This is a genomic window from Cupriavidus sp. PB-02, assembly GCF_058252315.1.
The window spans coordinates 1187050-1414658 of record NZ_CM177695.1 but is presented as its reverse complement, the minus strand read 5'-3'; the positions used below and the strand labels follow the sequence as shown (position 1 = coordinate 1414658).

At 65.7% G+C, this 227609-nt stretch carries 201 protein-coding genes, 7 pseudogenes and 1 riboswitch (2 of these 209 only partly in view); of the genes and pseudogenes, 99 read left to right on the top strand and 109 right to left on the bottom strand.

Features of this window, described 5'->3' with window-relative positions; translation table 11 throughout:
* Nucleotides 1–856: the 5' portion of a Bcr/CflA family multidrug efflux MFS transporter gene (locus tag AC10V3_RS27235; protein WP_041681764.1), read on the bottom strand. Its footprint begins 350 nt before the window's first position; only the first 856 of its 1206 coding nucleotides appear in the window; the start codon lies at nt 854–856; its stop codon lies beyond the left edge, outside the window.
* Between the two features lie 451 nt (nt 857–1307).
* Between AC10V3_RS27235 and AC10V3_RS27230 the strand changes: the two genes are divergently transcribed.
* Entirely contained in the window at nt 1308–1904 is a 597-nt protein-coding gene (locus tag AC10V3_RS27230; RefSeq protein ID WP_041681763.1) for a hypothetical protein, read from the top strand.
* Nucleotides 1905–2017: 113 nt separating this feature from the next.
* On the opposite strand, the gene mdoH is transcribed toward AC10V3_RS27230, so the two are convergent.
* From mdoH to AC10V3_RS27215, 3 genes are all read right to left on the bottom strand, one after another.
* The gene (gene mdoH, locus AC10V3_RS27225; RefSeq protein WP_490924288.1) at nt 2018–4636 is read right to left on the bottom strand and encodes a glucans biosynthesis glucosyltransferase MdoH; all 2619 of its coding nucleotides are present in this window, start codon (nt 4634–4636) and stop codon (nt 2018–2020) included.
* Nucleotides 4609–6216 carry a glucan biosynthesis protein G gene (locus AC10V3_RS27220; RefSeq protein ID WP_022538466.1) on the bottom strand — a complete coding sequence of 536 codons (1608 nt, stop codon included), beginning with the start codon at nt 6214–6216 and terminating at the stop codon, nt 4609–4611. The genes mdoH and AC10V3_RS27220 overlap by 28 nt, the downstream gene beginning before the upstream one ends.
* 366 nt (nt 6217–6582) lie before the next feature.
* Nucleotides 6583–6918, bottom strand: a complete 336-nt coding sequence (locus tag AC10V3_RS27215; protein WP_490924287.1) for a hypothetical protein — start codon at nt 6916–6918, stop codon at nt 6583–6585.
* 256 nt (nt 6919–7174) lie between these two features.
* Between AC10V3_RS27215 and AC10V3_RS27210 the strand changes: the two genes are divergently transcribed.
* Nucleotides 7175–7597, top strand: coding sequence for an RT0821/Lpp0805 family surface protein (locus tag AC10V3_RS27210; RefSeq protein ID WP_022538464.1), 423 nt, complete (start codon nt 7175–7177; stop codon nt 7595–7597).
* Between the two features lie 33 nt (nt 7598–7630).
* Here AC10V3_RS27210 and AC10V3_RS27205 read toward each other — a convergent pair whose 3' ends face one another.
* The 4 genes from AC10V3_RS27205 to ribB all read right to left on the bottom strand — a co-directional run bounded on the left by AC10V3_RS27205 (nt 7631) and on the right by ribB (nt 11491).
* Nucleotides 7631–9388 carry a mechanosensitive ion channel family protein gene (locus tag AC10V3_RS27205; RefSeq protein ID WP_490924286.1) on the bottom strand — a complete coding sequence of 586 codons (1758 nt, stop codon included), beginning with the start codon at nt 9386–9388 and terminating at the stop codon, nt 7631–7633.
* A 347-nt stretch (nt 9389–9735) separates the two neighbouring features.
* Nucleotides 9736–9963 carry a hypothetical protein gene (locus AC10V3_RS27200; protein ID WP_454753061.1) on the bottom strand — a complete coding sequence of 76 codons (228 nt, stop codon included), beginning with the start codon at nt 9961–9963 and terminating at the stop codon, nt 9736–9738.
* A gap of 167 nt (nt 9964–10130) precedes the next feature.
* Entirely contained in the window at nt 10131–10694 is a 564-nt protein-coding gene (locus AC10V3_RS27195; protein WP_041682052.1) for a surface-adhesin E family protein, read from the bottom strand.
* A 113-nt stretch (nt 10695–10807) separates the two neighbouring features.
* Nucleotides 10808–11491: a 3,4-dihydroxy-2-butanone-4-phosphate synthase gene (gene ribB, locus AC10V3_RS27190; protein ID WP_490924285.1), complete on the bottom strand. Its 684-nt coding sequence runs from the start codon at nt 11489–11491 to the stop codon at nt 10808–10810.
* Between the two features lie 167 nt (nt 11492–11658).
* A riboswitch (FMN riboswitch) is annotated at nt 11659–11817 on the bottom strand.
* 365 nt (nt 11818–12182) lie between these two features.
* Here ribB and AC10V3_RS27185 point away from each other — a divergent pair.
* On the top strand, nt 12183–12683 hold the full coding sequence (locus AC10V3_RS27185) for an acyloxyacyl hydrolase (protein WP_374063713.1): 501 nt from the start codon (nt 12183–12185) through the stop codon (nt 12681–12683).
* On the opposite strand, the gene AC10V3_RS27180 is transcribed toward AC10V3_RS27185, so the two are convergent.
* From AC10V3_RS27180 to AC10V3_RS27160, 5 genes are all read right to left on the bottom strand, one after another.
* Complete coding sequence (locus AC10V3_RS27180) at nt 12658–13563, bottom strand: helix-turn-helix domain-containing protein (protein ID WP_454753058.1); 906 nt, start codon at nt 13561–13563, stop codon at nt 12658–12660. The genes AC10V3_RS27185 and AC10V3_RS27180 overlap by 26 nt on opposite strands.
* 36 nt (nt 13564–13599) lie before the next feature.
* Complete coding sequence (locus AC10V3_RS27175) at nt 13600–14586, bottom strand: LysR family transcriptional regulator (RefSeq protein ID WP_454753057.1); 987 nt, start codon at nt 14584–14586, stop codon at nt 13600–13602.
* 104 nt (nt 14587–14690) lie between these two features.
* Nucleotides 14691–15647: an amidohydrolase family protein gene (locus AC10V3_RS27170; RefSeq protein ID WP_454753056.1), complete on the bottom strand. Its 957-nt coding sequence runs from the start codon at nt 15645–15647 to the stop codon at nt 14691–14693.
* Nucleotides 15644–16981 carry an MFS transporter gene (locus tag AC10V3_RS27165; protein ID WP_454753055.1) on the bottom strand — a complete coding sequence of 446 codons (1338 nt, stop codon included), beginning with the start codon at nt 16979–16981 and terminating at the stop codon, nt 15644–15646. Before AC10V3_RS27165 ends, AC10V3_RS27170 begins: the two co-directional genes overlap by 4 nt.
* An 83-nt stretch (nt 16982–17064) precedes the next feature.
* Nucleotides 17065–18009, bottom strand: coding sequence for a YncE family protein (locus AC10V3_RS27160; RefSeq protein ID WP_022538454.1), 945 nt, complete (start codon nt 18007–18009; stop codon nt 17065–17067).
* Between the two features lie 256 nt (nt 18010–18265).
* Between AC10V3_RS27160 and AC10V3_RS27155 the strand changes: the two genes are divergently transcribed.
* From AC10V3_RS27155 to AC10V3_RS27145, 3 genes are all read left to right on the top strand, one after another.
* Nucleotides 18266–19579: a hemolysin family protein gene (locus AC10V3_RS27155; protein WP_454753054.1), complete on the top strand. Its 1314-nt coding sequence runs from the start codon at nt 18266–18268 to the stop codon at nt 19577–19579.
* Nucleotides 19580–19907: 328 nt separating this feature from the next.
* Complete coding sequence (locus AC10V3_RS27150; protein WP_490924284.1) at nt 19908–21266, top strand: GGDEF domain-containing protein; 1359 nt, start codon at nt 19908–19910, stop codon at nt 21264–21266.
* A gap of 158 nt (nt 21267–21424) precedes the next feature.
* Nucleotides 21425–21556, top strand: a complete 132-nt coding sequence (locus AC10V3_RS27145) for an entericidin A/B family lipoprotein (RefSeq protein WP_010814145.1) — start codon at nt 21425–21427, stop codon at nt 21554–21556.
* A 108-nt stretch (nt 21557–21664) separates the two neighbouring features.
* Here the strand turns inward: AC10V3_RS27145 and AC10V3_RS27140 are convergent, their stop codons facing one another.
* From AC10V3_RS27140 to AC10V3_RS27130, 3 genes are read right to left on the bottom strand one after another with little or no spacing between them, the layout of a single operon-like run.
* Nucleotides 21665–22309 (bottom strand): bifunctional 4-hydroxy-2-oxoglutarate aldolase/2-dehydro-3-deoxy-phosphogluconate aldolase, encoded by a 645-nt coding sequence (locus tag AC10V3_RS27140; RefSeq protein WP_454753052.1) that lies wholly within the window; start codon nt 22307–22309, stop codon nt 21665–21667.
* Between the two features lie 56 nt (nt 22310–22365).
* Nucleotides 22366–23301 (bottom strand): sugar kinase, encoded by a 936-nt coding sequence (locus AC10V3_RS27135; protein WP_022538450.1) that lies wholly within the window; start codon nt 23299–23301, stop codon nt 22366–22368.
* Nucleotides 23302–23314: 13 nt separating this feature from the next.
* Nucleotides 23315–24580, bottom strand: coding sequence for an amino acid deaminase (locus tag AC10V3_RS27130; protein ID WP_454753051.1), 1266 nt, complete (start codon nt 24578–24580; stop codon nt 23315–23317).
* Between the two features lie 226 nt (nt 24581–24806).
* Here AC10V3_RS27130 and AC10V3_RS27125 point away from each other — a divergent pair, with 226 nt between their 5' ends.
* The 11 genes from AC10V3_RS27125 to AC10V3_RS27075 all read left to right on the top strand — a co-directional run bounded on the left by AC10V3_RS27125 (nt 24807) and on the right by AC10V3_RS27075 (nt 35722).
* The gene (locus AC10V3_RS27125; RefSeq protein ID WP_022538448.1) at nt 24807–25712 is read left to right on the top strand and encodes a MurR/RpiR family transcriptional regulator; all 906 of its coding nucleotides are present in this window, start codon (nt 24807–24809) and stop codon (nt 25710–25712) included.
* A gap of 1 nt (nt 25713) precedes the next feature.
* Nucleotides 25714–27168: an N-acyl-D-amino-acid deacylase family protein gene (locus tag AC10V3_RS27120; RefSeq protein ID WP_454753050.1), complete on the top strand. Its 1455-nt coding sequence runs from the start codon at nt 25714–25716 to the stop codon at nt 27166–27168.
* Nucleotides 27169–27219: 51 nt separating this feature from the next.
* A complete protein-coding gene (locus AC10V3_RS27115; protein WP_022538446.1) occupies nt 27220–27612 on the top strand; it encodes a RidA family protein in 393 nt (130 codons plus the stop codon).
* A gap of 219 nt (nt 27613–27831) precedes the next feature.
* Nucleotides 27832–29193 (top strand): GntP family permease, encoded by a 1362-nt coding sequence (locus tag AC10V3_RS27110; RefSeq protein ID WP_022538445.1) that lies wholly within the window; start codon nt 27832–27834, stop codon nt 29191–29193.
* A 172-nt stretch (nt 29194–29365) separates the two neighbouring features.
* Complete coding sequence (locus tag AC10V3_RS27105) at nt 29366–30286, top strand: aldo/keto reductase (RefSeq protein WP_454753049.1); 921 nt, start codon at nt 29366–29368, stop codon at nt 30284–30286.
* A gap of 19 nt (nt 30287–30305) precedes the next feature.
* Nucleotides 30306–31700 (top strand): NTP/NDP exchange transporter, encoded by a 1395-nt coding sequence (locus AC10V3_RS27100; RefSeq protein ID WP_490924283.1) that lies wholly within the window; start codon nt 30306–30308, stop codon nt 31698–31700.
* Between the two features lie 135 nt (nt 31701–31835).
* Nucleotides 31836–32942, top strand: a complete 1107-nt coding sequence (locus AC10V3_RS27095) for an S-(hydroxymethyl)glutathione dehydrogenase/class III alcohol dehydrogenase (protein ID WP_454753047.1) — start codon at nt 31836–31838, stop codon at nt 32940–32942.
* A 13-nt stretch (nt 32943–32955) separates the two neighbouring features.
* Complete coding sequence (gene fghA, locus AC10V3_RS27090; protein WP_022538441.1) at nt 32956–33798, top strand: S-formylglutathione hydrolase; 843 nt, start codon at nt 32956–32958, stop codon at nt 33796–33798.
* 120 nt (nt 33799–33918) lie between these two features.
* The gene (locus AC10V3_RS27085; protein WP_022538440.1) at nt 33919–34065 is read left to right on the top strand and encodes a hypothetical protein; all 147 of its coding nucleotides are present in this window, start codon (nt 33919–33921) and stop codon (nt 34063–34065) included.
* Between the two features lie 164 nt (nt 34066–34229).
* Nucleotides 34230–34499 carry a hypothetical protein gene (locus AC10V3_RS27080; RefSeq protein WP_022538439.1) on the top strand — a complete coding sequence of 90 codons (270 nt, stop codon included), beginning with the start codon at nt 34230–34232 and terminating at the stop codon, nt 34497–34499.
* A 137-nt stretch (nt 34500–34636) separates the two neighbouring features.
* Nucleotides 34637–35722 (top strand): IS630 family transposase, encoded by a 1086-nt coding sequence (locus tag AC10V3_RS27075; RefSeq protein WP_490924208.1) that lies wholly within the window; start codon nt 34637–34639, stop codon nt 35720–35722.
* On the opposite strand, the gene AC10V3_RS27070 is transcribed toward AC10V3_RS27075, so the two are convergent.
* The 5 genes and pseudogenes from AC10V3_RS27070 to AC10V3_RS27050 form a co-directional block, all read right to left on the bottom strand.
* Nucleotides 35719–35874 carry a hypothetical protein gene (locus AC10V3_RS27070; RefSeq protein ID WP_349605978.1) on the bottom strand — a complete coding sequence of 52 codons (156 nt, stop codon included), beginning with the start codon at nt 35872–35874 and terminating at the stop codon, nt 35719–35721. The genes AC10V3_RS27075 and AC10V3_RS27070 overlap by 4 nt on opposite strands.
* 701 nt (nt 35875–36575) lie before the next feature.
* Nucleotides 36576–37127 carry a DUF3158 family protein gene (locus tag AC10V3_RS27065; RefSeq protein WP_454753552.1) on the bottom strand — a complete coding sequence of 184 codons (552 nt, stop codon included), beginning with the start codon at nt 37125–37127 and terminating at the stop codon, nt 36576–36578.
* A pseudogene (locus AC10V3_RS27060) lies at nt 37060–37284 on the bottom strand (DUF3158 family protein); the annotation flags it as partial. The pseudogene AC10V3_RS27060 and the gene AC10V3_RS27065, both read right to left, overlap by 68 nt.
* Before the next feature lie 104 nt (nt 37285–37388).
* Nucleotides 37389–37866, bottom strand: a pseudogene (locus AC10V3_RS27055) (PFL_4669 family integrating conjugative element protein); the annotation flags it as partial.
* Nucleotides 37867–38076: 210 nt separating this feature from the next.
* Nucleotides 38077–38379, bottom strand: a complete 303-nt coding sequence (locus AC10V3_RS27050) for a helix-turn-helix domain-containing protein (RefSeq protein WP_454753046.1) — start codon at nt 38377–38379, stop codon at nt 38077–38079.
* Between the two features lie 192 nt (nt 38380–38571).
* Here AC10V3_RS27050 and AC10V3_RS27045 point away from each other — a divergent pair, with 192 nt between their 5' ends.
* The 5 genes from AC10V3_RS27045 (at nt 38572) to AC10V3_RS27025 (ending at nt 42502) form a co-directional block, all read left to right on the top strand.
* On the top strand, nt 38572–38922 hold the full coding sequence (locus AC10V3_RS27045) for a DUF2958 domain-containing protein (protein WP_454753045.1): 351 nt from the start codon (nt 38572–38574) through the stop codon (nt 38920–38922).
* Nucleotides 38923–39307: 385 nt separating this feature from the next.
* Nucleotides 39308–40678 (top strand): MFS transporter, encoded by a 1371-nt coding sequence (locus AC10V3_RS27040; RefSeq protein ID WP_454753044.1) that lies wholly within the window; start codon nt 39308–39310, stop codon nt 40676–40678.
* A gap of 15 nt (nt 40679–40693) precedes the next feature.
* A complete protein-coding gene (locus AC10V3_RS27035) occupies nt 40694–41386 on the top strand; it encodes a helix-turn-helix domain-containing protein (RefSeq protein WP_454753043.1) in 693 nt (230 codons plus the stop codon).
* A gap of 272 nt (nt 41387–41658) precedes the next feature.
* On the top strand, nt 41659–41940 hold the full coding sequence (locus AC10V3_RS27030; protein ID WP_454753042.1) for a DUF3158 family protein: 282 nt from the start codon (nt 41659–41661) through the stop codon (nt 41938–41940).
* Nucleotides 41822–42502 (top strand): DUF3158 family protein, encoded by a 681-nt coding sequence (locus tag AC10V3_RS27025; RefSeq protein WP_454753551.1) that lies wholly within the window; start codon nt 41822–41824, stop codon nt 42500–42502. Before AC10V3_RS27030 ends, AC10V3_RS27025 begins: the two co-directional genes overlap by 119 nt.
* Nucleotides 42503–42564: 62 nt before the next feature.
* On the opposite strand, the gene AC10V3_RS27020 is transcribed toward AC10V3_RS27025, so the two are convergent.
* Complete coding sequence (locus AC10V3_RS27020; RefSeq protein WP_022538434.1) at nt 42565–43581, bottom strand: AraC family transcriptional regulator; 1017 nt, start codon at nt 43579–43581, stop codon at nt 42565–42567.
* A gap of 236 nt (nt 43582–43817) precedes the next feature.
* Here AC10V3_RS27020 and AC10V3_RS27015 point away from each other — a divergent pair, with 236 nt between their 5' ends.
* The 6 genes from AC10V3_RS27015 (at nt 43818) to AC10V3_RS26990 (ending at nt 50250) form a co-directional block, all read left to right on the top strand.
* Nucleotides 43818–44951 (top strand): acyl-CoA dehydrogenase family protein, encoded by a 1134-nt coding sequence (locus AC10V3_RS27015; protein WP_454753041.1) that lies wholly within the window; start codon nt 43818–43820, stop codon nt 44949–44951.
* Nucleotides 44952–44992: 41 nt separating this feature from the next.
* On the top strand, nt 44993–46516 hold the full coding sequence (locus AC10V3_RS27010) for a CoA-acylating methylmalonate-semialdehyde dehydrogenase (protein WP_490924282.1): 1524 nt from the start codon (nt 44993–44995) through the stop codon (nt 46514–46516).
* 247 nt (nt 46517–46763) lie between these two features.
* Nucleotides 46764–47654, top strand: a complete 891-nt coding sequence (mmsB, locus tag AC10V3_RS27005; RefSeq protein WP_490924281.1) for a 3-hydroxyisobutyrate dehydrogenase — start codon at nt 46764–46766, stop codon at nt 47652–47654.
* Nucleotides 47651–48421, top strand: a complete 771-nt coding sequence (locus AC10V3_RS27000) for an enoyl-CoA hydratase (RefSeq protein ID WP_022538430.1) — start codon at nt 47651–47653, stop codon at nt 48419–48421. Before mmsB ends, AC10V3_RS27000 begins: the two co-directional genes overlap by 4 nt.
* A 9-nt stretch (nt 48422–48430) precedes the next feature.
* Nucleotides 48431–49558 carry an enoyl-CoA hydratase/isomerase family protein gene (locus AC10V3_RS26995; protein ID WP_490924280.1) on the top strand — a complete coding sequence of 376 codons (1128 nt, stop codon included), beginning with the start codon at nt 48431–48433 and terminating at the stop codon, nt 49556–49558.
* 14 nt (nt 49559–49572) lie between these two features.
* Nucleotides 49573–50250 carry a Crp/Fnr family transcriptional regulator gene (locus AC10V3_RS26990; protein WP_454753037.1) on the top strand — a complete coding sequence of 226 codons (678 nt, stop codon included), beginning with the start codon at nt 49573–49575 and terminating at the stop codon, nt 50248–50250.
* Here AC10V3_RS26990 and alaC read toward each other — a convergent pair.
* From alaC to AC10V3_RS26970, 4 genes are all read right to left on the bottom strand, one after another.
* Nucleotides 50244–51515 (bottom strand): alanine transaminase, encoded by a 1272-nt coding sequence (gene alaC / locus AC10V3_RS26985; protein WP_022538427.1) that lies wholly within the window; start codon nt 51513–51515, stop codon nt 50244–50246. The two genes, AC10V3_RS26990 and alaC, sit on opposite strands and share 7 nt — an antisense overlap.
* Before the next feature lie 121 nt (nt 51516–51636).
* The gene (locus AC10V3_RS26980; RefSeq protein WP_490924279.1) at nt 51637–52026 is read right to left on the bottom strand and encodes a hypothetical protein; all 390 of its coding nucleotides are present in this window, start codon (nt 52024–52026) and stop codon (nt 51637–51639) included.
* Between the two features lie 114 nt (nt 52027–52140).
* On the bottom strand, nt 52141–52968 hold the full coding sequence (locus AC10V3_RS26975; protein WP_490924278.1) for a siderophore-interacting protein: 828 nt from the start codon (nt 52966–52968) through the stop codon (nt 52141–52143).
* 78 nt (nt 52969–53046) lie between these two features.
* Entirely contained in the window at nt 53047–53742 is a 696-nt protein-coding gene (locus tag AC10V3_RS26970) for a PadR family transcriptional regulator (protein ID WP_490924277.1), read from the bottom strand.
* Nucleotides 53743–53970: 228 nt separating this feature from the next.
* Between AC10V3_RS26970 and AC10V3_RS26965 the strand changes: the two genes are divergently transcribed.
* Complete coding sequence (locus tag AC10V3_RS26965) at nt 53971–55020, top strand: hypothetical protein (RefSeq protein WP_490924276.1); 1050 nt, start codon at nt 53971–53973, stop codon at nt 55018–55020.
* Nucleotides 55021–55038: 18 nt separating this feature from the next.
* Here the strand turns inward: AC10V3_RS26965 and AC10V3_RS26960 are convergent, their stop codons facing one another.
* From AC10V3_RS26960 to AC10V3_RS26860, 21 genes are all read right to left on the bottom strand, one after another.
* The gene (locus AC10V3_RS26960; protein ID WP_490924275.1) at nt 55039–56400 is read right to left on the bottom strand and encodes a cytochrome P450; all 1362 of its coding nucleotides are present in this window, start codon (nt 56398–56400) and stop codon (nt 55039–55041) included.
* An 18-nt stretch (nt 56401–56418) separates the two neighbouring features.
* The gene (locus AC10V3_RS26955; RefSeq protein WP_490924274.1) at nt 56419–57549 is read right to left on the bottom strand and encodes a hypothetical protein; all 1131 of its coding nucleotides are present in this window, start codon (nt 57547–57549) and stop codon (nt 56419–56421) included.
* Between the two features lie 47 nt (nt 57550–57596).
* Nucleotides 57597–57938, bottom strand: coding sequence for a hypothetical protein (locus AC10V3_RS26950; RefSeq protein ID WP_414215491.1), 342 nt, complete (start codon nt 57936–57938; stop codon nt 57597–57599).
* Between the two features lie 243 nt (nt 57939–58181).
* Nucleotides 58182–59513 (bottom strand): capsule polysaccharide biogenesis protein, encoded by a 1332-nt coding sequence (locus tag AC10V3_RS26945; protein WP_490924273.1) that lies wholly within the window; start codon nt 59511–59513, stop codon nt 58182–58184.
* Between the two features lie 182 nt (nt 59514–59695).
* On the bottom strand, nt 59696–61726 hold the full coding sequence (locus AC10V3_RS26940; RefSeq protein ID WP_490924272.1) for a capsule polysaccharide biogenesis protein: 2031 nt from the start codon (nt 61724–61726) through the stop codon (nt 59696–59698).
* Nucleotides 61727–62057: 331 nt separating this feature from the next.
* On the bottom strand, nt 62058–63053 hold the full coding sequence (locus AC10V3_RS26935; RefSeq protein WP_490924271.1) for a CgeB family protein: 996 nt from the start codon (nt 63051–63053) through the stop codon (nt 62058–62060).
* Nucleotides 63054–63221: 168 nt separating this feature from the next.
* The gene (locus tag AC10V3_RS26930; protein ID WP_490924270.1) at nt 63222–64757 is read right to left on the bottom strand and encodes a methyltransferase domain-containing protein; all 1536 of its coding nucleotides are present in this window, start codon (nt 64755–64757) and stop codon (nt 63222–63224) included.
* A 52-nt stretch (nt 64758–64809) separates the two neighbouring features.
* Nucleotides 64810–70392, bottom strand: coding sequence for an FkbM family methyltransferase (locus AC10V3_RS26925; protein WP_490924269.1), 5583 nt, complete (start codon nt 70390–70392; stop codon nt 64810–64812).
* A 60-nt stretch (nt 70393–70452) separates the two neighbouring features.
* Nucleotides 70453–71763, bottom strand: a complete 1311-nt coding sequence (wecC, locus tag AC10V3_RS26920) for a UDP-N-acetyl-D-mannosamine dehydrogenase (protein ID WP_490924268.1) — start codon at nt 71761–71763, stop codon at nt 70453–70455.
* Nucleotides 71764–71880: 117 nt separating this feature from the next.
* A complete protein-coding gene (gene wecB / locus AC10V3_RS26915) occupies nt 71881–73041 on the bottom strand; it encodes a non-hydrolyzing UDP-N-acetylglucosamine 2-epimerase (RefSeq protein ID WP_490924267.1) in 1161 nt (386 codons plus the stop codon).
* Nucleotides 73038–74792, bottom strand: a complete 1755-nt coding sequence (locus AC10V3_RS26910) for a polysaccharide biosynthesis/export family protein (RefSeq protein ID WP_490924266.1) — start codon at nt 74790–74792, stop codon at nt 73038–73040. The genes wecB and AC10V3_RS26910 overlap by 4 nt, the downstream gene beginning before the upstream one ends.
* A gap of 2 nt (nt 74793–74794) precedes the next feature.
* Complete coding sequence (locus AC10V3_RS26905; protein ID WP_490924265.1) at nt 74795–75919, bottom strand: KpsE/RkpR family capsule polysaccharide export protein; 1125 nt, start codon at nt 75917–75919, stop codon at nt 74795–74797.
* Nucleotides 75916–76578, bottom strand: coding sequence for an ABC transporter ATP-binding protein (locus AC10V3_RS26900; protein WP_490924264.1), 663 nt, complete (start codon nt 76576–76578; stop codon nt 75916–75918). Before AC10V3_RS26900 ends, AC10V3_RS26905 begins: the two co-directional genes overlap by 4 nt.
* Nucleotides 76575–77366 carry an ABC transporter permease gene (locus AC10V3_RS26895; RefSeq protein WP_490924263.1) on the bottom strand — a complete coding sequence of 264 codons (792 nt, stop codon included), beginning with the start codon at nt 77364–77366 and terminating at the stop codon, nt 76575–76577. Before AC10V3_RS26895 ends, AC10V3_RS26900 begins: the two co-directional genes overlap by 4 nt.
* Nucleotides 77363–77560, bottom strand: coding sequence for a hypothetical protein (locus AC10V3_RS26890; protein WP_490924262.1), 198 nt, complete (start codon nt 77558–77560; stop codon nt 77363–77365). Before AC10V3_RS26890 ends, AC10V3_RS26895 begins: the two co-directional genes overlap by 4 nt.
* A 607-nt stretch (nt 77561–78167) precedes the next feature.
* Nucleotides 78168–79244, bottom strand: a complete 1077-nt coding sequence (locus AC10V3_RS26885; protein WP_490924261.1) for an MBL fold metallo-hydrolase — start codon at nt 79242–79244, stop codon at nt 78168–78170.
* A gap of 149 nt (nt 79245–79393) precedes the next feature.
* Nucleotides 79394–80839: an FAD-binding oxidoreductase gene (locus AC10V3_RS26880; protein ID WP_490924260.1), complete on the bottom strand. Its 1446-nt coding sequence runs from the start codon at nt 80837–80839 to the stop codon at nt 79394–79396.
* Nucleotides 80840–80864: 25 nt separating this feature from the next.
* Nucleotides 80865–81671, bottom strand: a complete 807-nt coding sequence (gene hpaI / locus AC10V3_RS26875; protein ID WP_022538404.1) for a 4-hydroxy-2-oxoheptanedioate aldolase — start codon at nt 81669–81671, stop codon at nt 80865–80867.
* Nucleotides 81672–81708: 37 nt separating this feature from the next.
* Nucleotides 81709–83184 carry an NAD-dependent succinate-semialdehyde dehydrogenase gene (locus tag AC10V3_RS26870; RefSeq protein ID WP_490924259.1) on the bottom strand — a complete coding sequence of 492 codons (1476 nt, stop codon included), beginning with the start codon at nt 83182–83184 and terminating at the stop codon, nt 81709–81711.
* Nucleotides 83185–83216: 32 nt separating this feature from the next.
* Complete coding sequence (locus tag AC10V3_RS26865) at nt 83217–84740, bottom strand: UxaA family hydrolase (protein ID WP_022538402.1); 1524 nt, start codon at nt 84738–84740, stop codon at nt 83217–83219.
* 96 nt (nt 84741–84836) lie between these two features.
* Complete coding sequence (locus AC10V3_RS26860) at nt 84837–85853, bottom strand: tripartite tricarboxylate transporter substrate binding protein (RefSeq protein ID WP_490924258.1); 1017 nt, start codon at nt 85851–85853, stop codon at nt 84837–84839.
* A gap of 143 nt (nt 85854–85996) precedes the next feature.
* Between AC10V3_RS26860 and AC10V3_RS26855 the strand changes: the two genes are divergently transcribed.
* Nucleotides 85997–86938, top strand: a complete 942-nt coding sequence (locus AC10V3_RS26855; RefSeq protein WP_454753027.1) for a LysR substrate-binding domain-containing protein — start codon at nt 85997–85999, stop codon at nt 86936–86938.
* A gap of 55 nt (nt 86939–86993) precedes the next feature.
* Here the strand turns inward: AC10V3_RS26855 and AC10V3_RS26850 are convergent, their stop codons facing one another.
* Complete coding sequence (locus AC10V3_RS26850) at nt 86994–87752, bottom strand: sulfite exporter TauE/SafE family protein (RefSeq protein WP_490924319.1); 759 nt, start codon at nt 87750–87752, stop codon at nt 86994–86996.
* 387 nt (nt 87753–88139) lie between these two features.
* Between AC10V3_RS26850 and AC10V3_RS26845 the strand changes: the two genes are divergently transcribed.
* From AC10V3_RS26845 to AC10V3_RS26810, 8 genes are all read left to right on the top strand, one after another.
* Entirely contained in the window at nt 88140–89573 is a 1434-nt protein-coding gene (locus tag AC10V3_RS26845; protein WP_022538398.1) for a cytochrome ubiquinol oxidase subunit I, read from the top strand.
* A gap of 4 nt (nt 89574–89577) precedes the next feature.
* A complete protein-coding gene (gene cydB, locus AC10V3_RS26840) occupies nt 89578–90585 on the top strand; it encodes a cytochrome d ubiquinol oxidase subunit II (protein WP_022538397.1) in 1008 nt (335 codons plus the stop codon).
* Complete coding sequence (locus AC10V3_RS26835) at nt 90585–90728, top strand: DUF2474 domain-containing protein (RefSeq protein ID WP_022538396.1); 144 nt, start codon at nt 90585–90587, stop codon at nt 90726–90728. Before cydB ends, AC10V3_RS26835 begins: the two co-directional genes overlap by 1 nt.
* A 199-nt stretch (nt 90729–90927) precedes the next feature.
* On the top strand, nt 90928–91164 hold the full coding sequence (locus AC10V3_RS26830; RefSeq protein ID WP_490924257.1) for a hypothetical protein: 237 nt from the start codon (nt 90928–90930) through the stop codon (nt 91162–91164).
* A 52-nt stretch (nt 91165–91216) separates the two neighbouring features.
* Entirely contained in the window at nt 91217–93373 is a 2157-nt protein-coding gene (locus AC10V3_RS26825) for a phosphocholine-specific phospholipase C (protein WP_490924256.1), read from the top strand.
* Between the two features lie 145 nt (nt 93374–93518).
* On the top strand, nt 93519–94406 hold the full coding sequence (locus AC10V3_RS26820) for a LysR substrate-binding domain-containing protein (protein WP_041682041.1): 888 nt from the start codon (nt 93519–93521) through the stop codon (nt 94404–94406).
* Nucleotides 94407–94541: 135 nt separating this feature from the next.
* Entirely contained in the window at nt 94542–95567 is a 1026-nt protein-coding gene (locus AC10V3_RS26815; RefSeq protein WP_454753549.1) for a M14 family zinc carboxypeptidase, read from the top strand.
* Between the two features lie 17 nt (nt 95568–95584).
* Nucleotides 95585–96337: an alpha/beta fold hydrolase gene (locus tag AC10V3_RS26810; protein WP_490924318.1), complete on the top strand. Its 753-nt coding sequence runs from the start codon at nt 95585–95587 to the stop codon at nt 96335–96337.
* Here AC10V3_RS26810 and AC10V3_RS26805 read toward each other — a convergent pair.
* The 4 genes from AC10V3_RS26805 to AC10V3_RS26790 all read right to left on the bottom strand — a co-directional run bounded on the left by AC10V3_RS26805 (nt 96323) and on the right by AC10V3_RS26790 (nt 99647).
* Entirely contained in the window at nt 96323–96910 is a 588-nt protein-coding gene (locus AC10V3_RS26805; RefSeq protein WP_022538390.1) for a TetR/AcrR family transcriptional regulator, read from the bottom strand. The two genes, AC10V3_RS26810 and AC10V3_RS26805, sit on opposite strands and share 15 nt — an antisense overlap.
* A 208-nt stretch (nt 96911–97118) precedes the next feature.
* The gene (locus AC10V3_RS26800) at nt 97119–97784 is read right to left on the bottom strand and encodes a copper resistance protein CopQ (RefSeq protein WP_490924255.1); all 666 of its coding nucleotides are present in this window, start codon (nt 97782–97784) and stop codon (nt 97119–97121) included.
* Between the two features lie 407 nt (nt 97785–98191).
* Nucleotides 98192–98758: a TetR/AcrR family transcriptional regulator gene (locus tag AC10V3_RS26795; RefSeq protein WP_022538387.1), complete on the bottom strand. Its 567-nt coding sequence runs from the start codon at nt 98756–98758 to the stop codon at nt 98192–98194.
* 265 nt (nt 98759–99023) lie between these two features.
* Nucleotides 99024–99647 carry a copper resistance protein CopQ gene (locus AC10V3_RS26790; RefSeq protein WP_490924254.1) on the bottom strand — a complete coding sequence of 208 codons (624 nt, stop codon included), beginning with the start codon at nt 99645–99647 and terminating at the stop codon, nt 99024–99026.
* A 382-nt stretch (nt 99648–100029) separates the two neighbouring features.
* On the opposite strand from AC10V3_RS26790, the gene AC10V3_RS26785 reads away from it, so the two are divergent.
* From AC10V3_RS26785 to AC10V3_RS26765, 5 genes are all read left to right on the top strand, one after another.
* On the top strand, nt 100030–101007 hold the full coding sequence (locus tag AC10V3_RS26785; RefSeq protein ID WP_490924253.1) for an alpha/beta hydrolase: 978 nt from the start codon (nt 100030–100032) through the stop codon (nt 101005–101007).
* Nucleotides 101008–101219: 212 nt separating this feature from the next.
* Nucleotides 101220–101522 (top strand): hypothetical protein, encoded by a 303-nt coding sequence (locus tag AC10V3_RS26780; protein WP_490924252.1) that lies wholly within the window; start codon nt 101220–101222, stop codon nt 101520–101522.
* A gap of 154 nt (nt 101523–101676) precedes the next feature.
* The gene (locus AC10V3_RS26775) at nt 101677–102369 is read left to right on the top strand and encodes an alpha/beta hydrolase (protein ID WP_490924251.1); all 693 of its coding nucleotides are present in this window, start codon (nt 101677–101679) and stop codon (nt 102367–102369) included.
* Nucleotides 102370–102436: 67 nt separating this feature from the next.
* The gene (locus AC10V3_RS26770) at nt 102437–102805 is read left to right on the top strand and encodes a hypothetical protein (RefSeq protein WP_454753022.1); all 369 of its coding nucleotides are present in this window, start codon (nt 102437–102439) and stop codon (nt 102803–102805) included.
* A gap of 165 nt (nt 102806–102970) precedes the next feature.
* Nucleotides 102971–103189, top strand: coding sequence for a hypothetical protein (locus AC10V3_RS26765; RefSeq protein WP_490924250.1), 219 nt, complete (start codon nt 102971–102973; stop codon nt 103187–103189).
* 167 nt (nt 103190–103356) lie between these two features.
* On the opposite strand, the gene AC10V3_RS26760 is transcribed toward AC10V3_RS26765, so the two are convergent.
* Nucleotides 103357–104484 carry an AGE family epimerase/isomerase gene (locus tag AC10V3_RS26760; RefSeq protein WP_041682037.1) on the bottom strand — a complete coding sequence of 376 codons (1128 nt, stop codon included), beginning with the start codon at nt 104482–104484 and terminating at the stop codon, nt 103357–103359.
* A gap of 198 nt (nt 104485–104682) precedes the next feature.
* On the opposite strand from AC10V3_RS26760, the gene AC10V3_RS26755 reads away from it, so the two are divergent.
* The 3 genes from AC10V3_RS26755 to AC10V3_RS26745 all read left to right on the top strand — a co-directional run bounded on the left by AC10V3_RS26755 (nt 104683) and on the right by AC10V3_RS26745 (nt 105775).
* Nucleotides 104683–104931, top strand: a complete 249-nt coding sequence (locus tag AC10V3_RS26755) for a hypothetical protein (protein ID WP_041681755.1) — start codon at nt 104683–104685, stop codon at nt 104929–104931.
* A 253-nt stretch (nt 104932–105184) separates the two neighbouring features.
* On the top strand, nt 105185–105466 hold the full coding sequence (locus AC10V3_RS26750; RefSeq protein WP_022538379.1) for a hypothetical protein: 282 nt from the start codon (nt 105185–105187) through the stop codon (nt 105464–105466).
* 36 nt (nt 105467–105502) lie between these two features.
* A complete protein-coding gene (locus AC10V3_RS26745) occupies nt 105503–105775 on the top strand; it encodes a DUF6566 family protein (protein ID WP_022538378.1) in 273 nt (90 codons plus the stop codon).
* A gap of 22 nt (nt 105776–105797) precedes the next feature.
* Here the strand turns inward: AC10V3_RS26745 and AC10V3_RS26740 are convergent, their stop codons facing one another.
* A complete protein-coding gene (locus AC10V3_RS26740; RefSeq protein ID WP_022538377.1) occupies nt 105798–107432 on the bottom strand; it encodes an acyl-CoA synthetase in 1635 nt (544 codons plus the stop codon).
* Nucleotides 107433–107720: 288 nt separating this feature from the next.
* Between AC10V3_RS26740 and AC10V3_RS26735 the strand changes: the two genes are divergently transcribed.
* From AC10V3_RS26735 to AC10V3_RS26720, 4 genes are all read left to right on the top strand, one after another.
* Nucleotides 107721–108425 (top strand): Crp/Fnr family transcriptional regulator, encoded by a 705-nt coding sequence (locus AC10V3_RS26735; protein WP_454753019.1) that lies wholly within the window; start codon nt 107721–107723, stop codon nt 108423–108425.
* 137 nt (nt 108426–108562) lie between these two features.
* Nucleotides 108563–109207: an AraC family transcriptional regulator gene (locus AC10V3_RS26730; RefSeq protein WP_490924249.1), complete on the top strand. Its 645-nt coding sequence runs from the start codon at nt 108563–108565 to the stop codon at nt 109205–109207.
* Between the two features lie 352 nt (nt 109208–109559).
* Nucleotides 109560–110195 carry a response regulator transcription factor gene (locus tag AC10V3_RS26725; protein ID WP_490924248.1) on the top strand — a complete coding sequence of 212 codons (636 nt, stop codon included), beginning with the start codon at nt 109560–109562 and terminating at the stop codon, nt 110193–110195.
* Entirely contained in the window at nt 110192–112039 is a 1848-nt protein-coding gene (locus tag AC10V3_RS26720; RefSeq protein ID WP_022538373.1) for an ATP-binding response regulator, read from the top strand. The genes AC10V3_RS26725 and AC10V3_RS26720 overlap by 4 nt, the downstream gene beginning before the upstream one ends.
* A gap of 34 nt (nt 112040–112073) precedes the next feature.
* Here AC10V3_RS26720 and AC10V3_RS26715 read toward each other — a convergent pair whose 3' ends face one another.
* From AC10V3_RS26715 to AC10V3_RS26685, 7 genes are all read right to left on the bottom strand, one after another.
* Complete coding sequence (locus AC10V3_RS26715; RefSeq protein ID WP_022538372.1) at nt 112074–112241, bottom strand: hypothetical protein; 168 nt, start codon at nt 112239–112241, stop codon at nt 112074–112076.
* 328 nt (nt 112242–112569) lie between these two features.
* A complete protein-coding gene (locus AC10V3_RS26710; RefSeq protein WP_454753017.1) occupies nt 112570–112992 on the bottom strand; it encodes a VOC family protein in 423 nt (140 codons plus the stop codon).
* A gap of 28 nt (nt 112993–113020) precedes the next feature.
* Nucleotides 113021–114136 carry an NADH:flavin oxidoreductase/NADH oxidase gene (locus AC10V3_RS26705; protein WP_490924247.1) on the bottom strand — a complete coding sequence of 372 codons (1116 nt, stop codon included), beginning with the start codon at nt 114134–114136 and terminating at the stop codon, nt 113021–113023.
* A gap of 89 nt (nt 114137–114225) precedes the next feature.
* Nucleotides 114226–115461, bottom strand: a complete 1236-nt coding sequence (locus AC10V3_RS26700; protein ID WP_022538369.1) for a YbfB/YjiJ family MFS transporter — start codon at nt 115459–115461, stop codon at nt 114226–114228.
* Nucleotides 115462–115616: 155 nt separating this feature from the next.
* A complete protein-coding gene (locus AC10V3_RS26695) occupies nt 115617–116225 on the bottom strand; it encodes a TetR/AcrR family transcriptional regulator (RefSeq protein ID WP_022538368.1) in 609 nt (202 codons plus the stop codon).
* A gap of 77 nt (nt 116226–116302) precedes the next feature.
* The gene (locus AC10V3_RS26690; RefSeq protein WP_490924246.1) at nt 116303–117643 is read right to left on the bottom strand and encodes an MFS transporter; all 1341 of its coding nucleotides are present in this window, start codon (nt 117641–117643) and stop codon (nt 116303–116305) included.
* A gap of 174 nt (nt 117644–117817) precedes the next feature.
* A complete protein-coding gene (locus AC10V3_RS26685; protein WP_454753014.1) occupies nt 117818–118636 on the bottom strand; it encodes an SDR family NAD(P)-dependent oxidoreductase in 819 nt (272 codons plus the stop codon).
* A 119-nt stretch (nt 118637–118755) separates the two neighbouring features.
* Here AC10V3_RS26685 and AC10V3_RS26680 point away from each other — a divergent pair, with 119 nt between their 5' ends.
* A complete protein-coding gene (locus AC10V3_RS26680) occupies nt 118756–119703 on the top strand; it encodes a GlxA family transcriptional regulator (RefSeq protein ID WP_022538365.1) in 948 nt (315 codons plus the stop codon).
* Between the two features lie 35 nt (nt 119704–119738).
* Here the strand turns inward: AC10V3_RS26680 and AC10V3_RS26675 are convergent, their stop codons facing one another.
* Nucleotides 119739–120506, bottom strand: a complete 768-nt coding sequence (locus AC10V3_RS26675; RefSeq protein ID WP_490924245.1) for an SDR family NAD(P)-dependent oxidoreductase — start codon at nt 120504–120506, stop codon at nt 119739–119741.
* 152 nt (nt 120507–120658) lie between these two features.
* On the opposite strand from AC10V3_RS26675, the gene AC10V3_RS26670 reads away from it, so the two are divergent.
* Both AC10V3_RS26670 and AC10V3_RS26665 read left to right on the top strand, forming a co-directional pair.
* Nucleotides 120659–121252: a TetR/AcrR family transcriptional regulator gene (locus AC10V3_RS26670; RefSeq protein WP_022538363.1), complete on the top strand. Its 594-nt coding sequence runs from the start codon at nt 120659–120661 to the stop codon at nt 121250–121252.
* Between the two features lie 121 nt (nt 121253–121373).
* Nucleotides 121374–122678, top strand: a complete 1305-nt coding sequence (locus AC10V3_RS26665) for an MFS transporter (RefSeq protein ID WP_490924244.1) — start codon at nt 121374–121376, stop codon at nt 122676–122678.
* A gap of 28 nt (nt 122679–122706) precedes the next feature.
* Here AC10V3_RS26665 and AC10V3_RS26660 read toward each other — a convergent pair whose 3' ends face one another.
* From AC10V3_RS26660 to AC10V3_RS26650, 3 genes are all read right to left on the bottom strand, one after another.
* Complete coding sequence (locus AC10V3_RS26660; protein ID WP_022538361.1) at nt 122707–123345, bottom strand: CDP-alcohol phosphatidyltransferase family protein; 639 nt, start codon at nt 123343–123345, stop codon at nt 122707–122709.
* A gap of 9 nt (nt 123346–123354) precedes the next feature.
* Entirely contained in the window at nt 123355–123645 is a 291-nt protein-coding gene (locus AC10V3_RS26655) for an antibiotic biosynthesis monooxygenase family protein (RefSeq protein ID WP_022538360.1), read from the bottom strand.
* A 99-nt stretch (nt 123646–123744) separates the two neighbouring features.
* Nucleotides 123745–123858 carry a helix-turn-helix domain-containing protein gene (locus AC10V3_RS26650; RefSeq protein ID WP_367576158.1) on the bottom strand — a complete coding sequence of 38 codons (114 nt, stop codon included), beginning with the start codon at nt 123856–123858 and terminating at the stop codon, nt 123745–123747.
* Nucleotides 123859–123894: 36 nt separating this feature from the next.
* Between AC10V3_RS26650 and AC10V3_RS26645 the strand changes: the two genes are divergently transcribed.
* A complete protein-coding gene (locus tag AC10V3_RS26645) occupies nt 123895–124065 on the top strand; it encodes a hypothetical protein (protein WP_349605102.1) in 171 nt (56 codons plus the stop codon).
* A 63-nt stretch (nt 124066–124128) separates the two neighbouring features.
* Here AC10V3_RS26645 and AC10V3_RS26640 read toward each other — a convergent pair.
* Nucleotides 124129–124281, bottom strand: a pseudogene (locus AC10V3_RS26640) (helix-turn-helix domain-containing protein); the annotation flags it as partial.
* Between the two features lie 22 nt (nt 124282–124303).
* Here AC10V3_RS26640 and tnpA point away from each other — a divergent pair.
* Nucleotides 124304–124720, top strand: coding sequence for an IS200/IS605 family transposase (gene tnpA / locus AC10V3_RS26635; protein ID WP_490924243.1), 417 nt, complete (start codon nt 124304–124306; stop codon nt 124718–124720).
* A 69-nt stretch (nt 124721–124789) separates the two neighbouring features.
* Entirely contained in the window at nt 124790–124954 is a 165-nt protein-coding gene (locus AC10V3_RS26630; protein ID WP_022538357.1) for a hypothetical protein, read from the top strand.
* Here AC10V3_RS26630 and AC10V3_RS26625 read toward each other — a convergent pair.
* From AC10V3_RS26625 to AC10V3_RS26590, 8 genes are all read right to left on the bottom strand, one after another.
* The gene (locus AC10V3_RS26625) at nt 124951–125415 is read right to left on the bottom strand and encodes a DUF2127 domain-containing protein (protein ID WP_022538356.1); all 465 of its coding nucleotides are present in this window, start codon (nt 125413–125415) and stop codon (nt 124951–124953) included. The genes AC10V3_RS26630 and AC10V3_RS26625 overlap by 4 nt on opposite strands.
* 107 nt (nt 125416–125522) lie before the next feature.
* Nucleotides 125523–125948 carry a hypothetical protein gene (locus AC10V3_RS26620; protein WP_022538355.1) on the bottom strand — a complete coding sequence of 142 codons (426 nt, stop codon included), beginning with the start codon at nt 125946–125948 and terminating at the stop codon, nt 125523–125525.
* Between the two features lie 23 nt (nt 125949–125971).
* Nucleotides 125972–126451: a YbhB/YbcL family Raf kinase inhibitor-like protein gene (locus tag AC10V3_RS26615; RefSeq protein WP_041682035.1), complete on the bottom strand. Its 480-nt coding sequence runs from the start codon at nt 126449–126451 to the stop codon at nt 125972–125974.
* Between the two features lie 123 nt (nt 126452–126574).
* Nucleotides 126575–127120, bottom strand: coding sequence for an SRPBCC family protein (locus AC10V3_RS26610; RefSeq protein ID WP_022538353.1), 546 nt, complete (start codon nt 127118–127120; stop codon nt 126575–126577).
* Nucleotides 127121–127284: 164 nt separating this feature from the next.
* On the bottom strand, nt 127285–128820 hold the full coding sequence (locus AC10V3_RS26605) for an efflux transporter outer membrane subunit (protein WP_041682033.1): 1536 nt from the start codon (nt 128818–128820) through the stop codon (nt 127285–127287).
* Between the two features lie 11 nt (nt 128821–128831).
* Nucleotides 128832–132017, bottom strand: a complete 3186-nt coding sequence (locus AC10V3_RS26600) for an efflux RND transporter permease subunit (protein WP_041681750.1) — start codon at nt 132015–132017, stop codon at nt 128832–128834.
* A gap of 193 nt (nt 132018–132210) precedes the next feature.
* On the bottom strand, nt 132211–133455 hold the full coding sequence (locus AC10V3_RS26595) for an efflux RND transporter periplasmic adaptor subunit (protein WP_022538350.1): 1245 nt from the start codon (nt 133453–133455) through the stop codon (nt 132211–132213).
* A gap of 226 nt (nt 133456–133681) precedes the next feature.
* Complete coding sequence (locus AC10V3_RS26590; protein WP_022538349.1) at nt 133682–134596, bottom strand: alpha/beta hydrolase; 915 nt, start codon at nt 134594–134596, stop codon at nt 133682–133684.
* A gap of 444 nt (nt 134597–135040) precedes the next feature.
* On the opposite strand from AC10V3_RS26590, the gene AC10V3_RS26585 reads away from it, so the two are divergent.
* From AC10V3_RS26585 to AC10V3_RS26575, 3 genes are all read left to right on the top strand, one after another.
* Nucleotides 135041–135976 (top strand): LysR family transcriptional regulator, encoded by a 936-nt coding sequence (locus tag AC10V3_RS26585; RefSeq protein ID WP_022538348.1) that lies wholly within the window; start codon nt 135041–135043, stop codon nt 135974–135976.
* A 132-nt stretch (nt 135977–136108) separates the two neighbouring features.
* Complete coding sequence (locus tag AC10V3_RS26580) at nt 136109–136705, top strand: superoxide dismutase family protein (protein WP_454753547.1); 597 nt, start codon at nt 136109–136111, stop codon at nt 136703–136705.
* A 109-nt stretch (nt 136706–136814) separates the two neighbouring features.
* On the top strand, nt 136815–138392 hold the full coding sequence (locus AC10V3_RS26575; protein WP_490924242.1) for a phospholipase D family protein: 1578 nt from the start codon (nt 136815–136817) through the stop codon (nt 138390–138392).
* An 8-nt stretch (nt 138393–138400) separates the two neighbouring features.
* On the opposite strand, the gene AC10V3_RS26570 is transcribed toward AC10V3_RS26575, so the two are convergent.
* Both AC10V3_RS26570 and AC10V3_RS26565 read right to left on the bottom strand, forming a co-directional pair.
* The gene (locus tag AC10V3_RS26570) at nt 138401–138664 is read right to left on the bottom strand and encodes a hypothetical protein (protein WP_022538345.1); all 264 of its coding nucleotides are present in this window, start codon (nt 138662–138664) and stop codon (nt 138401–138403) included.
* A 157-nt stretch (nt 138665–138821) separates the two neighbouring features.
* Complete coding sequence (locus AC10V3_RS26565; protein WP_490924241.1) at nt 138822–140081, bottom strand: M20/M25/M40 family metallo-hydrolase; 1260 nt, start codon at nt 140079–140081, stop codon at nt 138822–138824.
* Nucleotides 140082–140301: 220 nt separating this feature from the next.
* On the opposite strand from AC10V3_RS26565, the gene AC10V3_RS26560 reads away from it, so the two are divergent.
* Nucleotides 140302–141384, top strand: coding sequence for a GlxA family transcriptional regulator (locus tag AC10V3_RS26560; RefSeq protein WP_490924240.1), 1083 nt, complete (start codon nt 140302–140304; stop codon nt 141382–141384).
* Between the two features lie 37 nt (nt 141385–141421).
* On the opposite strand, the gene AC10V3_RS26555 is transcribed toward AC10V3_RS26560, so the two are convergent.
* Entirely contained in the window at nt 141422–142153 is a 732-nt protein-coding gene (locus AC10V3_RS26555) for a BON domain-containing protein (protein WP_022538342.1), read from the bottom strand.
* A 152-nt stretch (nt 142154–142305) separates the two neighbouring features.
* The gene (locus AC10V3_RS26550) at nt 142306–143967 is read right to left on the bottom strand and encodes an AMP-binding protein (protein WP_490924239.1); all 1662 of its coding nucleotides are present in this window, start codon (nt 143965–143967) and stop codon (nt 142306–142308) included.
* A 260-nt stretch (nt 143968–144227) separates the two neighbouring features.
* Between AC10V3_RS26550 and AC10V3_RS26545 the strand changes: the two genes are divergently transcribed.
* From AC10V3_RS26545 to AC10V3_RS26535, 3 genes are all read left to right on the top strand, one after another.
* On the top strand, nt 144228–144902 hold the full coding sequence (locus tag AC10V3_RS26545; protein ID WP_490924238.1) for an SOS response-associated peptidase: 675 nt from the start codon (nt 144228–144230) through the stop codon (nt 144900–144902).
* 530 nt (nt 144903–145432) lie between these two features.
* Nucleotides 145433–146518, top strand: a complete 1086-nt coding sequence (locus tag AC10V3_RS26540) for a calcium:cation antiporter (RefSeq protein ID WP_490924237.1) — start codon at nt 145433–145435, stop codon at nt 146516–146518.
* A gap of 103 nt (nt 146519–146621) precedes the next feature.
* Nucleotides 146622–147143: a DsbA family protein gene (locus AC10V3_RS26535; RefSeq protein WP_022538337.1), complete on the top strand. Its 522-nt coding sequence runs from the start codon at nt 146622–146624 to the stop codon at nt 147141–147143.
* A gap of 174 nt (nt 147144–147317) precedes the next feature.
* Here the strand turns inward: AC10V3_RS26535 and AC10V3_RS26530 are convergent, their stop codons facing one another.
* Together AC10V3_RS26530 and AC10V3_RS26525 are read right to left on the bottom strand one after the other, a co-directional pair.
* Entirely contained in the window at nt 147318–148709 is a 1392-nt protein-coding gene (locus AC10V3_RS26530) for a dihydrolipoyl dehydrogenase (protein WP_490924236.1), read from the bottom strand.
* 136 nt (nt 148710–148845) lie between these two features.
* Entirely contained in the window at nt 148846–149577 is a 732-nt protein-coding gene (locus tag AC10V3_RS26525; protein ID WP_490924235.1) for a glutathione peroxidase, read from the bottom strand.
* 302 nt (nt 149578–149879) lie between these two features.
* Here AC10V3_RS26525 and AC10V3_RS26520 point away from each other — a divergent pair, with 302 nt between their 5' ends.
* The 3 genes from AC10V3_RS26520 (at nt 149880) to ada (ending at nt 153752) form a co-directional block, all read left to right on the top strand.
* Nucleotides 149880–151589 (top strand): dipeptidase, encoded by a 1710-nt coding sequence (locus AC10V3_RS26520; RefSeq protein WP_490924234.1) that lies wholly within the window; start codon nt 149880–149882, stop codon nt 151587–151589.
* A 349-nt stretch (nt 151590–151938) separates the two neighbouring features.
* Complete coding sequence (locus AC10V3_RS26515) at nt 151939–152634, top strand: 2OG-Fe(II) oxygenase (protein ID WP_454753546.1); 696 nt, start codon at nt 151939–151941, stop codon at nt 152632–152634.
* A gap of 50 nt (nt 152635–152684) precedes the next feature.
* Nucleotides 152685–153752 (top strand): bifunctional DNA-binding transcriptional regulator/O6-methylguanine-DNA methyltransferase Ada, encoded by a 1068-nt coding sequence (gene ada, locus AC10V3_RS26510; protein ID WP_490924233.1) that lies wholly within the window; start codon nt 152685–152687, stop codon nt 153750–153752.
* 10 nt (nt 153753–153762) lie between these two features.
* Here the strand turns inward: ada and AC10V3_RS26505 are convergent, their stop codons facing one another.
* Nucleotides 153763–155523, bottom strand: a complete 1761-nt coding sequence (locus AC10V3_RS26505) for an FAD-dependent oxidoreductase (protein ID WP_490924232.1) — start codon at nt 155521–155523, stop codon at nt 153763–153765.
* Between the two features lie 227 nt (nt 155524–155750).
* On the opposite strand from AC10V3_RS26505, the gene AC10V3_RS26500 reads away from it, so the two are divergent.
* On the top strand, nt 155751–156500 hold the full coding sequence (locus AC10V3_RS26500; protein ID WP_022538329.1) for a YceH family protein: 750 nt from the start codon (nt 155751–155753) through the stop codon (nt 156498–156500).
* Between the two features lie 217 nt (nt 156501–156717).
* A complete protein-coding gene (locus AC10V3_RS26495) occupies nt 156718–157620 on the top strand; it encodes a patatin-like phospholipase family protein (RefSeq protein ID WP_022538328.1) in 903 nt (300 codons plus the stop codon).
* A gap of 413 nt (nt 157621–158033) precedes the next feature.
* On the opposite strand, the gene AC10V3_RS26490 is transcribed toward AC10V3_RS26495, so the two are convergent.
* Genes AC10V3_RS26490 through AC10V3_RS26465 form a run of 6 tightly spaced genes read right to left on the bottom strand, consistent with a single transcriptional unit; the run spans nt 158034 to nt 166613 of the window.
* Nucleotides 158034–159026: a Bug family tripartite tricarboxylate transporter substrate binding protein gene (locus AC10V3_RS26490; protein WP_454752994.1), complete on the bottom strand. Its 993-nt coding sequence runs from the start codon at nt 159024–159026 to the stop codon at nt 158034–158036.
* Between the two features lie 34 nt (nt 159027–159060).
* Nucleotides 159061–160860: an acyclic terpene utilization AtuA family protein gene (locus AC10V3_RS26485; RefSeq protein WP_454752993.1), complete on the bottom strand. Its 1800-nt coding sequence runs from the start codon at nt 160858–160860 to the stop codon at nt 159061–159063.
* Complete coding sequence (locus tag AC10V3_RS26480) at nt 160857–162887, bottom strand: acetyl/propionyl/methylcrotonyl-CoA carboxylase subunit alpha (RefSeq protein WP_490924231.1); 2031 nt, start codon at nt 162885–162887, stop codon at nt 160857–160859. Before AC10V3_RS26480 ends, AC10V3_RS26485 begins: the two co-directional genes overlap by 4 nt.
* 39 nt (nt 162888–162926) lie before the next feature.
* Nucleotides 162927–163772 carry an enoyl-CoA hydratase/isomerase family protein gene (locus AC10V3_RS26475; protein ID WP_490924230.1) on the bottom strand — a complete coding sequence of 282 codons (846 nt, stop codon included), beginning with the start codon at nt 163770–163772 and terminating at the stop codon, nt 162927–162929.
* 14 nt (nt 163773–163786) lie between these two features.
* Nucleotides 163787–164947 carry an acyl-CoA dehydrogenase family protein gene (locus AC10V3_RS26470; RefSeq protein ID WP_022538323.1) on the bottom strand — a complete coding sequence of 387 codons (1161 nt, stop codon included), beginning with the start codon at nt 164945–164947 and terminating at the stop codon, nt 163787–163789.
* Nucleotides 164948–164993: 46 nt separating this feature from the next.
* Nucleotides 164994–166613 carry an acyl-CoA carboxylase subunit beta gene (locus tag AC10V3_RS26465; protein WP_041681747.1) on the bottom strand — a complete coding sequence of 540 codons (1620 nt, stop codon included), beginning with the start codon at nt 166611–166613 and terminating at the stop codon, nt 164994–164996.
* A gap of 163 nt (nt 166614–166776) precedes the next feature.
* Between AC10V3_RS26465 and AC10V3_RS26460 the strand changes: the two genes are divergently transcribed.
* Nucleotides 166777–167523, top strand: a complete 747-nt coding sequence (locus AC10V3_RS26460) for an IclR family transcriptional regulator (RefSeq protein WP_022538321.1) — start codon at nt 166777–166779, stop codon at nt 167521–167523.
* A 56-nt stretch (nt 167524–167579) separates the two neighbouring features.
* Here the strand turns inward: AC10V3_RS26460 and AC10V3_RS26455 are convergent, their stop codons facing one another.
* From AC10V3_RS26455 to AC10V3_RS26445, 3 genes and pseudogenes are all read right to left on the bottom strand, one after another.
* Nucleotides 167580–168086 (bottom strand): hypothetical protein, encoded by a 507-nt coding sequence (locus AC10V3_RS26455; RefSeq protein WP_490924229.1) that lies wholly within the window; start codon nt 168084–168086, stop codon nt 167580–167582.
* 199 nt (nt 168087–168285) lie between these two features.
* The gene (locus AC10V3_RS26450; RefSeq protein ID WP_022538319.1) at nt 168286–168957 is read right to left on the bottom strand and encodes an Hpt domain-containing protein; all 672 of its coding nucleotides are present in this window, start codon (nt 168955–168957) and stop codon (nt 168286–168288) included.
* 45 nt (nt 168958–169002) lie between these two features.
* A pseudogene (locus AC10V3_RS26445) lies at nt 169003–169624 on the bottom strand (response regulator).
* Nucleotides 169625–170137: 513 nt separating this feature from the next.
* Here AC10V3_RS26445 and AC10V3_RS26440 point away from each other — a divergent pair.
* The 3 genes and pseudogenes from AC10V3_RS26440 to AC10V3_RS26430 form a co-directional block, all read left to right on the top strand.
* Nucleotides 170138–170812: pseudogene (locus tag AC10V3_RS26440) on the top strand (PAS domain-containing protein); the annotation flags it as partial.
* 244 nt (nt 170813–171056) lie between these two features.
* Nucleotides 171057–171329 (top strand): annotated as a pseudogene (locus AC10V3_RS26435) (response regulator); the annotation flags it as partial.
* 6 nt (nt 171330–171335) lie between these two features.
* A complete protein-coding gene (locus AC10V3_RS26430; RefSeq protein WP_454753571.1) occupies nt 171336–171572 on the top strand; it encodes a hypothetical protein in 237 nt (78 codons plus the stop codon).
* A gap of 17 nt (nt 171573–171589) precedes the next feature.
* On the opposite strand, the gene AC10V3_RS26425 is transcribed toward AC10V3_RS26430, so the two are convergent.
* The gene (locus tag AC10V3_RS26425; RefSeq protein ID WP_022538315.1) at nt 171590–172063 is read right to left on the bottom strand and encodes an Lrp/AsnC family transcriptional regulator; all 474 of its coding nucleotides are present in this window, start codon (nt 172061–172063) and stop codon (nt 171590–171592) included.
* A gap of 403 nt (nt 172064–172466) precedes the next feature.
* On the opposite strand from AC10V3_RS26425, the gene hppD reads away from it, so the two are divergent.
* The 4 genes from hppD to AC10V3_RS26405 all read left to right on the top strand — a co-directional run bounded on the left by hppD (nt 172467) and on the right by AC10V3_RS26405 (nt 177286).
* The gene (hppD, locus tag AC10V3_RS26420) at nt 172467–173546 is read left to right on the top strand and encodes a 4-hydroxyphenylpyruvate dioxygenase (protein ID WP_022538314.1); all 1080 of its coding nucleotides are present in this window, start codon (nt 172467–172469) and stop codon (nt 173544–173546) included.
* 181 nt (nt 173547–173727) lie between these two features.
* A complete protein-coding gene (locus AC10V3_RS26415; protein WP_454752988.1) occupies nt 173728–175122 on the top strand; it encodes an amino acid permease in 1395 nt (464 codons plus the stop codon).
* 107 nt (nt 175123–175229) lie between these two features.
* Complete coding sequence (locus AC10V3_RS26410) at nt 175230–176426, top strand: amino acid aminotransferase (RefSeq protein WP_022538312.1); 1197 nt, start codon at nt 175230–175232, stop codon at nt 176424–176426.
* 230 nt (nt 176427–176656) lie between these two features.
* Nucleotides 176657–177286: a (2Fe-2S)-binding protein gene (locus AC10V3_RS26405; protein WP_022538311.1), complete on the top strand. Its 630-nt coding sequence runs from the start codon at nt 176657–176659 to the stop codon at nt 177284–177286.
* Here AC10V3_RS26405 and AC10V3_RS26400 read toward each other — a convergent pair.
* The 6 genes from AC10V3_RS26400 to AC10V3_RS26375 form a co-directional block, all read right to left on the bottom strand.
* Nucleotides 177283–180708 (bottom strand): error-prone DNA polymerase, encoded by a 3426-nt coding sequence (locus AC10V3_RS26400; RefSeq protein WP_454752987.1) that lies wholly within the window; start codon nt 180706–180708, stop codon nt 177283–177285. The genes AC10V3_RS26405 and AC10V3_RS26400 overlap by 4 nt on opposite strands.
* A complete protein-coding gene (locus tag AC10V3_RS26395; protein WP_454752986.1) occupies nt 180705–182279 on the bottom strand; it encodes a Y-family DNA polymerase in 1575 nt (524 codons plus the stop codon). The genes AC10V3_RS26400 and AC10V3_RS26395 overlap by 4 nt, the downstream gene beginning before the upstream one ends.
* Nucleotides 182212–183096, bottom strand: a complete 885-nt coding sequence (imuA, locus tag AC10V3_RS26390; RefSeq protein ID WP_022538308.1) for a translesion DNA synthesis-associated protein ImuA — start codon at nt 183094–183096, stop codon at nt 182212–182214. Before imuA ends, AC10V3_RS26395 begins: the two co-directional genes overlap by 68 nt.
* 1476 nt (nt 183097–184572) lie before the next feature.
* Entirely contained in the window at nt 184573–185985 is a 1413-nt protein-coding gene (locus tag AC10V3_RS26385; protein ID WP_490924228.1) for a M20 family metallopeptidase, read from the bottom strand.
* Nucleotides 185978–187351, bottom strand: coding sequence for an MmgE/PrpD family protein (locus tag AC10V3_RS26380; RefSeq protein WP_022538304.1), 1374 nt, complete (start codon nt 187349–187351; stop codon nt 185978–185980). Before AC10V3_RS26380 ends, AC10V3_RS26385 begins: the two co-directional genes overlap by 8 nt.
* A 111-nt stretch (nt 187352–187462) precedes the next feature.
* The gene (locus AC10V3_RS26375) at nt 187463–188446 is read right to left on the bottom strand and encodes a Bug family tripartite tricarboxylate transporter substrate binding protein (protein ID WP_022538303.1); all 984 of its coding nucleotides are present in this window, start codon (nt 188444–188446) and stop codon (nt 187463–187465) included.
* Between the two features lie 236 nt (nt 188447–188682).
* Between AC10V3_RS26375 and AC10V3_RS26370 the strand changes: the two genes are divergently transcribed.
* Entirely contained in the window at nt 188683–189621 is a 939-nt protein-coding gene (locus AC10V3_RS26370; RefSeq protein WP_490924227.1) for a LysR family transcriptional regulator, read from the top strand.
* Between the two features lie 31 nt (nt 189622–189652).
* Here the strand turns inward: AC10V3_RS26370 and AC10V3_RS26365 are convergent, their stop codons facing one another.
* Complete coding sequence (locus tag AC10V3_RS26365; protein WP_022538301.1) at nt 189653–190528, bottom strand: LysR family transcriptional regulator; 876 nt, start codon at nt 190526–190528, stop codon at nt 189653–189655.
* Nucleotides 190529–190664: 136 nt separating this feature from the next.
* Complete coding sequence (locus AC10V3_RS26360) at nt 190665–192113, bottom strand: M81 family metallopeptidase (protein ID WP_022538300.1); 1449 nt, start codon at nt 192111–192113, stop codon at nt 190665–190667.
* Between the two features lie 315 nt (nt 192114–192428).
* Here AC10V3_RS26360 and AC10V3_RS26355 point away from each other — a divergent pair, with 315 nt between their 5' ends.
* The 4 genes from AC10V3_RS26355 to AC10V3_RS26340 all read left to right on the top strand — a co-directional run bounded on the left by AC10V3_RS26355 (nt 192429) and on the right by AC10V3_RS26340 (nt 196799).
* On the top strand, nt 192429–193397 hold the full coding sequence (locus AC10V3_RS26355; protein WP_022538299.1) for a Bug family tripartite tricarboxylate transporter substrate binding protein: 969 nt from the start codon (nt 192429–192431) through the stop codon (nt 193395–193397).
* A 43-nt stretch (nt 193398–193440) separates the two neighbouring features.
* Nucleotides 193441–194799, top strand: coding sequence for an acyclic terpene utilization AtuA family protein (locus AC10V3_RS26350; RefSeq protein ID WP_490924226.1), 1359 nt, complete (start codon nt 193441–193443; stop codon nt 194797–194799).
* Nucleotides 194796–195170, top strand: a complete 375-nt coding sequence (locus AC10V3_RS26345; RefSeq protein ID WP_454752983.1) for an AtuA-related protein — start codon at nt 194796–194798, stop codon at nt 195168–195170. Before AC10V3_RS26350 ends, AC10V3_RS26345 begins: the two co-directional genes overlap by 4 nt.
* Nucleotides 195171–195554: 384 nt before the next feature.
* Nucleotides 195555–196799, top strand: a complete 1245-nt coding sequence (locus tag AC10V3_RS26340; protein ID WP_454752982.1) for an MFS transporter — start codon at nt 195555–195557, stop codon at nt 196797–196799.
* 597 nt (nt 196800–197396) lie between these two features.
* Here AC10V3_RS26340 and AC10V3_RS26335 read toward each other — a convergent pair.
* Entirely contained in the window at nt 197397–198317 is a 921-nt protein-coding gene (locus AC10V3_RS26335) for an ornithine cyclodeaminase family protein (protein ID WP_454752981.1), read from the bottom strand.
* Nucleotides 198318–198686: 369 nt separating this feature from the next.
* Here AC10V3_RS26335 and AC10V3_RS26330 point away from each other — a divergent pair, with 369 nt between their 5' ends.
* Together AC10V3_RS26330 and AC10V3_RS26325 are read left to right on the top strand one after the other, a co-directional pair.
* Nucleotides 198687–199991, top strand: coding sequence for a D-amino acid dehydrogenase (locus tag AC10V3_RS26330; RefSeq protein ID WP_454752980.1), 1305 nt, complete (start codon nt 198687–198689; stop codon nt 199989–199991).
* 461 nt (nt 199992–200452) lie between these two features.
* A pseudogene (locus AC10V3_RS26325) lies at nt 200453–201358 on the top strand (glutamate carboxypeptidase).
* Nucleotides 201359–201613: 255 nt separating this feature from the next.
* On the opposite strand, the gene AC10V3_RS26320 reads toward AC10V3_RS26325, so the two are convergent.
* A complete protein-coding gene (locus AC10V3_RS26320) occupies nt 201614–202384 on the bottom strand; it encodes an IclR family transcriptional regulator (protein WP_454753544.1) in 771 nt (256 codons plus the stop codon).
* Nucleotides 202385–202479: 95 nt separating this feature from the next.
* Here AC10V3_RS26320 and AC10V3_RS26315 point away from each other — a divergent pair, with 95 nt between their 5' ends.
* The 5 genes from AC10V3_RS26315 (at nt 202480) to AC10V3_RS26295 (ending at nt 207220) form a co-directional block, all read left to right on the top strand.
* A complete protein-coding gene (locus tag AC10V3_RS26315) occupies nt 202480–203460 on the top strand; it encodes a Bug family tripartite tricarboxylate transporter substrate binding protein (protein WP_454752979.1) in 981 nt (326 codons plus the stop codon).
* Nucleotides 203461–203503: 43 nt separating this feature from the next.
* Entirely contained in the window at nt 203504–204187 is a 684-nt protein-coding gene (locus AC10V3_RS26310; RefSeq protein ID WP_454752978.1) for an RraA family protein, read from the top strand.
* The gene (locus tag AC10V3_RS26305; RefSeq protein ID WP_454752977.1) at nt 204184–205131 is read left to right on the top strand and encodes an NAD(P)-dependent oxidoreductase; all 948 of its coding nucleotides are present in this window, start codon (nt 204184–204186) and stop codon (nt 205129–205131) included. Before AC10V3_RS26310 ends, AC10V3_RS26305 begins: the two co-directional genes overlap by 4 nt.
* A 105-nt stretch (nt 205132–205236) precedes the next feature.
* Nucleotides 205237–206217: a Bug family tripartite tricarboxylate transporter substrate binding protein gene (locus AC10V3_RS26300; RefSeq protein ID WP_022538289.1), complete on the top strand. Its 981-nt coding sequence runs from the start codon at nt 205237–205239 to the stop codon at nt 206215–206217.
* A gap of 82 nt (nt 206218–206299) precedes the next feature.
* Nucleotides 206300–207220 (top strand): SMP-30/gluconolactonase/LRE family protein, encoded by a 921-nt coding sequence (locus tag AC10V3_RS26295; protein ID WP_041682025.1) that lies wholly within the window; start codon nt 206300–206302, stop codon nt 207218–207220.
* Between the two features lie 61 nt (nt 207221–207281).
* Here AC10V3_RS26295 and AC10V3_RS26290 read toward each other — a convergent pair whose 3' ends face one another.
* The 3 genes from AC10V3_RS26290 to AC10V3_RS26280 are packed head-to-tail and all read right to left on the bottom strand — an operon-like array spanning nt 207282 to nt 210430.
* On the bottom strand, nt 207282–208154 hold the full coding sequence (locus tag AC10V3_RS26290) for a citryl-CoA lyase (RefSeq protein WP_454752975.1): 873 nt from the start codon (nt 208152–208154) through the stop codon (nt 207282–207284).
* On the bottom strand, nt 208151–209350 hold the full coding sequence (locus AC10V3_RS26285; RefSeq protein ID WP_022538286.1) for a CaiB/BaiF CoA transferase family protein: 1200 nt from the start codon (nt 209348–209350) through the stop codon (nt 208151–208153). The genes AC10V3_RS26290 and AC10V3_RS26285 overlap by 4 nt, the downstream gene beginning before the upstream one ends.
* Nucleotides 209351–209410: 60 nt before the next feature.
* On the bottom strand, nt 209411–210430 hold the full coding sequence (locus AC10V3_RS26280; protein WP_454752973.1) for a Bug family tripartite tricarboxylate transporter substrate binding protein: 1020 nt from the start codon (nt 210428–210430) through the stop codon (nt 209411–209413).
* Nucleotides 210431–210754: 324 nt separating this feature from the next.
* Here AC10V3_RS26280 and AC10V3_RS26275 point away from each other — a divergent pair, with 324 nt between their 5' ends.
* The 3 genes from AC10V3_RS26275 to AC10V3_RS26265 all read left to right on the top strand — a co-directional run bounded on the left by AC10V3_RS26275 (nt 210755) and on the right by AC10V3_RS26265 (nt 213823).
* Nucleotides 210755–211579, top strand: coding sequence for an IclR family transcriptional regulator (locus AC10V3_RS26275; RefSeq protein WP_490924225.1), 825 nt, complete (start codon nt 210755–210757; stop codon nt 211577–211579).
* 181 nt (nt 211580–211760) lie between these two features.
* The gene (locus AC10V3_RS26270; protein WP_454752972.1) at nt 211761–213167 is read left to right on the top strand and encodes a selenium-binding protein SBP56-related protein; all 1407 of its coding nucleotides are present in this window, start codon (nt 211761–211763) and stop codon (nt 213165–213167) included.
* A gap of 77 nt (nt 213168–213244) precedes the next feature.
* Entirely contained in the window at nt 213245–213823 is a 579-nt protein-coding gene (locus AC10V3_RS26265; RefSeq protein ID WP_374063727.1) for a hypothetical protein, read from the top strand.
* Between the two features lie 55 nt (nt 213824–213878).
* Here the strand turns inward: AC10V3_RS26265 and AC10V3_RS26260 are convergent, their stop codons facing one another.
* Nucleotides 213879–214835 carry a Bug family tripartite tricarboxylate transporter substrate binding protein gene (locus AC10V3_RS26260; RefSeq protein ID WP_490924224.1) on the bottom strand — a complete coding sequence of 319 codons (957 nt, stop codon included), beginning with the start codon at nt 214833–214835 and terminating at the stop codon, nt 213879–213881.
* 43 nt (nt 214836–214878) lie between these two features.
* Nucleotides 214879–216024: an L-talarate/galactarate dehydratase gene (locus tag AC10V3_RS26255; protein WP_041681745.1), complete on the bottom strand. Its 1146-nt coding sequence runs from the start codon at nt 216022–216024 to the stop codon at nt 214879–214881.
* A 265-nt stretch (nt 216025–216289) separates the two neighbouring features.
* Here AC10V3_RS26255 and AC10V3_RS26250 point away from each other — a divergent pair, with 265 nt between their 5' ends.
* Nucleotides 216290–217285, top strand: a complete 996-nt coding sequence (locus AC10V3_RS26250) for a LacI family DNA-binding transcriptional regulator (protein WP_022538279.1) — start codon at nt 216290–216292, stop codon at nt 217283–217285.
* A gap of 82 nt (nt 217286–217367) precedes the next feature.
* Nucleotides 217368–218276, top strand: coding sequence for a DMT family transporter (locus tag AC10V3_RS26245; protein WP_022538278.1), 909 nt, complete (start codon nt 217368–217370; stop codon nt 218274–218276).
* Nucleotides 218277–218288: 12 nt separating this feature from the next.
* Here AC10V3_RS26245 and AC10V3_RS26240 read toward each other — a convergent pair whose 3' ends face one another.
* A complete protein-coding gene (locus AC10V3_RS26240) occupies nt 218289–218735 on the bottom strand; it encodes a PaaI family thioesterase (protein ID WP_454752970.1) in 447 nt (148 codons plus the stop codon).
* Between the two features lie 221 nt (nt 218736–218956).
* Between AC10V3_RS26240 and AC10V3_RS26235 the strand changes: the two genes are divergently transcribed.
* The gene (locus AC10V3_RS26235; RefSeq protein ID WP_022538275.1) at nt 218957–219181 is read left to right on the top strand and encodes a DUF3820 family protein; all 225 of its coding nucleotides are present in this window, start codon (nt 218957–218959) and stop codon (nt 219179–219181) included.
* A gap of 10 nt (nt 219182–219191) precedes the next feature.
* Here the strand turns inward: AC10V3_RS26235 and AC10V3_RS26230 are convergent, their stop codons facing one another.
* Nucleotides 219192–220502 carry a DUF3422 family protein gene (locus tag AC10V3_RS26230; protein ID WP_022538274.1) on the bottom strand — a complete coding sequence of 437 codons (1311 nt, stop codon included), beginning with the start codon at nt 220500–220502 and terminating at the stop codon, nt 219192–219194.
* Nucleotides 220503–220594: 92 nt separating this feature from the next.
* Here AC10V3_RS26230 and AC10V3_RS26225 point away from each other — a divergent pair, with 92 nt between their 5' ends.
* On the top strand, nt 220595–221500 hold the full coding sequence (locus tag AC10V3_RS26225) for a LysR substrate-binding domain-containing protein (RefSeq protein ID WP_022538273.1): 906 nt from the start codon (nt 220595–220597) through the stop codon (nt 221498–221500).
* On the opposite strand, the gene garD is transcribed toward AC10V3_RS26225, so the two are convergent.
* Nucleotides 221478–223037, bottom strand: coding sequence for a galactarate dehydratase (gene garD / locus AC10V3_RS26220; protein ID WP_022538272.1), 1560 nt, complete (start codon nt 223035–223037; stop codon nt 221478–221480). The two genes, AC10V3_RS26225 and garD, sit on opposite strands and share 23 nt — an antisense overlap.
* A gap of 373 nt (nt 223038–223410) precedes the next feature.
* Between garD and AC10V3_RS26215 the strand changes: the two genes are divergently transcribed.
* The 4 genes in view from AC10V3_RS26215 to AC10V3_RS26200 are tightly spaced (at most 28 nt apart) and all read left to right on the top strand, a layout consistent with a single transcriptional unit that may run on beyond the window.
* Nucleotides 223411–224223 carry an IclR family transcriptional regulator gene (locus AC10V3_RS26215; protein ID WP_454752968.1) on the top strand — a complete coding sequence of 271 codons (813 nt, stop codon included), beginning with the start codon at nt 223411–223413 and terminating at the stop codon, nt 224221–224223.
* Between the two features lie 3 nt (nt 224224–224226).
* Nucleotides 224227–225282, top strand: a complete 1056-nt coding sequence (locus AC10V3_RS26210; RefSeq protein ID WP_454752967.1) for a cyclase family protein — start codon at nt 224227–224229, stop codon at nt 225280–225282.
* Nucleotides 225283–225310: 28 nt separating this feature from the next.
* Nucleotides 225311–226549 (top strand): ABC transporter substrate-binding protein, encoded by a 1239-nt coding sequence (locus tag AC10V3_RS26205; protein WP_022538269.1) that lies wholly within the window; start codon nt 225311–225313, stop codon nt 226547–226549.
* A gap of 1 nt (nt 226550) precedes the next feature.
* On the top strand, nt 226551–227609 hold the 5' portion of the coding sequence (locus AC10V3_RS26200) for a thiolase family protein (protein ID WP_490924223.1). 87 nt of this gene lie beyond the right edge of the window; the window shows 1059 of its 1146 coding nt (coding positions 1–1059); it begins with the start codon at nt 226551–226553; its stop codon lies beyond the right edge, outside the window.

The window sequence follows — 227609 nt, the reverse complement described above, 5'->3', positions numbered from 1 at the left end:
CATGGTCGAGCGAGCGGCCGCGCACCAGCCGGCCATTGAGCTGCGACATCGCGATCAGCCCCAGCGCATTGGCGCCGAACACAAAGCCGTAGTGCGACGCCGCGATGCCATGCAGCTCGATCAGCACGAACGGCGAGCCGGAGATATAGGCGAACATGCCCGCCGAGCCGAAGCCGGCTGACAGCGAATAGCCCAGGAATTCGCGGTCGCGCAGCAGTTCGGCATAGCTCCTGGCCACGGTGCCGAGCCGCAGCGGCGCCGCACGGCTGTGGTCCAGCGATTCCTCCATGCGCCAGTGCACCAGCAGCAGGATCATGGTCCCGGCCGCCGCCAGCACCCAGAAGATCGTGCGCCAGCCCGACGCCGTCAGGATCGCCCCACCGAGGATCGGCGCGAGGATCGGCGCCAGCCCCATCACCAGCATCAGCGACGAGAACGCGCGCGCGGATTCATGCGCCTCGAGCCGGTCGCGAATCACCGCGCGCGCCATCACCATGCCCGCGCAGCCGCCCAGCGCCTGCAGGAAGCGCCACAGCATCAGCGACTCCACGTTGCGCGCCAGCGCGCAACCAACGGCGGCCACCACATAGAGGCCCAGCCCGACATACAGCGGCGGCTTGCGCCCGAAACGATCGCTGAACGGCCCGTAGAACGCCTGCCCCAGCGCCAGCCCCACCAGGAAGGTGCCGAGCGTGAGCTGCACCTGGCCGATGTCCACGCCGAGATCGCCGGCCAGCGACGGGAAGCTGGGCAGGTACATGTCGATCGACAGCGGCGCGATCGCCATCAGCGAGCCGCAGATCAGCAGCCAGGCGGGAAAGCGCGCCGGCGAGGCAGCGCTCGGAGAACGAGACATGGAAGGCATCCGGGAACGGCGGTGGTCACGCGCAGCCGGCCTGCTTGTGAAACAGCCGGCCGTGCAACGCGTGCAAAGGACAATTGTTGCACAGCATAACGAAAACGCTGCGGCTCGGGCGTGCTGCGGTTTGAAACTGTCGTTCAGGAAAACTGGTGTTGAGCGCCGGAAAGTTCGGTCGCGCACCATGGCAACGCCACGCCAACGCCGGCTTCGATGAAGATGGCATGCCTGGCATTTTTGTTGGATAGTGATATCAGGCAAGCGCTTGCATGCATGCAGCAAAAACGCGCTCCCGATGCAATCCGGACGTCCTCGCAGTGTGCCGTGCCTTTCACGCCTGCCGGGGTGGAGAGTACAATGCGAGCCTGTCGGCGCGAGAGAGATCGCCAGAGCGCCGGCGGCCACGCAGAGACGGACGACAGTACCGGTCCCGGCAACGTTAGCTTGCATGAGAATACGACAAACGCCGCTTTCCGCTTCGCTTGGCCCGGCCGCACTCGCGGCTGCGCTGCTGTGGGTGCTACCCGTGCCATTGATGGCCACGGCCGCGCCGGCACTGACGCGCAACGCCGCCGCCTCGGCGCCGGTCGCCCCAGTGATCGATGAAGCCGAGGCCTTGTCGCGCATGCTCAAGGGCGCGGCCACCGGCCAGAACACCGGCGCCGCGGGCGTGCCCGAACTTCTGCGCAGCACCGCGCGCCCGGACAACGTGCTGGCGCGCGCCTGCCGCCAGCTCAACGACGCCCTGCCGATCGAGATCGATGGCGAGACGCGCCTGCGCCGCTGCCAGTCGATCCCGGGCAAGCACGTGCTGTTCCAGCTTGAACTCACCAACTATCGCGGGCCGATGCTGGACCTGGCCAGCTTCGAGGTCAATTACGCCGCGCCGCTGCAGCGCAATATCTGCGCAAACCGCGACGTGGAAATCCTGACCAAGCTTGGCGTCAGCCTGATGTTCCGCTATATGACGCGCAAGGACCGCGGCGAGCGCCGCGTGGGCGACGTCTATATCAACTCGCCGATCTGCACCGCCGCGCTGCGCTGAACACGATAACAAGAATCGGTTGCAACAGGAGATTGGTTGCAGCCAACGACAACGGCCCGCATGAAGCGGGCCGTTGTCGATTTTGCTGCTGTTGCCGCTTTCGGCTGCGTGCCTCAGGCCGCGCGCGGACGCAGCGGCAGAACGTTGGCGGCGCGCCGCATCAGCACGCGCGTGTCCTTCCAGCCGGCATCGGCCAGCGGCGAGCCCCACACCAGTTCATGCAGGCGCGCCAGCGCGAACGGGTTGCCCAGCAGCATATGCTTCTGCGCCGGGGTCAGCGCGCGCGGCCCATGGGTCAGCGCATGCACGACCAGCCCCTCGTGGCGCTTCCGTGCCGAATCCGGCTGGATGGTGCGCGGCGTGGCGGTCGCGCACATCAGTGCGTTGGTGACCGGGTCGACCACAGCATCGACAAAGTCCGGCGTCTCCGCGGCATTCTCAACATGCTGCTGCGTCTCGACGATCTCGCGCGGAACCAGCGTCTCCTCGGGGATCATGAACAGCCCCGCATTGCGCGAGGCACGTCCGAACGACACCCGCGACAACATCACCGACAGCGGGATCGACAGCGCCAGCGAGCCGACGATTGGCAGCAGCCACAGCACGTAGGACGGGTTCAGCCAGTACACCAGCCCGCCCCATGCCAGCCCCAGCGCGGTATGCCAGCCGTGGCGGCGGAAGGCCTCGCCCCAGGACGTCTCCGCGTCTTCACGCGGCGGCGACTTCCACGAGATGCCCCATCCGCTGTACGCCGCGATCACGAACTTGGTGTGGAACAGCATGCGCGTAGGCGCCAGCAGCGCGGACAGCAGCACCTCGATCAGCATGCTGGCGAACAGCTGCACCGCGCCACCGTAGCGCCGCGCCTGCTTCATCAGCAGCACCACGCTGGCCAGCTTGGGCAGGAACAGCAGCGTCGCGGTGGCGGAGAACAGCGCCAGCGCCTTTTCGGGATGCCACTCGGGCCAGGTCGGGAACAACTGGTACTGCTGCGTGAAGTACTCCGGCGGCACCAGCGCGTGCTTGGCCAGCATCGCGGTGGACAGCAGCAGGAACAGCAGCCACAGCGGCGCCGACAGGTAGGCCATGATGCCGGTCAGGAACACCGCGCGGTGCACCACGTGGAAACCCTGCTTGAGCCACAGCCGGAAGTTCATCAGGTTGCCCTGGCACCAGCGGCGGTCGCGCTTGACCTCGTCCAGCAGGTTTGGCGGCAGTTCTTCGTACGAGCCTTCCAGGTCGTAGGCAATCCACACGCCCCACCCCGCGCGGCGCATCAGCGCGGCTTCGACGAAGTCGTGCGACAGGATCTCGCCCGAGAGCGGGCCACGGCCCGGCAGCGGCGCCAGCGCGCAATGCTCGATGAACGGCTTGACCCGGATGATGGCGTTGTGGCCCCAGTAGTGCGATTCACCGAGCTGCCAGTAGTGCAGCCCCGCGGTAAACAGCGGCCCGTACACGCGCGTGGCGAACTGCTGCACGCGCGCATAGAGCGTTTCGCGGCCCACCGCCAGCGGCGCGGTCTGGATGATGCCGGCGCCGGGGTTGGCTTCCATCAGCCGCACCAGCGTGGCCAGGCAGTCGCCGCTCATCACGCTGTCGGCATCGAGCACCACCATGTAGCGGTACTTGCTGCCCCAGCGGCGGCAGAAGTCGGCCACGTTGCCGGTCTTGCGCTTCACGCGGTGGCGGCGCCAGCGGTAGAAGATGCGGCCGAAGCCGCCGACCGCGCGGCACAGTTCCATCCACGCATCGTGCTCGGCGGTGCGCAGATCGGGGTTGCCGCTGTCCGACAGCACGATGAAATCGAAGTTGGCCAGGTGGCTGGTGCGCGCCATCGATTCATAAGTGGCGCGCAAGCCCGCGAACACGCGGGTCACGTCCTCATTGCAGATCGGCATGATGATCGCGGTGCGCGCCTCGGGCGCGAGCGGCCCGTCAGGCGCGGCCGAGCGCGAGATCAGGTGGCGGTCGCCGCCCTTGGCCAGCACCAGGAAGCCCATCATCGCCGTCCAGAAACCGGCTGACACCCACGAGAACAGGATGGCGAACAGCCCCAGGATCGCGATCTCGAGCGGGTCGGCGCCGTGGTACGGCAGCACGCTGGTCATGAAGTACGTGGCCAGCACGGTCTGGATCACGACCAGGCCCAGCAGGAACCAGCGGCGGTGCGAGCCCGCCGGGTGCCACTTGCCTTCGGCATCGGGGCCGTCGTGCAGGGTGTCCCAGGTCTCGGGCACCGGCGGGCGGCCCAACATGCGGCGCCAGGTATTGCGCAGCCAGCCGGTGACGATATGCGGCGGCCACTGGCGCGGCACCATCGAACTGCGCTCGGGCTCGGGGCCGGTGTCGACCTTGACGGTGCCGTCTTCGCGCCGCTGCAGCAGCGATTCGCCGCCTACCTGCGGATTGCCGTACGCCATCGTGAAACGGCGGCCAACGGAGGCGTAGGCGCTGCCGCCCTGCGCGGCCGGCGTGTCCTTGGCCGCAAGGCGCGACTGCAGGCGCGCGATCGCGTCCTGCGCGTCGCGGCCGTCCGGAGTGACGGATATCACGGGGGCACCGGATGCTACGGGTGTCAGGGGTGCGGCAGGCGTGGCCGCGGCGCTCGGGCCGTCTGCCAGCAGTTCGCTGCGCACTTCAGGCGATACGGGCAGGCGGTCGACATAGCGCTCGCATGCCGCCGCCTGGGCCGGTCGCTGCTTTAGCCGGGGGGTAAGATGTAGCTCCACGTCTCGGATAGGGTTGTATTGCCGTTGCGAAGATAGCCGCGCAACTCTACCGGCTTGGTTTCGTCCTTGCGTCGCATCACCATGGTCATGCGCCAGCCGCCGGTCGCCTCATTGCGTTGTACCGACGTCTTCAGCAATTCACCGTTGGCATCGGCCGAAACCACCGGGTCGATGCGAACGTCAGCCGGCAGCCTGCGGAAGGACGGGCCTTCGAAGTCCACCACCAGCGAAAAGCTCATGTCCTCCTTGTTGCGGGTCTGGCCCTGGCCCAGACGGGTCTGGGTCACCCACGACAGCGGCGGCTGTTGTTCGCCGTCCTTTTGCCACAGCAGCCGGTATTCATAGTCGAAGGGTTGCTTCGGCTTGGGCGGGTTGTCCGGCACCCAGTACGCGACGATGTTGTCGTTGGTCTCGTCCGGCGTCGGGATCAGCACCAGCTCCACCCGGCCCGAGCCCCAGTTGCCGCGCGGCTGCACCCAGCCGCTGGGCCGGCGCTCGTACCACGCGCCGAGTTCCTGGTAGCTGTTGAAGCTGCGGTCGCGCTGCATCAGCCCGAAGCCCTGCGGGTTGGTCGCCGCGAAGGACGTTACCAGCAGCCGCTTGGGATTGACCAGCGGGCGCCACACCCATTCGCCCGTGCCCAGGTGGATCGACAGGCCGTCCGAGTCATGCACCTCGGGCCGGAAGTCCTGCGCCGGCGACGGCTGGTTTTCGCCGTACAGGTACATGCTGGTCAGCGGCGCCAGCCCCAGCTTGGTCACGTTCTCGCGCAGGTACAGGCGCGACTTGACCTCCATCGCGGTCTCCTCACCGGGCTTGATGGTGAAGCGGTACGCGCCGCTCATGCGACGCGAATCCATCAGCGCGTAGATCGTGATCTCCTTGGCGTTGGCCGCGGGGCGTTCGATCCAGTATTCGACGAAGCGCGGGAACTCCTCGCCCGAATTGAGCGCGGTGTCCACCGCCAACCCCCGCGCCGACAGCCCATACCACTGGTCCTTGCCGAGCGCGCGGAAATAGCTCGCGCCGAGGAACGACGCCAGCTCGTCCTTGCGCTTGCCGTTGAGCGGATAGAGGATGCGGAAGCCCGCGAAGCCCAGCGTCTTGAGCTTGGCGGCATCGACCTTGTGCGGGCCGTAGTTGAACGCAGAGGGGTCGAAGCGGAACTCGCGCACGCTGTTGCCCACCACTTCATGGATGCGCACTGGCTGGTCGAACACCATGCCCTCGTGGAAGAACGACAACTCGAACGGCGAGCGCGTGCCGCGCCAGGCGAAACGTTCGGGTTTGTATTCGATTTCACGGTAGCGTTCGTAGGACAGCTCGCGCAACTCGCGCGGCAGGTTCTGCGGGGGCGCCTTGTACGGCGATGCCGCCAGCTGGCGCGCGCGCGCCGCCACGGTGTCGAAGTCGAACGCATGCGCGGCCATGGCGCACAGCGCCAGCGCGCCACCGCCAAGCCATGCCGCAATCCGCAAGCCTGCGCGCTGCGCGCGGTGGCGGGCGCCCGGGCCGGCGGTGATTGCGCGAGCGGGCCGGGATAGCGTTGCGGACAGGTGTGGCGTGGCGGTCTGTGACATGTATGCCAGGGTGAGCGGTTAAATCGGGGTGACCGGCATCGGCGGTCGGAACGAAGGACGGCACAGCAAGAGACGGACCCGGCGCGAAGTGGCGTGGCCCGGACACGAAGCGAACGGCCCGTGGGGTATGTGTCTGGTTTGTTGCGATGCGCAATAGACCATAACAATTCGAGACGCCAAAGTCACGTTTCGATCACGCAAGGTTTGAAACAAATTGTTCACCAGGTTGCCCGAAAGCCGCTCCAGGCAAGGCTTTGCGGGCGCCGAGGTCACACGGCCACCCACCCGGCGTAGGCAATGCTTGCCGGCCCCTCACAATTCGCTGGATATCCGGGTCCGCCGCCCGGCGGACCCTTTAATACAGTGTTACTTTTTGGCCCCTTCCGAATACGTATCGAACTTGCCACTCCTGGCGCCGTCGGAATACGTATCGAACTTGCCGCTCTTCATGCCGCCCTGACTGTAGGAGTCGAAGGACTTCTGCGCACCGTCCTGGATCGGCTCCAACTGGTCAGGTCGCGCACCCGGATTCAGCGAGGTCACGTTGTCGCTTTTTGCGCCATCCGAGTACGGGCTGAATTTGTCCTGCTTGGCGCCGTCGGTGTAGGTATTGAACTTGTCGGTCTTGCCCGAGGTCTGGGCGTGCAGCGTGCCGAAGGCGCAGGCAAGCGCCAGGCCGATGGTGAGATAGCGCAGCTTCATGGGATCTCCTCTCGCAGGGATGGCTTGCCATGGCTATATAGAAAGGGGCGCAGCGGCAGCAGTTGCGGCGCGTGAGGGACGGCAAGCGTCGGGGCAACAATCAACGCTAGGTCAGGGCCTTGCATGTGTCAACCACGCGGCGCGGCATGCGCGCTCGCTGCGGCAGCGTAGCCTGCCGTGGTTGCCGTCGTCGGCAGCCCGGCATTGCGCTTACAATGCCACCCAAACGCCACCACGAAGCCATAAAGGAATCGTCATGCTGCCTCGGCCCACACAACATACCGCACGCCCAGCCCAGCGTGCCGCCATCGCCGGCGCGCTGGGTGCCACCCTGCTGCTCGCCATGACCGCGCCCGCGCAGGCGTACTTCGACAACTACCTGAGCGGCACCATCATCGGCACGATGAACGAAAAGGAAGGCACGTCGTTTGCCAAGTCGGTGCGCAAGGCGCTGAACGATACCGCCGACGGCCAGGCCGTCGAATGGACCTACCCGGCCGCGGGACGGCGCCAGCAGATCGACGGCACCATCACACCCATCGAAAGCAAGACCGACAAGGGCCAGCCGTGCCGGCGCGTGAAGTCCGACCTCAAGCGCGGCAGCGCCGAGGAACACTGGAACGGCTGGTTCTGCAAGCAGCCCAGCGGGCAATGGAAGTCACGGCACGTCGGTGACTAAGCCGCGCTGATCCGGCACGTCGCGGCGCACGTGTCATGTTGTCTGCGACGGTGACCGGTGCGGATGCGCCGCCGGATCGATGTCCGGCGCGCCCGGCCGCTCGTACCACTTGGCCTCCGGCACATAGACCGTCTTTTCCGGCTGTGCCATGAAATGCGGCGACATGATCTGCACGCCGTGCGCATTGAACTGGTCCTGGATCGCCGCATGCAGCGCCGACAGCGCGAAGAAGCGGTTGCGCGGCTGGTCCAGCGCGGCGAACAGTTCGTACTCGACGTAGAAATCCGACAGCCCGCGCTGCAGTACATACGGCGTGGGCGACGGCGCCACGTGCGTGGCCTCGGCGGCGGCCGCGAGCAGCATGGCATGGACCTGCCGCCACGGCGTGTCGTAGCCGATGGTGACCGAGGTCGAGATCATCGCCGCCTGCCAGCCCTCGTGCGCATGCGGATCGCGCACGCTGCCGTGGCGCGTGTAGTTGTGAATGGCGCTGCCGACCACCACCGCATTGGGCAGGGTCACTTCTTCATTGCGCAGGTTGATGACTTTCACCGACAACGCGTCGAGCGAAGCCACGGTGCCGACGGTCTCGCCGATGCTCACCATGTCGCCGCGCCGCAGCGCGCGCGAGTAAACCACCACCATGCCGCTCATCAGCTGGTTGACCACATTGGCCGATCCCAGCGTCACCATAAAGCCGAGCAGCACCGACAGCCCCTTGAACACATCGCTCTCCGAGCCGGGGATATATGGGTAGGCAAAGGTAAAGCCCAGCGCCCAGATCAGCACGGCCGCCACCCGTCGCGTCGCACCTGCGGTTTCGGGGTGCATGCCGGGCACGGTGATCTGGCCCTTCTGCACGGCCTTGAAGATATTCGACACCAGCCGCTGCACCGCGCGCGTGATCAGCAGGATCACCGCCACCGTGACCAGGCCCGGCACTGCCGCCACCATCGACAGGGCGATGCGCGACAGCAGCCCGGCGATAAACGCGCCCATGCGGTCGCCCATCGGCTGCGTCAGCGGAAACTGCTCCAGCGCAAAGTCCAGCCAGGCAAAGGCGAGCACCAGCACCAGGCCGATGGTCAGGATCTGCACGATGCGGCCGATCAAATGGTAGAGCGCGCCGGTCCAGTCGAACTCCGCACCGGTGCGCTGTTCCAGGTGCCGCTGCAGGGCCACCTGCACCCGGGTACGCAGCGCGATGCCCGCACGCCCCACCCCCCACGCGAGTGCGACGAGCACCGCCAGCCCCAGCGCGCTCAGCGCGGCGCCACGCAAGAGGTTGGGCCAGTGCAGGTGCGCGCGCCGCGCCTCGACGGCCTGTTGCAGCCCGGCCGCGGCGCGCGTGGCAGCGGCTTCCAGCGTGAGGTTGTCTTCCGGGGACAGGTCCTGCGCGGTGAGCACGAACAGCAGCCAGTCGCCCTGCCGGAACGCGATCATCGGGGCCTCGCCTAAGGTGCCGCTGACCTGGCCAGACGGCAGCGCGAGTTCGGCTTCGGAGAGTTCGTCAAACGCCTGCTGCGCCCTCGCCACGCGCGCAGCCGGGCCGGCGCCTGCAATGCTGGCGCGCAGTGTGGCGACCGGCCGGTCCATCAGCCGCAGCTCGGCCGCGTCGCCGGTGTGTACGACAATCGCCGCCGGCGCTGGGGCGGACACTGAGGCTGGCAATGGGGCTGGCGCCGCCGCCAGGCCGGCATGCGTCCAGCCCATGCAAACCAGGCAGGCCAGTCCGGCCACCCATGCTGCCGCCGTCCGCTGCCACCGCCGCCATGCTGCAAGCGCTGCCATAAACGCTCCCGTCCGAGTTCGCCTTGCCAGCGCGACGGCCACACGCCATGCCTGGCACGATGCCCGCAAGCATAGCGTGGGCCGGTGCATGCGCAAAGCCGGCGCGGCGGGGCCACCGCGTGCAGCAGACGAAAAAAAGGAGGCCGAAGCCTCCGTTCTGATCCGCCTGACACGCCCTCCCCCCGGACGGCACGCATTGCGTGCCACAAGGCTGTCATCTCGCGCAGCGGTGCCGGGCCCGCCGGCCCGGCCCGCCATCAATGCGTGGCGGCATGGCGGTAAGGGCGCCGCTTGCGTCCCCGCTTGCCGGGGAGCCGTGCGTCCGCCCGCCAGTTTGGCAGCGGCGCTCAGGCGCCTTTCTTTGCCATCGGGTCCTTGGTGCCGGTTGCGTGGCTCTTCTTTTTCTTGGCGCTGGTCTTCTTGGCCTTGGCCTTGCCGCTGTCGGCCTTGGCCGGCGCAGCCTTGGTCGCCGCCGGAGCTGCCGGCGTGGCGGGCGTGGCCGGGGTTGCCGGCGTCTGCGCCATCGCGCCCGCGCCAAACATTGCCATCGACAGCATGACGATCCACTTCTTCATTTCGGTCTCCTCGTGAGCCCCTGCATGTGGGAATGCCTGCAATGACCGGGGCGCATTGGTCTGCGCCCTGTCATCAGCATCAACGAGGATGGTTTGTACGCGGTTGACGAGGACAAACCCTGAGACGATGTACTTGTGCGCCGTGAATCGCCGCCCGGCTCAGCGGCTCAGCGGCACAGCCGCCGCAGCAGCTCGCCGGCGATCGTGCCCGGCCCGGCCGGCTGGAAGGTACCATACTGCGGCGCGCGGATCGTATAGAGCGATTCGCCTCGGGCAAAGCGCTTGCTGTACAGCGTCTGCTCGACCACCGCGAACATCGAGTTGGCGCAGTTCAGCACCATGCGCTTGAGCGACGAGCGGATCGGCTCGCCGCTGGCGGTGCGGATCACGCCCGACGGGGAATTGCGCATCACCACCACGCCTACCTCCGTGCCCTGGCGGCGCACGGCGGACTGGTCGAAATAGGAGATCACCCCGTTGGCGCCCATCAGCGGAATCCAGCGCTGCGGGTCAGGCGCGCCCGGATCGGGCGCCACCACCAAGCGGCAGCCTTCCCTGGGAGTGGAGCGGAACACGGTGCCGGCGCCAGGCACCTGGCACTCGTACAGCCCGGCGGCGGCGGCCGGGCGGGAGGCCGGCGCGGCGCTGCCTTCGGCATGCGCCAGCGGTGCAGCCAGCCCGAGCACGCAGCCAGCGAGCGCGGCTGCGTACCCAAAAATGCGGAACGTCATGGAATTGCCCTCGTATTGACGGGAAAAGCGATCCGCATTGTCGCACACGGGTGCCGCATTCCGACACATCCCGATACGTTTTCAGACCGGAACGTGCGGCAGGCACACCGCCGTCAGCCGTGCAATTCCCGCCAGGCCACCAGGTCCTCGATGGTCAGCACCGGCAGCCGGTACATCTCGGCGAAGGCCAGCGCCTCGGGCCGGCGCGCCATGGTGCCGTCCGGGTTCATCAGCTCGCACAGCACCGCGGCCGGCGACAGGCCCGCCATGCGCGCCAGGTCGACCGAGCCCTCGGTATGGCCGCGGCGCTCCAGCACGCCGCCGTCGCGCGCCACCAGCGGGAACACGTGGCCGGGGCTGACGACTGCATCGGTGCCCGCGTCTGCGGCAATGGCGGCGCGAATGGTGGTGATGCGGTCGGCGGCGCTGACGCCGGTGCTGACCCCCTCGCGCGCCTCGATCGAGACCGTGAAGGCCGTGCCGTACTGGCTGCGGTTGTGCTCGACCATGGGCCGCAGGCCCAGCTGGCGCACCTTGCCCGTGGTCAGGCACAGGCAGACGATGCCGCTGCATTCGCGGATCATCATCGCCATGTTGGCGGTGGTGAGGCGCTCGGCGGCGAGGATCAGGTCAGCCTCATTTTCGCGGTCGTCATCGTCGAGCAGCACGACGGGACGGCCTTCGCGCATGGCGTCGAGCGCCTGCGCGATGCGCTCGGCAAGCGCACGCGTATCGGTATCGACGGCAAAGGCCGCGGACACATCGGGATCGACAACATCGGTGGAATGGCCAGGCATTGAAACGCTCCTTGTTCAGATCATTTGGGCGTTCCAGGGGAAGGGTCGACAGAGTTGCCACGCTGCGCACGGCACGTGCACAGACAGCCCCGCCCTGCGCGCGCGGCGCAAGGCAACGGCAAGGCCGCGGGCCAGGGCAAATGCGCCAGGCCACGCGGGCAAGCTCCGCCCATCTTCTTTCATCCGGACTATGACCGTCGGCCCTGGCCTCTCACCAGGTCTGCTGACCTCGCACGGGAATGCGAGCGCTCGCGGGCTCGCCGGGCACGCATTGCGCACCGCGGCATACCGCCGGTGGGGACTTTCACCCCGCCCTGAAGACGTAACGTACCGGTGCGGCCCTGCGGCCGGCACCGGCCCGCGAATGTTAGCACGATTGAATTTTTCTATTTGCTCTCCGCAGCGCCCCCCCTCGGCGCTGCAACGCGCGTCGCCGTGTACTACAAATAGGTTAAGGAGGCTGAGCCTACGCAAGCGGCGCCGTCGCGGCTGCCGGGCCATGCCACGCCTGACAACCACGCAGCATCGTTTCTCCGTGCTTCCCATGCTCCGACAAGATCAAGAAGCCAGGCCAGACCGCCATGCGAGTTGTTCCTCCTTTGACCCCACGCCATCCCCGCGAGCGCAGCCGCGATGGCTGCCGCGACGCCGGGCGCGCCACGCGGCCCTCGCGGCGCTGGTAACGCTGCCCTTGTGCCTGGGCTCCGCGGCCCGCGCCGCGCCGGCCGTGCAGCTGAACTACGGCTTTGACAATGACCATGATGTACAGAAGGCCGAGGTCGCCCTGCTGTGGGATTCAGGCTGGGCCTGGGGCAATCCGCAGGGCTGGCAGGTTGACCTGCAATGGGAAGTCAATGTCGCGCGCTGGTTCAGCAACAGCGATCACAACCCGAACGACCTGTGGGAGTTCGGCGCCTCGCCGGTGGTGCGCATCGCGTGGTGGCGCCACAACTGGGTGCCGTTCCTGGAACTGTCGGTCGGGCCGCGCCTGCTGACCGGCACGCGTACCTCGGATGACCACGTCATCTCCACCGCCTTCCAGTTCTCGGAATATGCCGGCATCGGCGTGACGGTCGGCAAGGACCGCCGCTTTACCGCGGGCTACCGCTACCAGCACCTGTCCAACGCCGGCATCAAGGACCCCAATCCCGGCACCACCTTCCACGTCATCTACCTGCGCTACCGCTTCTGACGGCGGCACCGTCCGCCTCGCCCAGCGCTTCAAACAGGGCGCGCGTGCCGTCGTCCGCCGGGAAGAAGCATTCGATGCGCAGCTCCTGCAGGGTGATGTCCTGCGGAATGCCGAGCGTGGTCAGCGTCGAGAACAGCGACGCGCGGAACGCGCCTGCGTGCAGCACCACCGGCAGCACCGGCGGCGGCGAGCCCTCGGCGCCGTCGTCCTCGGGCAGCAGCACGCCGCCCGGCCCCACCATGTCGGGATGCCAGGCGGCGATGCGCCGGAAGATCTCGCGCGCGGTCTGGTCGTGGGCCTGCACCTGCAACTCCTGCCAGACGCGCCGCACCAGGTAGCGGCCGACCTGGCGGGCATTCTCGATCACCGGCCACAGGCCCTCGGGATCGAACACGGTCAGCATCAGGTTGATGCGCCGCCGCCCGGCGTTTTCCTCGTCCGACAGCGACGCCGGCGCGCGGCCGTCGAGCAGCGTGTCGAGCATGCGCCGGTAGGCCCCGTTGGCGTCCACCAGGTTCCAGAACCGGTCCAGCACCACGGCCGGGTAAGGCTCCTGCTTGGACAGGATCAGCGTGATCGCCTGCTGCACCATCTGCAGCGGCGGCGAGGCCAGCGCGTGTTCGCTATAGGCCGGGGCAAAGCCGCTGGCCAGCAGCAGCCGGTTGCGCTGGCGCAGCGGCACGCCCAGCCGGTCGGCCAGCGCCAGCACCATTTCGCGGCTGGGGCGGGCGCGGCCGGATTCCAGGAAGGAGATGTGGCGCTGCGACACCCCGGCGGCCAGGGACAGCGCCAGCTGGCTGTAGCCGCGCTTGCCGCGCCAGTAGCGCAGCAGGCCGGGGAAGTCGAGGGTGGCTTCGGAAGCGGGGGTCAGCGTCTCCATGGGATGCATTACAGCATGCACCGCGGCGAATAACCATTACCTGGCAGGTAGTGGCTCCAATTCAGTGGCATGCGGATCGCCGGGCCCCGCCGCGCGCACTGCGTCGATCAGCAGGCGCATGGCCGGCGTGGCCGCCCGCCGCCGGCGCACCACGATCCCGTAGGGCACCAGCCGCCCGCGCATCGGCACCGGCAGCATTGCCAGCGCGCCCAGCGAGCCGAAGTAGTCCGCGATGGCACCCGGCACGACGGCAATGCGGTCACTGTCCGCCAGCAGCGGCAGCGTGCCCATGATCGACGAGGTCTCGATGATGTCTTCCGGCAGCGGCACGCGGTTGTCGCGGAAAGTCTGGTCGATGATCTGCCACATCGGCACGGCCGCTGGCGGGATAATCCAGGGATAGCCAGCCAGGGAAGCCAGCTTGACGCTGCGCTTGCCTGCCTGCGGATGGCCGGCACGCGCCACGATGGCCAGCGACTCCTCGAACAGTGGCTCGAAGTCGAGATCGTCGGCCATCGTACCCTCGGGGATGCGTCCGATCACCACGTCCAGCGCATCCTGCCGCAGCGCCTGTACCAGCACGTCGCTGGTGTCGACCTGCATCACGATATGCAAATGCGGATAGCGCGCCTTGAGCGCGTTGATGACGCCGGACAGCACCGAAGGCACCGGGGCCAGGATCGAGCCGAGCCGCACCTTGCCCACCTCGCCCGCGGCGATGGCGGCAAATTCATCATGCAGGGCATCCAGGTCGGCCAGCACCACGCGCGCGTAGCGGATCAGCGCCTCGCCGAATACCGTCGGCTCGATGCCGCGCGCATGGCGCGTGAACAGCAGCGTGCCGACCACGCTCTCGAGCTCGTGCAATGCCTTGGTGACGGCTGGCTGGGACAGCGCCATCTGTGCGGCGGCGCGCCGCAGCGAGCGGTGCTCGGCCAGGGCCAGGGCCAGGCGCAGATGCCGCATATGCAGGCGTTTGCGCAGCGTGGCAGCGCTGGAGAGGGGGGCGGAGAGGTCTGGCATGGTGGCCGCTCGGGCGAGGCTTGGGCGAAGATCGGTTTTTATAGCATGCGTGCGGCGGCTGGCAGCGTAGTGGGCGTGTTCGTTGCCGCTGGTTTGCTCCCCTCTCACGCTTGCGGGAACGTCATCATTTGCGCCGGCGCAATGCGATAGAACCTCGCCGCATTCCCGGCCAGCACGCGCTGCCTGGACACAGGATCCGGCAGCGCCTCGCACACCGTGCCGAGGATCGTACCGAAGTCCGCGCTCAGGCCCGAGACCGGCAGGTTGCTGCCGAACATCGCCCGCTCATGCCCGAATATCGCCAGAACCTCGCGCACGATGCGGCGGTTGCCCTGCGCATCCCAGCGCCCGCCGGCCAGCCCGAACTCCGACAGCTTGACCGACACATTGGCGCAATCAGCCAGCGCCTCCATGCCGGCGCGCCAGCAAGTCAGGCCCTCCTCCGAGCGATCCAGCGGCAGGCCCGCGTGATTGAGCGCAATGAGCACCCCCGGCAAGGCCGCCGCCACCTGGGCCGCCTCGCGCAAATGCCAGAACGGTACCCGCAGGTCCCACGACAGGCCATGGCGTTCCAGCCGCGCCAGGTCATCCAGCCAGTCCTGGTCCTGCATCGACCCCGGGCGGCCGGCCACCGACTCGCCCGGTGCCGCCGCGGTCAGCGGTTTGCATCGCGTCCCCCTGACCCGCGCGAAGCCAGCCTGGCGCGCCAGCAGTTCGGCGCACCCAGGAGTCCCGAACGGCGCGTAGGCCACCACCGCTGCAGCCATGCCGGGGCGCCAGGCCTGGCGGTGCAGCCACGCGGTCTCGTCGACGGCTTCGCTGCGCTCGCGTTCGGCCTCTACATGCACGGTGGCCAGCACGGCGACGGCGCTGGTGTCATGCGCGTACTGGGCCTCCAGGTAATCGCTGCGCAGGGCCTGGTAATCGCCGAGAAAAAAGGCCTGCGGCCGGTATTCATCCTGCAGCCAGGGATAGCGGCCGCGACCGAGTTGCCACAGGTGGTGGTGCGCGTCGACGATGGCCAGGCCTCGGGGCAGCGCCCCGTTTGCTCCCCGGTTCATCGGCACCGCCCCGGCAAGGTAGCGGCCAGGGCGCTGGCCAGTAGCAGCGCGGCGACCAGCAGGTAGACACCGGCGCCCGCGCCGACGCGCTCGATCAGCACGCCCGCCGCGTAAGGGCCGCAGAATCCGCCCAGGTTGCCGAGCGCATTGATCACGCCGCGCGCCACCCCCGCGTGCTCGGCGGCCAGCAGCCGCGGTGGCAGGGTCCAGAACACCCCCGCTGCGGACTGCAGGAAGAAGCCACTGCCGACCAGCAGGCCATAGGACAGCCAGGTATTGTCGTGCCACCAGACCGAACCGGCCAGGCAGGCGGCGAAACCCAGCAGCGGCCAGACCACGAAAGCCTTGCGCCGGCCGGTGCGGTCGGACAGCGAGGAGATCGCGAGGATGCCGGCCATGGTGCCCAGATACGGCAGCACGGCCAGCATGCCGACCTGCCCCATGCCGCCTCCAGTCAGGCCCTTCAGGATGGTGGGCAGCCACAGCGTGTAGCCGTAGATCCCCATCTGGTAGAGAAAATTGACGGCGATCAGACGCCAGATCACGTCCTGCGACAGGATATGCGCCAACACCGCCCGCGTGCCGCCCGCACCCTGCCCCACGTCCGCGCCAGCGGCGGCCGCCTGCTGCTCTTCCTCGCGCAGGCGGGCCAGCAGATAAGCCTTCTCTTCGGCCGAAATCCAGCGCGCCTGCTCCGGCCGGTCACAGGCCAGCTTCCACCACACCCCGAGGCAGGCCAGCGAAATCAGGCCTTCCACGATAAACAGCCAGCGCCAGTCGAGCGCCGCGATCACCAGGCCCGACAGCGGCGCGGTGATGATGCCGGCGATCGGCACGAACAGGATCACCAGGGCGTTGGCGCGTCCGCGTTCGTGATCGGGAAACCAGTTGCCGACCATGGTCAGCACCACCGGCAGCATGCCGCCCTCGGCCACCCCCAGCGCAAAGCGCAGAATCAGTAGTTCGGCCTCGTTGCGCACAAGTCCGGTCAGCACCGAAATGACGGCCCAGGCCAGCATCGACCAGGCGATGAAATTGCGCCCGCTGCCGCGCACGGCCAGCTTGCCGCCGGGAATCTGCAGGAAGAGATAGCCGACAAAGAAAATGCCGCCGGCCAGGCCGGCCATGCTGGCGCCGATGCCGAGCGCGTCGCCCATCCCGCCCGGCATCGCGAAGGCGATATTGACGCGATCCATGTACGAGACGATGCAGACCATCAGGATCGGCGGGATGATGCGCCACCAGCGCTGGGCGGGAATGCTGGCGGCACCGGTAACGGGTGCCGCATCGATGGCGACGGACGTGCCGGCGCCGGCTTGGTCCAAGCCTTTCATATTCTGTCTCCGTACTGATTTCTGGTATCAGCCGCCGGCTTCTGCGCTGCCTTCGCGGCCTAGTCGGTTGAAACGCCCGCTGGCTACCGCGGCGGCAAAGCCAGGATGGCAAGGCCGTCCGGTTCCTTGCCGGTAGTGAAGGCATGGCGCAGGGTCAGGCCAGGCAGGTCAAGCTGGCCGACGGTGTGGTCGTTGAGCGCGACATAGGCGCGGCTCGGGTCTGCGGGATGAAAGGCGAGCGCGATCGGCTTCGCGCCGGTATCGACCCGACCGGTTTCGGCGAGCGTGTCGGGATCGAAAATGCGGATGCTGCGCTCGCCGTAGTTGAGCACGAACAGGCGATCGTCCGGCGACCAGTAGATACGGGTGGGGTCCTCGCCGGTCGGCACCGTGCGCAGCGCTTCCATCGTGCGCGCGTCCAGCCGGGTGAGAGTGTGATCGTCGCGGCTGGCGACGTAGAGCGCTGCTTCGTCGCGGCTCAGGCAGCAGCCCTCCGGGCGCCTGCCGGCGTTGGCCGCGCGCGGTGCGCGGGTGGCATCGTAGGGGTGCACCAGTGTCACGGTATGCGACAGCAGGTTGGTCACGTAGGCCCGCTCGCCATCGGCCGACAACACAAACAGATGGCTTTTCACCCCGCCCGCCGGCACGGCGCGGTCCGGCACCGGGCGCTCCAGCGGCGCCTCGAACACCAGCAGCATATTGTCGCGCTCGCTCAACGCGTAGACGCGCCCTTGCCGGTCGATCTGCAGGCCATGGATGCGGTGATAGGGCGAGCAATCGAGCCGTGCCCCGACCGCGCCGCGCATCAGGTCGACTGCGATCACCGCGGCGCCGCCGTCGCCGGCATGCGCGAAGGTCTGCACGCCATAGTGGCCGACGTAGCCACACAGGCGCTCGCGGTCCACCACGAATTCATGGGGATAGTCCGGCAACTGCACGCTGAAGCGGCGCTGACCGCCAGCCAGTTCGTAAGCGCTGAAGCTATGGCCGAATTTCTCCACCAGCACGGCCGTCCATCGGTTGTCCATTCTGTCTCCTTGTGATTCGCACGCCTGTGGGATCCAGGCTTTTTGCATGGCGGCACAGGTGCTGCCACGGACAGAAGTTTGGCGCAGCCAACGATAACTATCTATTGAATATTAGGCAACGAGCTATATCCATTGGTTATCGCTACGCCGACCGCGGCAGCCGCGGCCACCATCGCCAGCCGGCCCGGCGCCGAGTCGTCATGTGCGGATGGTATGCTTGGTGCTTTCAACTCACACGCAAAGGGCGCGCACCCTGATGGAAATTGCCATACTGCTGGCGCTGATTCTGCTCAACGGCCTGTTCGCCATGTCCGAGATCGCGCTGGTCACGGCCCGCAAAGCACGTCTGCAGCGCCAGATCGAGAACGGTGACCGTGGCGCCATTGCCGCGGTCCAGCTGGGCGAGGACCCCACGCGCTTCCTGTCCACGGTGCAGATCGGCATCACGTCGATCGGCGTGCTCAACGGCGTGGTCGGCGAATCCACGCTGGCGCAGCCGCTTGGCCTCTGGCTGCAGGGCTTTGGCCTGGCCGCGGGCACCTCCGGCTATGTGGCAACCGCCATCGTGGTGGCCGGCCTGACCTACTTTTCCATCGTGCTGGGTGAACTGGTGCCCAAGCGCCTGGGCCAGATGGCCCCTGAAGCCATCGCGCGGCTGGTGGCACGCCCGATCGGCTGGCTGGCCGTCGCTTCCACCCCGTTCGTCAAGCTGCTGTCCAGCTCCACGCGGCTGGTGCTGCGGCTGCTGGGCACCAAGGTCGATCGCGGCCCGGGCGTGACCGAGGAAGAAATCCATGCGCTGCTGGTCGAGGGCTCCGAGGCCGGCGTGATCGAGCAGCACGAGCACACCATGGTGCGCAACGTGTTCCGCCTGGACGACCGCCAGCTGGCATCCCTGATGGTGCCGCGCGGGGATGTCGTCTACCTGGACGTGGAAGCGCCGCTGGAAGAGAACCTGCGCCGCATCGAAGAATCGGACCATTCGCGCTTCCCGGTGGTGCGCGGCGGCATGCACGACATCATCGGCGTGGTCAGCGCGCGCCAGTTGCTGGCGCGCCGGCTGCGCGGCGAACAAGCCGACCTCCTGGCCGTGCTGACGCCGGCGGTGTTCGTACCGGAAAGCGTGACCGGCATGGAACTGCTGGAGAACTTCCGCGGCTCCGGCGGCCAGATCGCCTTTGTCATCGACGAGTACGGCGAGGTGCTGGGTTTGGTCACGCTGCAGGACCTGATCGAGGCCATCACCGGTGAATTCAAGGCCGATGCCGCCGGCGAGGAATGGGCGGTGCAGCGCGAGGACGGCTCGTGGCTGCTCGACGGCCTGATCCCGATCCCGGAACTGAAGGACCGCATCGGCCTGCGCCAGGTGCCGGAAGAAGAAAAGGAGCGCTACCACACGTTGTCCGGCATGCTGTTGCTGCTGCTCGGCCGCCTGCCCCAGGTCGCCGACACGGTGCAATGGGGCGACTGGCGCTTCGAGATCGTCGACATGGACGGCAAGCGCATCGACAAGGTGCTGGCCGCGCGCCTGCCGCCGCAAGACGGGCCGGAGGAAGAAACCACGGGCTGAGCCGCGAGGGCCATGCCCGGACGGTGTTCCTCCCCACTGCCGGAACCGCGCGGCAGAGTCAACCTTCGGTCCTCCTGATGCGGCTTTGATCGGCGTCAGATGAAAGTTGCGGACCGGTCACTGTGCCCGCAACTTCCAGTGCTCCGCCGCTTCCCTTGGCTTATGATCGGACCCTGCGGCCGGCACGCGGCTGCGGCAGGCACGGTTCGCCAGGTGCCTGGACGGGGAATCCATGCCGCGCCAGCGGCTTGCAAAAAATACACAAACTGACAAAACAGGGAGACGCGGCCAGCGCAAGCGCCATCATCTGCTGTCCGCCATACCATCCATGCATCCAGACGCCGATGACATCGCCGCGCGTGCGGCCGGGGGCGCGAATGTGCCGCATGGCCCGACCGGAGCGTCTGGCCCGGTCAGTGCCACGGCCCCTGCCAGCCTGGTCTCCGCGCTGGCGACGCGCCGCACCCGCACCCGCGCCGGGCAGCCGGAGGCCATCCTGGCGATCCGGCTCGACCGTTTTGCCAGCGCCTGCGAAACGCTGGGCGCGCAGCGCGCGGGCCGCCTGCAGGCCCTGGTAGTGGCCCGCATTGTGGGCCTGCTGCCGCCGGGCGCCGTCATGCACTGGGTAGCGGCGGCCGACCTGGGCGTGATCACGGCGCTGCCTGACGGCACTGTCGACCCCGCGCCGCTGGCCAGCCGCATTGCCAACGATCTGGGCCGGCCGTTCTCGCTGGATGGTTTTGAACTCTTCCTCTCCTGCAGCATCGGCGTGGCCGCAGACCATGCGGACATCCCGGCCGAGCGCAGCCTGCAGCAAGCCTTCGACGCCATGCTGCGGGTCGACCGCCAGGGCGGCGCCGGCCTGGCGCGCGCCGACAAGCCTGCGGCACCCCCGGCCGCCCCGCTGCTGGCCGCCCTGCCCGCCGCGCTCGAGCGCGGCGAACTGAGCCTGCAACTGCAACCACGCGCCGACTTTGCCGACGCCAGGGTCAGCGGCTATACGGTGCGGCTGCGCTGGCACAACCCGGCGCTGGGGCGTGTAGCGCCGCAGGATTTCCTGCCCGCGGTGGAAGCGCTCGGGCTGGTCGGGCCGATCGGCAGCTGGTTGCTGGAGAGCGTGCTGCCGCTGGTACGCGCCGCCGACGGCATCGCCCCGCTGCAGTTCACCCTGCTGGCCTCCAGCGCCCAGCTGCACCGCCCGCAGATGGTAGACGCGCTGGTCCACATTCTCGACGCCGGCGGCATCGCGCCGCAAAGCTTGTGCATCGAGGTGCCGGCCAGCGCCGTGCCGGCGGACGCCGACGTCCTGGCCCGCTTCACCGCATTGCGGCGCCGCGGTATGCAGCTGGCGCTGGGCGACTTCGACGACAGCACTGGCTGCCGCCACGCCCTGGCGGCGCTGCAGCCGGACCGCGTCACGCTGGACGTGCGCCGCCTGGGCCATGCCGACCAGCCCGGCGACAGTTCCGACCGCCTGCGCGACGCCTGCCTGCTGGCGCGCCGTGCCGGCGCAGCGGTCTGTGCCAAGGGCATCGAGAGCCGCCAGCAACTCGACGCCGTGCGCGCGTGGGGCTGCCATAGCGTGCAGGGCTACCTGCTGGCACAGCCGTTCCCGGCCACCTGGCTGCTGCAGACCCATGCGGCTATCCAGCAACGCGCGCAGGAACTGCTGGGGAATGTCGACTAAAGCGCCGACTGAAGCGCCCGGGCACCGTTGCGTCCGTTGCACGATTTACAAATTGGCACATACCAGATATCAAAGGCGCTCACGGCAGCGGTAAAATCTGCGGCAAACCCTCAATACAAGAATCCGTCGATTCTCAACATTCTCGAAAGGAGCCCGGCGTGAAGAAAGGTTGGATCTGGTGCGTTTTGTTTGCCACCCTGTTGGCTGGCTGCAACACGATGGCGGGGCTCGGCCAGGACATTCAGCGCGGTGGCCAGAAGCTCGAAAGCTCGGCGGACCGCCACAAGTAAGCTGTCCGGACCCAGTCCCGCGGGCGCGGTCCCAGACCGCGTCGACATGAAAAAACGGCACGCCAGCGCGTGCCGTTTTGCTTTGCTGCCGAAGGCCTGTTTCAGCGCTCAGCCTTGCTTGCGCAACGCCCGCGCCTGCTCGGCCAGCGTACGGATACGGCCCCAGTCGCCGCTGGCGACGGCATCCTTGGGCACCACCCACGAACCGCCCACGCACACCACGTTGGGCAGCGCCAGGTAGGACGGCGCCAGCGCGACGTCGATGCCGCCGGTCGGGCAGAAGCGCAGCTGCGGCAGCGGGCCGCCCAGCGACTTGAGCATCGGCACCCCGCCCGCGGCCTGCGCCGGGAAGAACTTGAGGAAGGTGAAGCCGGCTTCCAGCGCCGCCATCGCCTCGCTGGCGGTGGCCACGCCCGGCAGCAGCGAGATCCCCGCCCCTTGCGCGCCCGCGGCCAGCGCCGGCGTCAGCCCCGGCGACACGGCAAACTGCGCCCCCGCGCCGCGCACGGCGTGCAGCTGATCGACGGTGAGCACCGTGCCCGCCCCCACGCAAGCCTGCGGCAGCGCGGCGGCCACGGCCTTGATCGCCTCCAGCGCCACCGGCGTGCGCAGCGTGATTTCCAGCAGCGGCAGGCCGCCGGTGACCAGCGCCTCGCACACGTGCAGGGCTTCGTCGACCGAGTGGAACTCCAGCACGGGAATCACCGGCACGTCGGCCAGGCGTTGGAGCAGCGGGGAAGTCTGGTTTTGCATGGTGGCTGTCTCGGGAGGAATGGTTAAAAAAACGCAGAGATTTCAGGGATGTCGGCTCACGCGATCACCGACACCGACTGCGCCAGGCGTGCCAGCACAGTCTGCGAATCGGGGATCGGCGCCACCGCGCCGTAGCCGGTGGTGGACAGCGCCGCCGCCACGTTGGCGTAGCGCGCCGCCTCGAAAGGATCGGCACCCGCGGACAGGCGCGCGATAAAGCTGCCGCCGAAGCAGTCGCCCGCGCCGGTGGCATCGACCGGCTTGACCGGGTACGGCGGCACCAGCGTGCGCGATTCAGGCGTGGCGACATAAGCGCCCTCTTCGCCCAGTTTCAGCGCGACCAGTCCGATGCCGCAGCCAAGCAGGTAGTCCGCGATGGCATCGCGGTCGTCCAGCCCGGTCAGCACCGTGATGTCGTCCCAGCTCGGCAGGCACACGTCGGTGAACGCAAAGGCCTCGCGCATGATGCCGCGTGCGCGGGCCAGCGACCACAGCCGCAGCCGCAGGTTGGTGTCGAGCGAAACCTTGACCCCGGCCTTGCGCGCATGCTCCATCGCCGCCAGGCCGGCATCGCAGGCGCTGGTGCTGATCGCCAGGCTGATGCCGGACAGATGCAGGTAGCGTGCCGCGGCAATGGCGCCCAGCGGCAACTGCTCATGCTGGTAGCGGCTCGCGGCCGAGCCTTCGCGCAGGTAGTCGAAACGGTGGCCGTGGTTGTCGTGCGTGACAAAGTAGACGCCGGTCGGCGCGCCCGGGTCGACGTACACGTTGCGCGTATCGACCCGCTCCTGCGTCCACAGCGCGCGCAGCCGCTCGCCGAAGGTATCGGCACCAACGGCACAGATATAGCCCGTGCTGGCACCCTGGCGCGCGGCCGCGATGCAGAAGTTGGAAGTGTCGCCGCCAAAGCCTTGCAGGTAGCGCGACGGATCGTCGGGCAGCTGGTTGAACTCCACCAGCGGCTCGCCATAGGCCAGGATATCGATGCTCATGGGGCAGCCCACCTCAGAAGAAGGTTTGCACGATGTCGATCACGCGCAGGTCGCGGTCGAGTACCGGGATATGGCGCCACTTGTCGAAGGTCAGGCACGGGTGCGAGATATCGAAGGCGATCATGTCGCCGACCTGCACGTCGTCGCCCGGCTGGATCTTCAGGTACGCGTGCTGGTCCATCATGCCGGTGACCTCCCAGTGCGCAGGCACATCCATCGGCGCCTCGCTGCCCGGGCGATACAGCCGCGCCGGGATCGGCATGCCGGCGTCGAAGGCCGCGTCGCGCTTGCCCATGCCGATGATGGCGCGGTTCGGCTCGGGGATCGACTGCACATAGGCCCATAGCTGCAGCGCCGGCAGCAGGCCTTCGCGCATCTTCTGCGCGACCGGGTTGCTGGCCAGGATGCGCTGCTGCGCGGCGCGGTAGATGCCCACGTCGTGCGTCAGGTAGCAGCCCGGGCGCAGCACGATGTCGATTGGCGCGCCGATGTCGGTGCGCGCGAATTCCTCGGCGACCACGTCGTACCAGGCCGACCCCGCGCCCGACATCACCACCGGGCTGCGGCCAAAGCGGCCGTCCTTTGCGAGTTGCCGCGTGACCGCGACGGTACGCTGCAGGAAGCGGCGGATATCGGCCTCTTCCTGCAGCACGCCTTCATAGATCTCCACGCCCGCCAGCGACAGCGCATCCGGCCAGCGCGCCAGTGCGTCGAGCACGGCCTGCTGCTGGGCGTCATCGCGGACGCCGGTGCGCCCACCTTCCACGCCAAGCTCCAGCAAGACCTGCAGCTTCTGCCCGCGCTCGCTGAAGAACTTGCCGAGCTGGTCGACCAGCGCGGCCGAATCCACCAGCGCGAAGAACTCGAACTCCGGATCGCGCAGCAGGTCCGCGATGATTTCCATATTGCGCCGGCCCACCAGCTGGTTGGCCATCAGTACGCGCTTGACGCCATGCGCTTGTGCCGCGGCGGTCTGGTGCGCGGTGGCGAGCGTGATGCCCCACGCGCCCGCGCCCAGCTGGCGCGCGAACAGCTTGGGCGCCATCGTGGTCTTGCCATGCGGCGCAAGCAGCACGCCGTATTCGTTCATGAAGCGGCGCATCCATTCCAGGTTGTGCGCAAGCCGGTCTTCATAAAGCACCGCGGCCGGCAGGCTCAGTTCTTCCTGCAGCAGGCTCCAGCCGGTCTGGCCGGCATCCGGGGCCAGCGGGGCTTCCATCCGGCCCAGCGCCTTGTTGAGCGGATCGATCACGCCGGCCTGATACTTTATTTCACGCATCCTTGTCATCACCCTGAAAAAATCTGATTGACGTAATGATAGCCCTGAAAATAAGATATTTCATCCTTGTTATAAAGTAACACGCAGTCGGACCGAAGTGTGCCCCGGCAGCCTCCGGACTGGTGTCCGCGACGCGGCGCCAGTCACTGTTATAGCCCCTGTGCAAAGGGGCTGCAGACTCCGCCACATTGCGCCCGGACCACTTTCCGACCCGACCAGCCCGCCCATGACCGCCCCCTTCGACATCCTGACCCGCATCGCCGAGCGCGGCCCCGCGCTGCGCCTGGCCGAGCAGAAGGTCGCGCAGGTGGTGCTGGAAGACCTGGCCGGCGCGGCCGCCGCCAGCATCAACGAGCTGGCGCGCAAGGCCGGCGTCAGCGAGGCCAGCGTGACCCGCTTTGCCAAGGCGATCGGTTGCCGCGACGTGCGCGACCTGAAGCTGCGGCTGGCGCAGGCCACCGCGGTGGGCGCGCGGTTCCTGCAGCCGGGCGGCGTGCCCGGCGGCGAAGAAGCCCCGGCCACGCTGGCCGACAGCATCCATGCCGAGATCATCAACGCGCTCGAAGTCAATCGTGGCCTGATAGATGCGCAGCGCATCGAGCAGGCCGCGCGCCTGTTGCTTGGCGCACGCATGGTCTACGCTTTTGGCATGGGCGGCGGCTCGTCGTTCATGGCCGACGAGGCGCGCCACCGGCTGGCGCGACTGGGACAGCCGGTGGCGAGCTACCAGGACGCCCTGCTGCAGAAGATGGTGGCGGCGACATTGAGCCGCGACGACGTGGTGCTGGCGTTCTCGGCCAGCGGCCGCGTGCCGGAGATGCTGGCCAGCTGCGACATCGCGCGCGAATACGGCGCGCGGCTGATCGCGGTGACCGCGCTGGGCTCGCCGCTGGCGGCGCGCGCCGACGTGCTGCTGCCGGTGCGCACGCTCGAGACCGATTTCATTTTCAAGCCGTCCGCGTCGCGCTACGCGATGCTGATGGTGCTGGACGTGCTGGCCACACAGTGCGCGCTGCTGCAGCAGGACCAGAGCAAGGAGCGGCTGCGCCGGCTCAAGTACGTGCTGGACAGCCACCGCGGCGAAGGCAGCCCCGGCACCGGCCCTGACAGCCGCCAGCCGCTTGGAGACTGACATGCCTCACCTGTTCGATACCCTGATCCGCTGCGTGACGCTGCTCGATGGTTCGGGCGCCACCGCGCGCCTGGCCGACGTGGCGCTGCGCGACGGCCGCATCGCGCGCATCGATGAAGCCGGCGCGATCGATCCCGATGCCGCCGCGCACGTGGTCGAAGGCCACGACCTGGTGCTTGCGCCGGGCTTTATCGACGTACATACGCACGACGATACCAACGTCGTGCGCCAGCCCGAGATGACGCCCAAGCTGTCGCAGGGCGTCACCACGGTAATCGTCGGCAACTGCGGCATCAGCGCCGCGCCGGTGACGCTGGCCGGCGAGCCGCCCGACCCGATGAACCTGCTCGGCCATGCCGACGCCTTCCGCTACCCGGATTTCAAGGCCTACGTCGATGCGGTCGCGGCCGCGCAGCCGGCGGTCAATGTCGCCGCGCTGGTCGGCCACACCGCGCTGCGCAGCAACCAGATGGACCGCTTCGACCGCGCCGCCACACCGGCCGAGATCGCGGCGATGCGTGCGCAGCTGGAAGAAGCGCTGCAGCACGGCGCGCTCGGCCTGTCCACCGGCCTGGCCTACGCCAACGCCTTCAGCGCGCCGACGGAGGAAGTGCTGGCGCTGGCCGAACCGCTGGCCAATGCCGGCGCGCTCTATGCCACCCACCTGCGCAGCGAGTTCGCCGAGATCCTGGACGCGATGGACGAAGCCTTCCGCATCGGCCGCCATGCGCGCGTGCCGGTGGTGATCTCGCACCTGAAATGCGCGGGGGTCGACAACTGGGGCCGCAGCACCGAGGTGCTCGACGCCCTCGACGGCGCGCAACGCTGGCAGCCGGTCGGCTGCGACTGCTACCCCTACACCGCCAGCTCGTCCACGCTGGACCTGAAGCAGGTCACCAGCGACTTCGACATCATGGTGACCTGGTCCGAAGGCGCGCCCGAGATGGGCGGCCGGCTGCTGGCCGATATCGCCGCCGAATGGCAGGTCGACCTGCACGAGGCCGCGCGCCGGCTGATGCCCGCGGGCGCGGTCTACCACTGCATGGAGGATGCCGACGTCGACCGCATCCTGAGCCACCCCGCCACTGTGGTCGGCTCCGACGGCCTGCCCAACGACCCGCTGCCGCATCCGCGCCTGTGGGGCGCGTTCCCGCGCGTGCTGGGCCACTATGCGCGCGACCGCGAGCTGTTCCCGCTGACGGTGGCCGTCAACAAGATGACCGGCCTGTCCGCCGAGCGTTTCGGCCTGCACCAGCGCGGCTTCGTGCGCGAAGGCTACTGGGCCGACCTGGTGCTGTTCGACGCGACCACCATCCGCGACGCGGCCAGCTTCACCGATCCGATGCAACCGGCCGAAGGCATTGCCGCGGTCTGGGTCAACGGCGAGCTGTCATGGCAGCAGCGCCAGAGCACCGGCGTGCGCGCCGGCAGGTTCCTGGCGCGCGGCGCGGCCTGACCCCGGCTTCCTTTCTCAATCTTTTCCCTGCAACAAATTCCAGGAGTTCCCATGGATATCAAACGATTCGGCGTCGAAGGTGGCACCGGCACCGGCGGCCAGCACATGCCCTTTGCCCGCGCGGTCGCGGCCGACGGCTGGCTCTACGTTTCCGGCCAGGTGCCGATGGTCAACGGCGAAGTCATCGACGGCGGCATCGTCGCGCAGACCCACCAGGCCATCAAAAACGTGCTGGCGATCCTGGCCGAGGCCGGCTACGGCCCCGAGCACGTGGTGCGCTGCGGCGTGTGGCTGGACGATGCGCGCGACTTCGCCTCGTTCAACAGGATCTTCAAGGAATACTTCGGCGCCAATCCCCCGGCGCGCGCCTGCGTGCAGTCGAGCATGGTGGTGGACTGCAAGGTCGAAGTGGACTGCATCGCCTACAAGAAGCCGGCGGCCTGAGCCTGCTGCCTGCTTGCCATCGCTGAGGGTGTGCTCCCCTCTCCCATGAAACGGGAGAGGGGCCGTGGGAGAGGGCCGGGCATATCCATGATGCGCCGCCGGCCATGGAACCTCCTGCCCTCTCCCCCGCCCCTCTCCCGCAAGCGGGAGAGGGGCGAAAACCAAAAAACCTGAACCGCTGCCGCCACAAGCGGCTTTTTTTCCACGCAAGGAGACAATATGGGTGCCGTCACCGGAACCACGCTCTTGGTGTATGCGCTGATCGCCGTGATCGCCCTCGTGGTGCTGATCGCGCGCTACAAGCTCAACCCCTTCATTACCCTGGTCGTCGTCTCGGTGCTGCTCGGCTTTGCCGTGGGCATGCCGATGGGCGACATCGTCAAGTCCTTTGAAGCCGGTGTCGGCGGCACGCTCGGCCATATTGCGCTGGTGGTGGGCCTGGGCACCATGCTCGGCAAGATGATGGCCGAGTCCGGCGGCGCCGAGCGCATCGCGCGCACGCTGATCGATTTCTTCGGCGAAAAGAACGTCCATTGGGCAATGGCGACCATCGCCTTTATCGTCGGCCTGCCGGTGTTCTTCGAGGTGGGCTTCGTGCTGCTGGTGCCGATCGCCTTCAACGTGGCCAAGCGTACCGGCACGTCGATGGTGCTGGTCGGCATCCCGATGGTGGCCGGCCTGTCGGTGGTGCACGGCCTCATCCCGCCGCACCCGGCCGCGCTGCTGGCGGTGACGGCGTATGGCGCCGATATCGGCAAGACCATCATGTATGCGCTGATCGTCGGCATCCCGACGGCCGCGCTCGCTGGCCCGCTGTTCGCCAAGCTGATGGACCGCTACGTCAAGCTGCCCGAGGTCAACCCGCTGGCAGACCAGTTCACCGAAGAGGATGAGAGCGTCAAGGAATCGCACCATCTGCCGAGCTTTGGCATTACGGTGTTCACCATCCTGCTGCCGGTGATCCTGATGCTGATCGGCAGCTGGGCGGACGTGTTCACCACGCCCAAGACCTTTGCCAACGACTTCCTGAAACTGATCGGCAACTCGGTGATGGCACTGCTGATCGCCGCGCTGGTGAGCTTCTACACCTTCGGCAAGGCGCGCGGCTTCAATCGCGAGATGATCCTCAAGTTCACCAACGAGTGCGTGGCGCCCACCGCCATCATCACGCTGGTGGTCGGCGCCGGCGGTGGCTTCGGCCGCATCCTGCGCGACTCGGGCATCTCCACCGCCATCGTCGACGTCGCCACCGGCGCCAACGTGTCAGTGCTGGTGCTGGGCTGGCTGGTGGCGGTGATGATCCGTATCGCCACCGGCTCGGCCACGGTGGCCATGACCACCGCCGCCGGCATCGTCGCGCCGATCGCGGCCAGCGTGCCGGGCACCCGGCCCGAGCTGCTGGTGCTGACCACCGGTGCGGGCTCGCTGATCCTGTCGCACGTCAATGACGGCGGCTTCTGGCTGGTCAAGGAGTACTTCAACATGACCGTGACCCAGACCTTCCAGACCTGGTCGGTGTGCGAAACCATCATCTCGGTGGTGGCGCTGCTGCTGACGCTGGGGCTGGCCACGGTGATCTGAGCGTTTCCCTTCCGCGCCCCCCCTTTCGACGGGGGCGCACCGCGAGGCCCCGGCAGCAACCGGGATTGCCTTGCCCCCGCCCGGCCCTTTGCGCACTGGCTCTGAAGCAACGGTTTACAACCCTACAGCCAGCGCCTAAGGTCAACCAGTGTGACTCGCCGGGAACCGCCCCATGTCGATCGACCGCCGCTCCTTCCTTGGCCTGGCCGCCGGGCTGGCCGCCACCGCCGGATTTGGCGCCGTCGTGCCCGCTGGCGCCGCCACCGTGGCCGCGCCGATGCGCCGCAACATTCCGGGCACCACCGAAGCCCTGCCCGTGATCGGCATGGGCACCGCCGACACCTTCAACGCCGGGGCCACCGCTGCCGACCGCAAGCCGCTGGCCGAGGTGATGGGCCTGCTGCTGCAGACCGAAGGCTCGGTGGTCGACACCGCGCCCAGCTACGGCACCGCCGAGGCCGTGACCGGCGACCTGCTGCGCGCGGCCAATGCCCGCAACCGCGTGTTCCTGGCCACCAAGATTTCGGCCCCGGCCGGCGCCCCCGCGCAGGCGCAGTGGGCCCATTCGCTCGCGGACCTGCACGTGGACAAGGTCGACCTGCTGCAGGTGCACAACCTGATCGACTGGCAGGCCAACCTGCGCTGGCTGCGCGAGCTGAAGGAACAGGGGCGCATCCGCTACCTGGGCATCACCCATTACCGCGAAGACGCGCACGAAGCGCTGGAAAAGATCGTGCGCAGCGAGCGCATCGATTTCGTCCAGGTCAACTATTCCATCGCCGAGCGCAATGCCGAGCGTACGCTGCTGCCGCTGTGCGAGTCGCGCGGCGTGGCGGTGCTGGCGAACCGGCCGTTCCAGGACGGGCGCCTCTTCCGCGCCGTCAAGGACCGCCCGCTGCCGCCCTGGGCCGGCGATATCGACTGTGGCTCCTGGGGCCAGCTCTTCCTCAAGTTCATCGTCAGCCATCCGGCCGTGACCGCGGCCATCCCGGCCACCTCCAAGCCGCGCAATATGGCCGACAACTTGGGCGCGGGGCTGGGCCGCATGCCCGATCCCGGCCAGCGCGAGCGCATCGCCGCGCTGCTGGCCTGACGCGCGAGGCGCCCGCGCCGTGGACGATCCCGCTGTTCCCGATCCGCCCGCCTCCGGTGGCGTGGCGCGGCTGCGGCGCAGCTTCGGCATCCGCCCTGGCGAGGCCGGCGCGGTGGTGGCCGGCTTCCTGTTTTTCTTCTGCCTGTTCGCCAGCTATTTCATGCTGCGTCCGGTGCGCGAGACCATGGGCATCGCCGGCGGCGTGAAGAATCTGCAGTGGCTGTTCACCGCCACGTTCGTGGTGATGCTGGCGGCGATCCCGGTGTACGGCGCTGTCTGTGCATGGCTGCCGCGGCGGCGCTTCGTGCCGTGGGTGTACGCCTTCTTCATCGCCAACCTGCTCGGCTTTGCGCTGGCCACGCGCGCGCTGCCGGACAACGTCTGGCTGGCGCGCGTGTTCTACGTGTGGCTGTCGGTGTTCAACCTGTTCGTGGTCTCGGTGGCGTGGAGCCTGATGGCTGACGTGTTCCGGCCCGAGCAGGCGCGGCGCCTGTTCGCGCTGCTGGCCGCCGGCGCCAGCGCGGGCGGGTTGACCGGGCCGGTGCTGGGCGGCTGGCTGGTGCCGCAGATCGGGCTAACCGGGCTGATGTTGTTGTCCGCCGCGCTGCTGGCGGCGACGCTGCCCGGCGTGGGCTGGCTGTTCGGCTGGCGCCGCCGCGCCGGTGCGGGCCAGGCTTTGGCTGGCGAGGCCCAGGCCGCGGCGGATGCGCACGATCCTGCCAACCCCGTCGGCGGCGGGCTGTTTGCCGGGCTATCGCTGTTGCTGCGCTCGCGCTACCTGCTTGGCATCGGCCTGTTCGTGATCCTGCTGGCCACCGCCAGCACCTTTTTGTATTTCGAACAGGCGCGGCTGGTGTCCGAAACCTTTCCCGACCGCACCCGCCAGACCCAGGTTTTCAGCGCGCTGGACGCCACCGTGCAGGCGCTGACCATCCTGGTCCAGCTGTTCTTCACCGGTCGCATGGCGCGCCGCTACGGCGTTTCGCTGCTGCTCACCGCGGTGCCGCTGGCGGTCGCGGGCGGTTTCCTGGTGCTGGCGCTGCTGCCGACCTTCGGCGTGCTGGCCGGCGTGATGATCCTGCGCCGCGTGGGCGAATACGCGCTGTTGCGCCCCGGGCGCGAGATGCTGTTCACCGTGGTCGACCCGGAAACCAAGTACAAGGCCAAGAACGTGATCGACACCGCGGTCTATCGCGCTGGTGATGCGGTCAGCGCATGGGTCAAGACCGGGATCGATGCGCTGTCGGGGCATCCTGCCACGGTGGCGCTGGCGGGTGCCGCACTGGCGCTGGGCTGGGCCGGGCTGGGATGGTGGCTGGGGCGGCGGCACGAGGGGCAACTGGTGCAACCCGGGGCTGCCAGCGCCAGCGCGACGAGCGCCCACGCCGCGCCGTCATCGCCGCCGTCGCACTGAAAGCGCGCCTTGCGCACCGCACAGGCTGGCCTCCGGCAGCCGGATGGCCGTATAGTCTTGCCCTCGGGCCCCGCATCGTCGCCATCGGCCACCCGCGGCCGCGCCCATCCGTATCCCTACCCCGGAGGACCCCACATGAAGACGAAAGCCGCCATCGCCTGGAAAGCCGGCGCCCCGCTGACCATTGAAGACGTGGACCTGGACGGCCCGCGCGCCGGGGAAGTGCTGGTGGAAGTGAAGGCCACCGGCATCTGCCATACCGACTACTACACGCTGTCCGGCGCTGATCCGGAAGGCATCTTTCCCGCGATCCTCGGTCATGAAGGCGCGGGCATCGTCACCGACGTCGGCCCCGGCGTGACCTCGCTCAAGCCGGGCGACCACGTGATCCCCCTCTACACGCCGGAATGCCGCCAGTGCAAGTTCTGCCTGTCGCGCAAGACCAACCTGTGCCAGGCGATTCGCGCCACCCAGGGCAAGGGCCTGATGCCGGACGGCACCTCGCGCTTCTCGATCGGCGGCAAGCCGATCTTCCACTACATGGGCACCTCGACCTTTGCCAACCACATCGTGGTGCCGGAGATCGCATTGGCCAAGATCCGCCCCGATGCGCCCTTCGACAAGGTCTGCTACATCGGCTGCGGCGTCACCACCGGCGTGGGCGCGGTGCTGTTCACCGCCAAGGTGGAGGCCGGCGCCAACGTGGTGGTGTTCGGCCTCGGCGGCATCGGCCTGAACGTGATCCAGGCCGCGAAGATGGTCGGCGCCGACAAGATCATCGGCGTGGACCTGAACCCGGCGCGGGAAGCGATGGCGCGCAAGTTCGGCATGACGCATTTCATCAACCCGAAGGACGTGGAGAACGTAGTCGACCACATCATCCAGCTGACCGACGGCGGCGCGGACTACTCATTCGAATGCATCGGCAACACGCAGGTCATGCGCCAGGCGCTGGAGTGCTGCCACAAGGGCTGGGGCAAGTCGATCATCATCGGCGTGGCCGAGGCCGGCGCCGAGATCTCGACGCGCCCGTTCCAGCTGGTAACGGGCCGCGAGTGGAAAGGCTCGGCCTTCGGTGGCGCGCGCGGCCGCACCGACGTGCCGAAGATCGTCGACTGGTACATGGAGGGCAAGCTCAATATCGACGACCTGATCACGCACACGCTGCCGCTGGAGCGCATCAACGACGGCTTCGACCTGATGAAGCGCGGCGAGTCGATCCGCTCGGTGGTGCTGTACTAAGGACGGCGCCGACATGGAACTGATCTCGCAACACGGCTGCCATGGCGGCGTGCAGCGCTTCTACCGCCATGATTCGACGGCCATCGGGCTACCGATGCGTTTCTCGGTCTACCTGCCGCCGCAGGCGCAGGGGGGTGCCAAGGTGCCGGTGCTGTTCTACCTGGCCGGCCTGACCTGCACCGAGGAAACCTTCATGATCAAGGCCGGCGCGCAGCGCTTCGCCGCCGAGCACGGCCTGATGCTGGTGGCGCCCGACACCAGCCCGCGCGACGCGGGCCTGCCGGGCGAGGCCGACGCCTGGGACTTCGGCGTAGGCGCCGGCTTCTATGTCGATGCCACCGAGGCGCCCTGGAGCAAGCACTGGCGCATGGAGAGCTACGTCGCCACCGAGCTGTTCGACCTGGTCACCACGGCGCTGCCGGGCGATGCCGGGCGGGTTGGAATCGTCGGGCATTCGATGGGAGGCCACGGCGCACTGGTGCTGGCGCAGCGCCATCCGGATCGCTTCCGCTCGGTGTCGGCCTTTGCCCCGATCGCCGCGCCCACGCGCTGCCCTTGGGGCGAGAAGGCCTTCACCGGTTATCTCGGCCCCGACCGCGCCACATGGGCCGAGCACGACGCCAGCGAACTGATGGCGCGCCAGGAAGCGGCGCCCTTCCCGGCCGGCATCCTGGTCGACCAGGGCCTGGATGACCAGTTCCTGCAGAGCCAGCTGCATCCGCATGCTTTCGAGGCCGCCTGCCAGGCGGCGGGCCAGCCGCTGACGCTGCGCCGGCACAGCGGCTACGACCACGGCTACTACTTCATCACGACCTTTATCGCCGACCACGTCCGCCACCACGCCGCGCAACTCTAGGCAATCGTGCCGATGTGACCGCGCCGGCCCCCAATCAGGGGATGTCCGGCGCGTGGGCTGGCTCCCATAATGACAATCCGACCGGCCACAGAAGCCGGGACAAGAAGATGGGGTCGAACAATGAACCAGGTCACTTCGGTTGGCGGTTATATCCTTGCCTTCCTCGCGGCGCTGCTGATCGCCGTGCGCTGGCTGCTCAGGAACGATCCGGTGTTGCGCGCGGACGAGCCGCCCGAGCCGCCCGAGCCGCCGCGGCGAACCGACTAGGCACGCGCCGCGCCACTCCCGACGCAGGCGTCGGCGACCTCACATCCTACGGACAGCGCAATGGCGCGCCCTTTGCCAGCGCCCACGGGCCCTGCTCGCCCCGTATCATTACAGGTCTCGCCGGACCGGGGCATTCTAGTCGCGCCGCCGACAGCCCCTGACCGATGTCCGTCCGGTTCGCCCTGCTCACGATCACGACCGCGCTCAGCGCCATGATGCTGGCCACCGTGTGGTCGCTGCGCCGCTGCGGGCTGCCCGGTGTTGGCGAATGGTGCAATGCCAACCTGACCGCGACCGGGGCGCTGGTGCTGTTCTCGCTGCGCGGCATGATCCCAGACATGCTTTCGGTCGGCGTTGCCAACGCCGCGCTGGCGTGGTCGCTGGCGCTGTTCTACGCCGGCAGCGTGCGCTTCTGCGGCGGCGTGCCGCCCTAGCACCGGCTGGTTGCAGCCACGGCAGTGACCACCGCCGGCGTGATCGTGTGGCGCTAGTGTAGCGTTCTGTTCTTGATGGAACTTATATGAATTCGGCGTCTCCAATGCCCTACTGCGATACAGCGTGGAGAGAGCGAGTGCGAGTTGCCCCCGAGATCATGTTGACCGACGAGGAGCGAACCAAGTTGACGAGGCTGGTTCGGTCGAAGCTCACGAGCGTGAGGCTGGCGCAGCGCGCGCGCATTGTGCTGCTGGCCGCCAACGGATTGCAGAACAAGGACATCGCCGAGCAGTTGGGAGTCGGACGCGTGCAGGTCTCGCGTTGGCGTGAGCGGTATGCGCAATCGGGGCTGGCCGGTATCGAACGTGACTTGCCGCGCGGTGCGCCGCCGGTGAAGGTGGACACGGCGCGGCTGGTGGAGCTGACCACTCAAACGAAGCCCGTGGCGGCCACGCACTGGAGCACGCGCAAGATGGCCGCCGAGTTGGGCGTGAGCGCCAGCACCGTCATGCGCCATTGGCACGCCCACGGCCTGAAGCCCCATGTCGTGCGCGGCTTCAAGGTCTCGCGCGATCCGCGGTTCGTCGAGAAGCTTGAAGACATCGTTGGCCTCTACATGTCGCCACCCGAGCACGCGCTGGTGCTGTGCTGCGATGAGAAGAGCCAGGTGCAGGCGCTGGATCGCACGCAGCCCGGCTTGCCGTTGAAGAAGGGACGTGCGGCCACCATGATGCACGACTACAAGCGCAACGGCACGACCACGCTGTTTGCCGCGCTCAACGTGCTCGATGGCCAGGTCATCGCCCAGTGCCAGCAGCGCCACCGCCATACCGAGTGGCTGAAGTTCCTGCGCAAGATCGACCGCGAGACGCCCAAGGACAAAACGCTGCATCTGATCGCCGACAACTACGCCACCCACAAGCATCCTGCGGTGCAAGACTGGCTGGCCAAGCATCCGCGCTTCAACATGCACTTCACGCCCACCTCGGCGTCATGGCTGAACATGGTCGAGCGGTTCTTTCGCGACATCACGACCGAGCGACTTCGCCGCGGCGTATTCACCAGCGTGCCGGAACTGGTCGACGCCATCAACGAGTACATCGCTCACCACAACACCAACCCCAAGCCGTTCATCTGGACCAAGAGCGCTCGCGACATCCTACAGAAGGTCATTCGCGCCAACCGCCGCTTAAGTTCCAAACAGAATGGAACATTGCACTAGCCGTCGACGAATTCACCACGCGCGTCGTGATCGTCTCGGCATTCCACGCCGCTGCGCGCCCTGGTCGGGCTGACTTTGCTGCGCCGACGCCCGCGCGGGAAGTCGGCGCGCTTCTTCATCACGACCGCCTGCTTTGCGCTGTTCTTCGCCACCGGGCATGCGGTGCGCGGCACGCCGTCGGCGCTTCAGTGGCTGGGCAACCCCTACATGGCGCAACCGCATTGCGGCGCACAGCGAGCCTGCCTCGACTACGCAAGCGGCACCGGAGGCCGCGCACGCGCTCTGATCGTTGGAGACCATGTGGGTATCAATCCGATGAGGATGGACGCCATGTTTGCGCCAGATGCGTTATATCGCGGAGAACGACACATCGCCAAGTTCGGCTGCCAACTTGCGGCTGCTCCAGTGTGTCGAGCCGTCCTTGGGAGTATGCAAGTTCGCTCCAACACACGCGCCTCCAGCTTGGCCACCGGGCGCTTGGGCGCCCTGCCAAGATGGAACGACACCAGACCGGCCAGCCCTTGCGCCTCTTACGCCGACGTCCATCGCGAGATGAATCCGTCGTTGCAAGCAAGCTTGGAGCGAGTATCTATCCGGCGCTCTCCATCGGCCCAAAGTGCGCGTCACGCAAGGGCCGCATTGCCGTGGCGCTCGCGCATGACGGCCTCCAGGTCAGTACGTTGTCCGCTCGTCCGCATCGTTCGTTGCATGCCCAAGCATGTGGTCACGATACATCCAGTGATTCAATGGACTAGAAGATGCACGCCGCCAGCGCGATGCGCCGCGCTGCCCTCCGAGGTCTTCAGCGTCGGCGTCTGCCTCCGGGCATGAAGCTTCCTTGTAAATGAGCGGTTCATTTGATGGGCGACAGCATGACTGCGCCGAATGAGACCGGCAGCAAGAAAGCCGGACGGCATGGATACCGATTTATGATCGATGGGAAACGGTTGCCGCAGTGGTATGCGTCGATGGCGGCAGCCTGCGGGGCGGGAAACTCGTCTCGGGAGGGCGGGTGGAACCCCGTGGACCGCAGTGGAACTATCCCCAGGGGATAGCCCAGGATACGCCGCAGGTGAATCGCCTCGGCCTGTGCCACGTTGCTAGCGCATTCCTTGGCGTGGCAGGCGACGCTGTGGGTCAGGCTGATCTGCATGTTCAGCGCGATGCGCTGCAGCTCCATCGCGTACAGGTCGTCGATCAGCGAGGCCGGAATTGCGGGGTGGCCGAGCAGCGATTCCCACAAGGCCACGCCCGTGGATGAGCGGTCAATATTGCGCCAGCGCAGGACGGTCGTCCCTGCGCCAGTGGTTTGCAGAGCCAGTTGCACATCGAGCAGGTTGAAGGGGTAGGCCCTCGCCTGGGGCAGCACGCGCCGCTGTGCCAGGACGATCAAGCTGTCGCGCAGCGCCAGGCACTGGCTGGCCCAATGCCTCCAGACTCCCCTTACCTTTAAAAGGTTGTAAAAGGCCTTTTAGGTAGGCTGCGTGTTCCAGTCGCTGGAAGTCCGCCTGTTCCAGCGCCGTGAAGCACGTCGGCTGGATGGGAATAGTGGGTACCGTCATTCCGTCGCACCCTCGTCGCGTTCGGCGGTGCCGGCCTGGTCATCGATGTCCATACCCCACTTTGTGCGGGTGAGGTGGAAGTCCGTCCACTGCCGCACGCACGGCGCGTTCTTCTCCGCAAAGTCATCGCGCGTCGTGCCAGCGAAGCGGTGCTGCTGGGCCAGCGAAAACAGGCTGCGCAGGCGCGCCATCGTTGAGCCAGCGCTCCAGCGTGTCAAGGTCGATCAGCGCCGCATGGTAGGCAAGGATCAGCTTGCTCGCGAGGTCATCGTAGTCGGCCAGCAAGTAGTTTGCGGCGAAGCCGAGCTAGGCGTTGACGAACAGCGGGAGTTTCACCGGTTGCACGTTCAGGTTCTCACCCAGGCTGAGCGCCGGAGGCACGCCGGCCAGCGCCTGCTCCACCTGTTCGCGCAGCGTCTGTAGACTCGTCTTGGTGTCGGCCAACTTGTCCTCGATGCGCAGCATCCACCAGCCCTAGTAGGGATCGTCCTGCTCGGCGCCGCACTTCATCTTGCTCATCACGCTAATGTAGCCGTTGAGCCCGATAATGCCGGGACGCCCCTCCGCGGCAGCGCGGCCATGCTGGTTCGATCCCGACTGATCTCGATCCATGACCCCCACACGGGGTGGACGTGCAACAGCCCGGGGTGGAGCCCCTGTATCAGCCACGAACCTGTAGTGGTTTGACGGCTGCTGCAGGTCAGCGCTACTAGCTAAGGCGGCGACATGCAGCGGCCCATCTTTGCCAACTGTGTTACGACTACTTCAGTCGCACTTGGCAGAATGTGCTAATTAAGGCGCATTCTCGCTTGCAAACGCGATCACAGCGGCTCGATGCTTCTTTGAAAGCCTATGAAATACAAGCAGCAACTCGGCTTCGTCGTCTGCTGATGCATAGAAGTAGGACGTAGGCACCTTCAGCACGGCGGCTATCCTTTCGACAAGCGGCCAATCAGGCGTTCTTTTCCCGAGTTCGTACCGATTCATTCGCGTGCTGGCAGACATAGGGTCTAGCCCGGATTCAATCCCCAGCTTTTCTTGCGATAACCCGGCACGCTGCCGCGCCTCCTTAAGTCGTTTCGCGAGTACTGACATTTCTGCCTTCTGATTGGTGAAGACAGGATCGTCCGGCGTTGTTCTGGCGCAAATACTACCGATTTGGTAGTATTCATATTCTTAATGATGATTGGGAGGTGCGGGGCTTCACTTGATTGCGGCAAGGCGGCAATGGCCGAGCCCAGTGTCGCCTCGCTCCTCCATGGAGTGAATCTTATGGAGGCTGTGACCATGAACCCATCCCTCATCACCTCGGAACAACGCGCGCAACTGCTCGCAAACGGCCAGGCAAACGCAGCCGGCCACGCTGGCGACCCGCTGCCGGTGGTACGGCTCTTTACCCCGGATGCGCATGCGAGCTGGCTACTGGCCGCGCTCGACCCGGCCGACGGTGACACCGCCTACGGTCTGTGCGACGTGGGTATCGGCATGCCCGAACTGAGCCATGTGAAGCTGTCCGACCTCGCATCCATCGTTGGGCCGCTTAAAAGGCCGATTCTTCGCGACCTGTACTTCCGGCCTACGCGACCGCTATCGGCGTATGCGCAGCTGGCGCAGCTCGACGGTTCGATCCCCGACTGACCGAACCGGCTGGCACACCCTGGTAGGCCGGCCCGAGAGGCCCTGCGTCGCCTCATCGGTTGTGCTTTGGGCCGCCGCTGTCGCTCAGAGCAAACAACATGGAAAGACCGATAAGGCGGGACCTGAGGCGCTTGCTCTAGCCCCGGAAGATCCAAAGCCTAGACGCCTCTAGGCGATATCTCGTTGACGAGCTGGTAGAGCGGCTGTGAGAAGAGCCCCCGCCTGAGATACGGCTTGATGTCTCAGCGGCTGGCCGTTTCCATGCAGGCGTGGCGCATCGGACGATGCCGGGGCGGCATCGCTCTCGGGCGACCGTCCGGGTCTTGGCCTCAGAAGGCGAGCCCTAATCGAAGTCCGTTTGATCACTACCCGACGAGGACTGAACGTGAATCCACAACAAGAACCGCAGTTGAAACCCCTGAACGCACCGGGCGGCGTCTTTCCCGTTCCGGCACGCACGCTGGCTGCTCGCGACTACAAGACCTTGGCCCTGGCTGCCCTTGGCGGCACGCTCGAATTCTACGACTTCGTCATCTACGTCTTCTTCGTCACGGTGCTGGGGGCGCTATTCTTCCCGGCCAACATGCCTGACTGGCTGCGACAACTGCAGACCTTCGGCATTTTCGCCGCGGGCTACCTGGCACGCCCGCTGGGCGGCATCGTGATCGCGCACTTTGGTGACCGGCTTGGCCGCAAGCGCATGTTCACGCTCTCGATCTTGCTGATGGCCGCGCCCACGCTGATTATCGGCCTGCTGCCCACCTACGCCAGCATCGGCGTAGCCGCGCCGCTGCTGCTGCTGGCGATGCGCGTGCTGCAGGGCGCGGCCATCGGTGGCGAGATGCCCGGTGCCTGGGTGTTTGTCGGCGAACACGTGCCGAGCCGGCATTACGGTTTCGGCATCGGCACGCTGACCGCTGGCATCACGGGCGGCATCCTGCTGGGGTCGCTCGTTGCCGTCGCCATCAATCGCCACTACTCGCCTGAGCAGGTGAGCGACTTCGCCTGGCGCATTCCCTTCCTCCTGGGCGGTGTCTTCGGGCTTGTGTCCGTGTACCTGCGCCGGTTCCTGCATGAGACCCCCGTGTTCCGCGAGTTGGCTGAGCGCAGCAATCTGGCGCGCGAACTGCCGATCCGCACCGTGCTGCGCGATCACCGCTCGGCCAGTCTGTTCGTCGCACTGCTGACCTGGGTACTTTCCACCTCGATCGTCGTGGCCGTGCTGTATACACCCGCCTACCTGCAGAAGGCCCACCACATTCCCGCCGCGCTCGCGCTCGAAACCAATGCGTTCGCCACCCTCACGCTGACCATCGGCTGCATGATTGTCGGGTGGGCATGCGACCGCATCGGCACCCGGGCCGTCATGCTGATCGGCTGGGGCGGACTCTTCATGACCGCTTACCTCTTCTACGGCAGCCTGCCCGGCACGCCTGCCACGCTGTTCTGGCACTACGGACTGCTGGGTCTGTTCGTCGGCACCATCGCCACCGTGCCGATTGCCGGCGTGCGCGCCTTTCCGGCACCGGTGCGGTTCACCGGTCTCTCGTTTGCCTACAACATGTCTTACGCAGTCTTTGGCGGCCTCACGCCGATGATTCTCACGCTGTGGCTGCAGCACGACACCATGGCGCCTGCTCACTATGTGGCAGTGCTGGCCGCTGTCGGATTCTTGCTTGCGTTCTGGCCCCTCGCCAGGTGCGGCCATGCCATGCGCAATGGCGTGGCCAGCACGGCTGGCCACGCCGGTCGATAACGAAGGAGAAACGATATGAACGCGACGGAAAACACGCCACCAGTACGCCTGCTGACCCCCGCCGAGCTGGCTGTCTGCATCAAGGTGTTCCGCGACGCCCGGCAATGGACTCAAGAGCAGTTGGCCGTGATCGCCGGGCTCAACGTGCGAACCGTTCAGCGCGTCGAGCAAGGCTGGCCCGCCGGCCCCGACACCTGCCGGGCGCTGGCCAGGGCGTTCGATTTCCTGGACATCGACGCGCTCAACAAGCCATTCGCGATTCCACCCGAAGACGAACTCAAGGCTGCGCAGGAACAGTTCGACCACGAGCACGTCACCTTCGCGGCGATTCGGCTGACCACGGGTAAGCAGTTGGCCGAGCTGGCGCAGACCAGCACGATGGATATGTCGCAGCTGGCCTTCGAGATGGGCCGCGAAGCGGATAAAAGCTTCGCCGCGCTGATGGAATATTTCCGCGACTACCGGGATGGCCTGGACTCTTACACCGAAGCGCAGAAGCGCGAGGCGTCTGACACGATGCAAGCCAACATCGATGTGCTCAAGACCCTTGGCGTTTCGCTATGCTATGCCGAGCGCAAAGTGCTGCTGAAGGGGGGCTCGGACCCGGACAGGCCAATGCCAGCTAACGTCCTGTACGTGATCGGGTTTCCGCTCGGCAAGGAACCCAAGCTATTCGCCACGCCAACTTCCGTTGATATTCGTCTGTAGATCCTATGAAGCGAAGCACTCCACGAGCTGACGCCTACAATCAGCTGCTGAGGTTTGCTCACAGGAGAACATCATGCGTACCGATCAGTCATACACGGATAGTAGTGACGTACTGGTGTTGGCTGTGTCACTCGAGCTCGCTGCCGAAACGTGGATGGTAAGCGGGCCGCCAGGTACAGAGCTCGAGAGGGTATGGCGCCCACAGCCCTACATGAACTAGCCGAACACTGCCGTGCTATCCCCAGGGGATAGCACGGCACACCAAGCCTTCCATGCCCGTCCAGCCGACGTGCTTCACGGCGCTGGAACAGGCGGACTTCCAGCGACTGGAACACGCAGCCTACCTAAAAGGCCTTTTACAACCTTTTAAAGGTAAGGGGAGTCTGGAGGCATTGGGCCAGCCAGTGCCTGGCGCTGCGCGACAGCTTGATCGTCCTGGCACAGCGGCGCGTGCTGCCCCAGGCGAGGGCCTACCCCTTCAACCTGCTCGATGTGCAACTGGCTCTGCAAACCACTGGCGCAGGGACGACCGTCCTGCGCTGGCGCAATATTGACCGCTCATCCACGGGCGTGGCCTTGTGGGAATCGCTGCTCGGCCACCCCGCAATTCCGGCCTCGCTGATCGACGACCTGTACGCGATGGAGCTGCAGCGCATCGCGCTGAACATGCAGATCAGCCTGACCCACAGCATCGCCCGCCACGCCAAGGAATGCGCTAGCAACGTGGCACAGGCCGAGGCGATTCACCTGCGGCGTATCCTGGGCTATCCCCTGGGGATAGTTCCACTGCGGTCCACGGGGTTCCACCCGCCCTCCCGAGACGAGTTTCCCGCCCCGCAGGCTGCCGCCATCGACGCATACCACTGCGGCAACCGTTTCCCATCGATCATAAATCGGTATCCATGCCGTCCGGCTTTCTTGCTGCCGGTCTCATTCGGCGCAGTCATGCTGTCGCCCATCAATGAACCGCTCATTTACAAGGAAGCTTCATGCCCGGAGGCAGACCGATTGCGGCTGACGGACGATGGACCGCCGGAGTTGCGACGTCCACAGATGAGCCCCCAAAGTGAAACAAAGCTTCGCGAACCCGTTTCACGAAAGGAGCTTGCAAAATGAATGCGTCTGACACAGCCCTTCCATAGCATTCAGCCCCCTCCCCTTTGACCGGCCGGCGGCGGTCAGGCCTCGTCCGCAAACTTACGGTACGCGCCGGGACGCGACCCGGTCCAGCGCCGGAACGCGCGGTGGAACGCGCCCGGTTCGGCAAAACCCAGTTCCGCAGCGATATCCGCCACCGGCCGGCCGGAATGGCTTAGCGCCTCGATGGCCAGGTCGCGCCGCAGAGCGTCCTTGAGGTCTTGGTAGCTGACGCCTTCGTCCATCAGCCGGCGCCGCAGCGACGACGCCGACAGGTTCAAGCTGTGCGCCAGCGCTTCAAAGGTGGGCCACTGCTCCGGCCGCTGGTTGCGCAGCAGTCGACGCACACGCGCGCCCACGCTGGCGCGGTCCGAGTACTTCACCACCACGTTGTGCGGGGCCTCGCGCAGGAAGGACTTCAAGCTGCGTTCGTCCTGGCGCACCGGCTGATCGAGCAGCGCGGCATCGAACACCAGCGCCGTGGCCGGCTGGCCAAAGGCCAGCTGGCGCGAGTACATGACGCGGTACTCCGCGCTGTAGGCAGGCTCGTCATAGTCGAACGCCGCCAGCAGCACTGGCACGCGCCGGCGCAGCAACCAGCTCATCAGGCCGAGCAGCATGATCAGCATGGTTTCCTTGGCGAACACGCCGGGCCGCCGGCCTAGTTGGCCGCTCGGCGCGGTCAGCACCAGCGCCGCCTCGTTGCCGTGCCGGTCCAGCCGCACGCCGATATCGTCCAGCAGCAAGCGAAAATACCGCGTGATTCGCTCCAGGCCCTGCCCCAGCGTGCGGCTGCCCGCCACCGCGTGACACAGCATGGCAAAGCTGCCGCACTTCATGCTGCGCGAATCCTGGCCGAAAAATTCATCGTCGAGCGCCGCCGCCACGGCCAGCCACAGCTCGCTGTAGCTGGCGGCCGACACGCGCGCCTGCGGCACCGCCAGCAGCGCCGGCGCAATGCCGGCGCCGCGCAGCACGGGTTCCGGGTCGATGCCGCGCGGACGCAGCCCGGCAATGGCGTGGTGGACGAAACAGATGGCAACGCTGCCTTTTTCCATGGCGCTAGGTGATGGCGTGCAAGCCGGCAGGCCCGCTGGCAAAGCCATCGGCAAAGCTGCCGGGGCGCCAACGTGGCAAACGAGTTCAGGAAGATTGGCGGATTTTGGCATAGGAGCCCGCCCGCGGCGTTCCTACACTGCCTGCAGGTCAACGCCGAACGCGCATTCTGCCTCACTTGCCGCGTGGCGCCAAACGGAGCCCTGAACAGGCTCCCCATACGCCAGCCCCCATAGCCATGCACAGCGACTACACCGAACAGCAAACAATGATCCGCGACAGCGCGCGCGCCTTTGCCAGCGAGCGCCTGGCCGCGGGCGCCGCACAGTGGGACCGCGACGGCCGCCTGCCGGAAGACGTGGTGGCCGAGATGGGCGCCCTGGGCCTGCTCGGCATGATCGTGCCCGAGGAATGGGGCGGCACCTATACGGACTATGTCGCCTACGCCCTTGCCATCGAGGAAATCGCAGCGGGCTGCGCAGCCTGCGCCACGCTGATGAGCGTGCACAACTCGGTGGGTTGCGGGCCGATCCTGCACTACGGCACCGACGCGCAGAAGGAGCGCTACCTGGCCAGCCTGGCCAGCGGCGAAATGATCGGCGCCTTCTGCCTGACCGAGCCGCAGGCCGGCTCCGAGGCCCACAACCTGCGCACCCGCGCCAGGTTCACCGACAACGGCTGGGTCCTCAACGGCAGCAAGCAGTTCGTCACCAATGGCAAGCGCGCCGGCGTGGCGGTGGTGTTTGCCGCCACCGAGCCCGAGCTTGGCAAGAAGGGCATCTCGGCCTTTCTCGTCCCCACCAATACGCCGGGCTTTATCGTCCATGCGCCGGAAAAGAAGCTGGGCATCCGCGCCTCCGACACCTGCGCGATTACCCTGGAAGACTGCACCGTGCCGCACGACGCGCTGCTCGGCGAGCCCGGCGAGGGGCTGCGCATCGCGCTGTCCAACCTCGAAGGCGGCCGCATCGGCATTGCGGCGCAGGCAATCGGCATTGCGCGTTCGGCGTTTGAAGCCGCATGCCGCTATGCGTCGGAGCGCATCCAGTTCGGCCGCCCGCTGCGCGAGCATCCGCCCATCGCCAACATGCTGGCCGACATGGCCACCGAGCTGAATGCCGCGCGCCTGCTGGTGCACCGTGCCGCGCGCATGCGCAGCGAAGGCTCGCCGTGCCTGTCCGAAGCCTCGCAGGCCAAGCTGTACGCCTCCGAGCTGGCCGAGCGCGTCTGCTCCAAGGCGCTGCAGATCCACGGCGGCTATGGCTACCTGGAAGACTACCCGGTCGAGCGCCACTACCGCGACGCCCGCATCACCCAGATCTATGAAGGCACCAGCGAAATCCAGCGCATGCTGATCGCGCGCAGCCTGTAACCCTTGCCATCCTCATACCAACACACCGTCCGGAGACAACCATGAGCGCAGTGCCCAAGACCGACCATGCCGTGCCGACCGTACCGCTGCTGATCAACGGCGAATGGGTGGAATCGTCCGCCACCGAGTTCCGCCAGGTGGTCAACCCCGCCACCCAGGAAGTGCTGGCACGCGTGCCGCTGGCCACCGCCAGCGAGGTCGCCACCGCCGTCGGCGCCGCGCACCGCGCCTTTGCCATGTGGCGCCACACGCCTATCGGCGCGCGGCTGCGCATCATGCTGCGCTACCAGGCGCTGATCCGCGAGCACAGCAAGCGCATCGCCGCCGTCCTGACCGCCGAGCAGGGCAAGACCCTGGCCGATGCCGAGGGCGATATCTTCCGCGGCCTGGAAGTGGTCGAGCATGCCTGCTCGATCGGCACGCTGCAGCAAGGTGGCTTCGCCGAGAACGTCGCTTCCACCGTCGACACCTACACGCTGCAGCAGCCGATCGGCGTCTGCGCCGGCATCACGCCCTTCAACTTCCCCGCGATGATCCCGCTGTGGATGTTCCCGATGGCGATCGTGTGCGGCAACACCTTCGTGCTCAAGCCGTCGGAACAGGACCCGCTGTCGACCATGGAACTGGTCAAGCTGGCGCTGGAAGCCGGCGTGCCGCCGGGCGTGCTGAACGTGGTGCACGGCGCCAAGGACGTGGTCGATGCCCTGTGCACGCACCCGGACATCAAGGCGGTGTCGTTCGTGGGCTCGACCGCGGTCGGCACGCACGTCTACAACCTGGCCGGCGCGCACGGTAAGCGCGTGCAGTCGATGATGGGCGCGAAGAACCACGCCGTGGTGCTGCCCGACGCGCACAAGGAACAGACGCTGAACGCACTGGCCGGCGCCGGCTTCGGCGCGGCGGGGCAACGCTGCATGGCCACGTCGGTGGTGGTGCTGGTCGGCGCGGCACGCGAGTGGGTGCCAGACCTGGTCGAGCGCGCCAAGACCCTGAAAGTCGGCGCCGGCGCCGAGGCCGGCACCGATGTCGGCCCGGTCGTGTCGGTGGCCGCCAAGGAGCGAGTGCTGGGGCTGATCGCCAGTGGCGAGCGCGAAGGCGCCAAGCTCGCGCTCGATGGCCGCAACGTGCAGGTGCCGGGCTACCCGGAAGGCAACTTCATCGGGCCGACCATCTTTACCGAAGTCGGCACCGACATGACGATCTACACCGAAGAGATCTTCGGGCCGGTGCTGGTGGTGATCGGCGTCGAGACGCTGGATGATGCCATCGCGCTGGTCAACCGCAACCCGTTCGGCAACGGCACCGGCGTGTTCACGCAGAGCGGTGCTGCCGCGCGCAAGTTCCAGAGCGAGATCGACGTCGGCCAGGTCGGCATCAACATCCCCATCCCGGTGCCGGTGCCCTACTTCAGCTTCACCGGCTCGCGCGGCTCCAAGCTGGGCGATCTGGGTCCGTACGGCAAGCAGGTGGTGCAGTTCTATACGCAGACCAAGACGGTGACGGCGCGGTGGTTTGATGACGCGACGGTGAATGATGGGGTGAATACGACGATCAGTCTGAAGTAATGCGAGGCACGTCGCAGGGCCGGCGGTTTGCTCCCCTTTCCCGCTTGCGGGAGAGGGGCCGGGGGAGAGGGCAGGCGCTGGCAGGACCTCTGACCTACGCGAACCACCGGCACGCGAACTTTCATGGCTGCTGAACTGACGCAGTAGCGATTGACATCCCCGCCCTCTCCCCCGCCCCTCTTCCGCAGGCGGGAGAGGGGAAAAAAAGCAGGCAGGGATTTGACACCTTGTACGAAGGAGACACCCCATGCATATCGCCTTCATCGGCCTCGGCAACATGGGCGCCCCCATGGCGCGCAACCTGCTCAAGGCCGGCCACACGCTGACCGTCTTCGACCTCAACGCCACCGCAGTAGCCTCACTGCGCGCCGAAGGCGCCGCCGCAGCCGATTCCGCTCGCAAGGCGGTAGCCGAAGCCGACTTCGTCATCACCATGCTGCCCGCCGCGGCACATGTTCGCAGCGCCTACCTGGGTGAAGACGGCGTCCTCGCCGGCGTGCGTCCCGGCGTGCCGCTGGTCGACTCCAGCACCATCGACCCCGCCACCGTGCGCGAACTGGCCGCTGCCGCGGAAGCCCACGGCAACGCTCTGGCCGATGCCCCGGTCTCCGGCGGCACCGTCGGCGCGCAGGCGGGCACGCTGACCTTCATGGTCGGCGCCACCGAAGCACTGTTCGCCCAGGTGCGCCCGGTACTCGCCGGCATGGGCCGCAACCTGGTCCACTGCGGCGGCACCGGCACCGGCCAGGTCGCCAAGATCTGCAACAACCTGATCCTCGGCATCTCCATGATCGGCGTATCCGAGGCGATGGCGCTGGGCGTCAAGCTCGGCATCGATGCCAACGTGCTGGCCGGCATCGTCAACACCTCCACCGGCCGCTGCTGGGCCTCCGACACCTGCAACCCCTGGCCTGGCGTGATCGAGACCGCACCGGCCGGGCGCGGCTACACCGGCGGCTTTGGCGCCGACCTGATGCTCAAGGATCTGGGCCTCGCAGCGGATGCCGCGCGCAGCGTGAAGCAGCCGCTGTTCCTCGGTGCGCTGGCGCAGCAGCTCTACCAGGCCATGAGCCATGGCGGCGACGGCCAGCTCGACTTCTCCGGCGTGATCCGCCAGTACCTGGAGCCCAAGCAATGATCGAGTTCGCCCTGCAAGGCCACGTCGCCACGCTGACGCTGAGCCGCCCGCCCGCCAACGCCTTCACCGCCGAGGGCCTGCAGCAACTGCGCGAGCTGGTGGCAAAGATCGACGCAAACCCGGAAGTCCGCGCCGTGGTCGTCACCGGTGCCGGGGAGAAGTTCTTCAGCGCCGGCGCCGACCTGAACGGCTTTGCCGAAGGCGACCGCGCCCATGCCCGCGTGATGGCACAGCAGTTCGGCAGCGCCTTCGAAGCGCTGCAGAACGCCCGCCCCGTGGTGATCGCCGCAATCAACGGCTATGCCATGGGCGGCGGCCTGGAATGCGCGCTGGCCTGCGATATCCGCATCGCCGAGGAACACGCGCAGATGGCGCTCCCGGAAGCCGCGGTCGGCCTGCTGCCGTGCGGCTGCGGCACGCAGACGCTGCCGTGGCTGGTCGGCGAAGGCTGGGCCAAGCGCATGATCCTGACCAACGAACGCGTCGACGCCGCCACCGCGCTGCGTATCGGCCTGGTGGAAGAAGTCGTGCCGCGCGGCCAGGCATTGCAGGCAGCGATGGCGATGGCGCAGCGCGCCGGCAACGTGAGCCCGCGCGCCGCCGCGCACAGCAAGCGGCTGGTGCACCTGGCGCGCCAGGGCGTGCCACGCCAGGCCGCCCTGGCGCTGGAGCGCGAGCGCTTTGTCGACCTGTTCGACGATGCCGACCAACGTGAAGGCGTCAACGCCTTCCTCGAGAAACGCGCGCCGCAATGGCGCAACGCCTAGGAGCCGGCCATGCGCCTGACTGAGGAGACCACGGCCGCCAACCTGGACGCCGCCGAACCCGAGGTGCTGTTCCACGCCGTCAACGGCGTCGGCATCGCCACGCTGAACCGGCCGCGCCAGCTCAATGCGCTGTCGTACCCGATGATCGTCGCGCTCGGCGCGCAGCTGGAGGCGTGGGCGCAGGACGACGCCATCCGCGCGGTCGTGCTGCGCGGGGCCGGCCCCAAGGCCTTCTGCGCCGGCGGCGACATCCGCGCACTGACCGACAGCTACCGCGACGGCACCCCGCTGCACCGGCGCTTCTTTATCGACGAATACACGCTGGACTACCGCCTGCACCGCTATGCCAAGCCGCTGGTGGCGCTGATGGACGGCATCGTCATGGGCGGCGGCATGGGTCTGGCGCAGGCGGCACACCTGCGCATCGTCACCGAGCGCTCGCGCGTGGCCATGCCGGAGACCGGTATCGGGCTGGTGCCGGACGTGGGCGCCAGCCACTTCCTGTCGAAGCTGCCGGTAGAGCTGGCCTTGTACCTGGGGCTGACCGGCGTCACCATCGGCGCGGCCGACGCACTGCTGTGCGGGCTGGCCGACGCGGCCGTCGACAGCGGCTCGCTGGCCGGGCTGGAGCAGACGCTTGCCGGCATTGCCTGGGGCAAGGACGTGCTGGCAGACCTGCGCCACGCACTGGTGCGCGAGCCGGTGGCAAGCGCCGCCGATGCGCCGCTGCTGCAGACGCTGCCGGCATTGCTGCGGCATTTCCCGGCACACGCCACGCTGCCCGAGATCCTTGCCGGGCTGGCCTGCCAGGACGATCCGCAATACACCGCGTGGGCCACCCGCACCATCGACGTACTGCGCATGCGCTCACCGCTGTCTGCCTGCGCCACGCGCGAGTTGCTGCTGCGCGGCCGCCGCATGGATCTGGCCGACTGTTTCCGCATGGAACTGGCCGTAGTGGTCAATACGTTCTCGCAGGGCGATTTCATCGAAGGCGTACGCGCGCTGATCGTCGACAAGGACAACGCGCCGCACTGGCGCACCGCCAGCTATGAAGCCGTCGACGACGCCGCGGTGCAGGCGCTGTTCCGGCCGTGGTGGGCACCGGGCGAGCAGCCGTTGCCCCTGCACGCCTGAGCGGTTGCGGTGCCGTGAGCCTGGACGCGCTGCTGGCGCGCAGCGCGTGGGCCGGCTTGCTGACGCCGGAGCAACGCCAGCGCGTGCGCACCGAACTGCGCGAGCGCCTGGTGCCGCAGGGCGCCTACGTCAGCCGCAAGGGTGAGCCTGCGGATTGCTGGCTGGGTGTCGCGCAGGGATTGGTGAAGGTGCATTGCTCCGTCGCGTCGGGCAAGCGCGCCACGCTGACCGGCGTACCCGCCGGCGGCTGGCTGGGCGAAGGTTCGCTCCTCAAGCGCGAAGCGCGGCGCTATGACGTGGTGGCGCTGCGCGATTCGCGCATCGCCTGTCTGCCGCTGGCGACCTTCGAATGGTTGCTGGCCAGCAGCCTGCCCTTCAATCGCTATCTGATCACGCAACTGAACGAACGCCTCGGGCATTTCATCGCCACGGTCGAACATGAGCGCATGCATGGCGTCGAAGGCCGCGTGGCGCGTGCCCTGGCGGCGCTGTTCCATCCGGTGCTGTGCCCCGCCCTCGGTGCCGACGCGGCGTCGAGCCTGCACCTGACACAGGAAGAAGTCGGCCTGTTGGCCGGCATCTCGCGCCAGCGCGCCAATGCGGCGCTGAAGGTGCTGGAGGATGAAGGCTTGCTGGCGGTCGAGCACGGCGTGGTGCACGTGCTCGACCTGGAGGCGCTGCGACGTTACTGAGCCGCGCGCTTGGTGGTCTTGGCGGGTTTTGCCGCGTTTTCACCGTGCTCCGGCGCAGGCACCTTCACCAGCCCGTCCGCACGGAACATCGCCTTGATGCCCCGCACGGCCTGCCGGATGCGCGATTCGTTCTCGATCAACGCAAAGCGCACGTACTCGTCGCCGTAGTCGCCAAAGCCGATGCCGGGCGACACCGTCACCTTCGCCTTCTCCAGCAGCTGCCGCGCAAACTCCAGCGAACCGAGGTGGCGATACGGCTCCGGAATCCGCGCCCAGATATACATCGACGCCTTCGGGATATCCACCGGCCAGCCCGATTCGATCAGCCCGCGCGCCAGCACATCGCGGCGCGACTGGTACTGCGCCGCGATCTCGCGCACGCATTGCTGGTCGCCTTCGAGCGCCGCAATGGCCGCCACCTGCAGCGGCGTGAAGGTGCCATAGTCGTGATAGCTCTTGATGCGCGTCAGCGCGGCCACCAGGTCCGGATTGCCCACCATGAAGCCGATGCGCCAGCCCGCCATGTTGTAGCTCTTGGACAGCGTGAAGAACTCTACCGCAATATCCTTGGCGCCCGGCACCTGCATGATCGACGGCGCCTTCCAGCCATCGAAGACGATATCCGCATACGCCAGGTCATGCACGACAAAGATGTCATGCTTGCGCGCCAGCGCGATCACCCGTTCGAAGAAATCCAGCTCCACGCATTGCGCCGTCGGGTTCGACGGAAAGCCCAGCACGATCATCTTGGGCTTGGGATAGCTGCCGCGGATCGCCCGCTCCAGCTCGGCAAAGAAGTCGATGCCCGGCACCAGCGGCACCGAACGGATATCCGCGCCGGCAATGACCGCGCCGTAGATATGGATCGGGTAGCTGGGATCGGGCACCAGCACCGTATCGCCGCGATCCAGCGTGGCCAGCATCAGGTGCGCCAGCCCTTCCTTGGAGCCGATGGTGACGATGGCCTCGGTATCGGGGTCGATCTCCACGTCATAGCGCTCGCGATACCAGTGCGAGATCGCGCGGCGCAAGCGCGGGATACCCTTCGAGGCCGAGTAGCCATGCGTATCCGGCCGCTGCGCCGCCTCGGTGAGCTTGGCCACGATATGCGCCGGCGTGGCGCCATCGGGATTGCCCATGCTCATGTCGATGATGTCCTCGCCACGGCGGCGGGCGGCCATCTTCAACTCGGCAGTGATATTGAAAACGTACGGGGGAAGGCGATCGATGCGCGCAAAGCGGCGCTTGCCAGAAGCGGCAGTCATGGAGAGAGTCCTTTACGTAAGCGCCCGGAACCGTCCGAGCGACGTCGGCGGCCGTTGTCTTAGCCACCGGGGACTCATGTTAGCCGGGATGCGGCCGTTGCACAACGGCTGCGTGCGATCCTTACAGCCTTCCGCCGGGCACATGCGTGGGCCGGTTGGCCGGAAGGTTGCGCACGATGCAGTCCAGCGCGGGTGCGTCGGAGCGCCCGCCCAGCGCCGCACTGACTGAATCGCGGTATTCCTTGACCGAGATGCGCTGGTAATACAGCCGCGAGGTCTGGTCCAGCCAGTAGACGTAGTTGCTGTCATCGCTGTCGCCACTGGTACGGAGCCAGTCGCTGATATTGCTCGAGCCCATGACCATGTTCGGGCACGCGGTCTTCAGCGAATCGAGATAGGCATTGAAGTCTTTCGCCTGGATATTGCGCACCGAATCAGGCGCACAGGCGGCAAGGACAACCGCACTGGCAGCCAGCGCAAGGCGCAGGCTGGATGGGAGGCGGCAAGGCATGGCGGCGTGCGGCACAGCGAGTCCTCCTGAGCGCGGCGATGGCCTGATGGGCTTATATTAGGGCATCGCGGCGGGCGCGTGCATCGCAGCGCAGGTACCTTGCGCCGCTTCGCCTCAGTCGTCGAGCGTCTCATGCACTGCCGCATCGCCGCGCTTCCAGTACGCCGATGCGCGGATGCGGCGCTTGTCGATGCCGAGCTCGCTGACCAGGTACTGGCGCACCGCCTTCATCGCCGCGGCTTCACCGGCGGCCCAGACATAGCCTTCGCCGCGCGGCAGCGTGAGCGTGCGCAGCGCTGCTTCCAGCAGGCTGCCTTCGGGCGCATCGCCGCGATGCAACCAGTGCAGGTCGAGGTGCGCCTGTGTCGGCAGCGGGATCTGCGCGGCTGCATCGGCCACTTCCACCACCACGATGGCGCGGGTATCCGGGCCGAGCTCTTCAAGCCTTCGGCCGATCGCCGGCAGTGCGGTATCGTCGCCGATCAGCAGGTGCCAGTCGAACGCCGCCGGCACGACGAACGAGCCGCGTGGCCCGCCAACGCCGAGGTACTGGCCGGCGCGCGCCTGGGCCGCCCACGTCGACGCGGGACCGTCGCCGTGCAGCACGAATTCGATATCCAGTTCGCGCTTTGCCGCGTCATGGCGGCGCGGCGTGTAGTCGCGCACGGGCGGGCGCGGCTGGCCTTCCGGGAAGACGATGCCGTCAGGCGTCACCTGCGGTAGCACCGGCTTGTCGGCGCCATTCACCGGGAAAAACACCTTGACATGGTCGTCGAACGACGCCGAGGCAAAGTCCTCCTGGTCGGCGCCGCCCAGTGTCACGCGCAGCAGTTGCGGTGAAACCTGCGTGGTGCGCAGCACCTGCAGCAGGCGCATCTTGAGCGGATGACGCACGCGCTGGACCGTCAGGTCGCGCGCGGATTCAGGGGCGTTTGCAGTCATGTTGGGATTCATTGATTTCGAGCCCGGCGCTTGCCGGGTCCAGTTACCGATGGCGCAGGCCAGTGTCAGCGCCACGGCTCAGGCCTTGGGACCTGCTTCGATTTCAGCCACCGCGCGCGACAGGATCTCGGCAATGCGGTGCTGTTCGTCCACGCCCGCCTCGCTGCGCAACATCAGCGCACGCTTAAGCGCGGTACGCGCCTGCACCAGCTCGGGCAGCCAGCCGCCCTGCTCCGGCTCGACCTGCGGCTCGCCGCTCATCGCCCGGCGCATCCACTCCATCTTGCGCGCCACATGGCGCAGCTTGCCGAACATCACGTCGACACGCTCGCGGTTGGCCGAGAGATGGGCCCTGCCCGTGTCAGAGAGCTGATAACGCTTCTTGTTGCCTTCGGTGTCGACGGTGGCGTAGCCGACTTCTTCCAGGTAAGTCAGCGCCGGGTACACCACGCCCGGGCTCGGCTTGTAGAAGCCGCTGGTGCGCGTTTCCAGTGCCTTGATCAGCTCGTAGCCGTGACTGGGTTTTTCCTCGAGCAGGGCCAGCAACAGCAGTTGCAGGTCGTCGGCGCTGAACTTGCGGCCGCGGCGCCAGCCGTCGCCGTCGAAGCCGCCGGGACCTTCGGGACCGCCGGGCCCGAAGCCGTCATCGGGGCGACCGCCCCAGAAGCCTCCGCCCTGGCGACCCATGGAGTAGTGCGCAAGGTGCGGGACAAGTCGCATAAAGAGGTGCCGGCCGTGGCCGGAGAAGCCGGAGTGATGGTGGGGGTGGCGCATGACGCCCTCCGCTATGTCGTAAAACATATCGTACGATATATATCGTAAGAGCGAATGTCAAGCTAAGGCAGATCGGCTTCCCGGGTCGGGCCCGTGTCCGGGCACACACAACAGGGTTGTATAGGGGCTTTCGGCTTTCCAACATTCAATTAGCGCCAAGCACCGCGACAGACGGTGGGGGCCAGGTAGCAAGACCACGAAGAATAAGAAGGCCAACGGGGAGACAACATGCGCGCCATTACGCAACGCAGGCTCAGAGCAGCCAGCATCGGCGCCATGATGCTGGCGTCATGGGGAACGGCGCTCGGCGCCATGGAGGATGCGCTGCTCAGCGCGGAACCGGTGGTTGCTGCGGCGTGGGGGTATGCGGCGGAAGGCGCCTATGACGTGGGCAGCCATTACCAGGGGGGCCATGCCCGTGTGGGCTACAAGTTCTCGCCGGCGTGGTCGCTGGAGGCCGGATACTGGCGCCGGCACCTCAGCTACGCCGACGACTCTGCCGGCATAGACAGTTGGCTTGCCTCACCGAGTTATGGCCTGATCGTGAGCCCGGATGCCGGCAGGAAGCTGACGCTGCGCCTGTCCGCATGGGGCAACTACACTGGCAGCCTGAGCAAGACCGGGCCGACCTATGCCAACAAGCTCGCCGACTTCACCATCGCGCATCCGAACGATACGCAGGTGCAGGCTGACCTGATCTACACCGGCCAACCGTGGACCAACCAGTTCCTGACCGGCTTCATCAGTGCGGGCTATAGCTGGGTGCGCGCCGGAGAAATCCAGGGCACGCTGCAACAGGGCGCGTGCCGGTACAACGTGACCATCGGCACGAACAACATGGCCCTCGGCACGCTCGCCGCACCATGCAGGGTCGGACGCGCGATGGTCAGCAATTCCAGCTTCAGCATCAACGCAACCCAGTTCGGCCTCGATGCCAATGGCTTCAATGACAGCGGCGCCTTCATCGGCGCCGGCGGTTCGTGGAGATGGCGCTACGGGTCGTGGAGCCTGCTGGCCGGCTATCACGCCCAGTATTTCTTCCGTGAACTGGACGAACGCTATACGGCATATGGCGCACCCAAGGCCCAGTTCAACCAGACCGTCGTACTGCAGGCGTCGTATGCGATCAACCGATACGTGGACGTGTTTATGCGCGGACAGGGCTCGCAGAACAGTCTGATGGGGTATGTGCCGATGCTCTACAACCCGGTCACGGCAAGCCGGCTTGAGCGGTCATATGGGCTGTTCTCGATCGGGTTGCGTATCAGTGGGTTCTAGCCCTGCCGCGGGCGCCGGTCAGCGGCGATGCAGCTTGACGCGCACCCCGTTGCCGGAACGGATCGTCACGCGCCCCACCACTTTGGGCACATGGTCCGGATCGGCTTCGACGCGATAGCGGCGCACGATGCTAGCGAGGATCAGCACCGCCTCCTGCGTGGCATAGGCCGCGCCGATGCAAACCCGTGGCCCCTTGCTGAATGGGATATACGCGCACTTTGCCGATTCCTTGCCAGCGTGCGTGTCGAAGCGCTCGGGATCAAACTCGTCCGGCCGCTCCCACAGCGTGCGATGGCGATGCAACAGCCATGGCGAAATCAGGATCGGAGAGCCCTCCTTCACCTCCTTGTCGCGAATGCACTGGGACTGCGCTGCCTCACGCACGAAGAAGCCTACCGGCGGATACAGCCGCAGCGTTTCGCGGAACACATTCCCCACCGTAGGCAGGCACTTGATATCGCTCAGTTCGAAATCACGGTCCCCTACCTCGGCCTGAATTTCATCAAGCATCTTGTCCTGCAGGTGCGGACATTGCGAGATCAGGTAAAGCGCCCATGTCAGCGCACTGGCGGAGGTCTCATGGCCAGCCAGGAACAGCATGCAGACCTGGTCCACCAGTTCTTCATAGTTGAAGCGGTCGCCGTTGACGGGATCGACCGCCTCCATCATGCCGGCGAGAATGTCCTGGCGCCCGCCCGCCTGCCCGCTGTCACGCTCGGCCATCCGCCGCGCGATGATATCGGACAGGATCACGCGAATCTTCTTCGCCGCACGCCGGCTGGCCCATGCGGAAAACACCGGCGGCAGGCGATAGATCATCAGGATCATCGCGCGCTGCGCGTGGTGCTGGAACTCCAGGAACGCATCGTAAATCGCCTTGGCGTCAGACGCTTCGAGGTTCTCCGACAGGATGGTGCGGAAAATGATGTCCGCGGTCACGTAGGTCATCTCGCCATCGACTTCGTACGACCGCCCGTCCGCCACCGCATCCAGGCGCCGGGTCATGCCAGCGACCGAATCGGCCATCAGCGAAAACACCAGCTTCAGGCGGGCCTGCGCGAAGGCCGGCTCCACCAGGCGACGCTGGCGCTCCCAGGTTGTCCCGTTGGTCGTGAAAATGCTGCTGCCCAGCAACGGCTCCAGCATCCGGTGCATCAGCCGGTGCTTTGGATACTCGTGCGTATCGCCAAGAATCCGGCGCACCCAGTCGGCGTCGTTGACCATGAAGATTTCCATGCCGGGCTGCTTGATCTTGCCCATCTTCATCGAATAACTGCGCTCGAACAGCACGTCGATCCAGGAATTCCAACCACGCAGGAAGCGCAACAGGAAAGAACTCTTGCGCACGTGGGGCTTGGGATACGGGGGCTGGAAATTCATGACGATGGACTACCGGGATCAAAAGGGCTGAATGCGGCGCGGACCGGCCGTCATTCGGAAATAGTCGTACTCGTTTGGCAAGGCACTTGCCATCAGGTACTGGAAATGAAGGCGCTGCTTGCTGCGTTTCATCCTCGAATATTCCTTCTTGCTGAACATGCGGAACGGGCGCACAACCTGCGCGATCGGTCGCCCGACACCGCTGCACGCGATGCCGGAGATATCCAATGGATTGGCCTGCGAGAAGCACAGCGAGTCCGCGCGCGCGTTCACGTCGAACCACTGCATGCCGTGCTCCTCCGACAAGCGCCTCAGGTCACTATGAAACGCCTTCGCCGACGGCATCAGGCTCAGCAGCGGAATGCACTGCCCCAGGGTAATCAACGTGATTTGGCGGCGCTGCGCTGGCGTCAGCACATCGGCCAGCCGCGCCGCGAGCGACGCAGCAACGATCGAGCCGACGCTATGGCCGACCAGCAATACCTCGTCGCAGGACGACGCCTGCTGGTCACGCCGAATCCAGTCGGCAAAGACATCGATCCGCTCCTTGACGTCCTGCGGCTCTCGCACGCCCCACCCCTGGACGAAGCGGTAAATCCGCAACAGCCAGAACACCGCCAGCCGATTGGCCAGCGCTACGCCAGCCCAGGCCAGCGCAACACCGCAGGTAATACCACCGGCCCAGCCGAACAAGTCATTGCGCGAGGCGCCGCCGATGGCTGCCTTTACCGCCATGCCGCAGGCAAATGCCACCATCAGCAACAGAAACAGGTAGGCCAGCGGATACAAGGCGCTGTAGAACGGCCCGCGAAACGTCTTGCTGAGCCGCCCGAACGCACCGCATCCGACATAGCCCGCATAAGTCACAAGCGAAGACAGCAGCAGCTTCAGCAGATTCGGCTCCCAGTGCCGGCGCACCAAGTCATCCCAATGCAGGAACTGGTACTCCGTCGACACCGCATGCCCATGCCATTGGCTGCTGACGTTCCACGCGCTGACATGCTTATCCAGACGCGAACGCACGCCTACCTGGACGGTGGTACCCAAATGAACCGATTGCTTGGCCGATTCCTCCCGATACAGACGGTGGTAGAAGCCCGCGCCACGAGGGTCGAAGCCGCTGACGTAGTACACCTTGCGACGCTGCACCTCGCCGACCGCCGGCCCCGCGGGTTGTCTTTCCCTCGCAGCCTGTGTCATTGCGTTCGGTGGTGCAGCTTCTTCTTCAGGACCAGGTCCACAACCGGCTGCTCCCGCTTGTTGGCACGGCGGCAATGGTCCTTCTGAAACTTGTCGGTAAACCAGATGATGAATCTCGCCCACCACCGATGCTGTTCCCGCCAGGCATGCGACGACACAGACTCCCACGCATAGCCGTTGAACAGCGTCGCATTGACGAAATGGTCCATGGCTCTAACCCCTGCCCGGCCCCGCTCGGTCTTGCCAAAGAAGCCGATATAGACGATCAGCAGGTATCCCAGCAGGGCCAGGGGCACGATGAAAATCATCAGCAGGAAGCCGGCGATTCTTTCTCTCATGACTTCGGAATTGTGGTGATGGTTGGGGGGCTGGGGGCGCAGCGGTGGTGGAGAGGTGGCCAACTGTTGGGGGGCGACAGTAGCTGGGGCTCAGGCGCTCCGCAGTATACCGAGCGCAACCGTCAGCGTAGGCCCGTCCAGCCTATGTCAGGACTCGCACCGCGATGATTGAGTTAACGTTGTTGTACTTTTGAAACAGGATGGGGCGAGCCTCGCCAGCGCATGCGCGCAAGATAATTCCGGCTAACCTACGAGGATAGCGGCCAGCATGTCTACAGCGGTGGTAATGTTCCAAGGGCGCCCGCTGTAGGCATCGGCAGCAATCAGACCCATCGCGCAGAGCAGGCGGGCCGGCATAAGATACCCCCTCCAGGGGCGATGATCCGGCACAGGCAACAACATGTCGTCCGCATAGAACGAAGAGTTGATCTGCGATACGTACACCAGATAATTCCGGAATCGGGCATAAGTATTCATATCCACCGTACCCGGATCATTCCAGAACGCATCCAGCGGTCCTTGGTACGTCAATCCCGGCTTGGCATAGAAACAGCGTCCCAAAGCAATCACCGGCACGCGGTGGAACAAGGCCTGCAGCCCCGTAGTGGAGTTTACCGTTATCAGGCCCATACAACGGTGCAACAGGGACGGAAGGTGGGCATCATGGATATAGACGATACGGCCACCGGCGCCGAAGCGCGCCGCGCAAGCCTCGATGGTAGTCGCGTAATCCGTGTGTCCGCGGTCCATCGGATGGTGCTTGAAGACCAGCGCACTGTCGGCCGGCGCATGCTCCGCAAACGAATAGATGGCCCATTCGATAAAGTCCTCGATGCGCCGCCATGGGCTGTGCACGCGGATCTGGCTGTCATTGGATACCTGCAGGGCAACCAGGAAAAAATGCGGGTGATCGTTCGCCAGCAAGCGCTCTCGCAGTTGGCGCTCCTGCCAACGGTAATACTGCTTGCGGTATGCCGCCCTCACCCATTGGCCCAACTCATGCACCCCAAAAGGTTTGTGATGGCGATAGTGCGGATAGTCGCGTGCTCCCAGCATTCCGCCGGCAAAGTACCAAAACGAGTACAAGGCCATTTTGCGGAAGGAATACTGAAACTTGCGGGGTTTTGCCGGTGTGTTCAGCTTCGGGATATCCGCCATCGCCAGCGGCGCGAGCGGAGAATCCGCGTTAACGCCGCCGGACTCCAGCGTGATGTAATCCGGCCGGACATAGCCTTCCTCGAAAGCCCAAAAAGCGATACCAACGGACTCGGCTACCCGTACGGCAATGCGGTGGTGGCGCCGACTGGTGCCGAAGACGACGATTGCATCGATACAGCGTTCCGCAAGCAGATTCCGCAGGAAGGACTCCCACAGCACCATCGGCTCGGTGTAGTGCACGACGTCACCGGAACGATAGAAGAAATCGTCCCCGCCGTTAAAGTTGACTTTGATGACGTGGCGACCTTTTGCCACCAGCAAGTCGCGCAGACGGGAAAAGAAGGGACCATTCGGCCCCTGGAGAAGGAGAATGCGACGATGCCGGGCGATCTGGTCGAGGCTTGCGTGCTGCGGCACATCGGGCGCCGCAATCCCCTGCGCCCCCGCATCCCGACCTCCCCCTGTCAGATGGGCTACGGCCGTGCTTCCGGACGGCTTCCTAAACGACAACATTTCCGCGACCCTTTTTCTACTCTGGCAAATTGGTATTAGTTCTTTGGCTTCTGCATTATCTGGCTTATGGCTCTGATGCAGCGACCTTACCGCTCACTGGTCCCACCGATCTCACGCCCCGAATCGACAACGACCGGATGCACCCTGCTCTGCCCCTCCACTCCGGCGGCGGAGTCGCGCCATCGAAGCCAGGGCCGCAGAAACGGTTTCATGATGTCGCGAAGAAAACGGGGGCCTCGCCCGGGCACCTCGGCGCGCCAAGCCAACATGTGGTCCACAGCCTGCTCAGGCGTCGCAAATCCGTTCCTGGCGTCACGCAAGACATAGCGCGGATACAAGATCATTGCGCCGGCCACAAGCATGTCCAGAGAGAGACGCCGGCCACGTCTCGGAAATTCGCACCTATCGGCCGTCAGGCCCCAGCCAGCATAGAAGGGCGCCCCATGAGTCGTAACCGGCCTGCCCCGCAGCAGCGCCTCAAGGCCTGCCAACGACGTCAGCACATGGACCTGATCTACAGCACTGATTAGCTGGTCCATCGGATAATCCGACACAAGTTCATCACATAGCGTAGCTAGTGCCTTCTCCGCGTTACGGTCGCCGCGCAATCCCGCCATGACATCCGGATGGGGCTTGTACAGGATGTGCGCATCGGGCGCCTCAGCACGTACGGCTTCAAGTAACTCCCGATTAGTGCGGATGCTGGGTGCGCCGAATCGTAGCGAAGCGTCCGCCTCTACCTGGCCCACCACCAGGATGACATCGCGAACGTCAGTCGGTCGGCTCCAACTGCCTGAGCCGACGTTGTACTTTGTCAGTCCGGCATTGACGATCGACTCACGCAGACGCGCCGCTCGCGCGAGCGTAGCGGCATCGAATTCCGTATCGCGCAGCAACTGCTCCAGATCCGATTCGGTGGTCGCATCGTAGTAGATGCCACTACGATCGAAGACCCATGACACCGGCCGGACCAGCTGGGCCCCCAAGCCGACAGAGCGTAGGAATCCATCTTCCACGGTGATCACCGACAGGTCGTCACGTCCGGCAGCATCGTGCTTGCGGCCCCAGCGCACTATCGTCGCGCCTCTTGGCACCGTACGCGGACTCCGATGGAAGGTCACCTCGTGCCCTTGCAGGAAGTCGCGAAGGATTTGCTTCTTCCAACGTGAAAAGCCGACCGCATGCAAGCGCGTAGGAAACTGATGACGCATCCGGCGTTGCAGCGCCAGGTGTTCGATCGCATCTCCCACCTCACAGCGCTTGCCGGTATGCGGCTGAACATAGCGGGTGTATCGGACTAACGCCGCAAACGCCAGTTGCTCGAGCGACACGGGATGACGCCGAGAAGGCGCTGGCAGGATGTCTTTGGTCAGGCCCCAGCCGGCATAGAATGGCATGCCAAACGTGTGGACGGGCTTGCCGTGGAGCAGGGCTTCGAAACCGACCTGGGAGGTGACGACGAAGACCGCCCTCGCCTGGCGAATCAGTGGCACCACATGCACATCCTCCGGAAACCGCTCCACTCGGGGGTAAGTGCCTGCGTCAAGAACCTCGCCAAGGTAACCGCGCTTGCGCCCAAGTGCGACCTCCGGGTGCTCCTTGACCACCACTCGACAATCGGGATACGTCTCCAGCGCAGCGTCCAGCATCCGCCGGAAACTACCAGCGTTCGCCAGGCCGTATCGGACAGAAGCGTCATTTGCCGTCTGATCGATTACGAGCACGTACCCATCTGCCGGACGCACAGCCGGGTCTGACGCGTGGTTGTACTTAGAAACGTTGGCGGCCCGCCATTGCTCGATCAGGTGCTTTGCCCTCGCCATCTCGGCCGGTATGAGCGGTGTCGACACCATCGCCTCAAGCCTTGAAGGGCTGGAGGCGTCGTAGTAGATGCCGAGGTCGTCAACAACTAACGAGCACGAGGCCGAGGCAGCACCTGGAGAAAGGGAGCGCAAAAAGCCGTCCTCCAGCAAAAGACATCGCGCTCCCTGGGCCAGCGCACGCGCACGCGCGCGTTTGCCGCTGGGCTTCAGGCCCCAACCGATATGAATCGACTCTATCGTGCCCATGCCTGCGCACGAGAACCTCAGCGGGCCATCCAGGAAGGTCAAAAGCACGCCCTTTCGCCAGAGTCCCACATCGCGGATGGATACGATATGGTGCCCGCACCAAATGGGTGCCTCGCTCACAATTTCCTCAGCTGACATAAATCCCCAGCACCGCCGTTGAAAGGCCAAATGCCGATGCGGATAGACTGCGTCCGCTTCGCTAAGGCTGTTCGTGAGTGCCGGGGCGAAACGCCGCAGCACTGGCTGCACCGAACAATAGTTACAACCCTCACGTAAGAATCGTCGATGACCAGTACACGCCGAGACTGCGGCGACTGGCACGGCATAGCCGATCGGCGCCAGAATCGCTCAAGGCGATTGCGCCTTATCCCCTTTGTCATCATCGGAATACCACTTCATCGATTTGCTGCAGACGATGTGCCCACGTATGATGTTCTGCTACGTACTCGGCCCCAGCCCTGGCGCGCTCCAGATCACGGGGCGACGGCCCGTGCCGCAGTCGGGCGAACAGTTCACGCGCTTCGTCGGCGCTAGCGACAACGTGGCAAAAATCACTGAACATCGTGTTTACCGCGGGCGTCGGATTAGTTACCGCAATGCCGCCGCAACCAAGAATCTCTACGAGACGACGGGAGAACATCGTCGGCGAGTCCTCCACGGTGTTAACGTTAATTGAAACCAAATAGTCTCGATAAATGCGCGCGGTTTCATGGTGCCGAACAGCGGGACGCACTTCGACACCAGGCAGCACTGGAAAGCGATACTGACTGGCCTTGCGATCCGAATTGCGGTCGATGATGGTAAGGCCAAGCCCGCTCTTGCACGCCGCGCTGAACAGGCGGTCCTGCCAGTAGCGTCTGCGTTCATGCACGTGGCTGCCGTAGCTTCCGACGAAGTTTGCGCAGTAGTGCTTGAACTGAAAGCCGGTGAAGCCGTGCGTCTTTGGCTGAATTGCGAACATCAACGGATGCACCGATGCGTTTACACCCATGACAGCCTTATAGCGGGGGATGGAATTGGCGTCGACGGTAAAAACATGATCGAACAGGCGTGCACTGTCAATGAAGCGGTCGAAGTGGACACCGTCTTCCTTGTTCCAGAAAACTGTAGGGATATTTCGGTCGCGGGCTGCTTGCACTAGCTTCCTCAGTGCACGATTGTTTCGCTCGGGACAGTCTGGATAAGACGCAATTTTGTATTTCCATCGGTTGCGATGCCCGAGCCAGGCCGATTCGACCAGAAGGTAATCGGGGTTAGAAAGAAGCAGCCGCCAACCGTGGCTATAGGGGCCCACCGGGATCAGGTGGCCTTCGTAAGCTAGGCTGGCAGTAGTCAAAACATCCGCAACCAGCGCGATCGATGGGCGAGGCGTCACTATCACTTTACCAATAAAAAAACCACAAACTGTCTCGTATGCGAGCCATCACAGCCCCATTTAGACAGAGTTCCGAGTCGTCCGTCGCAGCGACCCAAAAGCAGTCGATAAACCGAATTTTCCCCGCCAAGTAGGTCCCCAAGGACGACTTCGAACGTCGGAGCATGCTTATGCGTCCATTGCTTTGTAGAGGAAAAATATATTCATACGCTGATTTGTGAGTTCGTCGAATCCACTCTCAATCTGGACGTCGAAAAGATCGCGAAATCGTTGAACCAAGTCATCAAGACCATACCTTCGGTACGATCCCACACCATATTTGACTAAAGCATCCTCGCCATAGTGCTCAGTGATATTCTCGATACTAGTCGTCTTATAATCGGTTCGATATGGTACGGTAATGCACGCAACGCCTCCCGGTTTCAAGACGCGGAAGATTTCGCCGAGAGCGAGCTCATCGTTCGCCACATGATTAAGCACATGCAGCGCGAAAAAACAGTCAAACTTGCAGTCAGCTATTGCATTCATGCATTGAATGTCCATCTGCATATCGATGCCGGGCACGGGCCGTACATCGAAGTTACACAGTTGCGAAACATCGGCCAGGAACGCCGATTTTTCTACAGGGTTCGCGAAGTTGGCTAACACACTTTTCTTGTTGAACGGATTCCCACGTCGACGCAGAACATCAGCGAGTTGTCGATGTCGGGCGCGCGATCCGCAACAAGTGCAAACGTCACCGTCAGGAATATTTGTATAAGCGAGCCCGCAAATATTGCATGTCCGGAATGACGTCGTTACCGTGACCGGAGGCTCCACATGGCAATTCAACTCCACCTCCAACCGTGCATGCTTGAAATTTCGAGCAAGGTACTCGTCATAGCCGAGCACGGTTGTATTTGCGTTAAGGTGTTCGCAAATCTGGTGAAGCCGTTCCTCATGTTGCCTCGAGTAACTCTCCATGTAGTTGCCGCGACGTTCAAGCAACGACCAGGAATGCAGCACGAGATTGAATGTCTTTTCCTTCTTTCTTGCGGCAACGCGGTCGTACCAACCTATATATTTATTCCAATCAAAGCTTAGTGGCTCCGGCGAAAAATCAACGGGTAATTCATATAATCCCTCATCCCACTGAAAGACTTCATCATTGAAATTTTTACCTGAACGAAGTTGCCATACTGATGCATGCCGAGCACTATTTAGGTTGCTCAACGCCCTAAAGCCAGCACCCTTCGCCGCGGAGACAGTATGTTGATTGAACAGAAACGCCCCAGACCGAAACACGGAAGGACCGCACCCAGTGAATTGCTGAATCTTCCACGCTGCGAATTCAAGGAACGACGTACTGAGTCTCTCATCCAGCCGATCCATACCAGCCGGGCCCGTCCAATCCCCAGTAATTTTCCACTGCCGTATCAACCACTCTGAGTGCAAATGCGCGTGAACTTCGTGCCCACATCCACGTATATAGTCAATTACACGTTTCACCTGATCGTCACCGTACAGGCTCGTCGCCGCGAGTTCGACCATGAAGTTTGCCTTCAGTTTGTGTTCGTCGAGTATCTGGCAAATCCTCGTAATACCGTACTGTCCGCCATCGACACGTCCCCAGACCAGGCGATCCATGTGATCGTCAGAAGCTCGCCCGGGAAGTGCTTCCACGTCGAACGAAAGAAAAGATTTTATTTTTGCAATGTCATTCATCGAAACGAAATCGAAACATATCTATTTAAAAAGACAATCTGGAGCGCTTCATTTAAAAATGAAATGCCTCGATTTCTCTCTTAACAATCACTTCGTGCGTACTCTGTCGACGAACTCGCTCTGCCGCGCTTGCGCTCATTTTGAGAAAAAGTTGCTCGTCTTCTACCAGCGCTCGAATCCCTTTGGCCATAGCGGCAGAATCCTCCGCTGGCGCGAGAACGCCACACGAATGATCCACGAACTCAGGAATTGCTGCGACGCCGTTTGTAACGGGGACCAAGCCAGACGCCATTGCTTCGTCTCTAGATACCCCCTGTGCATCCATGCGAGTCGGACACAAAAATATGCCGTACTCTTGATGAATTGCGGCGATCTCAATTTGACTCAGGAAGCGACGTTCTATGATGACGTTGCTGAATTTGCGGAGGGGCGCCAGCGTCTCGTCGAACAGACTGCCATCGCCTATCATTCTGAATTCGAGTTCATCAAAAAATGGCTCTGAAGATAGACCAAGAATCGCCTGAACGCTCAAATCATTTGCATATTTCTGGGACGCATAAGGACGAATCGAAAGAATTTTCTTGCGTTGCTGTGAATCCTTCTTTCGATAGCAAAAGATACCCGTGTCGATTGGATTATGGATGACTGTATAAGCCCGCTCCGGCAACCGGAAACCCAGATCCTCCATTACTTCCTCGGCGAAGTATCGGGAGACGAATATCAACCTCAAGTTACTTGGCACCTGTCGCAGTAAGCCGCGCCAGAAGGCCATCCGCTTGTCACTTTGAATCTTTGCGGCAGCTCGAGCCTCGTCTGTCGTGTAGTTGTACTCACGCCGGTGGTACGGTTGGATTTCTGCACCATGGATCCAAACGACGACATTGACCCGATCCGAGTAGTGCTGCAAGACGCTCCACATCGCCTCATCAAGAAAGTGCACGAGGACCGACCGGTATTGACCATTGGAAAGAAGCTTACCCAACACCTCCGCGCCGCCGGACGTGATACTGATGTCTTCGAACTCGTCGTAACTTGCCCCTTGCTCCGGTTGGAAGCGAAACACATCGCACCGGACTCCATGCCGGCGATAAGCCCGCACTCGGCTATGGACAAACCCATTTCGGTAAAGGTCCTCGTACGTTGGATAGTGATTAGTGAGAATCAGGTCGCGAGCCCGTGCAAACAACTCCGCGGGCTCCAGCGACTTATGCCCGAGCAGCAACGACTGGACACGAGCCGAGCCGGACGCATAGATTCGCAAGCCAAGTCTTATCGACAAGGTGCTGGCAGGCACTTCGACTTCGTGGTTCCGATTGGCTGTTTTTATCGCGTGGGCGATCTTCTGCCGCCGCGCATCAAGAAATACCACAACCAATTGCAGATTCAATCCCGGCGCAGTTTCCAAATGCAAGCGCAGCTTGTCATTCTGGACACCTAACGCGAGCGGCGTCTGATCATGGGTTGCGTACCAGTACTCGTGCCTTCCATCACCCAACACCGAGTCCACTTGCAAGCATCCGCCCATCTCCGTCACATTGGCCCGGCTATTTGCCGGCGCCTTCGAAAACAAGGCCGCCAGTTCCTTGCCGCCGAGTTGTGGGATGGAAGTGCTTGCGCTTTGCTCGGGCAGAATCGATTCCGCACGGGTCACCATGTCGGCGACAGCGATACCACTGTCAAGACCTACGATATCGCGAACGGGCATCAACGATGATTCGTCAAGCGCGGCTCCCGCGCGGCAATAGTTGAACTCGTCGATCGAAACCGCGCCTACTGCCTCGAACTGCGCCGTATAAAGGCCGCGCACCCACTCGCGCAAAGTCGTGCTCGAGAAGCGATCGAGCCGAGCCATGCCCGCACGTACAGGCACGGCGTTCACTAGTGTGTAGGCTCTCTCGGCACCCTTCAACATCAGACCATTAGTGGCTGACCAGACGAAATGGGCCTGCTTGCCCACAACGGGTGCGTCTGAATAGCGCGTTGCAACCGCGAGGTCCGTCAGATAGTGCTCGCCATAATAGTCATCCGGTACGAAAACGGACAGCCAAGTGGATGCCGGCCCTATACTAGCCAGAGGGACTGTGTCGGCCTCGGCAGCCGATAGCACACGAACGGAATCGTCGTCGGGGACGTCTGCTGGGGAAAATCCCGACGGCACTAATAGTATGAGCGTCTTGTGCGAGTATTGCTGACGTGCGAATGCAGCGAACAATCGGTCGGCCTGGATCTGATCTTTGGCATAGCCAGTTACAAGAATCGATGGCAATAGCCATGGTTGGGCTTCATCGCTCACCTTCGCGACGATGTAGGCCAAGCGGTCCTGATAAGTGTGCTCGGTCATCACCTTGCGCAATGCCGCTAGACGTAGCTTGCGCACACCGGATTTATCTGCGTCGAGTTCGCGCAGGCGCCGCGTAATCTCGACACCGCTGTCACTCGTCAGTACGAGATCGCCGAACATCAGGCGAATGCCCCGCGAATAATTGCTAACTGTAATCGTGTTCGACGCAAGTAGTTCATACACACGTCGCGCGAACATCGATTGCGACTGTTTGACAGAGTTCAGGTTAATGGCATATCGATAGCCCTTATAGGCCTTGTCAATCTCGGTGTAAGGCAGATTGCCGACGATGAACGGTTGATACTCGTCGGGGAACCGGTATTTCGCATCGTCCTTGCCGTAGTTGCGATCGTAGATTTCCAGCGGTCGGAATTCGGGCAGATTGACGATGAAGTTGCCAAGGTCGCGCGTTCGTTCAGGATAGCGTGCGTAGTAAGCACCCGCGAAACAAAATGCATCCTTTCGCTCAAACCTCTCGATAGGATTATTGATGCGTGGCTGCGCAGCGAACGGCAGCAGGTAAACGCGCTCATGGCCAAGCGCTGCCTTGTAGCGATGAATGCAATCGATGTCTGTGGTGAAAATGAAATCGAACAGCTTCGCGGTGGACAGGAAGGTCTCAAAGTGAACCGGATCCTCCTTGTTCCAGAAGACTGTCGGTACTTCTCTTTCCCGGCACCATTGCACGATGCCGATAATTTCCTGGCTCATGTGCCCGACCTTACTTCCCCACAGAGCATCCTTGCCCCGCCATGCGGACTCGATAAACAGCATTTCGGGCTGGAATGCTTCCAGTTCGCTTTGCCAGTGCGCAGGCGTTAGTTGCAGAAGATTGCATTCTGGCTCATACGAACTCTGGGTGAACTCGTCCATGATGGACGCGATCTTCAATGTCTTCAGTCGCCGCACAAACTGCTCGCCATCGTTGCAATGCAAGTCCTTCAGGCGCTCGCGGGCCCTATCCGCGATCAAGCGAGCGGCATCCCTGTGCTCCTTGTCCCCCAGAAGGTTCGGTATGTGTGCATTCACACTGATGGCTTTCAAGGCCCTCGTCGGACTCCACAGCTCCTTTTCGGCACGGCGCTGATTGGCGAGCCTGTGAATACGCCACAGCGTACCGGGCAGTGCTCGGAAGTGCGCAAATGACTTCGTTGCAAAGATCAGAGCATGGCCCAACTGGAAGGATAAGGTGTTCTTCGTCCGCACAATCTGCTGGTTGGCTACCACCAGTTGCTGGCGCAAGCGCTCGATTTGGGCATTTGCCTCAGTAACCGCGAGCTTGCTTCGCACGGCGTCAACCTTCGCCTGTTCCAACGCAGCCGCAGCCGATCGATTCTGCGCACTAGCGATGGCAAGCTCTGAGTTGAGTGTCACTCGTTGGGCCTCAACCTCCGAAACCTGCGACTTGAGCGCTTCAATTTGACCACCCAGTGCCGTCAGGTCGCTCTTAAACGAGGCATCTTTGTCGCGCTGCTCGCGGCGGAGCGCGCTTAACTCGTCGTCCCTAGCCCGCCCTTGGTCTAGCAGATCAGTGATCTCGCCGGTCCTTGACGTGTTTTTCGCCTCCAGAAATGCCGCCTTCTCGGCGAGTGTCCGGCGATCGCGCTCGAGGGCCGAGATCGCGTCCCGATAGGCTTGCTCTTGAGTAGCCAATTCCCCCGAAAGCTCGTCGATGCGGGTAGTCAGGTGCGCCCGTTCCTCGCACAGTGCCGAGACTTGAAGGCGCAATTCCGCGCATTCCCCCTCCAACTCTTGCAGGGAGGATTCCAGTGCCGCTACTTTCTCACGATAGCCCACGTCCTGAGCCAAGTATCCCGCCGACAGCTCATCGGCGCGGGCTATCAGGCATGCCCGCTCCTCGCGCAGCGCCGAGATCTGAATACGCAATTCCGCGCTTTCCCGCTCCGCCTCCCACAGCCGCGACTCGAGCGCCGACGCTGTTGCAAGATAGGTAGTCTCCTGCGCGGAAAGGACCGCCGAAAGCTCTGCAGCTCGAACCATCAGCCGCGACCGCTCCTCACGCAAGTCTTGAGTTACAGTCCGCAGTTCTGCGTTAGCCTTTTCCGATTGCAGCAGCCTCGATTCGACTTCATTGTCCTTGCGAGCCAGATCGGCACCGCAACGTTCCCGCGTCTCGCGCTCGCGCAGACGCAAGTCTTCTATCTGTCTGTTCGCATGCGTTTGCGCCTGCTCCGCTAGAGCTTCCTTAATTGCCAGTTCATGCGCTTTCTGCGCCAGGCGATCCCCCTGCAGCGCATTTTCACTTTGCACCTGGACGAGCTTCGCGCGAGCTGCAGACAATGCCTCGAGCTTCTCCTCTAGTACCTGCTTGAGCGCCGCCATTTGCTCGTCCGCATCGCGATGGCGGAGGCTCGCGGCATCGAAACGCTCCTTTAGTGCTGAGAGCTTCGCTTCTAGCAGCTTTTTCTCTGCAGTGAGTTCAGCGACCTGCGTCTTGAACTGCACAATCTGCTCGGTGGCGAAACGGTACTTCCGGTTTGCCTCATCGAGATCCTTGCGCCGCTGGCGAAGCTGGTAGCCATTTCGATAGTTCCCCTCCTCCACCAGTGACTGCAGGCGCGAGAGGCGCTGATCAACATTCACCTGTTCATTTGGAATGAACAGGTGGGTAGGGCTTGCATTAAATGTGTCCCAATAGCCATAGTTCAGTTGCGAGAGGAACTCGGAGACGGCACGGAATTCACTTTCATCAAGACACTCGACGTAAACAAGTGGCCGATCATGGGCAAGCAGACTCGCACCGCCGCGCAATACCGCCATTTCCATGCCCTCGACGTCGATCTTGATGAGCTTCACCAGCTGTTCGAATTGCAGGCTATCGAGTGGAATAATGTCGATATCGCCTCCGCCAACCTCCACGGCCTGTGCGCCGAGATTATCGGATCGCTGCTGCGCAAAGCGCCCATTTCCCCGTACTTCGCCCAACGCATATGACTCGATCCGAAGCCGGTCGTCCGTGCCATTGACATCGGCGCTGAGACGCAGTGCCTGGCAAAGATCCACGTTGGGTTCGAATGCGACGACCTTACAGCCACGAACCGTCGCCATGTACAACGCGTGATTGCCGACATTGGCGCCAATGTCAAGGACAAGATCTCCTGGCTGCACCCGGCCAGACATGTCCCGGAGCATCGTCAGCTCATAAGGAGTCCGGTCATTCTTGATCTTTCCCTGGATGTAATCCGTGTCCGCGTGGGGAAGACAGATCTGGTAGGACGTTCCCTCCGCGTGCAACTCGGAGAAGGCGTCTGCGGAAATTGCCTCGGCATTCATATCGGCGTCAATGGAAAGTGAAGATCGGTACCCGGAGGGGCAAGCTGACTACGGCAGGGCTTAGACCCAAATCCCTTTTGCATCCACAAGTCGCTGCGCGGCCGTCAACTCTGGTTTTGCCTGTTTGAAATCCGCGTGGTCGACGAGCATAACAAGCACATCGGCTTGCGCGAGCGCTTCCTGCTGGGACATCAGTTGCACACCCACCGTGCTCAGCTTCGCTGGCGCGTCCTCAACGTTCGGCTCGATCGCGACCACCTGTCCCGGATGAAGGCCGGCCAGCTTGAGCGTGATATCGAGCGAAGGGCTTTCTCTTAGATCGTCGATATTCGGTTTGAATGTCAGCCCGAAACAGGCAATGCGAATGTCCTGCTTGCGCTTGCCACTCGCCGTGAGTACATCAATCTCCGTCTGTACCTTCCGGATTACCCATTCCGGCTTGCTGTCATTGACCTCTCGAGCGGTACGAATAAGGCGAGCTTGCTCTGGCGTCTTACTGACGATGAACCAAGGATCGACGGCAATGCAGTGCCCGCCAACTCCGGGGCCAGGCTGGAGGATGTTCACACGGGGATGATGGTTGGCAAAGCGGATCAGTTCCCAAACGTTTATGTCTAGCTTGTCGCAAATCAGAGAGAGCTCGTTTGCGAAAGCAATATTCACATCGCGGTATGCATTCTCAGTGAGCTTTGCCATCTCGGCGGTACGTGCATCCGTCATCATCAGTTCGCCCTGCACGAACACGCGATAGACCTCCTGAGCTCGATGTGACGAGACCTGGTTGATGCCGCCGATGATGCGATCGTTCTCCACCAATTCACGTACGACTTGGCCGGGCAGCACGCGCTCCGGGCAATAGGCGACATAGACATCGCACGCCTCGTTGTCCCAACTGGCGATGACCAGATCCCGGCGCCACTGCGAAAGCCAATGCACAATGCGCTCCGTCGTCCCGACTGGCGACGTGGACTCAAGAATTACGATGTCACCCTTTTTCAAGACCGGTGCAATGGACTCTGTTGCAGCCTTGACATACGAGAGGTCCGGTTCGTGGTCACCGTGAAATGGCGTCGGCACTGCGATCAGAAAGACATCGGCCGGCTCTGTAGCCGTGGTGGCGCGCAACCAGCCGTCGGTGACGGCGGCGCGTACGATCATATCCAGTTCGGGTTCAACAATATGGATATTTCCGCGATTGATCGTATCGACCGCATGCTGACTAATGTCTACGCCAATGACCTTCACCTTGCGGGAAGCTAACATAGCTGCGGTTGGCAGTCCAATATAGCCGAGACCGATTACGGATGCGGTTCCGATGCGATGGTTCACAATGTGTTCCTGTTTCTTGTTGATTCTTGATAGGCACAACATGGCAATCAGCCTTTAAGTCCCAAGGCATATGTTGTGACCCTTGCCAATGTCCAGCGTGGCCAGCCATATCAGCCTCCGCGTGCTCCCCTTCCCGTTGGGGCATCGAAGGGCCGGCTATCAGGCAGAAGCCAACTCCTCTTCCATTCCCTGGCGCAGTACGCTGCTGCCCACCAAATGGCTTACGATGCGAGCGCAAGCGCGGCCGTCCCCGTACGGGTTATGTGCGCGCGCCATTTCGCTGTATCGCTGCACGTCATCTAGCAGTTCACGGCAGACGGCGACGATTCGCCCAGCATCGGCACCTACGAGACGCACGGTACCCGCCGCTACGGCCTCTGGGCGCTCGGTCGTATCGCGCATTACCAGCACAGGCTTGCCAAGCGACGGCGCTTCTTCTTGGATACCGCCGGAGTCCGTGAGAATGACGCTCGCACGTGACATCAGGTAGACGAACGGCAGGTAGTCTTGCGGCTCGAGCAGATGCACGTTCTCGATGTTCGAGAGGAGCGTCTGGACTGGTACCTTGACCTGCGGGTTCAGATGAACGGGATAGACGAAATCGACGTCGGAATAAGTCGCGGCCAGTGTGCTGATTGCTTGGCAAATCTCCTGGATACCCTGGCCGAAGTTCTCGCGACGATGCGCAGTGACAAGGACCATGCGGCGGCCTGTCTGCAGCTGAGGGAAGGCATCCTGCATCTGACGGACAAGCCGTTCATCACCGTTTAGGCGTTTCTGCACCATCAGTAGCGCGTCGATGACGGTGTTGCCAGTGACAAGGATACGTTCCGGTTGCACACTTTCCGCCAGCAGATTGGCCCGCGACTCCTCAGTGGGCGCAAAGTGAACGTCGGTCAATATACCGGTGAGTTTTCGATTACCCTCCTCTGGCCATGGCGAATAGAGATTGCCGGTACGCAAGCCGGCCTCCACGTGACCAACCTTGATTCTCTGATAGAACGCCGCTAGCGATGTGGCGAAGGTTGTGGTCGTGTCTCCATGAACGAGCACGTAGTCTGGACGATAGGACTCTAGGACCGGGGTGATCATGCCGATAATGTCCGAAGTAATTGACTGCAGGGTCTGACCGACGCTCATCAGATTCAGATCGTAGTCCGGTTTGATATCAAACAGCTCAAGCACCTGATCGAGCATCTGCCGGTGCTGGGCCGTTACACAAACACGGCTTTCGATACCCGGAGCTTCAGCCAGCCGCTTCACTAGCGGCGCCATTTTGATTGCTTCGGGACGCGTCCCGAACACTGTCAGTACTTTCATAGACCCAACACCACCTTTGCACTAATCGCAATTTGATAAAGAATCTGGAACACATCCTTTGCAAACTGACGCGTCTTGAAGTCCACCTTCGGCAACACCATGATTTCGTCACCCGGCCGAACCGCATCGTCCTTCTTGCCATCCGAGAAGCTGCCGTCGCGGTGCGCGATGATCACGCGCGACGTGTCAGCGTTCTGCGAGAATCCCCCGGCCTGCTGGATGAAGTCATCGAGGTCCAGGCTCGTGTCATACGCCACGGCGTTGGGGAACAGCACTTCGCCGCTCACCAGGACAAGTCCGTCCTTCACAGGCACCCGCAGGATGTCGCCGTTCTCGAGTAGCAAATCATTGCGGGTTGAGGACTTGGCAATCAGCGTCTGGCCGGAAGGATCGATCTTCTTGGCGCGTTCCACCCATTGCAGCACCAGCGCAGCCTCCTCCTTCCGAAGCTGTGCTTCTTCGGCGGTGCCGGACCTCGCGGTCAGCACGCTGGACTCCAGGGTTTGCAGGGTGGTGCCAAGCAGCGCTTTCTGGCGCGCCTTTACGCTCTGGCGGAAGAGCTGGATGGCTTCGGCATCGGATTCCTGGGTGAAGTGCACCTGGCTGAGCAGTTGCCCCATGCGGCTGCCATACGGCAGCACATATTCCTGTGGACCCGTATGCTCGCCTTCAACACGAACGGTAATCGTGCCCGGCCGCTTGTCGGCGGTAAATTCAATCTCATCGCCATCGCGCAAGTCAATCTGGTTACCTTGCGAAATGGGGAAATACTCGACGTTGCGAACAGTGCCGGTATTGCGTACCACGCGTACATTGGTCGCCTGCGGCAGCGGCTTCGCCAGTCGTACGATCTGGTCTAGCCGGGCCTGGTCACCGAGAAACTCAAACCGCTTGGCGTTCTCCGCCAGCCCGCTGACTTTCACGGTTTTCTTGCGCGACTGGACAAAGATGACGTCCCCGTTGTTGAGTTGCCGGGATGTCAAGTCGCCTTTGAGCAGAAAGTCGTAGAGATTCACGACTTCAAGCGTCTGGTTGCCCCGCCTGATAGCCACGTCAAGGAAAGAGCCCCGTTCCGGGTCGATGCCGCCGGCCTGGTCAAGGTAGCGCAAGACGCTATCGCTGGACGTACCGTCATACATGCCTGGCCGGCGCACGGCGCCGGTCACGTATACACGCACGGGCTGGGCGGCCAGTAGGCTGGCATAGATCGATACCTTGCTGGCAAAGACCCGTCGCAGCGCATTGCTGATTGCCGCCTGCAGATTGCCGTTGGTTATGCCCTGCACCCGGAACGGACCGATCTCCGGCAGGACGATGTTGCCGCCGGCATCTACCGTCAGCACGGTATCGACGTTGTAGCCGTTCCAGATACGCAACTGGATGCGGTCGCCGACTGAGACAACATGGCTAGGGTTGAAGATCGAGGCACTATCGCGGCTGAACGCGCCAGTAAAGAGTTGCGCCCCGAAGGCATCGCTCGCCATGTTGGCGGTGTAGTCGTTAATTTGTGGAGCGCTCTCGGGCAGCAGTGTTTCGGCTCGCGCGGGAACCATGGGCGCGGCATCTGCGGTAATCGGTTTGAACGGGGTACCACCAAGCGACGTACCGCCCTGCGCGGCCAGGGCAGTGTATTCGGTTAGACCGAGGGCAGGCGACTGCGATATGCGCGTGCCAGCCTGGGCATGCGCGCCCTGGATACCGGCAGCAAAGCCGGCTGCGGCCACGGCAATGGCGAGAATTCTTTTAAACATGACTAGTCCCGGTGGTCGCGGATGATGGCGCTCAATAGCTGCACGACACCTGCGAGCATCAGGGTCATCAGGACAAACACCACGATGTTGTAAATGCGCCTCGGCTGGAGTGGGTACTCCGGCCGGGTCGGGCTCTGCACGACGGCGACGTTCTTGAGCTTGCGGGTAGCCTCGATCCGGGCTTTTTCCAGTGCGCCGATCGCGGTCTTGTAGATGTCGAACGCGAACTCGGCGGCGGCCTGCAGACGATCGTGCTCTTCCACGACACGGTTGAGCCCACGCCCTTTGGTCGACACCATCCGGCCGCGTTGCTCGGCCATCTGCCGCTCAACGGCCGCGATCTGGGCATCAATCTGCTGGATAGCCGGAGACTGGGGCGTGAAGACGTCCTTGAGCGAGTTCCGCTTGACGTGCAACTCGGCAAGGGTTGCCTCAGCGTTTGCCACGACTGTCGACAGGCTCTCCACTTCGCCACGCGGCGACACCAGGCCGTTGGCGTTCTGATAAGCCACCAGCGCCTGGCGCGCCGCCTTGAGGCGTTCGCCCTGGTCGTGGACCTGCTTCTCGATATAGATAACCTGCTCACCGGCGATCCGGTGGGTCATCTCGTTCATGAAGCGCTCGCCGTCGCCGACCAGTTCACGGGCGATGGCATGGGCCATCTCCGACGTGTAGGCCTGGACCTTGATAACAAGTACGCGAGCGAAGTCATCGTATTCGACGCTCACGCGTTTAAGGTAGTAATCATGAAAGCGCTCCAGCGAAGCATCCTCGAACCAAAGCCGGGACAGCGGGTCCCGGTGACTGTCCGCGTAGTGCTTGCGCAGGCCGAGCTTCGTGTCCAGCTTCTTGAGCATGTCGGCGGAAAGCAGGTATTCCCGCAGCAGCAACAAGTCCTGGGGCGCGGTGTTGCCGACCAGAAGCGAGGTGAAATCCGACGCACTGGCGCCAACGCCGTCGCTGCGTTCCACGACGACGCGCGCCTCCGACACGTACAGGTCGGACGCGATCACGCTCCAATAAACAACTGCGAGCAGGCAGGCGCCAACGGCCACCTGCCAAATGCGGTTCAGGCTGGTAAGGCGGCCAAGCTGCCCCACCGTGCCTGCCGTAATCGTCTTCATCATGCTGGAATGCTGTCCCTGTACTCTCGCAGGGCCTCCTCGACGGAATCGAACCAATGCGCGTGGCCTTGATGCAGCCAGACCGCCGCTTGGCAAAAATTCTTCAAAGTGGATTCGCTGTGCGAGACCATCACCAGGCCAGCCCGGCCGGCGAGTTCTTCAAAAGCTTTCTGGGATTTGCGCTTAAAGGCTGTGTCCCCAACCGCCGTCAATTCATCGACAAGGTAAGTGTCGAAGTCGAAAGCGAGCGACATGGCGAAGGCGAGCCGGGATCGCATGCCGGACGAATAAGTTTTTACCGGGTCGTCGAATGCGTCGTTGAGTTCCGAGAACTCGCGCACGAATTCAAGCTTGTTTGCGAGTTCGTCGCTGACGCCATGGATGCGACAGACGAACTTGGTGTTCTGCCGGCCGCTAAGCGACCCCTGGAAACCGCCACTCAATCCCAGCGGCCAGGACACCCGGCAATTGCGGACGATCTTGCCGCTGTTCGGCTGGTCAATGCCACCTACCAGCCGCAACAGCGTGGACTTGCCCGCGCCATTTGCGCCGATCAATGCCACCCGACTCTTGGGCGGGATGTCTAGCGACACGCCTTTCAGCACCCATTTCGAGCCATGGGTGGTGCGGTAGCGCTTATGAACGTCCGTGATCTCGATCATTGCGCCGTCAGCCGTGTTGCGTATCGCATATGTAAGGCCAGACCAAGGAAGACCGTGGCCAGCGCCCAGAAGCCCAGGTAGCCCAGGCTGATATGAGCCTCCCCACGATATGCCGCGAACCAGCCGCTGCGCATGGCTTCCAACCCGTGCGTGATCGGATTGACCAGCACGGTGCTCCGCATACCCTGCGGCAGGTTCGACACCGAGTACATGACCGCCGACAGGAAATAGAGAGGCGTAAAGGCGAGCCGGATGATCTTGCCTACTTCCGGCAGCAACGTGCCGATGACAGACAGAGTCAGTCCCAGGCCGAGACCGAGTGCCCAGAGCAGGAACGCCGACCACATGACGAGAAGCGGATCGGCTGGCCGGACGTCAATATCAAACAACGCAAGCGCGGCAAGCAGGACGGTGCCGACGATGGCGTACAGGAACGCCTCGACCGTTGCGCGCACCAAGACCGTATCGACAGGTTGCACCTGCCGATAGGAGAACAGTGCCTGGTTGGCGTTGATGGCCTCCATCCCACGCTGGGCGATATTACGCACCAGGAAGAACCCCCAAACGCCAACAAGGACGAACACCTCGATGTTCGCACCCTGCATGACCTGATGGCGGATCACGCCGAAAACCACCATCAGGAAGACGATGTGCGCCGCCGGTTCAAGCAGGATCCACAACCAGGCGGCGCGCCCTGTCGCAAGGCGAGCGCTGGCCTCGCGCAAGAACAGCGCCTTCCAGACGGAAACCGCAATGGAAACGTCCGACCGGACCGTGGCCCGGCTCATTGCTCGATGTCGCGTAGAGCCTGAACGTCGAGGACGTTGTCGTCGGAGATGTGCACACCGGCGGTGGCCGCCCCTCGCTCCACCATGGCCAGCGAAGCTATTTTGTCCAATACCTGACCCACGGCGCAGGTCACCGCCGCCGCGCAGGCATGCTGCGTAAGGTCTGACTTGGGCGTGGCGACTACGTCACTCACCTCCCCTTCCCGAGCTGCTCCGCTCATTATCAAATTCTTCCCGTTTTTCTGACGTGACCGCTATTCTGCGGTTGCTTACTTTTTATAGGGCGCAATAGTAAGGGGCTGGCGGGGCAATTGCAACAGTTAGTAACAAGCAGCCAGAGACATCCCCCATAAGGGGGATGACAGCACTCGGGGGAGCTGTGGTAGGCCTTTCTTTGCACTTGTTCGCTGCCCGAGCGGCTTATTATGCACACCTCAGAACCCGCGCGGGGCAAGGCTCTCAGCCGTACGCCGGCTCGTAGCTATAATCAAGGAAAATAGGAATCACGCCGAAATTAAATCCGCCTACAACTTCAGAACCTTCTGACGCACGAAACGGAAATAATCAGTGAAACTTCTCACTGGAATAATCGATAAAAAAACACAGACTTCCAATTATATTTAATGTATTTTTATTACTACATTATATATCGCACTACACACCGGATTTTTACGCCACCCTGGAGTCTAAGTTACCCCACGGCACAGCCTAGGGTTCTCCCTAGGCCACGCTCTCCTGCGACCTCCCCGACATAATGTCGCAGGCCACGGCCAATCAAGAGATCAGAGGGTATCTTTTCCCTTATTTCCGCCGATACCAATAACAGCCGTCGATACCGCGTTCCCTCACCACCTCCCCCCGCTCCAGCAAATAGTTCAAATGCGCGATGCTCTCCCCCGTCGCCATCCCCAGCAACCCGCCACTCCCCGTAATCGGCCGCGAGAACAGCTCGCCAAACACATCCACCGCCCGCCTGGGCTCCGCCAGCGCGCCACGCAGTCGGTCGAGCGCCTGCAACTGGCTGGCGCGCAGATAGTCGATGCGGGCATGCAGCCCACGGAAGGGCTCGTTGTGCGCGGGCAGCACCAGCACGTCGTCCGGCACAGTGGCGCGTACCTTGTCGAGCGAGGCTAGCCAGTCCTGCATCGGGTCAGCATCGGGCTCGGTCGGGAACACCGATACGTTGGAGGAAATGCGCGGCAGCACCTGGTCGCCAGACACCAGCACCTTCAGCGCCGGACAATACAGGCAGGCATGTTCCGGGGAGTGGCCGGTGCCGACGATCACCTGCCAGTCGTGCGCGCCGATGCGCACGACGTCGCCATCGGTCAGCCGGCGGATGCTCTCCGGCAAGGCATGGACGTATTTGCCGAAGCCACCGAAGCGCGCACGGTACACCTCGATCGCCTCGTCGTCCCACCCTGCCTTGCGATAGAACTCGATCGCCTCGTCCGGCGCCGCGCGCCCCGTATCCGCCGCCAGCACGCGGCACATCAGGTATTCCAGCCTTGTCATCCACAGCTGGCAGCCGAACTTGCGCGTGAGCCAGCCGGCCATGCCGACGTGGTCGGGGTGCATGTGGGTGACGAAGAGGCGCGTCAGGCCGCCGGCGAGCGCGCCGGCGCTGCCGAACAGCGTGCGCCAGGCTTGCGCGGTCTCGGGGGTCTGCAGGCCGGAGTCGACCGCGGCCCATCCGTGGCCGTCGCGGATGGCCCACAGGTTGATGTGGTTCAGGCCGAGCGGCATCGGCATGCGCAGCCACAGCACGCCGGGGGCGATCTCGTGGGCGCGGCCGGGTTCGGGCGCGTCGCCGCAGGGGTAGTCGAGCTCGGGTTTTTCGAGAGGGGCGGAGGCTGAGGTGGGGGCTTGGGCGCTCATCGTTATCTCGGCCGGTGTCGGCCGTGGTGTGCCGGATACGGTGCGACGATGCCCCGGCTCCGCGCGTTCTGGAACTGACACCTTAGCCGAGATGGGCGATTCTTGCTACGCGCGCCCTGCCCCCTGCGGCGCGCGGGATTCAGGGCGGCTTATTGCCCCAGCGGCGGCAGCACTTTGCCCGGATTGAGCAGGTTCAGCGGGTCGAGCGCCTGCTTGACCTGCCACATCAGCTCCAGCTCGACCCGGGACTTGTAGCGCGTCAGGTCGTCGCGTTTGATCACGCCGATGCCATGCTCGGCCGAGATCGAGCCGTTCTCGGCGTGCGCCAGCCCGTCGACCAGCGTCGTGACCGGCTCATACCATTGCGCCAGGAATTCCTTGGCGGGCTGGTCCTTGGGCCGCAGTGGGTTGAAGTGGACATTGCCGTCGCCCATATGGCCGTAGATCACCATGCGCGCATCGGGTGCCAGTTCCAGCACCTTGGCGGAGGCCTCTTCGACGAAGGCAGCAATGCGCGACAGCGGCACCGAGACGTCGCACTTGATGCTGCCGCCGGTGCGGGTCTGCGCGTCGGAGATCTCTTCGCGGATGCGCCAGAAGGTCTGTGCATCGGCGAGGCTCGCGGCCACGGCGGCGTCGCGCACCAGTCCCTGGCTGAAGCCGGATTCAAGGATCTCCATCAGCGTGGCGTTCAGGCTTTCGGCATCGGTGCCGGAGGTCAGCTCGATCAGCACCATCCACGGGTGGCTGTCCTGCAGCGGCGAGGCGACGTTGCCGAGGTATTCCAGCACCAGCTCGAGCGCTGGCTGCGAGATCAGTTCGAACGCGGTCACGGCCTGGCCAGAGAGGCGCTTGGCCTCGCCCAGCAGCGCCACCGCGGCGGCGGGGTCCTGCACTGCGACGAAGGCCACCGCGCTGCTGCGCGGCTGCGGCATCAGCTTCAGTACCGCACCGGTGATGATGCCCAGCGTCCCTTCCGCGCCGATAAACAAGTGCTTGAGGTCGTAACCGGTGTTGTCCTTGCGCAGTCCGCGCAGCGATGAATAGATGCGCCCGTCCGGCAGCACCGCCTCGATGCCGAGCACCAGGTCGCGCATATTGCCGTAGCGCAGCACGGCGGTGCCGCCGGCGTTGGTGGACAGGTTGCCGCCGATCTGGCACGAGCCTTCGGAGCCGATGCGCAGCGGGAACAGGCGCTGCTCGGCCTCCGCGGCGCCGCGCGCTGCGCTCAGCGTGACGCCGGCCTGCACGGTCAGGGTGTCGTTGATGGTGTCGATGCCCAGCACGCGGTTCATGCGGCTCAGGTTGACGACCACGGCGGTGCCGCTGTCGTCGGGCACCGCACCGCCCATCAGCGAGGTATTGCCGCCCTGCGGCACCACCGGCACGCGATGCGCATGGCACCACTGCAGCACCTGGCTGACCTGCTCGGTCGATGACGGCAGCACCACCACCTGCGCCTTGCCGCGATAGATGCCGCGGTAGTCGGTGACATAGGCCTGGGTGTCGGCGTCGCCGCTGCGGCAGGCGTTCTCGCCGACGATGGCCTGCATCGCGCGCAAGGTGGTGTCGGGGGTCTGGATTTCAGCGGACATGTGTAGGCCTTGAATGGGATGCGGGTCAGTACGCGGCGGACGGCTTGTCCGCGGCGCTGTCCGAGGGCTGCTCGCGGAACGACGCGGCGAGCTTGCGCGCGGCGTTGGCGTACATCAGCACGTCGACACCAGTGGCAACGAAGGTGCAGCCGAGCTCCAGGTAGCGGCGCGCCAGCGCCGGGTCGGAGGTCAGCGTGCCGGCGGCCTTGCCGCTGGCGATGATGGTGCGCATCGCGCCTTCGATCGCCGCCTGCACTTCCGGGTGGCCCGGGCGGCCGCGGTGGCCCATCGAGGCGGCCAGGTCGGCCGGGCCGATGAAGACGCCATCGATGCCATCGACCGCGCAGATTTCTTCGAGGTTCTGCAGTGCCTTCACGGTTTCCGCCTGCACCAGCAGGCAGACTTCATCGTCGGCCACGTCGAGGTAGTCGGTGCGCGAGCTCCACAGCGAAGCACGCGCCACCGCGCTGCCCACGCCGCGGATACCCTGCGGCGGGTAGCGCGTGGCGCTGACCAGCGTGCGGGCCTGTTCCGCGGTATCGACCATCGGCACCAGCAAAGTTTTGGCGCCGATATCCAGCAGCTGCTTGATCAGCGGCACCTCGCCGGACACGGCCCGCACCACGGGCTGGGACGGGTACGAGCCTAGCACTTGCAGGGCATGCAGTGTCGTTTGCAGGTCATTGGGGGCGTGTTCGCCGTCGATCAGCAACCAGTCGAAACCGGCAGTGGCCGAGACTTCCGCCAGGTACGGCGTGGCCATTGACAGCCACAGGCCGATCTGTGGCTGGCGTGCGGCCAGTGCGGCCTTGAAGGGATTGTTTGCGGGCATGGTGGTTCCTGTTCGGTTTGCTGTCTCGCCCGGCGCGTCAGCCAAGCTGGCCCTGGCAAAGGTACTTGGTATGCATGTAGTCGTCCAGCCCGTGGCGCGAGCCCTCGCGCCCGTAGCCGGATTCCTTGACGCCGCCGAACGGTGCCGCCTCGGCCGCAATCGCGCCCTCGTTGATGCCGACCATGCCGGTTTCCAGTGCCTGCGCCACGCGCCAGATGCGGCGGATGTCGTTGGAGTAGAAATACGCGGCGAGGCCGAACGGGGTGTCGTTGGCGTCACGGATCACGTCGGCTTCGTCGCGGAAGCGGAAGATCGGCGCGACTGGGCCAAAGGTTTCCTCGCACGACAGCTCCATCGCCGGCGTGGCGTCGATCAGCACCGTCGGCGCGTAGTAGTGCGGACCGTCGGCGGTGCGCACGCGCTTGCCGCCGGTGACCACGCGCGCCCCCCTGGCGACAGCGTCTTCGACATGGCGCGCGATCTTGTCGACGGCGCGGGCGTTGATCATCGGGCCAATCTGCGCGCCCTCTTCCGTCGCCGGGCCAACATGGAGCGCGCCCACGCGCTGCACCAGGCGCTCGACGAAGGCGTCGTGCACGGCGTCATGCACATAGACGCGGTTCGGGCAGACGCAGGTCTGGCCGCCGTTGCGGAACTTGGAGGCCATCAGGCCGTCGACCGCGGCATCGAGGTCGGCGTCTTCGAAGACGATGAACGGCGCGTTGCCGCCCAGTTCCAGTGAAAGCTTCTTCAGCGTGGCCGCCGATTCGCGCGCCAGGTGCTTGCCCACCGGCGTGGAGCCGGTGAAGGTGATCTTGCGCACGCGGCTGTCGGCGAGCCAGGCATCGACCACGTCTGGCGTGTGCTCGCGCGACGCGGTGACCATATTGAGCACGCCTGCCGGGATGCCGGCCTGTTGCGCCAGCCACGCCAGCGCCAGGGCCGTCAGCGGGGTATCTTCCGCGGGCTTGGCCACCACCGTGCAACCCGCGGCCAGCGCGGGGGCGATCTTGCGGGCGATCATCGCCAGCGGGAAATTCCACGGCGTGATGGCTGCCACCACGCCGACCGGCTCCTTCAGGACCAGCAGTTTGCGGCCCGGCACTGCTTCCGCGACGATATCGCCGCAGATGCGGGTGGCTTCTTCGGCGAACCATTCAACGTACGAGGCGCCATACTGCACCTCGCCACGTGCTTCGTGGATCGGCTTGCCCTGCTCGGTCGAAATGATGTAGGCCAGGTCGTCCTGGTGTGCAAGGATCAGCGCATGCCAGCGCTTGATCAGCTGCGCGCGCTCGCGTGCGGGGCGGCGGCTCCATGCCGGAAACGCCGCCGCAGCAGCATCGACCGCGAGACGCGCATCGCCGGCATCGCTGTCGGCCACGCTGGCAAAGGTCTCGCCGGTGGCGGGGTCGGTCACCGGCAGGCGGCGGCCAAGGCCGGCATCGCGCCATTGGTGGTCAATAAGGTTCTGGCTGCGCAGCAGCGCAGCATCGGCAAGAGACAGGGCCATCGGTGTAAGCAGAAGGAGGTGAGGTGCGGCAACTAGCTGACGATGCCCATGTGCCAGGGCACGAACTCATTGTCGCCAAGGCCGAGGGCTTCGCTCTTGGTGGGCTCGCCGGAGGCCGCGCGCAGGATGTATTCAAAGATCCGTTGGCCCATCTGCGGTACGGTCAGCTCGCCGTCGAGCACCAGCCCGCAGTTGATGTCCATGTCCTCTTGCAGCCGATTGAACATCGCGGAGTTGGAAGCAAGCTTGATCGTCGGCGCCGGCTTGGAGCCGAACATCGAGCCACGGCCGGTGGTAAAGCAGATCAGGTTGGCGCCGCTGGCGATCTGGCCGGTCACCGCCACCGGGTCGTAGCCGGGTGAGTCCATGAAGACAAAGCCCGCCTGGTCGATCGGCTCGGCATACTCGTACACCGCCTGCAGCGGCGTGGTGCCACCCTTCATCGCGGAGCCCAGCGACTTCTCGAAGATATTGGCGAGGCCGCCTTGCTGGTTGCCATGGCCGACCACGCCGTTGAACTGCGCGTTGTGGCCGGCGGTATAGCGCTCCCACCAGGCCAGCCGGTCCAGCAGCTTCTGGCCGACCTCGGGCGTCACCGCGCGGCGCGTCAGCATGAACTCCACGCCGTGGATCTCCGGCGTCTCCGACAGGATCGCCGTGCCGCCATGGCGCACAAGGAGATCCATCGCCGCGCCCAACGCGGGATTGGCGCTGATGCCGGAAAAGCCGTCCGAGCCGCCGCATTCCAGGCCGATCTTCAGGTGGCTGGCCGGCACCGGCTGGCGCACCGCCGCGTTGGCGAGCGGCAGCATCGATTCGATCGCCTGGATGCCGGCCGCGATGGTGGCACGCGTGCCACCGGTGTCCTGCATCACCAGCGTATGTACCGCGGGCCCGGGCTCCAGCCCTTGCGATTCGACCAATGAAGCGACCTGGTTGCGCTCGCAGCCCAGCCCGACGATCAGCACGCCGGCCAGGTTGGGATGGCGTGCATAGCCGGCCAGCGTGCGGCGCAGCACATCGAAGTGCTCGCTCGGCGACGACATGCCGCAGCCGCTGGTCTGCGCGAACGCGACCACGCCGTCGACGTTGGGATAGGCCGCCAGCCGCTCCGGCGTGAAATGCGCGGCGATCTGCCGGATCACGGTGGACGAGCAATTGACCGACGACAGGATGCCGATGAAGTTGCGCGTGCCCACGCGCCCGTCGGGACGCACAAAGCCGTTGAAGGTGGCGCGCTGCGCCTCGGGCACGTAGTCGACCGGACGCACGTCCTGGCAGAACGCCGGGTCGCGGTAGAAGTCGACCAGCGTCAGGTTGTGCGAATGCACGTGCTCGCCCGGCGCGATATCGCGCGCGGCCACGCCGATCACGGTGTCGAACTTGCGCACCGGCGTGCCGGCCGTGATCGCGCAGGCGGCAATCTTGTGCCCGGCCGGGACCTGCGCGCGCACACGCACGGCAGGATCGGCGAGTTGCTGGCCCAGGGACAGGTCGTTGCGCGCGACCAGCACGTTGTCGTTGGCGTGCAGGCGGATGACGGGATTGGGATTCACTTGGGGTTCGCTAGTTGTACGCTGCGGCCAGGCTTGGAATTCGCCTGTGGCCAGGCTCGGGGTCGCCTGCGGCAAGGCTCGGAGTTCGCCTCCGGCTCAGCTTTGCTGCAGCAGTTCCTTGAGCTTGAGGCGCTTGATCAGCTGCGTTTCCTGGTCATAGACGCTGGCCACGTACTTCTTGTAGTCGGGACCGTCCAGGTACATCACCGGCGCATCGAGACGCGCGGCCACCTGCTTGAACTCGTTGCTCGCCACCGCGGCGCGGAAGGCGTCGCGCAGCTTCTTCTCCACCGCGGGCGGCAGGCCCTTGGGCGCGCCGATGCCGTTGGGCGCTTCCACCACCACGTTGTAGCCAAGCTCCTTGAGCGTCGGCGTGTCCTTGAAGCGCGACGCGCGCTGCTCGCCCCAGGTCGCCAGCAGACGCAGCTTGCCGGCTTCCACGTGCGGCGCCCACGAGCTGGAATCGGCCAGCAGTTCCACCTGTCCGGCCAGCACGTCCTGCAGCGCGGCCGCGCCGCCCTTGTAGGCGATCGCGTTGAACTGCACGCCTGCGGCCAGCGCGAACTGTTCCATGCCGACATGGGTGGCGCCGCCGATGCCGGCGTGCGCATACGTCACCTTGCCAGGATCGGCCTTGGCTGCGGCCACCACGTCCTGCAGCGTCTTGTAGCGCGAGTTGGTGGGCACCGCGATGCCGAAGGTCTGGCCCGAGGTGCGCGCCAGGTAGGTCAGCTCGGTGCGCGGATCCAGCTGCAGCATGCCGAGCTGCGCGAAACGCGTCACCGAAATCGGGATCTGGCCGATGGTGTAGCCGTCCGGCGTGGCGCGCGCCAGCGCCTTGGTGCCGATCATGCCGGAGGCACCGGCGCGGTTCTCCACCACGATCGACTGCTTGAGGATGCCGCCGGCCACCTGGCACAGCGCGCGCATCGACTGGTCGGCGGTACCGCCGACCGGCCACGGGCAGATAAACGTGATGGGGCGCTCGGGATACTCGCCCGCCAGCGCACGGCCAGCCGGCAGCAGTACACCGGCGGAGCCGGCAGCAACGCCCGCGGCAGCGCCAATGAGCAGGTTGCGGCGCTTCAGATCGATGGGGAGTCCTTGAGTCATTTGCGGGTGTCTCCGATGTTTTGATTATGGGCGAGGCCGGCGCAGCCGGCTTCTTCATGCCCGAATTCTGGCTCGAACGAACATAACAATCCAATCAATAACTGGCATTGCTTCATAACCCTATAGTTATGTAGACTCCAGGCATGGTCCAGATCGATCGCGCGCTGCGCTCCAATATCAAGCTGCGCCACCTGCAATTGCTGGTGGCGCTGGATGAGTTCCGCCATCTCGGCCGCACCGCGGAGTTCCTGTCGGTCAGCCAGCCGGCGGTGTCCAAGGTGCTTACTGAGGTCGAGAAGGCACTGGGGCTGACGCTGTTCACGCGCTCAACGCGCGGCACCGAGCCCACGCCCGCGGGGGAATCGCTGGTGCGCTTTGCGCGTTCGGTGCTGGCGCAGTACGAGCAGACCCGCGACGAGATCGCCGCGGCGGAGAGCGGCGCGTCGGGCCGCATCCGCGTGGGATCCATGGGTGCGGCGCTGCCGGTGCTGCTGGCTCGGGCCGTGGGAATGCTGAAGGACCGCCATGCGCGCGCCACCGTGCTGGTCGAGGAAGGCGATCTCACCCACCTGCTGCCCAAGCTGCGGCTGCGCGAGTTGGACCTGATCGTCGGCCGGCTCGAGCCCGGCTATGCGGCGCCCGACCTGCTGACAGAAGCGCTCTACGACGAACCGATGGTGGTTGTTGTCAAGCGCGGCCACAAGCTCGCGCGCAAGGCGCGCCCCGGCTGGGCCGACCTGGCGGAAATGCCTTGTGTCATGCCGCCGCCGTGGGCCTCGCTGCGCGTGAAGATCGAACAGGCGTTCTACCGCTACGGCTTGCATCCGCCGCAGGACGTGATCGAGTCGTCGTCCTACCTCGCGCTGTCCACCTTCGTCAGCCAGCGCAATGCCGCGGGCTTCATGGCGGCATCGGTGGCACGGGCGCTACAGGCCGAAGGCCGGCTGCATGTGCTGGCGATGGAGGTGCCGGTGGACCTGCCGCCAGTGGGCATCATCACCCTGCGGGAGCGTGCGCCGTCGCTCAGTGCGGATCAGTTGGTGGCGTGCTTGCGCGAGGCTGCAGTGGAGGTCAAGAACGCATAGCGCGCGGCCTCGCACGCGACGTCTTCATCGCTGCGGATTGAAAAAAGGCGCTGGACTAGTTCGCACCGCGCGCCAGCAGCACCGGCACCGACGTCGCCAGCAGCGCCACCCCAGACGCCGTCAGCAACGACAGCACGACCTTGCGGAAAGCGACCTCGCTGATGCCGAGATAGAGCCGCGCGCCCAGCAGCGACGGCACCAGCATCGCGGGCGCCACCACCAGGAACATCGGCAGCATCTCGCGCGTGACGATGCCCTTGCCGACATAGGTGGCCATCGTCACCGCCAGCGTGGCGAGGTTGAAGTTCTGGATCACCGCGCGCTGCTCGTCCTTGTCGAAACCGCGCAGCGTGCACCACAGCGTGGGGATCACGCCGGTGAAGCCGCCGATGCCGCCCATCACGCCGCCGGCCGCACCGGCCACGCCATCGGCCACACGGCCGCCCACGCCGATATGTGGCAGCCGGCGCGCCATCAGCATCACCGGGCACCACAGCGTCAGGAAGCCGCCGAGCACGGCCTTGAACCACTGCGCGTCGAGCATCGGCAGGATCGCCACGCCCAGCGGGATCCCGCAGACGCCGCCGGCCACGAACGGCCACAGCCGCCGCCACGACAGCCCGCGCCGCACCGATGCCGCCGCCAGCAACTGGCCGGTGAGCGCGCCGAACACCGTCATCGCCGACGCCAGCCGGGGCTCGATCGCCCAGGCCCAGAACGACATCGCCACCATGCCGAAGGCAAAGCCCGACAGGCCCTGGACAAAGCCGGCCACGGCGGCGCCGGCGATCACGATCAGCAAGGTGGAATCCATATGGGCAGCGAGGACGGCAAAGCGCGTGACTATGCACTTCATTACTCACCTTGTCAGCCGACGGTGCTGCTGCAGCGCGCAAAACTGATACGGTGTTTTTCCATTGAGGTGATGCTGTTCCGCGAACGCGCGCTTGGTTAGCATTGCATCGGCAAGCAGGACTGACGGTGTGCATAAGCGGCGAATGCGACCGCATGCGGCGAAATGTCGCCCGCCCGCCGCGTGCTGCCATGCTGCACTTTGCGCGGCGCGCGGCGTACACTACGCTTTACCGCACGCGCCTACGGCCCGCGCCCCGGCGCGCCCTGCCGACTGGCCCGGCCTGCCTCATCGGCAGCGCCGCGCCGTCCAAGGCGTGCGTCAGGCCAGCGCCACGGAGAACACGACATGTTTGGTTTGACCGCGCTCGACCTCGCCCGCATCCAGTTTGGCTTCACCATCTCTTTCCACATTGTCTTTCCCGCGATCACCATCGGCCTGGCCGCCTACCTGGCGGTGCTCGAGGGCTGCTGGCTGAAAACGCAGCGGACGCATTACCGCGACCTCTATCACTTCTGGTCCAAGATCTTCGCCGTCAACTTCGGCATGGGAGTGGTGTCCGGGCTGGTGATGGCCTACCAGTTCGGCACCAACTGGAGCTTCTTCTCCGAGTTCGCGGGCAGTATCACCGGCCCCTTGCTGACCTATGAAGTGCTGACGGCGTTCTTCCTGGAAGCTGGCTTCCTGGGCGTGATGCTGTTCGGCTGGAACCGGGTCGGGCCGGGGCTGCATTTCTTTGCCACGGTGATGGTCGCGCTCGGCACGCTGATCTCAGCCACGTGGATCCTGGCGTCCAACAGCTGGATGCAGACGCCCGCAGGCTTCGAGATCATCGACGGCCGCGTGGTGCCGACCAACTGGTTCGAAGTCATCTTCAACCCCTCGTTCCCCTACCGCCTGCTGCATATGAGCGTGGCGGCGTTCCTGGCCACGGCGCTGTTCGTCGGTGCCTCCGCCGCATGGCACCTGCTGCGCGGCCGCGACAACCCCGCCATCCGCAAGATGCTGTCGATGGCGATGTGGATGCTGCTGATCGTCGCGCCGATCCAGGCCGTGATTGGCGACCTGCATGGCCTGAACACGCTCAAGCACCAGCCCGCCAAGATCGCCGCGCTGGAAGGCCACTGGGAGAACAAGGGCCATGAAGGCCTGCCGCTCCTGCTGTTCGGCTGGCCCGACATGGCGCGCGAGGAGACGCGCTTCGCGGTGGAAGTGCCGCGCCTGGGCAGCCTGATCCTGACCCATACCTGGGACGGGCAGATCAAGGGGCTGAAGGAGTTCGCGCCCGAGGACCGGCCCAATTCCACCATCCTGTTCTGGTCCTTCCGCGTGATGGTCGGGCTGGGGCTGCTGATGATCCTGCTGGGCATATGGAGCCTGTTATTGCGGCGCAAGGACAGGATGTTCCGTGCGCGCGGCTTCCTGCATATGGCGCTGTGGATGGGACCGACCGGCGTGATCGCGATCCTCGCTGGTTGGTATACGACCGAGATCGGGCGCCAGCCGTGGGTCGTCTACGGCCTGCAGCGCACCGCCGATGCGGTGTCGCCGCACGGCGTGCCCGAGCTGGCGGTGACGCTGGCGATCTTCGTGGTGGCGTATTTCTTCGTGTTCGGCGTGGGCATCGCCTACATGATGCGGCTGGTGCGCAAGGGGCCGGCGATCGAGGAACTCAAGCCGGAAGGCGGGCCCGGGCGCGGGCATACGCCGGCCCGGCCGCTGTCCGCCGTGGACGACGACGAAGTGCTCGCCCCCACCCCCGTTGCACGCAGCCGGAGCTGACACCATGGGCATCGATCTCTCCCTTCTCTGGATCGTCATCATCTTCTTTGGCGTGATGATGTACGTGGTGATGGACGGCTTCGACCTGGGCATCGGCATGCTCTACCCGTTCGTGCCGGACCGGCATGACCGCGACGTGATGATGAACACAGTCGCGCCGGTCTGGGACGGCAACGAGACCTGGCTGGTGCTGGGCGGCGCCGGGCTGCTGGCGGCATTCCCGCTGGCGTACTCGGTGGTGCTGAGCGCGCTCTACCTGCCGCTGATGCTGATGCTGCTGGGGCTGATCTTCCGCGGCGTGGCGTTCGAGTTCCGCTTCAAGGCCAACGATCGCGAGCGCCCGGTGTGGGATGCGGCCTTTATCCTGGGCTCGGCCACGGCGACCTTCTTCCAGGGCGTGGCGCTGGGCGCCTATATCGATGGCATCAAGATGGAGGGCCACCGTTTTGCCGGCGGGCCGCTGGACTGGCTCACGCCGTTCCCGCTGTTCTGCGGGCTGGGGCTGGTGGTGGCCTACACCGTGCTGGGCAGCACCTGGCTGATCATGAAGACCGAGGGCGAGCTGCAGCAGCGCATGATCAAGCTGACCGGCACGCTCGCCTGGCTGCTGCTGGCGGTGATCGCGGTGATCAGCCTGTGGACGCCGCTGACGCACCCGGAGATCGCCGAGCGCTGGTTCAGGCTGCCCAACCTGTTCTGGTTCTCGCCGGTGCCGATCCTGGTGGCGCTGTGCATGTTCATGCTGATGCGCGCGCTGCGCCGCGAGCCCAACATCTCGCCGTTCATGTATGCGCTGGGGCTGGTGTTCCTCGGCTACAGCGGGCTGGCGATCAGCGTCTGGCCCAATATCATCCCGCCGAATATCTCGTTCTGGGACGCCGCCGCGCCGCCGCAGAGCCAGGGCTTTGCGCTGGTCGGGGCGCTGTTCATCATCCCCTTCATCCTGATGTACACGGTATGGGCCTACTACGTGTTCCGCGGCAAGGTCCGCCACGGCGAGGGCTACCACTGATGGGCGCGCAACGTCCCGGCGCATCGACCTGGCTGCGCCGTGTCGGCTGGCTGGTGCTGATCTGGGCGGCCAGCGTCGCGGCGCTCGGCGTGGCCGCGTGGGTGCTGCGGATGATCATGCAGGGCGTCGGCTTCCGTAGCTGACGTTTCACACCGCCCTGATTTTCTCCTTCTGCCGCGCGGCGCATACGCCCCGCGCGGCCTTGTCACGCCTGCCTTGTCTGCAATGCCTCCAAGAATCTGAATAGCTCCATCAGCATTCTTTGCCTCTCTGTCACCACGGTGACAACCCAGGTTCTTACTCTGCGGGCGCCACGCTACCGATCCCTGCAGGAGATGAACCATGACCTTCCGACCTTCCACCCTGGCCCGGCCCCACTGGTTGGCTGCCCTGCTGCTGTGCACGGCGCTGAGCGCTTGCGGCGGCGACTCCGACGACAGCGCCACCACCGGCTCGCCCAATGCAGCGCCGGCCACGCCGGGCGCTCCCGGCACCGGCGGCAACCCCGGACAGGGGAACGGCAGTGACCGGCCCGGAGAGACGCCTGCGGTGAAGCCGCAGATGCGCTGCGCGCCCTGAATACGGGCCCGGCCTGTCGTCCCTTCCAGAACAACTACCCGGCACAGAATCCATGAACCCGCAAAGCAGACGCAATTTCCTCAAACTCGCCGGTGGCAGCGCCGCCGCCACCGCCGCGCTGGCCGCCTTTCCGCCTGCCATCCGCCGTGCGCTGGCGATCCCGGCCAATAACGCCACCGGCACCATCCACGATGTCGAGCACGTGGTCATCCTGATGCAGGAGAACCGCTCGTTCGACAACTACTTCGGCACGCTGCGCGGCGTGCGCGGCTTTGGCGACCGCTTCCCGATCCCGCTGGCGGACGGCCTGAACGTCTTGCAGCAGACCTATGTGAACGGCGGCACCAGCCGCACCGTGCTGCCGTACCACCTCGACAGCAGCGCCGGCAACGCGCAGCGCGTCAGCGGCACGCCGCACTCCTACCCCGATGCGCAGAACGCGTGGGACCTGGGCCGCATGAACAAGTGGCCGACCTACAAGCAGACCCAGTCGATGGGCTACTACACCGAGGCCGAACTGGACTTCCAGGTGGCGCTGGCCAATGCCTTCACCCTGTGCGACGCCTACCACTGCAGCTTCCACGGCGGCACCAACCCCAACCGCCTGTTCCACTGGACCGGCACCAACGACCCCGGCGGCGCGCACGGCGGCCCGGTGATCGACAACAGCGGCGATTCGTTCACGGGTTCGGCCCCGCCTTATACCTGGAAGACCTACCCGGAGCGGCTGGACACGGCCGGCGTGAGCTGGAAGGTCTACCAGAACATGCCGGACAACTTCACCGACAACCCGCTCGCGGGTTTCAGGCAATACCGCGACGCAAACGCCGCGCGCGGCAACCAGGCCAACGGCAGCCCCTACCCGCCGTACACCAGCGCCGACGACACCATCAGTCCGCTGCTCAAGGGCGTGGCCAACACCATGCCGGACGGCGGCTTCCTGCAGGCGCTGCGCGACGACATAGCCGCCGGCAAGCTGCCGCAGGTGTCGTGGATCGTGGCGCCGGCCACGTACTCGGAGCACCCCGGGCCGTCCAGCCCGGTGCAGGGCGCGTGGTACACGCAGGAGGTACTCAATGCGCTGACGGCCAACCCCGCGGTCTGGAGCAAGACCGTGCTGCTGATCAACTTCGACGAGAACGACGGCTACTTCGACCATCTGCCGCCGCCGTGCGCACCGGCCTGGGACGGCGATACGCTGGCCGGCGCCACCACGCTCGCCCCGGAAGACGTCGCGCCCGAATACCACGTCGACAAGCATCCCTACGGGCCCGGCCCGCGCGTGCCGATGTACGTGGTGTCGCCGTGGAGCCGCGGCGGCTGGGTCAACTCGCAGGTGTTCGACCACACCTCGGTGCTGCGCTTCCTGGAAGCCCGCTTCGGCGTGGCCGAGCCCAATATCAGCGGCTTCCGCCGCGCGGTGGCGGGCGACCTGACCTCGGCCTTCAACTTCGTCAGCCCGAACGCCAACCCGCTGCCCTCGCTGCCGAATCGCGACAAGGCCAGCGCCGACGCGATCCGTACCGCGCAGGGCGTGCTGCCGCAGGTACCGCTGCCCGCGGCGGGCAGCCAGCAGATGCCGCAACAGGACACCGGCACGCGCCCGTCGCGCGCCCTGCCCTACGAGCTGCATGTCAGCGCCCGGGAAGACGCCCGCGACAGCCGCGGGCTGTGGCTGCTGTTCGCCAATACCGGCACGGCCGCTGCCGTGTTCCACGTCTACGACCGCCTGCACCTGGACCGCGTGCCGCGCCGCTACCTGGTCGAGCCGGGCAAGGAGCTGCATGGCAGTTGGGACGTCTTTGCCGCCGACAGCGGCAAGTACGACCTGTGGGTACTTGGCCCTAATGGCTTCCACCGCGCCTTTCGCGGCGACGTGGCCGCGGTCACGCCAGCCGATGCCAGCATGCCGGAGATCCGCGTCTGCTACGACATCGCCAACGCGGCCGTGTACCTGACGATGATCAATACCGGCAGCGCGCCCTGCACCTTCACCGTGCGGCCCAATGCCTACCGCAGTGACGGCCCGTGGACCTTCGAGATCCCGGCCGGCAAGCAGCTCGACCAGCACTGGCCAGTGGGCCGGCAGGGCAACTGGTACGACTTCACCGTCAGCGCCACGCAGGGCGGCTTTACGCGGCGCTTTGCCGGGCGCATCGAGACTGGCAAGGACAGCGTGTCCGACCCGGCGATGGGGGTGATCGGCTGACCCGCGCGCGCCTGGCGCGAAGCAGTGCGCCCGCCCCGGCCCTCGCGGCCGGGGCGGGCGTAGCCGTTTTGTCATATTGGCCCGCTAGACTGCGCGGTCGTCCGGACCTGTCCGGTCCACTTCCTCCACAACCGTGCGGATGACCATGCTTGGCGACCTGCTGATGACCTTTTTTGAAGTGGCGCGCCAGGGCAGCATCACCATGGCTGCCAGGCAGCTGCGCGTCAGCCAGCCTACGGTGACCGGCCGCATCCGCCAGCTCGAAGAGACCTACGGCGTGGAACTGTTCCACCGCCGCGCCAGCCGCGTCGACCTGAGCGACGTGGGCGTGGCGATGATGCCGGTGGTCGAGCAGCTGATGCAGCAGGAAGGCAATGCCGACTACCTGCTGCGCAACGCCGGCAACCTGCGCTTTGGCAACCTGCGCGTCGGCGCCACGGGACCCTATTACATCCTGCGCGCGGTGGCGGCGTTCCGGCGGCGCTACCCGGCGATCGAGGTGAGCCTGGACATCGGCAACTCGCAGCAGATGCTGGAGGCGCTGTTCGAGTACCGCATCGACGCGGCGGTGTCGTCGCACCCGGTCGATGACGAGCGCCTCGCGCGCATCCGGCTGGCGTCGGACCCGATGGTGCTGGTGGTCCATCCGGACCATGCGCTGGCGCGGCTCGCGCAGGTCGAGCTGCCGCAGCTGCGCGGCTGCCACCTGCTGGTGCGCGAGCATGGCTCGATGACGCGCAAGGCTACCGAGGATGCGCTGGCCGCCTGCGGGCAGGAGCTGCCGCCGCACACCGTGATCGGCAGCCGCGAGGCGATCTACGAGGCGATCCGGCTGGGCCTGGGCGCCAGCGTGGTACCGCTGGGCGAAGTGCCGCGCGACCCGCGGCTGCGGGTGGTGGCATTCGCCCACGGTGCGCCGGTACTCCATGAATATCTCTATTGCCTGAAGAGCCGGCGCGACACTCGCCTCGTCGGCGCATTCCTGGAATGCGTGGCGCTGACCGAGCCGGCCACCGAGGCGCAGGCTGCCTGAAGATCCGCGCATGCGCAAAGCGCCGATGCCGCTATGGGAAATCTTGCTGCGTTCATTACTGCGTGGTCACCGCGCCGCGCCAGCCTTGCCGGCATCGGCTGGCGCGGACGCCGCATTGCCACTAACCTGAACTGCATGATCGCGCGCGCCGCCGGCTTTCCTGAGTATGACCAGCTGCTGTCCTTGCTGGACGCCGGCAGCCACGTGCTGGATACCCGCGTGATCTGCGAAACCACGGTCCAGGGCCATCGCTTCGCCGTGCATGTGGCCACGCTCGGCAGCCGCGATCCGGCGGCGCCCGCGATCGGCATCTTCGGCGGCATCCACGGGCTGGAACGGATCGGCACGCAGCTGGTGCTGGACTACCTGCGCTCGCTGCTGTGCCGGCTGGCGTGGGACGAACTGCTGCACCGCGAGCTGCAGGCGGTGCGGCTGGTGTTCATGCCGATCGTCAACCCGGGCGGCATGTGGGCCGGCACCCGCGCCAACCCCAACGGGGTGGACCTGATGCGCAACGGGCCGCAGGACGCCGATGCGCGCGTGCCCTTCCTCGCCGGCGGACAACGTATCGGCGCCTGGCTGCCGTGGTACCGCGGCCCGGCCGGCGCACCGATGGAAGTGGAAAGCCGCGCACTGCTGCGCGTGGTGCAGGAAGAACTGCTGCCGCGCCCGCTCAGCTTTGCGGTCGACTGCCACTCCGGCTACGGCTGGCGCGACAGCATCTGGTTCCCGTACGCGCGCACGCGCCGGCCGATGGCGCACCTGGCCGAGATGTACCTGCTCAAGACGCTGTTCGAGCAGGCCCATCCGCACCACGGCTATACCTTCGAGCCACAAAGCCACCAGTACCTGCTGCATGGCGACCTGTGGGACCATGCCTACGACCTGGCTCAGCCGGGCAACCTGTTCCTGCCGATGACGCTGGAACTGGGCTCGTGGCTGTGGATCAAGAAGAACCCGCGCCAGTTGTTCTCACGCGAAGGCATCTTCAACCCGATCAAGGCGCACCGCACCGCGCGCGTGCTGCGCCGGCACGTCAGCCTGTTCGACTTCCTGGGCCGGATCGCGTTTGCGCCCGAACGGTGGCGGCCGCGCGGCGCGCAGCGCGAGCTGCTGCTGCAGCAGGCGCGCGCGCACTGGCAGAAGGAGCCGCCGCAATGAACGCGATGGGCCGATCCATGGGTCGATGGGTATTTCTGAGGGGACTGACGCGCGAATCGCGCCACTGGGGGACGTTGCCGACGCAATGGGAAGCGGCCGGGCTTGGGCGTCCGCTGCTGCCGGACCTGCCGGGCAACGGCGCGCTGTCGGCGCAGCCGGCGCCCTGGGGTGTGCGGGAAATGGTTGGCGCGGTGCGGCGCCAGTTGCCGGATGCCGGTGCACACGGGCCCTACCGCGTGCTGGCGATGTCGCTCGGCGCGATGGTCGCGACCGAGTGGGCGGGCATGCATCCGGAGGAAGTCGGCGCGCTGGTGCTGATCAATACCAGCATGCGGCCGTTCTGCACGCCGGCGCAGCGGCTGCGCCCGCGCAACTGGGGCAAGCTGCTGCGCGTGGTGCAGCGCTGGCACGACCGCGAACTCTGCGAGCGCACCATTCACGCCATCACCTGCGCGCGTGCCGATACGCTGGCGGGCGATATCGATGCGTGGAAGGCCATCGCCGCCGATGCGCCGGTCAGCCGGCAGTCGGCGCTGGCGCAGTTGCTGGCTGCGGCACGCTATCGCGCGCCCGCAAGCGCGCCTCGCTGCAAGGTACTGCTGGTTGCGTCCGCAGCCGATCGCCTGGTCGATCCGGTGTGTTCCACACGCATCGCGCAGGCCTGGGGCGCACCGCTGCTGACACACCACTGGGCCGGCCACGACCTGCCCCACGACGATCCGCAGTGGCTGTGCGACGCGGCGGCCCGGGTGATGCTAGGCGTCGGCTAACGCCGGTTCGACCGGCATGGTGCTGGTCAACAGCGAAGCGGCGGCATCGAGCCGATCCGCCGAGCCGAACAGCCGCGCACTGATCAGGCCGGTCTGCAACGCGCCATATACCGCTTGTGCGAGCTGCTGCGGCGGTTCCAGGTACGGCGTCTCGCGCTGTGCCGCGGCGCGCTCAAACAAGTGTGCCAGCCATTGCTCGTTGAAGCGGACGTAGTCCTGCATCACTGCGCGTACCGCCTCGGGCAGCGCCAGCACGTCCGCCGACAGCATGGCGACCAGGCAGGCCTGGTCGGTGCCTGCGCCCGCACGCAACGGCACCAGGTATTGCCGCGCCTGTTCCGCTGGGGGCAGGCTGGTGTCGATGGCGCGCAGGCGCGCCTGCATGCGCGTGCTGTACTCGCGCACTGCTTCCAGCACCAGGTCGTCCTTGGACGGGAAGTAATAGTGGATGCTGGAGGTCTTCACCCCGACCAGCTCGGCCAGGTCGCGGTAGCTGAAGCCGTTGAAACCCCGACGGCGGATCAGCACCTGCGCGTGTTCGACCAGTTGGTCGCGTACGGATCGGGATTTCATGGGGCCAGTTCCTCGTCTTGCCGCCGGTGGTTCAGGCCGGCAGCGTTTGTGCGATCAGCGTGATGAGGGACCCGCTCACAAGGCAAAGCCCTACCCATCCGCCCAGGATCAGCGCAGTGTCAAGCCAACGCATGATCAACTCCTTTGAGTCGGGCCGCATGCTGGCGGCCCGGCAGATTCAGGTGGCCGGCACCAGGCCGGCCGACTCTCACGCGATGGCGCCGTCCGTGTACGGGTCGATGCTGCGGCCCGGTTCCGACGACACGTTGCTGCGGTCCAGGCCGGCGACCGTGCGGGCGCCGTCGGTGAACGGGTCAGCCTTGCCCACGCGTGCGCCGTCCGTGTATGGGTCGATGCTACGGCCGGGTTGCGACGACACGTTGCTGCGATCCAGGCCGGCGACCGTGCGGGCGCCGTCCGTGTACGGATCAATGCTGCGGCCCGGTTCCGACGACACGCCGCTGCGATCCAGGCCTGCTACCGTGCGAGCGCCGTCGGTGTACGGGTCTGCCTTGCCGACGCGTGCGCCATCCGTGTAGGGGTCAATGCTGCGGCCCGGTTGCGACGACACGCCGCTGCGGTCCAGACCTGCGACCGTGCGAGCGCCGTCGGTGTACGGATCGGGCTTGCCGACGCGTGCGCCTTCGGTGAACGGGTCGAGGTTGCCGGTACGGGCGCCTTCGGTGAACGGGTCGAAGTTGCCGGTGCGGGCACCGTCGGTGAAGGCATCGGCCTTGCCGACGCGGAATTCATAGCCGTACTTGTCGCCGGTGAAGGTGCTGTCCTTCACGCCCGCGGCATTCGCCACGCCACCAGCAAAGGCGGCAGCAAGGGTCGCGGCGGTAATCAGGGTCTTGGCGAACTTGGCATTCATGATGGGCTCCTGGGGGCGATGTTCTGGATCGTGTCAGTCGGTATCAGTGGCTGTGGCTGTCGTTTTTTCATTCCGCATCTACTGGTAGATAGATAACCGGTCCTGAAAAAATGACCGCCTCCGGTCATGCAATGGGATCGTCGCCGTGCCGCGCTTTGTTGCTGGTTTGGGGCGCTGCGTCGCTTCCATGGCCTGAATACTATCTACTACTAGGTAGATAGTCAAGGAAAAAGTTTTCTATCGCGTTGATAGGTACCGCAGCGTCCCGCCTATGTCTTTGTTTTTATGACGTTAATTGACGGATCAAGAGTCCGTGGCCGCGCACCTGATGGCGCCCGATAAAAAAGCCGCCATGCAGCATAAGCCACATGGCGGCTTTGAGCGCGCCACTGATATGCGCGAAAAACTCAGCCGGAGACGGCCGCCATCAAAGTATCGGCCGCGGCCTCGACCCGATCGGAAGTACCGAACAGCCGCGCCGCGATCAGCCCGCTCTGCAGCGAGCCGAACACCACTTGCGCCAGGCGCGGCGGCGGCACCGGGAACGGTGCGCTGCGCTGCGGTTGCGCGCGTTCCAGCAACCCGGCCAGCCACTGCTCGTTGAGCAGGTAGAAACCCTGCAGCATCTTGTGCACGGTTTCGGGCAGGCACAGCGTCTCGGTGGACAGCATGCCGCACAGGCAGATCTGGTCCGAGCCGCAGCTGGCGCGGAACGGCGCCAAGTAGATCGCCGCCTGTTCGGTGACCGGCAAGGTGGTGTCGATGGCGCGGATGCGCTCGGTCATGCGCGCGCTGTACTCCTTCACCGCCTCCAGGACCAGGTCGTCCTTGCTCGGGAAGTAGTAGTGGATGCTCGACGTCTTGACCCCGACCAGCTCCGCCAGGTCGCGGTAGCTGAAGCCGTTGAAGCCACGGCGTCGGATCAGGACCAGGGTGTGCTCGAGCAGTTGCTCGCGTACGGATTGCGTTTTCATGAAAGCAGTGTATCTACGCGAAGATAGGCGCTCAAGTTGAAATGCCCCGAGGCTCGGGTAATTCCCTAGCTATCGGGGCATGTACTTTAGCCAGGCAGGACCTGCGCGGCGAAGGTGATCATCGAGCCACTCGTCACGCAAAGCACAAGCCATCCGCCAAGCAGCAGGATGCTGTCACGCAAACTCATGATGGACTCCATCGGGCAGCGCTCACCGGGAGCGCCGCCGTGTAGGGTTGGGCCGCCGGCCTCAGGGCCGGAAGCGATCAGGCCAGGGCACCATCCGTGTACGGGTCAGCCTTGCCTACGCGTGCACCGTCGGTGTACGGGTCGAAGCTGCGGGCCGGTTGCGACGACACGCCGCTGCGGTCCAGGCCAGCCACGGTGCGGGCGCCGTCGGTGTACGGATCAGCCTTGCCAACACGCGCACCGTCGGTGTACGGGTCGAAGCTGCGGCCCGGTTGCGACGACACGCCGCTGCGGTCCAATCCAGCCACGGTGCGGAAGCCGTCGGTGTAGGGATCGGTCTTGCCCACGCGTGCGCCGTCGGTGTACGGGTCAATGCTGCGGCCCGGTTGCGACGACACGCCGCTGCGATCCAGGCCTGCAACGGTACGTAAGCCGTCGGTGTACGGGTCGAACTTGCCGACGCGCGCGCCTTCCGTGAACGGATCGAACTTGCCGGCGCGGGCGCCTTCGGTGAAGGGGTCGAAGTTGCCGGTACGGGCACCGTCGGTGAAGGCATCGGTCTTGCCGACGCGGAACTGGTAACCGTACTTGTCACCGGCGAAGCTGCTGTCCTGCACGCCCGCGGCCTGCGCGACGCCGCCGGCAAACGCGGCGGCAAGGGTGGCGGCGGTGATCAGGGTCTTGGCGAACTTGGCATTCATGGTGGGCTCCTGGATGGCGATGTTTCGGGATCGCGTCAATTCGGTATCAGTGGCTTCCGGCAGGTCGCTTTTCAGGCTCGCATCTACTAGTAGATAGATAGTCGGCGCTAAAAAAAAGACCGCCTGCGGTAATGCAATGGGATCGCCACTTATCCGCCCGTTTCTGCTTGTTGCCGGCGGTGCAGCGGTTCCATGGACTGAATGCTATCTACTACTAGGTAGAGAGTCAAGGAAAAAGATTTCTATCGGTGTGATAGCGGCCGACTAAAGGTACGGCCTCGGTCCGCGCGAACCGGTTAAAGGTGGTCGGGGATGAACTTTCCTTCACCCGCGCGCCCGCAGCCTGCTAGCCTGAAGGGAAGCCTTTCTCGCCCAACCGTTCATGTCCGCAGGCCAGCAACCAGACTCGCCCCCACCCGGCTCCACCGCGCACCGCTGGCTTGCCGCCGCCGCGGGGGTCGCACTCGCGACCGGTGTTGCGCGGCATCTACTGTTTCGTGCGCTGGAACGCAAAGCATTTGTCACACCGACGGATGAGACATTGCCTGCTATCGCGCCGGCTGCGCCGAAGGCAATCGCGCGGCATACCACGTTCGCCAGCGGCAAGCGCGTGTTGCACGCGTCGTTCATGCCCGCCGCCGATCCCGCGGCGCCCGCACTGATGGTGTGCCACGGCGACAACGAATGCCTGGCTGACTGGCTGCCGGTGCAAACCATGCTGGCCGCAGCGGGCATCACCTCTTACGTGTTCGACTACAGCGGCTACGGACGCAGCAGCGGCCGGCCGAGCGTGCGCCATCTGCGCGAGGATGCGCTCACCGCTTACCAACACTTTGTCGCGGCTACGCCCGCGGCGAAACGGCGCGTCGTGCTGGGGCATTCATTGGGCTCCGGCATCCTGCTCGACGTGGCGTGGCGCTTCGATCCACAGCCCGATGGCTATGTGATTGCCGCCGGCTTCAGTTCGGCGCGACTGGCCGCGGTGCAGACCGGGCGCGTGCCGGGATGGGCCGCATGGCTATTGCCCGATCCGTGGAACAACGCCGCGCGCGCGAGCCGGCTGGCGCGTCCGCTGCTGGTGGTGCACAGCCGCGACGATGCGGTCATTGCCCCGCGCCATGCGGAGCGTCTCGCCAGCGCAGCCAGGCAGTTGCATGCCTTGGTGATGCTGGACGCGATGCCGCATAACGCAGCGATCCTGCCGGACCATATCGGGGCATTCTGGGCGCCGATCCTGTGCTTCGTGCAGGCGCAAGAGCGCGACGAAAAACAAGCGGAAAAGATTGAAGCAGGCGAGGCGATCGGAGCACGAAAGATAAGTGCGAAAACTACCAAAAACTCAATCGCGAATACACGTTAGCCCCGGCCGGCCGCAGGGGCAGCCAGCAGATCCGGGACACGCTCCGACCTTCGGCGGACAATCTACCGCAGACTTCCACCTGCATCAATCATCCTTGTGGGCGAGGCGCCACGGCCATGCGACTCAAGGGTCTTTTTCCGATTTCTTGTCTATATTGGACCTCGTGGCACAAGCATCGCAATTTCGCCATTGACAGCACTGGAGGTACTGCCATGCGTTGGCTTGCAAACTTGTTCAGTCCGCCGACCCCGGAAAAAATCGCCGAAAGGGAACTGCAAGACATGAGGCTGACGCTGTTCCAGGCCGAACGGCGCTTGCTCGAAGCACAGATGCAAGTCGCCTACTACCGTGACATGGTGGCATTTCTGGAGGACGTCTCCGCCAAGGGCGTGGAAGACGTCGTCGACAAGCGTCGCCGCGCCAACCTGCCCGCCACGTCGGAGTTGCCGGCTGCCGCGCAGCCTGCGCGCGCACCGGGCCTCACCACCGTCCCCATCGTTCCATCCGCAGCCTGACGCTGGTCCTGCCTTCGGACGGCCACGCCCATGCTCTGGCTAACGCCGGGGCATGGGCGGGCATAAAGCGAAGCGGGCCCCGACCTGTGCGATACTCGCGCTGCCTGCCGCCCCGGCGGCGTGCACGCACAACTGTCAAACAGGACCCGGCCATATGAGCGAACTGCTGCCCGCGATCGAAACCGAAACCGCGCCCAATCCCGGCTGCGCCGTGATCTGGATGCACGGACTGGGCGCCGACGGCAGCGATTTCGCGCCGGTCGTGCCCGAGCTGCGCCTGCCTGCATCGCCCGGCGTGCGCTTTATCTTCCCGCACGCGCCGGCCATGCCCGTGACCTGCAACGGCGGCTATGTCATGCCGGCCTGGTATGACATTTATTCCCTGGATGAATCCGGCCGCCGCGCTGATGAAGCCGGCATCCGCGCCTCGTGCGAGGCCATCCGCGCGCTGATCGCGCGCGAGAATGCGCGTGGCATTCCGTGCAGCCGCATCGTGCTGGCCGGCTTTTCACAAGGCGGCGCGATTGCGTACACGGCCGGGCTGACGCACCCCGAGCGCCTGGCCGGCATCGTTGCGCTGTCGACCTACATCCCTGCGCCCGATGCGCTCGCGGCCGAGGCCACGGAGGCCAATGCCGCTACGCCTGTCTTTGCCGCCCATGGCACGCAGGACGATGTGGTGCCGCTGCGGCTGGGCAGCGCCGCACGCGATTTCGTGCAGGCGCGGCAGCATCCGGTCACGTGGCAGACCTACCCGATGGGGCATGCCGTCTGCCTGGAAGAAATCGCGGCCATCGGCGCCTGGCTGGCCGACTGCTTCGCGCAAGCCGGCGTGAGCCAGACCTGAACCCCAACCCACACCCTGACAAGATGGTCGCCGGCCAGCGCGCCGCGCACCGCACTACGCCGTACGCATGACTCTCGCCCCGCTGCCCAGGATCGATTTCAATACCCGCAAGGCGCTGCTGTTTGCGCTGGCCGCCGAACGGCTGTCGGCCTTCTACGAACACCGGCAATGGATGACCGATGCCCAGGGCGCGACCCTGGCCGGCGAATGGCTGTCGCGCTCGAAGCTGCAGCTGCCACTGTCGGAGCGGCGTTTGTTGTCCGAACTGAGCGACCAGTTCGCGCGGCAACTGGCCGATACGCTGTCGCGCGAAGCCGGCCTCTACGCCGCGCACGAAATGATGGAAGCGCTCGATCCCAATTTCCAGTCCGCGTTTGCACATGACATGCTCGACGAATGCGAGCGGCTGCTGCGCGAGCACGGTGTGACGGAATAGCGGAAATCGCGGGAATAGCCAGAATCGCGAGAATCCGCCAGAATTGCGAGAATCGCTGGAAAATCGGGAACGGCCCGCCAGGCCGTGGCGTTTGCAAAGATTGACAATCACTTTGCACACTGGCGCTTACACTGCGCGCACTGATGACGCCCCTTTTTCCTCACCATGGAACGCAAGCACTGTCTGGCCTGGATTGCGCTGAGCATGATTGCAGCGGCCCTGCTGACGCTGCTGTGCCTGATCCTGAATGACCACACAGAAATGCAGGCCGAGAGAAAGGTCCGGCAGATGGCCACCCGCGTGAATGCGAATACGGCCTCGCAGCCGGCGCATCCACCACAGCGCTTGCCGCAGCCGCAAGCGGTCAGCACCGCGCAGCGCTGACACGGCATCGCCGGGGTGCGCCCCGGGCCCGCAACTTCAAAACGACGACCAGGTAAAGACGCTACGGGCCGGAGCGCGGGCTTGAGTTTAGTCGCTGCCCCCGGCGGCGATTGCAAAGAATTGATAAGGGTTACGGCCCCACGTGCCGTGGAGGCGGGCCCCCTCTGTCAGCCGCCCTGCCCCGGCCAGTTCACGCCTGCCAGCGCTGCCAGTGCGCAGTAGGACGTGGCCAGGTGGTAAGGCGAGGTCGACGGCATTTCCGCGCGCACCACGTCGCCCGAGGGCGCCAGGCATTCGTGCCAGCCCTGCGCATGCAGGAAGCGGCCGCGAAACTGCTGCGCCCAGGTCTCCAGCGTGGCCAGTGACTGTGGCTCGCCATGCAGCGCCAGCGCGCGCGCGTATTCGGTTTGAGCCCAGATGCGCTGGGTGCCGTCGAGCAGTGCGCCGCCCGCGTCCAGCGCGGCGCTGACGCCCAGCGTATCCGCCGCCACGCCGTGCTGCTGCGCGAATGCAAAGGCCTTGCGCAGCGCGCCGTCCAGCGGCAGGTCGTCGAACAGATGCTGCCGCGCCGCCACCAGCGAGAACCACTCGAACTGATGCCCCGGCTCGATGCGATTGTCCGCGCTGCCCTGCGGCAGTTCCGCGATGCAGCCGCTGGCCGGATCGACAAAGCGTTCATGCACGGCCATCGCGATCTCGCGCAGGCGTTCGGCATACCATTCGTCGCCGGTCGCATCCAGCGCCGCCAGGTAGGCCTCGGTCAGGTGCATCACCGGGTTCTGCAGCACCCCCGCGCCCTTTGGGCGGAAGTGCTCAGTCAGCGCGGCATGGTAGAGGCCCTGGCCATCGGCAAAGCGGTCCTCGACGATGTCGACGGTTTCATCGAGCACCTCGAGCGCATCGGGACTGCCGCGCCGCGCATGATAGTTCGCACAGGCAAAGATCACGAAGGCGTGTGTATAGAGGTCGCGCGTGACATCGAGCGGTGTGCCGCCCGCGTCGACGCTGTAGTTCCAGCTCCCGTCCCCATTGCCGAAGTACGCCTGCAGCGAGCCGAACAGCGTATCGGCATGTGCATGCTGCCCCGCGAGCGAAAACACATAGAGCTGGCGCGCGCAGGCCATGGCGCGGTAGCGCGCCGCCGGCTGCGGCGCGGCGGTGGCGCCGTCGAGCGCCTCATAGGGCAGCAACAGGTCGGCATTCCAGCCGCTGGCGGTCCAGAGCGGCAGGACCGTGGCGTCGTAGTGTGCCGTCAGGGCGGCGACCCGTTCTTTCAGCTGAGGCGAAATGGGCATGTTCGGGGCATGGTCGGTCACGAAAAGCGGCGCCGAGCGGCGCCACGGCGCAGAAGATACTGGAATTGGCGCGGCGGGGAAAGCCGCCGCTGCGGCCTGCGCCGTATCTTGCCACGCTGCGGCGGCAAAACTGTCATGGCATTGGCGCCGCGCAATTGCTAGCATCAATGCGTCCCACCCTGCCAATGGGAGGCACCCATGTCGAACCTGCCCCTGACGCTCACCGACGAGCACCGCACGCTGGTGCTCCATGTCCTGGAAGACCCGCCCGGCCAGTACACCTGGCGCATCATCATGGAAGAGCGCTGCGGCGCTGCCGACGCCGATTGCACCGTCGAGGCCACTTCCAGCTATGCCTCGGAGGCTGAGGCCGAGGCCGCCTGCTGGGCTGCCGGCAACCAGATGCTGGACGGCCCGCGCGCCGCGGGCGAAGCGCGCGCCACCTGAACTGCCGCCCAGGCGGCGCATACCCGGCTTGATGCTGCGCCGCGCTTTGCGCGGCGCGGCACATGTTCTAGTCTGAAATCGCGGCAGTGGCAACGCGGGGTGAGCATTGCCCGCGATTCTCCTTCCGGCCACTCCCGGCTCATTGCCGGGGGCATCCCTGCCACCTGCCTGTCATATTCCTGGCCTTAACTGACCTGGTCGCCCTCACGCGCTTTCGACAATAGCGCGGCGGGCAAGGCCGCAGGAGCATGCAATGGATAAGCCGGTCGTGACTCCGCAGCGCTTTGTCGAACTGATGAACGAGCGCCTGACCAAGCATCCCCTCTTCCAGGAGGGCATGCGCGTCTATGCCATCCCGCAACATACCGACCATCCGCGCAGCCTGGTCTGCGTGGGGCCGCGCGGCACGGAATGCGTATGCGCCACCATTGAAAACATCGTCCGGGGCGAGTGTGACGTGTTCCCGGACATCACCCAGGAGTGGCACCGCCACAGCCCCAGCGGGCGCAGTCCGGGCGAGTTCCGGGCGCGCTGAACCGATTTGGCTGCGGCCTGTTGCCAAGCGACGCCAATGCCCAGTGGATGGTATGACCAGAACGTGATGTACCGCGGCCACCGCATCCATCTCGCAGCGCTGCGATATGGCGGGCAATGCGACGGTTGGTGGACGCTGCGCGCCGAGGTCTGGCTCCACGGCAACAAGCTCGCGCTGCCCTGCCCGGCGGCGCAGACCCGCTTTGGCTGCGCCGCGGATGCGACGCGCGCCGGCATCGCATGGGGACGCGAGGCCATCGACGCGCGCATCGCCGGACAGCACGAGGCCGAGGAAGCGATGCAGCACTAGCGGCGGCACCGCTTGCAGCCCATCAGACGTCGATCGCCGATTCCGACTTCACCTTGCGGCGCAGTTCGAACTTCTGGATCTTGCCGGTCGAGGTCTTGGGCAAGGGCCCGAAATACACCGCCTTGGGCACCTTGAAGCCCGCCAGCAGCGTGCGGCAATGCGCGATCAGTTCTTCCGCGCTGACGCTGGCGCCGTCCTTCAGCTCGACAAACGCGCACGGCGTCTCGCCCCACTTCGCATCGGGTTGCGCCACCACCGCCGCCGCGAGCACCGCGGGGTGCCGGTAGAGCGCGTCTTCCACCTCCACGCTGGAGATGTTCTCGCCGCCGGAGATGATGATGTCCTTGCTGCGGTCCTTGATCTTGATATAGCCGTCGGGCATGCACACGCCCAGGTCGCCGGTATGAAACCAGCCACCGGCAAAGGCTTCACGCGTGGCCTTTTCGTTCTTCAGGTAGCCCTTCATGCAGATATTGCCGCGGAACATGATCTCGCCGATGGTTTCGCCATCGGCGGGCACTGGCTGCATCGAATCGGGATCGAGCACCGCCACCTGCGACTGCAGGTGGTAACGCACGCCCTGGCGCGCCTTCTTGACCGCGCGGTCTTGCTCGGACAGCGTGCTCCAGTCGTCCTGCTCGGCGCAGACCGCAGCCGGGCCGTAGACTTCAGTCAGGCCGTAGACGTGGGTCAATTCGAACCCCATCGCTTCCATCTGCGCGAGCACCGCGGCCGGCGGCGGCGCGCCGGCAACCATGCCGCGCACCGGGCCGCGCACGCCTTCGCGCCATGCGGCTGGCGCATTGACGAGTGCGGTATGCACGATCGGCGCGGCGCAATAGTGCGTCACGCCTTCATCGCGCATCAGGTCGAACACCAGCCTTGGCTCGAACTTGCGCAGGCATACGTTGATGCCCGCGCGCGCCGCGATGGTCCATGGGAAGCACCAGCCGTTGCAGTGGAACATCGGCAACGTCCACAGGTAGACTGGGTGCTTGGGCAGGTCCCATTCGAGGATATTGGACACGGCGTTGATGGCCGCGCCGCGGTGATGGTAGACCACGCCCTTGGGGTCGCCGGTGGTGCCGGAAGTGTAGTTCAGCGCGATGGCGTCCCACTCGTCAGCCGGCATCTGCCACGTGTACCCGGGATCGCCGGATGCAAGGAAAGACTCGTAGTCGGTCGTGCCGAACGGCTCTGCCTGCGGCCCGAGCGCGTCATGCACGGCAATCACCTTGAGGCCCGGGATCTCCAGCGCCATCTGCCGCGCCAGGTCGGCGAACTCGGTATCGGCCAGCAGCACGCGCGCCTCGCCATGGCGCAGCATGAACACCAGGTTGGCGGCATCGAGCCGGATATTGAGCGCGTTGAGCACCGCGCCCGCCATCGGCACGCCGAAGTGCGCCTCCACCATTGCCGGCGTATTGGGCAGCAGCGCGGCCACGGTATCGCCCTTGCCGACCCCGGCACGCGCCAGCGCGCTGGCCAGGCGGCGTGCGCGCGCATACGTGTCGCGCCAGTTCTGGCGCAGCGGTCCATGCACGATGGCCAGGCGCTCGCCATATACCTCGGCGGCGCGGACGAGGAAGTCGATGGGCGTGAGCGGCACGAAGTTGGCCGCATTGCGGGCCAGGCCGCTGTCGAAATCGGTGGGCATGACGGGTGTCTCCGTTGGTCTGGCGGCGCTGGCGGCGGCGTGCCGTGCCAGTCGTCGCTCGGGTGTCATTGCGCTGCGGTGCTGCAGCGCTGGCCGGGGCGTTGTGATGTGGCGTGGCGCCTTGCGGCGCTGTCACTTTTTCTGGCACAAGGCTATCATCGCACACGCCGGCGCACTGTCGCCCGGACGACAAACCTCCCGCAAACCCGCGCCAGTCAAGGCTTACACGATTCTTACAAGGATGCCGTCCGTACCGCTCGCGTCCATGCCGCCGAAGTCTTCCCTGCCATGAGCGCACCCGCAGACCCGCCTCTCGCGCCGGCATCGATCCTGGCCAGCCACGCGTGGTTCGGCGCCCTGTCGCCGGAACACCAGGCGCTGGCCGCGCGCGAAACCCTGCTGCAGTCCTTTGCGGCCGGCGCCTTCATCGCGCGGCGCGGCGAGCCCTCGCGCCACTGGATCGGCGTGGACAGCGGCCTGATCAAGCTGGCGGTCTATACGCCTGACGGGCGCGGCTGCACCTTTTCCGGCGTGCCGGCCGGCGGCTGGTGCGGCGAAGGCAGCGTGATCAAGCGCGAGCACCGTCGCTACGACGTGATCGCGATCCGCGATTCACAGGTGCTGCTGGTGCCGGAGCCGGTGTTCAATACACTGCTGGCGCAGAGCCTGCCGTTCGCGAGCTTTGTCGTGCGCCAGCTTAACGAGCGCATGGGCCAGTTCATCGCCACCGTGCAGAACGACCGGCTGCTGGGCGCCGATGCGCGCGTGGCGCAGGCCATCGCGCAGCTGTTCCACCCCGACCTTTATCCGCGCACCAGCCCCGTGCTGGAGTTGTCTCAGGAAGAGATCGGCCTGCTCACCGGCCTGTCGCGGCAACGGGTCAACCAGGCGCTGCGGCGGCTGGCCGATGCCGGCATGGTCCACCTGTCCTACCAGAGCATCCGCGTGACCGACCTGCAGCGGCTGCGTCACTTTGGGCTTTCTGAGTTGTAGTGGGCGGGTAGCGCTGTCTCATTACCGGCGACTGTCAATCGGACGACATCGACGGCCTTGCGCGACCCGTAGAATCCTGCGACAGTTACCGGCCGCGCCCCCCGGCGCGTCCGCCAAGCTTCCGGGTTGTGTTCCGCATGCCGCTTGTCAGCCGTCACCACGTCCGTTTTGCCCGCCTGCGCTTTCCCTTCGCCGTGCACGTCCAGGCGCTGCAAGGCACGGCCAGCCTGCGCGACGCCAACGCGCGGCGCGAGGTGCGGCCCGGCGACCCGTTCGTGGTCCACGCCTTCGCCCACTTCGACTGCGACCTGCCCGGCACCTGGCAGCAGCCCTGCGTCATCGTGCTGACCGCCGTGCCCGACAGCGACTGCCCACGCCTGATTGGCAAGCCCGGCGACAAGCCATGGTCACGTGGTCTGGCCGAGCTGGTCTTCGCCCGCCCCGATACCGACTGGAACGCCGAGCGCCTGGCCGCGCACTGGCAGGTACCGGCGCGCCTGGTGCGCGCACGGCTGTTTGCCGAGGGCGAAGCGCTGCACCCGCTGCTGCGCGAGCAACGCGCCGCGCATGCGCTGCACGCGCTCGCCGCCGGTGCCGGCGCGGTGCCATCGCTCGACCTGCTGGCCCGGCATGCCGGCCTGCGCTCCGGCACGGCGCTGGCGCGCGCGTGGCAGGACTGGTTCGGCATCGATGCGGCGCGGCTGGTGGAGGACTGCAGCGCGGGCAGCCGGACGCCTCCGCCTGCCGGTCCTTGGCCGAGGGTGTTGCGGGCAGCCGCTTAGCGCGCCAACACGTCATTGACGTGGGATCGCTCCAGGACATGCCGCTCAATTGCCCATAGTTCTGCCACGCGGGCTTTTTCTCGGCCCCCTCACCGAGCAGCAGACAAAAAAATACCCACAGCCGGGTGGTAGTGGGTAACGAAAAGTGGTGCGGACACGTCGCGGAACTGTCCACGGCACGAATCTTCGCACCGCATCGCCGCGCGGCAAATAATCTTTCCGGACTAGTCGCACTCACGCACCTGCTGCATGGACAAGGGCGCCGGATTCTTGTCCAATGTCTTTTCCTGCACTCCTGCCGGGACCGAGCGCCTCCCAGCACCGGACCACCCTGGTGACCGGCCCCCAAGCCATGCCCCGAGCCCGACTGCTGCTGATCGACGACCACACCCTGTTCCGTACCGGCCTGCGCCTGGTGCTGGCCGACAGCCCCAGCGTCGAACACATCATCGAGGCCGGCTCCGTGATGCAGGCCGTGCAGGACCATGGCGGCGCCGCGGTCGACATTTTGCTGCTGGATATCCAGATGCCTGGCCTGAACGGCATCGAGGGCGTCAAGGTGCTGCGCCGGCATTTCGCCGCGGCACGCATCCTGATCGTGTCGGGCACGTCGGGCCTGGAGATGATCCCGGCCGAGGTGCGGCGCGAGATTGCCGGGTTCCTGCCCAAGTCGGCCGATGCGCGCGAAATCGAGGAAGCGATCGCCTGTTGCCTGTCGGGCGGCACCCATTTCTCCGGCGATGCCGATGCCGGCGCCAATCCTGCGCCCGCTCCCTACGCCACCAGCACGCTGACGCCGCGCCAGCTCGAAGTGCTGCACCAGCTCACGCTCGGCCGCTCGAACAAGGTCATCGCCTACCACATGGACCTGTCCGAAAACACCGTGCGCGTCCACGTCGCCGCGATCCTGGACCACCTTGGCGTAGTCAGCCGAGTGGAAGCCATCCTCGAGGCCCAGCGCCGCGGCCTGGTGCAGGCAGCGCGATGATCGCGCACACCGGCGCAGACAAGGGCGCGACGCAACCGGGCCGGCTGCGGCTGCTGCCCCGCTTCGATGAGCCGCGCCTGCTGGCCGCGCAGATGGCGCTGATCGACCAGAGCTTTGGCATCGCCATGCTGGGTTGCTCGCTGGCCGCCTTTATCCTGGCCGCGGGTCTGACGCTGAGCGGCGACCGCCCGGGCGCCCTGCCCTGGGCCTGTGCGATGGGCCTGGCTTGCGCGGTGGCGTACTTCGGACGGCTGAGGTTGCCCGGGCGCTTGACCGAAGCCGGCGCGGCGCGCTATGCGCGCGGCATGACGGCGATGCTGGCGCTGATCGGCGCGCTGTGGGGACTGGTGGCATGGCTGTACCTGGACGTGCGCCTGCCCGCGGTGGTGATCTGCGTGCTGTCGCTGATCGCCGGCATGAGCGCCGCCGCGCTGGCGGTGTTTTCGGCATGCCTGCCGGTGGCGATCGGCTTCTTCATCCCGTCGATCGTGCCGGTGTGGATGGTGTTCCTGGCCACCGGCGATATCGAATACCTGCCGATGTTCCTGGGCACGCCGCTGTACCTGTTCGTGCTGATGGTGTTCGCGCGCAACTACTCGCGCGTGGCGCGGCATTCGATCGCGCTGCGCTTCGAGAACGTGGAACTGATCTCGCAGTTGCGCGAGCAGACAGTGCGCGCCGAGGCGGCGCAGCATGCGGCCGAGGAAGCCAGCCGGGCCAAGTCGGTGTTCCTGGCATCGGCCAGCCACGACTTGCGCCAGCCGCTGCATGCGATGGGGCTGTTCCTGGTGTCGCTAGGGCGCACCGGGCTGGACGAGCGCCAGCGCCAGCTGGTGGCGCATATCGAAGCATCATCCGGCGCCGCGCGTGAGATGCTGAACTCGCTGCTGGACTTCTCCAAGCTGGAAGCCGGCGTGATCACGCCCAGGCCGCGCCCGTTCCGGCTGCAGCCGCTGCTGTACAAGCTGGAGAACGAGTTCGCGCCGCAGGCCGATGCGCGCGGGCTGGTGTACCGCACGCGCGATACCACCGCCACGCTGTACGGCGACCCCACGCTGGTCGAGCTGGTGCTGCGCAACCTGATCGCCAATGCCATCCGCTATACGCAGCAAGGCGGCGTGCTGGTGGCCTGCCGCAAGCGCCGGCTGCATGCCGTGATCGAAGTGTGGGACACGGGCATCGGCATTCCCGTGGCCCAGCACCGCGACATCTTTCGGGAATTCCACCAGCTCGGCAATCCCGAGCGCGACCAGCGCAAAGGGTTGGGACTGGGCCTTGCGATCGTCGACGGCCTGGCGCGCACCATGCGCACGCGCGTGACGCTCGGCTCGCGGCCGGGGCGCGGCTCGGTATTCCGCTTCAACATGCCGCAGGCATGGGGCACGCCGGAGGAGGCGCCGCGCCCGCTGGCGCCACGCGGGCTGAACGGTCTGCGCGTGCTGGTGATTGACGATGACGTCGCCATCCGCACCGCCATGTCGGAGCTGCTCGCGGCATGGCAATGCGACTGCCGCACGGCCGAATCCGAAGACGATGCGCTCAGGGCGCTGGAGACCTTCACGCCCGGACTGATCCTTGCCGACTATCGCCTGCGCGGCCACCGCACCGGACAAGAAGCGCTGGACGCGATCCGCCAGCGGCTGGGCCGGCACGTGCCGGCGATCATCATCACGGGCGATACGGCGGCAGACCGTTTGCGCACCGCGCATGCGGGCGGCACCGCGCTGCTGCACAAGCCGGTGGAACCGCAGGAACTACAGGAAGCCATCGACGCGCTGCTGCATGCAACGACCGCGCAGGGCGAAGACAACCACGGCCGTCAGGCGCCGGCCGAGGCAGAGTGAACTGCGCCCCCCTTTCAGGCGGAGGCCAGCGGCGTCAGCCGCCCGAGTGCAGCGGGGACAACGAATAGGCGAGCACCAGGCCTGCGACGATCGCCGGGGAACCCAGCTTGATCGCCGTGCTGCGGGACAGCACGCCCAGGTACACATACAAACACACCAGCACCATCGCAGTCACATACAGCAGGCTGTCATAGACTTGCATGGATGTCTCCCTTGCCATTTTGTTCTTATTGCTTTACTTCAGTGGTCTGCCGACCGGGCGGGAAAAGCGTGGGAAATGCGTGGGGGGCCGCCCGGCGGCGCTGCTATGGCTGTCTGTTGAAAGCATAGTCAACACTTGCAGGTGGCGTGGCAATCATGGAAATCCCTTTGCGGCAGCGCACCACACCATGGTGCATTGCCGCAAACGAAAGCGCTTAAGGGAAGGATTCTGCGCGCGATGGCGCACACAACCGCTGCTGACAGCGGGGAGACGTGATGCTGCTTGTGCCCGACCCCGTTGGGGCCAGGCGTTATGCGGTGGCGAAGCGTCAGTCCTCAGGCAACATCTGCGGATTCCAGGCGATCTCCCACAGGTGCCCGTCGGGATCCTGGAAATACCCGGCATAGCCGCCCCAGAACGTATCCTGTGCCGGCTTGACCACGCTGGCACCCGCGGCCAGCGCCTGGGCCATCACCGCATCCACTTCCGCCTTGCCCGCAACGTTGTGCGCCAGCGAGAAATCCGTAGTCGCGCGCGGCGACACCGCCAGGCCCGTGTCATGCGCGAGGCTCGCACGCGGCCACACCGCAAGCTTCAACCCGGCCTGCAGGTCGAAGAACGCGACCGCCCCATGTTCGTATTGCTCGCCGACAATGCCCGCCGTGGGCAGCCCCATGCCGTCGCGATAGAAGCGCACTGCGCGCTCCAGGTCGTCGACGCCCAGCGTGATCAGCGTGATGCGCGGTTTCATGGTGCTTGTCTCCTGTGGTGACCGGCAGCTAGCGCTGCCCGAAGGCCGCGCCCGCGAACAAGTCCTTAAGCTCGCGCGGCTGCGACCGCCAGTATTGCTTCGGCGCCTGCACGCTGGCGCCCAGCCGCGCCGCGGCATGCCAGGGCCAGCGCGGGTCGTACAGCATCGCACGCGCCAGCGACACGGCGTCGGCCTCGTGGTTGGCGATGATCGCCTCGGCCTGCTCCGGCTCGGTGATCAGGCCCACCGCGATGGTCGGCAGGCCGACCTCGGCCTTCACGCGCTGTGCATATGGCACCTGGTAGCCCGGCCCGAGCTTGATCGCCTGCTGCGGCGACACGCCCCCGGTGGTCACGTGGATCGCCGCGCAACCGCGCGCCTTCAGCGCCTTCGACAACGCCACGGTGCCTTCGATATCCCATCCGCCCGGCACCCAGTCGGTCGCCGAGATGCGCATCCATACCGGGCGATCGGACGGGAAGGCTTCGCGCACCGCGTCGAACACCTCGATCGGGAAGCGCATGCGGTTCTCCAGGCTGCCGCCGTATTCGTCATCGCGATGGTTGGCCAGCGGCGACAGGAACTGGTGCAGCAGGTAGCCGTGCGCGGCATGGATCTCGATACCATCCAGCCCAAGCCGCGCCGCGCGCCGGGCTGCAGCAACGAAGTCGTCGCGCACTTTGTCCATGCCGGCGCGGTCCAGCGCAACGGGCGGTACCTCCTCCTGACCATGTGGCACCGCCGACGGCGCCACGGCATGCCAGCCACGCGGCGCATCGGGCGAGATCTGCTGGCCACCATCCCACGGCGCATGGCTCGACGCCTTGCGGCCCGCATGGGCCAGCTGGATCGCCACGGCAATCGGCGAATGCGCCCGGATCGCCTTCAGCACGCGCGCGAGCGCCGCTTCGTTGTCGTCCGAGTAAAGCCCCAGGTCCTGCGGCGTGATCCGCCCTTCCGGCGACACCGCGGTGGCTTCCACGATCAGCATGCCGGCGCCGGACAGCGCCAGCGAACCGAGATGGATCATATGCCAGTCGCCGGCGTTGCCGTCTTCAGCGGAGTACTGGCACATCGGCGCAATGGTGATGCGGTTGGCCAGCGTGAGGTTGCCGATAGCGAGCGGTTCGAACAATTGGCTCATGCGGTGGTGCTCCTTGCAGGGTCGGGCTGGCCCCTCAGGGGCCGGAAAACACGATTCTAGGCCGATGCCGGTTTTACTGCCGGCGCCGCTCAGCGTGTCGCACGGCGCGCGCCGGCGAGGCTCACGGCCAGTGCAAGCGCCAGCGCCACCGCGCCGCAGCCGAAGATCAGCGCGTAGTTCTCATGCGAATGCGCAAACATCCACGCATAGCCATAGCCCGCGAGCGCCTGGAACAGCGCGAAGGCACTGGTGGCATGGCTCCATGCCGCTCGTTGCGCGACCGGATCGTGCGGCAGCGTCTCCTGGATCGCGCCCAGGCCCAGCGGCGCAATGCCGGGCGTGAAGGCACCGAGCACCACCGCAGCCACACCCACCGCCAGCGGTTGGCCGCACAGCGCCAGCAACGTCGTCGCCAATCCCTGCAACAGCAGCGCAACCCGATACGCAGCACCAAAGCCGAGCCGGTCCCCGGCAAAGCCACACACCAATGGCCCCGCAATCGCACCGATGCCATACAGCACCCAGTACGACGCGCCAACACTGCTGCCGCGCCCCAGCCCGCGCGCGACAAGATCCACCAGCAGCATCATGGCCGGCACCAGCCCGAAAGCGTTGATCGCGTACTGCGCATACAACAGGCGCAGCTTGCGGCGCGCCTCCGGTGCCAGCGCCGCGGAAACCGATGCAGCCGCGCCCGCGCTCGCGGATGCCTGCGGCAACGCCCCTGGCCAGCCGAACCAGCTGAATGCCGTCAGCGCCAGCGACAACGCGCCCAGCCCCAGCCATGTTTCGCGCAGGCCAAACTGCAGCAGGCGCGGCACCAGCGTGCCAGATGCAGCAATGCCCAGCCCAAGCCCGAGGAAAATCGTGCCCATCACGAAGCCGCGGCGCGGCGCAGGGATATGCGGCAGGATCGAGGTCGCCACCAGCACCATGATCGCCCCACCGGCAAGGCCCGAGACAAAGCGCCAGGCGAAGAACCACCCTGCCGACAGCGGCCAGGCGCAGGCAAGAAACGCCACCGTGGCCGCCAGCATCAGCATGCGCAACACCGTCCGGTTCGACCAGACCGAGACCAGTGGCCGCCCCAGCAAAGCACCCGCCAGGTAGCCGGCAAAGTTGGCCGCGCCCAGTGCCACCGTCTGCGAGGCCGGGAACCAGTGCGCCTGGATCAACGGCGGGATCAGCGCGGTGTAGGCGAAGCGCGCCAGGCCGATTGCCACCAGGCTGGCACACAGGCCGGACAGCGCGGCGTAGATGTCGCGCAGTTCGAGTGGCGCCGGTGGGTTGGCGGCCGGCTGGCTCACGCTGAGGTTGCTGGACATGGTGCTCTCCGGTGACCCGTTGCCTTGCGACAGGCAAGACGGGGGCATCGGCGCCAGGGCATGACGCCGGAAAAAGGATGCAGCCCGCCCGCACGCGGCGCGGGCCGCGCGCATGGCTGCTGCGAATCGGGAAACTCAGGAAAGGCTGAGGGGAATCAGCCGGTGCCAGCGCTCAGCGGCGGCAACCCCAGCAAAGCCAGCGTCGGTCGCACCGCGCCCGCGAGCAGTTCGCGCTGTGGGGCAGCACGTGCCAGCACGCGCACGCCGAGCAGTACGGCCAGCAATTGCGCGGAAACGTCTTCCGCCGACAGGCGGGAATCGACTTCACCAGCCTGTTGCGCGGCGGCAAACTGGCGGCGGAAGTAGTCGCGGATTTCCGTGAAGGCATCCGCCACCTTCTGCTGCAGGTCAGGGTCGTCCGGCGTGACTTCGAGTGCCGTGTTCACCAGCAGGCAGCCGCGGTGCAGCGGGTCGGCCAGCGAACGTTCGATACTCTCGGCAAAGTAGGCAGTGATCGCGGCGGCGGGCGGCAGCGAGGCTTGCAGCCGCGCGATGCGCTCACGCACCGTGCCGTCGAGATAACCATCCAGTGCCAGCAGGAACAGCGAGCGTTTGTCGCCGAAGGCGTTGTACAGGCTGGGCTGCGTCATGCCCATTGCGCTGGTCAGGTCGCGGGTGGAAGTGGCTTCGTAGCCGCGTGCCCAGAAGGCGTCCAGGGCGGCGGTCAGGGCGGCCTGTTCGTTGAATTTGCGGGGGCGGGCCATGGCTGGGTTTTGTATCGATCGGTATGGAATGAGATTATAGATCGATCGATACAAAACGCAAGGACCGTCATTCGGACCTAGTCCCTCGGATCCGCCATCGCCAACCGCAACCAGCTAGCCACCGCTCCCACCCCGGCAAACCCCGCCCCCAGCGCCAGCGCCATCCCCGGCCCATGCGCCCCGCCAATGCCAAAACACAGCGCCACCAACGCCGCCCCCGTCGCCTGCCCCAACAACCGCGCCGTAGCAATCACCCCACTGGCACCACCACTGCGCTCCCGCGGCGCGCTGGACATCAGCGCCTTGAGATTGGGCGACTGGAAGAAACCAAAGCCGGCCCCGCAAATGCACATGCGCATGCCGATATCCAGCGCACTGGGATTGGCCGGCAGCAAGGCCAGCGACACCATCCCGGCACTCATCACCGCCAGCCCGACACCCCCGAGCAATCCAGGCGGATAGCGATCCGACAGCCTCCCGGCGATAGGCGCGATCAGCGCCACCACCACCGACCATGGCGTCAGCAGGAAGCCGGTCTCAACCTGCCCGCGCCCGAGCACATGCTGGAAATAAAACGGCAGCGACACAAAGGCCAGCCCCTGCGCGGCAAACGAGCACACCGCGGTCAGCGTGGACAGCGCAAACATCGGCCGCTTGAACAGGTCCACCGGCAGCATCGGCGCAGGGTGCCCACGCTCACGCCACAACAGCAGCCCGAACGCGACCACAAAAATGCCCGCCGCCGCCAGCGACTCGTGCAGCGGCGCTCGCTGCGCACCCTCGCCCAACGCAAAGATCAGCGCCGCAAAGGCAATCACGTTAAGCACCGCGGTCACGCGATCGAAGCCATGCGTGCTTCGCGGTGTCTGCGGCAGCGAGCCGCGCGCCATCGCCAGCGCCAGCAGGCCGATCGGCAGGTTGACGGCGAACAGCCACGGCCACGTGCCGAACGACAGGATCACCGACGCCACGGTCGGGCCCACCGCGAACGAGACGCCTACCACCAGCGCATTCAACCCAAGCCCGCGCCCGAGCCGGTGCATCGGGAAGATCGCGCTGATCAATGCCGTGTTGACGCTCATGATCGCCGCGGCGCCGATGCCCTGCAGCACCCGCGCCGCCGCCAGCGTCGGCAACGACCACGCCAGCGCGCATATGACCGAGGCGGCGATAAACAGCATCACCCCGCCGAGGTAGATGCGCCGATGACCGACGACGCCTCCCAGTGCCGCGAACGGCAGCAGCGTCGACACCATCGCCAGCTGGTAAGCATTGATCACCCACACGGACGCCGCCGGCGTGGCCTGCAGGTCGGCCGCGATCGATGGCAACGCCGTATTGGCGATGGCGGTATCGAGGGTGGCGAGCGCGACGGCGATGAGCATGGCGGCCATGCCGCGGCGCTCGCGCGAGGTCATGGCGGTGTCCGCGCCGGCGACGGACGCGGACTGGAGGGGCGCTGTATTGGGCACTGTCTTTACCGGTTGCCGCCACGGCCGGTTGCAGACTTCAGGGACCGTGGCGATTCACAGTCCAAGACAATACGGGAAATTGCTTCAACGTGCTGAAGGCGTCTTCATATGTATGCACATTCAGGCCGCCCGTGCGCCCGCCCCCACCCCGTAGCGATCGGCCGGCTTGCTGCGCGACAGCTTGGGCGCCAGCGCAAGACGTGCCGATTCGAAGGCCTGCCAGTCCGCCAGGTCAGGCAGCGATGGAATCGTGGCCAGTTCCCCCTGGTCGAGGCCGGCGAGTGCGGCGTCGACGAGGTCGTCGGCGTCCATCACGATTTCCTGCGGCAGGTTGTCGACCGCATGCCCTGCCACGTCCCAGAACTCGGTGCGCGTCGCACCCGGCAAGACCGCCTGGATCCGCACGCCCTTGTCGGCCAGTTCATGGTGCAGCGACTGGCTGAATGCCAGCACAAAGGCCTTGGTGCCGCCATAGACGCCATTGAGCACTTCCGGGGCCACCGCCACGATCGATGCGATGTTGATGATGGTGCCGTTACCGCGCTCGACGAATTTCGGCGCGATCGCGTAGGTCAGGCGCGTCAGTGCGGTGACGTTCAGGCCGATCATCGCTTCCATCTTGTCCGGCTCGGAGGCGAGCAGAGGCCCTGCCCCGCCCACGCCCGCGTTGTTGACCAGCATGGTGATGCTCGCGTCGGTGCGCAGGATGTCTTCCACGCGGCGCACGTCGGACGACTTGCCGAGATCGGCCTGGACCACTTCGACGGCACGCCCGGTGGCGTCGCTCAGGTCATTGGCGAGCGTGTCGAGCCGTTCGCGGTTGCGCGCGACCAGGATCAGGTCGTAGCCGCGGCGCGCCAGGCGCTGGGCGTAGATGGCGCCGATGCCAGAGGAAGCGCCGGTGATCAGGGCCGTGCCCTTGTGTGTCGTGTCATGCATGAAAGTTCTCCAATGTGCTGCGGCATCCTTGCCGCCTGCGTTGGAGCCAGAATAGGTGGATAATGGATTGACTCAAATGTCATATATGCCACCATTCAGGACATCCACTGGAGAACAGCATGCTTTGCGTCGGAATCGTCCTTTATCCCGGCTTCCAGGTGATGAACCTGGCGGTGACGACCGTGTTCGAGTTCGCCAATATCACGGCGGGCAGCAAGACCTATGAGGTGGTGCTGTTGTCCGAGCACGGCGGGCCCGTGACCAGTTCGGCGGGGTTCTCCGTGGCCACCGAGCCATTCGGGCGGCGCCGTTTCGACACGGTGCTGGTCGTGGGCGACAACGAGATGATCGAAACGCCGGACGCCGTGATCGCGTTCCTGCGGCGCGCGGCGCGCACATCCAGGCGCATGGCTTCGACCTGTACAGGCGCGTTCAACCTCGCGCAAGCGGGACTGCTCGATGGCAGGCGCGCCACTACGCACTGGTTTTTCGCCGCGCGCTTCCGGCAGGAGTACCCGAACGTCAAGCTGGAAGAGGACCGCATCTTTATCGTCGACGGGCCGGTGTGGACGTCGGCCGGGATGACGGCGTGCATCGACCTGGCGCTTGCACTGGTCGAGAAAGACCTCGGCCCCGACTGCGCACGCCAGGTGGCGCGCAAACTGGTGGTGTATCACCGCCGCGCAGGCGGCCAATCGCAGTTCTCGGCCCTGCTGGAAATGCAGCCGCGCTCCGACCGCATCCAGACCGCGCTGGACTATGCCAAGCGGCACCTGCAGACCGAGTTGTCGGTCGAGCAACTGGCAGGCGCGGCCAATCTCAGCGCGCGGCAGTTCAGCCGCGCTTTCCGTGCGGAGACCGGGCAGTCGCCGGCCAAGGCAGTCGAGCACCTGCGGCTGGAAGCGGCGCGGCTGATGCTGGAATCGGGCCGGCACCCGGTCGATGTGATCGCCCGCGAAACCGGCTTTGGCGACCGGGAGCGCATGCGGCGCGCGTTCCTGCGCGCCTATGGGCAGCCGCCGCAGATGATCCGGCGCGCGTCGCGCGCCGGCGAAGTGGCGGCCTGAGCCAGTCAGACAGCCCCGGTCGCCGGGGCTCGCTGTTACTGCACCGACAACCCGCCGTCCACGCCAATGCTCTGCCCGTTGATAAAACGGCCGGCAGGCGACGACAGCAGCACCGCCAGCCCCGCCACATCCCTGGCTTCGCCGATCCGGCGCATCGGAATGCTGGCAGCCAGCCGCGCCTCGCGCTCAGGGTCGCCCCACAGCGCTTCGCGCGAGAACTCGGTACGCACCGGTCCCGGGTTGATCGCGTTCACATTGATGCCCGACGGCCCCAGCTCCAGCGCCAAGCTGCGCACGGCCTGGTCGGTGGCGGCCTTGGTGATGCTGTACATGCCGAGGTAAGCCGACCCGCGCCTGGCCGCGATGCTGGACATGAACGTGATCGAGCCATCGCCGCGCGCAACCATCTGCGGCGCCAGCGCGTTCACCAGCACGAGGTTGCCGCGCACGTTGCCCGCCATCGCGGCATCGAACACCTCCGGCCCCTGGCTCAGCAACGATCCGGGCGCGCCGCTGGCGGCGGCATTCAGCACCAGCGCATCGACACGCCCGTAGGCGGCAAGCGCCTGCTCCGCGAACGCGCGCACGCTGTCCACGTCGGCGATATCGCAGGCGATGCCGGTGGCGCGAATGCCCTCCGCTTCCAGCTGGCCGGCCACGGCTCTCGCGGCGTCGCCGTCGCGCCCGGACACCACCACGGCGGCGCCGGCCGCGCCGAGGGCGCGGGCCATTTCCAGGCCCATGCCGCGGGTGGAGCCGGTGATAACGGCGACACGGCCGCCAAGGTCAAAAAGATTCTGCATGACTGATCACTCCTGAATGGGAAGCCAAAACCGCCTGCCGGCATTGGCATGACGAACACAACACTTTGAATAGATGACGCCTGACATCTATTGAATAAAGTATGGCCATCATCTAAACTGGCGTCAAGGCAGGAATTCGAGGAGGACCTCACATGGCACGCGCATCACGCGAGCAAGTCGAAAGGAACCGCGAAGCGATCGAACAGGCATCGTCGCGGCTGTTCCGCGAACGCGGTCTGAACGGCGTCAGCGTGGCCGAACTGATGGCAGGCGCGGGACTTACGCATGGCGGCTTCTATGGCCATTTCTCGTCCAAGGATGAGCTGGCGGCACAGGCATGCCGGCGTGCCTTCGAAGAATCGAACACGCGCTGGGCACGCCGCATCGACAGCGCCGGCGACGACCGCAAGGCCATGCTCGCCAGCCTGATTGAGCCCTATTTGAGTGCCGCACATCGCACCCACCCCGGCGTCGGTTGCGCCGCCGCGGCACTGGCCGTGGATGTCGCGCGCGAACCGGGCGACAAGCCCGTGCGCCAGGCCTACCTGGAAGGCTTCAAGGAGATGGCGGGGAGCATGGCAAAGACCGTGGAATCGGATGACCCGCAAGTGCGCCACGAAGAAGCGCTGGTGCGCATGGCGGTGCTGATCGGCGCCCTCACGCTGGCTCGCGCCACGGATGGCGATCCCGTCTCCGATGAAATGCTGAAGGTGGTACGAACGCGCCTGTTGGGCAGTACCGCCTAGCGCCACAGCAGCGTTTTTTCCCAAGCAGACTTAACCACCCGCTGCCATCAACAGCAGCGGGAGGGGCCCGTTTTGACTTTTTCTAACGCCCCAACCCGCAACCACCGATCCCGAGACTCCAATGTTTGCGCAAGCCCTCTCCAGCCGGCTCGACCGGCGCGGCATCCACTACGCGTGGCTGGTCGCCGCCCTCACCTTCCTGGTGATGCTCACCACCTCGGCCGCGCTCGGCCTGCCCGGTGCCTTCCTCACGCCGCTGACCAGGGAGATGGGCTGGAACACGGACCAGATCTCGTCGATCCTGGCCTTCCGCTTCGCGCTCTTCGGGCTGATGGCACCGTTCTCGGCCATCCTGATGGAGCGTTTCGGCGTACGCAACGTGGTCTGCGCCGCGCTCGCGCTGATCGCCGGCGGCATGGCGCTGGCGACGGTATCGACCGAACTGTGGCAGCTCTTCATCGCCTGGGGCCTGATGCTTGGCGTCGGCTCCGGGATGACCGCGCTGGTGCTGGCCGCCGTGGTGGCCAACCGCTGGTTCAGCGCGCGGCGCGGGCTGGTGATCGGCATCCTGACGGCCAGTGCGGCCACGGGGCAGCTGGCGTTCCTGCCGGTGGCGGCCTGGCTGATCGAGCATATGGGCTGGCGCGTGGCCGTGATCCCGGTGCTGGTTGCCTGCGCGGCGCTGGCGCTGCTGGTGCTCGGCCTGATGCGCAACCGGCCGGCCGACGTCGGCCTGGCTGCGTTTGGCGAAGTCCCGGCCGCTGCACCCGTGCCGTCCACCCCCGCGCCCGTCACGCCCTTCACCCTGCGCGGGCCCTTCACAGTGCTGCGCGACGCCGCCCGCACCCAGACTTTCTGGATCCTGGCCGGCACCTTCTTTATCTGCGGCCTGAGCACAAACGGGCTGATCCAGACCCACTTCATCGCGCTGTGCGGCGACTTCGGCATGGGCCCGGTGCCCGCCGCCTCCGCGCTGGCGATGATGGGCGCGTTCGACTTCATCGGCACCATCCTGTCGGGCTGGCTGTCCGACCGCTACGACAGCCGAAAGCTGCTGTTCTGGTACTACGGGCTGCGCGGCCTGTCGCTGTTCTGGCTGCCGCATTCGACCTTCACGCTGTATGGCCTGTCGGTGTTTGCGATGTTCTACGGGCTGGACTGGATCGCCACCGTGCCGCCCACGGTCAAGCTTGCGGCAACGGCCTTCGGACGCGAACGCGCGCCGATGGTGTTCGGCTGGATCTTCGCGGCCCACCAGATCGGCGCGGCCGTGGCGGCGTTTGGTGCGGGCATGAGCCGCACGCTGCTGCTGACCTACACGCCGGCGCTGTATGCCGCGGGTGCGGCCTGCATGGTGGCGGCGCTGCTGGCGCTTATGGTCAGCCGCTCCAGGGCGGCTGCCGCGACGGAGCCGGCCCGCGCGTGATAGTGGTGCACGGGCGCTAGCGCTTAACTCAGAACTTCGGGATGCGCAGCGTCTTGCTGACCATCAGCGTGCCCGACAGCGCGAACAGCAGCACCAGCGGATGCAGCACCGCAGGCCCCAGCTGCCAGGCGCCGCCCGGCAGGTCGCCGCCGAGGCGCCCCACCCACGCGCACCAGGCCAGCACGGCGGTCAGCAGCACGCTGGTCGGGATCGGCGTGCCTTCGAAGTACGCCACCTTGCCGCTGTCGCTGCCCGCGGCCAGCGACTCGGCGGTGACGTTGAAGCGCGCCAGCCGGCTTACGCCGCAGCAGACAAAGTAGATCAGCACGGCCAGGTCCCAGCCGCCGCGCATGCCGGCGGCAAAGGCCAGCGTGGCGGGCCCGACGCCGAAGGAGATCACGTCGGCAAGCGAGTCCAGCTCACGCCCCAGCGCGGAATGCGCATGGCGCCAGCGCGCGATGCGGCCGTCCAGCACGTCGAAGATAAAGGCCAGCGGCGCCAGCGCCGCGGCCGTGAAGAAATGCGCCAGCCGCTGGTCGGCGACATAGAACATGGCGAAGAACACCGACCCCATGCCGCACGCCGCGTTGCCCAGCGTAAAGACATCGGCGAGCTGCAGCTCGCGCAGCATCGAAAAATGGCGGGGGCGCTCCGGCCGCGTGTTCATGGCGCGCGCTTACTGGACCTTGGCGACGTGGTGCACGTTGGGCGGCGCGGCGAAGGTTTCGCCCACCAGGGCGCGCCACTGCTGGAACTCGGGCGATTCGCGGAAGTGGACCATATGGTCGTCCACCGTCTCCCACTCGACCACCAGCGTGTATTGTTCCGGCTGTTCGATCGAGCGGAACAGCTGCACGCCGTGGCAGCCGCGCGAGCGCAGGAACAGCGGCGTGGCCTGGCTCACGCCCTGCTCGAATTGCTTGTCCATGCCGGGCTTGATGGTGAGTTGTGCGATTTCCTTGATCATGGCTGGATACGTGGATATGACGGTTGGGGGTGGATGCCGGCACGCCGGCGGGTTGCTACTACCTTAGCACGACCGCGATGCCACATCTTAAGCATTCCGTTACATGCGGGGGTTAGCATCGCTCGCTCTGCCACTACCTGCCGAAGCCGCCATGCCCAGGATGGCCTGCTGCGCTGGCGTGGGATAACAGCGGAATCGATATCCGGTTTGCATCAGGACACTTTACCAGCGGAACTGCCGAGCGCAAGTATGGAACTGGGCAATCAGTCGAACGCGCATGCCGTCGAAAACCTCAAGCTGCATATCGTCTTCGTGACCAAATATCGCCGCAAGTCGCTGACGCCGGAGTTGCCTTGCCGATGCCGCCGCCATACCGCATGTCGTCGCCGTACAGGAATGGCATTTGACATCCTTATATGAACACCGCCCGGATGCCGGGGTAAATTGAAGGGCTTTCGCTTGTAGGTATGGGTTGCTGTCTTATCCGCTGAACTTGCCGCCCGCCTCGTAGTTTTCCTTCTGCAATGCCAACGCCTTGTTGTAGACGAACCGGCACGATCCACTGAAGCGGCGCATGTCGCACTGCTGTTCACCGGATGGCATCAGTTCGAACTTGAAGGCTTGGAGGCGCTGCATCGGTCCATTGTACAGTTGGCCTATGAGCACGAACAGAGACATCCGACACGGTCGCCATTGCGTTTTTCTATTGCATGTGCATTTGGTCTTCGTGACCAAATATCGGCGCGACGTGTTCACAAAGGAAATCTTGGACGACATGCGCGACATCTTCGCCAGCGTGTGTCAAAACTTCGAATCCGAGCTGGTCGAGTTCGATGGCGAGGACGACCATGTACACCTGCTGGTGAACTATCCTCCCAAAGTCTCCGTATCGTCGCTGGTGAACAGCCTCAAGGGCGTGTCCAGTCGCATGATCCGGAAAAAACGGTATCCCAGTATCCGCAAGAAGCTGTGGGGCGGTGCGCTATGGTCACCGTCCTATTTCGCCGGAAGCTGCGGCGGCGCACCCATAGAGATAGTGCGCCAGTACATCGAGCAACAGAAAACGCCACACTAACGTCCACGAAGAACGCCTGCAGCGTCCGCGCTATCCTTCCTCGCCCTGAAGGGCCCTGAAGGGCGAGGTTTGACGCGCTTTCCGATCAACGCCGACGAGCCCGTGACCTTCTCCTATGCGCCCCCGGCGGGTGCACCCACGGTGCCGGCCTACTACGCGCCGGATGCCTGGCGCTCGTCCGACCACGACCCGTTGCTGGTCGACCTGGCGCTGGGCGCGTCGCCTGACCGCTAGCCCGCCGCCCCACGACGCGCCAGCAGCCCGCGCGCCAGGTACAGCACCACCAGCAGGTTGGCCGCCGCCACACCGCCATGCAGCCAGCTCGGATGGACAAAGGCCTCGTACAGCTCCAGCGGGATATAGATGCCGCCCGACCACACCCCCAGCCAGTTTCCCCACGCCAGCCCGCGCCACAGCCCGTAGGCTTCGGCAAAGCGCATCAGCGCATAGACCGCCGCCGAGCCGCCGATGGCCCACAGGCGCGCGTTATCGGGATGCTCCAGCAGCGACAGGAAGATGGTGGGATAGCGGCTGGCGGGGTTGACGTGCAGGCGCTGGATGATGGCCTCGGCCAGCGCCTGGGCGTCGCGGTGAATCAGCGCGGCCAGGCCCAGGCCGGCCACGATCACCAGCAAGCCCTTGGCGGCTTCGATCAATGCAATGCCCTTCAGGCCCAGTGCGCCCTGTTTTGCCATGCGGTTCCCCAATCCGGTTTGCAGGAATTGCAAAGCCGGTATTGTGCTACAGGGGAACGCCGCGCTGGCCGCATTATGGGCCGCGCAGCGACGCGCAGGCTTCAGCGTCAGTAGTCGCGCTCGCGCATCGGCCCGTCCGCATCGATGCCGCCGCTGGCGGCGATGGGGCCGTCGACGGTGAGCGGGCCAGCGACGGTCAGGTCGCCATTGACGACCATGTCGCCATGGACCGTCAGCGGCCCCTTGAAGACCTTGAGGTAGCCGCCACGATACGGCAACGCCCGCGCACTGACCGGCCCGGTGAAGTAGGCCGCGGTCAGCGGGCCGCTGGCAAAGACGCGGCCTGCAACGGTCAGCGTGCCATGCACCCGCACCGGGCCTTGCACCTGCGCCGAGCCACCGATGGTGATCGGGCCGGATTCATGTGGCTGGGCGCGCAGCGGGCTGGCGCACAGCATCAGGGCCAGGGCCCCTGCCGTTGCCCACTGCCAGGACACCCCCGTGGCATCGAGGTGAAGCGTTCGGGACGACATGGTGATACCTCCGGCAACGCGGACTAGCGCTGCAGCTTCTGGTAAGTCCCGATCAGCTCGGCGCTGGCCAGCACATGGCGCTGCATCGCGCGCTCCACCGCAGCCTTGTCGGGCGTGCCGAGATCGGGCAGTTCCGCATCCAGCGCATACAGCTTGAAGAAATAGCGGTGCCGCCCGATCGGCGGGCATGGCCCGCCGTAACCGGTGCGGTGCCAGTCGTTCAACCCTTCGCGCGTGCCGGCGGGCAAGCCGGCCTTGGCAATGTCGGCAGGCAGCGCTTCCGCATGGGGCGGCAGGTTGTAGAGCACCCAGTGGACCCAGGTCATCTTGGGCGCGGCGGGGTCCGGCGCATCGGGATCGTCGACGATCAGCGCCAGGCTGGCGGTGCCGGGCGGCAGGCCGGACCAGGCAAGCGGCGGGGAGATGTCGGCGCCTTCACAGGTGTGCTGCGCGGGAATCTCGCCGCCCGCGGCAAATGCGCTGGATTGCAATAGGAACGACATGATGGCCTCGGCGGACACCCTTGGGGGTGGTGGTTCCAACTTAGGCCGGATCGGTGCCCCGTGCAAGGCGCAGCGCCCCAGGGGCAGCCGGCGCCCCGCGGCGATGCAGGGCGCACCATGGCATTATGGCGACCGCGGCGCCTCCAGCCTGGCCTTGAGCCGGTTGACGGCCTCGGTCGATTCGGCCTGGATGCGCGCGCGCAGCAGCACGCGGTTGAGCAGCGCAAAGAGCAGCGTAGGCGACCGGTAGGTGAATTCGCGTTCGAAACGCGTGCTTTCCGCCGAGGGCGTCAGCGACGGCGTCATGGCGGGCGTGAGCGTGTAGGTCACGGTGCCGGCCTTGCGGCCCTCGACCTCGCCATCGATCGACCAGGTGCGCGGCGGCTGGCTTTTGGTGACGGTCCAGACCACCACGCCGCTGCGCCCGGCGACCACGAAGGTCTCGGTGACGCGTTCGCCGGGCGCCAGTGAATGGTCGGTCGCGCCGGACACGCCCAGCGACGACGGATGCCACTTCGGCCAGTTCTGTGGGGTGGAGACGTAGGCAAATACCTCGGCCGGGGGCCGGGCAATCACCACTTCATTGTGGATGCGGGTGCGGTCAGCCCAGGGCAGCGGCACGAACAGCGCCGCCACGATGACCACCGCGACAATCAGTACCCAGAGCAAGAGCCGTTTCTTGTGTCGATGCATGTGAGCGGGAAGGGGCGCACCCCAGGGCGCAACCCAGGGCGCAAACGCGCGCCCCGGGCGCATGGCGCAATGCATCCAGTGTAGTGATTCGGATGCATCGCGCCAGCCCCGCCGCCGCTAGGGCGTGCCGGCGTGCGGCGTCACCGGCTCGGTGCCGCGGCGCCACTCGCCGGCTGGCTGGCCGCGACCGTCTCCGGCAACGGGCCCCAGCCGCCGCCCAGCCGGCGCACCAGCGAGACCGTTGCGGCAGCGCGCAAACCGGCCACCTGGTTGGCCTCGCGCTGCGATTGCAGCACGGTGCGGTCGGCATCGATCACGGTCAGGTAGTCGACCGCGCCGGCGTCATAGCGGCTGCGCGAGATGCGCGCGGCGCGCCGTGCGCCGCCCAGTGCGCTGTCCAGCGCGCCCGCCTGCTGGCTCAGCCAGCGCACATCAGCCAGGCTGTCTTCCACTTCGCGGAAGGCCACCAGCACGGTCTGCCGGTACGCCGCCACGCTTTCCTCATGCGCGGCCCGCGTGCCGGCCAGGTTGGCGCGGTTGCGGCCGCCATCGAACACGGTCTGTGCGATGGTGGAGCCGATCAGCGGCCCCAGCATCCACGTGCGCGACGACCACTTGAACAGGTTCGACAGGTCCGCCGACTCGAAGCCGAACAGCCCGGTCAGCGTGATGCGCGGGAAGAACGCCGCCTTGGCCACGCCGATGCGGGCATTGGCGGCGGCCATCTGGCGCTCTGCCGCTGCGATGTCGGGCCGGCGCTCCAGCAGTTCGGACGGCAGCCCCGCCGGCACCGCGATAGGCGCGGCGTCGAACGGCCGCGCCGGCAGCGAGAACGCCGCGGGCGGCACGCCGGTCAGCACAGCCAGCGCATGCTCCTGGTTGGCGCGGCGGCGCTCGATGCCGGCCAGGTCCGCGCGCGCGGTGCCCAGTTCGGCCTCGGCACGCGCCGGGTCCAGGTCAGTGGTTTCGCCGGCGTCGTAGCGCTTCTTCAGCAGCGACAATGCGTCCTCGCGCAGCTTGATCGTCGCATTGAGCAAGTCGCGCTCACTGTCGAGCGTGCGCAGCGCGAAATACGCCTGCGCCACGTCGGCCTGCAGCGCGAGCTGCACCGAGCGGTACAGGTCCTCGGCGGCCTCCCCTTCGGCACGCGCGGCGTTGACGCTGGAGGCGACGCGGCCGAACAGGTCGAGCTCATAGCTGGCAAAGGCGCGCGCCTTGAGCACCGTCTGCGGCGACACCCGTGTGCCATCGGGCAGGCCTTGCGACGCAGCCGACGGCTGCGAGCGGGTCGGGTCCAGCCCCACGCTCAGCTGCGGGTAGAGGTCCGCCTCGGTGGCGCCCGTGAAGGCTCGCGCCTGCTTCAGCCGGGCCGCGGCGATCGCCAGGTCCTGGTTGGAGGAATCGGCGGCGACGATCAGGCGGTCCAGCTCGGGGTCACCGAAGATCTTCCACCACTCGCCGCGATGCTGGCCTTCGGCCGGCGTCGCGGTCTTCCATTGCGCGCCTTCGGTCTGCGCGGCCTCGGCTTCCTTGAAGGCCGGCACGGTGGCCGTTTCCGGCACCTTGTAGGTCGGGGCCAGCGAGCAGCCGGCCAACACTAGCGCCGCGGCCAGCGTGGCCAGTCTGGGCAGCCATTGATATGTCGAAAATGCGGTCGAAAATGCAGGGGCATTCATGTTGATCACCATTATTCAGCCGATGCGGTCAGGCGCGTGCCTTGCTCTTGCGTTGCGGCGCGGCGCTGGCCGCGCGTGGCAAACAACCGCAGCGCCACATAGAACACCGGCGTCAGGAACAGCCCGAAGAACGTCACGCCGAGCATGCCCGCGAACACCGCCACGCCCATCGCATGGCGCATCTCCGAACCGGCGCCGCTCGATACCACCAGCGGCACCACGCCCATGATGAACGCGAACGAAGTCATCAGGATCGGGCGCAGGCGCAGGCGGCTGGCTTCGATCGCGGCCTGCACCACGGTGCGGCCGTGATGCTCAAGCTCGCGTGCGAACTCCACGATCAGGATCGCGTTCTTCGCTGACAATCCGACCAGCACGATGAAACCGATCTGCGTGAAGATGTTGTTGTCCCCACGCGTCAACCACACCCCGGTCATCGCGGCCAGCAGGCTCAACGGCACGATCAGGATCACCGCCAGCGGCAGCGTCAGGCTTTCATACTGGGCGGCCAGCACCAGGAACACCAGCAGCACGCACAGCGGGAAGATCCACACGCCTGCATTGCCGGCCAGGATGTCCTGGTAGGTCAGCTCGGTCCATTCGAACTTGATGCCCTTGGGCAGGGTCTCGGCGGCAATGCGCTCCGCAGCGGCCTGGGCCTGGCCCGACGAGAAGCCGGGCGCGGGGCCGCCGTTCATGTCGGCGGCGGTAAAGCCGTTGTAGCGCACCACGCTGTCCGGGCCGAAGCCCTGCTTCACCTGCACCAGCGACGACAGCGGCACCATGTCGCCGGCGGCGTTGCGCGTCTTCAGCTGCAGGATGTCCTCGGCATGGGCGCGGAACGGCGCGTCTGCCTGCACCTTGACCTGGTAGGTCCGGCCGAACTTGTTGAAGTCGTTGACGTAGGCCGAGCCAAGATAGGTCTGCAGCGTGTCGAACACATCGGTCACGGGCACACCCAGCTGCTTGGCCTTGACACGGTCCAGCTTGACATCGAGCTGCGGCACGTTGACCTGGTAGTTGCTGAAGATGCCGGCCAGCTCGGGCGTGGCGCGCGCCTTGTTGGCGAACGCGTTGGTGGCCTCGAACAGCGCGTCATAGCCCAGCGCGGCACGGTCCTCGATCATCAGCTTGAAGCCGCCGATGGTGCCCAGGCCCTGCACGGGCGGCGGCGGAAACACCGCGATAAACGCGTCCTGGATCGCCGCATACTTCTGGTTCAGGTCCGCCGCGATGGCCGCACCCGACAGCTCCGCGCTCTTGCGCTCGTCAAACGGCTTGAGCGTGGCGAACACGATGCCGGCGCTCGGGCTGTTGGTGAAGCCGTTGATCGACAGGCCCGGGAAGGCCACCGCCGATTCCACGCCCGGATGCTTGAGCGCGATGTCGCTCATCTTGCGGATCACGTCCTCGGTACGGTCCAGCGTGGCGCCGTCGGGCAGCTTGGCAAAGCTCACCAGGTACTGCTTGTCCTGCGCCGGCACGAAGCCCTTGGGCACCAGCTGGAACACGCCCCAGGTCAGCGCCAGCATCACCGCATACACGCCGAACACCGAGCCCTTGCGGCGGATCACGCCCTTCACGCCACGGCCATAGCTTTCCGCGCTGCGGCCGAAGAAGTTGTTGAAGCGCTTGAAGAAGCCGCCGAACACGCGATCCATGCCGCGCGACAACCAGTCCTTGGGCGCGTCGTGGCTCTTCAGCAGCAGGGCCGACAGCGCTGGCGACAGCGTCAGCGAGTTGAACGCCGAGATAATGGTCGAGATCGAGATCGTCAGCGCGAACTGCTTGTAGAACTGGCCGGTCAGGCCGCTCATGAAGGCCAGCGGCACGAACACGGCGATCAGCGTCAGCGCGATGGCGATAATGGGGCCGCTGACTTCGCGCATGGCCTTGTAGGTAGCCTCCTTCGGCGTCAGCCCCTCCTCGATATTGCGCTCGACGTTCTCCACCACCACGATCGCGTCATCGACCACGATCCCGATCGCCAGCACCAGCCCGAACAGCGACAGCGCGTTGATCGAGAAGCCGAACGCATGCATCAGGCCAAAGGTACCGACGATCGACACCGGCACCGCCAGCAGCGGGATGATCGACGCACGCCAGGTCTGCAGGAACAGGATCACCACCAGCACCACCAGCGCGATGGCCTCGAACAGCGTATGCGTCACCGCCTCGATCGAGTGGCGCACGAACTGCGTCGGGTCATAGACAATGCTGTAGTCGATGCCGTCCGGGAAGTTCTGCTTCAGTTCTTCCATGGTCTTGCGCACGTCATCCGAGATCTGGATGGCGTTGGAGCCCGGTGCCTGGAAGATCGGGATGGCCACGGCCGGCTTGTTGTCCAGCAGCGAGCGCAGCGCGTATTCGGACGCGCCCAGCTCGATGCGGGCGATGTCCTTCAGGTAGGTCACGCCGCCGTCGGCCGAGGTGCGCACGACGATATCGGCGAACTCCTCCACCGTGCTCAGGCGCCCCTGCGCATTGACCGACAGCTGCAGGTCGGCACCCGGCAGCGACGGCGACTGCCCGATCACGCCGGCCGCCACCTGCACGTTCTGCTCGCGGATGGCCTTGACCACGTCGCTGGTGGCGAGCTGGCGCTCGGCCATCTTCTCCGGGTTGAGCCACACGCGCATGGCGTAGTCGCCCGAGCCGAACAGCTGCACCTGGCCCACGCCCTGGATCCGCGCGAGGCGGTCCTTGACGTTGATCACCGCGTAGTTGCGCAGGTACGTCATGTCATAGCGGTCGTTGGGCGAGACCAGGTGGACCACCATGGTCAGGTCCGGCGAGCTCTTGACCGTGGTGATGCCCAGCCGGCGCACGTCTTCCGGCAGGCGCGGCTCGGCCTGCGACACGCGGTTCTGCACCAGCTGCTGGGCCTTGTCCGGGTCGGTGCCCAACTTGAAGGTCACGGTCAGCGTGAGCAGGCCGTCGCTGTTGGACTGCGACGACATGTAGAGCATGTCCTCGACGCCGTTGATCTGCTCTTCCAGCGGCGACGCCACCGTCTCGGCAATCACCTTCGGGTTGGCGCCCGGATACTGCGCGCGCACCACCACCGAGGGCGGTACCACTTCCGGGTACTCCGAGATCGGCAACTTGAACATCGATATGGCGCCAATCAGGAAGATCAGCACCGACAGCACCCCCGCGAAGATGGGGCGGTCGATAAAGAATTTTGAGAGATTCATCTTGGTCTCTGCTAAAGCGCTCCCCTGGCGGCCCGCCGTGGCGGGCACCATCAACAGCTTGGGAACGATAAGAACTACGGACGCTCGGTCTGCGCGTTCAGGCGATTGCCAGGGGCGACGGCATTAAATGTTCATCAGGCCGGTCCCCTCTCCCGCAAGCGGGAGAGGGAAGCAAACCATCGGCTCGCATGACTCAACTCACCGGCTTTGCCTCAGCCTCGCCCTTCTCGCTCGCTGCCTGCTTGCGGTCCGGCACAACGCCGCGCGGTTCCAGTTCGCTGCGGTAAGCCATCGCCACCGTCTTCGGCTGCACCGTATCGCCCGGCCGCACGCGCTGCAGGCCGTTGACGACGATGGTCTCGCCCGCCTTCACGCCCTTGCGGATCACGCGCAGGCCTTCGTAGTTGGGTCCGAGCTCGACTTCGCGGTAGACCAGCTTGTTGGTCTTGTCCAGCACCAGCACGAACTTCTTGCCCTGGTCGGTGCCAACCGCGCGGTCATTGACCAGCACCGCCGGGTGCGGCGCGCCGCCGCCCATCTTGACCTTGGCGTACAGGCCCGGCAGCAGGCGCCCGTCGTCGTTCTCGAACACCGCGCGCACGCGGATGGTGCCGCTGCGCGGGTCGAGCCGGTTGTCAACCGACTGGATCTTGCCCTGGTGCGGATGGCCGTCTTCGTTGGCCAGGCCCAGGTAGACCGGCAGGTTGGCCTGGCCGCCGCCCGCGCCAGGCGCGGTGTAGCGCAGGTAGCTCTGCTCGTCGATCTCGAAGCTGGCATAGACCGGCGACACCGACACCACCGTGGTCAGCGCCGGCGAAGCCGCGCCCGGTGCCACCAGGTTGCCGACGGTGATCTCCGCACGCGACACGCGCCCGGCCACCGGCGCGGTGATGCGGGTGTAGGCGAGGTTCAGGCGCGCGGTTTCCAGCTGTGCCTGCGCGCCGCGGACGTTGGCGCCAGTTTCGCGGGCGGCGTTGATGCGCTCGTCGAACTCGCGGCGCGAGATCGCGTTGTCATCCAGCAGCCGCTGGGCGCGCGTCTGTTCGCTCTGCGCATGGGCAGCGCGCACCTGCGCGGCGGCCAGCGCGGCTTCGGCGCGGGCCACTTCCGCGGCATAAGGACGCGGGTCGATGGTGAAGAGCGGATCGCCCTTCTTTACCAGCGCGCCTTCGCGGAAGTGCACGGCGTCGATGGTGCCGCCGACGCGCGGGCGTATCTCCACTCTCTCAACCGCCTCCAGGCGGCCGGAGAATTCGTCCCACTCGGTGATGGTCTGGCCGACCACTGCGGCCACTTCAATGGCCGGCGCGGGCGGCGGGGTGTTGGCATGGGCTTCGCCGCCATGCCACGCACCGCGCAGGGCCGCGGCGGCCACGCCGGCGCCCAGCACCACGACGATGGCGAGAGCGATCAGGGTACGTTTCTTCTGCTGCTGCATTTCTCAAACTCCTGGTTCGGGTTTTCTTCAACCGGAAAAGCAAATGGCCGAACGCCGCCTGCCGGTCCGCGGGGGCGGATCGGAACCATGGCCAATCTGATGGTCGGACTTAGGGCCGCTGCCGCGCTACAACGCTGCGGGCGGTCCTGGCTCTGGCCGAAGCAGAGCCGGCTGGCGGTAGTCTGGAGCGGCTCAGCCGGGGGGCTCGGCTCCAGGCCGGCTGGGTTCAGGCAGGCCGGCGTTCAGTCAGGGATGAGGTATCGTCGGCCGCGGCCAGACATCGCCGCAGGAACCGCGCACCTTCGTCGACCCATGCCTGACAACTGTCATGGGCCTCTTCCACGCCGTCGCCGCAGGCGCCGGGCATGATCATGGCTTGGGCCGGCACGCCGGCCTTGCCCAGGCGCCCGGCGAAGGCTTCGCCTTCGGCACGCAGCGCGTCATATTCCGCTACCTGGACCAGCGTGGGCGGTAGCCCCGCCAGCCGTGACGCCAGCGCCGGCGCGGCATACGGATGCACCGTGTCCGCCGGCGTGGGCAGGTAGTCGCGATAGTTGCAGGCCAGGCGCCGCAGCGTTTCCATCGGCACCTGCCCGCCGTCGAAACCAGCGCCCGAGGCGTGCTGCAGGCACGGGTCCGTTACCGGGCGGATCAGCCACTGCCCGCGCGGCTGCGCGGTGCCGCGGTCGCGCAGTATCTGCGCCAGCGCGATCGCCAGGTTGCCGCCTGCCTCTTCGCCCACCAGCGCAAAGCGGGTCTTGTCCACCTTCAGGCGGCGGGCGTTGCGCAACACCCATTGCACCGTGCTGTGCGCGTCCTCCGGCGCCGCCGGGAACGGATGGTCCGGCGCCAGCGAGTAAGCTGGCGTCACCACCACCGCCGGTACCGCGGTGGCAAGGTCCTGCACCAGCTTGCGCGCCCGCTCCAGGCCGCCATCGACAAAGCCGCCGGCATGCAGGTACACCAGCCAGGGCAGCAAGGCCGCCGCGTCGGCGCCCGGCGCGGGATAGCCCGCCGGGTAGCACACGCACACCGAGATCTCGCGCCCGTCGCTGGTCACCGTATGCTCGGCCACGCGTGGCTGCGCCTGGCCGGCTGCGTTGGCGGCGGCATGGGGGCGATGGCCTGGCTTCTGTGGCATGGCGTCCGGCGCACGGGGGAAACGATGCGCTTGAGTGTTGCGATGCAACGGATTATGGTGATTGACGAGGATGGGATAAAGCAAGAGATCGCCAATGCACTGTTCCGCGATTGGAATAATCGGCAACAGTGCTGTCATGACCGCCCCGATCGCCTGCGACAGCCCAAATCCCCACGCATGACAAGGTCTTGGGAATTGTGATTCACTCCGGCTCTCGGCACGCGCGGCGGTCCACCAGGGCCGGTGCGCGCCCGGTCGGAGGCGGGAATGACCCGCTGTGGCACCGGACGCCCTGACAAACCCATGCCGGAGCAACGCGCCCAGCCAGCGCGCGCGTCCAGTGCCAGCCAGCCGGCAGACTCCCCATAACAACAATCAGCAACGGCCGCGCGCGCCACGAGCGCGGGCGGCATCGCCGTTCGGATCTATCGTCGGAACCTCATCATGGACCGTCTCGTATCAATGCAGGCATTCACCCGGGTCGTGGACGTCGGCAGCTTTGCCCGTGCCGCCGAATCGCTGGACCTGCCCAAGGCCACGCTGACCCGCCTGATCCAGAACCTGGAAACCCATCTGGGGGTCAAGCTGCTGCACCGGACCACGCGCCGCATCAGCGTGACCAACGACGGCGCGGCCTACTACGAACGGTGCGTGCGCATCCTGGCCGATGTCGAGGAAGCCGAGCAGTCGCTGACGCGGCATAACAACTCGCCGCGCGGCACGCTCTCGGTCGACACCACCGCGCCGCTGGCGAATCTGGTGATCGTGCCCGCCTTGCAAGACTTTTTCCAGGCCTACCCCGACCTGAAGCTGAACCTGACCATCAACGGCAAGCCCATCGACCTGCTGCAGGAGGGCGTCGACGTGGTCTTGCGCGTGGGGGTACCGCTGGATGAATCGATGGTGGCTCGCCGCATCGGCCACGTGCAGCTGGCCTTCTACGCCTCGCCTATCTACCTGAACCGCTTCGGCACGCCGCGCGACCTCGCCGAGCTGGCGCAGCACAAGGCGGTGAACTACCTGTCCAACCGCAACGGGCGCGAAATGCCGTGGCCGATGGCGCGCGGCATGGAGCGCAGCGAGGTGCTGCTGCCGTCGACGATCTCGACCAACGATCCCGAGGTCTACGTGGGCTGCACGCTGGAAGGCCACGGCATCGCCCGCATCTCGCGCGCGATGGCCGAGCCGTACGTGAACAGCGGCCGGCTGGTGGAGATCCTGGCCGACTGGCAGACCGATGACCTGCCGATCTCGGCGATGTACCCGCAGAACCGGCACCTGTCGGCCAAGGTGCGGGTGTTCGTGAACTGGGCGGCCGACCTGTTCTCGCGCCATCCGCATTTTGGTGCGGCACAGCAGCGGCTGGCGGTGGCGGCCTGACCAGCGCAGCCCTGGTCGTATTCGGTAAGGCAAGGTGACAGGTAACGCCAGGTAGGACAAAACCGGAAAGCCGCCATGGCGCCGGCCGACCTATACTGTTTCATCCGAAATCACGACCAGAAGAGGATTCCGATGAAACAATTGCTTACCCCCCTGGCTGCCTGCATCGCCGCGACCGTGGCACTGGCCGGCTGCGCCGGTTCCGGCAAGAGCTCCTCGGCCTCATCCGGCGCGGCTGCCGCAGCCCCGGCGGCAGCCAGTGCGTCCACGACATCCGGTCCGAGCCGGGCGAGTGCGACGCTGCAGCCCAAGAGCGGCAGCAATACCGCCGGCACCGTGTCCTTCCAGCAGCAGCCCGGCGGCGTACTGATGACCGCCGCGATCACGGGCCTGCCGCCCAACACGGCCCATGGCTTTCACGTCCATGAAAAAGGCGACTGCTCCGCGCCTGACGCGATGAGCGCAGGCGGGCATTTCAACCCGACCGGCAAGCAGCATGGCCAGATGACCATGCCCGACCATCACGCCGGCGACATGAACAACGTGACCGCCGACGCCAGTGGCAACGTGCGCGTCAGCATGCTGCTGCCGTCGCTGACGGTGGGCACCGGCGCCAACAGCGTGATCGGCCGCGCGGTGGTGGTGCACAAGGATCCGGACGATTACAAGACGCAACCGACGGGTAATGCTGGCGGGCGCATTGCTTGTGGGGTGGTGGCGGCTTCCTGACCGCGCTCCGAACGGCTGGCGAAGTTTGGCGCGAAGTTTGGCAAACTCGCCGGTGTTCCCCCTCTCCCGCACGCGGGAGAGGGGAGCAAACCAGACCCGCCGACAGCCAATGCCATCGCCGACAGACGCCGCGTTCCCGCTCCATCGCCGCCTGCGCGCCAATTCGCTGCTGCTGTGCTGCGCCACCCTGCTTGGCGGCTGCGCACTGCCGCCGCTGGACCATCGCACCGAATCCACCGCCATTACAGCCGCCGAAGCCCGTGCCACGGCGCTGGGCAAGGCGATCGCGCCAGAACTGGAGCGGCATCCCGGGCTCAGCGGCATCCATCCGCTGAACAACGCCTACGCCGCCTTCGCCGCGCGCGTGCAACTGGCGCGCACGGCGAAGCGCACGCTCGACGTGCAGTACTACATCTGGCGCAACGACCTGACCGGCACGCTGCTGCTCGAAGCGCTGCATGAAGCCGCCGACCGCGGCGTGCGCGTGCGCCTGCTGCTGGACGACAACGGCATCGCCGATATGGACGAACTGCTGGCTGCGCTGGATGCGCATCCGCAGGTCGAGGTGCGCATCTTCAACCCGTTCGTGGTGCGGCACCCCAAGCTGCTCAACTTCCTGACAGACTTCCGCCGCCTGAACCGGCGCATGCACAACAAGTCGTTCACCGCGGATGGCGTCGCCACCATCATCGGCGGGCGCAACGTAGGCGACGAGTACTTCGGCGCCACCGAGGGCGTGCTGTTCGCCGACCTGGACGTGATCGCCATCGGGCCGGCGGCGGCCGAGGTGGCGCGCGATTTCGACCGCTACTGGTCCAGCGGCTCGGCCTACCCCGTGGACCGGCTGGTGCTGCCGGTCAGCATCGAGCGGCTGGCGGAACTGCAAGGCAAGGCCCGCGCCGTCGAAGAAGACCCGGCCGCCGGGGCCTACATCACGGCGGTGCGCGAGCTGCCCGACGTGCAGCGCATCCTCGACGGCACGCTGACGTTCGAGTGGGCCAGCACCCGCATCGTCAGCGACGATCCCGCCAAGGCGCTGGGCGAGGCGCCGCGCGACACGCTGGTGGCACACCAGTTGCGCGAGATCCTGGGCGAGCCCCAGCGCGAACTGGACCTGGTCTCGCCCTACTTCGTCCCGGCCACCGGCGGCACCACGTACTTCACGCAGCTCGCCGAGCGCGGCGTGGCGGTGCGCGTGCTGACCAACGCGCTCGAGGCCACCGACGTGGCCGCCGTGCATTCCGGCTATGCGAAGCGCCGCAAGGCGCTGCTCGAGGCGGGCGTGGACCTGTACGAGCTGCGGCGCTCGGCGGCGCCGGGCAAGAAGGAAGAGCGTGCCGGCCCGTTCGGCAGCTCGGGCTCGAGCCTGCACGCCAAGACCTTTGCGGTCGATGCCAGCCGCGTGTTCGTGGGTTCGTTCAACTTTGATCCGCGCTCGGCCAACCTGAATACCGAACTGGGCTTCGTCATCGACAGCCCTGTGCTGGCGCAAAGGATCGAATCCTCCTTCGCCAGCGTGATCCCGCAAGCGGCCTACCAGGTCAAGCTGGACGAAACCGGCAAGCTGTACTGGCTGGAACGGCGCGGCGACGAAGTAATCCGTTACGACACCGAACCCAACACGAGCTGGTTGCGCCGGCTCGGCATCTGGTTCCTGCAGATCCTGCCGATCGAGTCGATGCTGTAAGCGGGCGTTCAGATCTGGTCGATCAGGCTGCGCACGATGTCGGCCAGCCGCTCGGCGCGCTGGCGGCCTTTGGCGTCCAGTTCCATGCCGCAGCCGCTGGCAATCGCCTTCAGGCCGAACAGCGCATCGCCAACGTCGCGCCAGGCCGGGTAGTCGGCGTGGATCTTTTCCAGCGCGGCGGCCCCCGCCGCCACCTGCGCGGCAGCGGGCATGTTGCCGGCTGCGAGGTCTTCCAACGCCATGGCGGCGTCGACCAGGCCTTTGCGGTTCATCTGCAGTCTCCCCTCTGTGTCTTGTCATGGCCGCCACGGCGGGCGGCGTTGACACTGTAGCAGGCTACAGGGAGTCGGGTCAGTCGGGGACAGCCCGAAGCGGGCGGGCGCCCGTGCCCCGCAGCGAGTGCGCTATCGGGCGCTGCGCCGCCCGCCATCAGTTGCGCCCGATGTCTTCCAGGATGCGCGTCATCAGGTACAGGCGCGGCACGATCGAATCGAGCTCGATGTACTCGTCGCGCGCGTGGTAGCCGAAGCCGGCCAGCCCGAAGCTCTCCACCACCGCCGGCTTGCCCGAGCGCGCGGCATAGCTGGCATCGGTGGCGCCGCCGGTGCCTTCGGCCAGCGCCAGCGTGCGGCCGTCCAGCTCGGCGTAGATTTCCTGCGCGCGCTTGGCCAGCGCCCGGCCGCGCGCATCGGCCACGAACGGCGGTCGGCCCTCTTCCATCGTCACCGTGGTCTGCGTCTCCGGCACCAGCTGGCCGGTCTTGACCTTGTCCTGCAGCGCGACCTTGAGCTTCTCCGCCGCGCCGCTGGCGGTGGTGCGCACGTCGCCATAGGCCACGGCGCTTTCGGGGATCTGGTTGCGCACCGTGCCGGCCTGCGCCTGGGTCCAGTTCAGCTGCGAACCCGGCACCAGGCTGGCGGTGTCGCGGGTCTGCTGCAGTTGGTAAGCGAGTTCCATCAGCGCATTGCGGCCGCGGTCCGGCGCGGCGCCGGCGTGCGAGGCGCGGCCCTTGACCTGCATGGTGGCGGTGGCGGTGCCGGAGGCGCCCAGCAGCAGTGATTCCGCCTTGACCACGTCCTTGGCCGCGGTGGGCTCGCATGACAGCACCACGTCATGCTGCGCGGCCAGCGCGGCGATGGCCTCGCCGGAGCCGACCGAGCCGACTTCCTCGTCCGGGTTGAACAGCACCGTGATCTGCGCGTAATCGCGCCAGCCCTTGTTCTTGAGGATCTCGAGCGAGTGCAGGATGACGGCGATGCCGCCCTTGTCGTCGGCGATGCCGGGCCCGTAGAGCCGGTTGCCTTCCTCGCGGATCGGCTGCGTGGCCAGCGTGTTGGCTGGGTACACGGTGTCCATGTGGGCGATCAGCATGATGCGGCGCTTGCCGTTGCCAACAAAGGTGGCCTTGACCATGGTGCCCGGGCCCTTCGTCACCGGCACGCGCTCCACCTTGGCGCCGAGCGCCTGCAGCCGCTTCTCCGTATAGCTGGCCATCTTTGCCAGGCCTTGCGCGTTGGCGCTGCCGGATTCGATCGACACCATCTCCTTGAGCGACTGCACCAGCGCGGGCTGGGCGGCGCGCGCGGCGGCCAGCAACTCGGCATCGGGCTGGGCGGCGGCGGCAAGGGTGCCGGCTCCGGCAAGCGTCAGGGCAGCGGCAACGGCAACGTGGCGGACGGACAACGGCATGGAATCTCCTCGATCTGGTCTTGTTGGGGCCGTGCAGCGGCGCAGCGCCTGTGCCACCGCACGAGTGGAGGATGCTAGCCCTTGCCAGAAACTTAGGGGAGGATCAATATCGCCAATCCGGATGCCGATTCCGCCAGCGGCCACGACGCCGTGCACGCTGTGCCACGCTCCAGACCCGCCTGGCGCGCCCGACCGCCACTACCCTGCCCGACGCCCCCGCATGCGAGTACAGAACCCATCGCCCTCCGGCAGTACGCCGCTGCATGTCCGCCTGCTATGGCTGCCCGACGCCATGCCGGGCACGCTCTTCACCACGCTGGACGTGCTGCGCACCGTGGCCGGCGTGGCCAGCCTGCAGCGGCCCGATGCCGCGCCGACGCTGAGCTGGCAGCTGTGCGGCGGCAACGGGCGCGCGCTCGCCACCGACCTGCCCGGCCTGGCTTCCTCGACCCGCCGCGCACGCGCACCGGACGGCCACTCGCTGCTCGTCATCCCTGCCCTGCTCGCCAGCAACGCCCCGCAGCTCGGCGAGATCGTGCGGCGCGACGCCGCGGCGCTGCGCCTGGTGGAGCGGCACGCGGAGGCCGGCGGCTGGATCGCGGCGTGTTCGTCAGGGGTGATGTTCCCGCTGCAGCTCGGGCTGCTGGACGGCGCGCGCATCGGCGCACCCTGGATGTACCAGAGCTGGATGACGCGCGAATATCCGCGCTGCGACCTCGGCGGCGACCAGGCGATGAACGTGCACCAGCGCGTGTTCTCGTGCGTGGCGCCGGCACTGCAGGTTGAGTTCATGCTGCGCGTGCTGGAGCACCTGCACGATCCCGACCTGGCGCAGGCGGCATCGCAGCTGATGCTGTTCCAGTCCGAGCGCCAGCGCAGCGTGCCGGCGCTGGTGTCACAGCGCTGGCTCAGCCGCACCGCCGACAGCCCGGTCTACCGCGCGATCCAGTGGCTGCAGGACCATGTCGGCGAACCCTACCGGCTGGCCGCGGTCGCGCAGGCCGCCGCGGTCAGCGAACGCACGCTGCTGCGGCATTTCCGCCAGGTCACGGGCATCACGCCGCTGGACTATCTGCACACGCTGCGCGTGGAGCGCGCGCGCATGCTGCTGGAAGTCACGCTGCACGGCACGCAGGCGATTGCCGAGGCCTGCGGCTACAGCGACGCAGCCGCCTTCCGGCGGCTGTTCCAGCGCACCACGGGGATGTCGATGTCGGACTATCGCGCCCGCTTCGCGCTGCGGGCGCGGCGGCGCTACTGGCGCATGGAAGACACCGCGATACGGCGCGGCACCCGCGGGTGACCGCGCCGGCGGCGTTCCGTCAACGTTCCGGACCTTCTCAGGCTCGCAGCGAGATGTGGTTGACCACGTCCTCCACGCCATGCACGTACCACGCGTCGCGCTCGACCTGCCGGCGCGTGTTCTCGTTGCTGACGCAGCCTTCCAGCGTGACCACGCGATTATCGGTATGCACGCTGACCTGGGCGGCATCGACGAAGGGATCGGTCTCCAGCACCAGCATCAGCGCCTCGGTGATTTCATCGTCGCGGTCGGTTTCGGCAGGCGCCACCACCAGTTCGTTGACCACGCAGCGGCAGCCGCGCGACCACCATGCCAGCACGCCGGCTAGGCGCATATGCGAGAGGCTGATCACCTGCCCCCACAACGTCACCGCGCCGTCGTGCGCCTCTACCTCGATCCAGCCGCTGCGTTCGCCCACGGCTTCGCGCAGGGACTCGGGCTTGCCCTTGACGCGTGCGCAAATCTTGCAATTGCGGAAGTCGATGGCATTGAGCAGGCGCTCGCATACCGCATCGCGCAGTTCGCCGTCGCCCGCCTGGACGCCGCCGTCGGCCACGCGCAGGTGGTCGATCACACTGGTTACGCCGTCCACGCGCCGCAGCGTCGCCGCCGCGCGGGTCTTGTCGACGATATCGGCGACCTCGCCTTCCAGGATCAGCGCGCCGTCTGACAGGCGCAGGTTGATCGTGGGATGGAGGATATGACCCTGATAAGGCACATGCGCCAAGGCTGCGCGCGCCTGTGTCAGCACCGCTTCGCTACTCTGCATTTTGATCGCCTCGCCCGAATGGTCTGGAGATGGAAGACACGCGCCCCTGCCTGCGGGCGCGCCTGGTGCGGCGCCGCGGCCTCCATCACCACCGGGGGCCCTGGCAACCGCTCCCTCATTATAGGAAGCGGTCCGGAGCCAGCCGGCGGGCGTCAGATCGCGGCGGCTTCGCGCGCGCGGGCGACTTCCTGGTTGCGCAAGATGAAACGCTGGACCTTGCCGCTGGGGGTCTTGGGCAGCTCGGCCACGAACTCGATCTCGCGCGGGTAGGCGTGGGCTGCCAGGCGCTTGCGCACGTGCTGGCGCAGCGCCTCGGCCAGCTCGGGCGCGGCGCGGTGCTGCGGATCGAGCACGACAAAGGCCTTGATCAGCTCGGTGCGCTCCGGATCGGGCTTGCCGATCACCGCGGCCTCGACCACGGCGGGGTGCTCGATCAGCGCGCTTTCCACGTCGAACGGGCCCACGCGGTAGCCGGAGGTGGTGATGACGTCGTCGGCGCGACCGATAAAGCTGATGCTGCCGTCGTCGTTCAGTTCGGCCGAATCGCCGGTCAGGTAGTAGTGGCCGGCAAAGGAACTGGTCGGCGTGCCGTGGTAGCCGCCGAACCAGCACATCGGCGAGCGCTCCAGGTCCAGTGCCAGCGTGCCCGGCTGGCCCGCCGGCAGTTCGCGCTGTTCGTCGTCGAGCACCGCCACGCGGTGGCCCGGACTGGCAAAGCCGGCCGCGCCCATGCGCACCGGGTGCGCCAGCGCGTGGTGGTTGCACAGCACCATGCCGAGTTCGGTCTGGCCGTAGTGGTCGTGGATGGTCACGTCCAGTTCGCTGGCGAACCAGCGGATCACTTCCGGGTTGAGCGGCTCGCCGGCGCTGCTGACCGCGCGCAACTGCCCGCGCAGCGGGCCGGACACGGCCTCGCCGGCGGCGATCAGCAGCCGGTACGCGGTGGGCGAGCCGGCCAGGTTGGTGATGCCGTACTTGCGGATCACCCGGCAGGTGCTTTCCACGGTGAACGGGCCGTCGTAGAACGTGGTGGCATGGCCCAGCGCCAGCGGGCCGGTGACGGCGTAATACAAGCCGTAGGCCCAGCCCGGGTCGGCCAGGTTCCAGAATGCGTCTTCCGGGCGCAGGTCGACCGCATCGCGCATATAGCCGGCAAACGCGGCAATGGCCTTGAGCGGCACCAGCAGCGGCTTGGCCGGGCCGGTGGTGCCCGAGGTGAACATCATCAGGAAGGGATCGTCGCCGCGGCGCATCACCGGATCGAACGAGGCTGGCTGGCGTTCCAGCTCGGCCCAGAAGCTGAAGTCGCCGCGCCCGAGGCCTGCGCCCTCCTTGTCGTCCGGGCCGTCCACGGTGACGATGGCGGGACAATCCGCCACCTCGTCGAGCTTGGGACGGTTGACGGTGTCGGTGACCACCACCTTTGCGCCCGAGCTGTTGAGCCGGTGCTCGATCGCCTTGGGCCCGAAGGCCGTAAACAGCGGCTGGTATACCGCGCCGGCGCGCCACGTGCCGAGGATCGTCACCAGCAGTGCCGCGTTGCGCGGCAACAGGCCCGCAACGCGGTCGCCGGGCTGCACGCCCTGCGCCTGCAGGAAGCCGGCGAACTGCGCCGACAGCGCCTGCAGCTCGGCAAAGCTCCAGCTGCGCGAATTGCCGTCGCGCCCTTCCCAGAACAGCGCGATGCGGCCTGGCTGCGCATGCCGGTCGCAGCATTCGACGCAGGCGTTGAGCGCGTCCAGGCTGCCGTGCAGCTGCCGGGCTACGGCATCGTCATAGGAAAATCCGTCGAAGGCTTGGGCGTAGTCGCGCATGGTGTCTCCTGTAGATCGGGCTGGATGCCGGGGCCCTGGAGCGCCGGCAGGTGCCTGTTGTAGTCGGTGCCGCTCGCAGCGGCTGCCGCAAGAGTGTGCGTGGGCCATGCAGGGCGGGCAATAACCGAATCCGCCAGCGCGGCTGACGGTTTTTGCCATGCGCGGGTGCGCCGCCTGCCGCACCGTGCCGGCGCGCGGTGTGCTTGACGGCATGCCGCGCGGCGCCGACGATAGCCCGCATCACGGCAAGGAGGCAGCACATGTGCACCAATTACGCCCCGGTCCAGCGCCTGGTCCTGCGCGACATCTTCGGCGTGGAACCGCCGCCCGGGCTGTTCAAGGCCGAGACCTACCCTGACTACCTGGCGCCGATCGTGCGCGCCACCGACGACGGCACCCGCAGCGCCGACCTGGCCACGTTCGGCATGGTGCCGCGCCAGCGCATCCCGCCCGGCGCACGCCGCTACGACACCACCAATGCCCGCAGCGAGACCGTGGGCGAACGCCCCGCTTTCGCCCGCTACTGGCGCCAGGGCCAGCTGTGCCTGGTGCCGGCGACCGCGTTCTACGAATTCGCCTACCCCGAGGACGCGGTGCCCGGCGGCCCGCCCGGCAAGCCGGTGCGCTGGCGCATCACGCTGCCGGGCGAGCCGGCCTTCGGCATTGCGGGCCTGTGGCGCGGCTGGCCGGACCAGGCCCTGTCGTTCACCATGCTGACCGTCAACTCCGACCGGCACCCGGTGATGCAGCGCTTCCACAAGCCGGGCGACGAGAAGCGCTCGGTGGTGATCGTGCCGCGCGCGCAGTGGGACGACTGGCTGGCCTGCCGCGAGCCGGAGGTGGCGCGGACCTTCCTGAACCTCCTGCCGGCAGACGCCATGCACGCCGAGCCGGCACCCAAGGTGCCGGGCGCACCGATTCCCGACGCGGCCTGAGTTGCCCCCCTTGTTCCTGGGTGTCCCTGTGTGACCCGGCGCACGCAAAGGCGGCGCCTGCCCCACCTCATGAGGGTGTCGGACGTTGCGAATGCTGCGCATACTCCGCTCACACCGGCCACAAGAGCCGACACTCCGGGTCAATCAAAGCCATGCAAAACGTCGTCGCCTTGTGCGCGTATTTTTTCGGGTGCCTGATCGCATTGCTGTTTGCCGCGCGGTGGATCCTGCGCAACCATCCCGCCTTGCGAGAGCGGGCGCCCAAGCGCGCGCCGGCTGAGGAAGACAAACCGCCTTTCCACTGAAGCGCAGCTTTCAGTTCCGCCCACCCAGATTCCGCAGCAAACCGTATCCAATTGCCCGCAAATTTCGGCAATTGAATGGAACCGATCGGCTTCCCGTCTGCCATACCACTGTTGCCGCACCCATCCATAGTGGCTTTCGCGGCACACCCCTCCGCTATCATGCGTGCCGTCAGGCGCGCCCGTGCCGCCCGGCACGGTACAACGACAAGAAAGGACAAAACAGGGATGGCACTGACTTCCAACAAGCTGCCGGCTTGGACCCTCTGGGCGCCGCTGGCCGCCGTGGCCACGCTTGGCCTGGCCTGGCTGCTGCCCGACCAGGGCTGGCTGATCGCGCTGATGGCGGCGGCACTGGCCGGCGCCGTCTTCTCGGCCGTGCACCACGCCGAAGTGGTGGCGCACAAGGTGGGCGAGCCCTTCGGCACGCTGGTGCTGGCGATCGCCGTGACGGTGATCGAAGTGGCGCTGATTGTTTCGGTAATGCTGTCGTCCGGCCCGGAGAAGGCCGGCCTGGCGCGCGACACCGTGTTTGCCGCGGTCATGCTGATCTGCAACGGCATCGTCGGGCTGTGCCTGTTCGTCGGCGGCCTGCACCACCGCGAGCAGGCCTTCCAGGCGCCCGGCGCCAATGCCGCGATGGCGGTGCTGGCGGCGCTGCTGGTGCTGACCATGGTGCTGCCCAACTACACCAGCTCGTCGCCGGGCCCGGTGCTGACGCCGGCGCAGCTGGCCTTCGCGGGCGTGATGTCGCTGGTGCTGTACGGCTCGTTCGTGTTCGTGCAGACCATCCGCCACCGCGACTACTTCCTGGCCGAAGGCAGCTCGGACGAGAGCGTCCATGCCCCGCCCCCGCCCGCGCGCATCGCGCTGGCCAGCGGCGCGCTGCTGGTCGTCTGCCTGGTGCTGGTGGTGGCGCTGGCCAAGCTGCTGTCGCCCTCGGTCGAGGCCGCGGTGCTGAAGGCGGGCGCGCCGGCCGCGGTGGTTGGGATCGTGATCGCCGCCATGGTGCTGCTGCCCGAGGGGCTGGCCGCGCTGCGCGCGGCGCGCGCCGACCGCATCCAGACCAGCCTGAACCTGGCGCTGGGCTCGGCGCTGGCCAGCATCGGGCTGACCATCCCGACGGTGGCCGCGGTATTTATCTGGATCGGCCAGCCGCTGGAGCTGGGACTGGGTGCCAAGGACATGGTGCTGCTGGTGCTGACGCTGGTGGTGTCGTCGCTGACGCTGGGCATGGGGCGCACCACCATCCTGCAAGGCGTGGTGCACCTGGTGATCCTGGCGGCCTACCTGTTCCTGTCGATCGTGCCGTAACGGTCGGTACGACTACCCGCGCTTGCCGCCGGCGAGGACTAAACTGGAACCTCCCGCACCAGAGATCCGCGCATGCTTGCCGCGCACGCACCGGAGAACGCCAATGCTGGAAGTCGCCGTCACCGCTGCCGACCACGCCATCGGCCCCGACACCGCCAAAGTCACCGTCGTCGAATACGGCGACTTCGAGTGCTCCTATTGCCGCATCGCCTATGGCGCGATGAAGATCCTGCTGGAGCACTACGGCCCGCAGGTGCGCTTCGTCTACCGGCACTACCCGATGACCAACTGGCACCCGTCCGCCGAAGCCGCCGCCGAATCCGCGGAAGCCGCGGCGGCGCAGGACCGCTTCTGGCAGATGTACCGCATGCTCTACGAGCACCCGCAGGGCCTGAAGCCCGACGCGCTGCGCCACTATGCCGGCATGGCCGGGCTGGACCTCGATCGCTATGACCGCGACATGGCCGCGCACAATCACCTGCCCCGCATCCGCGCCGACCTGCAGGGCGGCACGCGCTGCCAGGTGCGCGGCACCCCGTCGTTCTTCGTCAACGGCGCGGTGCAGGACGTGACCTTCGGCATGGAGCGGCTGCAGCGCGCCATCGACAACGCGATGGCGCACTAGTCGCGTCAGAAGCGGTACGTCACGCTGCCCACCACGGTGCGGCGGGCGCCGAAATAGCAGTCGCCGCGCGCCAGGCAGGTAGTCAGGTGGGGTAGCCGGGCAGCAAACTGCACGCCCTGCACCATGGGGCAACACGTGGCAGACAGACCTGTCTAGCAACCGCAAGGCTGCTGCTTACGCCACCAGCTTTGCCGCCGCATCGCGCAGCGCCGTGCGCAGGCCCTCTTCCACCACCGGGTGATAGAACGGCATGCCCAGCATCTGCTCGATGGTCAGGCCTTGCTGGTACGACCAGGCCAGCAGGTGGGCGATGTTCTCGGCGCGTGGACCGGTCCATTCGGCGCCCAGGAAGCGGCCGGTGGCCTTGTCGCCGTAGACGTGCATCAGCCCGCGGTTCTTCAGCATCACGCGGCTGCGGCCCTGGTCTTCGAAGCTGACCTCGCCGGTGACGAAGCTGCCTTCGGCCAGGTCTGCAAAGCGCTGGCCGACCATGGCAATCTGCGGGTCCGAAAACACCACGCCGATCGGCGCGCGGCGCGCCAGCGGCTTCACCTGCGGATAGCTGGCGGCGTTCTCGCCGGCGGCCTTGCCTTCGTCCGCGGCTTCATGCAGCAGCGGCAGGATGTTGTTGGCATCGCCGGCAATGAATACCGGCGCGTTGCCGCACTGGAGCGTCTGCGCATCGAACAGCGGCACGCCGCGCTTGTCCAGCGCCAGGCCGGTGTTCTCCAGGCCCAGGCCGCGCACATTGGGCGCGCGGCCAGTGGCGGCGAGCGCGTAGTCGAAGCGCTCGGTCACGCTGCGGCCTTCGCGGTCGAGGTAGGTCACCACGACCTGGTCGCCCTCGCGGGCCATCCCGGTCACCTTGGCGTCCGGATCGAGGTAGAACTCATCGTTGAATGCCTTGGCGGCGTAGGCACGGATCACCGGATCGGTGAGCGGCCCGAGCGAGCCGCTGACGCCGAACACGCGCACCCGCACGCCCAGCCGCGACAGCGCCTGGCCCAGCTCCAGCCCGATCACGCCCGGGCCGAACACCACCACGCTGCCGGGCAGGTCTTCCCACGCGAACACGTCGTCATTGACGATCAGGCGGTCGCCGAAGGCCTTGAACGGCGCCGGCAGCGTCGGCGTGGAGCCGGTGGCAATGACCACGCGGCTGGCGCGCACGGTGGTCTGGCCGTCCACTTCCAGCGTGGTGTTGTCGATAAAGCGGGCGTAGCCGCGGATGCGGTCCGCTTCCGGGATGGTCTCGACGCCGCGCACCACGAAGCCGACAAAGCGGTCGCGTTCGCTGCGCACGCGGGCCATCACCTCGCGGCCGTCGATGCGGACCTGGCCGTCGACATGCACGCCGAACGGCGCGGTTTGGCGCAGCTCGTGCGCGGCCTCGGCGGCGGCGATCAGCAGCTTGGACGGCATGCAGCCCACGCGGGCGCAGGTGGTCCCGTACGGGCCGCCTTCGATGATCACGGCGCGCTTGCCGGCGGCAATCGCGGCGCGGTAGGCGGCAAGGCCGGCGGTGCCTGCGCCGATCACGGCGACGTCGGTCTGGATGGTAGTCATGGCGTACGGTTCCTCTGTTTTTATGGTGACAGCTGGCGTCAATCAGCGGGCTGGATGGCGCCGCCAGGCAAGGCGGCGCCATCGGGTCCGGCGACTGCCGGTCCGCGCGAGCGGAATTCGACGGGGATCGGGTGGCTTACCTGGCCAGGTACTGCTGCAGCGCTTCGGCGCCGCCGACCAGCTTGCCGTTGATGAAGACCTGCGGTGCCGTCATCTCGCCCGACACGGCGCCCAGCACCTTGCCGCGCACCTTGTTGTCCAGCGGCACGTCGATGTAGTCGTAGCCGTTGTCGTCCAGCAGTTGCTTGGCCTTGGCGCAGTACGAGCAGCCGACCTTGGAGAACACCACCACCTGGTCAGGCTTGCGCGCGTCCGGGGCGATATGGGCCAGCATGGTGTCGGCGTCGGACACCTTGAACGGGTCGCCCGGCTCTTCCGGCTCGATGAACATCTTCTGCACCACGCCGTCCTTGACCAGCATGGAATAGCGCCAGCTGCGCTTGCCGAAGCCCAGGTCAGCCTTGTCTACCAGCATGCCCATGCCTTCGGTGAATTCACCGTTGCCGTCGGGGATCATGGTGATGTTTTCGGATTCCTGGTCCTTGGCCCACTCGTTCATCACGAAGGTGTCGTTGACCGACACGCACAGGATGTCGTCGACACCGTTTTTGGCGAACACCGGTGCCAGTTCGTTGTAGCGCGGCAGGTGGGTGGACGAGCACGTCGGCGTGAAGGCGCCCGGCAGCGAGAACACGACCACGGTCTTGCCGCTGAACAGCTCGCCGGTGGTGATGGTCTTCCACTCGTTGTCTTCACGCACGCGGAAAGCGACATTGGGAACGCGTTGGCCTTCACGGGATTGCAGCATCAGATCACTCCTTGGTCTGGATCGGTGGGTTGGTTTCGGCTGCGGGTTGCAGCGAAGGCCTCATTCTGTCGATCGGGATGTGATTTGTACAATTCATCGTTTTAACCGCGATGATTGACTGACGCTATCGAAACCGCATAGGAAGTGCCTATCACGCCGAGAGGGTTCCCGTCTGCGCGGACGCAAAAGCATATTTCTTCTGAAAACCCTGGCGAGTGCCCTATCATGCGGCATCCCCTCATACTCGTTTTCCCGCAATGACCCGACCTTGCCGCCTTCCGACCCTTTACCGGTGGGCACCCATGCTGGCGTTGTCGCTGCTGCTGGCCCATCCCGCGCAGGCGCAAACCCTGAAGAAGCCAGCGCTGGAGGCGCTTGTCGCCAGCACCAAAGCCACCGACCTGCAGGCCTTCATGGCGGCCGCGGCCAAGGCGGAGCCGGCGGTGGCACCGGCGGTGGCCGCGTGGCAGGCCAAGGGCCCGTTGTCGGGCGACAACCTGGTCAATATCGGGCGCCTGCTGGGGGTCTACAACCGCGTCCACAACGAGGCCGCGGTGATCGACACCATCGGCAGGATGGTGGCGCTGCGCACCGTGCGCGACGAGAAGGTCGCGCAGCACGAGCACCCCGCCATTATCGAGTTCGGCAAGCTGGTCGAGGCCATGGCGCGCGATTTCGGGCTGGCCTACCGCAACGTGGACAACCGGGTGTTCGAGGTCACACTCCCCGGCGGCGGCAAGGACACCTTCGGCATCCTCACGCACGCCGACGTGGTGCCGGCCATCGCCGAAGAATGGGTGCTCGACGACGGCACCAAACTCGATCCGTTCCGGCTCACGCGCATTGGCGACACGCTGTACGGGCGCGGCACCATCGACGACAAGGGCTCGATCGCCGCGGTGCTGTACGCGATGAAGACGGTCAAGGAAAGCGGGGTGCCGCTGGAGCGCACCATCCGGCTGATGATCGAGACCACCGAGGAAACCGGTGGCGACGGCATGAAGTATTACCGCCAGCACACCACGCTGCCGGAGTACAACGTGGTGCTGGACAGCAAATATCCCGCCGTGGTGGCGGAGAAAGGCGCTGGCACGCTGACAGTCTCGTTCGGCATCAAGTCGGCGGACGGCAAGGCGGAACGCAGCAAGGCCGATACCAGGGGCCCTGCCATCGTCACCATGCGCGGCGCGGCCTCGGCCAACGCCATCCCGGAAACCGCCACCGCACGGATTGCGGGCGGCGATCCCGCGGCGGTGGTCGTAGCGCTGGAACAGGCGCGGTCTGAATTCCTGCGCCGCTACACGCCGCGCGGCAAGTTCTCGATCGACGTGAAGCGCGATGGTAACGAGGTCGAGGTCAAGGTCACCGGCGCCTCGGCGCATGGCTCGCGTCCCGAGGAAGGCGTCAATCCGCTGCCGCGCCTGGCGCTGTTCCTGCAAGCCAGCGACGTGGGCTTTGCCGAGAACCACTACCTGAACGCGGTTCGTTACCTGAACGACCTGTACGGGCTGGACTACCTCGGCAACAAGATGGAGGTGGCCTATCGCGATCCCTTCATGGGCCCGCTGACGATGTCGCCCACGCTCGTGCGCGAACGCGGCGAATACGTCGACGTGGTCACCAATGTGCGCATGCCGCGCGGGCGCACGCCCGATGAGCTGGGCGGCAAGATCACCAAGCGCATCTTCGGCTGGGCCGCCACGCATGGGCCGGTCGAGATAAAGTATGACCAGGGCAACTGGATGGCGCGCGATCCCAAGGGCGCGTGGCTCAGCACGCTGCTGAATATCTTTGGCGATACCACGGGGCTGGAGGCCAAGCCGGTGTCCACCGCGGGCAGCACCACGGCCAAGCTGATGCCCAATGCGATCAACTTCGGGCCGGCGATGCCGGGCAAGAAGTACACCGCGCACAACGCGCGCGAGTACAAGGAAGTGGCCGACCTGAACCTGGATATGCAGATGTTTACGGAGATGCTGGTTCGGATCGGGAACCTGGACAAGATGCAGTAAGGCTCTCGCGTTACTGTTTGTTTGCCCCCTCCCGCCAGTGAACTGCCCCCAGAAGTTGGAGACAACTTTTGGGGGTTTTTACATGGCAAAGCGCACCACCGCTGTATTCCCAAGGTCCTTCGCCGGGCAGAATTCAAAAGCAAGACCCGGAGTGTCGTGCGCGCGCCAGCGGCCTAAAGTTGGCACCATGCAAGCCAGACACAGGAGAACGGCAGTGAGCAGCATCAAGCAGGCACAGCGTCCCCAGGCCCGCGACGTGGCTGTGGCGGGCCCGCGCTGGCCAATCCCCGCACCGGGCGGCCCAGCGCCAACGGCCAAGCTGAAATCCGCACCGCAGACCGATTTCGCCATGCGCGTGGAGCGCGTGGACTGGACCGCACTCGGCGCAGCACTGGACGACTATGGCTGTGCCGCGATCCGAAGCCTGCTGTCACCCGCCGAATGCGAAGCCCTGGCAACTTGCTACGCGCACGACGCGCTGTTCCGCTCGCGCGTCGTCATGGCACGCCACGGCTTCGGGCGCGGCGAGTACAAGTACTTCGCCTATCCCCTGCCTGGCACCGTTGCCGACTTGCGTGCCGCGCTGTACCCGCACCTGGTGCCGGTGGCCAATCGCTGGAACGCCGCCATGGGCATCGATACGCGCTATCCGGCCGCGCACGTGGACTATCTCGCCCGCTGTCACCGCGCCGGCCAGCTGCGCCCCACCCCGCTGCTGCTGCGCTACGGCCCCGGCGACTACAACTGCCTGCACCAGGACCTGTATGGCGAGCATGTGTTCCCGCTGCAGGTCGCGATCCTGCTGTCCGAGCCGGGGCGCGACTTTAGCGGCGGCGAGTTCGTGATGACCGAGCAGCGGCCGCGCATGCAGTCGCGCGCGGAGGTGGTGACGCTGCGCCAGGGCGATGCCGTGGTCTTTGCGGTCAGCCAGCGCCCGGTGCAGGGCAGCCGCGGCAGCTACCGCGTCAACCTGCGGCACGGCGTGAGCCGGCTGCATGCGGGCCAGCGCTACACACTGGGCATCATCTTCCACGACGCCACGTGAGGGTTGCCATGCGCCACCGTCTGACTCACCGAACCGAGGCAAGCGAGCCCATGCCGAATCCGCATCGAACCCCTGCCACCACCGTCGAGAACGATCCGCGCTGGGCCCGCGTGCTGGCGCGCGATCCGTCCGCAGACGATGCCTTTGTCTACGCGGTCAGGACCACCGGCGTCTACTGCCTGCCGAGCAGTCCCTCGCGCCTGCCGCATCCGGCCAATGTCGAGTTCTTCGACAACGCCGCCGCGGCCAAGGCCGCCGGCTACCGGCCCAGCCGCCGCGCCGCAGCGCCCGAACTTGCCGCGCAGCACGCGGTGATCGTGGCCGAGGCCTGCCGCCGCATCGAGGCCTCGGACACGCTGCCGACGCTGCCGGCGCTGGCCCGGGCCGCGGGCGTCAGCCCCTACCATTTCCACCGCATCTTCAAGGCCGCCACCGGCGTGACGCCGCGCGCCTACGCCGCCGCGCAGCGCGCCAGGAAGCTGCGCGAACAGCTCGGCACCAGCGACTCCGTCACCGAGGCGATCTACGACGCTGGCTTCGGCTCCAACAGCCGCTTCTATGAGAAGGCCGACGCGGTGCTCGGCATGACTCCGTCGCGCTACCGCGCCGGCGGCGTGGACACCGATATCCGCTTTGCCATTGGCCAGTGCTCGCTGGGTGCGATCCTGGTGGCGCAGAGCGAGCGCGGCGTATGCGCGATCCTGCTGGGCGACGATCCGCAGGCGCTGCTGCAGGCGCTGCAGGACCAGTTCCCGCGCGCCAACCTGATCGGCGGCGATGCGCAGTTCGAGCAACTGGTGGCGCGGGTAGTCGGTTTTATCGAGGCGCCATTGATCGGGCTGGACCTGCCGCTGGATGTGCGCGGCACCGCGTTCCAGCAACGCGTGTGGCAGGCCCTGCAGCAAATCCCCGCGGGCACGACCGCCAGCTATGCCGAGATCGCGGCCCGCATCGGCGCGCCGCGCGCGGTCCGTGCGGTGGCGCAGGCCTGCGCCGCCAACCACCTGGCGGTGGCCATCCCCTGCCATCGCGTGGTGCGCAGCGACGGCAACCTGTCCGGCTACCGCTGGGGCGTGGCGCGCAAGCGCGAGCTGCTCGAGCGCGAGGCGCAGTCCTGAGCGGCCGCGCTCACTGCGCCACGGCCACCTGCACCTTGGACAGGTAGTCGTGGATCTGCGCCACCACCGCCGCGCCCTCGCCCACCGCCGCGGCGACCCGCTTGATCGAGCCCGAACGCACATCGCCGATGGCGAACACGCCGGGCACGCTGGTCTGCAGCGGATACGGCACCACGGACGCGCAGCCCAGCGAGCCGCCACCGGTGCGCACGAAGCCCTTGTCGTCGACCTCCGCGTTGCAGGTGCGCAGCCATTCCGTGTTGGGATCGGCGCCGATAAACAGGAACAGGTGCCGCACGTCCATCTCGATGGGCTGCGGGCTTTCCGCCGCGGCCTCGTAGCGCACGCTGGACAACCATCCTTCGCCCGACAGCGCGCAGACCTGCGCGTGCGTGTGCAGCGTGACGTTGGGCAGCGAGCCGAGGCGGTCGATCAGGTAGCGCGACATGGTCGCGGCCAGCCCGGGTCCGCGCACCAGCATGTGCACGTGCGCGGCGTGCGAGGCCAGGTAGACCGCCGCCTGCCCCGCCGAGTTGCCGCCGCCGACCAGCATCACCGGCTCCTCGCGGCACAGCTTGGCCTCCACCGGCGAGGCCCAGTAGTAAACCCCGCGCCCTTCAAAGTGCTCCAGCCCCGGGATGCCCGGACGCCGGTACTGCGCGCCCGTGGCGATCACCACCGTGTGCGTGGGGATCAGGCGTCCGTCCGCCAGTTCCAGCCGGATCGGGTCGGCGCCGCAATGCAGCGCCTTTACCTCCAGCGGGATTGCCATATGCGCGCCGAACTTCAGCGCCTGCACGAAGGCCCGCCCCGCCAGCGCCTGCCCCGAGATGCCGGTCGGAAAGCCCAGGTAGTTCTCGATGCGCGCGCTCGCCCCCGCCTGCCCGCCGGGCGAGCGGCAGTCGATCACCGCCACCGACAAGCCTTCCGAGGCCGCATACACTGCGGTGGCCAGCCCGGCCGGCCCGGCGCCCACCACCACCACGTCATATACATGGTGCGGGTCGAACTCCGGCAGCAGCCCCAGGCATGAAGCCAGCTGGCCTTCATCCGGTGCGCGCAGCACGCTGCCGTCGGGGCAGATCACCAGCGGGAAGTCGCTGGCCGGGGCATTGGCGTATTCGAGCAACAGCGAGCATTCATCGTCGGCGTCCATGTCGATCACGCTGTGCGGGTAGCCGTTGCGCCGCAGGAAGGCCTGCAGCGACAGCAGCAGCGGCTCGGCGCCGTGGCCCACCAGCACCGGCCCGCTGCCGAATTCGATCAGACCCACGCGGCGCAGGATCAGCGCGCGCATGATGCGTTCGCCCAGCTCGGCCTCGGCCACCAGCAGCGCGCGCAGCCGCTCGGGCGTGATCGCGTAGCCCTCGGTGTCGGTCACGGCCACGCCGTCGACCAGCGCGGGACGGCCGCTCAGCGTGCCGACCTCGGCCAGGAAATGGCCAGGGCCCAGCTCGGTGATCGAATGCTCGCGGCCCAGCCCGTCGCGCCGCACGATGCGCACGCAGCCGCTGGTGACCAGATACATGCCCCGGCCGGTCTGACCGATCGCGAACAGCTTCTCGTCGGTGCGCCAGCACTGCTGCGTGCCGAAGCGCCGCACCCGTGCCATGTCCTCCGTGCTGAGCCGCGGGAACATCTGGTGCCAGCGCGACTCCAGCGTGGAGTACGGGGCTTCCAGCCCGCCGCCCGCCTCCGGTGCCACCTCGGAGGCGCCGCCGGCCGCCTCCGCCGCGCCCCGACCCATCGCTTCCGTCTGCGAAATCCCCATGCTGCCCTCCTGTCTGGACCCGAGCCTGCCCGGCTGTGGCGGCGCGGCCTATCGATAGTAGTCGGCGCGGCGCAGAATGCGAGGGGTGCGCCGCCCGCGGGCGGTTTCCCCGGTGCGGGGCATGGCACAGTTGCGGATTAGGCCGGCTTGGGATTGAATGATCGCCTCGGCCGGCCCGCACCCGCGTCCGCCGCCACCCTTCCCCTCCAGCCCAGATCCGAGCCTTGATGCATTCCGATTCCGATTTCGATTCCGGTTCCACCGCCGATACCAACCAGCCCGGCGACCGTCCCGCCCGCGCGGCGCTGCGCGCCCTGACCCCCGTGGAGGGCCGTGTGCTGGGCGTGCTGGTCGAAAAGCAGCACACCGTTCCCGACACCTACCCGCTGTCGCTCAACGCACTGGCCTCTGGCTGCAACCAGAAAACCGCCCGCGCGCCGGTGATGAACGTGAGCGAGGCCGAGATCCTCGACGCCATCGACGGCCTCAAGGGCCTGAGCCTGGTCTTTGAAGGCAGCAGCAGCCGCGTGCCGCGCTTCGAGCACAATATGCAGCGCGCGCTGGCCGTGCCCAAGCAGTCGGTCGCGCTGCTCGCGATGCTGCTGCTGCGCGGCCCGCAGACCGCCGCGGAACTGCGCCTGAACACGGCCCGGCTGCACGCCTTTGCCGATATCTCGTCGGTCGAGGCCTTCCTGGACGAGCTGGCCAGCCACGCGCCGCCCTTTGTGGTGCGCCTGGCCCGTGCGCCCGGCGCGCGCGAAAGCCGCTGGATGCACCTGCTGAGCGGCGAAGTCAGCGCCGCCGCGGTCGACGAAGGCAGCGAGCGCGCTGCAGGTGGCGCCACGGTGTCGTCCACCGAGCTCGAACAACTGCGCGCCGAGCAGCAGGCCCTGACCGACAAGGTCGCCCGCCTGCAAGCCCTGGTGGAACACATGGCCGCGCAACTGGGCATCGCCTCGGACGAATTCCTCGGCTAGCAGTCCGCACCTGCACGCAGTCCATCAGGACCCCGACCACCCGCGTCGCCTGCCCGCCGGGGTCGTGGTTGATGTGTGTTTTTGGCGGTTAATTGCGTTATTCAGGCGCACCGCATGCCCCTGCCCGGCTGCGCCGATGTCGCCTATGCTTTGCTTAGAGCAGACAGACATTCAAGGGGAGAAAGGCGCCGCCGCAGCGGCGCCGCATCGGACAGCCATGGAAAAGACAGCCTTCGTATTTGCCGGCGGCGGCAGCCTGGGTGCGATCCAGGTCGGCATGCTGCGCGAGCTGGTGGACTGGGGCGTAATGCCCGATATCGTGATCGGCGCCTCGGCTGGCGCCATCAATGGCGCGTATTTCGCCTGCAATCCGGGCGTGGCCGGCGCCGGGCGGCTCGACGAGCTCTGGCGCGGCATCCGGCGCGCGGACATCATGCCGTGGAGCTGGCGCAGCGTCTGGAACATGGTCGGCGGCAGCGGCGGCCACCTGGTGGAATCGGCCGGCTTGCGCGGCCTGCTGGCGCGGCACTTCGGGTTGCGGCGGCTGGAAGCGGCGGAGCTGCCGCTGCATGTCGTGGCGACCGACATGCAAAGCGGCGATGAAGTGCTGCTCTCCAATGGCAGCATCGTCGACGCGGTCCTGGCCAGCGCCGCCATCCCGGGCGTGTTCCCGCCGGTGCAGTTCGAAGGGCGCACGCTGATCGACGGTGGCGTGGCCAACAATACGCCAGTGTCCACCGCGATCGCGCTGGGCGCCACGCGCGTGATCGTGCTGCCGGCGGGTTTCACCTGCGCGGAGCGTCGCCCGCCGCGCGGTGCGCTGGAGCATGCTTTCAACGCGCTGTCGCTGCTGGTGGCGCGCCAGCTGGTCAACGACCTGCAGCACTTTGCCGAGCGCGCGCATATCAGCGTGGTGCCGCCGCTGTGCCCGCTCGACATCTCGCCCTACGACTACAGCAAGTGCGGCGAGCTGATCGACCGCGCCGCGGAAACCACCGGGCAGTGGCTGAAGGCCAAGGGCCTGGACAGCCGTCATGTGCCGGGCGCGCTGCATGTGCACTCGCACGACGACGGGGCGCCCAGCTGCAGCGCCGATTTCCCTGCGGCTGCGCCGCATTGAGCCTGCACAGCCAGCGTCCGGCCTGGCGAAGGCCCGCAGTGGGTCCGCGGGCCTTCGCAGGGGTCCGCCTCCGCAGGACGCCCCAGCGCCGTTGCTACAATCGGGCCCATGCCCACCCAAGCTGCACGCAGCGCCAGCACTCGCCAGTCCCTAATCGACGCCGCCGTCACCTTGCTGGCCGGCACCAGCCGCGGCTCGCTGCGGCATCATTTCCCCGACGGGCGCTATGACCTGCTGCCGGCCATGCTGGGCTGGCTGCTGGAACGCGAGGCCGCGCGGCTGGACGCGCTGGGGCCTCTCAGCCCCTCCCTGCGGCTGCACCTGATGCTGCATATCCTCGCCAGCCGGCCGCAGCGCCACACCTCGCGTGCGCGCCGCCATGCAGGGCTGATAGCGCCACAAGTCCTCGCCGCTCACTCCAGCTTCACGCCGCCTTTCTTCACCACCGCGGCCCAGCGCACCGATTCTTCTCGGATAAACGCCTGGAACTGGTCGGCCTTGCCGCCGACCGGGTCGATGCCGTATTCGATCAACCGCGCCCTCACGTCCGGCTGATGCACCACCGCATCCATCTCGGCCGACAGCTTCGCCAGCACCGCGGGCGGCGTCCTGGCCGGCGCGATCAGGCCGATCCAGCTGCCGGCAGTGACGGCCGGGTAGCCCGCTTCCGCCATGGTCGGCACATCGGGCGCCGCCGGCCAGCGCGCGGGGCTGGTGATGGCCAGCGCGCGCACCTTGCCGGCCTTGACCTGCGGCATCATGGTCTGCACCGAGTCGAAGATGACCGCCACCTGGCCAGAGAAGAGGTCGGGCAAGGCCGGCGCGATGCCCTTGTACGGCACGTGCGTCATCGGCATGCCCACCGCCTGCGAGAACAGCTCGCCCGCCAGGTGCGCGCCGGAGCCGTTGCCGCTGGAGGCGAACGTCATCTTGTTGGGATTGGCCCTGCCCCAGCTCACCAGCTCTTTCACGCTGGCCGGCGGCAGTTGCGCGCTCGACACCAGCAGCAGCGGAATGCGGCCGATCATGCTGACGCCGGTCAGGTCCCTGAGCGGGTCATAGGTCATCTTCGGATACAGGCTGGGATTGATGGCATGCGCTGCCACCACCACCAGCAGCGAATAGCCGTCCGGCGCCGACTTGGCGACGTTGTCCGAGCCGATCATGCCGTTGGCGCCGGGGCGGTTCTCCACCACCACCGGCTGGCCGAGGCGCTCGGACAGCTTCTGCATGACGAGCCGCGTCACGGCATCGGACACGCCGCCGGGCGTGTATGGCACCACCACGCGGATCGGCCGGTTGGGGAACGCGTCGCCCTGCGCAAGGGCCGGTGTGGCGATGCCGGCAGCGAGCGCGGCGAACAGGCTCAGGCCGAACAGGCGCCGGATGCGTTGCGATGGATTCATGTCTCCTCCTTGTCGTCGGGATAGCGGGCCGGGTCTACGCCCAGCTCCGGGGTACGGATAGCGGGAAGTCCAGCAGCATCTGCGCGTAGCTCTTGCCGAGCGGATCCGAGCGCAGGCTGGCCACGCCGCCGCCGCCAAGCGCGCCATGCATCAGGAAGTTGAGCGCGTGCAGGCCCGGGACCTCGAAACGCTCCACTTCGCCCTGCACCAGGTGGGCAAAGTACGCGCGCACCGCCTGCGGCGTCAGTTGCTCGCGCAGCAGCGGCAGGTATGCCGGCTGGCGCGCGATCACGCCGATGTTCTCGTCGTCGCCCTTGTCGCCGCTGCGCGCATAGGCCAGCGCCACCAGCCGGCACGGCACGCGCGGCTCGTCGGGGATGGCGGGCAGCGCGGGCAAGGCGACCTCGGCCGGCGGCGTCGTTGACGTTGGCGACGCCGCCTCGTTCAGCACGACCTGGACGCCCTCGAATTCCACGCGCATCGGCACCTCGGTCTTGGGCACCAGGAACGAGAACACCTTCACCACCGGCTGGATATCGACCCGCCCCGAGAACGACGAACGCGTGCCTGCCGCCATCGAGGTGCCGGCCGACGAGGCTTCGCGCTGCAGGAAGGCCAGCGCCTTGGCCTGCGCGTGGCGCGCGCCGATGCGCAGCACCACTTCGCGCGTCGGCAGCGCTTGCGCATGCGGTCCGTACTGCGATTCACAGCCCAGCAGCTCGACCACGGTCTCGGTGTAATCGCCCAGGCCGCGCGCGGCCAGCATCGCGCGCGTGCGCGCCAGCAGCGCCTCGGCGGTGCGGCGGGCCTTGGCCGGGGCGTCGATGCCGCGGATCGCCATCATCAGGCTGACCTGGTAGCCGTCCTGCCAGGTGGCGTTGCCCTTGTAGTGCGTGCCGGGCGGGCGGCCACGCGCGGCGTGCACGCGCACGCGGCCGGGGTCCAGCTGTTCGGTGCGCACCAGGCGGAAGTCGCAGGCGACGTCGGGCATCAGGTAGCTGGCCGGGTCGCCGATCTCGTACAGCACCTGCTCGGCCACCGCGGCGGCATCGACCAGCCCGCCGGTGTCCTCCGGCTTGCTCAGCACGAAGCTGCCGTCGTCGGCGCAATCGATCACCGGATAGCCGATGCGGTCCCAGCCGGGCACGCGCTGCCAGTCGGTAAAGAGCCCGCCGGTGGCCTGCGCCCCGCACTCGATCACGTGGCCGGCCAGCGTGCCGGCGGCGAGACGGTCCCAGTCGGACCAGTCCCAGCCGAACTCATGCGCCAGCGCACCCACCACCACCGCGCTGTCGACGCAGCGGCCGGTAATCACGATATCGGCGCCCAGCGCCAGCGCGCGGGCGATCGCCTGCGCGCCGGTGTAGGCGTTGGCCGACCAGGGCTCGCTGGTGGGCACCGGTTGGCCCTGCAAGTCGGTAAGGCCCGCCGCGCACCACTGCGCAAAGCGTGCCTGCACGTCGTCGCCGCTCACCACGGCGATGCGCGGCGACAGGCCCTGCTGAGCGGCCGCTATCTGCAACGCGTCGCGGCAGGCCTGCGGATTCAGGCCGCCGGCGTTGGCCACCACGCGGATGCCGCGGCGCAGGATCTCGGCCAGGTTCGGCGCCATGGCGGCGTGCACGAAGTCCGTGGCATAGCCCAGGGCGGGGTCCTTGGCGCGGGCGCGCGCCAGGATCGACATGGTGGTTTCGGCGAGGTAGTCGTAGACCAGGTATTGCAGGCCGGGCACCGCCAGCAACTGCGGCGTGGCGATCGCCGAATCGCCCCAGAACCCCGAGGCCCCGCCGATGCGCACGGTCTTGCCGGCTGCGGGTTGGCTGGAATCGCTCATGCCTGTGCCTCCTTTGCGTCCGCGGCTTGCGCGGCGTCTGCCTCCACCCGCGCCAGCAGCGCGCCGGCGCTGGCCTGCCCGCCGGCGCGCGCGGCGAGCTCCGCCACCACGCCGTCGAACGGCGCGGCGATGGTGTGTTCCATCTTCATCGCTTCCAGCACGACCAGCGGCTGGCCTGCCGTGACGCGCTCCCCCTCGGCCACGTGGACCGCGACGATGCGCGCAGCCAGCGGCGCTTGCAATGCCCCGCTGGCCGCGCCCGCATCGCGGCGGCGGCGCGGATCGTTCAGCGCGAACTGCCAGGCGCGGCCGGCCTGGAACAGGTGCACCGCCTGACCTCGCAAGGCGTGGACCACCGGCCAGGCCACGCCGCCGCATTCGACCAGCGCGGTGCCGGCCTGCGCATCGGCGCGCAGCACGCGCACCTCGCACGACATCACCACGTCGCCGGCGCCGGGCTTGTCGCCGCGCTGGCACAGCGTCACGCACCAGCCGTCGGCCGCGGCCTGCAGGCTGGCTTCCCAGGCAGAGTCCGCCGCCGACAGTGCCACCTTCGACACCGAGCGCGCCAGTGCCGCCGGCCTGCCGCCACCCTGCAGCAGCCCCGCGGCCGCCAGCACGGCGGTGGCCACCACTTGCAGCGGCGGCGGCGCGGCGCGCAGTGCGGGCTGCATATGCGTCTCGACAAAGCCGGTATGCACGTCGTTGCCGGCAAAGGCGGCATGGCCGAGGCAGTCAGCCAGGAAGCCCTGGTTGCTCGGCACGCCCAGCAGGACGCAGTCCTCGACCGCGCGCAGCAGCTTGCGGCGCGCTTCGTCACGATCAGCGCCGTGAGCGACCAGCTTGGCCACCATCGAATCGTAGTGGGTGGGAATGGCGCCGCCCTCTTCCAGCGCGTGGTCCACGCGCACGCCGCGCGCCGCCGCGGGCGGGCGCCAGCGCAGCAGCGGTCCGCCCTGCGGCAGGAAGCCGGCCGGTACGTCTTCAGCGGTCAGGCGCACTTCGATGGCGTGGCCGTCAAAGCGGACCTGATCCTGTGTCACCGGCAGCGGCTCGCCCGCCGCCACGCGCAGCTGCCAGGCGACCAGGTCAAAGCCGGTAATGGCTTCGGTCACCGCATGCTCCACCTGCAGCCGCGTGTTCATTTCCATGAAGTAGAAATTGCCATCGCCGTCGAGCAGGAACTCCATGGTGCCGGCGCCGACATAGCCGATCGACCTGGCCGCGCGCACCGCGGCCTCGCCCATGCGCGCGCGCAGCGCGGCACTGACCGCGGGCGACGGCGCTTCCTCGATGACCTTCTGGTGGCGGCGCTGCACCGAGCAGTCGCGTTCGCCGAGGTGGATCACGTTGCCATGCGTATCGGCAAAGACCTGGATCTCCACATGGCGCGGCGCGATCACCGCGCGCTCCAGGATCAGCTCGTCGGAGCCGAACGCGGCGCCCGCTTCCGAGCGCGCGCTGGCCAGCGCCGCGGGCAGCGCGGCGGCGTCGTGCACCAGCCGCATGCCGCGTCCGCCGCCGCCCGCGGCGGCCTTGACCATCAGCGGGAAGCCGATCTGCCTGGCTTCGGCCAGCAGCGTGGCGTCGTCCTGCGCGGCGCCCTGGTAGCCGGGCACGCACGGCATGTCGGCGGCGAGCATCAGGCGCTTGGCCTCGGCCTTGTTGCCCATGGCGCGAATGGCTTCGGCGGGCGGGCCGACGAAGACCAGGCCGGCGCCGGCCACCGCTTCGGCAAACCCGGCGTTCTCGGCCAGGAAGCCGTAGCCGGGATGGATCGCATCGGCGCCATTGGCGCGCGCCGCTTCGAGGATGGCCGGGATGTTCAGGTACGACTCGCGCGGCGCCGCGGCGCCGATGCAGACCGCGCGGTCGGCAAAGGCCACATGTGGGCTATGGCGGTCCGCCTCGGAATAGACGGCCACGGTTGCCAGGCCGAGGCGGCGTGCGGTTTGCATGATGCGTACCGCGATCTCGCCGCGGTTGGCGACGAGCAGCGTGTGGAAGGGTCGGCTGATTGCAGACATGGAAGTTCCTGTAAAACTCTGGAAGTGGCCGGCTTACGCTCAGCGCACCGATTGCGCCGCGCGCACGTCCGCCGCGTCGAAGCGAACAGTCCAGGCCGCGTCGCGCTTTTCGCGGAACGCGGCCACGCCCTCTGCGCCCTCGCGGCGCATGCACTGCGCGAACAGGCGCGAGGCCTCGTCCAGCAGCGGACCGGCGGGCTCCTGCCCGCAACGGCTGACCAGCGTCTTGAACACGCGGTTGGCGTTCGGGCCGCAGCGGCCGATGCGTGTCAGCCATTCGGCGATCAGTGCGTCGAGTTCGGCGCCATCGCCGGCAAGCTGGTCGACCAGGCCGAGCGCCACCGCGGCCTCGCCGCTGACGCGCTCGCCGGTCAGCCCGAGCCGGCGCGTGGCTACCGCGCCCAGCCGCTGCACCACGAATGGCGCGATCTGCGCGGCGATGATGCCCAGCGTGGTTTCCGACAGCGCAAAGCGCGCGTCGCGCGTGGCCAGCACGATGTCGGCCGCGCAGGCCAGGCCCATGCCACCGCCCATCGCCGCGCCCTCGACCGCCGCAATCACGGGTACTGGCAGCGTGCTGAGGCGCTGCATGAAATAGCCGAACTGGCGGTTGCGCGTGGCGACGGGGTCCTCCTCGCTGGAGTCGGCATCGAGCCGCGCCTGGAAGTTGCCCACGTTGCCGCCGGCGCAGAAAAAGCCGCCGGCCCCGCGCAGCACCAGCGCGCGGATTTCTGCATCGCTCTCGGCCTGCTCTAGCGCCGCCGCCAGCGCGTCGACGACTTCGGGCGCCAGCGCATTGCGGGTGGCGGGGATATTGAGGGTGGCGAACAGCACGCCGCTGGCGCGGCGCACGATCACGGCATCGGGGCGAGCGGTCTCGGTCATGGCGATCGTGTCCGTCAGCCGCGCGACACCAGGCCCATCTGCTTGGCGATCACGCCCAGCATGACTTCGTCGGCGCCGCCGCCGATCGAACCCAGGCGGAAGTCGCGATAGGCGCGCGAGGCATGGTTGTCCCACGTATAGCCCATGCCGCCCTGGAACTGCATGCACCAGTCGGCCACCTCGCGCGACAGGCGCCCCGCCTTGAGCTTGGCCATCGACGCCAGTTCTGTCACCTCGCCGCCGTTGATATAGGTCTGCGTGGCCATATAGACCAGCGCGCGCAGCGCCTCCATCTCGGTCTTGAGTTCGGCCAGCTTGAACTGGATGAACTGGTTGTCCAGCAGCGGCTTGCCGAAGGCGATGCGCTGGCGCAGGTAGTCTGCGGTCTCTTCGATCAGCGCGGTGCAGGCCAGGCGCCGCGCGGCACCGTTCAGCCGCTCCTCCTGGAACTGCTTCATCTGGTAGATAAAGCCCATGCCTTCCTCGCCAATACGGTTGCGCACCGGCACGCGCACCCCGTCGAAGAAGATCTGCGCGGTGTCCGAGCACCACATACCGAACTTCCTGATCTTCTGCACTTCCACACCGCGCACGCGCTTGCCGTCTTCCTTGAGCGGCACCACGATCAGCGATTTGTTCTTGTGCGGTGCGCCGTCCGAGGTATTGCACAGCAGGCAGATCCAGTCGGACTGGGTGCCGTTGGTGATCCACATCTTGGAGCCGGTGATGACATAGTCGTCGCCGTCGCGCACGGCGCGGGTCTTCAGGGAAGCCACGTCGGAGCCAGCCCCCGCTTCGGACACGCCGATCGAGCACACCATGTCGCCGGCAATGGCAGGCGCCAGGTAGTTGCGCTTGAGCTCATCCGAACCGAACGCGGTCAGCGCCGGCGTAGCCATGTCGGTCTGCACGCCCACGCCCATGCCCACGCCCTGCGCGCGCGCATAGCCCAGCGCCTCGGCGGCGGCGATGGCGTAGGAGAAATCGAGCCCCATGCCGCCGTATTCCACCGGCTTGGTAATGCCCAGGAAGCCGAGGTCGCCCATCTTCTTGAACAACTCGTGCGCGGGGAAGATCTCGGCGGCCTCCCACTCGTCGACAAAAGGATCGATCTCCGCCCCCACGAAACGGCGGATGCTGTCCATGATGTTGCGGTGGTCTTCGGTGTAAAGCATGCTGGTCTCCTGGAATTCTTGTTTGCGTCGGGATGTCTCGGGCCGGTCAGAAGCGGCCCACGCCGAACTGGATCGGATGCGGCTTGCGCAGGCTTGCCTCGCGCGCGGTGGCGAGCACGAAGGCCAGCACGGCACGCGTATCGCGCGGGTCGATCACGCCGTCGTCCAGCAGCAGCCCGCTGGTGACAAAGGCGCTGGCCTGGCGCTCGAAGTTGGCGACGATCTCCGCGGTCTGGCTGGCCAGCTGCGCCTCGTCCACCGGCTTGCCCTTGCGCGCGGCCTGCTGGCGCGCGACGATCTCCAGCGTCATTGCAGCCTGCTCGCCGCCCATCACCGCGGTGCGCGCATTCGGCCACGAGAAGCAGAAGCGCGGCCGGAAGCCCCGCCCGCACATGCCGAAATTGCCCGCGCCGAACGAGGCGCCACAATACAGCGTGATCTGCGGCACGGTCGAGTTCGACAGCGCCTGGATCATCTTGGCGCCGTGCTTGATCATGCCGGCCTCTTCCGAAGCACGGCCGACGATAAAGCCGGTGGTGTTCTGCAGGAACACGATCGGCGTGTCGGACTGGTTGCACAGCTGGATAAACTGCGCGGCCTTGGTGGCGCCGGCCGGATCGATCGGGCCGTTGTTGGTGATAAAGCCGACCGTATTGCCTTCGATGCGCGCATGGCCGCACACGGTGCCGGGGCCATAGTCGGGCTTGAACGGCAGCCAGGCCGAGTCGTCGACGATGCGGGCGATGACCTCGCGCATATCGACCGGGCGCTTCATGTCCAGCGTCATCACGCCGTCCAGCTCGGCCGCATCCAGCCGCGGCGGGCGTGCGGGCTGCGCGGGCGGCGGCATCACGTTGGGCCAGTCGAGGCTGGCGACAATATCGCGCGCGGTGGCGATGGCGTGCTCGTCGTCCTCGGCCAGGTACTCGGCCAGGCCGCTGACGGTGGCGTGCAGGTCGGCGCCGCCGAGCTCCTCGTCGGTGGCGATCTCGCCGGTGGCGGCCTTGAGCAGCGGCGGCCCGGCCAGGAAGGCGCGGGCGCGCTTGCGCACCATCACCACGTAGTCGGACAGGCCCGGCATGTAGGCGCCGCCGGCGGTGGACGAGCCGTGCACGACGGTGATCACCGGCAGGCCCGCCGCCGACAGGCGCGCCAGGTTGTAGAACAGCGCGCCGCCGCGCACGAACTTGTCGACGCGGTATTTGCGCAGGTTGGCGCCGGCGGACTCCACCAGGTGGATAAGCGGCAGCCGGTTTTCCAGCGCGATCTCCTGGCAGCGCACCAGCTTCATGTTGCCGGCCTCGGTCATGGCGCCGGCATCGATGCCGGAATCGGTAGCGAGCACCATGCAGCGCACGCCGCAGACAAAGCCGATGCCGGCCAGCAGCGAGCCGCCGGGGATAGAGGTCTCGGGGTCGGGATCGTCCATGCCGAAGCCGGCCAGCGTGGCCAGCGGCAGGAACGGCGCGCCGGGGTCGAGCAGGCGGCCGACGCGCTCGCGCGGCAGCAGCGCGCCGCGCTTGCCAAAGGCCTCGCGCGAACGCTCGGAGGCGGCGGCGGCGCGCCGCTCGAGCGTGCGCAGGCGGCCGATCAGGGCCTGCATGCCGGCGCGCTGGCCGGCGAAAGCGTCCGAGGACGGGTCAATGCGGGAATCGATGGGGATCATGGCGCGCTCTGGCGTGGGGGTTCCGTGATGCATGGATTGCAAACCACGGCACCCCGCGGGACAACCGCAATCGTGCAATTTGTGCATAATGTGCACAACGTTCACGAAAGCCCCCTGCCGGCCCGCGCTGCGCCAGCGCGGTGCCGCCCCGGCGCCTCATTCCATGACCACCAAGCCTTCAGCGCCAGGCGGCGTCCAGAGCCTGTCGCGCGCGTTCGCCCTGCTCCACCTGCTCGCCGAACACCACGACGTGGGGCTGACCCTGCAGGAGCTCACCACGCGCACCGGCATCGACCGGACCACGGCGCACCGCATGGCACGTTTCCTGGAATCGGCCGGCTACATCGAGCGCGAATCCGCCGGCAAGCGCTACCACCTGGGCGCCGCCGCGATGGCGCTGGGCCTGCGCGCGATGAACCGCCCCGCGCCCAACGGCGTGCTGGTGACGCGCATGAAGGCGCTGGCGCGGCTGACCGGCGACACGGTCTTCCTGACCGTGCGCATGGGCGACCACGGCCACTGCCTGCACACCGAGCAAGGCAGCCACCGCATCAAGTCCTTCCACATGCTGACCGGCACCTCGCGCCTGCTGGGCCAGGGCACCGGCAGCATGGCGCTGCTGGCGCTGATGGACAACGAGGCCGTGCGCGGGCACTTCGAGCGCCATCGCGCCGAGTACGAGGCCGGCGGACTGAGCCTGCTCAAGCTGCTGCGCGGCGTCGAGCGCAGCCGCAGGCAAGGCTATGCGCTGGCGGGCGCCGAGGGCGTGGCGGGCGTGGGCTATGCACTGCCGCTGGCGATGTGCGCCGACGCGGCCATCAGCATCGTCTCCACGGCGTCGCGCATGCCGGTGGCGCGCCGCCATGAAATGGGCGGCATTATCCGCGCGATGTTCGAGCAGGACGGCTGAGGCGATGGGGCTGCCGGCGCGCGGCGTTTTCCGCCGCAGACGTGCCGCCGCGCGCTTCAGGGCAGCCGTGCGAGCAGCTTGTCACGCATTGTCGGCGGCAGCAGCAGGCGGCCTTTTGCGCCGGGCGCCGCGGCATCGTAGACCAGCGCCTGGCCATCCCAGCTCAGTCGCACCGGCTCCACGCTGGTGAAGGTGCGCCGGGCCAGCACGCCGTCGCGACGGGCATCGTAGATCCGCAACAGCAGCCGGTCCTGGCGCAGGTAGCAGTACTCGGCGGCGTAGCGGGCGCTGGCGTCCACCGCCGGCAGGTGGCGGCAATTGTGCGCGCCCGCGCGCTCCCAGGCGCCATGGCCGTAGACGATGGCGATCCAGATGCCGCCCACTGCCAGCAGCCGGCCCGTCGTGGCCAGCGCCACGCGCCGCGCGCGGGTGGCTCGCGCGTCGGGGGTGGCCAGCACCCGGTACACCGCGCGTGCGGTGTCCAGCACCAGCAGCAGCAACGCCACCGCAGCCAGGTGGAAATACGATGCCCATTCCGGCAATTCCGCCATGGCGTGGTGCATGATGCTCCCCGGAAAATACCCGCGCCGGCGCATTGGAAATCCGATTGATGCGGGCATTAAATTAACCAGCACGATTCATTCACGGCGCTCCGGAATCGCTCCGGAATAATGGCCGCGATAAATCCAGCATAATCAACGCAACGCCGGCCGCCTATCCGGTGAATTACCGCCCCCGCTATGTCGGCGGTTTTTGCAGGTTTTATTTTTTTGCCGGCAGCGCCGCCAGCAGTGCGAGCAGCCGCACCACGGTCGGCGCGAAGATCGCGGCCAGCGCCGCGGTGGTTGCCGCATCGCCGTCGCGGGCGGCATGTTCGAGGCGTTGCGCCAGCGCCCGCAGCGACTGGCAGCCGACGTAGTGCGCCGAAGACTTCAGCCGGTGGGCGACGCTGCGCAGGGTTTCCAGTTCACTGCCCGCGGTGCGTAATTGCGCCAGGTCGGCCTCTGTCGAGGTCACCAGCGCGCGCACCAGCCCGGCGGCGAATTCGGGGTCGCCCAAGGTTTGTTCGGCGAGTGCGGCGGGGATGCCGGCCGCCTCGCGCGCGGACAGGGCCAGGTAGTGGTGGTTTGCCAGCATCTCCAGGATGGCGCCTTCGGTCACGGGTTCGCGCAGACATACGATGGCCGGCTCCCACTGCGCGGCCGGCGCCGGCGCGTCGGCGGGCAGCACCACGGCGCAGATGGCGCCGGCGGCGTGCCACGCGGGCAGCGCGCTGGCGTCGCCTGGCCCGGCCAGCACCAGGCCAATGTCCGGCGTGGCAGCCGGTGCCTGCGCCACAGTCCGAATGGTGAAACCCAGCCCGCGCAGGATTTCGCCCACGCCGGCAGCCCAGCGCGCCTCGCCCGGCCCGGCAAGCAGCAGCGCGCCGGTCATGGCCGGACGCGCCGGCGCACGGCAGAGCAGTTCGGATTTGCCATGCTAGCCGATCGCAATATGGTGGCGCCGCGCAAAATCGATGACATCGACGATCGATTTTGCGCCGAGTTTTTCCATGATCCGGGTCTTGTGGGTACTGACCGTCTTGTTGGAAATAAACAGGGTCTCGCCGATTTCCTTGTTGGTCATGCCCTTGGCCAGCATCTGCATGATGATCAGCTCCTTGTCCGAGAGACTGGCCAGGCGGGCATCCTCGTCGGCATGCTCGACCTTGCTGCGATCGATTTCCGGCATCACGGTATAGCCGGCCAGGACCGACTCTGCGCAGCGCACGATTTCCGCCAGTTCCTGGGTCTTGCTGACGTAGCCGTGCGCCCCCGCCTGGCGCGCGCGGTGCAAAGGTGTTCTGGTCCTGGCCCGAAATGACCAGGATGCGCACGCCGGGGTGGATGGCCTTGAGGCGCGGGATGACCTCCAGGCCGTTGATCTTGGGTATGTCGAGATCCAGGATCACCACGTCGGGGGCGAATTGCCGCACGATCTCGATGGCGGCCTGGCCGTTGTCTGCCTCCAGGACATGCGTGACGCCCAGCACCTGCGACAAGTGCGTTTTGAGTACGACACGCACTGGGGGGTGGTCGTCGACGATCAGGATTGTGGCCACAGCTTGAACTCCATAGCGAACGCCTTGGTGTCCAGAAGAGCGGGCACGCAGCGCGGTGTCACAGCATTGTGCTCAGCATTTGCTCCGGAAGGCACCAGAATTTTCCGAGGAGCACTACGATTCTTCCCCAATACCCCGTCATCAGCCGGGCGGCAATCCATGCAGCAATTTCTGAATGGGCCGAAATGTCGCTGCGCAGGCAACCGCTACATACGATTCGGAAATTTCCACGCCAATTTCAGATATGTCTTAATCAGCGGGCGGGATCGCGCCCATAGAGTGAGGACACCTGCGTCCGCCGCGCCTGCCGCGCCTGCCGCGCCGCGGACGCTTCCGGTTTTCCATCGTTGGCTTTCTATCGTTGGCTGTTCATCGCTCTTCGCCGCCCCGCTTGCCTGACCGCTCCCCCAAACCTGTCCGCGCCTGGCCCATCGCCGGGGCCGTCCTCCTGCTGCTCGACCTGTCGCTCCACGCGGCTGCGACCACGCCGGCCCAGGCCAGCGCCCACAAAGGATGCTGTGGTGGGCCGCTTCGGTGCTGTGCTTCCTGACGCCGCTGCTGCTGGCCTGGATCGTCATGCTCTATCGCGAGGTGCGCCTGCGGCGCGCGGCCGAGATCGCGCTCAAAGACCAGGCCGCGATCCAGTCGGCGCTGCTCGACGGCATTCCGCAACCGGTCTACCTGCGCGATGCCTCGCTGCGGCTCATCACCTGCAACCGCAGCTATGAGGAACTGGTCGGTGCCACGCGCGAGACGCTGCGCGGTCAGGGGCTGGACGCACCGGGCCATGTGCACCCCATCGTCACCGACATGGCCGAGGTGGCGCGCGACTATCGCAAGGTGCTCGAAGACGGCGCGCCGCTGCACAAGGACCGGTGCCTGCGGCTGGGCGATCGCAACCACCATGTGCTCAACTGGCTGACGCCGCTGCGCGGTGCCGACGGCACCGTCAAGGGGCTGGCCGGCGGCTGCGTGGACCTGACCGAACGCCACGAGATGCTGGCCGAACTGGCGCAGGCCAAGGCGGAGGCCGAGGCCGCCAACCGGGCCAAGTCCACCTTCCTCGCCTCGGTCAGCCATGAGATCCGCACGCCGATGAACGCTATCACCGGCATGCTGGAACTGACGCTGGCGCGCTGCCGGCTTTCGGAGGACGAACGCCTGCAGCTGGTCACGGCGCACAAGTCGGCGCTGGGCCTGCTGGGGCTGATCGACGACATCCTGGACCTGTCCAAGATGGAGGCCGGCAAGTTCCGCATCCAGCCCGCGCCGGCCGCGCTGGCGAGACTGGTGCAGGACACGCTGTTGATCTTCGGCCCCGTGGCTGCGCAGAAAGGCTTGTCGCTTGGCAGCGACCTGGGTGCGGGCCTGGCGCCGCTGCACCAAGTCGACGGGCTGCGCTTCCGGCAGATCCTGGCCAACCTGGTTTCCAATGCGGTGCGCTTTACCGACCACGGCACTGCTAATGCAACGCCAGCTGGAACACCTGGGCCACCAGGTGGCTACCGCCTGCGGCGGCCGCGAAGCGCTGGCCAGGCTGGACGCCGACAGGTTCGACGTGATCGTGTGCGACTGCGCCATGCCGGTGATGGACGGCCTCGCCTTTACGCGCGCCGTGCGGGCGCGCGAGGACGCGGTCTGCTGCGTGCCGGTGATCGGCTGCACGGCCAGTGCCGTGGCGGAAGACCACCAGGCGGCACTGGACGCCGGCATGAATGCCGTGATCGTCAAGCCGGTCGGTCTCCAGGTGCTGGATGAAGCGGTGGCACGAGCTTGCGCCGGCGGGTTGCCGCTGTACCGGGTGGCCGTGCCAGTGCTGGCGGCAGCGCCCGAGGGTGACGATGCTGCCCGCTGCCGCGCCAAGCCGGGTTCGCGACCGTCCTGGTGCGCGGTGTGCCGCGAAATGAACGTCCAGTGCGACCGGCAGGACCCGGAGGCTTCGCACTAAATCGGGCTATTCGCCGCTTACGTCTCCAGCGGCACGGCACTGGTGCACTTGATCTCGTCCAGGCACACGCTCGACTTCACGCCACTGACGCCCGGGATCCGCATCAGCGTATCGAGCAGGAAGTCCGACAGCGACTTCAGGTCCTTGGCGACCACCTTCAGCACGTAGTCGATATCCCCGGTCACCGAGAAGCACTCCTGGATCTGCGCCAGTTCCGCCACCAGCCGCTTGAAGTTGGACAGGTCGCGGATATGGCCCCGCTCCATCGTCACATGGATAAAGGCGACCACGCCCAGGCCCAGCGCGGCGGCGTCGAGTCGCGCCTCATAGCGCTTGACCAGGCCGGCCTCTTCCAGGCGGCGGTGGCGCCGCAAAGTCTGCGCCGGCGACAGCGCGATGGCCTCGGCCAACTCCAGGTTGGAAGCGCGCCCGTGCTCCTGCAAGACCCCCAGCAGGCGGCGATCGGTACGGTCCAGCTCGATCGAAGGCATGTCGATTTCCTCTTCTGAGATTTACACGAAATTAAATTTCATAATATAGGGTTTCCCTGCGTTGCTTACGAAATCCAATTTTGCTGCCAAGAATATACACTGCATGCCAAGCCAGCGGAAAGCAGCACGACAGACAATAGCTTTGTGCTGCGACGACTGACGGTGGCACCACATTATTGCGATGTCGCCACTGCAATAATATTTCCCGACTGACCGGTTCCGAACGCCCCCATGACCACGAACCTGCCGCCCCCGCCTTCCGTTCCAGGCGCCAGCCCTGATGGCGCGGGACGCTGAACCGGATACCCGATATCCGATGCGAGCCCGCCCGTCGCCCCACCCGGCAACTCCGCCCGCCTCGCATCGATCCAATCACTTAACCTCCCCCTTTAGTGAGAAAGCCATGGCCGACCTGTTTGACAACCCGATGCAGCTGATGGGCTTCGAATTTGTGGAATTCGCCTCGCCCACCCCCAACGTGCTGGAGCCGCTGTTCGAGCAGATGGGCTTCACGCTGGTGGCAAAGCACCGCTCCAAGGACGTGGTGCTGTTCCGCCAGGGCGACGTGAACTTCATCGTCAACCGCGAGCCGAACAGCCACGCCGCCTACTTTTCCGCCGAGCACGGCCCGAGCGCCTGCGGCATGGCTTTCCGCGTCAAGGATTCGCACAAGGCCTACGCCCGCGCGCTGGAACTGGGCGCGCAGCCGGTGGAGATCCCGACCGGCCCGATGGAACTGCGCCTGCCCGCGATCAAGGGCATCGGCGGCGCTCCGCTGTACCTGATCGACCGCTTCGAGGAAGGCAAGTCGATCTATGACATCGACTTCGAGTTCATCGAGGGCGTCGACCGCCACCCGGTCGGCCACGGCCTCAAGCTGATCGACCACCTGACCCACAACGTCTACCGTGGCCGCATGGCTTACTGGGCCAACTTCTACGAAAAACTGTTCAACTTCCGCGAAATCCGCTACTTCGACATCCAGGGCGAATACACCGGCCTGACCTCCAAGGCCATGACCGCACCGGATGGTAAAATCCGCATTCCGCTGAACGAGGAATCGTCCAAGGGCGCCGGCCAGATCGAAGAGTTCCTGATGGCCTTCAACGGCGAGGGCATCCAGCACATCGCCTTCCTGACCGACAACCTGATCGAAGTCATCGACAACCTGCAACTGGCAGGCGTGCCGCTGATGACCGCGCCGAACGACTACTACTACGAAGCGCTGGAAACGCGCCTGCCCGGCCACGGCCAGCCCGTCGAGCAACTGAAGTCGCGCGGCATCCTGCTGGACGGCACCACGGAAGGCGGCAAGCCCCGCCTGCTGCTGCAGATCTTCTCCAAGACCGCGCTCGGCCCGGTGTTCTTCGAGTTCATCCAGCGCCGCGGCGACGAAGGCTTCGGCGAAGGCAACTTCAAGGCGCTGTTCGAGTCGCTGGAACGCGACCAGATCCAACGCGGCACGCTCAAGGTCGAGGCCTGACCGGCATCGGCCTTCCCTGACCGGCCTTGCAGGCACCAGCCGGTTCCGGAAACGCGCACACCTCCTTCGCGGCAGTGACCCTGCCGCGCGGGGCGGTGACGTCCCCGGCCCAAGCGTCCGACTCCAAACAGCCAGAGGCGCGGGCCCGCATTCCATGAGAATGGGTAGAGGAAACAACTGAATGCATTCAAGCAGCAATGACGGCACGCTCAAGCGCGGCCTGAAGAACCGGCATATCCAGCTGATCGCCCTGGGCGGCGCCATCGGCACCGGCCTTTTCCTGGGCATCGCCCAGACCATCAAGATGGCGGGCCCCTCGGTCCTGCTGGGCTATGCGATCGCCGGCATCGTGGCGTTCTTCATCATGCGCCAGCTCGGCGAAATGGTGGTGGACGAGCCCGTCGCCGGCTCCTTCAGCTACTTCGCGGACAAGTACTGCGGCCACTTCGCCGGCTTTATCTCGGGCTGGAACTACTGGGTGCTGTACATCCTGGTGAGCATGGCCGAACTCTCAGCCGTGGGCATCTACATGCAGTACTGGTGGCCGGAAATGCCGACCTGGGTGTCGGCGCTGGCCTTCTTCCTGATCATCAACGCGATCAACCTGTCGAGCGTGAAGTCCTTCGGCGAGATGGAGTTCTGGTTCTCGATCATCAAGGTCGCGGCCATCATCGGCATGATCGGCTTTGGCGGCTACCTGCTCATGTCCGGCGACGCCGGCCCGCAAGCAAGCGTGGCCAACCTGTGGCAGCACGGCGGCTTCTTCCCCAACGGCATGGGCGGGCTGGTGATGGCCATGGCGGTGATTATGTTCTCGTTCGGCGGGCTGGAGCTGGTGGGCATCACCGCGGCCGAGGCGGATTCGCCCGAGAAGACCATCCCCAAGGCCACCAACCAGGTGATCTACCGTATCCTGATCTTCTACGTGGGCGCGCTGGCGGTGCTGCTGTCGCTGTACCCGTGGGAAAACGTGGTCACCGGCGGCAGCCCCTTCGTGCTGATCTTCCACGCGCTGAACAGCAACTGGGTCGCCAACGTGCTGAACGTAGTGGTGCTGACCGCGGCGCTGTCGGTCTACAACAGCGGCGTGTACTGCAACAGCCGCATGCTGTACGGCCTGGCGCAGCAAGGCAACGCCCCCAAGGCGCTGCTCAAGGTCAGCAAGCGCGGCATCCCGCTGACGGCACTGGGGCTGTCGGCGCTGGCCACCGCGGCGTGCGTGGTGATCAACTACTTCATGCCGGGCAAGGCCTTCGAGATGCTAATGGGCCTGGTGGTGTCGGCGCTGATCATCAACTGGGCCATGATCAGCCTGATCCACCTGAAGTTCCGCGCCGACAAGCGCAAGGCCGGCCAGGCCACCCGCTTCCAGAGCTGGGGCTATCCGCTGACCAATTACCTGTGCCTGGTGTTCCTGGCCGGCATCCTGGTGGTGATGTACCTGACGCCGGGCCTGCGCCTGTCGGTGTACCTGATCCCGGTGTGGCTGGTCGTGCTCGCCGTGAGCTACGTGCTGCGCCAGAAGAAGAGCGCCGCCGCGCTGCAGAGCGGCGTGGCCGCCCAGCAACTGCGCTGAACGGCAAGGCGGCGCCTGCAGGTTGCGGGCGCCGCCGGTTAGAATCCAGGCTGCGCGGCGCCCCGTGCCGCGGCAGCAGCCCCCCCGACCCAATTCCATCGCATCCCATGTTTGCACATATCGAAGCGTTTCCCGGCGATCCGATCCTCTCGCTCAATGAGGACTTCCAGCGGGACCCGCGCACCGACAAGGTCAACCTGAGCATCGGCATCTACTTTGACGATGAAGGCCGCCTGCCGGTGATGCAGGCCGTGGCCAAGGCTGAAGCAGAGCTGCTGGCCGACATGGGCCCGCGCCCCTACCTGCCGATGTCGGGCCTGGTGGGCTACCGCAGCGCGGTGCAGGCGCTGGTGTTCGGCGAAGACTCGCCGGCGCGCGCCGCCGGCCGCATCGCCACGCTGCAGACCCTGGGCGGTTCGGGCGCGCTGCGCGTGGGTGCGGATTTCCTCAAGCGCTACTACCCGCAGTCGCAGGTGTGGATCAGCGACCCGAGCTGGGAGAACCACCGCGTGGTGTTCGAGCGCGCGGGCTTCACCGTCAACACCTACCCGTACTACGACGACGCCACTGGCGGTCTCAAGTTCGACGCGATGATGGACGCGCTGCGCGCCATCCCCGCGCGCAGCATCGTGCTGCTGCACGCCTGCTGCCACAATCCGACCGGCGTGGACCTGAACCAGGACCAGTGGCGCCAGCTGATCGCGCTGCTCAAGGCCAACGAGCTGCTGCCGTTCGTCGACATGGCTTACCAGGGCTTCGGCGCCGGGCTGGAAGACGATGCCTTTGCCATCCGCGAACTGGTGGCGCAGGACGTGCCCTGCCTGGTGGCCAACTCGTTCTCCAAGAACTTCTCGCTGTACGGTGAGCGTTGCGGCGGCCTGAGCGTGTTCTGCAACACCGCCGGCGAAGCCGCCAACGTGCTGGGCCAGCTGACCGGCGCGGTGCGCGCCAACTACAGCAACCCGCCGACGCACGGCGCGCGCGTGGTGGCCAAGGTGCTGACCACGCCCGAGCTGCGTCAGCTGTGGGAAGAGGAACTGGCCCAGATGTGCGGCCGCATCGCGCGCATGCGTGAAGCGATCCACGGTCACCTGCGTGAGCATGTCAGCGGCGAGGCGCTGTCGCGCTACCTGACCCAGCGCGGGATGTTCACCTACACCGGCCTCACCGCCGGCCAGGCCGACCGCCTGCGCGAAGAGCATGGCGTGTACCTGCTGCGCTCGGGCCGTATGTGCGTGGCGGGGTTGAACGAGCGCAATGTGGGGATCGTGGCAAAGGCGATTGGGAGCGTGCTGAAGGGCTGAGCCGGCCTCCAGACGTCTTCCGCATCCAAGCGGCGCCATTGTGCGCCGCTTTTTGTTTTCCAACGCGCCGCCCTCAGCAGCGTAATTTCTACAAGCCCGTGGAGTTTTGACGCGCCCACCAGGCGCCCACCTCGCCGCGCGCTCCGCGCGGTGCCCGGCACCGAACTTGCTGCCTTTTGACATCCCCGGCATCGCCCCCCCGTGCCGAAGCTTCCACAAAAGGCCAGCGCATGTCCGAGAACCAGGCCCCTGCCCCCGGCAGCACCGCCCTGCCCCCTGGCGCCGCAGCACGCCCGGTCACCTTGCAGGTCAACGGCAACCCCTACACCCTGCCACTGGAACCACGCACCACCCTGCTCGACGCACTGCGCGAAGTAATGCACCTGACCGGCACCAAGAAAGGCTGCGACCGCGGCCAGTGCGGCGCCTGCACGGTGCTGTCGGACGGGCGCCGGCTGCTGAACCGCAAGACCGCGCACAACCAGCTGATGGGCGGCATTGTCTGGGGCATCGGCATGGCGCTGCATGAGAAGAGCGAGCTGGACCCGGCCACCGGGCGCGTCGCCAACGCCAACCTGGCCGAGTACCACATGCCGGTCAATGCCGACATCGGCACCATCGACGTCAGCGTGGTGGACGAGGACGATCCGCATATCAATGCGCTGGGCACCAAGTGCAGCATGGAGGCTGCGGCGGCGCGGGCACAACGACTCGCCGCACCTGGACGGCATGGGCAATATCAACCCGGCGCCGGAGGCCAAGCACGCGCAAAAAGACCAACGGTGTGTTCGATTTCTCGGTCAACTACGAATTCTGAGCGGGTGCGGGCAGCCCCGTGCCAGCGGCCCGGACACCGTTAGTGGAAGTCCCGGCTCCCCACCATCAGCCGGCCCAGCATCGGGCTCAGGTCCACCAGCTCCTTGGCCACCAGGTGGCGCACCTCGCCCTGGCGCTGCCAGGTGCCGACCACGCCCAGCAGCGTGGCACCCAGCACCTCCTTGCGCTGGCGCTCCACCAGATCGGGCCACAGGATCAGGTTCACGGTGCCGGTCTCGTCCTCGATAGTCGCGAAGATGGTGCCGCTGGCCGTGGACGGCCGCTGGCGCACGGTAACGATGCCGCAGGCGCGCACGCGGCGGCCATTGGCGCAGCGCTGGAGCTGACTGGCGGTGGCAAAGCGCATCGCCGCCAGCTTGTGGCGCAGCAGCGCCAGCGGGTGCGACTTGAGCGACAGGCCCAGGCTCGCGTAGTCCGCCGCCACGTCTTCACCCAGCCGGGGTGCGGGCAGTGCCAACGCGTCCTCGGCGGGCGGCGCTTCATACAGCAGGTCGCGATGCGCGGCATGACTCGCCGCGGCGCGCGCCTGCCAGCGGGCCTGGCGGCGGTGACCGGCCAGCGGCGCCAGTGCGTCGGACGCGGCCAGCACATCGATATCGTGCCGGTCCAGCGCGGCGCGCAGCGCCAGGTCTTCCACGCTGTCGAACGGGCGCTGCGCCCGTGCCTCCTCGATACGCAGCGCGGCCTCTTCGCGCATGCCCTTGACCCGGCTCAGGCCGAGGCGCATCAGCGGGTGCTGCGGCTGGCGTGGCCGGGTGCGGGCCTGCGCGTCCGCGACATCGACCTCCGCCGCCGGCTCCAGCGTGCTCTCCCACTGGCTCACTGTGACATCCACCGGCAGCACCCGCACGCCATGCCGGCTCGCGTCCTGCACCAGCTGCGACGGTGAATAGAACCCCATCGGCTGGCTGTTCAGCAGCGCGCACAGGAACGCCGACGGATGGTGGCACTTGAGCCAGGAACTGACATACACCAGCTTGGCAAAGCTGGCCGCATGGCTCTCGGGGAAGCCGTACTCGCCAAACCCCTCGATCTGCTTGCAGATCGCCAGCGCAAAGGACTCCGGATAGCCGTTGGCGGTGAGCGCGCGCACCAGCGCATCCTGGTGCTGGCGCAGATCGCCGCGCCGGCGCCAGGCCGCCATCGAACGGCGCAACTGGTCGGCCTGCCCCGGCGAGAAACCGGCCGCGTCGATGGCCAGCTGCATCACCTGCTCCTGGAAGATCGGCACGCCCAGCGTGCGGCCTAGCACCTTCTCGATGACACTGTTGAAGTAGACCGGTGGCTTGCCGGTGCGGCGGAAGGCCTCGCGCCGCTTCAGGTAGGGATGCACCATGCCACCCTGGATCGGCCCGGGGCGCACGATCGCCACCTCGACCACCAGGTCGTAGTACTTGCGCGGCTGCAGCCGCGGCAGCATCGACTGCTGCGCGCGCGACTCGATCTGGAACACGCCGATGGTGTCGGCCTTGCAGATCATGTCGTAGGTTTGCTTGTCTTCCTTGGGGATGTCTTCCATCCGCGTCGGTAATGCGGCGCGTTCGGGATCCGGGTTGGGGATCATCTCCAGCGCGCGCCGGATCGCCGACAGCATGCCCAGCGCCAGCACGTCGACCTTGAGCAGGCCGAGCGACTCCAGGTCGTCCTTGTCCCACTGGATCACGCTGCGGTCGGCCATGGCCGCGTTCTCGATCGGCACCAGCCGCGACAGCTTGTGGCGCGCGATCACGAAGCCGCCGACGTGCTGCGACAGGTGGCGCGGAAAGCCGCGCAGTTGCGCGGTCAGGCTGGCCCACTGCTGCACCGCCGGCGAATCGGGATCGAGCCCATAGCGGGCGATCTTCTCGACAAAGCCCTTGCCGCCATCCCACCAGGCCTGGCCCTTGACCACCTGCTCGACCACGCTGGCATCGATGCCCAGCGCGCGGCCCACGTCGCGCAAGGCGCTGCGCGAGCGGTAGGTGATCAGCGACGCCGCCAGCGCGGCGCGGTGGCGGCCGTATTTCTCGTAGATGTACTGGATGACTTCCTCGCGCCGCTGGTGCTCGAAGTCCACGTCGATATCGGGCGGCTCATCGCGCTCGCGCGACAGGAATCGGCCGAACAGCAGGTTGGCCTGCTCGGGGCTGACCTCGGTCACGTACAGGCAGAAGCAGACCAGCGAATTGGCGGCCGAGCCGCGCCCCTGGCACAGGATGCCGTTGGCGCGCGCAAAGCGCACGATGTCGTGCACGGTGAGGAAGAAGGGTTCGTACTGCTTTTCCTCGATCAGCGCCAGCTCCTCTTTGAGCTGGTCTTTCCACTCTTGCTGCATGCCGTTGGGAAAGCGCTCGTGCATGCCGCGCTCGACTTCCTTGCGCAGGTAGGAGATCGGCGTCTCGCCGGGCGGAACCAGCTCTTCGGGATATTCATAGCGCAGCATCCCGAGCGAGAAATCGCACTGCGCGGCGATCTTCAGCGTCTGCACCAGCGCCTCGCGCGGGTACAGGCGCGACAGCACCTGGCGCATGCGCAGGTGCTGCTCGGCATTGGGCGCCAGCGCCATGCCGCATTCGGCCAGCGGCTGGCCCAGCCGGATCGCGGTCAGCACATCGGACAGCGGCTTGCGCGAGCGCACGTGCATGGTGACCGCGCCGGCCGCGGCCAGCGGCACGCCGGTCTGCGCCGAGACCGCCTCCAGGCGCGCGCGGTGCAGCGCATCGGCGTGGCCCTGCAGCTGTTCCAGCGCGATCCAGGCGCGGTCGCCGAAGACCTCGCGGCACCACTGCGCCTGTTCGCGCAGCAACTCGGGATCGGCGCAATAGTCGGGCAGCAGCAACGCCAGGCAGCCGGGCATGCCACGCAGGTGCGCCTCGGCGGGCGCGGGCGCGGACAGGTCTTCGGGATGCAGGCGGTAGGTGCCCTTCTGCGCGCGCCGCCGACCCAGCGTGATCAGCTCGCTCAGGTTGCCGAAGCCGTCGCGGTGCTGGGCGATCAGCACCAGCCGCAGCGGCGGGCGTTCCGAGCCATCGGCCGGGGTCAGGCTGAAGCGGCTGCCGATCAGCAGCGAGAAGGCATCGGCGGCTGCGGCCAGCACCTGCAGCCGCTGGTGGCGGCTGGCGTGCGCGTGGGGATCATCGTGGTCCTCGGCGGCCTCGTCATCGTTGTCGAGCAGCGGATCGTCCACGCCCTCCTCCCCGCGTGCCGCGCTGCGCGCCACCGCATCGTGCAGGCGCTTGCGCAGCGTCTGGATCGCATCGTGCGCGCGCGCGGTGCCGGCCACCGAGCATTCATCGGTCAGTGCCAGCCCGCGGTAGCCCAGTTCAAAGGCGCGCTCGATCAACTCGCCCGGGTGCGAGGCGCCGGTCAGGAAGGTGAAGTTGGAGATGCAGTGCAGCTCGACATAGTCGGGCAGGGATGGAAGCAAACCCGGCAGCAAGCCGGGCAGCGATGGCAGGACCGTCATGCGAACAACCCATGCAGGAACCAGCGATATTCGCCGCCATCGTCCTGCGCCGCATGACCGGGGCGCTCGCGGAAGATCCAGCAGCGCAGGCCGTCGGCGCGCTCGGCGATAAAGTAGTCGCGCGTGGCCAGCGCGCCGTCCCACCAGCCGGCCTCGATGCGCTCGGGCCGGCTCAGCAGCGCCAGCGGCCCGCCGTGGCAGGGGCGGTGCTGCTGCACCGGCAGCGGCAACGGTTGCGGCAGCAGCCACAGCGGGCGCTCCGGCAGCGGGCCGGGCAGCGCGCCTGCCTTGCCGCCCGGCTGCGGCTCGTCGACCGGGCCCCAGCGGTTGGCGCGCTCGGGACGGTGGTCGGCCAGCGGCCGGGGCTGCAGCACGTTGTCGCGGCCGAGGCGGGCCATCAGCGTATCGAGCAGGCGGCCCAGGTCTTCGGGCGTGCCGCCGGGCTCGGGAAAGAGCGCATCGCTTTGCGGCACGCAGGCGGCCATTGCCTCCACCCGCAGCGCCAGGCCGGTGACCGGGGCGTGGAAGTTGAGCTTGTCGAGCTTTTCGCGCAGCAGCCGTGACAGGTGCGTGGGATCGCGGCTGGGCTGGGCCAGGCCCAGCAGCACGGGCGTGCCCTCGGTATCGACGCCGCGCCGGTAGCGTTCGTGCTCCAGCACCAGCACGCAGCGCGTGACGCCGGCCTGCTGCACCGCCAGCCAGCCGGCCAGCGCCAGCAACAGGCGCTGCGCGCCGGCCAGCACGCCTTCGGCCGATTCGATGCGCCCGGGCAGGTCCATGCGCTGCGCGAACGCGGGCGGCGCCGCATACCAGGCAAAGCGCACCGGGGCGTCGCCATAGGCCTGGTCCAGCCGCGCCAGCAGCGCGGGGCCCAGCCGCCGCGTCAGGCCCGCGCGCGGCAGGCGCCGCACCTGGCCTAGCGTGCGGCAGCCGATGCCGTCCAGCCAGGCCGGGTCGGCCAGCGTATGCAGGGCCTGCACCGGCAGGTCGTCGAGCAGCCGGTGCAGGCGTGCCATGCCCACCGCCCGGCGCGCGGGCCGCACCACGCCGCGCCGCGTGCGCCGCAGCGGCTGGCGCGCGAGCCACGCGGCACCGTGCGCGGTCGGGCCGGAACCCACTTGCGCAATGGTGCCGAGCTGGCGCACGCAGGCGCGCACCGCGCGGCACAGCGCGCGATGGCCGCCGAACAGGCGCAGGCTGGCCGTGACGTCCAGCATCACCGTGGCCGATTCCGGCTCCTCGTCGAAGGTCACGGCCGGCGTGAAACGCAGCAGCGCCAGCGCCACCGCCTCCATCAGCGCGGCCTCGGCGTTCGGCTCGCGCTCCAGTTGCACGATATCCGCCGACAGCGCCTGCACGCCGCCGCGGCGCATGCCGTAGCGCACGCCGAGCTGCAGCGCCGGGCCGTTGGCCAGCACCACCTGCTCCTGCGCCATCACCGCCACCGGCAGCGCATGGTGCAGCGTGCCGGTGGCGGAGGACGGACCCGGGGCGGGCGCCGGCTCAGGCCAGGTGGGCTGCAGTGCGTCCAGGGGCAGGCGCGGCAGGTGCACCGCGATCCAGTACGGCATCGGAAGAAGACGGAGAAGAGGACAAGGACGAAGGCGCCCGCGCAGGCGACGGCCAGGCGGCCGTGCGCGTGGCCGCTTCCATCCCGTCCAGGCGCAGCAGCAAGGGGGTATCCCGCACCGGCCCGCGCCGCTTGTGGAAGGTGATCGACAGCCTATTGCCGGGCTGCGGCGCCAGCAGCAACCGCAGCACCGCCGGCGACGACTCGCGCAGCGCCGCGGCCGGGCGCAGCGCCCAGACCACCGCGTCGCCGCCCTGCGCCAGCACCTGCAGCCGGCGCAGCGCCTCGGGCCGGGCCGTCGGCAGCCATACCAGCACGCCGCCGAAGGCCTGGCTGCGCAGCACCTGCTCGGCCGCCCACAGCATGTCGGCCTGCGCGGCCCTGGCGGTGCCGGCGGGTGGGCGCACCCAGTAGAGTTGGCGCGCCGGCAGCCCGGCCGCCGCCAGCCCCATCGCATTGGGCAGGTACGGCGGCGCCACCAGCGCGATGCGGCGCCCTGCCCCGGCCAGCGTGCGCAACGCCGGCAGCAGCAGGCGCAGCTCGCCCGCCCCGCCCTGCGTGGTCAGCAGCTCGGTCAGCCCGCCCGCCGGCCAGCCGCCGCCCGGCAGCTCCGCCGACAGCGCGTCATACCCGGTCGGGCATACCGACTCGCTGCCGGCACGGCCCAGCTGGCCGGCCCGCCAGAGCCCGGGGTAGCGCTGCTCGAGCGCCGACAGCGCCTGCTGGCGCGTGGCCGGGACTGGCGCGGCTGGGGTCGGCGCAGGGAAGAGAAATCCCTCCGCCGCCGTGGGTGGGGCTGCGTACGATTGCGCAGTCATGTGAAGTTGGCATCGCTCGCCAGTGGGCGAGGATTTAGGATGTTTACGATACCTGTATATTTATACAGTATCGGTGGTGAGCGCAAGGGGTAGCGACGCAGGGTGGCGCGGGGTGTGTAGGAAACCGGAATTAGCCGGACTACGTGCGCTTTTGCTGGACTGGAAATCCGGAATTAGGCGGACTGGCGTGCAATCCCGTGACGCTGAGCCAAGACCTGGGCGTTTCCGGTTTCCGTTGGTCGACGTAAGCAGCGAGCTGTTCAAGAAATCGGCGACGTGGCCGTCAATACCGGGCAACTCCATTCCCCGTCTGAGCCATGCGTTACACCCCGCTCCGAGACCAGCATCTCGCTATACTTGCCCGCGACCGCGACGCCTGGCGGGCTCAGGCGGAACGACGTTTTGACGTGGAAGGCCTCATTCACGCATGCGTCCCGGATGTCGCTACTTGTGATCCAAGCTTTGTGGCCGACGCGATCCGGGAGTGGTTCGATAGTTTCGAGGACGGCATTCCGACATGGCGGATGCCGTCGCACGATCGATAAAAAGGGCCCGCACCGGGGCTACGACACTCTCGACCGAGACTGCTTGATTGCCCGTCAGCGTCGGCAGACGCTGGAATCGTGACCGCAATAGGTCCGGCAAGAGTCGTCAGGGCCGAACAAGCCAGCCACCGGCACCGGAGGACGTGGCCACATTCGAGGTGCCATACGTGGCTTCGGTTCAGCGCTTCACGGTAGCCTTGTCGAGTGGCCAGCCCTTCGATAAGGTCGGTCGAACAGCCAAGTTGCTTTGCGGCGTATGCGACCTTGGTGCTCAGGGCCGTATCGACCGCGACCCCAAGTTGACTTCGGGCTTCATATCAACACTCTGAGAACGGGGATGGCGGGCTGCGCTTAACGCAAGCGCCGAATGGATGGCCCTGCCATTACTGTTCTTGGCGGAGAATTCAGCGGCCATACTGACTTCTACGCTCCCCTGACTCTTTCCGTTGGCGACTCCTGCTACTTCGACAGCGCTATGGGCCATGCCTGCATTTCTGCCGGGGATCAGGATGCGAAGGTTCTTTGGGTCTGTTCCAGCGTGACCCTGGACACTTGAGGGTAGCTCCGGACAGTACTCGCCTGCGTGGATTGACGCATCAATTCGAGGCTGACTGAAACGGGAAAACGGCATCTGCGATTCGGGGGGAGACAGACTTCCTGCAGTCCTCCGAGCGGCAGCGGTCGCTGCCGCGCAAGTCCCGAATGCGCGGAAAAGCCGCGAAACGCGGCCTACCCGCTGAAAAAATTTCGACGCTTAGTGCAGCATGTGGAAGACCCCACCCTCTCATTCGACCTGAGCCATTCTGCGACGATCGGTAGCTTAAAGACGAATGGCCGAAGCGGTACTCCGCTTCGGCCAGTTGCGTTGCCAACGGCTGGCACCTACATGACAGTTTTTAGCCTACGTCCAGGAGATTAGGCGCCGATGCGGTCACGCCGATGCTTGCTGGCGTGTGCGGGCCAACCGTGCGGCTGGCTCGCCGAGTTCCCAAAATACTGAAGTCATGATGGCCAAGCCCTGAGCGGCGATCGCAATGGGTAGGTGTTCATTCGGTGCGTGTTGCTTGCAGCCTGGATATGAGTGAGGAATCCAAATCGTTGGTAAGCCCAGAATGTCGGAGAATGCGTCGTTGGGAACAGTGCCGCCAAGATTCGGAACGACTGCAGGTTCCCGTACACTGACGCTGCGGAACGCCTCGTTGGCCCATTCGACCCATGGACTCGCAGGGTCCAAACGTGTTGCCGGCGATCCTCTCAGCAATCGCACTTGGACATCTGTATAGCCGGCTTGGTCCAGGTGTTGGCGAACGACCTCTTCAATGGATTCCCATGCGGTCCCTACTACGAACCGAAGCTGCAAGAACGCGCTTGCTACCGGCGGAATAGCATTGGCGGGCTTCTCGGGATTGCCGGCTTTTAGGGTGAGCACCTCCAGGGAGTTCCAACCCAGCAGGCGCTCTGCAGCGGAGAGAGTCGGGTCACCCCAATCTTCGTCGATCTTTCGGCCAAGACTTTCGCTGTCAATCTTAAGTTTGGACAGCGCATCCCGGACCGGGAAGGGAATGGGAGGCGGCAACAGGCCCGCCACCTGAATGCGACCCTTCCCGTCGACGAGAGACGAGATCGCACCAGAGAGGACTACCGCCGGGTTCTTCATGATTCCGCCCCAGTTTCCTGAATGAAGCGCACCGCTTCGCAACGAGCAGGTGAGTTCAAAAATCGCAGAGCCACGCGAACCAAGGAACATGGTGGGCTGTTCCTTGCTCACGCGCGGACCGTCAGAGGCGATGAACACGTCCGCGCTCAAGATGTCCGCATGTTGGCGACACACCTGTCGGAGCCCGGGCGAGCTGCGCTCCTCTCCCAGTTCGAAGAGCGCCTTGACATTGAATCCAAGCTTCCCGTTGCGAGCCGTTATCACTTCACGAAGCGCGGTCAGATTGACGAGGTGCTGCCCCTTGTTATCGGCAACGCCTCGGCCGTACCACGCATCATTGCGGTCCACCAGTTGCCATGGGGACAGTCCTGCGTCCCACTGCTCATCCATGCCGGGAACCACGTCGCCGTGCCCGTACGTCAGCATAGTGACGAAGTCGGGATTCTCCACGCGCTCGGCAAATAAGAATGGAGACCCGCCAGGGACTGGATTATCGATCGTTCGACAGGAGAACCCCATTGCCGTCAGGTCCGGTTCCAACACCTCGGCATAATACGGGAGGAGGTCGGCATCATTTGCATCGGCCCCACTGACTGAGCGGTATGCCACCCTGCGTGCGAGATCACCTCTGAAATGGCCTTCCTCGAAGTACTTCCTCACCTCCGCAAGGGCCCGAGCTTTAGTCATTCGTCTTTCCCCCCAACACTTCAGTCAACGTACGAATCGACGGCAGCGAGCGAAGCGACGAAAGTTGCGACACGAGTTCCCCAAGATCACCCTCGTTCATCACGGGCTCGCAGCACTCAAGCACTTTCTCGAGACGCTCTGCGTCATTGAACGGGTCTTGGATTAGTCCTCGCGCGTAGACACGTTGCGTTTCCAACACCGTCCCGTCCTTCAGGACAATCTTGACGATATGGGGAGGCCGCTGATCCGGGTCCTTCGGTTCGTCTTCGAACTTTCTGGCATTCAGCGTTACCAGACTGAAAAGCTTGCGAACCTCTTTACGCTTTACCGCATCTGCCGTGAAATCGGAAAGCGTGACCTTCCCTTGCAAAAGGGCAAGCGCGATGTTGTATTGCATTGAGAATCGCGCCTGGAATTCGTCCTGCGGGTCGTCGTAGCGCAGATTCTTCTTGTTGCTCGCACCGACCAGAATATCGATAGACTCGACGTCCTCGGCCGAGAAGCCATGCTGCCGCTTCAGATCGAGGACACAGTCGATGGAATTGTGGGCGGAGCCGCAGCATGCGTGGCGCTTTGGGGCGAGTCCGAACTCTTCCAGCGCAAGCGGGTTGTCGAGCTTCTTCAGCGGCTCCTCCCAGCCACGAGGTGCGGGACCACCGTACAGGGCGAGAAATCCTTGCGGGTCTTCCAGTACTTCAGGATTGCCCTGTACCCCGGCTTGTCCGAGCCGTGCGGCAACGATTGCATTTGAAGCGCCCATGCCGCATTGGAACGATTTCGCCTCCGTTCCGAATTGAGCCTTGTTGCCAGATGCCATGCTTACTGCGAGGCTCATTGTGGCGACCGTGGCCGCCTTGTCCACCTTCAGAAGTCGCGCGCAAGCACCCGCTGTCCCGATGCAGCCGACGGTAGCGGTCGGATGCCAGCCGGCGAAGTAGTGCGACCGATTGACGCCACGCCCCAGGACCGCATGAAGTTCCAGACCAACGATAAATGCGTCCAGAAGATCGGCACCACTTGCGTCAACTTCGTCACCCAAGGCGATCAAGGCGGGCACCAAGATGGCGGATGCGTGAGTCAGTGCCGGGTAGTAGTTGTCGTCGATTTCGAGTACGTGCGCAGCGGTCCCGTTGACCATTGCGGCCCAGGGTGCTGGGGCTTTCTTTTTTGTGCCGATGATCGTGGCAGCACCAGTGCCCCAGAGGCTGACGCCCGCTCCAACCTTGGTGCTTACGGGGTCCGCACTTCCCGCGACGATGCAGGCAATTGTGTCGCTAAAGGCATGACTGGCGCGCGACAAACAGCTTTCGGGCCACTCACTATTTCGGGTGGTGATCCAATCGGCCAGAGTTTCCAAAACGGACATACGAGTGTTCTCCGAGGCAGGAGGCCTCAACTTAAGTTGGTGGACTGGGAAAGAGAAGCAGGAGAGTTTCCCATCGCCACTCATGGGGACGGGCATGTTGTTGTGCGCCGATTAGTCAGTCGCCGCGCCGGAGCGCTTAACGATGTCGCCCCATTTGGCGCGTTCTTTCTTCACAACGGTCGAAAAGTCTGCCGCGGTACCGCCTACGATGACATAGCCCAGATCGCGCATCCCTTCGATAACGTGAGGGTCCTTCAGCGTTTGATTCACTGCCGTGTTGATCTTTTGCGCAATGGCTGGTGGCAAACCTTCCGGCGCAATGACACCCGACCATGCAACAACTTCGAACTGGGGAACACCGGCTTCCGATACAGTCGGGAGATCAGGCATTAGCGGCGAGCGCTTGGGTCCTGTCACAGCCAGGGCTTTTAGCTTTCCACTCTTCGCTGCGGCAAGGCTCCCCGCCAGGTTGTCGAACACCAGGTCAACGTGACCTGCCATTACGTCATTGACGCCAGCCGGCGCAGTCTTGTACGGCACATGGATCATTTCGATGCCGGTCATCTTTTTGAAGAGCTCGCCGCTCAGGTGACCGGAAGTGCCGTTTCCTGCAGAGGCAAACATCAGCTTGCCCGGACGGGATTTGCCGTATGCAACCAGATCCTTCACCGAGTTGACGGGAAGCTTCGGCGAGACTGACAGAAGGTTCGGGGTGTATCCCACCTGGACAATCAGTTGCACATGATCGGCAGCCGTCTTGGAGGCCTTATTCATACTCGGGTTGATGCCCAGAGTCTGCGTATTGCCATGGCCGATCGTGTAACCATCGGGGGCCGCATTTGCGATCGACTGCATCGCGATAAGGCCTCCTCCCCCTGGGCGATTGTCGACAACAATCGTCTGCCCAAGTCGCTTGCCCACGTCTTGCAGTACTAGTCGCATCAGCGAATCGGGCCCTGATCCCGCGCCAGCGCTCAAGACATACTTAATGGGCTTGTCGGGATACTCAGCGCGCGCGTGTGGAACTACTGCCACCGCCGCGACCACGCCGGCAAGAAGACATTGGAAGGGCTTGCGGGACAGAAAAGTGAACATCTAGACGCCTCTTACCACAAAGAATGCCGCACCGCGCATCTAACCTGTGCACCGACGCGAGCTTTTGCCTCGAAAAGTTGCATCAGAATTTCTGATGCACCGTCGTTGATCGCTCTTGGCATGAATCACCTAGCCATGCAATCATGTCCATATTATTAAGACGCGAGCGAGCCCTACGCAAACGAATGATTTTGGGTCTAGCATCAATCTAATTAATGTCTAACTATCTTCCTTCCATGACCGCCCTGCGTTGCCTGGACGCGAGCGCGCGCCTATTGAGCTTCACCAAGGCAGCAGAGGAAATGCACCTCACGCAGGGGGCGGTGAGTCACCACATACTTCAACTTGAAAAGCAGCTCGGAGTGCAGTTCTTTACTCGAAGGAGAGCGGGCCTGGAACTCACGCTGGCGGGGCAGAAATACTGGAACGATGTTGTGGCAGTCCTGCGGTTGCTCGAGCGCGCCACGGAAAGCATTGCGACCACAGGAGGACGTGGTGGAACGCTCAATCTGTCCGTTTCGTCGAGCTTCGCAAACTACTGGCTGATGCCCCGCTTGCCCGCGTTTGTACGAGCCAACCCGGACATCACGCTCAATCTATCGACCCGCGTCGGTCCGGTGGACTTTGCAGCGAGCCAGGACGATGCGTCGATTGAATTCTGTACCGGGCCTACACCAGGCATCGAAGCGAGCCTCGTCTCGCCACTAGTGCTATACCCCTTCATGTCTCGGGAAGAGTATGAGCGCTTTAAGGCGGAGCGAAAGATACGAGGGGTCTCGTTATCGAAGGACCAACTCCTGGACCTGCTGAAGTCTTTTGCGTTGATTCGGCGAGTGACAGTCCCAGAAGCGTGGCCCGGGTGGCTGCAGGAGGTGGGCCTGTCGGGTGCTCTTCCGGAGTCCAATCTGCAAGGTGGGCCACGTTATGCGCTTCTTTCGATGGCATTGGCGGGCGCCATCGAGGGCCTGGGTATTGCCCTACTTCCCCACTTCATCGTGAGCAATGCCGTGCAATCGCGGCAGTTGGTCTGCCTTAGCAGAGTGCCGTGGATCGCTGCTCGTGGGTACTATCTTCGTTGGCCCGAGTGGCGTTCCGACCTTGATGCGCTCAAACGCTTCTCCGCCTGGCTGAGCGCTCTGCCAAGCGAGACACCGGACGAACCGTCAGAGATTTGAGTAGCTGTCAGCCACAACCGGCCGACCACGCTTACTTTGCGCTCAAACGCTTCGTGACTTGCTCGATGAAGACTTTCAGCGCGTGGGTCCCAACGTTGCTGGCGGCAGTCATGATGCAAACGCCCACGGACAACGGCGGCTCAACGAATATCAGTTGCTTTGTGTCGCTCGTGGACTGAGCCGTGTACTCGTCGATAATCGAAAAGCCTACGCCCCTTTCCACAAGTGCCCGCGCAAGATAATAGGTCTTGACCTCAATAGTCGCGCTGCCATCGTTGATGGCGGGAAGCACCTCTTCGATGCGCGACCCCAGGGGATCAGCCGAGTCAAGACGAATCCACTGGGAACGTTCCAGGTCATCGAGATGAACGACGCCTCGTCCGCGGCGAACGCTCTCAGGGCCGAAAAAAACGGCCCGGGCTCGCCCCAATTCCTCGACGGTGATTCCGGGTGGCGCTGACGGTTCAAATGCGATGCCAATGTCGATCTCTCGCGCCAACAAGAGCGCCGACAGCACTTCATTATTTTCGGTACGGATGTTGATCGAGACATCCGGACACAGGCGAATGAACTCGGCCACCGCTTGGGGGACGAGGCTCAATCCGAGACTGGGGATACATCCGATCCTCAGAATTCCTCCCGGATGCGCGGTGAGATTGCGGGCTAGCTGGCGAACGCGCTCCAGACTCGAGTGGAGATGCTTGGTTTCCTGAAACAGAACTGTGGCCTCGGGGGTGGGCTTAAGCCCCCCCGGCAATCTCTTGAATAGCGCAATCCCCAGACTCTGCTCTGCCTGCGCAAGCATCTTGCTCGCCGCAGGCTGCGAGATGTTCAGAAATTCAGCCGCGCTCGACAGCGAGCCTGCCTGCATGACTGCGTGGAATACTTCAATATGACGTAGCCGCATGCCAGCTCCAATGTTAGTCGCGCACCGACGGTGCCGAAATGTTCATTGCACCAATCCACCATTAGGTGGCCATGCCAAATGATCCGGCTCCGCGTGCACAAACACGTAATGCCAGTTCCATGCGGTGGCGACGATGTTAGCTCGGGGTAATCGGCCATTTTGGCAGCTTTGCCTTTTTGTAAGTCAGCAAGTCGTAGCGCGGCGTAGCCGAACCAGGAGCGCCTACGTAAAGGACTCGTTCTGACACCTTGGAATAGGATGCGTAGAAGTGCTGGGCCGACTTGACTACCACGATCCTCTTCTTGGCGATATCGCAGCCGATACCTGTGAACAGGTCCACGTTCAACGCCTGGCACCGATTCGAGATCAATACACACTCGATACCGTCGAACTCAATGAGGGCGGCGTCGCCCACTGAAAGCGGTTCGCCAGCTTGGCCGGTCATGATGTGGTTGTGACGGAGCGTCTTGACAAGGCAGGTAACGTCCAGCGGATCTCCGGAAACAGGGCTGATCTTTCCGCCGATCCGAAGTTCGACGCGCGCGCCTTCGCCCGCTGCGAATGCCATCTGCACCGCAACGGGATCCCATAGCGGCCCCACGGCGACGTCAGTAATACCGCGCTCGATGAGTCGCCCGAGAATGAAGGTCGAATCGCCAGCCGCGCCACTACCGGGATTGTCGGACCGGTCAGCGAGAATTGCTGGCGTTTGTCCCGCTTCCAACGCGTCGTCAAGCGCCTCGTCGATAGTCAGGTAATTCGGTCGAAGCTGCTCACGAAGTGCTATCAGTTCATCCGCCAGGCTTTGAGCGAGCGTCTGGGCCGCAACCGCATCACCGTCGGTATACACAAGAACTTTCGTCCCCATGGCCGGCACATCGCCCGTCGCGAATCCCTGAACAGCCGAAATGGTCAGAACGCGATTCTTGCCTTCCAACCCAGCAAGCTTGTCCACGAACGCTCTGCCCGGATCCCTTGAAGTGTGAATCGGCACGACCATATTTGTGTCCACCACTGCAGCCACGGGATGGATATCCCCCGCATAAGTGCGAGCACACAGATCAACGAGTTCGATAGCTCGCTCCCTGATATCGGTGTGCGGATACTCCTTGTACGCGATCAGTATGTTTGCGTTGGAGACCATCTCTTCGCTGAGGTGCGCATGCGGGTCCAACTCACAACCGATAATCGCTTCCGGTCCAACAATCGCGCGGACACGCTCGATCAGGTCGCCTTCGCAATCATCATAACCATCGGCGACCATGGCGCCGTGTAGACCGAGGAGAACCATGTCGACCGGCAGTGCTTTCTTTAGATCGGAAAGCAACTCGTCCCGGAGCGTCTCGTACGCCGCCCGAGTTACCAGGCCGGCCGGCTGCGCCTGCGCATAAAGTCCCTCTAGGACTGTCCACCCCTCTGTGCGCGCACGCTCGCGTGCAATGATCAGTGGCGCAGCGTAACGCGTCATCTGCTCCGGATGCTTGCCTGCCGGGTAGTACCCCCCCGCCTTGAAAGCATCGAGGCCCGTGGGCAACGGAGAAAAAGTGTTGGTTTCGGTGCCAATGCCGGCGCTGAATACACGCATTGCTTACCCCTATGGTTCGCCGCAGGCCGCGGCAAGTCCGGAAAAGTGACGCAAAAGCGTCAGGATGGGGAAAGTTTGGCGCGCGCGCTTGTACATGACAAATGAAAAAAAGCGGGCCGCCTTAACCGGTGGTTATGCACCATCCTAGCGAAGATGGGAATGGGGGGTAGAGAAAACCCTACGACATAACCAAAAACTATGTCCCCCTCTATCTTTTCATTAGACGGGGGCCGCATGTCACATCAATATGACATCGCTCCCAGCCGCGCTTGCGGCGGTCCGACACGATCGCGCATTTTTTCACTGGATGAAACCATGAGCCACTCTTTGCTTCGCAAAATCTTCGTCGCCTCGGCCTTTGCCATGTCCATCGGTGCTGCCCACGCGGCCTATCCTGATCGCCCTATCCGCGTCGTTGTGCCGTCAGCCGCTGGCGGCAGCCCGGACATCGTCGTACGGATTTTTAGCAACGAGATCGGCAAGAAGCTCGGTCAATCGCTCGTGGTCGACAATCGGCCCGGCGCCGCCGGCAACATCGGCATGCAGGCCGTCATGACTGCGCAGCCTGATGGTTACACGATCGGCTATGGCAACAACGCTACGTTGACGACGAACGAATTCTTGTTCACGAAGCTGCCATATGACCCCAACAAGTTAGAGCCGGTTGTCCTTCTGACCAAGACCGCGAGCGTACTGGTCGTGAACAACAATCTGCCGGTGAAAAACGTGCAGGAACTCGTCCAGTACTGCAAGCAACACGGCGACAAGGTTTCCTTCGGCTCGGCAGGTATCGGAACGTCGGCACACATTGGTGCCGAGCTCTTCAAGACCATGACTGGTATCAAGGCAGTGCATGTACCGTACAAAGGGGCTCCTCAAGCTCAGAATGACCTGATGGCCGGCAATGTCCAGTTCATGTTCGACAACTTCGGCGCCATCGGGCCAAATGTGAAGGCAGGTAAGGTCCGCGCATTGGCAGTCACGTCCAAAGCGCGAACGCCACTCTTCCCTGACGTCCCGACGATGGATGAGGCAGGCGTCAAGGCCTTCGAAATGACTGCCTGGGGTGCCATCATCGCTCCTCCCGGCACACCGGCGGAGATCGTCACGAAGCTCAACAAGGCATTCAATGAGGTCATGCAGGACAAGAACGTCCAGGCCCAGCTTCAGAAGCTGGGCTCCACGCCTGTGGGTGGCACCCCGGACGATGCCCGGAAGCACATCAAGGCCGAACGTGCGAAATGGGGTGAAGTAGTACGCAAGAGCGGTGCAAAGGTCGAATGACCGGGCTGGCCCGCAAAACGTTCCCTCGCACAAGTCTTGCACTATGAAGAATGACCTCTTGCGCATCGGGTGTGCCGCCGGCTTCTCTGGCGATCGCACCGATGCTGCCGGGCCCGTCGTTGACGCGCTGATCGCGGCCGGTGGTCCAGCCTTCCTGATCTTTGAAACGCTGGCAGAGCGCACGCTCGCGTTGGCGCAGCTTGCGCGGCGGTCGGACCCGGCCGCTGGTTATGAGCCACTTCTGGTGGACATCCTGCGCCCTGTCCTTGGACGTTGCCTTGCCCACGGAGTGCGCATCGTCAGTAATTTCGGTGCGGCCAATCCGGAAGGCGCCGCCAGGCGAATTCATGTTCTCGCGCGTGACCTTGGTCTTCCTGCGCCTCGTATCGCCATCGTTCAAGGCGACGACGTTTCCGGCCCAGCGCATCGGCCGCTGTTGGAACAAGCGGTAGGAGAACGCTTCTCCACGCTGGATGTCGTATCGGCGAACGCCTATCAGGGAGCAGAAGCTATCGCGGACGCCCTGATTGCCGGCGCAGACATCGTGGTCTGCGGTCGCGTAGCCGATCCGTCGCTCGCCGTCGGGCCGGCACTCGCCCATTTTGGCTGGTCGCGCAACGACTGGACACGCCTCGCTCGCGCGACCATGGCGGGACACTTGCTGGAATGCGGCGCGCAGGTAACCGGCGGTTACTACGCCGATCCAGGCTATAAGGATGTAGCAGGCCTGGCTTCTCTGGGCTACCCGATCGCCGAAATTGACGCTGACGGCAACTGCACCATCACGAAACCGGCGGGTACGGGCGGACGGATCGACGCGCATACGGTCAAGGAGCAACTCCTTTACGAGGTGCATGATCCCGCCGCGTATTTCACGCCGGACGTGATTGCAGACATTACGGATGCGGAAGTTACCGAACTGGGGCCGGATCGCGTGCGACTGACTGGAGTCCGCGGGCATCCGAGGCCGGCCAACCTCAAGGTGAATGTTTGCCACGCCACCGGATGGCTTGCCGAAGGCGAGATTTCTTACGCGGGCGCTCGCGCGGAAGGACGGGCACGGCTTGCGGCCCAAGTGCTGAAAGAGCGACTGGCAGGCTTGGGGCAGCTTCACGTGGATCTTATCGGCGTCAGCAGCATATTTGCTGACGACGCCGGGCAATGGCTGGCCGCCCATCCTGACTCAGGCGCTGAAGACGTACGGCTGCGCGTCGCCATGAACCACCGCGAACGCGCGAGCGCAGAACAGCTCGGCCGCGAGGTGACGGCTCTTTACACCTGCGGTCCTGCCGGGGGCGGTGGCGTTCGCACGGCGCTTCGCCAGCGATTGGGCACAGTCTCCTGCGCGTTGTCGCGCGACCGCGCGCCCACTTCGTTTCAATTTGTCGAGGCTGCGGTATGAAAACTGTCACCGTTCCGTTGTTCCGGGCGGCTCATGGCCGTACGGGGGACAAGGGCAATCGTTCCAACATCAGCGCTATCGCCTGGCATCCAGACTTGTGGCCCATTCTGGTTGAACAAGTGACTGAGTCGGCTGTGACCGCGCAGTTTGCGCACCGCCGGCCGACTCGCGTCGTGCGGCATGTTCTGCCAACCCTGCAGGCAATGAACTTTGTCCTGGATGAGGTCTTGGACGGAGGCGTCAACGACTCACTCAATCTGGATAGCCACGGCAAGGCACTGTCATTTCACCTGCTTGCCCTGCCGATTGAGGTCCCGATTGATCTGATGCCATGCCTTGCAGGGCCACCGTTGAACGCCAACGAGCCCTGAGCCATCACGGTTGCGGCCAGCCAGGTCCGCCGGCGGGACACCGTAGCCCATCCTCCTCCATCCTTTTCTGACAACAACGGACTGGATGCACGCGAGAGATGGGCTTTTTTTCTTTTTTCTCCCGGAAGCGATCCCTTACGACAACCTTTCGTTGCGCCGACTCAGAAACATCACCTCTTGATGTTTTGTAGATCCACGCACCAGGTCGGCGCCCATGCCGCACCATTTCGCGCTGATTAACTGTCGGTTATGCACCGTATCAGGCAGATCAGCAGTTCATATAACCGCAGTCTATGTCCACCCTCATCTTTTCATTGGACGCAGGGTTCCCGGCCGCGCACCATGAGCCCCATCAAAGGACGTGCTGTTCGTAGGAGAAGAGTGATGGAAGGCAGGTTTAGTCGAGCACAGAAAACCGCTTGTATTGCGGGCCTGTTCCTCGCATGGGCAGTCGGCTACGCCGACCGCATTCTAATGAGCGTTGCGCTCGTACCGATATCACAAGAGTTCGCACTGTCTGCGCGCGAGGCCGGCATGTTGCTGAGCGCGTTCTATGTCAGCTACGCCATCATGCAGCTTGCCGGCGGTTGGCTGTCCGACAAACTGGGCTCGCGCATCGTCGTGGTGGCCTGTGTCGTTATGTGGTCGATCTTTACGGGCATGACAAGCCTCGCATGGTCTTTCACATCGCTGCTGCTGATTCGTTTCCTGTTCGGGATCGGAGAAGGCAGCTTCTCGCCTGCGAGTTCCGTGACCGTAGCGGAGGTTTTTCCAAAGAATCAACGAGCACGGGCGAAATCCTTTCTCGTATCTACGGTATTCCTGGGGAGTGCCGCGGGTTCGGCCATCATCGCCGCCACCGTGAGCAAGCTCGGCTGGCGCGGCGCTTTCCATATCCTGGCCGTGGCAGGTTTCTTCGTTGCCATCTTCCTGCGGTTCTCCCTGCGCAGTGGCATGGGTTCAAAGCGCGGCGTAAAGACGGAACGTCCGCGTATGGTCTGGCGCCCAGTACTCAAGATGCCTCTTGCATGGAAGCTGATGACCATCTGGTTCTTCACCAGCGCGCTGCACGTGGGCGTCAACTCCTGGATGCCAGCGTATTTGCTGAAGACTTACCACATCAGTTTGAGCCACGCCGGGCTGGCAATGATCATTCCGAACCTGTTGTCGTTCTTCGGTGCAAACATGGTCGGCTACCTGCTTGACAAGCTGGGACGGCGCTTTGAAAAGGGCTGCCTGGTTGTCGGATCAGCACTTAGCACGCTGTTCTTCGTCATGATGATCACGACTGATCAGGTATGGCTCCTCATCGCCTTCTGGTCCCTGTACTCCCTCTCGTTCAATCTGGTCTACGCGACGGTGTTCTCTGCACCGCTGCGTCGTGCGCCGGAACATCTCATCGGTAGTACGACGGGCCTAATGAACTTCGGGGGGCAACTGGGCAACTCGATCTTCCCTGCGATCATGGGGGCGTTGATCACCGCGGCCGGGGGCGCGTTCTTCTCCGCCTTCTATCTTCTTGTGGGCGTTGGCGTGCTTTCCATAGTGGCAGCGCTGCTGTGGAAAGCACCGGCAGACGACGAAGTCTACGGCTTGCTCGGAGACCATCTCGCGCCTCGGCGCGGATAAGTCCCGAAGGCAACGAGCGTCTTATAGCTGGCATCGACGCCCGTCGCTCGTGGAGCGGTGGGCGTTTCTCACTGCTTTAAGGCCATATAGCCTTCGGAACGAGCCACGGTATACTCCGAGTGAGTAGGCTGGAAGGCCCCCATGACCCATGTCGCTGTGCAAGCATGGGCCTCTTGCCCAGATGGTTCCATAGAGCCTGTACAAGCTTCCGCAGGATCACGAGCCGGAGCGGACGAAAGAAAGCGCAACGGTTTAGATGCGCCCCTAGTACGGCTGAGCTAGGCGAGGCTTTCGCCAGCGACAGTCATTCCAATGCAGCCGGTGCCGAGAACCGATCCGTCCTTGTTACCGGGGATGGGCAATGGTCAAATAGACGTTGGTGTGCTTGGAGAACGCGTAGTCTGCCGAGATGATGAACAGCCAATGGTCAGGCACCAGAGTTGCCATAGTGCCTTGGGGGGGAAACGGTGCCAGTAAGCGTCCATGTCGGCGCGAGGCCACGGTGCCCCGCCGAATGCGAGTCGTCATTCGGCTAGCCCACGCGGGGCAGGGCCAGCACTAGCACCGCAAGAGAGGAAGCGATGCTAGGCGGGGGACTTACGATTCCGCTGCTACGAGCTTCTTGTACATCAGCGCCGAAAGGGCGACGTCTACAAGCCCCACACCAACCGATTTGTAGACTCCAATGCCTTGGGCAGTTTTTGCAGAGGCGTCTCCGGTTAGCACGTCACCAATCTCCAGAACGCGATCCCAATCAACGACGCCGTCTTGCGCCATAACCAGGTCGCCCGCTTCCTTTCGCGCCTGGTCTTTGTGTTCGACGATAATCCGGGCAGCGCGCTGCAGCGTGGAATCGTCGATCTCTCGCGTCTGTGGCTTACTCGAGCCGATTGCTGCAACGAATGCATGAGGCTTGAGGAGCTTTCCATCAAACAAAGGCGTGGGGCTGCGAGTGCATGTGATAACCACATCCGCTTCCGGCACAGCCTTGACAGCCTCCGCAGTCTGGAACGCAACGCTCGGGTACGCTTGCGCAAAGGTGGTCGCCAGTGCCTCGCCATCTCCCTTGCTCACAATGAAGACGCGGCGGAAAACACCAAGTTCCAGCATCGCCGTAAGATGGGCCTTGGCCTGAATCCCTGCCCCGAAAATCGTCAGTGTGGAGGCGTTCGGCGGCATTTGAGCCTCGACCACGACTCGCGTAGTAGCCGCTGTACGAAACTCCGTCAACGCGTTGCCCTGGATGGTACCCAGGTAGTGACCATCAGCGCCATCGAAGAGGACAACAACGAAGTCGAATTGCCCTGCATTGGTCGAATAGACCTTTGCACCGCACATTCCCGCGGGCGCGACGATACCCCCCATTACACTGAGTGTCAGATGGTCATGATAGGTGCGCGCCCGTTGCAAGGTTACGGCGCGGCCCTGTGCTGCTGCGATGAACGCATCGCGCACAACCGCGCTGCTCTCGCTCATCGTGAGAACGTTGCGGACTTGCTCATCAGTGATCAGTTTCATATCGCGTCTTCTGCTTCTGCCGAAGGGCAGCCTGCATATAGTGATGAAAGAAGGCTGATTGTTTCCCGATCACGCGGCTTCGTCTAATGCGTTTTCTTTGGCCCGTCTAACCTGAGGCTATGTCGTAGGGGTGTACCGGCTTCGGCAGTTATCGGGAGTGGCTCCTAGCACGCTTCGCCGAGAATGTGGCACCGAGAATGTGCGACGCACGCGCCGATGTCTCAATGTGGATTAACTGAGAGTTATACCCGGTAGCGTTTTGTCAATTGCGCCGACTTACAGACGTTCGCATACTGGTGTAGCGCTGAAATTGCAACAGCGAGCGTCTCTCTCCAGTACGTAACTGGGACAACAACCCCAAACGAAACTATGCATGTATGTGTGCTTGGCGGCGGCGTCGTCGGCGTGACCACCGCTTACTTCCTGGCTCGTGAAGGTCATCGCGTCACTGTCGTCGAACAACACCCGGAAGCCGGCGTGGAGACGAGCTTTGCAAATGGGGGCCAGCTCAGCTACAGCTACGTCGCGCCGCTCGCCGGCCCCTCGGCCCTTCATCATTTACCCGCGTGGCTGCTCAGTAAGACAGCACCATTGCTTTTCCGGCCCAGGCTGAGCCTGGCGCAATGGACTTGGTGCATGCAGTTCCTTCGTCATTGCACTACCGACCGTAGTCGACAGACAACGGTGGAAATGCTGTTGCTCGGCGCCTACAGCAAAGCTGTCATGAACGATGTCATGCTGGATGAAGGCATCGATTTCGCCCACAGCAAGAGCGGCAAGCTTGTTGTGTATCGTGATCCTGTCGAGTTCGAAGGTGCGCAACGGCAGATGGAATTCCAGGCGAAGTTTGGCGCCGAACAAAGTGCACTGGACGCGAAGGCGTGCGTGCTTGCAGAGCCTGCGCTTTACGCAGTGGGCGACAAGTTGGCCGGAGGCATCCTGACCCCCTCCGAAGACGCCGGCGATTGTTATCTCTTCACGCGCGAACTTGGTCGTGTCGCCAAAGAGAAGTATGGAGTCGACTTCCTGTTCAACAATCGAGTCCACGGGCTCATCCGGGAAGGCGGCAAGGTGGTGGCGGTGCGCACCGATTCTGGCGATGTCAATGCCGATTTGTATGTGCTCGCGCTCGGCAATGGCAGCTCAGAGCTGGCAGCCGACCTCGGCATTCGACTTCCGATGTATCCGCTCAAGGGTTACAGCTTGACTGTTCCGGTGGAGGAGGCACATCAGGCCCCTGCGTTGAGCGTAACAGACCTGCATCATAAGATCGTCTATGCCAAGCTCGGTCAGCACCTGCGAATCGCGGGAATGGTTGATATGACGCCCACCGACTCCCACGTCGATGCGGCCCGGATCGAGCTTCTCAGGTCCCAAGCCGCGGCCACGATGCCAAATGCTGGAGATTACTCCGGAGCACAAGTCTGGACCGGCGCCCGTCCGGCCACGCCGGACAGCAAGCCTCTCCTTGGTAAGACAAATTTGTCGAACCTTCATCTAAACACTGGACACGGAGCCCTTGGCTTCACGCTTGCCTGTGCCAGCGCCAAGCTCGTCGCGGACACTTTGTGCGGCCGTTCACCCGCTCTCGATCTGGCGCCATATCAGCTCGCAGGTCGGAACGTGCGCCGCGACTACCGGAAACTTGGCTCGCCTAACCTCGCGCTGAACTAAGCGTCCTTGCCGGTTGCTGCACGGACCACTTACCGCAGCCGGTTGTACGCCCTCCATGAGTCTGTCGCCTCCGCCAATGGGGGCCGTGGAGCGCCACGAACTCACATGCAGCCTTTGGCAAAGAAACGAAATCAATCGAGGAGAAACCCGTGCACGCTATCCGTCTGGCCTTTCCCTTGCTCTTGCTGTGCGCTTCGCTCTCGACACGAGGCGCCGAACCGAACCAAGCGGTTTTAGCACAATCGGAGCAATATCGCGAGGAAGCACTCAGCCTCCTGGAACGCCTTGTAAATATCGATTCCGGTTCTGCGAGTACATCGGGCATCGAGTCCGTTAGCTCAGTTGTGGTCGACGAACTGAAGAGAACCGACGCGCAGATCGAAACAGTGTCGGCTAAGCCTGCTGCTGGCAGTAATGTCCTAGCAACCTGGAAGGGTACCGGCAAGGCTCGGATACTTTTGATGGCACATCTGGACACCGTCTTTCCCGATGGTACCGCCTCGACGCGGCCGTTCCGGATCAGCGATGGTCGCGCATATGGCCCGGGAGTCGTCGACAACAAAGGCGGCGTGGTTCTCGGCATCTATGCGATGAAGGTCCTGAAGGGGCTGGACTTCAAGCAATACGGCTAGATTACGCTGCTGCTCAACACGAATGAGGAGACAGGCTCCAAGGGCTCGCGCGCCTTGATCGAACAGCAAGCAAAGCAGCATGATGTCGTGCTCAACCTGGAGCCGGGACGAGAACATGACGGCCTTACAGTCCAGCGAAAAGGTAGCGGCACTCTCACCATTGAGGTGACGGGCAAGGCTTCGCACGCGGCCGGTCCGGAAAAAGGGCGAAACGCCGTCACGGAGTTGGCACACCAAATCCTGGAACTGAACAAACTTGGCGACCCGGCAAAGCTCACTACTTTGAGTGTGACGGTGGTGAAGGCCGGCACGGTATCGAACGTGATCCCTGATAGCGCCACCGCTTACGGAGATGTTCGCGTTGCGGTGCCGGAAGAATTTGACCGGATTGAACGCGATCTAGTGCGCGTATCAGGCACCACACTCGTACCTGACACCAAAGTGACGGCGAAGCTGGTCCGCGGTTTCCCTCCCATGCCTCGAACGCCCACGACCGATAAGCTCGCTGCACAGGCGCAAGAGATCTACGCAGAGATCGGTAGAAAGCTTGGGCTTGAAATGAGCGGCGGTGCTGCCGATGCAAGTCTGACAGCTGGCGTCGGCACGCCGACTCTGGACGGTTTCGGCATGGTAGGCGCACACCCGCATTCCACGGAAGAGTACGCCGACGTCAACTTGGTCGTACCTCGCCTTTATCTTCTGTCTCGCATGCTCATGCGGCTGTCAACGCAGTAAACCGACAACCAGGTCGCATTTCGAGGTTGGGATGAAAGGTCATTAATTTGCACCAAGAGGCGCCTGCGGCGCAGTCCGGCCAATTCGCGCTTCTTTTCACGGCAGTCCGGCTAATTCCGGTTCTGAGACGGCCGAGCCGCGACGGAATTAGCTGTTATGTGATTGATTTTTTGGCAATCGCAGTCCGGCCAATTCCGGTTCCTCACACGGGGTGCGCGTAACCCGAATTAGCTGGATCGAGTCTCTTCTCCGATATCACGGATGCCAGGTCGACGGCTTCTCAACGTGCATCGCCGGCCGTTGGCTGCCCGCCATGGCATACGAGAGCTTGTTTGCAGCGTCCATAACGGTCTGGGCCAGTTCCAACAACCGCGCTTCGCTCAAGCGGGAGGTCGGTCCCGAAATACACATCGAGCCCAGCAGCCGCCAGTGCAGCCCAAATACCGGTGCTGACACGCTCGAGACTTCGGGCTCGCGCTCGCCAAGCGACAGATGGAAACCGCGGCGGCGGATCATCTCATAGAGTTCGCCGGGCTCTCCCGAGAACGCCAGAATGACCCGGCCAGGGGAACCGCTGTCCAGCGGCAGGGCCGCCCCGATTCGGACGTGATGGCGGATGGCCTGCGGTCCTTCGACGCGGACAAGACATGTTCGCTGCTGCCCCTCACGGACGTAGAACGAAGCGCTTTCCCCGGTCCTGATCGTCAGTTCTCGCAGCACCGGTTCCACGACTTCCTGCACGTTGAAGGTTGCCTGGTAGCACGCGCCCAGCCATCCGGCTGCACGCCCCAGGCGCCAGTTCCCATCTTCCTTCTGCACCAGGTAGTTATCTGCCGCCAACGTGCGGGCCAGCCGCAGCACGGTGGTTTTGTGGATGCCGGTCCGCCGGCTCAGTTCCGCCAGGGACAGCTGTGGATCATTGACGCCGAATGCCTCGAGCACACGCAGGGCGCGGGTCACCGCTATCACGGTGCCCGCAGCGTCGTCGCCCGCAGGAGTGCTGCCAAACTCACTATTTCGATTCATAAGGCGGAACATGTTGCACGGCATGAAACGCCATTGTATGCCGTGAAACGATCGACAACAATCCAATCACAACGAAACGAGATTCGGAGACAGTAATGAAGGCAATTTCCCGTCGCTGCATGTTGGTCCTCGCCGCAGGGCTGATTGTGGCATCCGCCACCACGCATGCAGCTCCCCAGTACCCGACCAAGCCCATCAGGGTCATCGTCCCTTTTCCCGCCGGCGGCGGGACAGACATCATCGCGCGCGAGGTGACCAATACGGTTGCCAAGTCGACGGGATGGGTGTTTGTGGTGGAGAACAAGCCAGGCTCCGGTGGCAACCTCGGGGTGGACGCAGCCGCCAAAGCCCCGGCCGATGGCTACACCATCGTCATGGGGCAGACCAGCAACCTTGCCATCAACCCCTCGCTGTACGAACGGTTGCCGTATGACCCATTGAAGGATCTGGCGCCCATCAGCCTGGTCGCCTCCGCGCCGCTGGTGCTGGTCACGCACGTCAACTCGCCTTACAAGACGATGAAGGACGTGATCCAGGCTGCCAAGGCAAAGCCCGGAGCGATCAATTTCGCGTCGCCCGGCAACGGAACGGTGGCGCACCTTGGCGGCGAGCTGCTGCAAACGACCGCGAAGGTGAAGTTCACCCATGTTCCGTACAAGGGTGCCGCGCAGGCAGTCAACGACCTGATGGGCGGACAAGTCGATCTGTACATGGCATCCGTGCCGACATTGCTAGGGCATATCAAGAACAACAGGTTGCGGCCGCTCGCGGTGACGTCACCGAAGCGTTTGCAAGACCTGGCTCAGGTGCCGACAGTGGCCGAGTTGGGCTATCCCGGCTTTGATACCGCGACCTGGTTCGGCTTCGTCGCGCCCGCCGCGACACCGAAGGACATCGTGGTGCGCCTCAACACCGAGTTCAACAAGGCGCTCAAATCCCCGGAGCTCGCCAAGAAGCTGAATGAACAAGGTGCATCGGTGCTGGGTGGCACGCCTGAGGCGTTCAGTGCGCTAGTCAAGCAGGACATCTTCCGCTGGGCATCGGTCATCAAGGCGTCCGGCACCAAGCTGGATTGACGCCTGCATCCTCCTATCCCTTTCATATTGCCTGGAGTCAACCATGACTTTGCCCAACATCATCAAATCGTTTGAGCGCGTGCCTGCCGAGATCGTGGCGCGGGCCGCCAAAATCCAGCCTGCAGTTCTCTCCGATGTCGGCGGACGCCGCGGCGCGCTGCATGGTCGCATCAAGGCTTTGCGGCCCACCATGAAGGTCGCCGGGACAGCTTTCACCGTCGAAGTTCGCCCCGGCGATAACCTGATGATCCATGCCGCACTTGCCCTTGCGCAGCCCGGTGATGTCCTGGTCGTCGACGGCAAGGGGGATCAGACCTCGGCGCTGATGGGAACGATCATGATGCATGCCGCTCGCCAACGCGGCCTGGCCGGCGTTGTCCTCGATGGCGCCGTCCGCGACAGTATCGAACTAGAGGAGATGCAGTTTCCGGTCTTTTCGGTCGGCACGAACCCTAATGGCCCGACCAAGGAAGTTGGCGGCCGCATCGGGCATCCCATTTCTGTCGGTGGCGTCACGGTGAATCCCGGCGATTTCATCTGCGGCGATGCCGATGGATTGGTGGTGGTGGAGCGCGAAAAGATCGAAGCCTTGCTCGATGCCGCCGCAAAGAAGGAAGAGGCGGAGGCCAGGCGCATTGCCCAGATCAAGGAGGGCAATACCACCGCGCCCTGGCTGCTGGCATCGCTGGTGACGGCGGGCGTCCTGAAGCAGGGAGAAGCGCTGTGACGAACAAGCCAGTCATTATCGTCACGGGTGCCGACCTCGCGCCGGAAGCCCTCGCGCTGCTGAGCGACTATAAGATCGTATTCGCGGGGAAGACTCCGCAGACCGCCGATCTCGTGGCACTGGCAAGGAAGCACAACCCGGTCGGCATTATCGTGCGCTACGGCAGCGTAACCGCCGAAGTCATGGACGCAGCACCCGCCTTGAAGGTGATTTCGAAACACGGCACCGGCACCGACACCATTGACAAAGCCGCTGCGGAGGCGCGCAGCATCAAGGTGACCGCAGCGGCCGGGGCAAATGCCGCCGCCGTCGCCGAACATGCGCTGGCGCTGATGCTTGCGTGCGCCAAGGCGGTGGTGCAACTGGATGCGCGCATGCATGCCGGCCACTGGGACAAAGCGACGCACAAGAGCCTGGAACTGAATGGCCTGACGGTCGGACTCGTCGGCCTGGGTGCCATCGGCCGACGGTTCGCCAGGATGTGCGACGCAATCGGCATGCGTGTGATTGGTTTCGATCCGTTCGCCACGGACCTGCCCGACTATATAGAAGCTGTCCCGCTGGAAAGGATCTGGGAGGCCTCGGATGTCATCTCGCTGCAATGCCCGTTGACGGCCGAGAACAAGGAAATGGTCAATGCCAGCACACTTGCGCGTTGCAAGCCCGGCGTAATCATCATCAATACCGCCCGGGGCGGGCTGATCGATGAAGCGGCGCTGCTCGAAGCCGTTCAGTCGGGGCGCGTGGCGGCGGCCGGCCTGGATAGCTTTGCGCGCGAGCCGCTGTCGTCGCCCCATATTTTCCACGGGCAGCCTGGCTTTGTGCTGAGCCCGCATATCGGGGGCGTGACCAGTGCGGCCTACATCAATATGGGTGTCGCTGCCGCGACCAACACCATCGCGGTCCTGAACAAAGTTCGCGAGCCGGCAGTCGGACAGCAGTAGCGTGTTGGTGTCGGACTGGCGGTGCGTCGCGCCTCGTTTTCCCATGATGCACGCGCCCTACCGCTTATCCAGCCTTTCACGCGGTATAAGAACTATGGAGACAGCATGAAAAAGAAGGAAGGCGGAGCATGGAAGCTCCGAGGCCTGGCGTTCGCCACCCTTGCCGCCATGTCGATGGTCGCTCAAGCGCAAGGCTGGCCTGGCAAGCCCGTCAAGATCATCGTGCCCTACCCGCCTGGCGGCGCCGTGGACGCTGTCACCCGGAAAATGGCGCAGCGACTCTCCGAGCAGACCGGCCAGAGCTTCTACGTGGAAAACAAGGCCGGCGCGACGGGAACGATCGGCACCTCCCAGGTCGCCCGCGCCGCTCCGGATGGTTACACGCTGTTGGCCAACGATACGACCTACGCGCTGCTGCCCCACATCTTCAAGACGCTGCCCTTTGATCCTGCAAAGGACCTGCAGCCGGTTGCGGCATACGTATTTGCGCCCATGGGCGTGGTTGTCAAAACTGGGGGCAAATACAAGACGCTGGCCGATCTGATTGCCGCGGCGAAAGCTGATGACAAGGTTTCGTATGGTTCGGGTGGACCTGGTTCAACCCCCCACTTCGCCAGCGAAGCTTTTGGCATCGCCGCGGGCACGCACTTCATGCATGTGCCGTTCAAAGGCGCCGGAGAGGCTACCGTTGCGCTGCTGAGCGGTACTGTCGACTTCCAGATCGCCTCCATCCCGGGCGTCATCGGACAGGTCAAGGGTAACAAGCTGACCGTGCTGGCCGTCAGCGGTACCAAACGCTTGCCTGCGTTGGCCAACGTTCCGACATTCGCCGAGGCCGGCGTCAGTGGTTACGGTGTGATGAATTTCACCGGGTTGTGGGCACCCAAGGGCACACCCGCCGATGTGCTGGATCGCATCCAGAAGGAAGTGGGCAAGGCGATGGCCACGTCGGACATGCGGACCTATGCTGAAAGCATCGGTGCCGAGCCGGGTTATTGGGATGCCGGGACATTCAGAACCGAAGTGGCCAACAGAACCGCATTCTGGGGGAAGGTTGCCCGCGGTACGGGGTTTCAAAAGCAGTAATGGCCGATTGTTTGCCGGTGAGCGGCCGCGGGTGGGCCTCCAGGTATCAACTGCTATCGAGACTAACAACAGGTGTCAGGACATGTTTCTGCTGAATCCACCGACCATACGAGAAGCGGAGTCGTTTTCCAGCCTTCCTGCCCGCTATCGAAGTCCGCGGCGAACCGAATGGTCAAGGGCAAACCAGGGTGGTCGTGAAATCGACTCCTTTCTCGAGGGCCCCGTCGTCGATGACGAAGGCAACCTGTACGTCACCGATATTCCTAATGGGCGGATCTTCAGGATTGACCCGAAAGGCGATTGGGATCTGGTTGCCGAATGGGACGGCGAGCCCAATGGGATGAAATTCCTGGGTCCTCAGTCTCTGCTTGTCACGGACTACCGCAACGGGCTGATGGAAGTTGACCTGCGCGCCGGCAATGTCCGGCCGTACCTGCCACGCCGCAATACCGAAAGCTTCAAAGGCGTCAATGACCTGACGTTGGATTCCCGGGGGAACGTTTATTTCACCGATCAAGGCCAGACCGGCCTGCATGACCCCACAGGCAGGGTCTATCGGCTGACGCGCGAAGGCCGGCTCGAACTGCTGCTCGCCAATGTGCCGAGCCCGAATGGCATCGTACTGTCGCCAGACGAGCGCTTTCTGTTTGTTGCCGTCACACGCGGCAACTGCGTCTGGCGCATGCCCATGCAGGAGGACGGCAGCGTATCCAAGGCTGGGCAGTTCTTCACGTCTTACGGACCCAGTGGACCGGACGGGCTCGCAATGGACACTGATGGTCGTCTGCTGGTCGCCAACCCGGGGCTCGCCTACGTATGGGTCCTCAATCATCGTGCCGAGCCGGTCGAGGTCATCCGTGGCACGGCTGGCCATTCGCTGACGAACCTGGCGTTTGGCGGGCCGGATCGAAGCACGCTTTACATTACGGATTCAACGACGGGCGAGATTCTGAAAACTGTCATGTCGGTGCCAGGCGTGAAAAATCATCGGACATTCGAGTAAATCGAACGGCTATCGAATGCGGTAGTGATCGTCTCGCTCGTCGCGAGACGTGATCAAGGCCTCAACGCTCCGGCGCCTCCGGCACGTCGCGCTGCGGCGTGCCGTCATAGGTCCACAGGAACTGGCGCGGGATGGGCCCCTTGTTGCGGCCGCCCTGGTTGGTCTGCTCCCACGCATGCGCCAGGATGCCGACCGAGCGCGACAGGCAGAACAGCCCGCGCGCCAGCGGTGCGGGGAAACCGAGTTCGGCATAGATGACGGCAGTGGCGCCGTCGATATTCATCGGGATCGGCTTGCTGCGGCCCGCGGCCAGCGCCTGTTCGATGGCCCGCGCGATCGCTGCGTAGCGCCCCTGGACCACGCCGTTGGCCGCGGCCTGGTCCACCAGCGCCAGCAGGCGCGGCGCGCGTGGGTCGACGGGGTGGAAGCGGTGGCCGAAGCCCGAGACGAACTTGCCATGATGGTCGCGATACTGCTGCAACGCCGCGGCAACCGCATCGTCCATGGTGTTGCCGGCATCGACGCGGGCAGCGACGTCTTCGTACAGCGCCACCGCCTGCTCGCCGGCGCCACCATGCACATCGCCCAGCACGTTGACGGCGGAGGCCATCGCATTGTTGAGCCCCACCCCACAGGTCGCGGCCATGCGTGCGATGGCGATGCTGGGCGCCTGTGGGCCGTGGTCCACCGCGGCCATCAGCGCCGCGTCGAGCAGCTCGCCCTGGCCCGGGCCGGGCAGCTCGCCGCGCAGCATCAGCCAGATCATCTGCGCGAACGAGACGTGGCCGATCAGTTGCTCGATGGGATAGCCGCGGTAGCGGATCTCGCCCGGGCGCATGTCGATGATTTCGGTACGCCACCAGTCCTGCGACAGGCGCTGGCCGGGGTCCATGGTGTTATCGCCGGCGTTGGCGTCCTGGTCGATGCTGCTCATATCGCGCGCTCCTCGCTGAGTTGGTTGATATCTGCGTCGCTATAGCCCAGGTTGCCCAGGATCTCGCGCGTATGCTGGCCCAGTTCGGGCGGCGGCGTGTCGACTGCCGGGGCCTCGCGGTTGAGCTTGAAGCCGGTACGCACAATGCGGATGTCGCGGCCGACGCCAGTGGCATTGGCGAATTCACCGATCATGCCGCGGTCGCGCACTTGCGGATGCGCCAGCGTGTCGGGCACGCTCAGGACCGGGCCCGCCGGCACGCCGGCATCGTTCAGCAGCGGCCACCAGTCCGTGGCCGACTTCTTTGCCAGTTCCGCTTCCAGCGCCGCGGTCAGCGCGGCGCGGTTGGCCAGCCGTGCCTGGCGTTGGGCAAAGCGCTCGTCGGTGGCCAGCTCGGGCTTGCCCACCACGCGACACACGGCCTCGAATTGCTCCTGCTTGTTGGCGGCGATATTGAGCAGGCCGTCGCCGGTGCGGAAGGTGCCCGACGGGCTCGCGGTCATGTTCTCGTTGCCCATCGGCGCCGGGGTCTTGCCCGCGATCAGGTGGTTGGAGACCACCCAGCCCATGGTGGCAAGCGTAGCCTCCAGCATCGACACGTCGATGAAATAGCCCTCGGTGCGCTGGTGGTCCGCCAGCGACGCCGCCACGGCAAAGGCCGCGGTCAGGCCGCCGATGGTGTCCGACACCGGATAGCCGACCCGGTACGGCGCGGTCTGCGGATCGCCGGTGATGCTCATCACGCCAGACATACCCTGGATGATCTGGTCATAGGCCGGCAGCTCCGCCAGCGGACCGTCCTGGCCGAAGCCGGAGATCGCGCAGTAGATCAGGCGCGGGTTGTCCTGCTTCAGCGTTTCGTAGCCCAGGCCAAGCCGGTCCATCACGCCGGGGCGGAAGTTCTCGACCAGCACGTCGGCGCTGCGTACCAGCTTGCGGAACACTTCCTTGCCGCGCGCATGCTTGAGGTTGATGGTGATCGACTGCTTGCCGGGGTTCTGCGCCAGGAACGACACCCCCATCAGCCGCTGGTTCAGCTCGGCATCGGCGCCGAGCTGGCGCGCCAGGTCGCCGGTGCCGGGGGTCTCTACCTTGATGACCTCGGCACCCATATGGGCGAGCTGGTGGCAGCAGAATGGCCCGGCCAGCACGTTGGTGAGGTCGAGCACGCGGATATTGCGCAAGGGCTTTTGCATGGCTGGCTTCCGATGGCGTGGCGCCACGACGGCACGGCCGCCGTAGCGCGACTGGATGGATTATTCGACGCGCGCGCCGGACTGGCGCACGATTTCGCCCCAGCGCGTGTTCTCGCTCTGGATAAAGGCGCCCAGGTCCTTGGCCGAGCCGCCGCGCGGCTCGCTGCCTTCTTCACGCAGCTTGCTGATGGTGTCCGGCTGCGCCAGCGCCTTGTTGACCTCGGCATTCAGGCGCGCCACCACCTCCGGCGGCGTGCCGGCCGGCGCCACCAGCGCCTTCCAGTCTTCCGCCTGGAAGCCGGCGTAGCCTGACTCTGCAATGGTAGGCACCGCCGACAGCAACGGCATGCGCTTGGCCGAGGTCACCGCCAGCGCGCGGACCTTGCCGGCCTTGATCATGGGCATGGCAATTGGCGGCGTGGCGAAATAGAAATCGGTCTGCCCGCCCATCAGGTCGGTCAGCGCTGGCGAGGCACCCTTGTACGGCACATGCAGCAGCTTGATGCCGGCGCGCCGCGCGAACATCTCGCCGGTCAGGTGTCCGACCGTGCCCGTGCCGGCGGACGCCATCGACAGTTGCTTCGCCTTGGCCGCGGCCACCAGCTCGGCAACGTTCTTGTAGGGCGCGTCGTTGCGCACGATCAGCACCACCGGCTGTGCTGCCACGAGCGCCACCGGCGTGAAATCCTTCTGCGCGTTGTAGGGCATCTTGGGGTACAGCGCGGGATTGATCGCGAGGTTGGCGGTCTGTCCCATGCCCAGCGTGTAGCCGTCGGCCTTTGCCTTGGCCACGCTATCGAGCCCGATATTGCCGCCGGCACCGGCGCGGTTCTCCACCACCACGTTCCACTTGGTGGCCATGCCGATCTTGTTGAACACCAGCCGCGACAGCACGTCGGTGCCGCCAGCGGGTGGGAATGGCACGATCAGCCGGACCGGCTGCGAGGGGTAGGCATCGGCCGCAATTGCGCCTGTGGCGCCAACGGCGAGCAACGCCGACAAGGCGCAGCCGAGCAGGGCGCGAGCAAAGGTTTGCCCAGGCGCCGTGGCGATCCGGTGATTAGGGAAATTGTGATTCATGTCGTCTCCTGTTCAGACGGCTACATGTGTCCGTCCGACGAGCGTGTCGCTCTGGTTAAGAAATGCGGGAAGGTGGCGCACTGCGCCGTTGGTCGGCTGGCAGCGCGATGCGCTTTGCCGGGGGACTGCCAGTGCCGTCTACGGGCTCGACGGACGAACCTGCCCAGCGCTCATCGCCCTTTTTCTGTTCTTCTTGATAGAATGCTGTTCTATGGAATAGAACTTTAGTGCCAAGCCAATGCGAGGAGTAGGAGGGTATACCCTTATCTTTCGCCATTTCTGGCGTTGTGTTCTACTAGGCAGAACTATCTGGAGATCCAATCCATGGACGAGAACCATACATCCGCGTCGCGTGACGTTACCGACGCCGCTGCATCCGAGGGTTCCAGCGGCGTGGCCGTACTGGATCGCGCTTTTGCCATCCTTGGCGCATTCGGTCCGACCGATGAGCGCCTGACGCTGACGGAGCTGTCCCGCCGCACGAATCTGTACAAGAGCACTGTGTTACGCCTGCTGGCTGCCCTGGAGCACGGCGGCTTTATTCGCAAGCTGGAGGACGGGCAGTATGCGATCGGCCCGCAGCCACTGCGGCTGGCGGCCATTTATCAGCGCTCGTTCCGTGTCGGTCCCGTCATCGAGCACCTGCTGGAGCAGCTCAGCCGCGAACTCGGCGAGACTGCATCGTTCTACGTCCGGCAAGGGGATCGGCGACTCGTGCTGTATCGCGTCGAGCCGGCGCGCGCCGTACGCGTGTCGATCGGTGTCGGCGATGAATTCCCCATCGACCGCGGCGCCTCGGGCAAGGTGCTGCTCGCCTTCAGCGAGCCCAACGACCCGCGCTGGCGCGAGGTGCGCGAGCGCCTTTGGGCAGTGTCATATGGCGAGCGGGATGCCGAAACCGCTGCTGCCTCAGCGCCTGTATTCGGTGCCATGGGAGAACTGGTAGGAGCCCTGACGTTGTCCGGGCCGAAGCAGAGACTAAGCGCTGCGCCGACCATGTTCGCGGCCGTGGCAACGCTGCTGAAGGTCGCGGGGCAGGCAACCGAGATTCTCGGCGGCAATCGCGCCCGTTTCGATGCCGGTGTTTCGAAGCTGCATATGGAGCAGATCATTGGCAGCGGCGCCATCAGCGCTCAGGAAGCGATGTAGCCAGCGCGTTTTTTCTGCAGCCAGCCTGCGCGCCGCGCCAGCGCGCCCGTGCCTCTCGCGTTGACTAGGAATTGAGAACGTCCTAGTCTAAGTAGGCTCGAAGTGCACATCGGAAGCCCGTTTCGGCGATATTGCGGTGAGCTTGCGACGTGTGATCCGGCAGAACCAGGAGGGCTCACCCATGAACATGCGGCCAGATCCGACGTTTCACGCCTCGCCGGAACTTGCAATGAGCGCGCCAGCGGAAGCATTTGCTTATACGCTGCTGCTCAGCCCCGACGCCTCCAAGCCAGACGCCCTCGCGGTGATCGATGTCAAACCCGGCTCGCCCACCTACAGCACGGTGGTGCACACCGTGCCGATGGCGAACACGGGCGACGAGCTGCATCACTTCGGGTGGAATGCATGCTCGTCGGCGCTGTCGCCACTGACCGGCCACGCTTTCCTCGAGCGGCGCTACCTGGTCATTCCGGGCATGCGCTCTTCGCGCATATACATCGTGGACACCAAGCCGCATCCGACCCAGGCGCGCATCCACAAGATCATCGAGCCCGACGAAGTCTTCCGCAAGACAGGCTACTCAAGGCCCCATACCATCCATTGCGGACCTGAGGGCATCTACGTGAGCACGCTTGGCGGTGGCGGCAAGGATGGTACGGACGGCCCTCCCGGCATCTTCATCATGGATTGCGAAACCTTCGACGTCCTCGGCCGCTGGGAGATCGACCGCGGCGAGCAGGAGAAGCATTACGACTTCTGGTGGAACCTGCCGCGCGACTACATGGTGTCCAGCGAATGGGCCCTGCCGCCGCAATTCGAGAACGGCATCGTGGCCGAGGACCTGTTGTCCAACAAGTACGGCCACAAGCTGCATTTCTGGGACCTGCGCGCGCGGCGCAACGTGCAGACGCTCGACCTCGGCGCCAATCACCAGATGGCCCTGGAAGTGAGGCCGGCGCACGACCCGATCCGGGAATACGGCTTCGTTGGCGTGGTGGTCGACACCACCAACCTGGAAGGCTCGATCTGGACCTGGTGGCGCGAAGGCGGCAAGTTCCACGTCGAGAAGACGGCGACCATTCCGCCTGAACCTGCCGCAGCCGATCAGCTGCCGCCGCTGTTGCAGGGATTTGGCGCCGTGCCGCCGCTGGTGACCGACATCGATCTGTCCCTCGACGACAAGTTCCTCTATGTCTCCTGCTGGGGCACGGGCGAGATGCGCCAGTACGATGTGACGGACCCGCGCAAGCCGAAGCTCTCCGGATCGGTCCATATCGGCGGCATTGCGCGGCGCACGCCGCATCCGAATGGCAAGCCCTTCACGGGCGGTCCGCAGATGGTCGAGATCAGCCGCGACGGCAAGCGCGTCTATTGGACCAACTCGCTCTACTCGACCTGGGACAACCAGTTCTACCCCGACGGCGTTCCCGGGACGCAGGTAATGGCGCATGCCGGTCCCAACGGCGGCCTGACGCTGGCCGATGACTACTGGGTCGATTTCCCGGAAGGCTACCGGGCTCACCAGATCCGGCTGGAAGGCGGGGACTGCTCGACCGATTCGTTCTGCTATCCGTCGGTCAGACCTTGATCGGCAACTCCTGGGAGCAGCTCGGCCTCTGGTCGGCGGTCCTGGCAAGCGGCCTCTATCACGGGCTCAACCCCGCGATGGGCTGGCCGCTGGCGGTGTCGAACGGGTTGCTGGCGCAAAGCCAGCGCGCGCTGATCACGGCGCTGGGGTATCTCGCCTTCGGGCACGCGCTGGCGGTGTTTGCGGTGACGCTGCCATTCGGCATGCTTGCCGCGCTGCTCGCATGGCAAGCGCAGATCCGGATCGGCGCGGCTGTGCTCGTCATGGGCTTTGGCGTCGCGCTGCTGATCTGGCAGCGCCATCCACGGGCGCTGGTGCGCATCGCGCCATCGCGGCTCGCGCTATGGTCGTTTGCCGTGGCGATCGCGCACGGCGCCGGGCTGATGCTGGTGCCGATCTATCTGGGACTTTGCCGTGCCGATACCGACCCGGGACATCAGGCAGCTTCCGCGCTGGCCAGCGCCAACCTGGGCATGGCGCTGGTGGTCGCCGTCGTGCATACCCTGGCCATGATCGCGGTGGGCGGTGTCCTGGCATGGCTGGTCTACCGCTATCTCGGACTGAAGTTCGTGTCGCGGAGCTGGTTCAACCTGGATAAGGTCTGGGCCTGCAGCCTCATCCTGGTCGGGGGGCTGGCATTGGTGCTTGCAACCTGAGCTCACGCCCGGACAACGCCGTATGGATCGATGGCATTGTCCGGGCTGGCCGGCCTCAATCCGCCGTGATCTTGCCCACCTCGATGACCTTCTTCCAGCGCGCATACTCCGACGCCTGGAACGCCGTGAACTGCTCCGGCGTATTGGCGACGATCTCGAAGCCCACCTCGAGCAGCTTGGGCTTGACCGCCGGGTCGTTGAGCGCCGCGACGACGGCGGCATGCAGCTTGGCCTTGATCTCCGGCGGCAACCCCTTCGGCGCGGCCACGGCCTGCCAGGAGTAGACCGTCACGCCCTTGAACCCGGACTCCTCCATGGTCGGCACATCTGGCAGGATCGGCGAGCGCTTGTTGCTGGTGATGGCGAGCGCGCGCAGCTTGCCGGCCTTGATATGCGGCACGGCGGTGTTGATGTTCATGAAGGTGGCATCGACCTGGCCGCCGAGCAGGTCATTCATCGCCGGCGCGCCGCCCTTGTAGGGAACATGGATGCCGGTGGTGCCGGTCTGCTGCCAGAACAGCTCCGCGGTAAGGTGGTCGCTGGTGCCATTGCCGGCAGAGGCGAACGTCATTTTGTTGGGATTGGCCTTCTCGAAAGCGATGACATCCTGCAGGCTCTTGTGCGGCGAATTGACGGGAACCGCCAGCACGTTGGGTGCCTGCACCGCGACGCTGATGTAGTCAAAGTCCTTCAGCGGATCGTAGCCGGGATTCTTCACCAGGTGCGGACCGATCACGAACGGCCCCAGCGACGACACGAACACGGTGTAGCCATCGGCCGGTGCGCGCTTGGCCACTGCGGCGCCGATCATGCCGGCTGCGCCCGGCTTGTTGTCGACCACGAAGCTGCCGCCAAACTGCGCCTGCAGCCTGGCCCCGAGGATGCGGGCGACATTGTCGGTCGATCCGCCCGCGGGAAAGGGAACGAGCAGTGTCACGGGTTTTTCCGGCCACGCGGCATGCGCGGTAACCATGGCTGCGCCCAGCAGCACGGATGCAATCAGCTTTTTCATCGGTTGTCTCCTGTGTTCTCACGACCCGGTGTGCCGGGCTTGCTTACGACTGGTTGCCAAATTCGGCGTGCTCGCGCGTCCAGGCCCGGGCCTGCTCGCTGATCGTGACTCCGAGCCCGGGCGCTGTCGGCACCGTGATGCGGCCATCGCGGATATCGAGCCGCTCGTTGAACAGCGGCTCCAGCCAGTCGAAATGCTCGACCCAGGGCTCGCGCGGGTATGCGGCGGCAAGGTGCACATGCAGTTCCATCGCAAAATGCGGCGCGATCATCAGTCCCGCATGCTCCGCCAGCGCCGCCACCTTGAGGAACGGCGTGATGCCCCCTACCCTCGGCGCATCCGGCATCAGGTAATCGGCGGCGCGGTGGCGGATCAGGTCCCAGTGCTCGGCAGCGCTGGTCAGCATTTCACCGGTCGCGATCGGGGTGTCGAACTTGGCCGCGAGCGCGGCATGGCCTTCGTGGTCGTAGGCATCGAGCGGCTCTTCGATCCATACCAGGTTGAACGACTCGAAGGTGCGGCACATCCGCTGCGCCGTCGGGCGGTCCCATTGCTGGTTGGCATCGACCATGACCGGCACGGCGTCGCCCAGGTGTTCCCGCACGGCGGCCACGCGCTTGATATCGAGCGCGCCGTCCGGCTGGCCCACCTTCAGCTTGATGCCGCCGATGCCGCGTGCGACCGACGCCGCGGCATTGACAAGCAGTTGGTCCAGCGGCGTGTGCAGGAAGCCGCCCGAGGTGTTGTAGCAGCGTACGGAATCGCGATGCGCGCCAAGCAGCTTGGCCAGCGACAGCCCTGCCCGCTTGGCCTTCAGGTCCCACAGCGCCACGTCGAAGGCGCCGATGGCCTGCGTCGACAAGCCGCTGCGGCCGACCGACGCGCCCGCCCAGCACAGCTTGTCCCACAGCCGGGCGATATCGCTCGGGTCTTCGCCGATCAGCGCCGGGGCGATTTCGCTGGCGTGCGCAAACTGGCCGGGCCCGCCTGCGCGCTTGGAATAGCTGAAGCCCAGGCCCTCGTGGCCGTTGGCGGTCTGGATTTCCGCGAACAGGATGGCCACCTCGGTCATCGGCTTCTGCCGGCCCGTCAGTACCTTGGCGTCGCTGATGGGGGTCGCCAGCGGCAGGTAGCAGGAAGAAAGCCGGATCCGGGTGATGGTGTCGGCGGGTCGGTTGGAAAGGGTCATGTGTGCGTGAAGTACGTGATGGGTTCGATGCCGGCCCGTGGGCCTCTTCCCGATTATGACAACGTTATCATTTTTGAGCGAGACGATTGGGTATAATGCGATGCACTGTCCCCCTGGAGGAACAGGACAGGCTAAACCCATGATCTTTCTGCCCGCATGGAACCACGTTGCTGCGCGGGATAGAAGGATGCTAACGTTGTCATTTACCACGGTCAACCGCAAACTGCGGGACCGGCATAGCGATTTTCCCTAAGTCTGAACTGGCATGAGCGACTCCAACGCCCCCAAGTCCGTGACGCTGCATGACGTGGCACGTGAGGCCGGGGTCTCCCTGATCACCGCGTCGCGGGCCCTGAGCAATCCTGGCGTCGTATCCGAGAAGACTATTGCGCGCGTGCAGCGGGCGGTCGAGGTCACCGGCTACATCCCCAACCTGCTGGCCGGCGGCCTCAAGTCGCGCCGCAGCCTGACGGTGGCCGCGCTGGTGCCGAACATCGCGGTGGCGCAGTTCCTGCCGACCATCAAGGCGCTGACCGACGCGCTGGACGCGGCGGGCTACCAGCTGATCCTGGGCCAGACCGGCTATGACCATGCCCGTGAAGAGGCGCTGCTCGGCACCATGATCAGCCGCCGCCCCGACGGCATCATCGTCACCGGCCTGATCCACTCGCAGGTGTCCCGCGATCGCCTACGGCGCGCCGGGATCCCCGTCGTCGAAACCTGGGACCTGACCGACCGGCCCGTCGATATGGCAGTGGGGTTCTCCCACGTCAAGGTCGGCAGCGCGATTGCCGGCTTCTTCCTCGGCAAGGGATGGCGCAGGCTGGGTATCGCGACCGGCGACGACCAGCGCGCGGCCGTGCGCCGCGAAGGCTTCCTGTCGACGGTCGGGCATGAGGTGCCGACCGCCGTGGTGCCGGCGCCGAGCAGCCTGGCGCTGGGCCGGCAGGCATTGTCCGAACTGCTGGCCAGGGATCCCGGCATCGAAGCGATCTATTGCAGTTCCGACCAGCTCGCGCAAGGCGTCATCGTGGAAGCCCTGGCACGCGGCCTGCGTATTCCGCAGGACCTGGCCGTGTGCGGATTTGGCGATGCCGACTTCGCGGCGCACATGGAACCGTCGCTGACTACCGTGCAGGTCGATGGGGCGCACATCGGCAAGCTGGCGGCGCGCATGTTGCTGGACCGGTGTCGGGGGGAAACGGTTGCCGAGCCGGTCGTCGATGTCGGATTCCGGATCGTTGAACGGGGGTCGACGTAGGGCCTTTGCTTTACTGAAGACCCTGGCGCGCGATATGCCGGTCCTGGCGGATAATGCGGCACCAACAAGACCAACACCTCCCATGCACGCCAGAATCCACGGCGCCAGGCACATCGACTGGACCACCCTGTTCCTGCTGACCTTCCCGCCGCTGAGCTGGGCCGGGAATGCCATCGTCGGCCGCCTCGCCGCCGGCACGGTGCCGCCCATTACCCTGAACTTCGTGCGCTGGCTGCTGGCGGGGCTGGTGCTGGCCCCCTATGCCTGGCGCGGCGTGATCGAGCATCGCGCGACGTTGCGCCGGCATGCCGGCGTGATCTTCGCCATGGGCATGCTGTCGATCGCCAGCTATAACGCCTTGCAGTACCTGGCGCTGACCACTTCGACGCCGATCAATGTGACGCTGATCGGCGCCTCCACGCCGCTGTTCCTGCTGGTGATCGGCGCGACTTTCTTCCGTGAACGGGTAAAGCCATGGCATGTCGCCGGCGCGCTGTTGTGCCTGGTAGGGGTGTGTTTTGTACTGGTGCGCGGCGACCTCGGCCGGCTGGCCCAGCTCGATTTCGTCGCTGGCGACCTGTTCATGCTGGCGGCGACCATCGCCTGGAGCGCCTATACTTGGCTGCTGCGCAAGCAGCGTCCCGACTTGCCGCTGCCCGTGCTGCTGTTCGCGCAGATCGTCGCCGGCCTGGTGGCGAGCGCGCCAGTGACGGCGTGGGAACTGATGACGCTGGACCAGCCGCTGCAATGGAGCGGCAAGGTCGCAGCCATCCTGCTCTATGTGGCGACGATCCCCTCCCTGCTCGCCTACTTTGCCTGGGACCGCGCCATCGCCCGGGCAGGCGCGCAGCTACCGGTGTTCTTCATCACGCTGACGCCGGTGTTCGCGGCGCTGCTGTCTACGCTGCTGCTGGGCGACTGGCCGCGCTGGTACCACGCGGTCGGGCTGGCCGCGATCGCGGCGGGGATCTGGCTGGCGCAGCGGCGCTGACTGCTCAGGCCGCTATTTCAGGTACTTCATCGTGGCGACACCGGTGGCGACGAGCAAGTCATGGTCCAGCCAGACCTCCGCGCGCGAAAAGAAAATGGAACGGCCGCGCCGGTCGACGAAGCCTTTCGCCGTCAGCAGGCGACCCGTGCCGTTGCTCAGGAAGTTCGATGTCAGCGACAGCGTGACGGCATGGAGAGGCGTGTCGCCCGGCGCCGAATAAAGGCCTGAGTAGCCGGTGGCAGCATCGAGCAGCGTGCAGAGGGTGCCGCCATGGATCACCCGGCTGCGGTTGAGCATTTCAGGCCCGACAGGGAGTTCAAGCTCTACGTAATCGCGGCGCCACTGGGTGATCCGGACACCGATGCTCTCCAGCGCGGGATTATCCAGGCAGAATTCGCCCTCCCCGACTGGATCGATCACATCCGTGGGGCGCGCTGCCGCCGATTTTATTTTGCTCATGAGTCGCTTTGATACCGGTGCCCTCATCATTTTGCTTGGCGAGACCGGAAACTCTCAAGCGATGACCAGAGCGTAATTTCCGCGCGATTTGGGGGCTTCGTAAATCTCTATTTTGCGAATGACCCCTTTCGCTTGCCTGAATACCCGGCCTCCGACTACGGGAGCATGGGTTCCTGATTCCCGACTGTGGTAGCGTGGCGCCTTCTCACCTTCCGCTTTCCATGACCGCCTTCGACGCCGACGCACTGAAGCGGCTGGTCACCGTCACCATGCCTTACGGGAAACACAAGGGCACGGTGATCGCCGACCTGCCTGGAAACTACCTGAACTGGTTCGCCCGCGAAGGCTTTCCGCCTGGGGAAATCGGCGGCCTGCTGGCGCTGATGCACGAGCTCGACCATAACGGGCTGTCCCACCTGCTCAAGCCGTTGCGCGGCCGAACCTAGCGCCGAACCACTACACGACTTGATTCGCTGCGGACTGCGCCGCGGGCGCCTTATGCCCCGCATGCTTGCTGCGCCTTGTAGCGCGCAGCACCAGCAACACCACCGGCACGATCAGCAAGCCCTTGATCAGTTCCGGGTCCATCGGGATATGCACCGCATGCATCGCCTTGAGCCCGGTCCCCGCCAGCGACAGCACATAGTAGGAAATGGCCGCGACCGACAGCCCTTCGACCGCGTGCTGCAAGCGCAACTGGCTGCGCGCGGTCTGATCCATGCCCTCGAGCAGGCGCGTGGTGTCCTGCTCCTGCGCCAGGTTGACGCGCGTACGCAGCAGGTCGAGTGCGCGCGCCACGCGGCCGGCAAACTGCTCGTGCCGCGCCCAGACCGAGCGGCACGTCTCCATCGCCGGGGCGAAGCGGCGCTCCATGAATTCGGCGATGGTCGGGATGCCTTCGATCCGCTCCTCGCGCAGTTCCTGGATGCGCGCCAGCACCAGCTTCTCGTAAGCGCGCGACGCGCTGAAGCGGTTGCCCGATTCAGCCAGCGCCTCGATGCGCACCGCCAGGTGCGTCAGCCGCTCCAGCAGCTCGGCATCGTGGCGCCCGCCCTGGCTCGTGTCCATGCTGCGCATCAGCGGCGCCAGGGAGCGCTGCAGGTTGTCCACGCTGCGGCCCAGCTCACGCGCCACCGGCAAGGCCAGCAGTGCCATCATCCGGTAGGTCTCGATCTCGTACAGCCGCTGCAGCAGCCGTCCGCCCTGCACTTCGCGGAAGCCGTTGTCGATCACCAGGAAGCGCGAAAAGCCATCCGGCGGAATGGTCCAGTCGCAGAACACCTGCCCGCCGCCCAGCACATGGCTGCCCGCCAGGATGGGACCGTCGATCCATTGCCGCACGTTGTCGCGGGCATAGGCAGCGGCCTCGCCTGAAACGAGTTCCATGCGCAGCGCCACCAGGCGCTTGCCGGCGAAGTTGTCGAACCAGTCAGCCGGGATATGGGAGGTGGCGAGGTCGGAGAAGTAGTCGGTGTCGCCACGCCGGGCCACGAAGGTAAAGGTGGAGAATTCGGTGTGCCGCTCCCACTTCAGTTGCTTGTCATCGCCCCATCGCCCTGAATAGTGCGTCACGCCATCGGCCGGTTCTTCCAGCCCGGTCAGCCGGCACAAGGAGGTCAGCAAGGCGTGGTGGACCGCGGTATCGCCGTCGGCATAGATGGCAAAGTGCGCGAGCGAGGCGGAGCCGCCGATGCGCAGGAAGGGTCGGGCATGCAATTCACGCGCAAGGCTGTCGCGCAACGGGTGGTCCATGATCGGCTGTGCCATAGGTTTTGAAACGATTCCGATCAGTATGCCGATCGCCGACGGTTAAGAAAAACGCGTAATATTGATCTGTTGCTTCAGTTTTTCTGATACCAATGAAAGCGCTTGACTTCGATGTGCTGACGATGATGGTGGCGGTTGCCGACACTGGCAGCATTTCTCGTGCGGCGGAACTCGTCCATCGGTCGCAATCGGCGGTCAGCATGCAGATCAAGGCACTCGAGCAGGCGCTGGGCAAGCCACTGTTCGTGCGCAAGCCGAGGAACGTGCTGCTGACGCCGGAAGGCGAAGTGCTGCTGGGCTTTGCGCGCCGCATGCTGGCCTTGCGCGATGAGGCCTGGGCCGCGGTGGTCCGACCCGACGTGACCGGGCGCGTGGTACTCGGCATGCCGGACGACTATGCCTCGTCACTGCTGCCCGCGATCCTGAAGAAGTTCTCCGCGACCTACCCCAAGGTCGAGATCCAGGTCATCGGGCAGCCGAGCGTGGCGCTGGCGCCCATGGTCAAGGACGGCGCGGTCGACCTGGTCTGCGCAACGCGGGTCAAAGGCTTGTCCGGCGAGTTCATCCGGCTGGAGCCGATGGTGTGGGCCGCCTCGCCGGCCGCGCATGAGATCTGGAACGAGCGGCCGCTACCCATCGCCGTGTTCCAGTCGGGCAGCGTCGCCCGCGACATTGCGATTCGCAGCCTGGAGCAAGCCAGGATCGCCTATCGCATGTCTTATGAGAGCCCCAGCCTGCTCGGCCTGCTCAGCATGGTTGAAGCGGGACTGGCGGTGGCGCCGCTGGCGCGCTGCGCGGTCCCGGCGCACTTCACCATCCTTGGCCAGGCCCAGGGGCTGCCCGAGCTGGCCTCGCTGGAGCTGGTGCTCGCGCGCAGCGCAAAGTCGAAGCGGCCGCCCTGCGACTTCCTGGCCGAGCAGATCCTGTCTGAACTGCAGCGCGAGCCCCCACCACGCCTGAGCGCGCAACTGGGACTCAGGTCACCGGCGCCGGGTTGAACAGCACCAGCGCATTCTTGATCTTCCAGTGCTCGGCCCATGACTTCTTGCCGCTGGCCACCGCCAGCAGCGTGTGGAACAGCTCCCAGCCCACCTCTTCAATGGTGGCTTCGCCGGTCGCGATGCGGCCCGCGTTGACATCCATCAGGTCGTGCCAGCGCCGCGCCAGGTCGTTGCGGGTCGACACCTTGATCACCGGCACCTCGGCCAGCCCGTAGGGCGTGCCGCGTCCGGTGGTGAACACGTGCAGGTTCATGCCGGCGGCGAGCTGCAGCGTGCCGCAGACAAAGTCGCCCGCGGGCGTGGCCGCATAGATCAGCCCCTTCTGCGTGACTTTCTCACCCGGGCCGCTGACGCCGTGGATCGGGCCGGTGCCGGACTTGACGATCGAGCCCATGGCCTTTTCCACGATATTGGACAGGCCGCCCTTCTTGTTGCCCGGCGTGGTGTTGGCGCTGCGGTCGACCTTGCCCTTCTCCAGGTACTGGTCGTACCAGGCCATCTGCTTCACCAGCGCCTCGGCCACTTCCGGCGTGGCCGCGCGCGCGGTGAGCTGGTCGATGCCGTCGCGCACCTCGGTCACTTCCGAGAACATCACCGTGCCGCCGGCGCGCACCAGCAGGTCGGTGGCAAAGCCCACCGCCGGATTGGCCGTGACGCCGGAGAAGGCATCGCTGCCGCCGCACTGCACGCCGACCACCAGGTCGGAGGCCGGGCAGGTCTCGCGCCGGCGCGCGTTGAGGCGCTCCAGGTGCTTTTCCGCGGTGACCATGATCGAATCGATCATCGAGGCGAAGCCCACGTGCTGCTCGTCCTGCAGGCAGACCACGTCGGGCTCGCCTTCCTTCTGGATCGGGATGGTGCCGGCGCCGATCAGGCGCGTGGGCTGCAGCTTCTCGCAGCCCAGGCTGACGATCATCACCTCGCCGCCGAAATTGGGGTTCAGCGCGATATTGCGGATGGTGCGGATGGGGATGTTGGCATCGGGCGCGTCGATCGCCACGCCGCAGCCGTAGGTGTGCTCCAGGCCCACCACGTCGTCGACGTTAGGGTACTTGGGCAGCAGCTCTTCCTTGATGCGGCGCACCGCGAACTCAACCACGCCCTCGACGCACTGCACGGTGGTGGTGATGCCGAGGATGTTGCGCGTGCCAACCGAGCCGTCGGCATTGCGGTAGCCCTCGAAGGTATAGCCTTCCAGCGGCGGCAGCGGCGTCACGCGCGTGCCGACCGGCAGGTCGTGCAGTTCCGGCGCAGCCGGCATGCGGATCACGCGCTCGTTGATCCAGCTGCCGCGCGGCAGGTCCTTGAGCGCATAGCCGATCACCACGTTGTAGCGGATCACCGCATCGCCTTCGCGCAGGTCGGCCAGCGCGACCTTGTGGCCCTGTGGGACAGCTTCGACCAGCGTCAGGCCGCACGGGAAGGTGGTGCCGGTCGGCAGGCCGCCGTCGTTGGCCACGATGGCGACGTTGTCGTCGGGGTGCATCGTGATGTAGAGGGGGCGCGCTGCCTGCGCGGGGTTCGCTTCACTCATTGTTCCTTGCTCCGGGCGGGCTGGACTGGCGCTGCCATGCAATCGGCAGTGTTACGTTGTCTGATGACATTCTAACGAGTGTAGGCGCTGGCTGGCTGGGGGATTTCCCTTACACGGGGCAAATAAGAGGCTCAATCCTGGCCGTTCAATGGCTTACCCGGCGCTTGCGCGAGGCGTGGGCGCCGGCCCGGCTTCCTGGCGAAATATGTTGTACGACAACACACAAGACACCTACTCCCGGCTCCGTGGATGCCCGACCTGGGGTTTCATCCCGCAAAACTTTATGGCATTGCAGAATGCAAACCCTTATTTCATTGGCTATAACGGCACATACCGGTTTCACGCAACGAAAACCGGACAGGAGACAACCCGCGTGACCACCCCGAGCACCTCGCTGCAGAAGGCCTGCCGCCTGTTGCGCGCGCTGACCGACGTGCGCAACAGCCGCCTGACCGACCTGGCGCTGGCCGCCGGCGTCGACAAGGCTTCGGCGCTGCGCCTGCTGGAGACGCTGACGGCGGAAGGCCTGGTGCAGCGCGACCCCGCCACCAAGGCCTTCACGCCGGGCCCCGAATGGCTGGCCCTGCATGCCGCCACGCTGCAGCGCACCGACCTGCGCCCGCTGGTGCGCCCGGCGTTGATCCGGCTGGCCAATGCCTTCGAGGACAGCGCGATCCTGTCCGTGCCGAGCGGCTGCGAATCCGTCTGCATCGAACTGCGGCTGGGCACCTTCCCGATCCGCGCCAATTACCTGGAGATCGGCAGCCGCCGGCCGCTCGGCATCGGCGCCGGCAGCCTGGCGCTGCTGGCCGCCCTGCCCGATGTGGAGGTCGATGCCATGCTCGACGGCATCGCCCCTGCCATGCGCCGCTACCCCCGCTTCAGCCGCGAGATGCTGCTCGGCCATGTGCAGGCCACGCGCGAGCGCGGCTACGCGGTGCTGCTGGACGTGGTGGTCGAGCGCATGGGCGGCATCGCCATTGCGCTGCCGGGCCCGGACGGCTACCCGCTGGGCGCGCTCAGCATCGCCGCCCTCAATGAACGCATTACCGGCCGCGAGGCCGCCATGGCGCGCGCGCTGCGGCGCGAGGCAGACGCCGTCTGCGCCAACTGGCGCTCCCACGGGGGCGCCATCCCCACCACAGACCGGCCGGCCACCCGGCCACGCACGCGAGAGGAGGCATGACCGATGCGCTGGAAGCAACGTCCGCAAGGTTCCAACTGGGGTGACTTCGGCCCTGACGACCAGCTTGGCCGCGTCAACCTGATCGGCCCCGAGCAGGTGGTCAAGGGTGCGCGCGAGGTGCAGGCCGGCATCAGCTTCTGCCTGTCGCTGCCGCTGGACTACCCCGGCGGCAACAAGCTCAACCCGCGCCGCCACCCGCCGGTGCTGCGCCCGACCTTCCGCGACGACATCCCCTACGTCAACTTCCCGCTGGCCAAGGTCGATCCCGCCGCCACCGACGTCATCAGCGACGACCAGGTGCTGCTGTGCCTGCAGTACAGCACGCAATGGGATTCGCTGGCGCACGTGGGCGCGCTGTTCGATGCGGACGGCGACGGCCGGCCCGAGCGCGTCTACTACAACGGCTACCGCGCCAACGAGCATATCGTCGGCCCGGTGGACTATGCCGAGGACGACCACTTCGCCGCCCATCCCTGCGGCCACGACCACAGCGCCGCCCAGGCGCTGGGCATCGAGAACTTCGCGCTCAAGGGCATGCAGGGCCGCGGCGTGCTGGTCGATCTGGCGCACACCTTCGGCACGGACTTCCGCAACGTCGGCTATGACGACCTGATGCGCGCGATGGACGCGGACAAGGTGGCGGTCGAGCCAGGCGACATGCTGCTGCTGCGCACCGGCTTTGCCGAGGTGGTGCTGTCGATGCAGCGCCAGCCCGACGAGGCCCTGCTGCACCACAGCTGCAGTGTGCTCGACGGCCGCGACGACAAGCTGCTGAACTGGATCACCGATGCCGGCATCGCCGCGCTGATCGCCGACAACTACGCGGTCGAGCGCTACCCGGCCCGCCCCGCGCCCGATGGCGACAAGAGCCACCCGCTACTGCCGCTGCACCACCACTGCCTGTTCAAGCTGGGCCTGCCGCTGGGCGAGCTGTGGTACCTGCGCGAGCTGGCCGAGTGGCTGCGTGCCAACGGGCGCACGCGTTTTCAGCTCACCGCCCCGCCGCTGCGCCTGCCCGGCGCGGTGGGTTCGCCAGTGACGCCGATTGCCACGGTATAGCCAACGACAACAAGCCAGGGGAGACTACATGGACTATTCGATTTGCCGCAGGGCGGCCAGTGCCCTTGCCATCGCCGCCGCGCTCGCCTGCGGCAGCGCGCACGCGCAGCAGCCAAAGGCCGCGATCTCGGACGATGTGGTCAAGATCGGCATGCTGCTCGACATGAGCGGCCTGTATGCCGACGTCACCGGCCGCGGCAGCGCCACCGCCGCGCAGATGGCGATCGACGACTTTGGCGGCAAGGTGCTGGGCAAGAAGATCGAGCTGGTGGTGGTCGACCACCAGAACAAGGCTGATATCGCCGCCAACAAGGCGCGCGAATGGTTCGACACCGCCAATGTCGATGCCATCCTCGATGTCGCCGCCTCGGCGCCGGCGCTGGCGGTGCTCGAAGTCGCAAAGCAGAAGAACCACATCGTGGTGTTCTCCGGGCCGGGCACCGAGCGCATCACCAACGACCTGTGCACGCCGGTGTCGGTGCACTACGCCTATGACACCTATGCGCTCGCCAACACCACCGCGCGCACCATGGTCCAGCGTGGCGGCAAGTCGTGGTTCTTCCTGACGGCGGATTACGCCTTCGGCCATACGCTGCAGGACTCCGCCACCGCCGTGATCAACGAAAACGGCGGCAAGGTGCTGGGTGCCGCGCGCCATCCCATCGGCGCCAGCGACTTTGCCTCGTACCTGCTGCAGGCGCAGGCGAGCAAGGCGCAGGTGGTCGGCCTGGCCAACGCCGGCGGCGACACCGTCAACGCGATCAAGGCCGCCTCCGAGTTCGGCCTCACGCGCAACAACACCCAGCGCATGGCCGGCCTGCTGCTCTACATCAACGATATCCACGCGATCGGCCTGAAGACTGCGGCCGGGCTGGTGCTGACCGAAGCCTTCTACTGGGACATGAACGACGCCACCCGCGCCTGGTCGCGCCGCTACTTCGACAAGCTGAAGAAGATGCCCAACATGAGCCAGGCTGGCGCTTACTCGTCGGTGATGCACTACCTGAAGTCCGTGCAGGCAGCCGGCACCGACGAGACCGCGGCGGTGATGAAGAAGATGAAGTCGACGCCGATCAACGACTTCTTTGCGAAGAACGGCCGCATTCGCGAGGACGGCCGCATGATCCACGACATGTACCTGTTCGAGGTCAAGTCGCCGGCGGAATCCAAATACCCGTGGGACTACTACAAGGTGCTGGCCACCGTGCCGGGCGACCAGGCCTTCATGCCGGCATCGAAGTCGCAGTGCGCGCTGCTCAAGCACTGACATGGCAATCCGGACCTACGTACGCGGCACCGGCAACACACGCTTCGGCCGCCTCGAGGGCAGCACGCCGCTGACGCTGATGGCGCAGGCTGCCGATGCGGCGCTGGCCAATGCAGGCCTGGCCCGCAGCGATATCGACGGCGTGCTGTGCGGCTATGCCACCACGCTGCCGCACCTGATGCTGGCCGACCGCTTCTGCGAATACGCCTCGCTCACGCCGGCCTACGCACACGGCGTGGCCGCAGGCGGTGCTACCGGCGGCGTGATGGCGATGCTGGCGCACGAGCTGGTGCGTGCCGGCCGCTGCCGCCACGTGCTGGTGGCTGCCGGCGAGAATCGCCTCAGCGGCCAGAGCCGCGACCAGTCGATCCAGACGCTGGCGCAGGTCGGCGAGCCGCATGCAGAGGTGCCCAACGGCGCCTCGGTGCCGGCCTACTACGCGCTGCTGGCCTCGCGCTATCTGCACGAGACCGGCATGCATGCCGATGCGCTGTCGGACTTTGCCGTGCTGATGCGCGAGCATGCCGGCACGCATCCCGATGCGCACCTGCGCGAGCCGCTGTCCGCCGCCGACGCGCGCGCGTCGCGCCCGATCGCCACGCCGCTGCGGCTGTCTGACTGCTGCCCGATCTCCGACGGCGCGGTGGCGGTGGTGGTGTCGGCCGAGCCCGGCGCGGGCACGCCGGTGCGCATCGCCGGCGCCGGGCAGGCGCACCGGCACCAGCATCGGAGCGCGATCGACGACGTGATGCAGACCGGCGCTGCCGATGCTGCACGGCGGGCCTTTGCTGAAGCCGGTGGCGACGCCGGCGGCATCGACTACCTGGCGGTCTACGACTCCTTCACCATCACCCTGGTCATGCTGCTGGAAGAACTCGGGCTGGCTGCGCGCGGCGAGGCGCACGCGCGCCTGCGCGCCGGCGACTTCAGCCGCGGCGGCGCATTGCCGCTCAACACGCACGGCGGGCTGCTGGCCTTCGGGCATTCCGGCGTCGCGGGCGGCCTGATGCATCTCGCGGAAGCCGCGCGGCAGCTGGCCGGCCGTACCGGCGAACGACAA

Coding starts and splice junctions, on each gene's coding strand:
- AC10V3_RS27230 (WP_041681763.1), top strand. CDS start 1,308: ATGAGAATACGACAAACGCCGCTTTCCGCTTCGCTTGGCCCGGCCGCA.
- AC10V3_RS27220 (WP_022538466.1), bottom strand. CDS start 6,216: ATGTCACAGACCGCCACGCCACACCTGTCCGCAACGCTATCCCGGCCC.
- AC10V3_RS27215 (WP_490924287.1), bottom strand. CDS start 6,918: ATGAAGCTGCGCTATCTCACCATCGGCCTGGCGCTTGCCTGCGCCTTC.
- AC10V3_RS27210 (WP_022538464.1), top strand. CDS start 7,175: ATGCTGCCTCGGCCCACACAACATACCGCACGCCCAGCCCAGCGTGCC.
- AC10V3_RS27205 (WP_490924286.1), bottom strand. CDS start 9,388: ATGGCAGCGCTTGCAGCATGGCGGCGGTGGCAGCGGACGGCGGCAGCA.
- AC10V3_RS27200 (WP_454753061.1), bottom strand. CDS start 9,963: ATGAAGAAGTGGATCGTCATGCTGTCGATGGCAATGTTTGGCGCGGGC.
- AC10V3_RS27195 (WP_041682052.1), bottom strand. CDS start 10,694: ATGACGTTCCGCATTTTTGGGTACGCAGCCGCGCTCGCTGGCTGCGTG.
- ribB (WP_490924285.1), bottom strand. CDS start 11,491: ATGCCTGGCCATTCCACCGATGTTGTCGATCCCGATGTGTCCGCGGCC.
- AC10V3_RS27180 (WP_454753058.1), bottom strand. CDS start 13,563: ATGGAGACGCTGACCCCCGCTTCCGAAGCCACCCTCGACTTCCCCGGC.
- AC10V3_RS27175 (WP_454753057.1), bottom strand. CDS start 14,586: ATGCCAGACCTCTCCGCCCCCCTCTCCAGCGCTGCCACGCTGCGCAAA.
- AC10V3_RS27170 (WP_454753056.1), bottom strand. CDS start 15,647: ATGAACCGGGGAGCAAACGGGGCGCTGCCCCGAGGCCTGGCCATCGTC.
- AC10V3_RS27165 (WP_454753055.1), bottom strand. CDS start 16,981: ATGAAAGGCTTGGACCAAGCCGGCGCCGGCACGTCCGTCGCCATCGAT.
- AC10V3_RS27160 (WP_022538454.1), bottom strand. CDS start 18,009: ATGGACAACCGATGGACGGCCGTGCTGGTGGAGAAATTCGGCCATAGC.
- AC10V3_RS27155 (WP_454753054.1), top strand. CDS start 18,266: ATGGAAATTGCCATACTGCTGGCGCTGATTCTGCTCAACGGCCTGTTC.
- AC10V3_RS27150 (WP_490924284.1), top strand. CDS start 19,908: ATGCATCCAGACGCCGATGACATCGCCGCGCGTGCGGCCGGGGGCGCG.
- AC10V3_RS27140 (WP_454753052.1), bottom strand. CDS start 22,309: ATGCAAAACCAGACTTCCCCGCTGCTCCAACGCCTGGCCGACGTGCCG.
- AC10V3_RS27135 (WP_022538450.1), bottom strand. CDS start 23,301: ATGAGCATCGATATCCTGGCCTATGGCGAGCCGCTGGTGGAGTTCAAC.
- AC10V3_RS27130 (WP_454753051.1), bottom strand. CDS start 24,580: ATGCGTGAAATAAAGTATCAGGCCGGCGTGATCGATCCGCTCAACAAG.
- AC10V3_RS27125 (WP_022538448.1), top strand. CDS start 24,807: ATGACCGCCCCCTTCGACATCCTGACCCGCATCGCCGAGCGCGGCCCC.
- AC10V3_RS27120 (WP_454753050.1), top strand. CDS start 25,714: ATGCCTCACCTGTTCGATACCCTGATCCGCTGCGTGACGCTGCTCGAT.
- AC10V3_RS27115 (WP_022538446.1), top strand. CDS start 27,220: ATGGATATCAAACGATTCGGCGTCGAAGGTGGCACCGGCACCGGCGGC.
- AC10V3_RS27110 (WP_022538445.1), top strand. CDS start 27,832: ATGGGTGCCGTCACCGGAACCACGCTCTTGGTGTATGCGCTGATCGCC.
- AC10V3_RS27105 (WP_454753049.1), top strand. CDS start 29,366: ATGTCGATCGACCGCCGCTCCTTCCTTGGCCTGGCCGCCGGGCTGGCC.
- AC10V3_RS27095 (WP_454753047.1), top strand. CDS start 31,836: ATGAAGACGAAAGCCGCCATCGCCTGGAAAGCCGGCGCCCCGCTGACC.
- fghA (WP_022538441.1), top strand. CDS start 32,956: ATGGAACTGATCTCGCAACACGGCTGCCATGGCGGCGTGCAGCGCTTC.
- AC10V3_RS27085 (WP_022538440.1), top strand. CDS start 33,919: ATGAACCAGGTCACTTCGGTTGGCGGTTATATCCTTGCCTTCCTCGCG.
- AC10V3_RS27080 (WP_022538439.1), top strand. CDS start 34,230: ATGTCCGTCCGGTTCGCCCTGCTCACGATCACGACCGCGCTCAGCGCC.
- AC10V3_RS27050 (WP_454753046.1), bottom strand. CDS start 38,379: ATGTCAGTACTCGCGAAACGACTTAAGGAGGCGCGGCAGCGTGCCGGG.
- AC10V3_RS27045 (WP_454753045.1), top strand. CDS start 38,572: ATGAACCCATCCCTCATCACCTCGGAACAACGCGCGCAACTGCTCGCA.
- AC10V3_RS27035 (WP_454753043.1), top strand. CDS start 40,694: ATGAACGCGACGGAAAACACGCCACCAGTACGCCTGCTGACCCCCGCC.
- AC10V3_RS27030 (WP_454753042.1), top strand. CDS start 41,659: ATGCCCGTCCAGCCGACGTGCTTCACGGCGCTGGAACAGGCGGACTTC.
- AC10V3_RS27020 (WP_022538434.1), bottom strand. CDS start 43,581: ATGGAAAAAGGCAGCGTTGCCATCTGTTTCGTCCACCACGCCATTGCC.
- AC10V3_RS27015 (WP_454753041.1), top strand. CDS start 43,818: ATGCACAGCGACTACACCGAACAGCAAACAATGATCCGCGACAGCGCG.
- AC10V3_RS27010 (WP_490924282.1), top strand. CDS start 44,993: ATGAGCGCAGTGCCCAAGACCGACCATGCCGTGCCGACCGTACCGCTG.
- mmsB (WP_490924281.1), top strand. CDS start 46,764: ATGCATATCGCCTTCATCGGCCTCGGCAACATGGGCGCCCCCATGGCG.
- AC10V3_RS27000 (WP_022538430.1), top strand. CDS start 47,651: ATGATCGAGTTCGCCCTGCAAGGCCACGTCGCCACGCTGACGCTGAGC.
- AC10V3_RS26995 (WP_490924280.1), top strand. CDS start 48,431: ATGCGCCTGACTGAGGAGACCACGGCCGCCAACCTGGACGCCGCCGAA.
- alaC (WP_022538427.1), bottom strand. CDS start 51,515: ATGACTGCCGCTTCTGGCAAGCGCCGCTTTGCGCGCATCGATCGCCTT.
- AC10V3_RS26980 (WP_490924279.1), bottom strand. CDS start 52,026: ATGCCTTGCCGCCTCCCATCCAGCCTGCGCCTTGCGCTGGCTGCCAGT.
- AC10V3_RS26975 (WP_490924278.1), bottom strand. CDS start 52,968: ATGACTGCAAACGCCCCTGAATCCGCGCGCGACCTGACGGTCCAGCGC.
- AC10V3_RS26970 (WP_490924277.1), bottom strand. CDS start 53,742: ATGCGCCACCCCCACCATCACTCCGGCTTCTCCGGCCACGGCCGGCAC.
- AC10V3_RS26965 (WP_490924276.1), top strand. CDS start 53,971: ATGCGCGCCATTACGCAACGCAGGCTCAGAGCAGCCAGCATCGGCGCC.
- AC10V3_RS26960 (WP_490924275.1), bottom strand. CDS start 56,400: ATGAATTTCCAGCCCCCGTATCCCAAGCCCCACGTGCGCAAGAGTTCT.
- AC10V3_RS26950 (WP_414215491.1), bottom strand. CDS start 57,938: ATGAGAGAAAGAATCGCCGGCTTCCTGCTGATGATTTTCATCGTGCCC.
- AC10V3_RS26930 (WP_490924270.1), bottom strand. CDS start 64,757: ATGAATGACATTGCAAAAATAAAATCTTTTCTTTCGTTCGACGTGGAA.
- AC10V3_RS26925 (WP_490924269.1), bottom strand. CDS start 70,392: ATGAATGCCGAGGCAATTTCCGCAGACGCCTTCTCCGAGTTGCACGCG.
- wecC (WP_490924268.1), bottom strand. CDS start 71,763: ATGTTGTGCCTATCAAGAATCAACAAGAAACAGGAACACATTGTGAAC.
- wecB (WP_490924267.1), bottom strand. CDS start 73,041: ATGAAAGTACTGACAGTGTTCGGGACGCGTCCCGAAGCAATCAAAATG.
- AC10V3_RS26910 (WP_490924266.1), bottom strand. CDS start 74,792: ATGTTTAAAAGAATTCTCGCCATTGCCGTGGCCGCAGCCGGCTTTGCT.
- AC10V3_RS26905 (WP_490924265.1), bottom strand. CDS start 75,919: ATGATGAAGACGATTACGGCAGGCACGGTGGGGCAGCTTGGCCGCCTT.
- AC10V3_RS26900 (WP_490924264.1), bottom strand. CDS start 76,578: ATGATCGAGATCACGGACGTTCATAAGCGCTACCGCACCACCCATGGC.
- AC10V3_RS26895 (WP_490924263.1), bottom strand. CDS start 77,366: ATGAGCCGGGCCACGGTCCGGTCGGACGTTTCCATTGCGGTTTCCGTC.
- AC10V3_RS26885 (WP_490924261.1), bottom strand. CDS start 79,244: ATGAGCGCCCAAGCCCCCACCTCAGCCTCCGCCCCTCTCGAAAAACCC.
- AC10V3_RS26880 (WP_490924260.1), bottom strand. CDS start 80,839: ATGTCCGCTGAAATCCAGACCCCCGACACCACCTTGCGCGCGATGCAG.
- hpaI (WP_022538404.1), bottom strand. CDS start 81,671: ATGCCCGCAAACAATCCCTTCAAGGCCGCACTGGCCGCACGCCAGCCA.
- AC10V3_RS26870 (WP_490924259.1), bottom strand. CDS start 83,184: ATGGCCCTGTCTCTTGCCGATGCTGCGCTGCTGCGCAGCCAGAACCTT.
- AC10V3_RS26860 (WP_490924258.1), bottom strand. CDS start 85,853: ATGACTCAAGGACTCCCCATCGATCTGAAGCGCCGCAACCTGCTCATT.
- AC10V3_RS26855 (WP_454753027.1), top strand. CDS start 85,997: ATGGTCCAGATCGATCGCGCGCTGCGCTCCAATATCAAGCTGCGCCAC.
- AC10V3_RS26850 (WP_490924319.1), bottom strand. CDS start 87,752: ATGGATTCCACCTTGCTGATCGTGATCGCCGGCGCCGCCGTGGCCGGC.
- AC10V3_RS26845 (WP_022538398.1), top strand. CDS start 88,140: ATGTTTGGTTTGACCGCGCTCGACCTCGCCCGCATCCAGTTTGGCTTC.
- cydB (WP_022538397.1), top strand. CDS start 89,578: ATGGGCATCGATCTCTCCCTTCTCTGGATCGTCATCATCTTCTTTGGC.
- AC10V3_RS26835 (WP_022538396.1), top strand. CDS start 90,585: ATGGGCGCGCAACGTCCCGGCGCATCGACCTGGCTGCGCCGTGTCGGC.
- AC10V3_RS26830 (WP_490924257.1), top strand. CDS start 90,928: ATGACCTTCCGACCTTCCACCCTGGCCCGGCCCCACTGGTTGGCTGCC.
- AC10V3_RS26825 (WP_490924256.1), top strand. CDS start 91,217: ATGAACCCGCAAAGCAGACGCAATTTCCTCAAACTCGCCGGTGGCAGC.
- AC10V3_RS26820 (WP_041682041.1), top strand. CDS start 93,519: ATGCTTGGCGACCTGCTGATGACCTTTTTTGAAGTGGCGCGCCAGGGC.
- AC10V3_RS26815 (WP_454753549.1), top strand. CDS start 94,542: ATGATCGCGCGCGCCGCCGGCTTTCCTGAGTATGACCAGCTGCTGTCC.
- AC10V3_RS26810 (WP_490924318.1), top strand. CDS start 95,585: ATGGGTCGATGGGTATTTCTGAGGGGACTGACGCGCGAATCGCGCCAC.
- AC10V3_RS26805 (WP_022538390.1), bottom strand. CDS start 96,910: ATGAAATCCCGATCCGTACGCGACCAACTGGTCGAACACGCGCAGGTG.
- AC10V3_RS26800 (WP_490924255.1), bottom strand. CDS start 97,784: ATGAATGCCAAGTTCGCCAAGACCCTGATTACCGCCGCGACCCTTGCT.
- AC10V3_RS26795 (WP_022538387.1), bottom strand. CDS start 98,758: ATGAAAACGCAATCCGTACGCGAGCAACTGCTCGAGCACACCCTGGTC.
- AC10V3_RS26790 (WP_490924254.1), bottom strand. CDS start 99,647: ATGAATGCCAAGTTCGCCAAGACCCTGATCACCGCCGCCACCCTTGCC.
- AC10V3_RS26785 (WP_490924253.1), top strand. CDS start 100,030: ATGTCCGCAGGCCAGCAACCAGACTCGCCCCCACCCGGCTCCACCGCG.
- AC10V3_RS26780 (WP_490924252.1), top strand. CDS start 101,220: ATGCGTTGGCTTGCAAACTTGTTCAGTCCGCCGACCCCGGAAAAAATC.
- AC10V3_RS26775 (WP_490924251.1), top strand. CDS start 101,677: ATGAGCGAACTGCTGCCCGCGATCGAAACCGAAACCGCGCCCAATCCC.
- AC10V3_RS26770 (WP_454753022.1), top strand. CDS start 102,437: ATGACTCTCGCCCCGCTGCCCAGGATCGATTTCAATACCCGCAAGGCG.
- AC10V3_RS26765 (WP_490924250.1), top strand. CDS start 102,971: ATGGAACGCAAGCACTGTCTGGCCTGGATTGCGCTGAGCATGATTGCA.
- AC10V3_RS26760 (WP_041682037.1), bottom strand. CDS start 104,484: ATGCCCATTTCGCCTCAGCTGAAAGAACGGGTCGCCGCCCTGACGGCA.
- AC10V3_RS26755 (WP_041681755.1), top strand. CDS start 104,683: ATGTCGAACCTGCCCCTGACGCTCACCGACGAGCACCGCACGCTGGTG.
- AC10V3_RS26750 (WP_022538379.1), top strand. CDS start 105,185: ATGGATAAGCCGGTCGTGACTCCGCAGCGCTTTGTCGAACTGATGAAC.
- AC10V3_RS26745 (WP_022538378.1), top strand. CDS start 105,503: ATGCCCAGTGGATGGTATGACCAGAACGTGATGTACCGCGGCCACCGC.
- AC10V3_RS26740 (WP_022538377.1), bottom strand. CDS start 107,432: ATGCCCACCGATTTCGACAGCGGCCTGGCCCGCAATGCGGCCAACTTC.
- AC10V3_RS26735 (WP_454753019.1), top strand. CDS start 107,721: ATGAGCGCACCCGCAGACCCGCCTCTCGCGCCGGCATCGATCCTGGCC.
- AC10V3_RS26730 (WP_490924249.1), top strand. CDS start 108,563: ATGCCGCTTGTCAGCCGTCACCACGTCCGTTTTGCCCGCCTGCGCTTT.
- AC10V3_RS26725 (WP_490924248.1), top strand. CDS start 109,560: ATGCCCCGAGCCCGACTGCTGCTGATCGACGACCACACCCTGTTCCGT.
- AC10V3_RS26720 (WP_022538373.1), top strand. CDS start 110,192: ATGATCGCGCACACCGGCGCAGACAAGGGCGCGACGCAACCGGGCCGG.
- AC10V3_RS26715 (WP_022538372.1), bottom strand. CDS start 112,241: ATGCAAGTCTATGACAGCCTGCTGTATGTGACTGCGATGGTGCTGGTG.
- AC10V3_RS26710 (WP_454753017.1), bottom strand. CDS start 112,992: ATGAAACCGCGCATCACGCTGATCACGCTGGGCGTCGACGACCTGGAG.
- AC10V3_RS26705 (WP_490924247.1), bottom strand. CDS start 114,136: ATGAGCCAATTGTTCGAACCGCTCGCTATCGGCAACCTCACGCTGGCC.
- AC10V3_RS26700 (WP_022538369.1), bottom strand. CDS start 115,461: ATGTCCAGCAACCTCAGCGTGAGCCAGCCGGCCGCCAACCCACCGGCG.
- AC10V3_RS26695 (WP_022538368.1), bottom strand. CDS start 116,225: ATGGCCCGCCCCCGCAAATTCAACGAACAGGCCGCCCTGACCGCCGCC.
- AC10V3_RS26690 (WP_490924246.1), bottom strand. CDS start 117,643: ATGACCTCGCGCGAGCGCCGCGGCATGGCCGCCATGCTCATCGCCGTC.
- AC10V3_RS26685 (WP_454753014.1), bottom strand. CDS start 118,636: ATGCATGACACGACACACAAGGGCACGGCCCTGATCACCGGCGCTTCC.
- AC10V3_RS26680 (WP_022538365.1), top strand. CDS start 118,756: ATGCTTTGCGTCGGAATCGTCCTTTATCCCGGCTTCCAGGTGATGAAC.
- AC10V3_RS26675 (WP_490924245.1), bottom strand. CDS start 120,506: ATGCAGAATCTTTTTGACCTTGGCGGCCGTGTCGCCGTTATCACCGGC.
- AC10V3_RS26670 (WP_022538363.1), top strand. CDS start 120,659: ATGGCACGCGCATCACGCGAGCAAGTCGAAAGGAACCGCGAAGCGATC.
- AC10V3_RS26665 (WP_490924244.1), top strand. CDS start 121,374: ATGTTTGCGCAAGCCCTCTCCAGCCGGCTCGACCGGCGCGGCATCCAC.
- AC10V3_RS26660 (WP_022538361.1), bottom strand. CDS start 123,345: ATGAACACGCGGCCGGAGCGCCCCCGCCATTTTTCGATGCTGCGCGAG.
- AC10V3_RS26655 (WP_022538360.1), bottom strand. CDS start 123,645: ATGATCAAGGAAATCGCACAACTCACCATCAAGCCCGGCATGGACAAG.
- AC10V3_RS26650 (WP_367576158.1), bottom strand. CDS start 123,858: ATGCAAACCGGATATCGATTCCGCTGTTATCCCACGCCAGCGCAGCAG.
- AC10V3_RS26645 (WP_349605102.1), top strand. CDS start 123,895: ATGGAACTGGGCAATCAGTCGAACGCGCATGCCGTCGAAAACCTCAAG.
- tnpA (WP_490924243.1), top strand. CDS start 124,304: ATGAGCACGAACAGAGACATCCGACACGGTCGCCATTGCGTTTTTCTA.
- AC10V3_RS26625 (WP_022538356.1), bottom strand. CDS start 125,415: ATGGCAAAACAGGGCGCACTGGGCCTGAAGGGCATTGCATTGATCGAA.
- AC10V3_RS26620 (WP_022538355.1), bottom strand. CDS start 125,948: ATGTCGTCCCGAACGCTTCACCTCGATGCCACGGGGGTGTCCTGGCAG.
- AC10V3_RS26615 (WP_041682035.1), bottom strand. CDS start 126,451: ATGTCGTTCCTATTGCAATCCAGCGCATTTGCCGCGGGCGGCGAGATT.
- AC10V3_RS26605 (WP_041682033.1), bottom strand. CDS start 128,820: ATGAATGCCCCTGCATTTTCGACCGCATTTTCGACATATCAATGGCTG.
- AC10V3_RS26600 (WP_041681750.1), bottom strand. CDS start 132,017: ATGAATCTCTCAAAATTCTTTATCGACCGCCCCATCTTCGCGGGGGTG.
- AC10V3_RS26595 (WP_022538350.1), bottom strand. CDS start 133,455: ATGCAGCAGCAGAAGAAACGTACCCTGATCGCTCTCGCCATCGTCGTG.
- AC10V3_RS26590 (WP_022538349.1), bottom strand. CDS start 134,596: ATGCCACAGAAGCCAGGCCATCGCCCCCATGCCGCCGCCAACGCAGCC.
- AC10V3_RS26585 (WP_022538348.1), top strand. CDS start 135,041: ATGGACCGTCTCGTATCAATGCAGGCATTCACCCGGGTCGTGGACGTC.
- AC10V3_RS26580 (WP_454753547.1), top strand. CDS start 136,109: ATGAAACAATTGCTTACCCCCCTGGCTGCCTGCATCGCCGCGACCGTG.
- AC10V3_RS26575 (WP_490924242.1), top strand. CDS start 136,815: ATGCCATCGCCGACAGACGCCGCGTTCCCGCTCCATCGCCGCCTGCGC.
- AC10V3_RS26570 (WP_022538345.1), bottom strand. CDS start 138,664: ATGAACCGCAAAGGCCTGGTCGACGCCGCCATGGCGTTGGAAGACCTC.
- AC10V3_RS26565 (WP_490924241.1), bottom strand. CDS start 140,081: ATGCCGTTGTCCGTCCGCCACGTTGCCGTTGCCGCTGCCCTGACGCTT.
- AC10V3_RS26560 (WP_490924240.1), top strand. CDS start 140,302: ATGCGAGTACAGAACCCATCGCCCTCCGGCAGTACGCCGCTGCATGTC.
- AC10V3_RS26555 (WP_022538342.1), bottom strand. CDS start 142,153: ATGCAGAGTAGCGAAGCGGTGCTGACACAGGCGCGCGCAGCCTTGGCG.
- AC10V3_RS26550 (WP_490924239.1), bottom strand. CDS start 143,967: ATGCGCGACTACGCCCAAGCCTTCGACGGATTTTCCTATGACGATGCC.
- AC10V3_RS26545 (WP_490924238.1), top strand. CDS start 144,228: ATGTGCACCAATTACGCCCCGGTCCAGCGCCTGGTCCTGCGCGACATC.
- AC10V3_RS26540 (WP_490924237.1), top strand. CDS start 145,433: ATGGCACTGACTTCCAACAAGCTGCCGGCTTGGACCCTCTGGGCGCCG.
- AC10V3_RS26535 (WP_022538337.1), top strand. CDS start 146,622: ATGCTGGAAGTCGCCGTCACCGCTGCCGACCACGCCATCGGCCCCGAC.
- AC10V3_RS26530 (WP_490924236.1), bottom strand. CDS start 148,709: ATGACTACCATCCAGACCGACGTCGCCGTGATCGGCGCAGGCACCGCC.
- AC10V3_RS26525 (WP_490924235.1), bottom strand. CDS start 149,577: ATGCTGCAATCCCGTGAAGGCCAACGCGTTCCCAATGTCGCTTTCCGC.
- AC10V3_RS26520 (WP_490924234.1), top strand. CDS start 149,880: ATGCTGGCGTTGTCGCTGCTGCTGGCCCATCCCGCGCAGGCGCAAACC.
- AC10V3_RS26515 (WP_454753546.1), top strand. CDS start 151,939: ATGCGCGTGGAGCGCGTGGACTGGACCGCACTCGGCGCAGCACTGGAC.
- ada (WP_490924233.1), top strand. CDS start 152,685: ATGCCGAATCCGCATCGAACCCCTGCCACCACCGTCGAGAACGATCCG.
- AC10V3_RS26505 (WP_490924232.1), bottom strand. CDS start 155,523: ATGGGGATTTCGCAGACGGAAGCGATGGGTCGGGGCGCGGCGGAGGCG.
- AC10V3_RS26500 (WP_022538329.1), top strand. CDS start 155,751: ATGCATTCCGATTCCGATTTCGATTCCGGTTCCACCGCCGATACCAAC.
- AC10V3_RS26495 (WP_022538328.1), top strand. CDS start 156,718: ATGGAAAAGACAGCCTTCGTATTTGCCGGCGGCGGCAGCCTGGGTGCG.
- AC10V3_RS26490 (WP_454752994.1), bottom strand. CDS start 159,026: ATGAATCCATCGCAACGCATCCGGCGCCTGTTCGGCCTGAGCCTGTTC.
- AC10V3_RS26485 (WP_454752993.1), bottom strand. CDS start 160,860: ATGAGCGATTCCAGCCAACCCGCAGCCGGCAAGACCGTGCGCATCGGC.
- AC10V3_RS26480 (WP_490924231.1), bottom strand. CDS start 162,887: ATGTCTGCAATCAGCCGACCCTTCCACACGCTGCTCGTCGCCAACCGC.
- AC10V3_RS26475 (WP_490924230.1), bottom strand. CDS start 163,772: ATGACCGAGACCGCTCGCCCCGATGCCGTGATCGTGCGCCGCGCCAGC.
- AC10V3_RS26470 (WP_022538323.1), bottom strand. CDS start 164,947: ATGCTTTACACCGAAGACCACCGCAACATCATGGACAGCATCCGCCGT.
- AC10V3_RS26465 (WP_041681747.1), bottom strand. CDS start 166,613: ATGATCCCCATCGATTCCCGCATTGACCCGTCCTCGGACGCTTTCGCC.
- AC10V3_RS26460 (WP_022538321.1), top strand. CDS start 166,777: ATGACCACCAAGCCTTCAGCGCCAGGCGGCGTCCAGAGCCTGTCGCGC.
- AC10V3_RS26455 (WP_490924229.1), bottom strand. CDS start 168,086: ATGCACCACGCCATGGCGGAATTGCCGGAATGGGCATCGTATTTCCAC.
- AC10V3_RS26450 (WP_022538319.1), bottom strand. CDS start 168,957: ATGACCGGCGCGCTGCTGCTTGCCGGGCCGGGCGAGGCGCGCTGGGCT.
- AC10V3_RS26430 (WP_454753571.1), top strand. CDS start 171,336: ATGAATGCCGTGATCGTCAAGCCGGTCGGTCTCCAGGTGCTGGATGAA.
- AC10V3_RS26425 (WP_022538315.1), bottom strand. CDS start 172,063: ATGCCTTCGATCGAGCTGGACCGTACCGATCGCCGCCTGCTGGGGGTC.
- hppD (WP_022538314.1), top strand. CDS start 172,467: ATGGCCGACCTGTTTGACAACCCGATGCAGCTGATGGGCTTCGAATTT.
- AC10V3_RS26415 (WP_454752988.1), top strand. CDS start 173,728: ATGCATTCAAGCAGCAATGACGGCACGCTCAAGCGCGGCCTGAAGAAC.
- AC10V3_RS26410 (WP_022538312.1), top strand. CDS start 175,230: ATGTTTGCACATATCGAAGCGTTTCCCGGCGATCCGATCCTCTCGCTC.
- AC10V3_RS26405 (WP_022538311.1), top strand. CDS start 176,657: ATGTCCGAGAACCAGGCCCCTGCCCCCGGCAGCACCGCCCTGCCCCCT.
- AC10V3_RS26400 (WP_454752987.1), bottom strand. CDS start 180,708: ATGACGGTCCTGCCATCGCTGCCCGGCTTGCTGCCGGGTTTGCTTCCA.
- AC10V3_RS26395 (WP_454752986.1), bottom strand. CDS start 182,279: ATGCCGTACTGGATCGCGGTGCACCTGCCGCGCCTGCCCCTGGACGCA.
- imuA (WP_022538308.1), bottom strand. CDS start 183,096: ATGACTGCGCAATCGTACGCAGCCCCACCCACGGCGGCGGAGGGATTT.
- AC10V3_RS26385 (WP_490924228.1), bottom strand. CDS start 185,985: ATGACTAAAGCTCGGGCCCTTGCGGAGGTGAGGAAGTACTTCGAGGAA.
- AC10V3_RS26380 (WP_022538304.1), bottom strand. CDS start 187,351: ATGTCCGTTTTGGAAACTCTGGCCGATTGGATCACCACCCGAAATAGT.
- AC10V3_RS26375 (WP_022538303.1), bottom strand. CDS start 188,446: ATGTTCACTTTTCTGTCCCGCAAGCCCTTCCAATGTCTTCTTGCCGGC.
- AC10V3_RS26370 (WP_490924227.1), top strand. CDS start 188,683: ATGACCGCCCTGCGTTGCCTGGACGCGAGCGCGCGCCTATTGAGCTTC.
- AC10V3_RS26365 (WP_022538301.1), bottom strand. CDS start 190,528: ATGCGGCTACGTCATATTGAAGTATTCCACGCAGTCATGCAGGCAGGC.
- AC10V3_RS26360 (WP_022538300.1), bottom strand. CDS start 192,113: ATGCGTGTATTCAGCGCCGGCATTGGCACCGAAACCAACACTTTTTCT.
- AC10V3_RS26355 (WP_022538299.1), top strand. CDS start 192,429: ATGAGCCACTCTTTGCTTCGCAAAATCTTCGTCGCCTCGGCCTTTGCC.
- AC10V3_RS26350 (WP_490924226.1), top strand. CDS start 193,441: ATGAAGAATGACCTCTTGCGCATCGGGTGTGCCGCCGGCTTCTCTGGC.
- AC10V3_RS26345 (WP_454752983.1), top strand. CDS start 194,796: ATGAAAACTGTCACCGTTCCGTTGTTCCGGGCGGCTCATGGCCGTACG.
- AC10V3_RS26340 (WP_454752982.1), top strand. CDS start 195,555: ATGGAAGGCAGGTTTAGTCGAGCACAGAAAACCGCTTGTATTGCGGGC.
- AC10V3_RS26335 (WP_454752981.1), bottom strand. CDS start 198,317: ATGAAACTGATCACTGATGAGCAAGTCCGCAACGTTCTCACGATGAGC.
- AC10V3_RS26330 (WP_454752980.1), top strand. CDS start 198,687: ATGCATGTATGTGTGCTTGGCGGCGGCGTCGTCGGCGTGACCACCGCT.
- AC10V3_RS26320 (WP_454753544.1), bottom strand. CDS start 202,384: ATGAATCGAAATAGTGAGTTTGGCAGCACTCCTGCGGGCGACGACGCT.
- AC10V3_RS26315 (WP_454752979.1), top strand. CDS start 202,480: ATGAAGGCAATTTCCCGTCGCTGCATGTTGGTCCTCGCCGCAGGGCTG.
- AC10V3_RS26310 (WP_454752978.1), top strand. CDS start 203,504: ATGACTTTGCCCAACATCATCAAATCGTTTGAGCGCGTGCCTGCCGAG.
- AC10V3_RS26300 (WP_022538289.1), top strand. CDS start 205,237: ATGAAAAAGAAGGAAGGCGGAGCATGGAAGCTCCGAGGCCTGGCGTTC.
- AC10V3_RS26295 (WP_041682025.1), top strand. CDS start 206,300: ATGTTTCTGCTGAATCCACCGACCATACGAGAAGCGGAGTCGTTTTCC.
- AC10V3_RS26290 (WP_454752975.1), bottom strand. CDS start 208,154: ATGAGCAGCATCGACCAGGACGCCAACGCCGGCGATAACACCATGGAC.
- AC10V3_RS26285 (WP_022538286.1), bottom strand. CDS start 209,350: ATGCAAAAGCCCTTGCGCAATATCCGCGTGCTCGACCTCACCAACGTG.
- AC10V3_RS26280 (WP_454752973.1), bottom strand. CDS start 210,430: ATGAATCACAATTTCCCTAATCACCGGATCGCCACGGCGCCTGGGCAA.
- AC10V3_RS26275 (WP_490924225.1), top strand. CDS start 210,755: ATGGACGAGAACCATACATCCGCGTCGCGTGACGTTACCGACGCCGCT.
- AC10V3_RS26270 (WP_454752972.1), top strand. CDS start 211,761: ATGAACATGCGGCCAGATCCGACGTTTCACGCCTCGCCGGAACTTGCA.
- AC10V3_RS26265 (WP_374063727.1), top strand. CDS start 213,245: ATGGGCTGGCCGCTGGCGGTGTCGAACGGGTTGCTGGCGCAAAGCCAG.
- AC10V3_RS26260 (WP_490924224.1), bottom strand. CDS start 214,835: ATGAAAAAGCTGATTGCATCCGTGCTGCTGGGCGCAGCCATGGTTACC.
- AC10V3_RS26255 (WP_041681745.1), bottom strand. CDS start 216,024: ATGACCCTTTCCAACCGACCCGCCGACACCATCACCCGGATCCGGCTT.
- AC10V3_RS26250 (WP_022538279.1), top strand. CDS start 216,290: ATGAGCGACTCCAACGCCCCCAAGTCCGTGACGCTGCATGACGTGGCA.
- AC10V3_RS26245 (WP_022538278.1), top strand. CDS start 217,368: ATGCACGCCAGAATCCACGGCGCCAGGCACATCGACTGGACCACCCTG.
- AC10V3_RS26240 (WP_454752970.1), bottom strand. CDS start 218,735: ATGAGCAAAATAAAATCGGCGGCAGCGCGCCCCACGGATGTGATCGAT.
- AC10V3_RS26235 (WP_022538275.1), top strand. CDS start 218,957: ATGACCGCCTTCGACGCCGACGCACTGAAGCGGCTGGTCACCGTCACC.
- AC10V3_RS26230 (WP_022538274.1), bottom strand. CDS start 220,502: ATGGCACAGCCGATCATGGACCACCCGTTGCGCGACAGCCTTGCGCGT.
- AC10V3_RS26225 (WP_022538273.1), top strand. CDS start 220,595: ATGAAAGCGCTTGACTTCGATGTGCTGACGATGATGGTGGCGGTTGCC.
- garD (WP_022538272.1), bottom strand. CDS start 223,037: ATGAGTGAAGCGAACCCCGCGCAGGCAGCGCGCCCCCTCTACATCACG.
- AC10V3_RS26210 (WP_454752967.1), top strand. CDS start 224,227: ATGCGCTGGAAGCAACGTCCGCAAGGTTCCAACTGGGGTGACTTCGGC.
- AC10V3_RS26205 (WP_022538269.1), top strand. CDS start 225,311: ATGGACTATTCGATTTGCCGCAGGGCGGCCAGTGCCCTTGCCATCGCC.